The sequence below is a fragment of the Pseudomonas sp. 22189 genome (genome assembly GCF_052045635.1).
Lineage (GTDB): Bacteria > Pseudomonadota > Gammaproteobacteria > Pseudomonadales > Pseudomonadaceae > Aquipseudomonas > Aquipseudomonas parakoreensis.
The window spans coordinates 57,672-270,130 of record NZ_JBQEPG010000007.1; the positions used below are offsets into that span (position 1 = coordinate 57,672).

Below are 212,459 nucleotides of genomic sequence, written 5' to 3' on the forward strand. Positions count from 1 at the left end.
TACTTTCCTTTAGGCGATGTCGTGGTGGGCAGCCACGACAACATCAACGCAAAACACGTCGTGGCCGTTGTCAGCGAGCACGAGACCGACCCGACAAAAGCCAAAGCCCTCAGTGCGCCCCTCGACTTTGAACAAGTCTGGAAAGATACCGGCTCGGGCGCCAAAACCAACTGCACGGTTTGGCGACCGCTGCCCCCGGCCGGCTACGTTGCCTTGGGCCAGGTGTGCTCCAGCGGCGACGACAAGCCACTGCTCAGTAGTGTGCGCTGCGTCCGGGCCGACCTGGTGATCGCTTCAACGGTCGGCAATATGCTCTGGAGCGACAAGGGCAGCGGTGCACGGCAGAGTTTCAGCGCCTGGAGCGTCACGCCGCCCAGCGCACCGCCGGGAGACATTCACTTCGCGCCGGGCACCTTCGTTGCGGCAGGCAGCTTCAACCGACCACAGGCCGACGTCAGTGTCTTTGCCTTGCGGATGCAGATCGCGCCACTGATCAAATCATCGCCAGTGTTGCCGACGCTCCACGCAGCGGACGCTCCGCAAACCAACGGAGCGGCCACCCTCGCTCAAGTGGTGGAACTTCCGTGGTTCGTGGTCAAGGATGACCTGTCACCGCTCGAACAATTACGCACCACGCCCTTTTATCGCCTGGAAAGAACCGACCAGTATTATCTGGTCGGGAGCGGACACAACACGGGCGACAAGGCGCGGGCATTCAAGTGGACTGCGCAACGGTTGCAGAATCCGAAGGTGCTGCGCCTGTTCACCCAGGTTACCGCCATCAGTTTTGTGAGCGCCTGGGCAATGAAGAGCGACGTCCATCCGTCACTGCCATTCTCGGCGAGACTCGACAGCCAGTTCACGCACTGCGAAACCTCAACCAGCGGCTGGCTGACACCGTTCATCAGCAACGTCCTCGCCATGGCCGGCAAAGGCAAATTCGTCGCGGCTTATCAGCAGGAGAGTTTCTACGAGTTGCTCCGTGCAGACGGCTCGCAAGCCGGCATCAACCTCGGCTACACCCAGTACGAGAGCCTGGAACTGCTGCAGTATCCGCCGCACGAATGCATCCATGAAGCCGCGGACAAGGCATTGCCGACAACTACAGATAGCGCCCCATGATTTCGTCGACAACCCCGTCCTTGCGCATCTGATCCAGCGCCGCCTGCAGCCTGGCGACCGTTGCATCCGACACGTCCTTGTTCAGCGCCAGGTACAACTCGGCGCTGTTGAAGCGCAATACGGTCTTGAGACCGGTGACCCCGTCCTGCCGCGCCAGATAACGTCCGGCAGGATCACCGGTGGCCCACAGGTCGATCTGGCCGTTGACCAGTTTTTTCGCGTTGTCCTGATCGCGCAACACCACCATTGGCTTCAAGCCCTGCTTGGCCAGGGTCTCGGCAATTGCGTCGCCCTTGTAGGCACCGATCTTGTATTTGCGCGCATCGTTGAGGGTTTCGAGGGTGATCTTGCTGTCGGCCCGGGCCAACATGATCCAGTCGTCCGGACCGATCGGGCCGACCCATTTGAACAGGTTTTCGCGATCCGGCAGGCGCGCCATCACGAAAGCACCGTAACCGGGATTTTCCAATGCCAGTTTGTAGACCCGCTCCCACGGAAAGCGCAGCGTCAGGCTGTAGGTGAGCCCGGCACGCTTGAACATTTCACGCACGATGTCGGCGGCAATGCCGTTGATGTTCTCGCCCTTGGCGAAATTCTTGCCGTCTTTCGCCATGTTGTAGGGCGGAAAGTTTTCGGTGAGGAGCACCAGATCGGTGTCGGGACTGTTTTCGGCCCGCGCCGTGTTGAGCAACAACACAGAAGCACTGGCGAGAACAAGAAGCAGGCGTTTGATCATGTCGGGCTACCGGAATCCATGGCGTGCCCAAGAGTGCCTTGGGTACGCCATGCTGTCCACTGGCCTGTACGGTTTAGCGCATCACAATGCCGCGTTTGGCCATGTACGCTTTCGCTTCCTGCACGGTGTATTCGCCGAAGTGGAAAATACTCGCCGCCAGCACCGCGCTGGCGTGGCCTTCGAGGATGCCGTCGGCCAGATGCTGCAGATTGCCGACGCCGCCGGAAGCGATCACCGGAATGCCCAGCGCATCGCTGATCGCGCGAGTCACGCCGAGGTCGAAGCCGTTTTTCATGCCGTCCTGATCCATGCTGGTCAGCAGGATCTCGCCGGCACCCAGGCCTTCCATCTTCTTCGCCCACTCGACTGCATCGAGACCGGTCGGCTTGCGCCCGCCGTGGGTGAAGATTTCCCAGCGCGGGGTTTCTCCCGGGCCGGAGACTTTCTTCGCGTCGATGGCGACGACGATGCATTGCGAGCCGAAATGCTGCGCCGCTTCGCCGACGAACTCCGGGTTGAACACCGCCGCGGTGTTGATCGAGACCTTGTCCGCACCGGCATTGAGCAGGTTGCGGATGTCCTGCACGGTGCGCACGCCGCCGCCGACGGTCAGCGGAATGAACACCTGGCTGGCCATGCGCTCGACGGTATGCAGCGTGGTGTCGCGGCCATCGACGCTGGCGGTGATGTCGAGAAAGGTAATCTCGTCGGCACCCTGCTCGTCATAACGACGGGCGATTTCCACCGGGTCGCCGGCATCGCGGATGTTCTCGAACTTCACACCTTTGACGACCCGGCCGTTGTCAACGTCCAGGCAAGGGATGATGCGTTTGGCCAGCGCCATGGTCAGTCCTCAGCCTTGGTACGCATCGCAGAAAGCTTGCGCTTCGGCGACGTCGAGGGTGCCTTCGTAGATCGCCCGGCCAGTGATTGCACCGATGATGCCCGGCGCCTTGGCGTCGAGCAGCGACTTGATGTCACCCAGATTGTGGATACCGCCGGACGCGATCACCGGGATCTTCGTCGCTGCAGCCAGTGCAGCGGTGAACGGTACGTTGCAGCCCTGCATCATGCCGTCTTTGGCGATGTCGGTATAAACGATCGAGGACACACCGTCGGCTTCAAACTGCTTGGCCAGATCGATGACTTGCACGGTGCTGATTTCAGCCCAGCCATCAGTAGCGACAAAACCGTCCTTGGCATCCAGACCGACGATGATCTTGCCCGGGAACGCGCGGCAGGCTTCAGCGACGAACGCCGGATCCTTCACCGCTTTGGTGCCGATGATCACATAGCTCACGCCCGCCTTGACGTAGTGCTCGATGGTTTCCAGCGAGCGAATGCCGCCGCCGATCTGGATCGGCAGGTTCGGGTAGCGTTTGGCAATCGCGGTCACCACTTCGCCGTTGACCGGCTGACCTTCGAACGCGCCGTTCAGATCGACCAGATGCAGACGACGGCAACCGCCCTCCACCCACTTGGCAGCCATGCTCACCGGGTCATCGGAAAACACTGTGGAATCTTCCATGCGGCCTTGGCGCAGACGTACGCAGGCACCGTCTTTAAGATCGATAGCGGGAATAATCAGCATCTGGCAAACCTTCAAATTTGAATGTTCAGCTTGGCTCGGAAATCAGTTTTTCTCGAGCGCCCACAGGTCGCTTTCGATGCTTTCAAACCGCTCCTTGAGGTGGGTCTGCACATCGAAAATCGCCCTGTTGTAATAGTGCGGAGCAATTTCGCGGGTAAACAGCTCAAGAATTTCCGCCGCTTCGAACGAACCCAGGTCGAGTTCGAACCGATCCTCCATGAACCGCTGGATCTTGCGGTTGGCCTCGTTCTCCTGTTCGGGAGTGAGGGTCAGGATCGGCGGTTTGGATTTCCTGGCAGCCATTTACCAGCGACCGTCCCACGCGGCGAAGTTCTGCAGCAATTGCAGGCCATGGGTGTGGCTCTTCTCCGGGTGGAATTGCACGGCGAAACGCGAGCCCTCGGCCAGCGCGGCAGCGAAATCGAGACCGTAATGACCGCTGCCGACTACCTGCCGCGCGTTGGCGGCGGCGATGTAGTAGCTGTGCACGAAGTAGAAACGCGCCATGTCCGGAATGTCGTGCCACAGCGGGTGACTGACCTTCTGCTGCACCTCGTTCCAGCCCATGTGCGGGACTTTCAGGTGCTCGCCGTCTTCATGCAGGTCTTTGCCGAAGAACTTCACCGCGCCCGGGAACAGGCCGATGCAGTCGACGCCGTCGTTCTCTTCGCTGCTGTCGAGCAGGGCTTGCATGCCGACACAGATGCCGAGGAACGGACGATCCTGGCTGACTTCACGTACCAGCGAATCGAAACCGAGACGACGGATTTCCGCCATGCAGTCGCGAATCGCGCCGACGCCCGGGAATACCACGCGGTCCGCTTCACGGATCACGTCCGCATCGCTGGTGATCAGCACCTTGCCAGCGCCCACGTGCTCGAGGGCCTTGGCCACCGAGTGCAGATTGCCCATGCCGTAGTCGATAACTGCAACCGTCTGCATTACAGAACGCCTTTGGTCGATGGCATTTGCCCGGCCATGCGCTCATCCAGCTCGACGGCCATGCGCAGCGCGCGACCGAATGCCTTGAACACGGTTTCGATCTGGTGGTGGGTGTTGGTGCCGCGCAGGTTGTCGATGTGCAGGCTGACCAGTGCGTGGTTGACGAAGCCCTGGAAGAATTCCTGGAACAGATCGACGTCGAAGCCGCCCACGGTGGCGCGGGTGTACGGCACGTGCATCTGCAGGCCTGGGCGGCCGGAGAAGTCGATCACCACGCGTGACAGCGCTTCATCGAGCGGCACGTAGGCGTGACCGTAGCGACGGATGCCTTTCTTGTCGCCGATGGCTTTGGCGAAGGCCTGGCCGAGGGTGATACCGACGTCTTCCACGGTATGGTGGTCGTCGATATGCAGATCGCCCTTGCATTCAATATCCAGGTCGATCAACCCGTGACGGGCGATCTGATCCAGCATGTGCTCAAGAAAAGGAACACCGATATCGAATCGGGCCTTTCCGGTGCCATCAAGGTTGATCGAGGCTTTGATCTGGGTTTCCAGAGTGTCGCGCTCGACAGACGCCTTACGTTCGGCCATCACCAGCTCCGCAAAATCATTGGGCGAAAAAGGCAGCCATTATAGGCACGCGGGGCCGAAACAGAAACACGCGACGTGATATGCCTGACGGACAGAAGCCCCGGCTGTCGCGGGTAGACATGTCCATACAAGCCATTACAGGCACCCCGAAACAAATGTGGGAGCGAGCCTGCTCGCGAATGCGGTGAGTCAGCCAACACTTATGGCAACTGACAATCCGTCTTCGCGAGCAGGCTCGCTCCCACAGGGGTACTGCGTTTTACCCATTACTTAGTGAAACAGTACCGCCGTCTTCTGCAGGGTTACCCACACACCCCACGCCAACGGAATGCCCACCACCAGCCACGCGGCAATTGCCAGCGGCTTGCTGCCCGGCGCGGCTTTCCACTCCAGCACAGTGCTTGCATCAGCACCTTTGTCGTGGCCCAGCGCCTGTTCGGCGGCCAGTTCGGCGTCGGTCATGAAGTACTTGTCGGCCACCGGACGCACCAGCAGGTTGCAGAGGAAGCCCAGCACCAGCAGGCCGGCGAGGATGTACAGGGTGATGTCGTAAGCAGCAGCGCGTTCAACGCCGATGCTCAACTGATACTCACGCAGGTAGTTCACCAACACCGGACCGAGCACGCCGGCGGCGGCCCAGGCAGTCAGCAGGCGACCGTGGATCGCGCCGACCATTTGCGTACCGAACAGGTCGGCCAGATACGCCGGAACGGTCGCAAAACCACCGCCGTACATCGACAGGATGATGCAGAACGCCGCCACGAACAGCGCAACGTTGCCCAGATGGCCCATGTTCGGGATCAACGCGTACAGGGCAAAACCGAGGGCGAAGAACACGAAGTAAGTGTTTTTGCGACCCAGGTAGTCCGAGAACGAGGCCCAGAAGAAACGGCCACCGATGTTGAACAGGCTCAGCAGACCGGTGAAACCGGCGGCAATCGCGGCGATCGAGGCCAGTTGCCCGGCGTCCAGTTGACCGAACGGCACGTCAACGCCCAGCAGCTTGCCGCCGAACACTTCCTGCAGCAGTGGCGAGGCCATGCCGAGGATGCCGATACCGGCCGATACGTTCAGGCACAGCACCAGCCACACCAGACGGAACTGCGGGGTTTTCCACGCCACATTCACGTGGACGTGACGGTGAGTGATCATCGAGTTCGAGGCTTTCTTCGCCGGAGCGGTCCAGCCTTCAGGCTTCCACCCGGTTGGCGGCACGCGGTAAGCCAGGGCGCCACCGATCATGAACACGAAGTAGATCGCGGCCATGGCCACGAAGCTCTGCCAGACGCCGACACCGGCAGGCGAAGCGAAGTGGCTCATCAGCGCAGTCGCCAACGGTGCACCGACCATCGCGCCGCCACCGAAGCCCATGATCGCCATGCCGGTCGCCATGCCGCGCTTGTCCGGGAACCACTTGATCAGGGTCGAGACCGGGGAGATATAGCCCAGGCCCAGACCGATACCGCCGATCACGCCGGAGCCGATCCACATCAGCCAGATCTGGTGGGTATAAATCCCCAGTGCCGAGATCAGCAGACCGCCGCACCAGCACAATGCCGACACAACGCCAGCCTTGCGTGGCCCGGCGTGTTCCAGCCAGCCACCCCAGATCGCGGCCGAGCAGCCGAGGAAGATGAAGAACAGAGTGTAGATCCAGCCGAGCATGGAGATCGGCCAGTCGCATTGCGAAGAGAAGACCTGAGCCATGAAGCTCATGTCCGGCGCGCAAGCCACGGGCGCGGTGACGCCCAATGCCTTGGACAGCGGCAGCCAGAACACCGAGAAACCGTAGGCCATGCCGATGCACAGGTGGATGGCCAGAGCGGCCGGTGGAACCAGCCAACGGTTGAAACCGGGCTTGGCGATAATGCGTTCCTTGGACAGGAACGCAGGCTGGTCGGCGCGAAGGCCGTCCGCCGTGATGCTCGTGCTCATTGTGTATCCCCCAATTATTAGTATGGTTCGCCAGCCACTGCTCACCCTCGGCCTTTATGCACGCAGGCATGACCGTTTTTTCGGGTGAAGCTCCTTGATGGCGCGACGTTAAGTCGCAGAAGGACGGACGAACCGGCGAAGGTTACCATTTGCACGTGACAGAAAAACCAAACTGATATCACCTTTTTCATGTCATCTGATCTCGTCCCCTGCAGGAGCTGCGGAACGCTGCGATCTTTTGATCTGTTTTGAAATCGCCAACATCAAAAGATCGCAGCCTGCGGCAGCTCCTACATAGAGCCTCATAAACGGGAAAATCATGCCTGTCATCGTTCAAATGCTTGAAGACGCCAATTACCAGGATCAACAGGATCTGCAGAAGATCTATCGTGACGCCCCGCCATGGCTGTTCGAGCCGTACTCCGGGGACACCCAGTTGATTGAACGCAGCCTGGCTGACGGCGCTTTGATTACAGGACGTTTCAATGATCGATTGCTCGGCGCGGCGCGCCTGACAAGGCACGACAGCGTCTGGTATCTCTCACATTTATGTGTACGAAAAGTCACTCGGCGCCGTGGAGTAGCCGAGCGGCTGGTGAACCAAGCGCAGAAAATGGCGTCGCAAGCGGGTGCGCAACTGCGCCTGCTGGCACCGGCCGGACACCTTGAAACCCAGGCGCTGGCCACCAAATGGCAAGTGCCGCTGGACGTCATCGCGACATGACAGCGCCCCGAACCGGGCGGATGCAGCGCTATACTCCCCGGCTAAATTACGAATTCGACTAACTACAAGGACTCGCCCATGAAAGCGTTCGGCAAAATCCTGGGTCTGGTACTTCTCGGGCTGTTGCTGATCATTGTGGCGGCGGGCTTCGCCCTGACCCACCTGTTTGATCCCAACGACTACAAAGACGAGATTCGCCAGATAGCCCGCGACAAGGCCCACATCGAGCTGACGCTCAATGGCGATATCGGTTGGAGCCTGTTCCCGTGGCTTGGCCTGGAACTGCATGAAGCCAGCATCGCCACCCTGATCAATCCGACCGAGCCGTACGCCGATCTGCAGATGCTCGGCCTGTCCGTGCGCGTGCTGCCGCTGTTGCGCCGCGAAGTGCAGATGAGCGATGTGCGCGTCGAAGGCCTGAACCTGCGCCTGAAACGCGACAAGAACGGCCACGGCAACTGGGAAGACATCGGCAAGCTGCCGCCTCCTGCCGTGCCTGCCGGCAGCCCTGCGCCAGCCAGCCCGCCTGTCGCAGAGGCCACCGCCCAGCCGGAAAAACCGCCGCAGCCGATCCGCCTAGACATCGACAGCCTGACCGTCAACAACGCCCGGGTTGAATACAACGATGAGCAGACCGGCAAACAGTACAGCGCCGAAAGCATCCAGCTGAGCACCGGTGCGGTACACGACTCGACCAACATTCCGCTGAAAGCCACGGCGTTTCTCAGCACCAATCAGCCTGTGCTGCGCGTGCGTACCGAACTCAATGGCGAGCTGCGCATCGAGCGTGCATTGCAACGCTACAAGTTCGAAGACATGAAGTTGTCCGGCGAGCTGACTGGCGATCCACTGCAGGGCAAGGCCATGACCTTCTCCGCCCAAGGGCAGATCTTGCTGGACAAGGCAGCGAACGTCGCTGAATGGACCGGGATCAAGATATCTGCCAACCAGTTGCGCGCCTTGGGTGAGCTGAAAGCCAACGACCTCGACAAGACCCCGCAGATCACTGGCGGTATCTCCATCGCCCAGTTCGATCTGGCGAAATTCGTCGACAGCATCGGCCAGACACTGCCAGCGATGGCGCCCGGCAGCCTGAGCAAGGTCGAGCTGGTCAGCCGCGTAGCCGCCACGCCAACCAGCGTCGCCTTCGACAACATCAACCTGAAACTCGACGACAGCAGCTTCAGCGGGCGCATTGCCGTTGAGGACTTCGCCAAGCAGTCGCTGCGGGCGATCCTCAAGGCTGACACGTTCGACGTCGACCGCTACCTGCCGCCGAAATCGGAAAAAGCCAAAAACGCCACGCAAGTGCGTCAGGCCGAAGTCGCCAGTACCGAAGCCGATGCCATGGCCGGTGCCGGCAGCACACCGCTGCCGGACAAGCCGAGTAAAAGCGCCTGGAGCACTGAGCGCCTGTTGCCGGTCGAGCGCCTGGCCAAACTCGACGTTGATGCCGATCTGAGCTTCGGCCAACTGACCCTCGATAAACTGCCGATCCAGAACGCCGCGCTCAAAGCCACCGGCCAGGGCGGCCTGCTGACTCTGGAAAACCTGCGCGGCGGGCTGTACAACGGCGACTTCGAAGCCAAGGGCACCCTCGATGTGCGCCCGAGCGCGCCAGTGTTGAATCTGCAAACCCGGATCAACCGCGTGCCGGTGGAGAAAATCCTCGAAAGCCAGGGCAAGAACCCGCCAGTCAAAGGCCTGGTCACACTGACCAGCAGTCTCACCGGCAGCGGCAACAGCCAGCAGGCGCTGATCGAAACCCTCAATGGCAACGCCAGTTTCGTGATCAACAACGGCGTGCTGCTCAACGCCAACCTTGAACAGCAACTGTGCAAAGGCATCGCCACGCTTAACCGCAAAACCCTCAGCGGCGAGCCGCGGGGCAAGGACACGCCGTTCCAGGAACTCAAGGGCAACCTGACCTTGCGCAACGGCGTGGCCAGCAACCCGGACCTGAAGGTGCGCATCCCCGGCATGACCGTCAACGGCGACGGCGACATCGACCTGCGCGTGCTGGGTATGGATTACCGCGTCGGCATCATCGTCGAAGGCGACACCAGCGCGATGCCGGACCCGGCCTGTCAGGTCGGCGAGAAGTTCGTCGGCATCGAGTGGCCGCTGCGTTGCCGTGGCCCGCTGGAGCTGGGCGCCAAGGCCTGCCGTGTGGACAACGAACGTCTCGGCCAGGTCGCGACCAAAATGGCCGGCGACAAACTCAGCGAGAAGATCGATGAAAAACTCGGCGACAAGGTCAGCCCGGAATTGAAAAACGCATTGAAGGGGCTGTTCAAGCGATGAGAGCGGAGCAGTTTTCCACGGCGGTACTGGAATGGTTCGACCGCCACGGCCGCCACGATTTGCCTTGGCAGCAAGACATCAATCCGTATCGGGTGTGGGTGTCGGAGATCATGTTGCAGCAGACCCAGGTCAGCACCGTGCTCAATTACTTCGACCGTTTCATGACCGCGCTGCCAACGGTGCAAGCGCTGGCCGAGGCGCCGGAGGACGAAGTGCTGCACCTGTGGACAGGGCTGGGTTACTACACCCGTGCGCGCAATTTGCAGAAGACCGCGAAGATCGTCGTCAGCCAGTACGGCGGCGAGTTTCCGCGGGACGTTGAAAAGCTCACGGAACTGCCGGGGATCGGCCTGTCCACCGCCGGGGCCATTGCCAGCATCAGCATGGGCCTGCGCGCGCCGATCCTCGATGGCAACGTCAAACGCGTGCTGGCGCGTTTTACTGCGCAAGAGGGTTACCCGGGTGAACCGAAGGTCGCCAAACAGCTGTGGGCCAACGCAGAGCGTTTCACGCCACATGATCGAGTCAACGCCTACACCCAGGCGATGATGGATCTCGGCGCCACGCTGTGCACGCGCAGCAAACCCAGCTGCCTGCTGTGTCCGCTGGAAAAGGGCTGCGAGGCGCACATGCTCGGCCTGGAAACGCGCTACCCGATCCCCAAACCGCGCAAAGCGATCCCGCAAAAACGCACACTGATGCCGATGCTCGCCAATGGCGACGGCGCGATTCTGCTTTATCGCCGTCCCTCCAGCGGTCTGTGGGGCGGTTTGTGGAGCCTGCCGGAACTCGAAGATCTCGACGACCTGCAACATCTGGCCGATCAGCATTCGCTGACCATGGGCGAGCAGCAGGCACTGCCAAGCCTCGTTCACACCTTCAGTCATTTCCAGCTGTCCATCGAACCCTGGCTGGTTCAGGTACAGGAGGCCACCCATCACGTGGCCGAGGCCGACTGGCTCTGGTATAACCTCGCCACCCCGCCGCGCCTGGGCCTTGCTGCCCCGGTCAAAACCTTGCTCGAGCGCGCGGCCGCCGTATTGAACGCAGGAGAGTCGTCATGACCCGCACCATCATGTGCCGCAAGTACAAAGAAGAATTGCCCGCGCTGGAACGCGCTCCTTTCCCGGGCGCCAAAGGTCAGGACATTTTTGACCACGTCTCGGCCAAGGCCTGGGCTGACTGGCAGAAACACCAGACCCTGCTGATCAACGAAAAGCGCCTGAACATGATGAATGCCGAAGACCGCAAATACCTTCAGGGCGAAATGGACAAGTACTTCTCCGGCGAGGAATACGCCAAGGCCGAAGGCTACGTTCCGCCTGCGGAGTAAACCCGCAAAATCGGGGGGCGGATCGTAAGCGACGGAATTAATTTAAGAAATTTTAAAAAAGTCGTTGACGTAAATCCGAAAAACCCTTTTAATGCGCCCCGTTGCCCAGATAGCTCAGTCGGTAGAGCAGGGGATTGAAAATCCCCGTGTCGGCGGTTCGATTCCGTCTCTGGGCACCAAATACCGAAAACCCTGAATCGCAAGATTCAGGGTTTTTTTATGCCTGAAGAAAAGTGAAACACCCACGCCGCATAAGAGCAGCCCCTGTTTCTTGCAAGGATGAATCAAGCCAATGGACATGCAAACCTCAAGCAAGCCGACCAACCAACACGAAGCCAAGACCGAGAAGCCGCAACCTCAATCTCTGGACACGGTTTTTGAGTTCATCGAAAAGCACAATTGGAAACTCTTCCGAATCGCATCACTTGGTTTTGGCTTTTTGATATTTCTTATCTACTTCTGCCAAAACCACTTCTATCCCGACTTCGATCTCTTCAGCTTTCTTTCGTTGCTGGCAACTGCCGCGCTCATCGGTGGCCTGATGGTTCTGGTGATTGCCTTTGGCTTTTGCGCACCCGGTTGGACTTGGTCAGAGGCTTTCTTTAGCGACAAGCCGGTGCGCGAAGAGCTGGAGTATCGAATCAATGGAAATATGCCCAAGGAGCGCCTCGATCATCGCCTGATCAACCGCTACTTTTTCGTTCCAGGCTTCATATGCATGAGCATCCTATGGATGGCTCTATATTTTTTTGAAGGGGATACCGCCTACACCATCGGCCTTGTAGCAGGACCATTTCTTAGCGGTCTACTTTTCGGTTCGATTTTGCAGAGAAATTACGAACTCCCTCCCTTTAGCTGGGCCAAGTTCACTGTCACAGCATTTCTCGTGTTTTTCATCGCAAACATCGTTGCATTGTTGTCCACTCTGGAGGTTGCCAGAGGCGTCCCTGAGGCCGTCAAAGCCGTCGGAGAGTATCCGTTCATGGCGGCCTGCTTCTTCGCTTCACTGGTGGCGTTTACCATCGTCACGGCAATAATCAGAGGTAATCCGCGCTTTGTGCTGATCGTCAGCCCGTTGTTTGCTGTCGTGCTGATGCTGTGGACCAATACCTGGGTAGATCTTCCGGGCAAAATCGTCAAACTGCTTGGGCTGGGCAACTATCAAGCCGAACAAGTAATTCTCAACAGCGATCTCTGCGAAAAATACAAAGCCATTGAGGGTTATGGCATCAAGAGCAATTGCGCATTGAATGACGTGCACGTGATCTGGTCGATGGGCAGTACCACTGTGATGACGTGGCAGTTTGCGAGTCAGGAATTAAAGGTAAAAATCCCCAGCAGCTCAATCCTTTCTACCAGGATCTTTGTGCCGAAAGCTTTACCCAAGCCTAAACCCCTGCCTTCTTCACTGCCAACATCTGACCCAAGCACTCCACAGACGCCATGAGGTGGTGCCGCACCCTTCATTAACTGGCATCCTAGCGCCCATCAAGTCGCCTGATGGCGACCCGCCTTTTCAGGGTTTTGCTGCACAGGGATGATCATTCGCTAACCGGATTACTCCGCTTTACGCCATCCCTGGCAGGCGCGTGACAAGCAAGATTGAGTATGAAATACCAAAAACCCTGAATCGCAAGATTCAGGGTTTTTTATGCCTGCGATATGATCACGGCACAATCCAACCCTCTGCGCAGTCCAGAAAAACCCCGCGAGTCCTTTTTAGGCATCGCAGGTTTTTATTGCACAAATACGTGACGGGTTCCGCACAAAGGCGATCCGCGCTACTTTGGCCGCACCTTATGGAACAGGGTCATCCGCTCGATGAACCAGAAAAGAACCCGCGTGCCCCTGCCCCATCCGCCACCCTATCGCCAGAGCCGGATTGCATTCTGGCTGATGATACTGGTCGGCATACTGATCGCCTTCCTCATCGCCGCGTCGACTTATCTGATCATCCACAGCTTGCTCAGCGGCTCCATCACCACCTGGAACCGATCCGGCCCACGCCATACCTACACCCTGGCGCAGCAACCCCGAATGTTCTGGTTCGAGATCGTGTCGCAGTGCGTCGGCACTCTGTTCCTGATAGCCGTCGGCTGGATTGGATTGTGGATTCACCGAATGGCGCACGAGCCCGGTGACAAGCAGAAGGCCAAGCGCAAGCGGCAGTGACACTTTCAGAAAATGCCGGAGCGGTCCAACACATCAGGCGCGGGACTGTACCGCGCCTGATGCGTTGCCAGTGCATCATCCATTGACCACCTCAACTCCAGTGAAACACCAGATTGCGCGCCGTGCCGCTGCCAACGTCAGTCACGTCGCGCCGCTCCTGGCCATTGAGCGTGGCCCGCACAATGTATTTGCCTGGCGGCAACTGCACATACACCAACGGCCCTGCCTGATTGAGGGTCAGCACGGTTTGTCCCGAGGCTTTTTCAATTGTCACGTCGACGTTGGCGGCGTACTCGTTTTGCATGCCGACCGAGCAGGTCATATGGAGGTTGTAGCCGGGGGTTTGCTGAATGGCTTTTGACTCGTCCAGGCCGATCCCGCCGGACAGGTAATTGATGCCGTTTTGCTGTTGCTGCTGGACTTGCACACCGGCACTGTCGATCGGGTCGAGATTGGCCGCCTGCAACATCGCCGGAAAAGCCAATGCAGCCATCGCCGCGATGGGCAGCAGGAATGAAAGAACGCGTTTCATGATGACAACTCCCGGGCTCTTATAGAGCCCTACCGTTACTCCTTATTTGATCCGGCCAGGGAAGCACGTGTTTTAGAATGATTGGCACTTGGCCAGGGTGCGAAAGGGACTAATTCGAGACGCACTGCGGCTCGAATGTACAGAGTCGCTAACCTTCAATCCGGAACGCACTGCGTTCCGAGTGATTGCGCAGGCCGGCGTTGAAGCTCATTCTCGATCCGTCTTCGCCAAGGCCAGGTCCATATGAATTCACGCAGTCCCGCATTTACGCCCGACACAGCAACCGTGAGCGAACCTTTCAAAGAAGCTGCCGCAGATGGCTTTATGCTCGGCGGCTTCACCTGGCGTCACGCCCTGCCCGATGCGCAACGCCCAGTAGTCATCATCAACGCCGCCACCTCGGTACGCTGCCGACATTACTCGCGCTTCGCCGATTACCTGTTCGCCAACGGCTTCGACGTGATCACCTACGACTACCGAGGCATCGGCGAATCGCGTCCGGCGACGCTGAGAGGCCTTGAGGCTTCATGGACCGATTGGGGCGCGCTGGATTTCGAAGCGATGCTCAAGCGCGCGCAACGGGAGTTTCCCGGCCAGCCAATCGATGTGGTCGGCCACAGTTTCGGCGGTTGTGCGGCGGGACTTGGCGAATCCGGGCAGGTCATTCGTCGGCTGGTGACGGTCGGCGCGCAGTTCGCTTACTGGCGCGACTACGCGCCGGCACAGCGCTGGCGCATGTTTGGTAAATGGCATTTGCTGATGCCGCTGCTGACGCGGCTCTGCTGCTATTTTCCGGGCAAACGCCTCGGTTGGCTGGAGGACACGCCAACAGGCGTCGTACGCGACTGGAGCACGCCTGCCGCGCGCTACGAGCAGCGTCCGAGTGGCCGCCGACTACTGAAGACAAGCGGCCGCCTGCCCTTCGCCAACGTCCGCGCGCACATCCTGGCGATCAGCATCAGCGACGACCCGTACGGCACGATCCCGGCCATCGAACGTCTGCTCGGCTACTTCAGTCATGCGCATAAAACCCACCTGCGCATCGCGCCGCAGGACATCGGCGAACAACAAGTCGGACATTTCGCCTTTTTTCGTAGCGAATACCAAGCCACACTATGGCCCATCGCTCTGACCTGGCTGCAAACCGGCGAACTGCCCCCCGACACACCCGGGCGGACAGTGCCGCGCAGCTGAGCCCTTCCCACGCACGACGGAACACACCATGGCCTCCGCCAACAAGCAGCAAAAACGCGCCGCCCGGGCCAAGACCAAGGCCAAGCAGAACCGCACCAAACGCGCCGAGGCGCCGCTTGAGCTGGACCCGAACGATGACCGTATCGACTTCGAGTCGGTGGACCTGACCGAGCTGTTCAAGAAAATGATCGACGCCGAGAAGATCAGCCAGCAAGCCATGTGCAGCGCATTCCTCGAAGACCCGCTGCTGGAGCTGGTTTACGAGCAGGAAGGCGAAGAAGGCGCGATGGATTTCATCCTCGCCGCGCTGATCGAGTATCGCCAGTGGTCGCAGGAAACCGACGAAGCCGGCGCCCTGGCGTGGATCGAATCCCCGGCCTTCCAGGCCGACTATGTGGCGGCGTCCGACGCGATTGCCGCACAAACCCAACAGAAGAACTGAGCTCCCATGGCATCCCTGAACAAGCAACTGAAACGCGCCAAGCGCGCCAAGGCCAAAGCCAAGCACATCCGCATGGTCGGCCGTAAGCCGCTGGACCAGGACGACAATCTCGGGCATCTGGACGAGCCGATCCCGGAATACACCCTGGCGATGTTCAGCAAAATGCGCGACGCCGAAGCCGTCAGTCGCAACGAAATGCTGCTGACCCTGCTGCGCGAACTGGCGTTCATCATCGTTGACCATCCAGAGCTGCTGGACATGGAAAACGCCGAGAACGAAGGCATGGCCGCCACTCACCTGGCCGCCGACATGCTGATCGACTACCGCATGTGGGCCGACGGCATGGACATCGAAACCGCCCAGGCCTGGCTGACCGAGCCACAGTTCATCACCGATTTCGGGATTGCGCTGGATACTTACGGCAAGTCGCAGGATGTTCGGGAAGAAAAGAGCGAATAAGACCCCGCTCCCAAACAAAAACGGCCGCTCGTCATCACTGACAGCGGCCGTTTTTGTTTGGGCGATTCGAAAGCCCTCCATCCGAGAATGATGTATATCCCGTTGACATATCCCATTCGCAACCTATTCTTGCTTCATTGCAGGCGCAGACTTTGGAGGCCGAATATGGAACAAACGACAATTTTCATGAGCAATAGAAGCCAGGCTGTTCGACTGCCAAAGGCAGTCGCAATGCCCGGCGATGTCAAACGAGTTGAAGTGATCGCCATCGGCAGAACACGCGTCATCACACCTGCCGGAGAAAGCTGGGATAGTTGGTTCGATGGAGAAAACGTTTCAGCTGATTTCATGGCTGAACGAGAGCAACCAGACGATCAGGAGCGTGAGTCGTTCTGATGATCAAGTACATGCTGGATACCAACATCTGCATTTTCACCATCAAGAACAAACCACAAATTGTCCGAGAATCTTTCAACCGACATTCCGGACAGTTGTGCATCAGCGCTATCACGCTCATGGAGCTTATCTACGGCGCTGAAAAATCGGCAGCCCCTGAAAAGAATCTTTCGGTTGTCGAGGGATTCGTTGCTCGACTGGAAGTCTTGGCTTTTGACAATGACGCAGCAGCACAGGCCGGAATGATTCGATCTGAACTGGCTAGAGCAGGAACACCTATTGGCCCCTACGACCAAATGATCGCCGGTCATGCACGCTCACAAGGCCTTATCGTGGTGACGAACAATGTACGGGAATTCGAACGTGTTTCCGGATTACGCATTGAAGATTGGGTGCACCCAGGCTAATGCACCGCTCCCAATCAAAAACGGCCGCTCGTCATCACTGACAGCGGCCGTTTTGCATTACGCGTTGCGGATCAGTTCAACACCACCGCACCACGCTTTTCCAGCTTGCGGCGGCGTGCCACCAGCAGGCCGGCGGCGACTACCATGAGGCTCAGCAGGCCGGTTGCGAGGATCTCCACGCGGTGGGCTTCCTGGAACAGCATGATGGTCAGAGCCGCGACGATGAAGATGATCACCGCGTAGGTCAGACCCGGGAACAGCCACATGCTGAAGACGATTTTCTCGCCGCGGGCCATGCGTTGTTTACGCATGCGCAGTTGCGAGAACGCGATCACCAGGTAGACCAGCAATGCGATGGCGCCGGAGCTGGCCAGCAGGAATTCGAACACGGCAGCCGGGGCCACGTAGTTGGCGAAGGTGCAGAGGAACGCCGCGCCGGTCGACAGCATCACCGCCCAGTATGGCGTGCCGCTTTTGTTGACCCGAGTCGACATCGCCGGTGCATCGCCGCGCTTGCCGAGGGAGAACAGCATGCGCGACGAGGTATACAGCGCCGAGTTCAGGCAGCTGGTGACCGCGACCAGAACCACGATGTCGACGATCATTTTCGCGTTCGGAATGCCCATGCGCTCAAGCACGGTCTGGTAGGAACCGAGGTTGGCCAGCGTCGGATCGTTCCACGGCACCAGGGCCACAACGATGAAGATCGAGACGAGGTAGAACAGGCCGATCCGCCAGATCACCGAGTTGGTGGCCTTGGAAATCTGCTTGCCCGGGTTCTTCGATTCCGCAGCCGCGATGGTCACGATTTCGGTTCCCATGAACGAGAACATGGTGGTCAGGATCGCACCCAGTACCGCACCCATGCCGTTTGGCAGGAAGCCGCCGGAGTCGAACAAGTGCGAAACGCCGCTGACCTGACTGTTCGGCAGGAAGCCGAAGATCGCCGCGAGGCCGAGGATGATGAAGCCGATGATCGCCAGGACTTTGATCAGGGCAAACCAGAATTCGAACTCACCGTAGTTTTTCACGCTGAACAGGTTGGTCACCGTGAGCAACATGGTGATGACCAAGGCAAAGGCCCAGATCTCCACGCTCGGAAACCAGGCATGCAGGATGGTTGCGGCGGCGTTGGCTTCCAGTGGAATCACCAATACCCAGAACCACCAGTACAACCAGCCGATGGTGAAGCCGGCCCAGTGCCCGATGGCACGGTCGGCGTACGTCGAGAAAGAGCCGGTGTCGGGCGAAGCGACAGCCATTTCACCGAGCATGCGCATCACCAGCACCACCAGGGTACCGGCGGCGGCGTAAGCCAGCAGCACGGCAGGGCCGGCGGCAGCGATGGCGTGGCCGGAGCCAACGAACAGACCGGCGCCGATCACACCGGCGATCGACAACATGGTCACATGACGCGGTTTGAGCCCCTGTTCGAGGCCATTGGAGCTTGGGGTACTGCTCATCGAAACTACCTTTGCGAGGAAAGCGATTGCGTCCGACCTGCCTGATTTTCCTTCTCGTAAAAAGAAACCAACAGGGCGTTCCAGATTCTGCACGCAATAAATGCGCCAAAATGTTTCAAACTCTTCTGGCCCGCGGCTTTGAACGCGACCGGACAATCATCGCAAGTCCTTAAAATTAATGGCAATTCGCCAGAGCGTTACCCTGCGACTCACTTTTCAAGCGAACAGGCGCACCAGAAACACACTGAAAAAGTGTGGGATGCACAATAAAAGGGCGAATCAGGAACGTTCGGCCGGATAGCGCTTCCAACACCCCGCCAAAGCTGGCAACATCGCGCCTTTTTTTACGCAACACCCACGGGCCTGCACGTTCAAACACCCGTTCGGTTGTTGATGGGGCGACAGTCTGCTGTGCCGATGCGACAACCCGCCACACGCCATCCGCTTACCGCCCGTAGCGCTGTTGGCTGCCATTGAAACGCTATGCTAGCTTGGCCGCCTCGCCAGGAAGGCCCGCCAACAGCAGGAGCGCAACATATATGAGGAACGCACATGGCTGAGGCCACGCCCGCGCTTGAAATCCGCAACTTGCACAAACGCTACGGACAGCTTGAGGTGCTCAAAGGCATCTCGCTGACCGCCCGCGACGGCGATGTGATCTCGATCCTCGGTTCCTCCGGTTCCGGCAAGTCCACGTTCCTGCGTTGCATCAACCTGTTGGAAAACCCGCACCAGGGTCAGATTCTGGTGGCCGGTGAAGAACTCAAGCTCAAGCCCGCCAAGAATGGCGAACTGGTTGCTGCGGATGGCAAACAGATCAACCGCCTGCGTTCCGAGATTGGTTTTGTATTTCAAAACTTTAATCTGTGGCCGCACATGAGCGTGCTCGACAACATCATCGAAGCCCCGCGCCGCGTGCTCGGCCAGAGCAAGGCCGAGGCGATCGAGGTCGCCGAAGCGCTGCTGGCCAAGGTCGGCATCGCCGACAAGCGCCACGCCTACCCGTCGCAATTGTCCGGTGGTCAGCAACAACGCGCCGCGATTGCCCGCACGCTGGCGATGCAGCCGAAGGTGATTCTGTTTGACGAGCCCACCTCCGCCCTTGACCCGGAAATGGTTCAGGAAGTACTTAGTGTCATCCGCGCACTGGCCGAAGAAGGCCGCACCATGCTGTTGGTGACCCACGAAATGGGCTTTGCCCGTCAGGTCTCCAGCGAAGTGGTGTTCCTCCACCAGGGGCTGGTGGAAGAGCAAGGATCGCCTCAGCAGGTGTTCGAAAACCCGCTTTCGGCGCGCTGCAAACAATTCATGTCCAGCAACCGCTAACGGAGCAACATGCATGCAGAATTTTAAAAAGGTCTTCCTGGCCGCCGCCGTCACCCTCGCATTCAGCGCCGGGGCCATGGCCGAGACCCTGAAGATGGGCATCGAAGCGGCTTACCCGCCGTTCAACAACAAAGACGCCAGCGGCAATGTGGTCGGATTCGACAAAGACATCGGTGACGCCCTGTGCGCCAAGATGAAAGTCGAGTGCTCGGTTGTCACCTCTGACTGGGACGGCATCATCCCTGCGCTGAACGCCAAGAAGTTCGACTTCCTGGTGTCCTCGCTGTCGATCACCGAAGAGCGCAAGGGCGCGGTGGACTTCACCGACCCGTACTACTCGAACAAGCTGCAGTTCATCGCGCCGAAAGATAAAGAGTTCAAAACCGATAAGGATTCGCTCAAAGGCAAGATCATCGGTACCCAGCGCGCCACCCTCGCGGGCACCTGGCTTGAGGACACTTACGGCAGCGATATCGAAGTCAAACTCTACGACACCCAGGAAAACGCCTACCTGGACCTGACCTCCGGTCGTGTCGACGCCATCCTCGCCGACAAGTACGCCAACTACGACTGGCTGAAAACCGATGCAGGCAAGGCCTACGAGTTCAAAGGCGACCCGGTCGTGGAAAGCGACAAAATCGGCATCGCCGTGCGCAAAGGAGACCCGCTGCGCGAGAAGCTGAACGCCGCACTGAAGGAAATCGTCGCTGACGGTACCTACAAGAAGATCAACGACAAGTACTTCCCGTTCAGCATCTATTGATCTGACCTGCGGGACCGGCGCCATCCACCGACGGCGCCGGCTCCCGGCCTTGCCTGCCGCGATTTGAAAAGAAATCCATGATTATCGACCTCTACGGATTCGGCCCGGCCCTCGCTGCCGGTGCGCTGATGACCGTCAAACTGGCGCTGACAGCCCTGTGCCTGGGACTGGTGCTCGGTCTGCTCGGCGCCTTGGCCAAGACTTCCCCGTACAAGCCGCTGCAGTGGCTTGGCGGCACTTATTCGACCCTGGTACGTGGCGTCCCGGAATTGCTCTGGGTGCTGTTGATCTACTTCGGTACGGTCAACCTGATGCGCAGCCTCGGTGAGTTTTTCGGTAACCCCGACCTGCAACTCAGCGCCTTCGCCGCTGGCGTGATTGCGCTGGGCCTGTGCTTCGGCGCCTACGCCACGGAAGTGTTCCGCGGCGCGATCCTCGCCATTCCCAAAGGCCACCGTGAAGCCGGTGTGGCGCTGGGCCTGTCGAAATGGCGGATCTTCACCAAACTGATCATGCCGCAGATGTGGCGCATCGCCCTGCCGGGCCTGGGCAACCTGTTCATGATCCTGATGAAAGACACCGCGCTGGTGTCAGTCATCGGTCTGGAAGAAATCATGCGTCACGCGCAGATCGGCGTGACCGTGTCGAAACAACCGTTCACCTTCTATCTGGTAGCCGCAGTCATGTACCTCGGCCTGACAGTGCTGGCGATGACCGGCATGCACTTCCTGGAAAAACGCGCCGCTCGCGGCTTTGCGAGGAGCGCTTCATGAACTGGGAAGTGATCATCAAGTGGCTGCCGAAACTGGCGCAGGGCGCGACCCTGACCCTCGAACTGGTGGCGATTGCCGTGATTGCCGGCCTGCTGCTGGCGATTCCGCTGGGCATCGCCCGCTCGTCGAAGCTGTGGTACGTGCGCGCCTTGCCCTACGCCTACATCTTCTTTTTCCGTGGCACGCCGCTGCTGGTGCAACTGTTCCTCGTCTATTACGGCCTGGCGCAGTTCGATGCGGTGCGCAGCAGCGCGCTGTGGCCGTACCTGCGCGATCCGTTCTGGTGTACCACCGCGACCATGACCCTGCACACGGCGGCGTACATCGCGGAGATCCTGCGCGGCGCGATCCAGGCGATTCCGCCGGGCGAAATCGAAGCAGCGCGAGCACTGGGCATGTCCAAGCCCAAGGCGATGTTCTACATCATGCTGCCGCGTGCGGCGCGCATCGGTTTGCCGGCCTACAGCAACGAAGTGATCCTGATGCTCAAGGCCAGCGCACTGGCGAGCACCGTGACCCTGCTGGAACTGACCGGCATGGCCCGCACGATCATCGCCCGCACCTACCTGCCGGTGGAAATCTTCTTCGCCGCCGGCGTGTTCTATCTGCTGATGTCCTACGTGCTGGTGCGCGGCTTCAAGCTGCTGGAGCGCTGGTTGCGCGTCGATGCCTGCCAAGGGCGTTGAAACTTCCCACGTGCTGACGGGCGAGGAGTTACTCGCCCGCTTCACCGCGCTGGATGATTTTCTTACGGCGCATCAGGCGCTGTGGAAACCTCGTCCGTTCACTCATCTTTCGCTCCCGTGGGAAACCGCCTACCCGCAATTGTCTTCCTGGCTACGCAGACGGTCACTGGAAGATGCAGAGCGGGCGCACAACCATCCTGCCGATCTCGTCGATGCCCCGGAGCCGTTCGCCTCTTTGGCGGCGTTGTCGGCTGAGCTGAGCGCAGTGGGTGAGTTGCCGGGACATGCGCTGGAAACTGCAGGCCATCGATTGAATGTCGACGTGCCGGGACGCAAGTGGCAGCAGATTGAAGCGTTCGGCAGCCGTTTGTCTTTCGCCTCGCCGCCAACGCATTGGCTGGACTGGTGTTCCGGCAAAGGGCATTTGGGCCGGCGCCTGTTAAGCGTCGGGCAACAGCTGACCTGTGTCGAATACGATCCGGCGTTGGTCGCCAGTGGTCAGGCCCTGAGTCAGCGTCATCATTTGCATGCCCTGCATGTCGAGCAGGATGTGCTGGCCGCAGACGCGGCGAACGTGTTGAGCGCTCATCACACCCCCGTCGCCCTGCACGCCTGCGGCGACCTGCATGTGCGCCTGATGCAACTGGCGAGCGCGGCCGGATGTCAGCGGATGGCTATCGCCCCGTGCTGCTACAACCGGATCAAACGCAGCGAGTACCACGCATTGTCCTCAGCGGGTTTGCGATCCGCCCTACAGCTCTCGCTCGAAGATCTGGCGCTGCCCATGAGCGAAACCGTCACCGCCGGTGCAAGAGTCCGACGTCAGCGCGACACCTCCATGGCCCGGCGTTTGGCCTTTGATCTGCTGCAACGGCAAGTGCGCTGCGTCGATGAATACCTGCCAACCCCGTCCCTACCGAGCGCCTGGCTGGACAAACCGTTCGCCGATTACTGCCGCGATCTGGCAGCACTGAAAGAGTTATCCACAGTCGGCACGCCAGATTGGCAGGCACTGGAAGCCGCCGGTTGGCAACGATTGGCCGAAGTTCGCAACCTGGAACTACTGCGCGGACTGTTCCGACGACCGCTGGAGCTTTGGCTGATTCTTGATCGAGCCATTTTCCTCGCCGAACAGGGATACGTCGTACGCCTCGGCACCTTCTGCAACGCACCTCTGACGCCGCGTAATTTTCTGCTGCTGGCCGAGCGCGCTTGAAATCTTTACAGCCTGTGGATAACTCTGTTGATGGTTTCCCCGTGGATCCAATATCCACGGCCATTGCGTGACAAAAACAGCATTGGTCATTTTTTGTTCATATTGATAAAAAACCTGTAAAACAGGGATTTGCGCACAAAATGAGAACGTGTCCACAAAATTCCCCGCAACGCCAAGGTCGCGCCGATCCGTTGTGCATAAGCTTCCAATCAAAAGGACATAAACGGGGGAAATGGGTGCTTGAACGGTGCGGAAATTCTGCCCTTACGCTCAGTCTGGCTTGATCTCGTGGAACCCCAGTCTTGCGGCTAAAAACCCGGAGACACCGCTCACGCCAAGCCTGATCCAGCGCCTACGTAAAAATAGTCTGAATTCAGGGGTTTACAGAACCAATCCAATCGCTATAATCGTCGCCCACACGCCGGTATAGCTCAGTTGGTAGAGCAACTGACTTGTAATCAGTAGGTCCCGGGTTCGACTCCTGGTGCCGGCACCATACAAAACAAAGCCCCTGCAGAAATGCAGGGGCTTTGTTGTTTCAGGAACGTCCACATTACGTCCACACTGCCTCAAGGCTGTGAAGTCCCAAATCGTCATTAATCCGGACGACTCGTCACCGAGGGACGTGCTTCTGCCAGTGCGGGTCGCAGCACCTCGTTTACACATACAGCTTTACCGGCCTTCATCTGACGTACAGATTCCAGCAAGTCCTTCCGGAATTGTTCCAATTCTTTGAGCATTAATGAGTTTTCTCATTCGGTTGCTCAGGTCGGCTACGAGCAGGCTGCCGAATAAGATCGCGCTTCAAACCTGACTGATTTCAAACACAAACGAAATCCTGCGTTGACTCGCACTCCACACATAACGCAGATGTTTGCCCTGCTTCGGAATCGACACCGCTGGCGGCCGGAACGCAGCGACACATTCGTGGCCCGGCAAACGCACGCTGTTGTAGAGCATTCCCCACGATTCAGACTCGCGCAGTTGTCGGGCAAACGCCTGTGACGGACCATAGGCTTCCGGATCGGGTTGATGCAAATGTGCAAAACCATCACGGACATCGTGCAGCGGCTTAACCACCCGATTGACGTAAGTCCGCATGGTCAACTCAAGGTCCGCTTCGTGGGTGGCTGCGAGGAAACGCTCCTGGTGATAGCAGGTTTCGGCGATGGCCGCGGCCTGGCTGCTGGCGGCGTAGTAGACGCCGAAGGTGCCATCGGTGAAGCGGCTGCTTTTGCCGATGTGGGTAAACGCCGCCATCACCGGGGTTGAACCGGGGCCGGAGAGCCGGTCTTCGGGGCGCACACGGGCGAGGACGCCGGCCTGCTCGATCAGGCGATCATTGGTCAGTGCTTCCAGCGCGTAGGCGACTTCCAGGTCTTCGGGGTCGAGCACGTCTTCGAACAACGCAATCGGCGGGAAGCTGCTGTTGACGATCCGGTAGGCCTTGGGCCATTGCGGCTCAGCCAGCGGCGGGGCCTTCAACCGCGCACCCCGTCGAGGTAGCGGCGCACGTCGGCGATGTCGACCACCCTCCCCGCCAGCATGTAATCCAGCGCGGTCCGGCCATTGAATGGCGCAGCCGTGTTGGGGCTGCTGACCCACGTATAAGCACGCTCGCGACTGTTGCTGAAGATGATGCTCAAGGCCTTGTGAATGCCCATCAGATACGAGATGCGCTCCAGCGTGTCGTGCGGCAGGCGAATGTTCGGCGGCAGGTGTTTGTACTTGTAGAACGTGGTGTTGCCGACGCCGCCCAGCAAAGTGCGCTGCTGTTCGGCGTTGCAACCCCAGCGCTCCATGAGATTGAAGAAAAACTTCAGCGCGACGCGCCCGGCTTCGGGGACGTCGAGTTGTTCACGCGGGGTGAGGGCTGGGGATGAGGTAGGCATGGTCGTCCTTCTAAGCGGGTCCGCAAGATGAGCGTAGTACACATATGAATTTTTTACATGAAATTATTCGTATACGAATAAACGCCTAAGAATTTCCAAGTTGACACGTTAATGTTCCGTGGCAGAGGATCTGCCTCAAGAGCGCGAAACCGAGTGCCATCAGGTGGCGATAGTCGGCGTTAGGAACCCCGTTGATGACCTGAAGATCAGCGCCGGGTGAGACCTCTACCCTTGTTCAAGGGAGCAAAAAGCCGACAGCAATGTCGGTTTTTTATTGCCTGGTTTATTTGAGCATTTCGCTTGCCTAGTCGAAGTGCTGGCGAATTTTGCCTATGTGCATTCACATGCGGACGCTCTTCAGCGCCCCGTGAATGGCGGCTCTAGAGTCGCAACAAACTGGTGAAGACGAAATTGGAAAGCATCCCTGATGCTAAGGGCACTCGCGCTCAAAGCTGAAAAATATGCGCATATCTCGCCGGGGAAATTACAGGAGCCATAAGCCGTTTCTCCTCGAAAAACCCTCCCAGCGCACCAAAACCACGCACTTTTCTTGACCCCAATCACCCTCACGTCATCAAAAATCCCGATCCTGTGTCAGCTTCCAGCCATCGGCAGGGACATCAATTCGCTACTAAACCCGCGACAACTATGCTCAGGTGCTGGAATATAGCCGGCATATGACGCCGGACCGGCAGTCTCGTAAACAACAATACCCAGCCCACTTCAGAGGGCATTACCCATGGATAGCAGAACCTTACGCAACCTCATGCGCATCGTGCAGACCGGCTCGTTGTCGGCCGCAGCCGAGCATTCGTGCCTGACTGTGCAGGCCCTGGCCGCGCAGTTGAACAAGGTCGAAGAGCAGTTCGGTTTCCGCTTGTTTCGACGTTCCAACAAAGGGCTGACGCTGACGCCGCAAGGCACGGAGCTGACGCCCTACATGGACAAAGTGCTGATTGCCACGCGACAGATGGAAGAAAAGGTCGAGGCGCTCAAGGTACCCGGCCAGCGCACATTGAAGGTTGCGTTGAACAACACGTTGTCGTCTGACTTCAACCGGCGAATGATCGGACGCCTGATTGAGGTGTTTCCCGATTACCAGATGGAATTCAGCTACGCCGAGTCGATGGAAAACCTCAGCAAGCTGAAGAATGAGGACTTTGACCTCGCGGTGCTGATCGGCCCGCAGCGGCCGGGTTTGCCGAGCATTGTTTTGCCGGATGTGCAGGTGCAGGTGGTCGGTGCCCATTGCGGGCAGGAAAACGATCCACTGACGTTGCTGGGCAACAAGTTTCAGGTGCGTCCTGCGGAAGATTGTCCGTATTCCCACAGCTTCCTGCGTTTTCTCGACGCCGGACTGGGCAATCACGAGAACGGTCAGCGCATGGTTTATTCCTGCAGCGAGACCCTGACGCTGTCGTTGATCACGCAGATGGACGCAGTCGGCATGGTGTCGCGTGAGGCCGCGCAAAAGAACGGCCTGACGATCTTCCCCGGTTTCGAGGATTTTCTCGAAGTGCGTCTGGCGGTGAACAACCCTAACCTGTCAGGGCAGGCCCTGAACGACGTGGTCGATCTGCCGCTACATGAACGAGCCGAGCGCAATGTACGCAGCCGTCCCAACCGCCACACTGAGAAAGAGGTTTTTGCTGAAATACGCACATAACAACGTCGGAATGGCTGCATAAAATTCCGGGCGATCGAGCTGTAGGTGCTGATCCTTGATCAACAAGGGTGTCAGGCTGATCGCAGCGACGATCGCCACCGGCAGGTATTCCAGCGCCCGCGCAACGAATGGCGGCCAGTGCTCGGTGTTGACTTGCAGCGGCAGCGCGCGTGGCAGGAAGGTCACGGCCATCATCAGCGCGACCACCAGGATCAGGAACGTTTGGTCAGGCATACACCCACTCCGCAGCCCACAAACGTGGCGATGAATACGTTGAATGGCGAAGTGCCGACCAGGCTCAGCGCGCCCATGCAAACGACGGCAGCCGCGGCGGCGATGAGTTTGTTGCGGGTGTTGCACAGCGACACGAGCACGTAGAGCATCATCGCGGTCAGTGCGTAATCGAGCTGATATTTGATCAGGTGCGACGCATATTGCGCGCAGACGGCGCCCAACAATCCGCCCAGCACCCATGAGGTGTGGCAGAACAGGTTGAAGCCGATCAGGTAACGGATGTTGACCGGCGCGCCGGTGCCCAGTTTGACGCTGTGAAACGCGAAGGATTCGTCGGTCAGTCCACCGGCGTAGGCCCAGCGTTCCATGCGGCTCAGGCCCAATGCGCGCAGGGCCTTGGCCATGTACACCGACATCAGCATGTGCCGCGCATTGATCAGGAAGGTAGTCAGCACGATGGTGGTCAGCGACGCACCACTGGAGATCAGCGCCAGTGCGGCGAATTGCGAAGCGCCGGCGTAGACGAACAAGCACATCGCCACCGGCAGCCACATCGGCAGCCCGGCATTGACCGCCATCAGCCCGAACACGAACGACACCGTGAAGTAACCGGCCACCACCGGGCTGGCTTCGGCAAACGTGCGCGATGGCTGATGGGCAGCCATCAGCGGCGCACTGCCGGACGTTTCATTCATAGATCCCTCTCAAATGTCCGCTCGCCGTGGGGTTCGCAAAAACCCTGGGCAGTCCAGAATCGCTTGCCCGCGAGGTTAGCATCGTCGACGAACAGAAACATCCGTAATACACCGACCCGTTTCATGTCGGACGACGCCGCTTCCACCAGCCGCTGGCCGACGCCCTGGCTGCGATAGCGTGGGCTGACCGCCAAGTGGTTGATGGTGCCGCGACTGCCGAGCATGCCGCCGAGCACCGCACCGACGATTTCGCCCGCGACGTCGAAGGCCAGATAGGCGGTGGTGGTCTTCTGGATCAACACACCGCGCAGGCATTTGGCATCTTGCCACTCACAGAAGGACACTTCGTCGAACTGGCGGAAGAAGCGCTCCATGCGCTGCGCGTCTTTGGCGGTGGCACGTCGCAGCACCACCGGCGTCGAGCACTCGACGCCGTCGATTGGGGTGATCTGATTAGCGAACAATGTCGAAAGCGGTCCCGGGCCGCGAGAAGGAAATCGCCAGAATCTGCCGGTACGCCATGGCATGCGTGTGGGTGTTGCGCGCGGGGGTCACGTAGTGGCGCATGTCGCGGTCAAGGAAGTAGGTGGTGTCGAGAATTTCCTGGTAGGTGGTCGACGCCAATTGATGCTCGTGGATATCGTAAAGACGACTTTCCGCGCCCTCGACATTGTTGCGCCCCCAAAAGTGCACGCCGCTGAACGGATAACCGTCGCAGTGAATCCCTTCCGGGGTGATTTCCAGTTGCTTGCCGGGTTTGATCTCGATGCGGATCTGATGGATCTGGCACTGCCAGATTTCATCGTGCAGTTCTTCCGGCAGCACGCTTTTGTACACTTCAAAATCGGTGTCGATCAGGCTGCGCATCACCGGCGAAGTGATCACTTCATCGGAGAAGTCCTGAAAATGCCGCACAACACCGCCCACGTAGGCGTTGTTCTCCTTCGACTGCACGTAGGCGCGATGCTCGAGTTGCTTGAGCTCACGTGTTTTCGGGTTGTATTCAAAGTCGCTGTAACGACGGTAACGCATGCCGGCTTCGGCCTGACCGTAATAACTGTCTGGCTCCATGTTTTCCCAACTTTTGGTCAGTCTGACGAAGTCGGCAAAATGACCGTAGAGATTGAAGTCACCACCCTGGACGTTGACATATTTGTCGCGCCGTAGCGATTCGCCCACTTCTCTGTTCAAAACGATCATTACCAAATTCTCCGCTGCGTTGAGCGGCCTAATCTATTAGGTGGAGAATTTGCGTCCATGAGAAAGAATTTCAGGCATTTAAAGCCCCGTTTGAAACAGTACTTGAAGGCGCTTGAAAACCACTTTCAGGTGACAAAAACACGGGTTTTTTCCAGTTTTCGCAGAAAAGTCTTCGAAAAAAAACCCCGAGCCAGTCGGGGTTTTCTCATGTTTCTTACACCGGATCGTTCATCAGAAGATGTTGATCGGGTAGTCCACGAATACACGCAGCTCGTTGCCGCTGACGTTGTACTCGCTGGATTTCTGCGACACGCGCAGGATCGAGCTGCGCAATTTCACGCTCAAGTCTTTCGCCGGACCACTTTGTACGACGTATTTGACCTGGTTGAAAATCTCGCGCTCGGTGCCGCCTTCGCTGGTGGAGGTGGTGATGTTGTCGCCACGCACATAAGCGAAGTTATAACTCAGACCCGGTACGCCGAATGCGCCGAAGTCCAGGCCGTAACCCAACTGCCAGCTGCGCTCGTCTTCAGCGTTGAAGTCCGACCAGTAGGAGTTGGCCAGGTAGATGGTGTTGCCACCGTCACCGACACGACCTTGCTCTTTCTGATAGCCGCCGTAGGCGTAGCCCAGGTTGCTGTCGCCGGTGGAGCGCTGATGCGCCACGGTGAACGAGTGCGGGCCGGTGGCGAACGTTGCTGCCAGGCTCCAGATCTTGTTGTCATCACCGGTAGCGCCACTTTCGCGGACGTAAGAGTCGTCCAGCTTGGTGCGATAGCCGTTGAAGTCCAGGGTCAGGGACTGATCCTTGTCGATCGGGAACACGTAGTTGGCGTTCACGTATTGCTTCTTCAGCACGTCTTCGACGTCGGAAGCGTACAGCGCCGCCTTGAATTGTTCGGTGAACTGATAGCTGCCGCCCAACACGTTGATCGCCTTCAGACCACCGCTGTCACGGCCTTCAGCGCTTTTGCGCGACTCGGCAGTGAAACGACCGGCGTCCAGTTGCAGGCCTTTGATCTCTTTGGAAGTGATCAAGGTACCGGTGTAGCTTTCCGGCAGCAGACGCGAATTGTCATAGTTCAGCACCGGCAGGGCTGGCATCTGGTCACCGTAGGTCAGCACAGTGTTGGACAGACGGAATTTGACCGCAGCGCCGCCCTTGGACAAGTCATTGGCAGGCTTGCCGCTGTCGCCACGTTTGAAGAAGTCGATACCGCCGGCACCGCTGCGATCTTCGCTGCGTTCCAGGTTCAGGGCGTACAGGCCGAAAGCATCGACACCCACGCCGATGGTGCCTTGGGTGAAGCCGGACGAGAACGTACCGATAGCCGCTTGGCCCCACTCGGATTTGTCCGCGTTGCCGTCTTTGTAATCACGGTTGATGTAGGCATTGCGCAGCAGCACTTTGAGGCTGCTGTCTTCTACAAAACCCTTGGACTCGGCCTGGCCGTCAGCCATGGCCTGTGTGGCACTCAACATCCCCAGTGCGATCAGACTGATTCGCTTGTTCAACATTTTGTTTTCCTTATTACGGGTTGAAACGCGCTGTGTCGAACGGCTGAAACGGCGCTATTGCACTCTTTTTTCACCCCGAAACAAAAAGACCCGCCCACGGTAAAACCGTGTCGGGCCCTTTTATTATTTTTGAGTCATGGCGGTTGGCCACAGGCGTTGGGCCGAATCGTAGCCGCGCCCTCAATAATGTGTCAATTTCAAGAATCGTCTTTAAATAGGTAAAAATCGTCTAAGAATCGTAAATTTTGCGATAGCGCATTGCTCGGAAATGCGCTTAACCAGTGAATCCGGCGCGATTACGCGCAGCCATCGAGATCGCATAGCGCAGGGGATTGAGCCGGCTCATCGGCCACAACCGCTTGCCCCAACCAATCAGCAAACGCCTGCGGTTTACCTAACCACGGGCTGATGTCGATCAAGGTGAATTGCCCGTCCTGCTCCAGCGCCAATGTCGGAAAGCCCTGGCCGCCGAGTCGGGCCAGCAACGCGCGACTGGCTTTTACCTGCGCCTGGGGATCAACGGACTTAAACACCGTCACGAAAGTTGTCTGTACGTAACCCATCTGCGCCGCGACATCGAACAGTACAGACTCATCGGCAATCCGCCGCCCCTCCACGTAATGAGCGGTCTGCAAACACCCGAGCATCTGCAAACCGCGACCGTCGATGGACTCTGCCGCCATTACCGCAGCGATGGGTGGCGTTGAATCGAACACCGCCGAGTGATCACGCAACAGACCTTCGAAATACGCTTCGCCAAACGGCTGACCGGTGTATTCGGCAATGCGCCGGTCGTGGGGCATGACGTAATCGCGCAGTTGCGGCGAAACACGCTGGCGATTCGCGCCGCTCATCATTCCGCCCGCATGGGCAACGACCGGCAGCACTTGCTGCGCCGCTTGCACCAGCGGTTTGGCGCCGTAGCACCAGCCGCACAACGGATCGTAAATGTAGTGAAGGATCATGAGAGAACTCCGGCAACCAAACGGGGAAAATCGATGGCGGCAGATTATCCCTGCGGGCATTGGGGAAAAACGCCGGAATGGCTCTCAGACTGTTTCGCGAATCGGTCGAATGGGTTGCCTTGTTCGGCTACCGCTTCAAGCCCCCTCCCACAGGTTCAATGTTCGCCATGGTTTTCCATCGCGCATAAAAAAGCGCCGCCATCCCGGCAGCGCTTTTACCAATCCTTGTTGTTTTTCTTATCCTTGCATCACAGCCCACAACGCTTCCAGTTCGGCCTCGCTGAACAGGTCAGCGGGATAGCGCTCAATCATCATCCGGCGCGGATCAGGTTCCCTGATCTGACGCGTTCCATTGGACTTCAAAAAGTGCGCGACAATCTGGAGCGATTCGCCGTTTACGGCCATGGGATGCAAATTCCGCTCGCTGATTACGTTCACTTCGGCGTTCATTTCAGCGCTCTCTCCCCGTTCGTGAGCGGCTAAGTTATCCAAGGTATATGACAGAACTGTTGAAGTTCCCCCCCTCCCTAGTGCGCGGTATCCGATACAAGAGCTATGCCAAGGTTTCCGATTTGTCGACAGGCGGATACAAAGAAGCCCGCGGTCCAGCAGGACCGCGGGCTTCTTCGCACCCATCGCAAAAAACTTGCAGCCCGGGTGATTTATTAATCAACTCAGGCTGTTACGTCTCAACTCACTCTTTGTGCGGGGCTGGCTGCTGTTGGGTAAGGCAGTGGATATTGCCGCCGCCCAGTAACAATTCGCGGCCCGGCACCATCACCACTTCGTGCTGCGGGAACAGCTTCTGCAGGATTTCCCGCGCAGGCGCGTCCATCGGATCGTCGAAGCTCGGCGCGATGATGCCACCGTTGACGATCAGAAAGTTCACGTAGGAACCAGCCAGGCGCACGGAAGGGTTGCGTTCCTGGGTACCGTCCATCGGATCGACACCGGCGCACTCTTCTTCGGTCGCGTACAGCGGCCCTGGAATTGGCATCTTGTGCACCGTGAATGGGCGGCCCTTGGCGTCGGTGCTGCTTTGCAGCACGTTCATTGCGGCCTGGCAGCGCGGGTAATTCGGATCCTGCGGATCGTCGGTCCACGCCAGCAATACTTCGCCCGGGCGCACGTAGCAGCAGAAGTTATCCACATGGCCGTCGGTTTCGTCGTTGAACAGGCCATCCGGCAACCAGATGATCTTATCCACCGACAGATTGTCACGCAGCACCGCTTCGATCTCTTCGCGACCCAGATGCGGATTGCGGTTGTGGTTGAGCAGGCACTCTTCGGTGGTGATCAGCGTGCCTTCACCGTCGACGTGAATCGAACCGCCTTCCAGCACAAAACCTTCGGTGCGATAACGTGGGCTGCGCTCGATTTCGAGGATCTTGCCACCGACCTGCGAATCACGGTTCCACGGCGAATACAGACCGCCTTCAAACCCGCCCCAGGCATTGAAATCCCAGTTCACACCGCGCACTTCGCCGCTGTTGTTGATGACGAAAGTCGGGCCGCTGTCGCGCACCCAGGCGTCATCGCTGGACATCTCGACCACCCGAATATTCGGTACATCGAGGCGTGCACGAGCGTTCTCGTACTGACCGGCCGACACGGCAACCGTCACCGGCTCGAACCGCGCGATGGCTTTGGCCACGGCCGCATGCGCGGCTTGCGCCGGCTTGCCACCCAGGCGCCAGTTGTCCGGACGCTCGGGCCAGATCATCCAGGTCTGGGTCTGCGGCGCCCACTCGGCCGGCATGTAGAAGCCATCGTCACGCGGGGTACTTTTCAAGGTGGTCATCGGATCAGGACTCCAGGGAACCGTCGAGGGGGTTGCGAAGCAATGGCGACTTTATAACCGATAAATATCGGCATTAAAAGCCAACAAACATCCAGAGATCTAAAATAAAACAACTATTATCGATATAAATCTGAATCTCTGTAGGAGCTGCCGCAGGCTGCGATCTTTTGATTTTGAAGAGCCAGATCAAAAGATCGCAGCCTGCAGCAGCTCCTGCAGGGGTCTGATTTAGAGGCCTTCCTCAAGTACCCGATCCAGCATGTCGACAAAGAAATCCACACTGCGCTGCGAGGTGACCATCGGCGGTTTGATCTTGAGAATGTTCAGGTCATCCCCGGTCGGCTGCATGAAGATCCCCAGCTCGCGCAGGCGATCGCACAACAGCGTGGTCTCCTCGGTGGCCGGCTCCAGCGTCTCGCGGTTGCGGATCAGCTCCACCCCCAGATAGAACCCGGAACCATGCACCGCGCCCACCAGCGGATGTTTATCGATCAAGGCTTCCAGGCGCGCCTTGAAATGCCCGCCCACCACCCGGGCGTTTTCCCAGAGCTTTTCTTCTTCCATCACATCCAGCACCGCCATGCCGATCTGGCAGCTCACCGGACTGCCGCCGGCCGACGAGAAGAAATAACCTTCAGCTTCCAGTGCCTCGGCGATTTCCCGACGCGTGATCACCGCGCCCAGCGGCTGACCGTTGCCCATGCCCTTGGCCATGCAGATGATGTCCGGCACCACGCCTTGCTCTTCGAAGCCCCAGAAGAAGTGGCCCATGCGCCCGTAACCGACCTGAACTTCATCGGCGATGCACACCCCGCCCTGGGCCCGCACCAGCGCATAGACCTGTTTCAGATAACCGGGCGGCAGGGAAATCCCGCCGGCGTTGCCGTACACCGGTTCACAGATGAAACCGGCCAATTGGCGCTCCTGCGCGGCGATATGCGCCAGTTGCGTTTCGACGCTGTGTACATAATCCGGCGCAGAATCCAGGCCACGGAATTCGCCACGATAGAGGTTCGGCGCAGTCACCGGATGTACCCAGTCCGGACGGCTTTCCAGCGCTCGCGGGTTGTCGGCAACCGACGTCGACACCGCATCGGCGCCGACCGTCCAGCCGTGATAGGCCTCCAGCACGCTGAGCATGTCGCGGCCGCCGCTGTAGGCCCACGCCAGCCGGATCGCCAAGTCGTTGGCCTCACTGCCGCTGTTGACCAGAAACACCCGGTCCATGCCTTCCGGCGCCAGTTTCAGCAAGCGTTCGGAAAACTCCGCCACCGCCGCATAGTTGAAACGCGAGTTGGTGTTGAGCAGCGACCACTGCCGCGCCGCCACCTGCGCCATGCGCGGATGACCATGACCGAGCACCGCGACGTTGTTGAGCATGTCGAGGTAGGAGCGACCCTGCATGTCGATCAGGTGATTGCGCCAGCCACGCTCGATGCGCGGCGGGTCGACGTAATAATGTTTTTGCGTGCGGGCGAAACTGGCGTCACGTCGTTCGAGCAGGGTTTTGGCGTCCAGCTCCGGTTCGGCATCGCAGGCCAGCCCCAGCAGCGTGGCTGGCGAAGGACACAACGCCTGCCATGCGACCGCGCGCGAAGGGCTGCAGAACAACGGCGCATCCAGCGACGCAACGCGGCTCAACTGCACCTTCAACGGGCCATCGACCGACCCCAGCACCTGACCTTTGACCAGCGCCGCGCCACTGTGCAGCGAGGCGCTAACACCCCACAGGCGCACGCTGAGCTGGGGTCCGTCGAGTTGCAGCACACCGTCCGCCGCGTGATGCAGCACACCGGCAAACGGCGCTTCCACCGCCGAACCCTGCGGCACGCGCAACTCAACGTGCAGCGGGAACGTCTGGGGCTCGACCGCACTGTCCGGTCGCGTCTGCGACAGGCGATATTGTCCGTAACGGCTCGCCGCCAGACCATGCGCGGCAGCGGCTTCGGTCAGCAACCGTTGATCGATGCCCGGTTGCTCCCAGTTGCCCGCTTCGAAGTGCGGACTCAGGACGCCAAGATCGATCAGCGCAAACTCCCGCCCGACCAGTTCCGGCAGCAGCGGCGCGAAACCTTCACCGCCAATGGCCGGCAGCGGCTGGCCGACCGCCGTGAGAATCGCCGCCTCCATCAGCGCCAGCGGCACCGAAGTCGCTACGTGGAAGATTTCCCACTCATGTTCAAGGTTGTCGCGGCTGTAGGTGTTGCCCGGATCGATGCTGACCTGTTGCTCACCACTGAGCACCAGCACCGCCGCCCGCGCCACGATCAACGGCCACAACGCCAGCAATTCTTCATGTTGCAGCGGATTGACCGCGTGATAAGCCTGCACCGCTGGCAGAATCACAAACGGATCGCCGCCGGCATGGTGCAGCAGCGCCGCGCACGTCACCGACAGGTCAGTGATGCGCCAGGTGCGCACCAGATCACCGAAGTCGATCACGCCCTGCAATTGCCAATGACGCTTGGCATCGCGTTGCCAGACGGCATTATCGTCGGTGATGTCCATGTGGATCGCCTGCACCGGCAGCTTGTCCTGCAGCGGCTGCAAGCGACGTTCGGCCTGCTCGGCGGCGCCCGCGATCAGTGCGCGCTGGCGTTCATCCTTGATCACCGGCAGCAGGTGGCTGATCAGCGCACTGGCATGGCGCGCGTCCCATTGCAGCGTGCGCTGCAGGCCCGGGTGATCGAAGCCGGCCAGGGCCAGATCCATCTCGCCACACAGCCGACCGAAACCGGCCACCACGTCGTGGCCCAAGTGATCAAGATGCGTCAGCGGCTGACCTTCGATGTAGTCCAGCAATCGCACGTGCACCGGCTCGCCATCGGAGTCCAGCGACAGCAGATCCGCGCCATTGCCGGCCGGGATCACCCGGGGTACGTGCACTGACGAGTGTTCGGCAAGGTACTTGAGGCCTGCATGCTGAGCCTGCAACTCGACCAGTGCATAGTCGCCGCGGCAGATTTTCAGGACAAAGCGCCCACGCTCACTGTCGACCCGATAGTTCAGATCCTGCTGACTGCCCAGCGCCTGTAACGTGCCGCTGAGCCCGTAATGCTCCGCCAACCAATGCCGGGCCTGCGCCTCAGAGACCTGTGGGCTGGGCAAACTGGCGCGATGAATCAACGTGGCGAGCGGCATGGGACGACCCCTGAAATTTTATTAGGCGCCTATATCGCCATTGCTGCAGTAGATGCGCAACCCCCGATCACGGTAATTCCAGCGCTCGCATCCGTCGGCGCTTTGCGCAAGAATGTCGGCCATTCACATCTATCCGGGACAAACCTCATGAATGTAATCACCACCGATCTGCCCGGTGTTCTGATCATCGAACCCAAGGTATTTGGTGACGAGCGCGGCTTCTTCTACGAGAGTTTCAACGCCAAGGCGTTCCAGGATGCAACAGGGCTGGACACCCAGTTCGTTCAAGACAACCACTCACGCTCGCAGAAAGGCGTGCTGCGCGGTCTGCATTACCAGTTGCAAAATACCCAGGGCAAACTGGTTCGGGTGACCGCCGGCGAAGTGCTTGATGTGGCGGTGGACATTCGCCGCAGCTCGCCGCACTTCGGCAAATGGGTTGCCGTACGCCTGTCGGCCGAGAACCACCGCCAACTGTGGGTGCCGGAAGGCTTCGCCCATGGTTTCGTGGTACTGAGCGAGTTCGCCGAATTCCTCTACAAGACCACCAACTACTACGATCCATCATCCGAGCGCAGCATTCGTTGGAACGACCCCGCACTGGGCATCGACTGGCAACTGGACGAAGCGCCGAAGCTGTCGGCCAAGGATCAGGTCGGCGCGCTGCTCAAGGACGCTGACGTCTTCGCCTGAGCCTAGGCATAATGCGCCTGTCACTACAGGCGCATTCGGCTCATGAAACCTACCCTTCCCCGCAGACCCCGCTGGCGCAGCCTCGCCCTGCTGGCCCTGTGTCTGGCGCCGCTGCTGTGGCCGCTTGAGCATCTGGCCGAGCGCTATTACCGCAGTGAACTGGCCGGGCAAAACCGCCAGACCCTTGACCTCTACGTCGCCAACCTGCTGGGCACCCTGCACCGCTATGAAGTGTTGCCGCAGATCCTCGGCGACCTGCCGGCCCTGCGCGCCGTACTCGGCGCACCGGACGACGGCGTCACCCAGGGCAACGCCAATCGCCTGCTGAAAAACATCGCCGCACAGACTGGCGCAGAAGTCATGTACCTGATGGACACCAGCGGCCAGACCCTGGCGGCGTCGAACTGGGACAAACATGACAGCTTCGTGGGGCGCAATTTCGCTTTCCGTCCGTATTTCAGCGAAGCCATGGCTGGGCGTCTGGGACGCTTCTTCGGCCTCGGCACTACGTCGGCCAAACGCGGTTATTTCTTCGCCGCCGCCGTGCGCAATGGCGAAAAAATCATCGGCGTGCTGGTGATCAAGGTCGACCTCGATCACACCGAAAGTCTGTGGGGCAAAACCCCGGAACAACTGTTGGTGACCGACCATAACGGCGTGGTCATCCTCACCTCGCGCCCGGAGTGGCGTTTCCGATCAACCCGGACGTTGAGCGACACCGAGCGCTCGGCGATCACCGCGATCCTGCCCTATCCGACCCGCGAGCCGCGTCCGCTGAACCTCAGCGAAAACGCCTGGCTGACGCAGACCGTGAACATCGCCGAAACCGGCTGGAGCGTCAGCATCCTTGCCCCGCGCACGCTGATCGATCGCCCGGTGCGTACCGTTGTCGCGATCGGTGGCGCCACGCTGTTGGTGGTGATGCTCCTGCTCGGTTTGATGATGCAGCGCCGTCGACATTACCTGGAACGTATTGCCTTCGAAGCCAAGGCCCGCCGTGAACTCGAAGGCCGGGTGGCCGAGCGGACCAGCGATCTGGAAGGCCTCAACCGGCGCCTCAAGCAGGAAGTGCTGGAGCGCGAACAGGCTCAGCAGGAGCTGGTGCGTGCCCAGGACGACCTGGTCCAGGCCGGCAAACTCTCGGCACTGGGCACGATGTCGGCGAGCATCAGCCACGAGCTCAACCAACCGCTGGCGGCGATCCGCAGCTACGCGGAAAACGCCGAAGTGCTGCTTGATCACCAACGCACCGAAGACGCCCGTGGCAACCTCAAACTGATCAGCGAACTGACCGGGCGCATGGCCTCGATCATCGCCCACCTGCGTGCCTTCGCCCGCCGCGACCGCCATGCTCCGGAAAGCGTGGCCCTGCAACCGGCGCTGGATGATGCGCTGGCATTGCTGGCCAAACGGCGCCGCAGCATGGAAGTCGAGCTGATCCGCGACCTGCCCGCCGCCACCCTGTGGGTCGAGGCCGGGGAAACCCGACTGCGCCAGGTGCTCGGCAATCTGCTGGCCAACGCCCTCGATGCGCTGACCGAAAAAGGCCCGCCGCGCAAACTGTGGCTGAGTGCCGAATCCACCGCCGAGGGCGTCAATCTGTACATTCGCGACAACGGCCCGGGCTTTTGCATGGAAGCCCTCGGCCGCGCCAGCGAGCCCTTCTACACCACCAAGACCCGCACTCAGGGCCTTGGTCTGGGGCTGGCGATCTGTGAAACCCTGATGCGCGCCTTCGGCGGCGAACTGTCGTTCGCCAACCACAAGCAAGGTGGCGCCTTGATCACCCTGCGGCTGCGCGCCGGCGCACCCGGGGTCAGCCTGCAACCGTCCGAGGATCGAAGTGCATGACCATCGACAATCGCATTCAGGTGGTGTTGATCGACGACGATCCGCACCTGCGTCAGGCCCTCGGCCAGACCCTGGACCTGGCCGGGCTGAAAATCCTTCCGCTGTCCGAAGCCAAAGGTCTCGCCGCGCAACTGGAGCGTGACTGGCCCGGGGTGGTGGTCAGCGACATCCGCATGCCAGGCATGGACGGCCTGGAACTGTTGAGCGAATTGCACGCTCAGGATCCGGAGCTGCCGGTGTTGCTGATCACCGGCCACGGCGACGTGCCGCTGGCAGTGCAGGCGATGCGGGCCGGCGCCTATGACTTTCTGGAAAAACCGTTCGCCAGCGATGCCCTGCTCGACAGCGTGCGCCGCGCCCTCGCCCTGCGCCGGCTGGTGCTGGACAACCGCAGCCTGCGTCTGGCCCTCAGCGACCGTAACGAATTGAGCGCGCGACTGGTCGGCCATTCGGCGCCGATGCTGCGCCTGCGCGAGCAGATCGGCGCACTGGCGGCGACCAAGGCCGACGTGCTGATTCTCGGTGAAACCGGCGCCGGCAAAGAGGTCGTGGCCCGTGCGCTGCACGACCTGTCGAGCCGGCGTAACGGGCCGTTCGTGGCGATCAACGCCGGCGCCCTGGCTGAATCGGTGGTCGAAAGCGAGCTGTTCGGGCATGAACCGGGCGCCTTCACCGGCGCGCAGAAACGCCGGATCGGCAAGTTCGAATTCGCCAACGGCGGCACGCTGTTCCTCGATGAAATCGAAAGCATGAGCATGGACGTGCAGGTGAAACTGCTGCGCATGCTGCAAGAGCGTGTGGTCGAACGTCTGGGTGGCAATCAGTTGATCCCGCTGGACATCCGCGTCATCGCCGCGACCAAGGAAGACCTGCGGCAAGCCGCCGATCAAGGACGCTTCCGCGCCGACTTGTATTACCGTCTGAACGTGGCGCCGCTGCGCATTCCGCCACTGCGCGAACGCGGCGAAGATGCGCTGGTGCTGTTCCAGCATTATGCCGACGAAGCCAGCGCCCGCCATGGTCTGCCGCCGCACGAACTGCAACCGGCGCAACGCGCCTTGCTGTTGCGCCACACCTGGCCCGGCAATGTGCGCGAACTGCAGAACGCCGCCGAGCGTTTCGCCCTCGGTCTGGAACTGGCACTGGACAACAGTGGAAGTGAAGGCGGCGGCACCGCCGTGGAAGTCATCAGTGGCGGCCTGAGTGAGCAAGTGGAAAACTTCGAGAAATCGTTGATTGCCGCCGAACTGGCGCGCTCCCACAGTTCGGTGCGCAGCCTCGCCGAAGCCCTGGGCATTCCGCGCAAGACCCTGCACGACAAACTGCGCAAGCACGGCTTGAATTTCGCCGACAGTAACGCCCATGGAGACGAAGCCGAATGAGCCGCGACAGTCGCTATCTGGAATCGGTGCTGCATCACGACATTCCCCTGACCCGCGAGATGGGTCTGAAGGTCCTCGCCTGGCAGGAGCAGCAGTTGAGTTTGCACTTGCCGCTGGAGCCGAACGTCAATCACAAGAGCACCATGTTCGGCGGCAGTCTCTACTGCGGCGCGGTGCTGGCGGGTTGGGGCTGGCTGCATCTGCGCCTGAAAGAAGAAGGCATCGAAGACGGGCACATCGTGATTCAGGAAGGCCAGATCAGCTATCCGCTGCCTGTGACCGGTGATGCCAAAGCGATTTGCCCGGCACCGGAAGCGGCGGTCTGGAAGAAGTTTCTGGCGATGTATCAGCGTTATGGGCGGGCACGATTGACGCTCAACACGCGGATCGTCAACGCCGGGAGTGATGAAGATGCTGTGACGTTCAGCGGGCAATACGTTCTGCACCGCTGAAGCAAAAGATCGCAGCCTTCGGCAGCTCCTACAGGGGGATGCGAAATCCTCTGTAGGAGCTGCCGCAGGCTGCGATCTTTTGATCTCAGGAGCGAGCCAGCTCCAACAGTCTTGAACGCCACGCCGCCTTCGCCGGCAACGCCAGAAAGAACTCATTGAGCAGCGATTCCCGCGCCGGGTAACAGAACGCGTCGCCCTGCAGATCCATCACTTCGCCGCCGGCACCTTCGAGCACGCCCTGCGCCGCCGCGGTGTCCCATTGCGACGTCGGCGCCAATCGCGGATAACAATCCGCCGCCCCTTCAGCCAACAGACAAAACTTCAGCGAACTGCCGATGTTTGCCAGTTGCAACTCGCCCAGGCTGGCGCTCAAACCGGCGAGCAGACGTTCCTGCTCCGCACTGGAGTGGCGACGGCTCGCCACCACGGTAAACGCTTCACCGGGCGCGAGCGCATCACGCACCTGAATCGCCACCGGCGAACCACCCTTGTCCCCACGCCACGCGCCGAGACCGGCACCGCCAACATAGAACCGGCCATTGGTCGGCATCGACACCACGCCAAACACCACCCGCCCGTTTTCGATCAGGGCGATGTTGACGGTGAATTCTTCGCTGCCGCTGATGAACTCCTTGGTGCCATCCAGCGGGTCCACCAACCACCAGCGCTGCCACCCGGCGCGCACGCTCTGCGGAATGCTGGCGTCCTCCTCGGACAGAATCGGAATACTGGAGTCCAGTGCGGTCAGCCCGGCGACGATCACGTGGTGCGCGGCCATGTCCGCTGCGGTCACCGGTGAATCATCGGACTTGGCGGTGACCTCCACGCCAGAGCGCCAGAACGGCAGAATCGCCTCGCCAGCCTGCAATGCCAGCTCAACCACTGGCGCCATCAAAGGATGGGAAAAATTCATCGACATCTCACTCATGACTGAAAGAACCCGCGCTGCGTCAGCAGATCACGCGCCAGATACAGCGCCGCCAGGGCACGGCCTTCGGTAAATTGCGGGTTTTGCGCCAGCGCCGCCAGTTCACGCAGGTTGACCTTGTCGACCCGCATCGGCTCGGGCTCGTCGCCCTCCAGACGCTCCTCGTACAGATCGGTGGCCAGCACCACCTGAATCTTCTGGCTCATGTAACCGGGCGACAGCGACAACTCGGTCAGATGCTCCAGCTGGCGCGCGCCGAAACCGGCCTCTTCCTTGAGCTCGCGCTCGGCCGCTGCCAGCACATCTTCACCCGGCTCGATCAGGCCTTTGGGCAAGGACAGTTCGTATTCGTCGGTGCCGCCGCAGTATTCCTCGACCAGCACCGCGTGCTCGCTGTCGAGCATCGCCACAATCATCACCGCGCCATAACCCGCGCCTTTGCCGACCAGACGCTCGTAAGTGCGTTCCACGCCATTGGAAAAACGCAGCTTCAGTTCTTCGACGCAAAACAGACGACTGGTGGCAACAATCTCGCGGGCGAGTACAGTGGGTTTCTGGCGCATGCAAAGCTCCTTGGCGTGAACGCGCTACTATAACGCGGCTTTCCCGATTGTTTGTGTCGGATATCTTTCTACCGCTCGAGACGTTGCCATGCCTTCTTTACCGTGGTCTGACATCGATACCGTCCTGCTGGACATGGACGGTACGTTGTTGGACCTGCACTTCGACAACCACTTCTGGCTGGAACACCTGCCACAACGCTACGCCGATCTGCACGGAGTGAGCCGGGCCATGGCCGACATGGAACTGCAGCCGCTGTTCGAGCGCCATGCCGGACAGCTGCAGTGGTACTGCCTGGATTTCTGGAGTGCCGAACTGAAGCTCTCGGTACGTGAACTGAAACTGGAGACCGCGCACCTGATCGCGCTGCGTCCGGATGCCGATACCTTCCTGCAGGCGATCAAAGAGGCCGGCAAACAGGTGATCATGATCACCAACGCGCATCGCGATTCACTGTCGCTGAAACTGGAGCGGGTCGAACTGGCGCCGTATTTCGAACGGCTGATCAGCTCACACGATTACGGTTATCCCAAAGAGAACCCGCAGTTCTGGGATGCCTTGCAGGCGGATATCGATTTTGATCCGGCGCGCAGTCTGTTCATTGACGATACGTTGCCGATTCTGCGCAGTGCACGGGAATTTGGTGTGACGCATTTGTTGGCGGTGAAAGAACCGGACAGTCGCAAGGGGCCGAAGGACACGGCCGAGTTTGCGGCGGTTGAAGATTACCGCGATTTGATCCAGGGACTCTGATTTCCTGTAGGAGCTGCCGAAGGCTGCGATCTTTTGACTTTGATTGTTTAAAAAACAAGATCAAAAGATCGCAGCCTTCGGCAGCTCCTACAGGATGTTGTATTACTCGGGGATACGCAGGGTCTGGCCCGGATAGATTTTGTTCACGTCCTTGAGCATCGGTTTGTTGGCTTCGAAAATCTTGTTGTATTGGTTGGCATTGCCATACACCGCCAGGGAAATCGCGCTGAGGGTGTCGCCCTTCTTCACTACGACAAAACGTGCCGCAGCCACAACCGGCCCGGTCACTGTGATCTGATCATCAACACTGCCCACGCCTTCGATGTTACCCACCGCCAGCAGGATTTTTTCCTTCTCCTCCTGGCTTGCTACCTCACCGGTCACTGTGACCTTGTCGCCATCCACGGTTGCCTGAACATTCGGATTGCCCAGCCCGACCTTGCTGATGTGTTCCTTCAACTGCTCGCTGGCATTGGCATTACCAGGGGTCAGCAGATCGATCAGTTTCTCACCGGCCTCTTTCACAAAGCTCAACAGACTCATGGCGCACACTCCTTGATTTGGATTCCAGACGTCCAAGCCTAGACCACGTTTGCCGAACCCGGTTCCAGCCCGACCAATGACCCGGCTCCGCCGCTGGCTCAAGCGTCTGGCGCGCGTCCCGCAGATCGCGGCCCCTTGCTTGATCGACGGCGTCTATCAATAGATCGACAGTAGCGATTAGACGCGACAAGTTGCCGCGCCTAGTCTTAGCGTTGATCAATCCGTCGGTGATGCCATGAACGCCAAGCGCCCCACTTGCGCGGCGCCTGCACTTCAAACGCCCGCGCCCGCCGCCAGCCAGACCTACAGTTACAGCGATCTGCCCCTTGTGGAATCGGCCAGCACCGCGCTCGCCGAGGAAGTCGCGCTGGCGATCGCCTACAACGGCATCAGTCAGGCGGTGATGCTGGTGACGCCGACGGATCTGGAAGATTTCATCGTCGGTTTCAGCCTCGGCAGCGGCATCATCGCAGACGCCAGCGACATTTATGACCTGCAACTGACCGGCGCCGGCTCGGCGCAATACGCGCAAGTGACGATCGCCAACCGCGCGTTCTGGAACCTCAAACAACAGCGCCGACAGCTGGCCGGCACCAGCGGCTGCGGTCTGTGCGGCGTTGAAGCTGTCGAGCAGGCCCTGCCCGATCTGCAAGTCCTGCCCGGCGCACCGCTGCCGCCCGCCGCATGGCTCGACGGTCTGCGCCAGCGCATCGGTGCGTTCCAGCCCCTCGGCCAGCACTGCGGTGCGGTACACGCCGCGGTGTTCATGAACGCCAGCGGTGAATTGCTGCTGGGCCGTGAAGACATCGGTCGGCACAACGCCCTCGACAAGCTGATTGGCGGGCTGATCCGCCAGAAGATTTCCACCGACGGCGGCCTGGCGATTGTCACCAGCCGTTGCAGTCTCGAATTGATCCAGAAAGTGTTGCGCGCCGGGATCCAGACGCTGGTCAGCCTGTCCGCGCCCACGGGCCTTGCCGTGCAATGGGCCCGTCGCCACAACCTCAATCTCATCCACCTGCCGCAGAAGAATGCGCCGCGGGTCTATAGCCCAGCGATGGAGAACCAAGCGTGAGCCAACATCATCAAGCCGACCAGAAACCTGTCCCGCGCTACAAGCCTTACAAGGGCCCTGCCGGCGGTTGGGGTGCACTGATCAGTGTGGCTCAGGCCTGGTTGACCAGCGACAACGCGCTGAAAAACTTGCGCATGATGCTCAAGACCAACCAGAACGGCGGCTTCGACTGCCCGGGCTGCGCCTGGGGCGATTCGCCGGAAAGCGGCATGGTCAAGTTCTGCGAGAACGGCGCCAAAGCGGTGAACTGGGAAGCGACCAAGCGTCGAGTGGACGGCAAGTTCTTCGCCAAACACAGCGTCACGTCGTTGCTGGAGCAGAGCGACTATTGGCTTGAATACCAGGGCCGCCTGACCGAGCCGATGGTCTACGATGCGCAGACCGACCGCTACAAGCCGATCGCCTGGGACGACGCCTTTGCCCTGATCGGCAAGCACCTGCAAGCGTTGTCGAGCCCGGATCAAGCCGAGTTCTACACCTCGGGCCGCGCCAGCAACGAAGCGGCGTACCTGTATCAACTGTTCGTGCGTGCCTACGGCACCAACAACTTCCCCGACTGCTCGAACATGTGCCACGAGGCCAGCGGTGTGGCGTTGGCGCAGAGCGTTGGCGTCGGCAAAGGCACGGTCACCTTCGACGACTTCGAACACGCCGATGCGATTTTCGTCTGGGGCCAGAACCCCGGCACCAACCATCCACGGATGCTCGAGCCGCTGCGCGAAGCCGTGAAGCGCGGCGCACAAGTGGTGTGCATCAACCCGCTGAAAGAGCGCGGTCTGGAACGTTTTCAGCATCCACAGCACCCGCTGGAAATGCTCACCAATGGCGACAAACCGACCAACACCGCGTACTTCCGTCCGGCACTGGGCGGCGACATGGCGGTACTGCGCGGCATGGCCAAGTTCCTCCTGCAGTGGGAGCGCGATGCGCAGAAGGCCGGTGAACCTGCAGTGTTCGATCACGACTTCCTCAATGCCCACAGCACCAACGTGCTGGAGTATCTCGGCGTGGTGGATGACACGCCATGGGAGCAGATCGTCGCGCAGTCCGGCCTGACCCTGTTGGAAATCGAACAAGCGGCGCGCATGTACGCCAAAGGCAAGAACGTGATCATGTGCTGGGCGATGGGTATCACCCAGCATCGCCACTCGGTGCCGACCATCCAGGAAATCGCCAACCTGATGCTGCTGCGCGGCAACGTCGGCAAACCCGGGGCCGGCCTGTGCCCGGTGCGCGGTCACAGTAACGTGCAGGGCGACCGCACCATGGGCATCAACGAGCGCCCACCGGTAGCGTTCCTTGACGCTCTTGAGCGGCGTTTCCAGTTCAAGGTGCCGCGTGACAACGGGCACAACGTGGTCGAGGCGATCCACGCCATGGCCGAGGGCCGCGCCAAGGTCTTCATCGGTCTGGGCGGCAACTTCGCCCAGGCCACGCCGGACAGCCCGCGCACCTTCGCGGCGCTGAGCAACTGCGACCTCACGGTGCAGATCAGCACCAAGCTCAACCGCAGCCACCTGGCCCACGGCAAGGACGCGCTGATCCTGCCTTGCCTCGGCCGCACCGACATCGACATCCAGACCGAAGGCCCGCAGGCAGTCACCGTGGAAGACTCGTTCAGCATGGTTCACGCCTCCAATGGTCAGTTGCAGCCGCTGTCGAACCAGATGCGCTCGGAACCGGCGATCATTGCCGGGATCGCCGCCGCCACGCTGGGCAGCAAACCGGTGGACTGGAACTGGCTGGTGGCCGATTACGGGCGCATCCGCGACCTGATCGCCGATACCATTCCGGGCTTCAAGGACTTCAACGAGAAGGTCAAGAATCCAGGTGGGTTCTACCTCGGCAACAGTGCTGGCGCACGCAAGTGGAACACCCCGTCGGGCCGGGCCAATTTCCGCGCCAACCGGCTGCCCAAGGATCTGGTGCACGAACGTACCCGCGCCACCGGGCAACTGCCGGACCTGATCCTGCAATCGATGCGCTCCCACGATCAGTACAACACCACCATCTATGGCCTCGACGACCGTTATCGTGGGGTCAAGGGCCAGCGCGATGTGCTGTTCGCCAACGAGGCCGACATCATTCGCCTGGGCTTCCGCCCGGGGCAGAAGGCTGACATCGTGTCGATCTGGGACGATGGCCGTGAGCGTCGGGTGAAAGGCTTTACCTTGCTGGCGTTTGATATTCCTGCCGGTCAGGCGGCGGCTTACTACCCGGAAGTAAATCCGCTGGTGCCGCTGGAAAGCACCGGAGATGGCAGCCATACGCCGACATCGAAGTTCATTGCGATCCGCCTTGAGGCGGCCAGTGAGACCGGGTTGATCATGGCCAAGTCCGCTTAAACTCGCGGCCCTGTGGCGAGGGAGCTTGCTCCCGCTGGAGGCCGCAGGACTGCCTCCGTTTTGCATTTTTTGGGGCCGCTTCGCGGCCCGGCGGGAGTAAGCTCCCTCGCCAAAGAATCTGTGTTGAGTCTCAGTTTCCTGAAGCTTTCGAACGCCCACAAAAAAGGCCGTTTTTTCTCAAAAACGGCCTGTCCGAAGTAGCTAAAGACCGGCGAAAATCGCTTAAGTTCCGCATACAAAACAGCAACTTGCAGAATTGTATACAGGTCGTGTTATTCGTCGGATTTCGATTGTCAGTCTTGGTACAGAGCCTCAGGATCGCGCCGTCATCCCTTTGAGGCTCCTCTATGAAGTTCTCCTCGATTCTCTTGTTGTCCCTTGGCCTGGTCAGTGGCTTCGCTTCTGCCGGAGGCACCACCGAAGCAGGTGTGGGCGGCGCATTGGGCGGGGTTCTTGGCTCGGTCGTCGGTCAGTCTTTAGGCGGCAATACAGGTTCAACCATTGGCGCAGCCCTGGGCGGCGCGGGTGGTAGCGCGGTCGGCGCCAACAAGCACAGCCGTGGCGAAGCAGCCATTGGTGGTGCGCTGGGCGCAGCCGGCGGTAACGTGGTCGGCCGCAGCATGGGCGGCACCACCGGCAGCCTGATCGGCGCCGCAGCAGGTGGCGGCGCCGGTGGCGCGCTGGGCAACTACATGGGTAACGAAAGCCGTGACGATGATCGTCATTACGATCGCGGCCGCGACGACCGTCGCTACTACCGCGACCGTCATCCTGGCCGTGGCCACGCTTATGGTCACCGCAAACATCACCGCTACTATCGCGACTAATCCGTTGCGTTAAGCGGGAAAGCAAAAATCGCAGCCCTTGGGCTGCGATTTTTTTTGCTCTGGTTCAAACCACCAGACGCTCCAGCGCTTCACGCAATCTGCCTGGAATCGACACCGGCTGATTGCTCGTTCGTTCCACGAATACATGGACGAAACGCCCCGCCGCACAGGCCTCAGTTTCACCGACCTTGAACAACGCCAATTCGTATTGCACCGAACTGTTGCCCAGCTTGCCGACCCGCAGACCGATCTCGATCAAGTCCGGAAAAGCGATCGAGGCAAAGTAGTCACAGGCCGAACTGACCACAAACCCCACCACCTCGCCGTCATGAATATCCAGGCCGCCGACCTGGATCAGGTAGGTATTCACTGCAGTGTCGAAGAAGCTGTAATAGGTGACATTATTCACATGCCCGTAGACGTCGTTGTCGTGCCAGCGCGTGGTGACCGGCTGGAAATGCGGGTAATCGGAGCGTTGTGGCATCGGGTTGGACATCAGCATTGATCCAGGAAGTTTTGCGAGCAGTCTAAAGGCGAAACCTTGGTGGCTCTAGCAATCAGCGTTCGGCAAACCCCTTGCCCTGAGCCGCCAGCTCGCCAATCAAGCGCGCCGGTTGCCACTGATCACCCTGCCGCGTTTGCAGTGCCAGCAAGCGCTGATGAATGTCCGCCAGCCCCTGCTGATCCGCCCAGGCCATCGGACCGCCCTTGTCGGCCGGGAATCCGTAGCCGTTCAGGTACACCAGATCAATGTCATGGGCCGACCCGGCAATGCCTTCCTGAAGAATCTTTGCGCCCTCGTTGACCAGCGCCAGCAGGCAACGCTCCAGAATCTCCTCCGGACCGATCGCGCGGCGCTGGAAGCCCAGCTCTTCGCTGACCCGCAGCACCAGTGCATCGACTTCGGGATCAGGCTCGGCCTGTCGACTGCCCGGCTCATAGTGATAATAACCATTGCCGGATTTCTGCCCGAAGCGGCCCATCTCGCACAAACGGTTGTCCACCTGAACCTCCGGCGCATCCTGCCCCTTGCCGGCCAGCTCGCGTGCGCGCCATTCCAGATCAATACCGACGACGTCATACATGCGGAACGGCCCCATGGCGAAACCGAACCCCTGCAGCGCCGCATCCACCTGTTGTGGATAAGCGCCCTCGAGCAGCATCTTGCGCGCCTCCAGCACGTACGGATGCAGCATACGATTGCCGATAAAGCCGTGGCAGTTGCCCGACACCACACTGACCTTGCCCATGCGCTTGCCCAGCGCCAGCGCCGCTTCCAGTGCAGGCGGCGAAGTCTGTGCCCCACGGACGATTTCCAGCAGTTTCATGATGTGCGCGGGGCTGAAGAAATGCAGGCCGAGCACTTGCGACGGACGTCGAGTCGCAGCAGCAATCGCGTCGATATCCAGCGCCGAAGTGTTACTCGCCAACAACGCCTCAGGCTTGAGCAGGCCATCCAGCTCGCGAAAGATCTTCTGCTTGAGCTCAAGGTTTTCGTATACCGCTTCGATCACCAGATCGACATTGCGAATCGCCGGGTAATCCGCCGCCGCGCTGATCCGGGCAAGGCGTGCGTCGGCTTCGACCTGATCGATCCGGCCCTGACGCACATTGTGTGCATAGGTGTCGGCCACCGTCGCCAGTGCCTGCTCAAGCATCTGTGGATTGTTATCGACCCACTGCACGGCGATGCCAGCATTGGCCAGGCACATGACAATGCCGCGGCCCATGGTGCCCGCGCCGATCACGGCAGCTTGCTGAATATCGAAGGATGTCTGGCTCATGTTGTTCTCTTGTTGGCGATCCAAAGACAGCCTTCACCATAGTCAGGCACCGGACGTTTTTGAAGTTTATTACCGTGATGAGCGACATTCAGCGCATGGATAAACCCCAATCGCCCTGAAATCGCACACTGCAGGAACCGCCGACCTATCAGAGATGTTCTTGAGCCCAACTGCGAACCTCGGCGTACGGATACTCCTCCAGCGCCGCATACCCCGAAATCGTCCGTGCCTTTAACCTGGTGAACAACGGCACACTGATCCCGCACAGAAACCGCGTCAGCCGCTCCGCCGTCGGCACACTGCCAGTGTGCTGTTCGTGCCTGTGGATAAAATCACCGCACAGCGCCGCGAAGTTTTTATCCACAAGCGCTGGCAACTCGGGAGGCGCCGGAAGGCGTGCGACATCACCGTGGCACACCGAACAGTGCCCGCATCGCTCGGGGGCGTTGTGATCGCCGAAGTGCTCGGCCAGGCGATGACCCAGGCAACGCTCAGTGCCGAACAGATCGAGCATGGCGTGAATCCGTGCTATTTCAGTCTGTTCATGCCGGGTGAAATACGCATGCAATTCGGCGCTCAAAACAGCGCTGTCGAAATCACTGTGCAGCACGTTGTAGACCTCGGTCATCTGCTTGCTCTCAAGCTCGACCCAGCCCTTCTCCTGAAAGTAATCCAGCGCCTTCACCACCCGGTTGCGCTCAGCCGAATACTGCGTGTACATCGCTTCGAAATTCACCGTGGCCCAGGTGCGTGCGCGACTGGAGGTGTGGATGATGGCCGCGACGAAATCCCTGCGCTCACCGTCGAAACGCTCAAGCAAGGCTTCCGGCTCCAGCAGGTATTTGAAACGGTATTCGGCGTAATAGGCATAGCGCGGCGCGATCAAACCGCACAGCTCCATTTGCACCAGTAAAGTTTTCAGCGGCAACGCGCGAATGTTGCTCTGGTCGGCCAGCGGCCCGAGCAGAAACTCCCACTGCCCTTCGGCTGCGGCAGCCTGCATTTCTTCCAGCACACAACGAATCCCCTCACGCTCCGGGGTATCGCCGTAGACGAAGTTTTCCAGCACGTTGAGGCTGTCGCGGTTGGCCAGCACCAGGCAATCCGACGGCTGCCCGTCGCGTCCGGCGCGACCGATTTCCTGACTGTAGTTTTCGATGGATTTCGGCAAGTCGAAATGCACCACGTTGCGGATGTCGCTCTTGTCGATCCCCATACCGAAGGCAATGGTTGCGACGATGCAATTGGACTGCCCGGCCATGAATTCCTTCTGAATCGCCTCGCGCTGATCATTGGGCAAACCGGCGTGATAGGCCTGGGCCTGTATGCCGTTGCGCCCCAGATGCTCGGCGATGTGTTCGGCAGTTTTCTGCAGCGTCACGTAGACAATGCTCGGCTGGCCTGGACGCTCGCTCATCCACTCCACCAGGCGCCGGCGTTTGTCCTCGCCGCGTACCGGTTCCACCAGCAGATTGAGGTTGGGTCGATAGAAACCGGTGGTCACCACATCAGCAGCGGCGATGGCGAATCTGGCCTGCATGTCGGCGACAACTTTCGGCGTCGCCGTGGCCGTCAGCAGCAGGGTTTGCGGGATGTTGAACTGGCGCTGATAGTCCGGCAGCTTCAGATAGTCGGGGCGGAAGTTGTGGCCCCATTCCGAAATACAGTGCGCTTCATCAATCACCAGCAACGAGATCGGCACCTGCTGCAAAAAGTTGCGGAAACGCTCGTTCTTCAGGCGCTCCACCGAAATCATCAGAATCTTCAATTCACCCGAACGGGCGCGGGCCATCACGTCATTGGCATCATCGCGACTTTGCGCCGAATCGATGCTGCCGGCACTGATACCGTGACGTTTGAGGAATGCCAGTTGATCCTGCATCAACGCCAACAGCGGCGACACCACCAGGGTCAGATGCGGCAGCAACAGCGCCGGCACTTGATAGCACAGTGACTTGCCGGACCCGGTGGGGAAAATCGCCGCCGCCGAGCGCCCGGCCAATACAGCGCTGATTGCCGCTTCCTGCCCGGGTCGAAACTGTGGATAACCGAAAACCTGTTCCAGGGTGTGGTGCATGCGCTGTCACTCCGTTGACCGCTGTGATGCCAACAGCCTAGCGGGCGATCACAGCGAGTCGAGAAAAGGTCGGGGGTCAATTCGATACGGGATGATACAGCGCCGGGGCGGATCCCACCGGATCAAACAAAGGAAACAATTTGCCTCTCGCCGGCCTGACCGCAAGGCAGGTAACGTGCGCCGCATCCACGAAACGAGCGTCGTGCCAGGACGGCCGACACCCGTGGGTCAACTCAAGGAATAAACATGTCCGACAGACTGAAACTGCTCCTCACCCTGACGCTCGCATCGCTGTTGCTGGGCGGATGCATGCAACTCCCCGATGACATTCCGCCCCTCGCCATGCGCGCCACTGCAGATCACGTAGTCACCTAGGTCTCGTCGCAACGACAGGCTAGGGACGCAGCACGGCCACCCGAAGTTGCGCATTCAGTTCCTGTTCATGCACACCCTGGCTCTTGCTCGCCCACTGTGCATGGGCCGGACTGATATCGCCGGTAAACGCCGCCGCCAGTTGTCGCAGGTCCGCCACACTGCGCACTCGTGCACAGAACAGCTGTTCGCCACAGTCCTGACTGGCGTTGCGATAAATGCCCAGCAAACGCTCCCACAGTCCCTCGCGCACCTGTCGGATCGGTTTGAGCCGCACATGCGGCACATCCAGTTGCCGTTGCAGTGCGCCAGCATCCAGCGTTTCACTCGCCAACAGGACTTTGGCGAACATCAACACTTCGGCACGTGAAGCAGTATCGATGCGGGCCTGGCTGGACAGCGCGTCGGGCCAGCCGGTGCGTTGCAGATCGACAAACACCCAGCCGTTGCCGGCATCAGCAGCTACGGCCAAGCGACAACCCATGGTCCCCAGCAATAAAATCGAGGCTATTCGTAGCCACCGCATACTCAATTCCCTTTAAGCGCGCATCGGACGTTTGGAAACGTCCTACAGTTTCTGGCGCGCACCATACAGAGGATTCTCAAGAAACGCCTGTGAATCCCGTGGGAAATTTCTGCGCTAAGGGTTTTACCTCGAAAAAGCTGCAAAACCTTGTAGGGCAATTGCCCGAGTCTCGGAAAAACCCCTACGAACTCCGTCCATCACGGCGGTCTTGTGACCCCTTGCCACGCACTTCTATAGTGGCCGGCGCGGCTGCAACCACTGGAGCGACTTCGTACAGGACACGTCTGAACATGAACATGCATAACCCGCTGGCCAATCGTTATCGCCCGCTCAAAAGCACCGACGGCGATCATCCGGTGCTGACCATAGATACCCAAGCCAGCCACGGCGAACTGCTCGACGCTGCGCATCAACGCCTGCGTGCCGCCAGCGATTTGCTGGAGACTCTTTACTGTTTGTGTTTCAAACAGGCCGATGTCAAAGACATCCCGAACATCGTCAACGCCCTGTATTTATTGACCCAAGACGGCTGCGAACTTCTGGAAGTAGCAAAACTTCAACTTGCAAACGCTTTATAAAATCACGCGCACAAACAACGCAACAACTAACCACTTCATATCCGCAATATAAAAAACTAGCCTGCTTGCTCTTAATTCATTCAAGAGCAACATGATGAGCACATTGACTATTTTCTTTTGCGGCACGGGTTCCACCAAGTTCGACACCAGCAACAACAACTATTGGAACGGCGAGTTGGTGTCCACTCTCGCTTCGCACCACGCGGGCCGCGAGTTCGCCGAATGGATTGTCGTCGACGGCCCCGGCTCCAGTAACCTGCAGGCCGATGAGCTGTTCACCAAATCTGCCGACTACGGTCTCAGCGGCACGTTGTTCGGCAAGGGCTGGGAGGAAAACGTGCTGCACGCAATGAACATCATCAAAGGCAAGTGCGACTGGCAACGCCAACAACTGACCGAAGCGGAATACAACCGTCTCAAAGCGGCCGGTATTCCCATTGAAGATGTAAAAATCGAAGGCTCCTGGTTTTGGCGTAAATACAACTACGGAGAACGCAGCGTGACCCAGCAGAAGTTGCAGGAGCAAATCATTAAAACGTTCCGCAAGGATGGCATTATTCCCACTCAGGTCAACCTGGTCGGCTGGAGTCGAGGCGGTATAAGTTGCCATATGCTGGCCAACGCCATGTTCAATGACAGTGCTTTGAAAAGCATTCCGGTGAAGATCCTCGCCATTGATCCGGTGCCCGGTATCGGCAACTTCCAGGAACATCGGGTCAAACTCAACAGCAACGTCAAAGAGTACGTTGGCTTCTATGCCCGCGACGAGCGTTCGAAAGGTTTCAGCTGCGTTATCCCGCAAACGGCTACCGGTACGCGCACGCATATCTTCCCGATCCCCGGCCGCCACGCCACCCTGGTCGGCAACGCTGCCGCTGACGGCAACGCCGGCCCGAAGGTCCTCGCCGAACCCGGCCAATTCGTGCGCCACTTCGCCGAGACCTGCCTCAAGCGTTGGGGCACCCCGCTGACCAACTCCCTGAACCTGAGCGACGCCGCCCTGAAGCAATGCGGCGATGCGATGGTCAGGGACGCCGCGAAATACAAGGCCATGGAAAAGTACTCCTACACCTGGTTCACCGAACTGGACCAAGGCGAACGCTACGTGTCGCTGGGCAGCAGAGGTTTGCCTTTCTCGTCGGTGAAGGGCGGGATCTACGCGCCGGCGACCGGACTGACGACGAGTGTGCTGGATGTCGAGGGGTATCGGGCGATTCGTTGAAAACCGTGATAGATCTGTAGGAACGGCCTGCTCGAATCTGCATCCCGTTCCTACACGCAGCGGCGCCTTGTCTTCTATCGGCGCCGATAGGCCGAAACCTATAGTTGTGACTGTCGCTGCCAATTCAGCGGCTCGGGCTTGGTCACCCGATTGGATCATGCATTCGCGTCCGCTGTATGCTGCCGGCACTCAATTGCCAGCAGCGTTATGGTGGCTGTGTTTGGGACGCTTTCGAGCGTGCCGGGTATGTGCATGATCCTCACCGGTTGACCAACCCGAACACAGTCGCCTCCAGTCGCTTGGTCACGATGTGGTGGCTTCATTCGAAGCAATTGAGGATCTAAAAATGAAATCATGGAACGAGCTCCACTCCGATCGCTACCGCCCCGTCGACTCCAACCTCACTGACACCAAGCCCCTGGTCATCGACACCGATGCCAACCCGCAAGACATCCTCGAATGCGCCGTCCAGCGCCTGCGTGCGTCCAGTGACCTGCTGCAAACGCTCTACTGCATCTGCTTCAAACACGCCGACGTCGAAGACATCCCGCACATCACCCATGCCCTCTACCTGCTGACCAAAGACGGCAGCGACCTGCTGCAAGTCGCCCAGCAGAAAATGCTCAGCTGGAAAGCCCCGGCCTGAAGCTGAGTGAGCGAATCGCTCTCAGGCAATACCTGAGAGCGATGGAAAAAACGCAATCAAATGATGGAGATTCTCGTGAGCAAATTTTTTGATGAGCTGATGGAAAGCGTCAAACAGGCAGATGAAATCTTTCGCCGCGAGCACGGAGACCTCGACTCGCCAACTGCTCCAAAGATGCCGCTGGAAAATTGAAGAGCACCTTCAAAGCACACCGTTTCCTGACAATGACGAAGACAAATAAGTACCAAAATTATGCTTATTAGCCATAAAAACAGGTGGAATACTTCCAGTTAGCTGTTTCTGCCTCCACTTGTCTTGCCGAACATTCTTCTTAGTCTTAAGTGCTACTATTCTGGTAGTTAAGGCTTAAAAATGAAGGAATATTGGCACATGGCTAATAAGACAGCACCGCTCTTGCCCGCGACTTCCAGACTGCTTTCCGAGTTTGGCGAGCGCCTGAAGCTGGCCCGCCTGCGCCGTAAACTGACGGCCAAACAAGTCGCAGAACGATCAGGCATGTCGCTGACAACCCTGCGCTCACTGGAGTCTGGTGGCTCGGGAGTAACCATCGGTGCCTATCTATCAGTCATGCAGGTACTCGGGCTGGAAAAGGATCTGAATAAACTGGCCGAGGCCGATGAGATGGGGCGCCGATTGCAGGACGCGCAATTGCTGCCTGGATCAAACCCCCAACGAGTACGCGGAACATCCAGGATCAAGAGGTCGCCTCTGGTCGGCGAAAAGAGCACAAGAGTGGAGGAAGACAGCGCCTACATCGCCAGCCTGACGGAAGATTTTCCCCTCAACACCCACTCGCTTTCAGAACTGTTGAACAAGAAAAAAAGCGGCTCCAAAACAGGTGAAGAATGACGCGAATTGCGGTTTATGCAGATTGGGAATCCTTAAATGGCGCAAGACGCCTCGGATTCCTGCATGTCAGAAAGGCCCGTGCTAACGAAGTGTTCGAGTTTGAGTACGATCCAGCCGCACTGGCCGATCCTGAACTGAACTTCATGAAGCTCGATCCCCGTATCAACTTTTTCGAAGGACACCAGTTCCCCGGCGGGCACCAAACCCAGTTCGGCGCGTTTGCAGACTCAAGCCCCGATCGTTGGGGACGTTTATTGATGAAACGGCGTCTGGAGCGAGACATTCGAGACGGGCTGTTGCCAAGCGGCAGCAAGCTTTACGAATCCGACTGCCTACTGGGTGTACATGACCTCTTTCGCGTTGGAGGCCTGCGCTACAAGCTTAACGATGAAGGCAACTTTCTTGATGACCGCGACGGCATAGCAGCCCCGCTGTTTCTGGAGTTGCGCGCACTGGAGCAAGCGAGCCGCGCACTGGAAAACGATCCGGATAACACAGCACTTGAAGGACGCGAGTGGCTGAAAATGCTGATCGCACCCGGCGGCTCGCTGGGTGGCGCCAGACCCAAGGCCAGCGTCGCAGATCGGCACGGTCATCTGTGGATCGCCAAGTTTCCTAGCATTCGAGATGACTACGACGTCGGTGCCTGGGAAATGGTGGTGAATGCTCTCGCCAAGAACTGCGGCTTAAGAGTAGCGACTGGCACCGCTCAACGTTACGCGAGCCAGCATCACTGCTTCATGGTTAAACGCTTTGACCGAAGCAAATCCGGCGGCCGCTTCCACTTCGCCTCCGCCATGACCATGACCGACCGCGTCGACGGTGACGATGCCTCGAATGGCGCCAGCTACATCGAACTGGCTCGAGTAATCATTGAACACGGCTCTGAAGTCGACACCGACCTGCGCGAGCTATGGTCGCGAATTGTCTTCAATATTCTCGTTTCAAACACCGACGACCATCTGCGTAACCACGGATTCCTTCTCGACCCTGGTCGCGGGTGGCGGTTGTCCGAGGCTTACGACATTAATCCCGTGGCGAATGCGGATGGGTTGAAACTGAACATCACGGACTTTGATAACGCCTTGGATCTGGAATTGGCTAGAGAAGTGGCAGAGTTTTTTCGAGTCAGCCGGGAAAATACAGAAAATATCATCGAACGGTTTCGGGCCGTTGTTAGTCAGTGGCAAACCATCGCTGGGGTTCTGCGCCTGTCTAAGCGTGAGCAGGACAGCATGGAGCCGGCGTTTCGGGATTCTGGCCGACAGTAACACTCATGGCCAAGCAAGTAACTTGCAGCTCAGATGGCTTTTTAACACTTCGAAAAAAGCCACCTCATCAACCTAGTGAACTAATTGGTTGGCACACTGGCCATCTGATGGCTATGATCTAATCTTCCTCTAAAGCGATAAAATCCAATACAGAGGAATGAGTAATAGATACTTGGTGGAAAACGTTTTTGGGACCTTGAACAATCGGCAACCGGTAGACAGGGAGTAAAAAATGCCAAGAGCTAAAAAGAACAAAGAAAAACTTTCAATCTACTTGGCAAAAAACGACCATGCATCCGACATAGAGTTTGTAAAAGTTGAAAACTCAATCGCCCCAAAAACAGTAAAGCTTCCTACGGGATCCGCAACGCTTTATATAAAAAAGGAAGTCGATCCTCACCCCCCCAAATGGGCAAGTTTCCTTTGCAAGGATCAAGAATTCTCACCAGAAATTTTTGGACAGGGAAATACCGTCGGCGCGCTATTAGTAATTCGAGTTCATGGGAAAATATTCTCTCTAGCTTTTGGCTCAGGCTATCACTTGATAATATCCGACAGCATTGAACGCGACTTTGGTCTTCGCGTAACTTTAAACTCTGTAAGTCCTGAAAAGCTCAGAAGCCTGGACAAGTCAAACTATGAAGACAATCCACTGAACTCGAGAAATCAGAGCCCTAAAAGCGTAGGAATCTTTGAGCTTGAAATAGACTCGGAGACGGATATGCTTTACGCGATAACTGGAGAGTCCATGGTCAGCATATTCGGGACTCAAATAACTGGCAGAGATGCTCTTGTCATATGCCCAGAAGTGACTCTTGATACATTATCAGACATCCTATTTGAAGCGCTAGAACGCTTCAAAATGAAGCTTCCAGAAAACTTCGAATGGGTGGACAACATAAGTAAAATAAAAGACCCAGACGTTGCATTATTACTCGACATGGAGCTGGATGAGAGATTATCCGTCGATCAATATCTTGATCATTTTTGGCTAGGTGAGCCAGAAATCGTAGATTGGGAGTATCAATCGGGCTACTCATTTGACCAGCATTACAAGGCGGCAATACATCCGACATTAGAAATTAAAGAACTCGCAAGACATTTACAGACCAACAGTCAAGAGAAAATATGTACAAAAGCCTTGAAGAAACAACAAATTTTTATAGTTCACGAGGAACATCATAGCAATAAGTCATGGTCTGCATATCGCTGTCTTTACGCCGAAATAACATATGGCAGTGAACAATATATCCTTAGAAACGGGATATGGTACAGAGTAAATCAAGACTTCGTGAAACGCATAGACAACTACCTCAGTGAATTAACTCAGTATCAATACACCCTTCCAACTTACAACCATGAAAGGGAAGACGAATACAACAACTATGTCGTTGCAAACGACCCTAATTATGTACTGTTTGACAAAAAAACTATTGGACTTGGCGGAAAAAATGACAAAATCGAGTTTTGCGATATTTTAAGAAACTCTCGAGACTTAATTCACGTCAAATACTATAGAAGCTCGAGCACCCTAAGCCACTTATTCTCTCAAGGCTGCGTCGCTGCCGAAGCATTTGTTAGTGACAAGGAGTTCCGAAAAAGACTAAACAAAAAACTACCTGAAGAAATGAAGTTAGCTGATTTAGACATTCGGCCAGAATCAAAAAAATTCTGCGTTGTATATGCCATTGCCGTAAACCGAGAGATACCGAAAAAGCTACCTTTTTTTTCAAAAGTAACGTTGAAAAATGCTTTCAGAACATTAAGGGCTTTAGACTTTGAGGTCAATCTTGCAAGAATCGAGGTAGATGCTGTTCTTGCCTGCAAGAAAAAACACAGGAAGAATAAATGAGGGTTTATATAAGAAAAAAAGCCGCCCTCAAGAGGCGGCTTTTTCATTCACCAGAACTAAGTCTTACAACTTTGGCCCGGCAGCCTTGATCGCGTCGCTCACTTCGAACTTTTTGAAGTTCTCAATGAACAGACCGGCCAGGGCCTTGGCCGCTTCGTCGTAGGCAGCTTTGTCAGCCCAAGTGTTGCGTGGGTTGAGCAGGTTGGTTTCAACGCCCGGTACGGCCAATGGCACGTCGAGGTTGATGGTGTCCAGGTGCTCGGTGGCGGCACCGATCAGTGCGCCGCTCTGGATCGCGGCGATCACGGCACGGGTGGTCGGGATGTTGAAGCGTTTGCCGACGCCGTAGCCACCGCCGGTCCAGCCGGTGTTGACCAGGTAGACCTTGGAACCGAAGCCGCGGATGCGCTTGATCAACAGTTCTGCGTATTCACCAGCCGGACGCGGGAAGAACGGTGCGCCGAAGCAGGTGGAGAAGGTCGACTTGATGCCGCTGCCCGAACCCATTTCAGTCGAGCCCACCAACGCGGTGTAGCCGGACAGGAAGTGGTAGGCCGCTTGTTCTTCGTTGAGGATCGACACTGGCGGCAGGACGCCGGTCAGGTCGCAGGTCAGGAAGATCACCGCGTTTGGCTCGCCGCCCAGGTTCTTCGCGGAACGCTTGGCAACGTGCTCCAGCGGGTAGGCCGCGCGGCTGTTCTGGGTCAGGCTGACATCGGCGTAGTCGGCGTGCTTGGCATCGTCGATGACCACGTTTTCCAGGACTGCGCCGTGCTTGATGGCTTTCCAGATGACCGGTTCGTTCTTCTCGGACAGGTCAATGCACTTGGCATAGCAGCCGCCTTCGATATTGAAGACAACGCCTTCGCCCCAGCCGTGTTCGTCGTCACCGATCAGGTAACGGCTTTCATCGGCCGACAGGGTGGTTTTACCGGTGCCCGACAGACCGAAGAACAGGGTCACATCGCCTTCTTCGCCGATGTTGGCAGCGCAGTGCATTGGCAGCACGTCAGCGGCCGGCAGCAGGAAGTTCTGCACGGAGAACATGGCTTTCTTCATTTCACCGGCGTAACGCATACCGGCGATCAGCACTTTCTTCTGCGCGAAGTTGATGATCACGCAACCGTCGGAGTTGGTGCCGTCACGCTCAGGCACGCACTCGAAGTTGGCCACGTTGAGCACTTGCCACTCTTCACGACCGGCCGGGTTGTACTGGGCCGGGTTGATGAACAGGCAACGACCGAACAGGTTCTGCCAGGCAGTCTGGGTGGTCATTTTCACGGCCAGGTAGTGATCTTCAGCCGCGCCTACATGTACGTGGGAAACAAAGTGCTCTTGCGCGTTGTTGAACGCCTCGACACGAGCCCACAGCGCGTCGAACTTGTCGGCCGGGAACTTGCGGTTGATCGGGCCCCAGGCGATAGCGGCCTGGGTGGAAGGCTCTTCAACGATGAAACGATCGACTGGCGAACGGCCGGTGCGGTGACCGGTGCGAACAACCAGAGCGCCGGTATCGGCAAGCTCGCCCTCACCGCGTTGCAGGGCTTCTTTTACCAGATCATCAACACTCAGATCGGTGTACACGGCGTTATTGGCTTGCGTCATGAGGTTCCCCGTCGGCCAGTGGCCGAGTGTGCTCCAAACGTTTTGTAGTAGAAAGTCGTGCACTACTACCGCGAAAAAAGTGGGCCGGATTATGCCAGAAAAGCCCAAAAAGAGTAGGGTCCTCCCGTCGTAACGGCGAAATTCCGTCGTTACGCAGTGAATTTACCTGCGCTGAACCGTTTTAGTGCCGGGTATCTGACGGCGTGTCCACGCCTGCGCCAGCGAACAATTGAGCAATATCGGCCGCATCGAACAGGTAACGCTGGTTGCAGAACTGGCAATCGATCTCGACTTCGCCACCGCGTTCAGCCACCAGTGCCTGCGCATCTTCCAGACCCAGGCTGACCAGCGCATTACCCGAGCGTTCCCGCGAGCAGCTGCAACGGAAGCGCAGGTTCTGCACATCGAACAGGCGCACCTGCTCTTCGTGGTAGAGGCGATGCAGGACGGTTTCGTTGTCCAGGCTGAGCAATTCATCGGCGCTCAGAGTGCTGGCCAGCGCGGTGATGTGCTGCCAGCTGGCGGCGCGCTCTTCTTCGTCTTTCAGGCGGTCGGCCGGCAGTTGCTGCAGCAGCATGCCGCGGGCACGACGGCCGTCGGCGAAGAGCTTGAAGCGGGTGCCAACCTGCTGAGACATAACGAAATAATTGGTGAAGCATTCCGACAGGGTTTCACCGTCAAGGTCGACGATACCCTGGTAACGCTGGCCGATCGTCGGGTCGACGGTCAGGGTCAGGTCACCGCCCGGCATCAGGTCGGCAAGGGTCGCATCCGGGGCGATCTGCTCGGCGTTATAACGCGCCAGACCACGGATCTCGCGCTCGCTGGAGCATTCGATCATCAGCAGCGGAATCGGGCCTTCGGAGCGCGCCTGCAGAATCAGCAAGCCGTCGAATTTCAGGGTGCCCACCAGCAACGAAGCGGCCGCCATCAATTCGCCCAGCAATTGCGCGACCGGCTCCGGGTACGGGTGCTTGGCGAGGACTTCGGCGTAGCTGCGTTCCAGCGCAACCAGCTCGCCGCGAGTGTCGCTGTCATCGAAGATGAAGCGTTGGGTGTAATCGGTATCCGGGAGATCAGTCATAGGTCTGGGTATCTGAATTGATGACAAAATGGTTACAAAAGATGAAAATCCCGCGCTTCTCCGCACCCATTTGGTGCGAATGTTCAGCCACGGGAGGCATTTTATGAACAATCCGGGTTTGTTCCAATCAAGGTGGAACCTCGGCCGGCTGGTTCTGTGTAACGTGGTGCCTTTGGCGCTACTGGCTTTCTGGTTATGGCCTACGGGCCAGATGCTGTGTGTGATTTTCGACGAGTGGCTGTTCCGCTCACTCAATGCACCACTGGCCAGCAACCCCATATGGCTCCACATCTGGGCAATTGCAAGTCTGCGCCCGTTCGACATCGTTGTAGGTCTGATTCTGCTGACGCTGCTGATCAAGGGTGACTGGGTGTTCAAGGCGATTGACGTACGTCGCGCCTTTTTCGGTTTTTTCTCGATTCTGCTGTTGATGGTGGTGATTCGCGCGCTGTTTTCCAAATTCGCCGACTACATGGACTGGCAGCACAGCAGTCCATCGATGGTGCTGGAAGGCGCGGTGCACCTGAGTGATTACTTCCCGCACCTGGAAAAAGCCTGGGAACTTAAGGATCGCTCAAGTCAGAGCTTCCCCGGTGACCACGCTTCGGTGTTGCTGATCTGGGCACTGTTCATGGGCGTATTCAGCCGCTCGATCGGCCAGTTCCTCACGGTCTGGGGCCTGGCGCTGCTGTTCATGCTGCCGCGTCTGGTGGCCGGCGCGCACTGGGGCCAGGATGATTACATCGGCGGCATGCTGCTGGCGGTGTGGGCGTTGGGCTGGGGTTACTACACACCGTTCGCTTATCACGCCGCCAACTTCTGGCTGAAGGTGACTGCGCCGGTTTTCGCTTTACTGGGCAAGCTGCCGGTGGTTTCGCGGATGAGTGTGGTGTCTGCCGCGAACTGACAGTTTGCACACACCTGTGGCGAGGGAGCTTGCTCCCGCTTGGCTGCGTAAGCAGTCACAGAACCAGTCGACCCGGTTTTACTTTGAAATACATGATCGACTGGATAGGGAGTCCTTCGGCCTCCAGCGGGAGCAAGCTCCCTCGCCACAATGGTGTGCTGTGTCTGTCAATCGCTGTTGCTGTTCCCACGAAATTTGAACAGATCCCGCCGCTGCTTCTTGCTCGGCTTGCCGTCGGTGCTCACGCCCAGCGCCCCGGCCTTGCGCATCGCCGCTGCCGCTTCACGCTTGGCAATACTCGCCTCGGTCTCGGTATACAGCGTCTGCGCCTCGGGTGCGCCACGACGTACGATCGACAAGGCGTCGACCCTCACCGTGCGCTCTTCAAAACCGGTACGAATCTCGAATTCATCGCCAATGCGTGGCTCTTTGCCAGGCTTGCAGCGCTCCCCTCGGCAGTGCACCTTGCCACTTTCGATGGCTGCTTTGGCCAGGGCCCGGGTTTTATAAAAGCGCGCCGCCCACAACCACTTGTCGAGACGGACCTTGTCGTCCTCTTCGCTTTTTTGTGCCATGGAATTTCCTCATTCTGAAATATTGATGAACTGTACTACCGTTTCTGTCGTGCCATGAATGACGCCGCCGCGGATTACAATGCGCACCAGCCGACACCCGCTTGAGGCGTCGGCGATCCGGGCCGTAGAAATCTGTCGCCTTTTAACCCTTATTCTGCGTGAATACCGCGAATCCGGCCCTTGCGGGCTGAGCGGTTGCCACGGTTGAGCATTTTTTTGAAGACATTTGACCATTTGACCGTTGTCGGTCTGCGCGAGTGGGTGGCGCTCCCGGATCTGGGAGTCGCGGGCCTGCGGGCGAAAATCGACACCGGCGCCAGCACCTCCAGCCTGCACGCCACCGACATCGAACCGTTCGAACGCGATGGCGAGAAGTGGGTGCGTTTTACCGCGCACCTGGGCACGGTGGTGCAGTTGCGTCATCGGCGTTGCGAAGCGCCGCTGGTGACGCGCAAAACCATCAAAAGCTCCAACGGCCAGGCGCAGGTGCGCTACGTGATCAGCACTACCCTGGCCCTCGGTGATCGGGTCTGGCAGGTCGAGTTCACCCTCGCCTGCCGCAAGTCCATGCGCTATCGCCTGTTGCTCGGGTCCAAAGCCTTGATCGACGGCCAGCTGGTGGTCAATCCGGGCATCAAATATGTACAAGACAAGCCGGTGTTCCCGGTATCTACCTCCTCCACAGGTGTTGCATGAAGATCGCTGTGCTGTCGCGGAATCCGCGTCTGTATTCCACCCGTCGCCTGGTCGAAGCCGGCACCGAGCGCGGGCATGAAATGGTCGTGATCGACACCTTGCGCGCCTACATGAACATTGCCAGCCACAAGCCGCAAATCCACTACCGCGGTAAACCGCTGGAAGGCTTCGACGCGGTGATACCGCGAATCGGTGCATCGGTGACGTTTTATGGCTGCGCGGTGTTGCGCCAGTTCGAAATGATGGGGGTGTTTCCGCTCAACGAGTCGGTGGCCATTGCCCGCTCCCGGGACAAATTGCGTTCGCTGCAACTGCTGTCGCGTCGCGGCATCGGCCTGCCGGTCACCGGCTTCGCTCACTCGCCGGACGACATTCCCGACCTGATCGACATGGTCAACGGCGCGCCGCTGGTGATCAAGGTGCTGGAAGGCACTCAAGGCATCGGTGTGGTGCTGTGCGAAACCGCAACCGCAGCCGAATCGGTGATCGAGGCGTTCATGGGCCTGAAGCAGAACATCATGGTTCAGGAATACATCAAGGAAGCCGGCGGTGCGGATATCCGCTGTTTCGTGGTCGGCGACAAGGTGATCGCAGCCATGAAGCGTCAGGCCAAACCGGGCGAGTTCCGCTCCAACCTGCACCGTGGCGGCAGCGCCAGCCTGATCAAGATCACCCCGGAAGAACGCATGACCGCGTTGCGTGCGGCCAAGGTCATGGGCCTGGCGGTGGCGGGTGTGGATATCTTGCGTTCGAACCACGGGCCATTGGTGATGGAAGTGAACTCGTCGCCGGGCCTGGAAGGGATCGAGACCACCACCGGCAAGAACGTGGCGGGTATCATCATCGAACACCTTGAGAAGAATGGCGGGCCGAACATGACCCGGACAAAGGGCAAGGGTTAACAGCAAAAGATCGCAGCCTTCGGCAACTTCTACATGGGAATCCGTACCCTGTAGGAGCTGCCGAAGGCTGCGATCTTTTTCAACTGTTAGACCGCATCCCGCGGCAACATCAACCCCAACGGTAACCTTACCCGCGCTTCCAGCCCGCCCCCGGAGCGGTTGCGCAGCTCGACATTGCCGCCATGCATCGAAGCAATCCGCTTCACAATCGCCAACCCCAACCCGGTGCCTTTGCCACCCCGGGCACGGTCGCCACGGGTGAACGGGTTGAAGATCGCCTCAAGCTCTGACGGATCAATCCCCGCGCCACGGTCCATCACGCTCAACACCACGTACGGCGCGCTGGTATCGCCAGACACATAAGCCGCGACCTCGACGCCACTGCCGGCATGGTTCAGGGCGTTGCCGATCAGGTTGTTCAGCAGGCGTTTCATCGACACCCGGCGCAGTGGAAACGGCTGGATCGGTTCCAGTCGCAAGCGCACTTTTTCTTCGCTCTGGTTGTAGGGTGCGGCCACCTCACGCACCAGATCGCTCAGGTCCACTTCTTCCACCGACTCGTCACGACCGTCACGAATGAACGCGAGGAACTGGTCGAGAATCGCGTCCATATCTTCGATGTCGCGCACCATGTCGTCAGTCAGGTCATTGCGATCACCCATCAGCTCCAGCGACAGCCGCAAACGGGTCAACGGCGTACGCAAGTCATGGGACACCCCGGCCAGCATCAGCTCGCGCTCGCGCCCGGCCTGTTCGACGTCTTCGGCCATCTGGTTGAAGGCGCGATACACCTCGGTCATCTCGCTCGGTGTATCGCTGATCGGCAGACGCACGCTGCGGCCCTGACCGAGTTGTCGGGCGGCATACACCAGGCGTTTCAACGGCTGGTTGAGCTGACTGACGAAAATCCATGCCGACGCGGTCGATAACAAACCGATGGCGAGGAACCAGCCGAGCACGTTCCAGATTTTCTGGCCGCGTAATGGATGCGGGTACAGCGGCACTTTCAGCCAGCCATCGCCGAGGCTCGGTGCACGCACCCACAGCGCCGGCGGCGAGTGCATGCGCAAACGCACTTCGGTATCGGCGCCCAGCTCCGCCTGCATCTGCCGCTGATAAATTTCACTGTACGGCCAGTGCTGTTCGCCCTCGGGCACACCGGCGCCGACCACCCGGATCAGCGTCGCGGCATCGGCGATCTTCGCGCGGTTTTCTTCATCGGCCGCCCAATAGGCACGCAGCGTCAGGGCGACGCCGTGGCTGTATTGGCGATCCACCAGCACGTCCTCGTTCATCAACAGATAAACCAGGGTCAGCGCCTTGGAAAACAGCACGACGATGAGCACCAGCCAAAGGGTGCGGGAGAAAAAACTTTGGGGGAACCAGACGGGGGTTTTCATCGATAACCGTTACACACTTGCAGGAGCGAGCCATGCTCGCATATTGCGGATTGCGAGTCTGCGCAGAGGGTCGATCAACCCGATCTGCGCAGACCCGCTCCTACAAATCGCCGATCACTTGGTGGCGGCGCCATCCGGTACGAACACGTAGCCCACGCCCCAGACCGTCTGGATGTAGCGCGGTTTCGACGGATCCGGTTCGATCATCCGGCGCAGACGGGAGATCTGCACATCGATGGAACGCTCAAGGGCATCCCACTCGCGACCACGGGCCAGGTTCATCAGCTTGTCGCGGGTCAGCGGCTGACGCGCGTTCATCACCAGCGCCTTGAGCACCGCAAACTCACCGGTGGTGAGCATGTGCACTTCTTCCCCACGTTTCAGTTCGCGGGTCGCCAGCGACAGCACGTAATCACCGAAGGTGACATTTTCGTCTTCACTGCCCGGTGCACCTGGCACCGGTGCGGCCTGACGACGCAGAACAGCCTTGACCCGAGCCATCAGCTCGTCCGGGTTGAACGGCTTGGCCAGGTAGTCATCAGCGCCCAGTTCCAGGCCCTTGATGCGGCTCATCTCATCGCCCTTGGCGGTGAGCATGATGATCGGAATCTGATTGTTCGCGGCCCGCAGGCGACGGCATGCGGTGAGGCCGTCTTCGCCCGGCAGCATCAGGTCGAGGACCACCAGGTTGAACACTTCACGCGACAGCAGGCGGTCCATTTGCTCGGTGTTCGGTACGGCACGGGCGCGGTAGCCCTTGCTGACGAAAAAGCGTTCCAGCAGGCTGCTCAGCCCCGGATCGTCGTCAACAATAAGAATTTTTTCGCCTTCAGCATTGTTTGCAGTGCTGCTCATTGGATGCTCCTTTTAGCTCGGCGCGCATTATGGCGTAGCTGCCGTTATACGCACCGTGTGCATTGTTAGCAGATTTTTCCTTCACTGCCAGAAAACCGGGGTTTATGCCTACAGACTGCTACACCCCCGAATGACAGAACGCTGGTTATAATGCGCGGCGTTTTGTGCCAGGCAACGTCTGAATCGTTACCGCAGGTGGCCGGGCTTTTTTCCCGGTGGCCGCAGTAATTGTTCGATTTCACGGGTCAATGGGGAGCCTTTTGACCCAGGCAGCGGCAATTTTCTAGCCGCTCAACCAGACTCCGGGCCTTTATTTCCGTGCCTGCGAGCCTGCTTTCACACTATGTCAGGTGGTTTTATGGACAGCATCAACAGCCGCATCGCCGAGGAACTCGGCGTACGCCCGCAACAGGTCGAAGCGGCCGTCGCGCTACTCGATGAAGGCTCTACCGTTCCCTTCATCGCCCGTTACCGGAAAGAAGTCACCGGCAGCCTCGATGACACCCAACTGCGTCATCTGGAAGAGCGTCTGCGCTACCTGCGAGAACTCGACGAACGGCGCATCAGCATCCTCGCCAGCATCCAGGAGCAGGGCAAACTCACCCCCGCCCTCGAGCGCGATATCAAACTCGCCGACACCAAGACCCGCCTCGAAGACTTGTACCTGCCGTACAAGCAGAAGCGCCGCACCAAGGGCCAGATTGCCCTGGAAGCCGGCCTCGGCGAGCTGGCCGACGGCCTGTTCAACGACCCGAACCTGACGCCAGAAACCGAAGCCGCACGCTTCGTCGACGCCGAAAAAGGCGTAGCCGACGTCAAGGCTGCGCTGGAAGGCGCCAAGTACATCCTGATGGAGCGCTTCGCCGAAGACGCCAGCCTGCTGGAGAAGCTGCGCAACTTCCTCAAGCAGGAAGCGACCATCAGCGCCCGCGTGATCGCTGGCAAGGAAGAAGAAGGCGCCAAGTTCCGCGACTACTTCGAACACGACGAGCCGCTGAAAAGCATGCCGTCGCACCGCGCACTCGCGATTTTCCGTGGCCGCAACGAAGGCATCCTCAGCTCCGCACTGAAAGTCGGCGACGAACTGCCGGGCACCATGCACCCGTGCGAAGGCATGATCGGCCAGCAATTCGGCATCCAGAACCAGAACCGCCCGGCCGACAAATGGCTCGGTGAAGTGGTGCGCTGGACCTGGAAGGTCAAGCTCTACACCCACCTCGAAACCGACCTGCTCGGCGAACTGCGCGACGGCGCCGAAACCGAGGCGATCAACGTCTTCGCCCACAACCTGCATGACCTGCTGCTGGCCGCGCCGGCCGGCCCGCGTGCGACCCTGGGCCTTGACCCGGGCCTGCGTACCGGCTGCAAGGTCGCGGTGGTCGACTCCACCGGCAAGCTGCTCGATCACGCCACGGTGTACCCGCACGTGCCGCACAACAAGTGGGATCAGACCATCGCGATCCTGGCGGCCCTATGCGCCAAGCACTCGGTTGATCTGATCGCCATCGGCAACGGCACCGCCAGCCGCGAAACCGACAAACTGGCGATCGAGCTGATCAAAAAATACCCGGCGATGAAAATGACCAAGGTCATGGTGTCCGAGGCCGGCGCCTCGGTGTACTCGGCGTCGGAACTGGCAGCCAAGGAATTCCCGGATCTGGACGTGTCGATCCGTGGCGCGGTGTCCATCGCCCGTCGTCTGCAGGATCCACTGGCTGAACTGGTGAAAATCGATCCGAAATCCATCGGTGTCGGCCAGTACCAGCACGACGTGTCGCAGCTGAAACTGGCGCGCGGTCTGGATGCGGTGGTCGAGGATTGCGTGAACGCCGTCGGTGTCGATGTGAACACCGCCTCGGTGGCCTTGCTGGCGCGGATCTCCGGCCTCAACGCGACGTTGGCGCAGAACATCGTTGCCCACCGCGATGAACACGGCGCCTTCAAAACCCGCGCTGCGCTGAAAAAAGTCGCGCGTCTGGGCGAGAAAACCTTCGAACAGGCCGCAGGCTTCCTGCGCGTGATGAACGGCGACAACCCGCTGGATTCTTCCGCTGTGCACCCGGAAGCCTATCCGCTGGTGCAGCGCATTGCCGCTGAAACCGACCGTGACATTCGCTCGCTGATCGGGGACGCCGCATTCCTCAAGCGTCTGGATCCGAAGAAATTCACCGACGAAACCTTCGGTCTGCCCACCGTCACCGACATTCTGCAAGAACTGGAAAAACCGGGCCGCGACCCGCGTCCGGAGTTCAAGACTGCCGAGTTCCAGGAAGGCGTCGAAGACCTGAAAGACCTGCAACTGGGGATGATCCTCGAAGGCGTCGTCACCAACGTGACCGCGTTCGGCGCGTTCGTCGACATCGGCGTGCATCAGGACGGTCTGGTGCACATCTCGGCGCTGTCGGAGAAGTTCATCAAGGATCCACGCGAAGCGGTGAAGGCCGGTGACGTGGTGAAAGTGAAGGTCATGGAAGTCGACATCCCGCGCAAACGCGTCGGCCTGTCGATGCGCATGAGTGACACCCCGGGCGAGAAGATCGACGGTGCCCGTGGTTCGCGTCCAGGCTCGGCACCGCGCCAGTCGTCGAACAACGCGCCGCGCAAGGAAACGGCCACAGCCGCTCCGGTGAACAACGCCATGGCTTCGCTGTTCGCCAACGCCAAGCAGTTGAAGAAACGCTGATGGAGATTCCGGCCGGGCTCGTCGAGAGCGCGTTTTTCCAGCTGTTGGGCTGCCGCCTGCACAGCCTGGAAACCGGGGTGGCGCAAGTCGCCCTGGTGCTGGAACCGCAACTGCGCAATCGCGGCGGCAAACTGCACGGTGGCGCGCTGTTCAGTCTGGTCGATATCGCCATGGGGCTGGCCTGTTCCAGCACCCACGGCTTCGACCAGCAGAGCGCGACCATCGAGTGCAAGATCAACTATATCCGCGCCGTATCCGACGGCGAGGTGCTGTGCACGGCGCGGGTGATCCACCCGGGCCGCCGCACGCTGGTGGTCGAGGCCGACGTGATGCAGGGCGACAAACTGGTCGCAAAAGCGCAAGGCACGTTCGCAGTCCTGTAGATGTTGTTCATCATTTTGAGTTAATTTCGGCGCAACGAATCCTGCGGCAGCTCCTACAGTTTATGTGTGTGGCTGACCGGCTAGAAAACCAGGCGAAAACGCCAGTTTCAACTTCACCCTTGTAGACCGTCCTGCCCACCCCCATATTGGGGCGACTGACGCGTGAAGGAATCCAAATTGAGCGAACTTCTCAACCGCCGCCTGGCTCTGCTCGGCGAGCGCGCCAACCTCTCTCTGCTCGAACAGTGCCTCCACGGTATCGAACGTGAATGCCTGCGCGTGACCAGTGAAGGTCGTCTGGCGCAAACGCCGCACCCGGAAGCCTTGGGTTCCGCGCTGACCAATGAACAGATCACCACCGATTATTCCGAGTCGCTGTTGGAATTTATCACCCCCGCCCTGCCCGATCCGGCCGATACGCTGGCGAGCCTGGACAAGATTCATCGCTTTGCCTACAGCAAGCTCGGCAACGAGTACCTGTGGAGTCCGTCGATGCCGTGCCCGTTGCCGGCCGAGGAAGACATCCCGATCGCCTATTACGGCACCTCCAACATCGGTCAGCTCAAATACGTCTACCGCAAGGGCCTGGCCCTGCGTTACGGCAAGACCATGCAGTGCATCGCCGGGATCCACTACAACTTTTCCCTGCCGGAAAAGCTCTGGCCGCTGCTACGCGAAGCCGAAGGTTTCGTCGGCACCGACCGCGATTTCCAGTCGTCGTCCTACATCGCGCTGATCCGCAACTTCCGCCGCTACAGCTGGTTGCTGATGTACCTGTTCGGTGCTTCGCCAGCGCTGGACGCAGGCTTCCTGCACGGCCGTTCGCATCAGTTGGAACAGCTGGACCCGGACACCCTGTATCTGCCGTACGCCACCAGCCTGCGCATGAGCGACCTCGGTTACCAGAGCAACGCCCAGGCCGGCCTGACGCCGTGCTACAACGATCTGGCGAGCTACACCGACAGCCTGCGCAAAGCCGTGGCCACGCCGTATCCGCCGTATGTGGAGGTCGGCACACACCAGGATGGCGAGTGGGTTCAGTTGAACACCAACATCCTGCAGATCGAAAACGAGTACTACTCCAACATCCGCCCGAAACGCGTGACCTACACCGGCGAGCGGCCGATCCAGGCGCTGATGGCCCGTGGCATTCAGTACGTCGAAGTGCGCTGCCTGGACATCAACCCGTTCCTGCCGATGGGCATCGACGTCACCGAATCGCGCTTCCTCGACGCGTTCCTGCTGTACTGCGCGCTGAACGACAGTCCGCTGCTGACCAACACTTCGTGCGGCAATGCCACTTCGAACTTCCTCAGCGTGGTCAAGGAGGGCCGGCGTCCGGGCCTGCAATTGCAGCGTGACGGTGAAGCGGTCGAGCTGAAGGTCTGGGCAGCCGAGCTGCTGGAAAAAATCGCTCCGCTGGCGGCGTTGCTTGATCAAAGCCACGGCGGCGACACGCATAGCAAGGCGCTGGATGCGCAACTGGCCAAAGTCAGCGACCCGTCCCTGACCCCGTCGGCGCAGGTGCTGGCCGCGATGGCCGAGCACAAGGAAAGCTTTGCGCAATTCTCCCTGCGTCAGAGCCAGGCGCATGCCGAGTTCTTCCGCCGCGAGCCGTTGACGGCGGATGAGCAGGCGAAGTTCGAGGAACTGGCGCGCTCGTCGCTGGCGCAACAGGCGGAGCTGGAGCAGAACGAGGTCGGTGATTTCGATGTGTTTGTCGGGTCGTATCAGGCAAGCATTCTGGCGATCAGCAACTAAGCGCCGCCTTTGAAAAGATCGCAGCCTGCGGCAGCTCCTACAGGGTGNTAGGAGCTGCCGCAGGCTGCGATCTTTTGATCTTTAGATTTTTCCGCTCATAAGCTAAGTCTAAAAAGTTATTTATTTTTAGTTTCTTAGATCATTTAGTCTCCTTTCACGCCGATCGTCGGTCGCCTGATTTGGAGCACTCCCCATGAAACTGAATTTCCCGCTTCGCCTGCTGGCCGTAGCCTCCCTGGCTGCTGCAAGCTTTCTGGCGCAGGCCGCCGACCTCACCGTCGCTTACCAGACCACCGTCGACCCGGCGAAAGTCGCCCAGGCTGATGGTGCTTATGAAAAAGCCACCAAAGCCGACATCAGCTGGCGCAAGTTCGACAACGGCGCCGACATCATCGCCGCCATTGCTTCGGGTGATGTGCAGATCGGCTACCTCGGTTCCAGCCCGTTGACCGCTGCGATCACCCGCAAAGTCCCGGTGGAAACTTTCCTCATCGCCACCCAGATCGGCGCCGCCGAAGCACTGGTCGCCCGCGACGGTTCCGGGATCAAGACCCCGCAGGATCTGGTCGGCAAGAAAATCGCCGTGCCGTTCGTGTCCACCGGTCACTACAGCCTGCTCGCCGCGCTGAAGCACTGGAACATCGATCCGTCGAAAGTCACCGTGCTCAACCTCGCCCCGCCAGCGATCATCGCCGCGTGGAAACGCGGTGATATCGACGCCACTTACGTGTGGGATCCGGCCCTCGGTGTGGCCAAGGAAAACGGCAAAGTGCTGATCACCTCCGGCGAACTGGCCAAGTTCGGCGCGCCGACCTTCGATGCCTGGATCGTGCGCAAGGACTTCGCCGAGAAGCACCCGGAAATCGTCACAGCATTCGCCAAGGTCACCCTCGACGCCTACGCCGATTACCGCAAGGATCCCAAAGCCTGGCTCGCCGACCAGTCCCACGTCGACAAACTGGTGAAGCTCTCCGGCGCCAAGGCCAGCGACATTCCATTGCTGCTGCAAGGCAACGTCTACCCGCTGGCAGCTGATCAGGTGATCAGCCTCGGCGCGCCGACCACCAAAGCCATTACCGACACCGCCGCGTTCCTCAAGGAACAAGGCAAAGTCGAAGCCGTACTGCCGGACTACGCGCCGTACGTCAGCGCCAAATACATCACTAACTGATCGGGAGTTGACCGCGATGGCCTTGCTACAGCTGGAGCGCATCAGCGCACAGTACCCGGGCAGCCCGGAACCGGTGCTGGCGGACATTTCCCTGACCCTCGGGCCTCAGCAATTGCTGGTCGCCCTCGGCCCGTCCGGCAGTGGCAAGACCTCGCTGTTGAACCTGATTGCCGGCTTCGTCGAACCCAGCGCCGGGCGTATCACCCTCGACGGCGTGCCGGTCAAAGGCCCGAGCGCCGAACGCGGCGTGGTGTTCCAGGATGACGCCCTGCTGCCCTGGCAGGATGTGTTGGCCAACGTCGCGTTCGGTCTGGAGCTGGCCGGCGTCGCCAAGGACAAGCGCGAAACAATCGCCCGGGAAATGCTTGCACTGGTCGACCTCACAGGTTTTGAACACCGCCGTATCTGGCAGCTCTCGGGCGGCCAGAAACAGCGCGTCGGCCTGGCCCGCGCCCTCGCCGCCGACCCGCGTGTGCTGCTGATGGACGAGCCCTTCGGCGCCCTCGATGCGTTCACCCGCGAGCAGATGCAGGAGCTGTTGCTGCAAGTCTGGCAGCGCACCGCCAAACCGGTGTTCCTGATTACCCACGACATCGAAGAAGCGGTATTCCTCGCCACTGACCTGATTCTGCTGGCGCCGAATCCGGGGCAGATCGTCGAGCGTCTGCATCTGGATTTCGGCCAGCGCTACGCCGCCGGTGAGTCGGCGCGAGCGATCAAATCCGACCCGCGTTTTATCGAAACCCGCGAGCACGTGTTGAGCAGAGTGTTCTCGCAACGCAGCGCCGTGCAACGGCAGGAGCGCGCATGAGCAGTTACGACGTTTCCGCCCCCGCAGTGAAAACCCCATCGGTGGCGATTCCGCAGCGCCGCAACCTCAGTACGCGGTGGATCAGCCTGCTGACCCTGTTGTCCTTGCTGGTGATCTGGTGGGCCGTGACCGCCAGCGGTTTGATCGAACCGCTGTTCCTGCCACCACCGTCCGCCGTGCTGCAAAAGGGCTGGTTGCTGGCGACCACCGGTTATATGGATTCGACTCTGTGGCAGCACCTGGGCGCGAGCCTGAGCCGTATCGGTCTGGGCCTCGGCTTCGCGATTCTGACCGCAGTGCCGGTGGGCATCGCCATCGGCGCCAACCGTATTGCCCGTGGTGTGCTTGACCCGCTGATCGAGTTCTACCGGCCGATTCCGCCGCTGGCGTATCTGCCGCTGATCGTGATCTGGTGCGGTATCGGCGAGTTGTCGAAAGTATTGCTGATCTACCTGGCGATTTTCGCGCCGATCGCCATTGCCACCGCGACCGGCGTGCGCACTGTTGACCCGGCGAAATTGCGCGCTGCGCAGTCGCTCGGTGCCACTCGCGCACAGTTGATTCGCCACGTGATTTTGCCCAGCGCCCTGCCGGACATTCTCACCGGTGTGCGCATTGGTCTGGGCGTTGGCTGGTCGACCCTGGTCGCCGCCGAACTGATCGCCGCCACCAGCGGTCTGGGCTTCATGGTGCAATCGGCTGCGCAATTTCTGGTCACCGATGTGGTGCTGCTGGGGATTCTGGTGATCGCCCTGATTGCCTTCGCCATGGAAATGGGCCTGCGTGCCCTGCAGCGCAAACTGGTGCCGTGGCACGGCCAAACCCACTAAAGCATTTGTGAATCCTCCCGCGTAGGAGCTGCCGCAGGCTGCGATCTTTTGATCTGCTTTTAAAAAACAAATCAAAAGATCGCAGCCTGCGGCAGCTCCTACAGGGGCGCGGTTACCCGGAATTGAAGAGAACCATCATGAGCAGCCTGACCATCACCCCCTTAAGCTCGGCCCTCGGCGCGCAGATCAGCGGCGTCGACGTCAGCCAGCCTTTGAACCTGGAACAGCGCAATGCCATCGAGCAGGCGCTGCTCAAGTATCAGGTGCTGTTCTTCCGCAACCAGCCGATCGAGCCTCCACAACAGGCGCGTTTCGCGGCGTACTTTGGCGACCTGCACATCCATCCGATCTACCCGAACGTGCCGGAGCAGCCGGAAGTGTTGATCCTCGACACCGCGGTCACCGACGTGCGCGACAACGCGATCTGGCACACCGACGTGACCTTCCTGCCAACGCCGGCGATGGGCGCGGTGCTCAGCGCCAAGCTGCTGCCGGAGTTCGGCGGCGATACGTTGTGGGCCAGCGGGATTGCCGCCTATGAAGCGCTGTCGGCGCCGATGAAAACCTTGCTCGAAGGGTTGACTGCAACTCACGATTTCACCCGCTCGTTTCCGCTGGAGCGCTACGGCAACACGCCCGAAGCGCTGGCACAGTGGGAAGAGGCACGACGCAAGAATCCACCGTTGTCACACCCGGTGATCCGCACTCACCCAGTGAGCGGACGCCGTTCGTTGTTCGTCAACGAAGGCTTTACCTCGAAGATCAACGAGCTGTCGGACACCGAGAGCGAAGCGATTCTGAAATTCCTGTTCGCCCACGCAACGCGGCCTGAATTCACCATTCGCTGGCGCTGGCAGAAGGACGACATCGCATTCTGGGATAACCGCGTGACCCAGCATTACGCGGTGGATGATTACCGCCCGGCACGACGGGTGATGCAGCGGGCGACGGTGTTGGGGGATGTGCCTTACTTTTAAGATCAAAAGATCGCAGCCTGCGGCAGCTCCTACATTGGGATTCGCATTTCCCTGTAGGAGTTGCCGTAGGCTGCGATCTTTTGCTTTGCCCATTACTCCGCGGTCGACGGCTTCTCCCACAGATTGATCCCGCCCTCTTGGGCAAACCGGTCGATCTCCGCCAATTCCTCAGCACTGAAGCTCAGATTCTTCAACGCCCCGACGTTCTCGATGATCTGCTCCGGCCGGCTCGCACCGATCAGCGCCGAGGTCACCCGTGGATCACGCAGGGTCCAGGCCAATGCCAGCTGAGCCAGGCTCTGGCCACGACGTTTGGCGATCTCGTTCAACGCACGCACGTGCGCAATGTTCGCCTCGGACAGGTGCGAAGCCTGCAGCGAACCACCGCCCGGACGATTGACCCGCGCATCCACCGGCACGCCATTGAGGTATTTGTCGGTCAGCAGACCTTGGGCCAACGGCGTGAACGCGATCACACCAGTGCCGAGTTCTTCGGTGGTGTCGAGCAGGTCTTTTTCCACCCAGCGATTGAGCAGGTTGTACGCCGGCTGATGAATCAGCAGCGGCACTTTCCATTCCTTGAGCAGCGCGGCGATCTCGCGGGTTTTCACCCCGGAGTACGACGAGATGCCGACGTACAACGCCTTGCCCTGCTGCACGGCGGTGGCGAGAGCGCTGGCGGTTTCTTCCAGCGGAGTGTCCGGGTCGAAGCGGTGCGAATAGAAGATATCCACGTAGTCCAGACCGAGGCGCTGCAGGCTCTGGTCGAGGCTGGCCAGCACGTATTTGCGCGAGCCGCCGCCCTGACCGTACGGGCCGGGCCACATGTCCCAACCGGCCTTGCTGGAGATGATCAGCTCATCGCGGTACGGCTTGAAGTCTTCGCGCAGCAGGCGACCGAAGTTGATCTCGGCGCTGCCGTATGGCGGGCCGTAGTTGTTGGCCAGGTCGAAGTGGTTGATCCCCAGGTCGAACGCCGTACGCAGCAGGGCGCGCTGGGTGTCGATCGGCGTGCTGTCGCCGAAGTTGTGCCACAGGCCCAGCGACAGCGCCGGCAGCACCAGACCGCTGCGGCCGACGCGGCGGTAAGGGATGGAGTCGTAGCGGTTTTCGGCAGCGGTGTAAGTCATCGAATCCTCTCTTGTTTGATTAACAGCAAATTGAGGGTGAATTTCAACTTTGTGGTGAGGGGATTTATCCCCGATGGACGGCGTAGCCGTCCCAAAAAAAATCGCGAATTTGAATACAGATTTGGGGGTGGCTTTCGCCACCCATCGGGGATAAATCCCCTCACCACAGGGTGTTTACACAAATATGTTTTGCGGTCGGGCAAGCCCCAGATTCTCGCGCAACGTCCGGCCCTCGTACTCGGTTCTGAACAGCCCGCGCCGCTGCAGTTCCGGCACCACGCCATGGGCGAAGTCTTCCAATCCGCCCGGCAGATGCGGCACCAGCACGTTGAAGCCATCCGCCGCGCCCTGTTCGAACCACGCCTGCAAGCGGTCGGCGATCTGCGTCGGCGTGCCCACCAGGCTGTAATGCCCACGTCCACCGGCAATCCTGCGGCCCAATTCGGCGAGGGTCAGATGCTCCCGCCCCGCCAGCTCAGTGAGCAGTTTCTGCCGGCTCTGCTGGCCGCTGTCGGTCAGTGGAAAATCCGGTAGCGGTGCGTCCAGCGGGTACTTCGACAAGTCGAAGTTGCCCAGCATACGCCCAAGCAAGGCGACGCCAACCTCCGGTTCGACCAATTGCTGAAACGTTTCACATTTTTCCTGCGCTTCGGCTTCTGTCTGGCCGACGACGACAAACACCCCCGGCATGATTTTCAGCGAATCGGCACTGCGTCCGTACTTGGCCAGACGTCCCTTGAGGTCGGCGTAGAACGCCTGCGCGCCAGCCAGTGAAGTCTGCGCGGTGAACACCACTTCAGCAGTTTGTGCCGCCAGCTCACGCCCGGTTTCGGACGAGCCGGCCTGCACGATCACCGGTTGTCCCTGTGGCGAGCGTGCGACGTTCAGCGGGCCTTTCACCCGAAAGTGTTCACCGACGTGATCCAGCACGTGAAGCTTCGACGGGTCGTAATAGGCGCCACTGGCCTTGTCGCGGACAAACGCATCATCCTCCCAACTGTCCCACAGCCCGCTGACCACCTGATGAAACTCCCGGGCGCGGCTGTAGCGCTCGGCGTGGCCGATGTGCTCATCGCGACCAAAGTTCAGTGCCTCGGCAGCGTTGTCCGAGGTCACCAGATTCCACCCGGCGCGGCCGCCCGACAGATGATCGAGCGAGGCGAATTTGCGCGCCACGTGGTACGGCTCGTTGTAGCTGGTGGTCGCCGTGGCGATCAGGCCGATGCGATCGGTCACCGCGCTCAGGGCCGAGAGCAAGGTCAGCGGTTCGAAGTGATCCGAGCGCGCCATGTGGCTGGCGATGTCCTGCGTCGGCGCGGCCACACTGTCGGCGACGAACAGCGTGTCGAACTTCGCCGCCTCGGCAATCTGCGCCAGACGCTTGTAGTGGGCGAAATCCAGGCCGGCATTGGCCGGTACCTGCGGGTGACGCCACGCGGCGACGTGGTGCCCGGTGGCCATGAGAAAGGCGCCAAGTTTCAGCTGTCTGCTCATCTCAGAAATCCTTGCGCAGTTGCACGCCGAAGTAACGCTCGTCATCCCGAGGCACAGCGCGGTAGATGTAGCTGCCGCCGCTGGCCAGCAACGGTGAGTAGGACTTGTCGGCGAGGTTCTTGCCCAGCAGCGCCACACGCCAGCCGTTGCTGTAATCGGCGAGCGCGACGCTGGCGTTCCAGATGCCGTAAGCGCCTTGTTTGGTGTCGGCGTTCTGGCTGATGTCGTACTGCACTTCGCTCTGCCAGCTGTAGTCGGTGCCGAGTTCGATATCGAGGCCGTTGTCCAGCGGGATGCTGTAGTCGGCGCGCACGTAGCTTTTCCAGTCCGGACTGAACGGCAGCGGTTTGCCATTGACGTTGCACGACGCCGCCGCGCCCACCGGGCAGCTGAACTGGTCGATGCGCGCACGGGTGTAAGCCAGCGCCCCGGAGAACTTGAGTTGCTGGGTCGCCTGCAAGGCGTAATCGAGTTCGACGCCTTCGGTGCTGACGCTGCCGGCGTTGATCAGGCGCGTCACCACTTGCCCGGCGACCGTGTCGAAAAAATTCGCCTGGTAGTTGTCGTAATCGCTGTGGAACACCGCGAGGTTGGTGGTCAGCCGGTTGTTCCAGCCGGTGGCCTTGATACCCGCCTCCCAAGTGTTCGAGGTCTCCGGTTTCAGCGCTTCGGTGTCACGCGGCTGCATGTTGAAGAACACGTTGTAGGCCGGGCCTTTGTAGCCGCGCGAATAGGTCAGGTACGTGGTGACTGCATCGCTGAGGTCGTACTGCACGCCGAGCCGACCGGACCAGCCGTCCTCGTCCACCGAACCGGAACTGCTGGTGGCCGGTTGAATGCCGCTGACCGTGGTCGCCGAGGTCGAGACGCGGCGGTGTTCGTATTCCAGATCATCGTGGGTGTAGCGCAGGCCGGCGATGCCGCGAAAGTCGGACGTGAAGTTCAGCGTGCTCTCACCGAACACCGCATAGCTGTCGCTGGTGGTGCTGTAATTGGCGACGCCACGGTCGGTACGCGTGGTGGTAGTCAGCGTGCGCTGATAGGTCTCGTCGTCCTTGCCGTGCATGTAGAACAGGCCGCCGACGTACTCGAGGAATTCACCCTTCGGCGAGGCCAAACGCAGCTCTTGCGAATATTGATCGAAGGCCAGATCGCCCTTGTCCGCCGTGCCGGGGAACGCCGCCGTCACCGTACCGAGACGGTCGCCGTCCTGATACTGCGTATTGTCCCAGCCACGCCACGCGGTAATCGACGTCAGGGTGTAATCGCCCAGTTGCCAGTCGAGCTGGCCGGACAGGCCCTTGTTGGTGTCCTCGACATGGCTGCGGGTATCGGTGTTGATGTCGCGGTTGTGGCTGCTGGCGTAGACCGGGCCCAGCGCGTTGGCGAAGGCCGGGGTCAGCGACTTGCTGACCACGCCGTTGGGGCCGTCGTCGTGGGACTGCATGTAGTCGGCAATCAAGGTGAAGGTGACGTCGTCGTTCGGGGTGAATTCGAGTTTGCCGCGCACCCCGCGATGGTTGTAGCCGTTGACTTCCTGGCCGTTGTGCTGGTTATCGACGTTGCCGTCGTACGTGCCGAACAGGGTGCTGATCGACCCCTTGAGCGTGTCCGGAATCAGGCTGCCGCCAATGCCGAAACGGGTGCGGCTTTCGTTGCCGCTGTAGTACGACTGATCGATGTAACCGTGGGTCTCGTCGGTCGGCGCCTTGCTGGTGATGTTGAGCACACCGGCCGAGGCGTTCTTGCCGAACAGCGTGCCTTGCGGGCCACGCAGCACTTCGACGCGCTCCAGATCCAGCAGGTCGAGCGTCGATTGACCGGGACGCGCATAGACCACGCCATCGATCACCGTGGCCACCGTTGGCTCGACGCCGGGCGAGGTGGAAATCGTGCCGACGCCCCGCACAAACAACGAGGTGTCCTTGTTCGACGCCCCAGTGCGGAAATTCAGCGACGGCACTTGCTGGACGATGCTTGCCACGCCGTTACGGTTGTCGCGCTCCAGTTGTTCGCCGTCGATCACCGACACTGCCACCGGCACTTTTTGCAGCGACTCTTCGCGGCGGGTAGCGGTCACCGTGACGGACTTGAGGGTCGGCTCTTGTTCGCTGCTGTCGGCGGCGAAAGCCGTGGGCAGCGGCAACGCCGCCAGCCCGGTAAAGATCCAGCCAGCGGCGCGAATCGATTGCGCCAGTTTGTGTGTCGCCCCAGGAGTGTTGTGCATGGTTGCCCGCTCGAAATTGGCCCTGAACCGCTGCCGTTCTGCGACGACAGCGCCTGAATCGGTGTCTTGGGCATTCGCTCGAGCGAGTAGCAGACAATGCGCTTTGTTAGCGCTAACATCGTCAGTATTGGCAAGCTCGGCATAGAGCGTCCAATACTAAAAAATTACTTTTATATGCGTTTTGGTTTTTAAGAAGGATCGAGCCTTGAGCCAGGAAAAGCCCCGCAAACGCCGTGGCGCCGGACGCGTGACCCTGAATGCAGTGGCGCGCGAGGCTGGCGTCTCGGCGATTACCGTGTCGCGCTATTTCAATCAGCCGGAAACCGTCTCGCCGGAACGCCGCGAGCGGATCGCGGCGGTGGTCGCCAAGCTGGGTTACGTGCCGAATCTGGTGGCCGGCGGCCTGGCCTCGGCGCGGGGGAAAATCGTCGGCATGGTGATTCCGAATATCTCCGGACCGATTTTTGCCAACACCATTCAGGGCTTCAGCGACACCCTCAGCCGCCACGGTTATCAGCTGCTGCTGGCGTCGAGTTACTTCAGTACCGAACAGGAAGAAAACGCCGTGCGCGCATTTCTTGGCTGGTCGCCGGCCGCGTTGGTGCTGACCAGTCATTTCCATAGTTCGGGCACGGAAAAGATGATCGCCGAGGCGGATATTCCGGTGATCGAAACCTGGGATTACCAGCCGGATCGCGAGCCGATGCAGATTGGCTTTTCGCACTATGAAGTCGGCGTGAGCGCTGCGCGTTATCTGCATGACAAAGGCTATCGCCGCATCGCTTTCGTGCAGAACAGCGCACTCGGTGACCTCAGTGCCCTCGAACGTCGCGACGGTTATGCCGCCACCGTGCGCGAGTTCGGCCTTGAGCCTTGGGTATTCGCACCCGACGCCGACCGCGCGCCGTTCGAAGCCGGCAAGCAAGCGATGGAAACGCTGATGAACGCCGCTCCCCGCCCCGACGCGATCATCTTCGCCAACGACAACCTCGCCGCCGGCGGCCTGCTCGCCGGGCAACGCGCAGGCCTCAGAATTCCCGAAGACTGCGCCGTGCTCGGCTTCGGCGATTACCCGTTCGCCGAGATGCTGTTGCCGAGCCTGAGCACGATCAAGCCACCGGCACTGGAGATCGGCGTGCTGGCGGCAACGCGGGTATTGGAAAGCCTTGGGGTATTGCCGAGCGATGATGTGCAGCGGTTGAACCTGTTGCAGTGCAATGTGATCGAGCGCGAAAGCACCTGACGAACATGCTTCTGTAGGAGCGGCCGCAGGCTGCGATCTTTTGATTCTGGCTTTTAAAAGCGAAAGATCGCAGCCTGCGGCAGCTCCTAAAGGTTATGCCGACAATTCGCGTAACGCAGCGGCGGCCAGAAATCCGGAGCGGGAACTGTAGCGCTGATCACGTCGGACTGTTTGATCTATACGCTCCAGCAGTTGCTCGGGCAGCGTGGCGTTGAAGCGTACCGACTTGCCGAAATAGGGTGTGATATCAAAGTCGACGACACCCCAGATTCCACCCGCATAATCCGGGTTGTCGAGATGTGCATCAATGTCCCGAACTCGAGGCAACGGTGCACCATCAGCCACCAGCCCCTCATAGTGCAGGGCCAGAGCCTCCTGAGTATTTTCAAAAGCTTCGGCTACCGTGCTCCCCGCGGAGAAGCACCCCGGTACATCCGGGACAATCACTCCGTAGTCCGAGTCGGCATCCTTGTGCAAAACGACCGGGAATTTCATAAACGTGAATCCTTCGTCTGACGTGTCCTGATGGTGACTACCCTTCACTGCAACCAGATACCAACCATCCTCCTCGATCATCCTGATCATTTCCCGACTACGCATTTCCTTCGCCCTGTTCGACAGCAAGAGCGGGTCACTTTAGGGCGTAAGCAACCGATTTATACACACGATACACACTCTGAGAAATATTAGCTGGGTGAACAAACGCTCGGTAGTTGGTTCGACCAACGGCAGGCGCGAGCCAGCGAGAAAGGGCCTTGCCGTCCAGATACATTTGAATGCGTCGCGAAATGTGTCTGATCGAGAATGGTTGGCTTGTATTGATGCGGGCTGACTTGGCTATGCTCTTAATGACACCGAGGTGGCTCCTTCGCGGGCAAGCCCGCTCCCACAGGATTTTGGTTGTACACAAATCTCTGAATGACCGAGATCACTGTGGGAGCGGGCTTGCCCGCGAAGGCGTCCGATCAAGCACCGCATAACCCGCAGGCACACCCATGCACACCGCCATCATCATCTTCTTCGGCCTGGTCCTGCTCGCCCTGATGCTCTACATAGGCGAGCGCATTGGCTTCAGCCGGCAGACTCTGGCCTACAGCTTCGCCGCGCTGTGGCTGGCGTTGACGGTGATCAATGGTGCGGTGGGGGTGGTGCATGCCGGGCAGCCGCTGGGTTCGGAGATCGCGGTGGGCAGCGCAGTGTTCGGAGTGCCGATGGCGGCGATGGTGTTGTTCATGGTACTGAGCGCCGAGCCGTGAAACGTCCCGGCGCTCAGTTGCCGATCAACGCACCAGATGCAGGAACTGCATGTGGCGTTCGTACTGGTCGAGGATGTCGTTGATGATCTGTTCCTTGGTGTAGCCGACCAGATCGTAGTCCTGACTGCCCTCGCTCAAATGCACTTCAGCGCGGTAGTAGCGGCGGTTGTTGAGCTGCTTGGAACCCATGCCACCCCGAGCAAACGACGGCGTGAAATAGCCGCGCATCTGCACCTGATAGATGAACGGATGCTGCTCGCCGTGGCCGATTTCCAGGCTGATGTTGTCGTGCGCCGGATCCGGCTGGGTGACCACGTTCAAGCCCTTCTCGACGAAGACCGCCGTCACTTCCTCAATCGCCGGACGCACCGTGGTGTCCATGAAGCGGTACACCTCGTCGCGCGACGGGAAGTGCACCGCCTGACTCAGACGCTGGCGCCAGCCGCCCGTGCCTCGCCGCGAACCGGAGACCGGTGCCAGCGAATGCAATTGCGCGATCTGCTTCTGCGATTCCAGATAGAACGCCTTGTGCAGCCCCCACATCATCAGCAGCAAAATCATCGAGAACGGCAGCGAGGTCAGCACCACCGCCGATTTCAGCGCATCGATGCTGCCGGAGAACAGCAGCGCGCTGGTGATCAACGCGGTCATCGCGCCCCAGAACACCCGCAGCCATTTCGGCCCGTCTTCGTCCGGGTTGCCGCCCTTGGCCGACAGCGTCGAGAGCACAACGGTGCCGGAGTCGGCAGAAGTGACGAAGAACACGAAGCTGATGAACACCGTCACCGCGATGACGGTTTTGCTCCACGGGTAGGTTTCCAGCAGCAGATAAAGACTCATCGACGGGTTGTCGAGGGCCGACATGCCCAGCGCCGACATACCGTGGTTGAGCACCTGATCGATGGCGCTGTTGCCGAAGATCGACATCCACGCCAGGGTGAAACCGAGCGGAATCAGCAGCACGCCGAAGACGAATTCGCGGATGGTGCGGCCACGGGAAATCCGCGCGATGAACAGGCCCACGAACGGCGACCATGCGATCCACCAGGCCCAGTAGAACACGGTCCAGCCGCCGAGCCAGTCGCTTGGTTTGTCGTAGGCGTAGAGGTCGAAACTCTTCATCGGCAACGCGCCGAGGTAGTCGCCGAGGTTCTGGATCAGGGTGTTGAGCAGATGCTGGGTGGGACCGGCGAACAACACGAACAGCAGCAGCGCACAGGCCAGCAACATGTTGATGTCGGACATCACTCGCACGCCCTTGTCCACACCGGAGACGGCGACGATGATCGCCGCGCCCATCATCAGCGTGATCAGGCCGACCTGAATCCATTGGGTGTGGGCGATGCCGAACAGGTAGTCCAGACCCGAGTTGAGGTGCAGCACACCAAAACCCATGTCGGCACCCAGGCCGAACACCGTAGCGATAATGCCGAAGCCGTCTACCGCGTAACCGATGGGGCCGTTGATGCGCTTGCCGATCAGCGGGTACAGCGCCGAACGCAAGGCCAGCGGCAGGTTATGCCGGTAGGCGAAATAGGCCAGCGCCATGCCGACGAAGGCGAACACGCCCCAGCCGTGCAGGCCCCAATGCAGAAACAGAATCTGCATCGCCTGCCGCGCTGCATCGGCAGTGCCGGCCTCGCCTTGCGGCGGTTGCAGCATGTGGGTCAGCGGTTCGGACACGCAGAAGAAGAACAGCGTGATGCTGATCCCGGCGGCGAACAGCATGCCGGCCCAGGACAGGTAACTGAACTCGGGTTCGTCGTGGTCGGCACCGAGTTTGATCTTGCCGTAGCCCGATAACGCGGTGACCACCACGAAGACCAGATACAGCGTCATCGCAAGCATGTAGTACCAGCCGACCGTATTGGCCGCCCAGTTTTGCGCAGCCAGCAACCAGGCGCCGGCCTGCTCCGGCATGGCGATGACAACCAGACCAAACAGCAGAATCACCGTCGCGGCGAAGTAGAACACCGGCGGATTCATGCGCACCAGACCGCTGGCGGGGGTAGACGATGCACTCATGAAACGTGCACCTCGAGGGGTTGAAACGTGGCTGAAATGATCGGACTCAGCAAAGGCAAGCCTCCTGTTGTGAGCGGGCAGCGAACCACCGGTTTAACTTGAATGAACGTTCAAGTTAAACATGGATAGGGTGGTAAGGACTAATCGCAGGGCCAGGCGGTAGTTTTCCTACAGTAGCCCAAGGAGGGGTATGACGCGGGTTTGAGGGGATTCGTTCAATGGAGAATTGGCTGAATGCCATTATCTCGGTCTGACCAAAAAAACCATTCGCGAGCAGGCTCGCTCCCACATTTGACACGCATTCCAGTGTGGGAGCGAGCCTGCTCGCGAAGAGGCCTGACGCGGCAACGCAGATTCAGGAACTTACTTCTGCGTCCCGTCATCATGCTGCAGATTGGCCTGAGTCAGGTTGCTCCCTGCCGGCACGCTGCGCGTCAGCCACACATTACCGCCGATGGTCGACCCCTGGCCGATAGTGATCCGTCCCAGAATCGTCGCTCCGGCATAAATCACCACGTCATCCTCGACAATCGGATGGCGTGGATGCCCCTTCTGCAACTGCCCGTCTTCATCGGCCGGGAAGCGCTTGGCGCCCAAGGTCACGGCCTGATAAATCCGCACCCGCTCGCCAATGATCGCGGTCTCGCCGATCACCACACCGGTGCCGTGGTCGATGAAGAAACTGCGGCCGATCTGCGCGCCCGGGTGGATATCGATGCCGGTGGCCGAGTGCGCAATTTCCGCGCTGATCCGCGCCAGCAACGGCAACCCGGCGCGATACAGATGGTGCGCCAGACGATGGTGAATCACCGCCAGAATCCCCGGATAGCACAACAGCACCTCATCGACGCTGCGTGCCGCCGGGTCACCGTGATAGGCCGCCAGCACGTCGGTATCGAGCAGGCTGCGCAGGCCCGGCAAGGCCAGGGCGAAGTCCTGAATGATGCGGATCGCCTGCGCTTCGACATCAGCATCGCCTTGCGCGCTGTGCCGGGCGACATACCGCAATTCCAGCCGCGCCTGCGCCAGCAAGGCATTCAACGCGGTATCGAGGGTGTGGCCGACATAGAAGTCTTCGCTTTCCTCACGCAGATCCACCGGTCCCAGCCGCATCGGGAACAACGCACCACACAGCGCCTCGAGAATCTCGGCCATCGCCGCGCGGGACGGCAACTCGCGACCACCCTGCTCGCCACTGGCCCGGCCATTCTGGGTACGCCACTGATCCCGCGCGGTACGCAGTTGGCTGACGATGGTCTGCAATTGCCAATGGCTGGAACGCTCACTCACGGTAAAGACTCCTCACAGGCGGCCGGTCTGGCCGCGTCAACGGCGACTACTTTACGACATGCCCACAAGGACGAATTAAGAACCGATAGTGCTGGCCTAAGCACATTTGGCTATAAGTAATTCACGGTTGCCCCGTTAAAACGGCCTGCCTATAGTCCTGTCATCTTCCTCCGCCAGTACGGGCTCATGATCAAACAACAGCTGGATCGCTTTAACCGTTTCGACCTGCTCGGCCAACCGACGCCTCTGGAAAAACTCGAACGCCTGTCCGCCTGGCTGGGCCGCGATGTGTACATCAAACGCGATGACCTGACGCCGCTGGCCATGGGCGGCAACAAACTGCGCAAACTCGAATACCTCGCCGCCGACGCCCTCGCCCAAGGCGCCGACACGCTGATCACCGCCGGTGCCTTGCAATCGAACCACGTACGCCAGACCGCCGCGCTGGCGGCCAGACTCGGCCTGGGTTGCGTGGCGCTGCTGGAAAATCCGCTGGGCACCGATGACAGCAATTACACCGGCAACGGCAACCGTCTGCTGCTCGATCTGTTCGACACCAAGGTCGAGTTGGTGGACAACCTCGACAACGCCGACGAACAACTCGCCGCACTCGCCGTGCGCCTGCGCAGCAATGGCAAGAAACCGTATCTGGTGCCGATCGGTGGCTCCAATGCTCTCGGTGCATTGGGCTACGTGCGTGCCGGTCTGGAACTGGCCGAGCAGATCAAGGACACCGGCCTGGAATTCGCCGCCGTGGTGCTGGCCTCGGGCAGCGCCGGGACCCACAGTGGTCTGGCGCTGGCGTTGAGCGAAGCGCTGCCGCAATTGCCGGTGATCGGCGTGACGGTATCGCGCAGCGAAGAAGATCAGCGCCCGAAAGTGCAAGGTCTGGCCGAACGTACGGCGGACCTGCTGGGCGTGAAATTGCCAGTGAACTTCAAAGTCGAGTTGTGGGACGAATACTTCGGTCCGCGTTACGGCGAGCCGAATGCCGGGACACTGGCGGCGGTGAAACTGTTGGCCAGTCAGGACGCGGTGTTGCTCGACCCGGTGTATACCGGCAAGGCCATGGCTGGTCTGCTCGACGGGATCGGCCGCCAGCGTTTCGACGAGGGCCCGATCATCTTCCTGCATACCGGTGGAGCGCCGGCGTTGTTTGCCTACAGGGATTCGCTGACAAGCTGATCCTCACTGCTGCAAGAATTTCTGTGGTGAGGGGATTTATCCCCGTTGGACTGCGCAGCAGTCCCCTGCTCTTCAAGTCAGAAGAGAGGGCCGCTTCGCGCCCCATTGGGGATAAATCCCCTCGCCACAATTGATCATATATATTCGAAATTGGAATAACAGAAAGATCATTAAGTATTTTCAAGTCTAAAACAGACATCTTATAGTCTCGCCGCAGGCGAATTTCGGGCAAGACGCATAAGCTGCTTTAGGGCACGATAACGCAGTCGTTGAACTCCCGGATTCGCCAACTTTCCTTAAGCGTCTTCCATAAGAAAACACAGGGGCTTGTCATGAATTTTTCCGCACTACGTCGCACTCTGCTGGTAGGTTCGCTGGGCCTTGCACTGAGCGCCGGCCTGATCGGCCAGGCAACCGCCGGTGAGCAGCTGCAACAGATCAAGGACAAAGGCGTCATCAACGTCGGCCTGGAAGGCACTTACCCACCGTTCAGCTTCGTTGACGCCGACGGCAAACTGTCCGGTTTCGAAGTCGAGCTCTCCGAAGCCCTGGCGCAGAAACTCGGCGTGAAAGCCAAGATTCAGCCGACCAAGTGGGACGGTATCCTCGCCGCGCTGGAATCCAAGCGTCTGGACGTCGTGGTCAACCAAGTGACCATCTCCGACGAGCGCAAGAAGAAATATGACTTCTCCGAGCCGTACACCGTTTCCGGGATCCAGGCGCTGGTGCTGAAGGACAAGGAAGCCAAGTTGAACATCAAGACCGCTGCCGACCTGTCTGGCAAGAAAGTCGGTGTCGGCCTGGGCACCAACTACGAACAATGGGTTCGCGCCAACGTGCCGGGCGCTGACGTGCGCACCTACGACGATGATCCGACCAAGTTCGCCGACCTGAACAACGGCCGCACCGACGCCATTTTGATCGACCGTCTGGCCGCACTGGAATACGCCAAGAAAGCCCCGAAAACCGTGGCTGCCGGTGAAGCGTTCTCCCGTCAGGAATCCGGTATCGCCCTGCGCAAAGGCGAGCCTGAGCTGCTGGCTGCGGTGAACAAAGCCCTCGACGAGCTGCGTGCCGACGGTACCCTTGAGAAGCTGTCGAAGAAATACTTCAACGCTGACGTCACCAAATAATGGAAGAAGCTTTCCAACTCGCACTGGACTCCGCGCCCTTTCTGCTCAAGGGCGCGTACTACACGGTTATCCTCAGCCTGGGCGGCATGTTCTTCGGCTTGCTGCTGGGCTTCGGCCTGGCCTTGATGCGCCTGTCGCGCTTCAAACTGGTGAGCTGGATTGCCCGCATCTACGTGTCGTTCTTCCGCGGCACGCCGTTGCTGGTGCAACTGTTCGTGATCTATTACGGCTTGCCGCAACTGGGTCTGGAACTGGATCCGCTGCCGGCGGCGCTGATCGGCTTCTCGCTGAACATGGCCGCCTACGCCTGTGAAATCCTCCGCGCGGCGATCGGTTCGATCGAACGTGGTCAATGGGAGGCCGCTGCGAGCATCGGCATGACCCGTGCGCAAACCCTGCGCCGGGCCATCCTGCCGCAGGCCATGCGCACGGCGCTGCCGCCGTTGGGCAACAGCTTCATTTCACTGGTCAAGGACACGGCACTGGCCGCCACCATTCAGGTGCCGGAACTGTTCCGCCAGGCACAGCTGATTACCGCCCGGACTTTCGAAGTCTTCACCATGTATCTTGCCGCCGCGCTGATCTACTGGATTCTGGCCACGGTGCTCTCGCATCTGCAGAACAAGTTGGAAGAGCGGGCCAATCGGCACGACCAGGAGTCCTGACCCATGATTGTCGTGGAAAAACTGACAAAGCAGTTCAAGGGTCAAGAGGTGCTCAAAGGCATCGATCTTGAAGTAAAGGAAGGCGAGGTCGTGGCCATCATCGGCCCCAGCGGTTCGGGTAAAACCACGTTCCTGCGCTGCCTGAATTTCCTTGAAGAGCCCACCAGCGGCCGGATCAAGGTCGGCGATATCGAGATCGATACCCGCCGTCCTCTGAGCCAGCAACAAAGCCTGGTGCGCAACCTGCGCCAGCACGTAGGTTTCGTATTCCAGAACTTCAACCTGTTCCCGCACCGCACCGCCCTGGAAAACGTCATCGAAGGGCCGATCGTGGTCAAGAAGATGCCGCGCGAACAAGCCGTTACCCTGGGCATGAAGCTGTTGGCCAAGGTCGGTCTGGCCGGCAAGGAAGATGCGTATCCGCGTCGTCTCTCCGGCGGTCAGCAACAGCGCGTGGCGATTGCCCGGGCGCTGGCGATGGAACCGGAAGTGATCCTGTTCGACGAACCGACCTCGGCGCTCGACCCGGAACTGGTCGGCGAAGTGTTGGCGACCATTCGTGGTCTGGCTGAAGAAAAACGCACCATGGTCATCGTCACTCACGAAATGGGGTTCGCCCGCGATGTGGCCAACCGTGTGGTGTTTTTTGACAAGGGCGTGATCGTCGAGCAAGGCGAAGCCAAAGCCTTGTTTGCCAACCCGAAAGAAGAGCGCACCAAACAGTTTCTCAGCAAGTTTCTGAATCACGCCTGAGAAGCTTATTGTCTGGAGTCATTAACTTCCATGGATGGAAGTTATACTTTTCCCGCCTACACTAACATCTAAGCCCCTCCATTCTAAAACCTGTCAAAACAATACATACATGTTCTGCAGCCGTTGGGCTTAATCCGTTGCGCATCTCTTTGCCTGCGAAACGATCCAAACTCGCCTGCACTAAAACAATAAAAACTGCCAAAAAACCGTAGTTCCATTCGCCATTGCGGCTAGGCAGCGTGACTGCACAACGTAGGAATCTTCTGATTAATCGGTAATTCACGGATTAACTAAGACACTCTATTGACACTCTTTCCCGCACACTCTTATCTAGTCGTCAACCGGCACCCACTAGTTGAATCAATTCGCACTGAGTCTGAACAAAAGTTCAGGCTGCATAACCGATTCATCACGCCTTTTGTTTTTTCAAGAAACGGAATTCGCCGCAAGATTTCAAGGAGAGAGCCCGATGATCCGCACTTCGCATACCCCCGAACTGGCAGCCCCACACCTGGCAGCCGCGCAGAAAAACGCCGTCAACCTGGCCGCGGCCGCGCATCTGCTGATCGATGTTCTGCCGTACCCCGGTATGGACGCCGGCGATCTGATCGAACTGTTCTGGAACAACTGCTACGTCGCCTCACGCGTCCTGACCAGTGAAGACCTCGGCACATCGGTCAGTCTGCGAGTGCCGGAGAGCTTCATCGCCAGCGGTACCGCACGGATTCACTATCGGGTCATGCAAATCGGGCAGGGACCGGCGCTGTCGGCGGCAACCCGGGTTCAAGTCAAGCTCGACTGCCCAGGCGGCCAGCCTTCGGCGTTGTGCGGTGACGAGAATCAGCAACTGGCGCCGGTCACGGTACCCGACACCATCCGCCGCCAGGGCGTGAACCCCAATCAGATCAAACGCGGTGTGCCCCTGACCATCGAACCCTACCGGAACATGGCCGAGGACGACGCCATCACCTTGCGCTGGGGCGATGTGCGCATGGACCTGGCCCGAATCACCGCTGCCGATGTCGGCCTGCCGATTCAGGTCTGGGTGCCACCGGCAGTGATTGTCGAGGGCGGTGAGGATCTGCGCCTCGACGTAACCTACTGCGTCATCGACTGGGTCGGCAACAACTCACGCTGGGCACCGCCACGGACGCTGAAGATCGGTTGCGTGAATCCTTATCTGAAGGTGCCGCTGCGCCAGGATCTGAAGGCCGCTGAATCGACCAAGGATTGATGCCGCATTCCTGTACTCATGGGGCTTTGTAGTGAGGGGATCCAGGGAAGTCGTACCGCCCCGATGGACTGCGAAGCAATCCCGTTTTTTATGATTCAGAAAGGGCCGCTGCGCGGCCGGTCGGGGATAAATCCCCTCACCACAGGTTGTATTGCCACGGCTGAGAGACTGTTAACCAACCCGACCACCGCCCCTTCTATACATATTCCTAAAAGTTAGTTTATTTAATATTTATACACGCTTAGGGTATATGAACCGGACCACCGGACATTCTTTCGTTCGCCGCACTTTTGCGGCGTTTTTCATGAGATGTGAGGTAGGTAGTATGGTCCGGAACACAATCACCCCAGTGCAGATCGCCAGGGCATTGCGTGCAGCCAGGGAGCGGCACTGATGTCCAGTCTGGCCGATGCAAACGTCCAGTCGGATCTGGACATCGCCCCGTTGTTGTTGCCCGCGCAGGTCTTGCGCAACGACACCCAAGCCATCAAGGCCGCCCATGAGCTGGCGCAAGTCGCCCGCGTGCAGGCCGCCAGGCGCGACCGCCAGCGCAAGCTGCCGTGGTCGGAAATCGAACAGTTCACCCGCAGCGGTCTGGGCAGCATTGCCATCCCCCGTGAATACGGCGGCCCACAGGTTTCGTTTGTCACGTTGGCCGAGGTGTTCGCGATCATTTCCGCGGCCGACCCGGCGCTGGGACAGATCCCGCAGAACCAGTTCGGCATCATCAATCTGGTGCTCGGCAGCGCCACCGAGGCGCAGAAACAACAGCTGTTCCAGAGTGTTCTGGAAGGCTGGCGCATCGGCAATGCCGGCCCTGAACGCGGCACCAAAAATACCCTGGAATTGAAAGCGCGCATCACCGCCGACGGCGATGACTATGTGCTCAACGGCCAGAAGTTTTATTCCACCGGCGCGCTGTTCGCGCACTGGGTGGCGGTCAAGGCGCTCAATGACGACGGCAAGCAAGTGCTGGCCTTCGTCCGCCGTGGCACCCCGGGCCTGCGCATCGTTGATGACTGGTCGGGCTTCGGGCAGCGCACCACCGCCAGCGGCACGATTGTGCTGAACAACGTGCGCGTCGAGTCGAGCCTGGTCGTCGACAACTGGAAGATCAACGAGAAGCCGAATACCCAAGGTGCCGTGTCGCAGCTGATTCAAGCGGCCATCGACGCTGGTATCGCCCGAGGTGCCATCGACGACGCCATCGAATTCGTCAAAACCCGCGCACGGCCGTGGATCGACGCCAAGGTGGAACGCGCCAGCGATGACCTCTACGTGATCGCCGACATCGGCAAACTGAAAATCGAACTGCACGCCGCCGAGGCATTGCTGCGCAAGGCCGGGCAAGTGCTGGATCAGGTGCACGCCGCACCGCTCACCGCCGAGTCCGCCGCCCGCGCCTCGATTGCCGTGGCCGAGGCCAAAGTGCTGACCACCGAGATTTCACTGCTGGCCAGCGAAAAGCTTTTCGAACTGGCCGGCAGCCGCGCGACCCTCGCCGAATTCAACCTCGACCGCCACTGGCGCAACGCCCGCGTACACACCCTGCACGACCCGGTGCGCTGGAAATATCACGCGGTCGGCGCCTATCGCCTGAACGGTACTTTGCCGGCCCGCCATTCCTGGATCTGACGACCGCACACTTTCTCAAAGGCATTGGAGAGAACCATGACTTTTTCCCACCCCGTCGCGGTCATCACCAGCGATGAGCAAGCCCTGATCGTCGCCAGCGATCTGGCCGAAGATTTCAAACGCGACAGTGCCGTGCGCGACCGTGAACGCCGCCTGCCACTGCCGGAACTCGACGTGTTTTCCCGCTCCGGCCTGTGGGGCATCAGCGTGCCCAAGGAATACGGCGGTGCCGGCGTGTCCAACGTGACCCTGGCCAAAGTCATCGCCCTGATCGCTCAGGCTGACGGCTCTCTGGGGCAGATTCCGCAGAACCATTTCTACGCCCTCGAAGTGCTGCGCGTTAACGGCAGCCACGAGCAGAAACAACGGCTGTACGCCGAGGTGCTGGCCGGCCAGCGCTTCGGCAACGCCTTGGCGGAACTCGGTACCAAAACCGCCCACGACCGCGTCACCCGCCTCAAGCGTGACGGCGACGGCTACCGCATCAACGGGCGCAAGTTTTATGCGACCGGCGCGATCTACGCGCAGCGCATCCCGACGTCGGTGGTTGATGAAAATGGCGTGCAGCAACTGGCCTTCGTCCCGCGTGACAGCCAAGGCCTGACGGTGATCGACGACTGGAGCGGTTTCGGCCAGCGCACCACCGGCAGCGGTTCGGTGGTGTTCGAAGACGTCTACGTCGCCGCCGACGACGTGATTCCGTTCCAGAGCGCCTTCGAGCGTCCGACCACGGTCGGCCCGCTGGCGCAGATCCTCCACGCTGCCATCGACACCGGCATCGCCCGCGCCGCTTACGAAGATGCCCTGCATTTTGTGCGTAGCAAGACGCGTCCGTGGATCGACTCCGGCACCGACAAGGCCACCGAAGACCCGCTGACCCTGAAGAGTTTCGGCCACTTGAGCATCCGCCTGCACGCCACCGAAGCGCTGCTTGAACGCGCCGGCGAATTTCTCGACAAGGCCCAGGCCGAGACTAATACCGAAACCGTCGCTGCCGCGTCGATTGCCGTCGCCGAAGCACGGGCGATCAGCACTGAAATCTCGCTTGCCGCCGGCAGCACGCTGTTCGAACTGGCTGGCAGCCAGGCAACGCTGATCGAGCACGGCCTCGACCGCCACTGGCGCAACGCTCGCGTGCACACTCTGCATGACCCGGTGCGCTGGAAGTATCACGCGGTGGGCAATTACTACCTCAACGATGAAAAGCCTCCGCTGCGAGGAACGATCTGATGAGCGGCGCGAAAAAGAAGATCCTGCTCAACGCGTTCAACATGAACTGCATCGGCCACATCAACCACGGCCTGTGGACGCATCCACGCGACACGTCGACGCGCTACAACACCATCGAGTACTGGACAGAACTGGCGCAGTTGCTGGAGCGCGGGCTGTTTGACGGGCTGTTCATCGCCGACATCGTCGGCGTGTACGACGTCTACCAGAACTCGGTGGATGTCACGCTGAAAGAGTCGATCCAGTTGCCGGTCAACGACCCGCTGCTGCTGGTGTCAGCCATGGCGGCGGTGACGAAAAATCTCGGTTTCGGCCTCACCGCCAACCTCACCTATGAACCGCCCTATCTGTTCGCCCGCCGCATGTCCACGCTCGATCATCTGAGCCGCGGTCGGGTCGGCTGGAACATCGTCACCGGTTACCTCGACAGCGCCGCCAAGGCCATGGGCCTGCGCGAACAGGTCGAGCATGACCGTCGCTACGATCAGGCCGACGAGTACCTCGAAGTGCTCTACAAACTCTGGGAGGGCAGTTGGGAAAACGGTGCGGTACTCAATGACCGCGTGCAGCGCATCTACGCCCAGCCGGAGAAGGTGCACAAGGTCGAGCACCACGGCGAATTCTATCAAGTCGAGGGTTATCACCTCTGCGAGCCGTCGCCGCAGCGCACGCCTGTGCTGTTCCAGGCTGGCAGTTCCGATCGTGGATTGCTGTTCGCCGGGCGTCACGCCGAGTGCGTGTTCATCAGCGGCCAGAACAAACCGTCGACCAAGGTGCAGGTGGACAAGGTCCGCGCCAGCGCGGTCGAGGCCGGGCGCAATCCTGAGGATATCAAGGTGTTCATGGGCCTCAACGTGATCGTCGGCGCCACCGAAGCAGCCGCGTGGGCCAAGCACGCCGAGTACTTGAGTCATGCCAGTGCCGAGGCCGGTGTGGCGCACTTCTCGGCGTCCACCGGCATCGATTTTTCTCAATACGAAATCGACGAGCCGATCCAGTACGTCAAGAGCAACGCCATCCAGTCCGCGACCAAAAACCTGCAGAACAACGACTGGACCCGCCGCAAATTGCTCGACCAGCACGCTCTCGGTGGCCGCTACATCACCGTGGTCGGCTCGTCTGAGCAAGTGGCCGATGAACTGGAAGCGTGGATCGCTGAAACCGGTCTCGACGGCTTCAACCTGACGCGCATCGTGACCCCGGAAAGCTATGTCGATTTCATCGAGCTGGTGATTCCGGAGTTGCAGCGGCGCGGGTCGTACAAGACTGCGTATGACAGCGGCAGCCTGCGCGAAAAGCTGTTTCACGCAGGGGCGCAGTTACCTGAGCAACATACCGGATCTTCGTACCGCCGCTAAAAGCATCGCTGGCAAGCCAGCTCCCACAAGGGTCTGTGGCGTTCATAAAACCTGTGGGAGCTGGCTTGCCAGCGATGAGGCCCGACCAGACACCACAAAATTCATGCACTGACTGGAAAAATCACCATGACCAAGAAACTTCTGTCCCACCCAGTCAAAGCACTGGCCCTGGCCTTCGGCCTGTTCAGCTCGGCGGTGTTCGCCGCCGATGCACCACTGAAAATCGGCACCACCGCTGCCTTCGCGATTCCGCTGGAAGCCGCCGTCGAGGAAGCCTCCAGACAAGGCCTGAAAGTCGAGCTGGTGGAGTTCACCGACTGGATCGCACCGAACGTCAGCCTCGCCGCCGGCGACATCGACGTGAACTACTTCCAGCACATCCCGTTCCTCGAAAACGCCAAGGCGGCCTCCGGTTTTGACCTGGTGCCGTTCGCCCCGGGGATCATCAACAACGTCGGCCTCTACTCGAAAAAATACAAAAGCTTCGACGAGTTGCCCGAAGGCGCCAGCGTCGCCATCGCCAACGACCCGATCAACAGCGGTCGCGGTCTGCAACTGCTGGCCAAGGCTGGCCTGATCACCCTCAAACCTGGCGTCGGCTACAAGGCCACCGAAGACGACATCGTCGCCAACCCGAAGAAGATCAAGATTCTGCAAGTCGAAGCCGTGCAACTGGTGCGCGCCTACGATGACGCCGATCTGGTCCAGGGCTACCCGGCCTACATTCGTCTGGCGAAGACCTTCGACGCCGGCTCCGCACTGCTGTTCGACGGCCTCGACCACAAGGAATACGTGATCCAGTTCGTCATCCAGCCGAAGAGCAAGGACGACCCGCGCCTGATCAAATTCGTCGACATCTACCAGCACTCGCCGGCCGTTCGCGCCGCGCTGGACAAGGCTCACGGCAAGCTGTATCAGGCCGGTTGGGAAAGCTGAACATGACCGCCGCGATCCAACGGCGACTGGAGATTCCAGAGCCAAAACATGCTGAAAAAACCGAACTGCATCCCGAGCTGAATCGCGCCCACGTGCGCTTCATCGGCCTGGGTAAAACCTACGAAGGTCGACAAGGCCCAATCGCGGCCCTGCAAGGCATCGACCTGGCGATCCAGCGCGGCGAGGTGTTCGGCATCATCGGCCGCAGCGGCGCCGGCAAATCGTCACTGATCCGCACGATCAATCGTCTGGAACAACCGACGGCGGGACGGGTGCTGATCGATCAGGTCGACATCGGCGAGTTCGATGAAGACCGGCTGGTCACGCTGCGGCGGCGCATCGGCATGATCTTCCAGCACTTCAACCTGATGTCGGCCAAGACCGTGTGGCAGAACGTCGAACTGCCGCTGAAAGTCGCGGGCGTGCCGAAGGCGCAACGCGAGCAGAAGGTTCGTGAGCTGCTCGAACTGGTCGGCCTGCAAGCCAAGCACAAGGCTTACCCGGCGCAGCTTTCCGGCGGGCAGAAACAGCGTGTCGGCATCGCCCGCGCATTGGTGCATGACCCGGACATTCTGCTGTGCGACGAAGCCACTTCGGCGCTCGATCCCGAGACCACTCAGTCGATCCTCGGCCTGCTGCGCGAGATCAACCGGCGCCTCGGCCTGACCATCGTGTTGATCACCCATGAAATGGCGGTGATCCGCGAAATCTGCGACCGCGTGGTAGTGCTGGAACACGGGCGGATCGTCGAGCAAGGCCCGGTCTGGGAGGTATTCGGCAATCCGCAACACGAGGTCAGTCAGACCTTGCTCGCGCCGCTGCAACACGCACTGCCGGAAGAGCTGCAAAGCCGTCTGCATGCCCAGCCGCCCTCCCCGGGCGCGGCGGTGGTATTGCGTTTGCAGTTCACCGGTGGCGCCGCCGACGAGCCGGATCTGGCGGCGCTGTTCGCCGCTCTCGGCGGACGCGTGAAGTTGCTGCAGGGCGGCGTCGAGCGGATTCAGGGCCACGCGCTGGGACACCTGTTGCTGGCGGTCAGCGGCTCATCCTTGAGTGCCGAACAATTGCGCGAGCGCGCCGGGCAGTGGGCGCAACGAGTGGAGGTATCGGGTTATGTGGTTTGATCGCTTGCTCCAGGGTTTCATTGACACCTTCCTGATGGTCGGCGTGTCGTCGCTGATCGCCTTGCTGGTGGGGATCCCGATGGCGGTGATTCTGGTCACCAGCGACAAGGGCGGGATCTATCAGGCGCCGCTGCTCAACCGGGCGCTGGGCGCGTTCGTGAATCTGTTCCGCTCGATCCCGTTTCTGATTCTGATGGTCGCGCTGATTCCGTTCACCCGGCTGATTGTCGGCACCACGTACGGTGTGTGGGCGGCGGTGATGCCGCTGACCATCGCCGCGACGCCGTTCTTTGCGCGGATTGCCGAAGTGAGTCTGCGTGAGGTCGATCACGGCTTGATCGAGGCGGCGCAAGCCATGGGCTGCCGGCGCTGGCACATCGTCTGGCATGTGCTGTTGCCTGAAGCGCTGCCGGGGATCGTCGGCGGGTTCACGATTACGCTGGTGACGATGATCAACTCGTCAGCCATGGCCGGAGCGATTGGCGCCGGCGGTTTGGGCGATATCGCTTACCGCTACGGTTATCAACGTTTCGACAGCCAGATCATGCTGACGGTGATTGTGTTGCTGGTGGCGTTGGTGGCGGTGATTCAGTTGGGCGGCGATCGCCTCGCCAGAGGTCTGAACAAGCGCTGAAGCAAGATCAAAAGATCGCAGCCTTCGGCAGCTCCTACAGGGGAATGCGATCTTCTGTAGGAGCTGCCGAAGGCTGCGATCTTTTAAAGCGCGAAAGCGCTTATAGTCTGCTCAACTCCCCCAAACAGTCCGCCCCATGAAACAGACTCCCACCGATCTGGAACAGATCACCGCCACCACCCTCGGCCACTACAACTCGGTGGCCGAAGACTTCCGCGAAGGCACCCGCGATCACGATGTCAGCCAGAACATCGACGCCTTGCTTCGCCACATCCAGGGTCCGGCGCCGTTCACCCTGCTCGATTTCGGCTGCGGCCCCGGCCGTGATTTGCAGACGTTCACCCGCATGGGCCACGTCGCGGTCGGCCTTGATGGCTCAGAGGAATTTGCGCGCATGGCCCGTGAGGACAGCGGTTGCGAGGTCTGGCAGCAGGACTTTCTGAAACTCGATCTGCCGGCCGAGCGCTTCGACGGCATCTTCGCCAATGCGGTGCTGTTTCATGTGCCGTTGCAGGAGTTGCCGCGAGTGCTCAAGCAGTTGCATGGCACGCTGAAGCCGGGTGGGGTGTTGTTCAGTTCCAATCCGCGCGGGAATAACCGTGAGGGCTGGAATGGGCCACGCTACGGCTCATATCACGACTTGGACGCGTGGCGCGGGTTGCTGACGGCGGCGGGGTTTGTCGAGCTTGAGCATTACTACCGGCCGGCGGGATTGCCGCGCGAGCAGCAGCCTTGGCTGGCGAGTGTCTGGCGGCGGGTTGGCTGAAGATCAAAAGATCGCAGTCTGCAGCAGCGCCGACATGGGATTTCCTGTATGCGCTGCCGCAGGCTGCGATCTTTTGCTTTTGCCTTATGCGGTCTCTTTCTTCGGCTCGCGAATCTTGTACCAGGCCACATACAGCGCCGGCAGAAACAGCAGGGTCAGCAACGTCGCGACCACGATCCCGCCAATCATCGCGTAGGCCATTGGCCCCCAGAACACTTCCCGGGCAATCGGAATCATGCCCATGCTCGCCGCCGCAGCCGTCAGCAGGATCGGCCGACGCCGGTGCTCGGTCGCTTCCACCACCGCATCCCACGGCGTATAGCCCTTCTGCTCGAACTCATCGATCTGCGTCACCAGAATCACCGAGTTGCGGATGATGATACCGATCAGTGCGAGGATCCCCAGGATCGCCACGAAGCCCATCGGCGTACCGGTCGGCACCAGCGCCAGCACCACACCGATCAGACCCAGCGGCGCGACACTTGCCACCAGGAACATCTTCTGCACGCTGTGCAACTGGATCATCAGGAAGGTCGCCATCAAAAACAGCATCAACGGCAGGACCTTGGCGATCGGTCCCTGGGCCTTGCCGCTTTCCTCGACCGTACCGCCCGTGGCGACTTTGTAGCCGACCGGGAGTTTTTCAGCGAACGCATCAATCGACGGCTTGAGCAGTTTCACCAGGTCGGTCGGCTGGATCTCGTCGCGCACCGAGGCCTTGATGGTGATGGTCGGCAGACGGTCACGACGCCACACCAGCGGTTGCTCCAGCTCATACCGCACGGTGGCAAAGGCCAATAGCGGAATCGACGTGCCGTTGGGTGTGACGATCTGCAGGTTCTGCAGGGTTTCCGGGGTGCCGCGTTCGGAATCCACCGCGCGGCCGACGACGTTGATCAGGTAGATATCGTCATCGACCTGGGTCAGTGGCGAGCCGCTGACGATGCTATTCATCAGCTTCGCCACGTCTTCCGAGGACAGCCCGAGCTGACGCGCCTTGTCCTGGGCAATGTCGATGCGCAGCACTTTGCCCGGCTCGTTCCAGTCGTAAATGATCTCGCCGATGTGCTCGTTCTTGTCCAGTTCGGTCGCCAGATCAATAGCGTGCTTGCGCACCTGATCGATGTCCTTGCCGCTGACCCGGTACTGGATCGGGCGTCCCACCGGCGGGCCCATTTCCAGCGCCTGCACGTAACTGCCGATGCCGACGAAGTCCTTGTGCAAGCGTTCACGCAGGCGTTGGCTGAGGGCTTCGCGGGCCTCGAAGTCTTTGCTGACGATCACCAGTTGCGCGTAGTACGGGTTCTGCAATTGCTGGTCGAGCGGCAAGTAGAAACGGATCGCACCCTGACCGATGTAAGTGCTCCAGCGCACGATGTCCGGGTCGCCCTTGAGCGTGGCTTCGAGCTTGTCCACGGCCTTGCGGGTTTCGTCGATCGAGGCGTTTTGCGGCAGGTTCAGATCGACGAGGATTTCCGGGCGATCGGAGGACGGGAAGAACTGATTTTGCACAAAGCGCATGCAGAACACCGCCAGCACAAAGCACAACACGGTGATGCCGATCGCCCACCAGCGGTTGCGCATCGACCACAGCAAACCGTGGTTGAATGCCCGACCAATGCGTCCCGGCTCGCCCTCGTGAGGTTTCACATTGGTGCTGAGGATGTGCACGCCGATTACCGGTGCGAACAGCACCGCGACGATCCACGACACCAGCATGGCCACCGCGATCACCGCAAACAGGGTGAAGGTGTACTCACCGGCGGAGCTGGCGTTGAGGCCGATCGGCACGAAGCCGGCAACGGTCACCAGCGTACCGGTGAGCATCGGGAACGCCGTCGAGGTGTAGGCAAACGTAGCCGCCTGCTCCTTGGTCTCGCCCATTTCCAGACGCGTGACCATCATCTCCACGGTGATCATCGCGTCGTCCACCAGCAGACCGAGGGCGATGATCAGCGCGCCGAGGGAAATCCGCTGCATGGTGATGCCGCTGTATTCCATGAACACAAACACCATCGCCAGCACCAGCGGAATCGAGCACGCCACCACCAGCCCGGCGCGCACGCCAAGACTGATGAAGCTGACCACCAGCACGATGATCACCGCTTCGAACAGCGCGCTGGTGAAGCCACCAACCGCCTCTTCCACCACCACGGCCTGATCGGACACCGTATGGACGCCGACGCCAACCGGCAGATCAGCGGTGATCTGGTCGATCCGCTGGTGCAACGCCTTGCCGAATTCCTGAACGTTGCCGCCCTTCTGCATGGCAATCGCCAGACCGATTGCCGGCTTGCCGTCGAAACGGAATTCCGGCGTGGCCGGGTCAACATAACCGCGACTGATGTCGGCGATATCGGCCAGACGATAGAAGCGCTCATTGAGTTTGAGATTGACCTCGGCCAGATCCTTCTCCGACGCGAACTGCCCTGAAGTACGCACCGAGATACGCTCAGGCCCGGCCTCGATCACACCCGCCGGAGTCACGGCGTTCTGCGATTGCAGGCTCTGCACCACCTGACGCTGATCGATGCCCAGTGCCGCGAGCTTGCGGGTGGAGAAGTTCAGGTAAATCACTTCGTCCTGCTGGCCGATCATCTCGATCTTGCCCAGACCCGGCACGTTGCGGATCTCGGCGCGGGCCTGTTCCACGTAGTCGCGCAACTGGCGCATGGTCAGGCCGTCGGCGGTAAACGCGTAGACCGAGCCGTAGACGTCACCGAACTCATCGTTGAATCCGGGCCCCTGAATCCCTTGGGGAAACTGTCCGCGAATGTCATCGATCTTCTTGCGCACCTGGTACCAGATTTCCGGAATGTCCTTGGCGCTGGTGGTGTCGCGCAGGTACACGTAGACCGTCGATTCACCGGGGCGCGTGTAACTTTTCACGTAGTCGAGTGAATCGAGCTCCTCGAGTTTTTTCTCGATGCGGTCGGTGACCTGCTTGAGGGTTTCCTCCTGGGTCGCGCCCGGCCATTTGGTCTGGATGACCATGGTCTTGATGGTGAACGAAGGGTCTTCTTCACGCCCCAGATTGAAGTAAGAGAACACCCCCATCAGCAACGCGACGAACATCAGGTACCAGACGAACGACTGATGCTTGAGGGCCCATTCGGAGAGATTGAAAGAGCCTTTCATTGACTGTCCTCGTCGAGTTTCACGGCTTGTCCGGGTTTAAGACTGTTGACGCCTGCGCTGACCACGCGCTCGCCGGATTTGACGCCGTCGGCCAGCACCACGGTGCCGTCGGTACGGCTGATCACGCTGACGTCACGGGGCGCAACGGTTTTGCCGGAGGTGTCGACCACCCAGATGCGGGTCTTGCCATCGGCTTCCTGCAGGGCAGTGGCAGGCAACTCGATACGCGGCTTGATCGCTGAACTGAGCGTCACGCTGATCGCCGTACCGAGGCGAAACCCCTCCGGGGTGCTGGCCAGGGTCAGCCGCGCGCGGCGGGTGCGCGTGGCGCTTTGAGCCTGCGGTTCGATCTCGCGAATGGTCGCGGTGGTATTGATGCTCGGGTCGAGTTGCCCGGCCACCAGAAACACCACGTCGGCGGGGATCTGATCAACCAGTGTGTCCGGCAGGTCGATCACCGCTTCCTTGATGTCCGGTTGCGCCAGAGTCACCACTTGCTGGCCGGCAGTCACCACCTGGCCGGCTTCGGCATTCCATGCGGTGACCACGGCTTTGTGGTCGGCACGCAGTTCGGTGTAGCCGAGCTGATCCTTGCTCTGATCGACCGCCGCCCGGGCCTGATCGAGCGAGGCCTGGGTGGTTTTCAGATCGGTGATGGCGATGTCCAGTTGTGCCTGCGCGCCCACCCCGCGATCAAACAGCGCCTGCTGACGCCGGGCGTTGGCCTGGGCGTTGATCAGTTGCGCCTGCACCTTGGCCAGATCGCCCTGGGCCGAGCGCAACTGGTTCTGTTGATCGGAGGGGTCGAGCGTGGCGAGCAACGTACCCTTTTGCACCTCGGTGCCGACATCGACGTTACGGCTGGCAATACGTCCACCGACGCGGAAACCGGTGTTGCTCTCGTAACGCGCCTGAATGCTGCCGGCGAAACGCCCGAGGGTTTCCTCGTTCAGCGCCTGTACCTTGATCGACAGCACCGGCCGCACCGGCTCCGGCGGTGGCTCGCTTTTCGAGCAGGCAGCCAGCAGCACGCCGATGGACAACAGCCCCAGACGCTTCATGGCTGTGCTCCCGGTTGCAGACCTTCGTAGGTGTTTTCGGCAATCTCGACTTTCATGCCCGGATGCAACAACTGCCCACCCGCGACAATGACTTTTTCCCCGCCTTTGAGACCGTCGCTGATGATCACCTTGCCGATCAGGTAGCGGCTGACAGTGACGTTATGCAACTGCGCCTCGCCCTTGTCGTCAACCATCCACACGGCCGGCTCGCTGATGTTTTTGGTCAGCGCCGACCATGGCAATTCCACCGCCGACTTGCCGCTGCCCTTGGCCGTGGCGCTGACCACCGAGCCGAGCTGCATGCCCTGCGGCAGGCTGTCGAGGGTGACTTTGACTTGCACCGTGCCGGACTGCGCCGACACCGCCGGGGTGATTTCGCGCACCGTGCCGGTGGTCTTGATCGCGGGATTATCGAGCAGGCTGACGACAATCGAGCGATCGTCAGGGCGTTCGGCCAGCAGCGATTCGTAGACGTTGAACACCGCGTCGCGATCGCCATCGCGGGCCAGTTTGAAAATCGGCGCGGTGGCCTGGACCACCTGGCCAACCTCGGCCTGGCGCTCGGTGATAATCCCCGGGGCATCGGCGATCAGCGCGGTGTAGCTCAGTTGATCCTTGGCATTGGCCAGTTGCGCCTGCGCCGCGCTCAGGGCGCTCTGGCTGCTGCGCAAGGCGGCTTGGGCGGAGTCGAATTCGCTCTGGCTGGTGTAACCCTTGGGCAACAGTTTCTGCTGACGCACGAACGCTGCGGCGCTCTGTTTGACCCGTGCCTGCTCGGCGATGACCTGGGCCTGAGCGGAATCGACGTTGGTCTGCAAATCCTTGGGATCGAGTTTGGCCAGCACTTGCCTGGCGCTGACCCGGTCGCCGACATCGACCATGCGCTGGATGATCTTGCCACCGACCCGGAAAGACAGTTCGGTCTGCACCCGGGCCTGCACATCGCCGGTCAGGGTCACGGCAGCCGCGTAATCGGCGGGTTTGACCTCTTGCACATAGACCCGTGGCAGGTACTCCGCCGGGGCTTCTTTCTTGCCGCAAGCGGTCAACAACGTGAGCAGGCTCAGCACGACAACTGTTTTCAATCCGGGACTCGCCATGCAGACTCCTTCCTGTGTACGAACGTGCAAGTGACGATACGACTGTGAGCTTAGAACAGGGTTCAACGTTCGCTCGCGTGATCTCTATTTTTCCCCTGTAGGAGCTGCCGCAGGCTGCGATCTTTTGACTTTACAAAAGCAAGATCAAAAGATCGCAGCCTTCGGCAGCTCCTACAATGGTCGCCTCAAGAGAAGGATTTTCATGCTCAAGACCCTCGCGGTGGCCAATTACCGCTCGATCAACAAATTGGTGATCCCGATGGGCCGGCTGAACCTGATCACCGGCCCCAACGGCAGCGGCAAGTCCAATCTCTATCGGGCCTTGCGTCTGCTGGCGGAGACTGCGCAGGGTGGCGTGGTCAATGCACTGGCCCGCGAGGGCGGGCTGGACTCGACGTTCTGGGCCGGGCCGGAAACCATCAGCCGGCGCATGCGCAACGGCGAAGTGGCGATCGAGCCGACGGTGCGGCAGGGCGTCAAACGGCTGCGCCTGGGGTTTGCCGGAGAGGATTTCAGCTACTCCATCAGCCTCGGCCTGCCCGACTCTAACGGCCACTTCATGTTGCCGGGAGACACTCAGCCCAGCCCCTCGCGTTTCAGCCTCGATCCGCAGATCAAGCGCGAATGCATCTGGGCCGGCCCGCTCTATCGCCCGGCGAGCCTGCTGGTGGATCGCAACGGTGCGATGATCCGCGCCCGCGAAGCCCGCAGCTGGGACGTGCTGGCGCAGCACACACCGAATTTCGACAGCCTGTTCGATCAAATCGGCAGCCTGCGCAGTTCGCCAGAGGTGTTCCAGATGCGCGAGTTCATCCGCCGCTGGCGCTTCTACGATCACTTTCGCAGCGACGCCGACGCCCCGGTGCGCCAGCCGCAACTGGGCACGCGCACGCCGGTGCTGCACCACGACGGTCGCGATCTGGCAGCCGCGTTGCAGACCATCAATGAAATCGGCGACCCCGAGGCCTTGCAGGCGGCGATCAGCGATGCGTTTCCCGGCGCACGGCTGAACATCGCACCGCTGGCCGGTGGACGCTTTGCCATCGAGTTTTTCCAGGAGGGGTTGCTGCGACCTTTGTCGGCGGCGGAGCTGTCGGACGGGACGTTGCGTTATCTGTTGCTGATTGCCGCATTGCTGACGCCACGACCACCGTCATTGATGGTGCTCAACGAACCGGAAACCAGCCTGCACCCGGATCTTTTGCCGGCGCTGGCGCGCTTGATCATTCGCGCTTCGGAACAGTGTCAGGTGTGGGTGGTGTCCCATGCACGGCGGTTGATTTCAGCGTTGCAGGAGGATCCGGAGTGCAACTGCATCGTGCTGGAGAAAACCTTCGGCCAGACCGGAATTGTCGGGCAGCGGGTGCTGGATGAGCCGGCGTGGAACTGGCCGGATTGAGCCGCGCCTGAACCGGCGCTTTCGCGAGCAGGCTCGCTCCCACAGTTGGNGGAATGCGTACCCTGTGGGAGCGAGCCTGCTCGCGAAGAGGACCTTCAGGTCAGCGCAGTTTTAACGGCCAATCAACCCTGCCACTTGCCACCCTCGACAATCACACTCTCAGGCCGGGTGTCATCGCTCAGCTCTTTGCGCACGTATTGGTCGTACAGCTTGAGCAGGTACTTCTCTTCACCCAGCTTCGCCAGTTCGCTGTTCACCCAGTCACGGAGCTCGACATTGCCCTTCTTCACCGCCGGGGCAATCGGTGCTTCGGCGCCGAGTTTTTCCTCCAGCACACGGTAGCCCGGGTTCTGTTTGGCCCAGCTGAACAGCACCAGATTGTCCTGCGCGTAGGCATCGCCACGGCCATTGGCCAAGGCTTGCAACGACTCGGAGTTTTTCTCGAACTTCAGCAGTTTCCAGTCCGGATGGTTCTTGGTCAGCCAGATATCGGCGGTAGTCCCGGTGGTCACGATGGTGGTGCGGCTGGCCAGGTCATCCAGGTTTTTCACCGCACTGCTTTGCGGCACCAATGCCTGCACCGCAACCTTGAGGTTCGGGTTGGTGAATTCCACCGCCTCCTTGCGCTCCGGAGTCACGGTCATGTTGGCGAGGATCAGGTCGACCTTGTCGCTCTGCAGGAACGGAATGCGGCTCGCCGGCTCCACGGCAACAAACTCGACTTTGTTCTCGTCACCGAGCAGATCCTTGGCGAAACGCCGACCGATGTCGGTGTCGAAACCGACGTAGCGCCCGGCCTCATCGACGAAACCGAACGGTGGCTTGTCGGTGAACACGCCGACGATCAGTTTGTCGCGGGCCTTGATCTTGTCCAGATAGCCGGCTGGCGCGGCGCTTTCGCTGGCGACTTTCGGCTTGGCCGGTTCTTCGGTTTTGCTGCAACCGGCAAGCAAGACAAGGCTGAGCAGAGGCAGTAAAAAAGCGGCAGTTTTCATAGCGGTTCCAGTTCCTTTGTCGGATTCGTTTTTGGCAGTGTTGCAACGAAGGAGAACTTCTCCAGGAACTGCTGCGCGCGTGCGGTTTGCGGGTTCGTAAAGAAAATCTCGGGCGAGTTCTGTTCAAGGATGCGCCCGGCATCCATAAACACGATGCGGTCGGCCACCGCGCGGGCGAAGGCCATTTCGTGGGTGACGATCAGCAGGGTCATGCCCTCGCGGGCCAGGCCCTGAATCACTTGCAGCACTTCCTTGACCATCTCCGGATCAAGGGCGGCGGTGACTTCATCGAAGAGCATGACCCGTGGGTTCATGCACAACGAACGGACGATGGCGATGCGTTGCTGCTGGCCGCCGGAGAGCTGGCGCGGGAAGGCATCGCGCTTGTCCGCCAGGCCCACGCGTTCGAGCAGCGCTTCGGCTTGCTGCTGCGCTTCACGGCGCTGACGCTTTTGCACCTTGAGCGGGCCAAGCAATAAATTGTCGAGCACGCTCATGTGCGGAAACAGGTGATAACTCTGGAACACCATGCCGATCTGTTGGCGCACTTCGCGCCAGTCGGTGGCCTTGTCCAACAGTTCACGACCGACAAATTTCAAGCTGCCGCTGTGCGCTTCTTCCAGACCGTTGAGGCAACGCAGCAACGTACTTTTGCCACAACCGCTGGGGCCGAGAATGACGATCACTTCGCCGCTGCGCACGCGCAGGTCGATGCCCTTGAGCACCTGCTGCTCGCCATAGAATTTGTTGAAACCCTGAAACTCGATCAATGCGCTCATGCTTGCGTCCAGCGCCGCTCCAGCACGCGCGAGGCGGCCGACAGCGGGTAGCAGATGAAAAAGAAAAACAGAAACAGCGCGCCGTAGATCAGTACCGATTCGTAGGTGCGCTCGATGATCTGCTGGCCGACCTTGATCACATCGACCACGCCAATCAGCACCGCCAGCGAGCTGGTCTTGATGATTCGCGTGTAGACGTTGATGGTCGGTGGTGTCATGCGCTTCAGCGCTTGCGGCAGCAACACGTAGCCGTACAGTTGCGCAGCATTCAGGCCGATCGACAGTCCCGCTTCACGCTGCCCGCGCGGCAACGAATGCAGCGCGCCACGGGCCACTTCGCCGACCTCGCTGGCGCCCCACAGCGACAGCACCAGCACCGCGCACCAGAAGCTCGGCAGGCTCAGGCCGAAGAAAATCGGCAAGCCGAAAAACAGCAGGTACAGCCAGACCAGCACCGGAATCGCCCGGAACAGTTCCAGATAGATCCGCAGGATCGCGTTCAGCCACGCCACGTTGAGCGTGCGCAGTACGCCGTAGAGCACCCCGCCAATGGTGCTGATGGCGATGCTCAGGAACGAAATCGACAAGGTTTGCCCGGCGCCTTTTGCCAATTGCGGCAACGACACCCAGAGCAGTTCAAGACCCGAACTGGCCATGCTGGAGCCTCCTTTCCAGATGGCTGAGCAACAGCGACAGCGGCAAGAACAACAGCACGCAGATCAGCGTCAGCACGGCGAGCATTTCGTAGGTTTTGTAGTAGAGCGCGATGTAGCTTTTGGTGGTGTAGAGGATTTCCGGCACGGCCACCGCCGAGACCACGGTGGTTTCCTTGAGCAGGAAAATGAAATTGGCGAACAGCGACGGCAGGCTGAGAATCCCCGCTTGCGGCAGGATTACGTAGCGCAGCAACTGGCCGTGGGACAGACCGATGGAGCGCCCCGATTCCAGTTGCGCCTGCGGCACCGCATCGACCCCGGCGCGCAGTACTTCGGTGAGGTAGGCACCGCCAAGGAAAGTCATGGTGATGATTGCCGCGGTGAATCCGGAAACCTTGATCCCCAGCGCCGGCAAGGCGAAGTAGACGAAGAACAGTTGAATCAGCAGCGGCGTGTTGCGCGCCAGCTCCACATACAGGCCGACGGCGCGTTGCAGGTAAGGCGTACGGAACACCAGAATCGTCGCGTTGAGCAGGGCCACCAGCAGCGACGTGCCGATGGCAATGAACCCGACTTGCAGCGTCACGCCCACGGCTTTGAGAAAGGCCGGCAGGGTACTGAGGATAAAGGCGTAGTCGAAAGTCATGAAGCATCCTGGACGTCGCTCGGTAAGCGACGGTCATGCAGTCCATGGACAGCGGGTAACTGTCCAGCAGGTGCTGACTTTATAGGTATAAAAAAAAGAATTTAAATACCGTTAAAGCATATTGATATCACTCAAAAAACTACCCTGTGGGTTTGCCGGGAAGGAATAAGAAGGCTATTTTCCCTTGCGCTGTAGGAAGGATCTTTTTTGCGTGAAAGCCCTCCAAGGACGAACAGCTTTTGGCCAGACTCCCCCGGCCAAACCATTACAAGGAAGACAACATGGACGTAAAAGTGCCGCAGCGACTGGATCCGCAGGACATCGTGAAATTGCTCGTGGCGTTGCGCCGGGCGTTGAAAGCTCAGGTGGCCTGAGTTACCACACATCAAGATCAAAAGATCGCAGCCTGCGGCAGCTCCTACAAAAGATCGCTTTCCCCTGTAGGAGCTGCCGCAGGCTGCGATCTTTTGATTCTGGCTTTAGATCCTGTGGCGATCCCACAAATCGAGCACGCACAAAAACGCCGATGACCATCGCTGGCCATCGGCGTTTTCATACCTTGAAGGGGTGGTTCAAGCCTCGGATCAGAACGCCGGCAATACCGCGCCGTTGTACTTCTTCTCGATGAACGCTTTGACTTCCGGGCTGGTCAGGGCAGCGGCCAGTTTCTTGATGGCGTCGCTGTTCTTGTTGTCCTCACGGGCCACCAGGAAGTTCACGTAAGGCGAGTCAGCGCCTTCGATCACCAGCGCATCCTTGGTCGGGTTCAGCTTGGCTTCCAGCGCGTAGTTGGTGTTGATCATGTCCAGATCAACTTCCTTCAGCACACGTGGCAGCAGCGCCGATTCCAGTTCCTTGAACTTGAAGTTGTGCGGGTTCTTGGCGATGTCCTTAGGGGTCGCCAAGGCGTTTTTCGGATCTTTCAGTTCGATCAGGCCCGCCTTCTGCAGCAGGATCAGGGCACGGCCGCTGTTGCTGCCTTCGTTCGGGATGGCGATGGTCGCGCCGTCAGGCAGATCAGCCAGTTTCTTGTACTTGCTCGAGTAGCCACCGAACGGTTCAACGTGCACGCCTTGCACGGTCACCAGGTACTTGGCCTTGTCGTCCTTGTATTTGCCGGCATTGAAGCTGTCCAGGTAGGGCTTGGTCTGGAAGTAGTTGGCATCCAGACGCTTCTCGCCAACCTGCACGTTCGGCTGCACGTAGTCGGTGAAGACCTTGATTTCCAGATCCACGCCTTCTTTGGCCAGGGTCGGTTTGATCAGCTCGAGAATTTCCGCGTGCGGCACCGGAGTCGCCGCCACCACCAGTTTCTCGCCGGCCTGGGCCAGGGAAGCCGTCAGAGCAGCCGCCAATGCGGTAAACAACAGAACCTTTTTCATGCAGTGTCCTTATCGAGAATCACGGTCGCGAATGGCGACGGCTATTAATACCAGTGCCAGTGAAGTGCTATCTCTGGCGTGAAGCGGACAATACCGGGATTTTTTATTCCCGGACAATAACGTTTATTCACGTTGATATTCCATTTTGTTCATACACGCGAGATAGACATGCAGGCGCTGCCGCAGGCTGCGATCTTTTGATTTTCAATGGTTTAAAAGCGCTGAAAGCAAGATCAAAAGATCGCAGCCTGCGGCAGCTCCTACACGAGGCCTGCGCTTTTCAGTAACTGCTTTAGCGCCTGCTGATCGGCGGCGGTGCCATTTTCCAGGATTTGTTTGATCTGGCTTTCGATCTGCACCAGCGTCTGTGGCAGGTTCAGGTGCTCCGGGAGGATTTCCTCGCCAGTGCTGACCAGCAGCGCGAAGTGAATGACATTTTCCAGCTCGCGGGTGTTGCCCGGCCAGCTGTGGCGTTCCAGCAGGTGCTGCGCGGCTTCGCTGATCAACGGCACCGGCAGATCAAGGCGCTGGCTGTAGATGCCGAGAAAGTATTCGGCCAGCGACAAGATGTCGCCGATCCGCTCGCGCAGCGCCGGCAATTCCAGTTGCCCTTCGCTAAGGTAGTGATAAAGCCGTTCGTGAAATTTCCCCGCGTCCACCGCTTGTGCCAGATCGATGCTGGTGGCCGCTACCAGCCGCACATCCACCGGGCTCGGCTGATGCGCGCCAACGCGGGTGACTTCATGATTTTCCAGGGCGGCGAGCAGTTTGATCTGGATCGGCAACGGCAGATCGCCGATTTCGTCGAGATACAAGGTGCCGCCGTTGGCCGAACCGAACCAGCCGGCACGACTGCTCGCCGAACCTGTATAGCTGCCGGCGGCATAGCCGAATAGCTCGGCATCGGCGTAAGTAGGACTGATCGCACCGCAATTGACCGAGACGAACAGACCACTGCGATCACTGGCTCGGTGAATGTGACGGGCGAGCAACTCTTTACCGGTGCCGGTCTCGCCGCGAATCAATACCGAGATGGCACGCGGCGCCAGGTGTTCCAGCTCTTCGCGTAACTTGCGGGAACGGGGATCGACGAACACCAGCGCTTTGGCGCGAATGCTCAGGGGACTTTTTTCCGCATCGGGAAAGGTCAGCAACGGCTGACCGAACGTTTCGAAACTCATGGCAGACTCCCGCCCACAACCGCCGGCAGACGGGGGCGTTCAAAAAAGAAAAAGGTTCAAGCGCGACGCCGGGCGTGGTGTTCCATACGGTTTTGCAGGCGATACAGATAAGCGAAACCCTGCTCCCAACGCTGATGCCCGGACTTGACGTTGATATGCCCGGCTCCGGCAAGAATCCCCGCTTCGGCGCCCCAGTTGCGCGCCAGCTCCAGCGCACGTGGCGCGCTGACCGCGGCGTCGTTGTCGGAGGCGACGACCTGACTGGGGAAAGGCAGCAGGTCAGTCGGGATCGGTGCGAAGTTACGCAGCGCCGGTGCGCAAGTCGGGCGCTCGACATCCGCCGGTGCGACCAGCAACGCCCCGCGCACCTGCCGCAGGTATTGCACGGGAGCGGTAGCCGCCCAATGCGCAACGGTGACGCAACCCAGGCTGTGAGCAATCAGGATCACTGGCGTGCTGTCGGCGGCAATCGCTTCGGCCAGCGCCGCGACCCATTCTTCACGGCGCGGCGTCAGCCAGTCGGCCTGCTCCACCCTGGCGCTGTTGGGCAGGCTGTTCTGCCAATGAGTTTGCCAATGATCTTCTGGCGATCCTTGCCAGCCCGGCACAATCAGGTAACGGATTGATTCGTTGCGCATGGGGGAGCTCTCCTGCGTCGTGTCTGTTCCTGATCGAGTATAGGGACGGGATTTATATTCGTTAAGGAATAAGAAGCTATTTATTAAGACTCAAAAGAAATATCAATTGTTTTGTGCAGGAGCTGCCGAAGGCTGCGATCTTTTGCTCTTGTTCTTAAAATCAAAATCAAANAAAAAAAGGGCCGCACCCTGCCAAGGAGACGGCCCCGGAAAAACGTAAATCCTGTTACCGCGCGGTGATCACCGACAATTTGGTAATCCCCGCTCGCTCGATCGAAGCCATGGCCCGCGCCACTTCGCCGTAGTTCACCCCGTCGTCGGCCTGCAGTTGCACGCGGACTTCCGGGTCTTTCGCCTTGGCCGACTTGAGGTTGAATTCCAGCAGGTCCGGCTGGATTTCATCCTTGTTGATAAACAGTTTGCCGGCACCGTCAATGCTCACCACCAGCGGGTCTTTCTGCTCGACCGGCGCCACGGCTTCGGTCTTCGGCAGGTTGATCGGGATCGCATTGGTCAGCAGCGGTGCGGTGACGATAAACACCACCAGCAGCACCAGCATCACATCCACCAGCGGCGTCACGTTGATCTCGCTCAGCACCTCGTCGCTGTCTTGCGTGGAGAAGGCCATATCAGGACGCCTCCTTCACTTTTGTCGCGTTGCCCGGTGCCGACACCTTGTTTGCAGTCGGGTGGATCAACACGCGGAACGCACTCTTCTGCGCCAGGCTGTAGAAGTCGTGGGCGAAGTCATCCAGATCCGCCGCCGTCAGTTTCAGACGCCGCAAAAAGTAGTTGTAAACCAGCACCGCCGGCACCGCGACCGCGATCCCCACACCGGTGGCAACCAGTGCCGCACCGATCGGACCGGCGACTGTTTCCAGGCTCGCCGAGCCTGCCGCGCTGATGCCTTTGAGCGCTTCCATGATTCCCCACACCGTGCCGAACAGACCAATAAACGGCGAGGTGCTGCCAATACTCGCGACCACCGCCAGACCGGTTTCCAGCGAACGCCGTTCGCGCACGATCTGCTGGCGCAAGGCACGTTCGAGGCGATCCTGATGGTTGATCGCCTGGCTCAGATCATTGGCCTGCGGCGCCTCACCCACCTGAATCGCCGCGTAACCGGCCTGTGCCACCCGGGCCGCAGCGCCAGGTTGGGTTTCGCTCAAATCAGCGGCGGAGTCGAGACTCGACGCCGCCCAGAAGCGTTTATGAAACTTGCGATCCTGCGCCTTCAGACGACCGAACTGCACAGCCTTGAGCAGCGCCAGTCCCCAGGTGGCAACGGAAAAAACCACCAGCAGCCAGATCACCGCACTTTCGATGGATTCCAGTGGAGAGGCCAGTAACGTCATGATGTGTTCCCTCGTGTAAACATTTAGCGCGAATAGGTTTCGGTTTAATGAATCTTGAAATCGATGGGCACGCTGACCCAGCCGTCCTGGGCGACATCACCCTGCTTGGCCGGCACGAAGCTCCACTGTTTGACGGCGTTGAACGCTGCGTCGTCGAGCTGCTGCCGGCCACTGCTTTTCTGAATCTGGATCTCGCCCGGCTTGCCGTTGGCCAACACGTGCACCCGTAGCAATACCGTGCCTTCCCAGCCGCGACGCTGGGCCAGCGATGGATACTCCGGCGCCGGGTTCTTCAAATACGCGGCATTGGCCGAAGCCGGTGTCACGGGCGCCGGAGCCGGTGGTGCAGGTGGCGCTGGCGCAGCGACCGGGGCGGCCGGTTGCGGCGGCGCCGGTGGTTGCTCCACGGCTTTGGGTGCTGGCTTCGGCACCGGTTTAACCACCGGTTTCGGCTTGGGTTTGGGGATCGGTTTAGGCGGTGGCGGCTTCACCGCCAACTCGTCTTCAACCGGTGGCGGAGGTTCGACCACCGGCGCGGGCGGCGGCGGTTCAACCACGGGCGGCGCGGGTGGTGCCGGCCGCGAAAACTCGATGGTCATTGGCGGAATTTCCGGCGGCACGATCGGCAACGCCGGTGTCGGATGCTGATTGATCCAGTAGATCACCGCACCATGCACCAGCAGCGCCAGCACGCCGAGCAGGATCGCTTCACGACGGCTCAGAATGCCCTTGGGCGCGCTCTGCAAACGCAACTGCCCCAACGGCACACGATGCGGCCGGCCGAGATCGACCAATTCGCCACTCGGTGCCTGGCGCCACAGCACCTCTTGTGCACTGGCGGCGGTCTGGACATTGCCCATTGATTCACTCCCTGCGGTCTTTTTTGCGTTTTCTACACAACAGCCGATCCGCCGTTTGTTGAATCCCCCACGGCGAGTCGATGGGTGAATCATTGGGTTTGTCGCTTATCTCCGAAAGTAATCTTTAATGTTATGCATAGGCCTTTCTGGAATATATGAGTTGATCAATTCCGCCAAAGCCGCGCGCCACAAGGGCTGCAGCGTTACGCTGCAAAACGCATGCTTTTCAGGCATTGAAAGTATTCATGCAACGCATCAAATTCGCCTGACCCGGTTTCAAGGGACAACTAATACAAAGTCGATAGTTGCCAATAAAACTCCGCCAACAAAAAGGCCGGAGCACTTTCGCGCCCCGGCCTGTTTAATTGACCGAACAACTATTGCTTGATGAACTCTCCTGCCAGCCCCACAACATCACCATCAAAGTTAGTACGCGAACCCACCGCACGAACTTTCGAATAGTTGTGGTCCGGCGAGAACAGCGTCCAGGACTGATAGCCAGTGCCATCATTCAGCGCCGCGAACGTGATGATCGTCGGCTGCCCGGTACTGTTCTGGAAATGGTAATGCCCGTAGGCGATGTCGTAGTTCACGCCGTTCTGGCTGAACTTGCCGCTGAAGGTGCCGTTGGAATCGTTACCATCGGTGATCGTCAGTTTGGCGCCAGCGTTAGCGTTTACATAATTGCCATTAATGCTCGACATAACGTGATTTCCTTTATCGTTGGATAAGTGTCTTCCGATGAGAGCAAGTTTCCTCCTGGAAACTCACGACACACAGGATGGTTGTCCATTGACTTATTGTCCACGGCACTTATCAACGATATTGCTATAGGCACTATTCATGTCGTTCATAACTTATTTCGAATCGGAAGAACCTTAATAACTAACGGCTGACTTGGGTTTGTTGCACACCGATGGCCGGCACCAGAACTGCCGTCTCCGAACGCGGCGTTCCCGCCGGCACCCAGTCATAACTCACAGGCAACGCGCGATAGACCCAGTTACTGATTGCATCACTGCCCGGCGCCTTGCCCAGATACGGGCTGACATATTCCCAGACGTTTTCACCGCTGGCCGTGACCTGGAAAAACCGCCCGTTCATGCCTTCGTCGATCAGCGTATTGCCGTTGGGCAAGCGTCGCGCGCTGCTGATGAATGAACTGTAGAAGGCCCAACCCGGCTGCTTCGAATTCGCTGCGCTGTATTGCCAGACGATTTGATTTTTCTGCGGGTCGATTTCCAGCACCCGCGAACCGGAAATCAGCCCGAGGGTGACGTTTGGATAGCCCGCCGAACCCTGGTTATCGAACACCAGCAGATTGCCCGCACCGGGGAGCCCGGCGGGGATGAGGTGCGCGTCGTGCTGACCGACAAACTGATCCACCGGGCGCGGTAATTTCTGCGCGGTTTTCGGGCTGATCAGCGGCAGGTTCGGGCCGAGGCGCCATACCACTTTGCCGCTGTGTTTGTCGATGATCGCGATGAAGTTGGCGTTGCGCGAATCGAGCAACAGGTTGTCCGGATTGAAGCGCTTGTCGCCGGCATCGAACCACTTGTTCGGCCCGACCACGCTGAGGTTGTTGATGTGCAAGTAATCCGGATTATCGCTGGCGCGCACCAGTTTCAATTGCTCCGGGGTGAAGCCGAATTCGTTCAGGTGCTCCGAGGCCAGCCACTGCCATTTCACCGCACCGTCAGGACTGACTTCATAGATCGCATCGTCGATCACCTCAGGCACTTTGAAGCCTTTGACCTTATGCACCTTGTTCGCCAGCACCACCGTGTTGCCGTTGCTCAACCGGCGCTGATCGTGGTGCTGCTGTGCTGCGCCGCCAGGGGCCTTGTCGCCCCACTGCCAAACGACTTTGCCGCTCCAGTCCAGTTCGCCGACGCTCTGATTGCCCAGACCGTTACCGGCGGAGCCGAGCTTGCCCGGATCCTTGTCACTCAGTTGCAACAGCACATGCCCGCGCGCGCCGCCGACCAATTGCGGGTCGATGATCGCCGACGGGAAACCCGCCTGTGGCCAGGTTTTCACCTCGTTGCCGTTCATGTCGATCAAATGGGTCTGCTTGTCGGCGCCACTGAAGATCACGTACTGGTTGAATGCTTTGTTCGGGTCATAGCGGGTGACGCCGGTCGGGTACACGCTGGGGGCGGCGAACACCCCGGTGCTTGAGACTGCGCCGGATAACAACAGGGCTAAAGCGGTTTTTTTGCCTGGCAACATGATGCAGCTCCTTGAATGACGGATCAGAAGTCGTAGCGACCGGTAACGCCGAGGGTGCGCGGCGTACCGAGCAGGCCTTCATAACCGCCGTTGCCGCTGGTCCACAGGGTCGTGTAGTAGGTCTTGTCGAAGGCGTTTTTCAGCCACAGCGAAACGTCCCACTGGCCCTGATTGAAATCGCCGCGCAGACCGGTGGACAGGTTGACCACGGCGTAGCTCGGGATCTGCCCGTAATCGGAATCCTCGACCGTGCCCACCGCTTTGGAGCGGAATGCGTAGCTGCCGGTGACGTAGGGTTGCAGACCGTTGGCCAGATTCCATTCGTATTTGCCGTTGGCGTTGCCGATCCATTTCGACGCGCCGACCACCTGGTGGCCGCTGAGGTCGCAGGACGCCGGTGCGCCCGGTGCCTGGCTGACTTCCGGCGGGCACGGTGCATCTTTGTACGAAAGGTAGCTGACGTCGTTGTACGAGCCGTTGAAGTTCAGGGTCAGGCCGCGCAACGGGATCACCGTGCTCTCGAATTCGACGCCGCGCGAGCGCACAGAACCGGCGTTGGTCAGGTATTGCACGCGGTTGACGTCATCGTAGGCGTTGGTCTGGTAGGCGTTGACTTGGGTCCAGAACAGGTTGGCGTTGAGCTGCAAACGCCGGTCCCACAGCGTGCTTTTGAAGCCGAGTTCGGCGTTGTTGGCGCGTTCGGTGCCAATCAGCAACGAGTCGGCGCCGGCGGTTGGCGCCGAACCCACCGCGAGGTTCACGCCACCGGATTTTTCCCCGTGGGACAGCGTGGCGTAACCGAGCAGGTCATCGGTGATGCGATAGCTGAGGTTGAGCAGTCCGGACGGGCTGGAGCTGTACTGATTCAGATCGCCGGAGTCGTAGGCACCCGTGCGTCCGCGTCGTGCGGTGGCCGCTGCGCCGCTGACCGTGGCACCACCAACCGGCGCATTGCGGGTGACCCAGGCGTTCTTCTCTTCATAGGTGCCACGCACGCCGGCAGTGAAGTCCAGGCGTTCGGAGAGGTGCCAGGTGCCTTGGGCGAACAGGGCGAAGCTGTCGGTCTTGATGTGGCCGTTGCCGACGCTGCCGACGTTGGCCAGCGCGCCGCGGGGCGTGCCGTTCCAGATGTCGGCCTGCGGGCCGTAATAGGCAAAGGATTTGTTGTCCAGATCCGAGCCGAAGTAGTACGCGCCCACCACGTAGTCGAAGAACTCGCCCTTGGGCGAGGCGAGGCGAAATTCCTGCGAGTACTGTTTATCTTCGACAGAAACCCCGGCGTTGTAAGTCGCGGCGACGTTGAGACCGTCGTCGTTGGCCGGGGTGAAATTCCAGAAGCGATACGAGCTGATAGAGGTCAGGGTGAAATCGCTCGGCAGCGTCCAGTTGGCCTCCACCGACGTGCCGCCCTGATGCACGGTAACGTGCTGATCGTTGTCCAGATTGACCTTGCGGTGCGAACCGTTGACCAGCGTCGCGCCGGCGGCATTGGCCCGCGACTGGTAGAGGTTGACGCCGTTGATGGTCGGCCCGGTGTTGTACAGCACGCGGGGGCCGGCGCTGGAATCCTCTTCGTTGTAGTCGCCGATCCAGCGCAGGTTGAAGTCTTCGTTGGGCTTGAACAGCAACTGCGCGCGGAAGCCATCGCGCGAGCCACCGTTCAGGTCATGACCGTTGTATTCGTTCTTGATGTCACCGTCGCTGCGGGTGCGATAGGCCGAAAAACGTCCGGCCAGCTCATCGTTGAGCGGCCCGGAAATGGTGCCCTTGGTCTGGAAATACCCGTCCTCGCCAACCGAGGTTTCGATGCTGCGTTCCGGGGTAAAGGTCGGCGCGCGGGTACTGATGTTGATCACCCCGGCGGTGGTGTTCTTGCCGAACAGCGTGCCCTGCGGCCCGCGCAGGACTTCGAGCTGTTCGATGTCCATCAGGTCGAACACCGCCATCCCCGGACGGCCCAGATACACGTTGTCGATGTACAGACCGACACTGCCTTCCAGACCGTCGCTGGCCGGGTTGTTGCCCAGGCCACGAATCGACACGCTGGACTGGCGCGCGTGCATGTAGGCGACGTTGACGCTCGGCACCAGTTGCTGCAAATCCTGAATCCGGTAGACCCGCTGCGTCTCCAGCGTCTGACCGCTGACCACGCTCATCGGCGTCGGCACGTCTTGCGAACTTTCTTCGCGACGGCGGGTGGTGACGGTCACGGTTTCCAGCTGCGAGCTGTTGGCCGCGGGCTTGCCGGCGGGAGCCGGCGGCGGTATTTCGGCGTCGGCGGCGTAACCCTGAGTCCAGCCGGCACTCCCCGCCAGCAACAGGGCCAGAGGCAGGCGTTTGAGCCGTCGTGGCGTTAGGGGTGACGCAAGGTTCAACGGACTCATGGCGCGGCTCCTGGTCAAAAAACACACAGACATCTTCAGTGCTGCATATTCTTTTCAGTTATTTATTTATGGATTTACAAATATTTACTGCATAAGAGATTGCCTTTATAAGGAGTCGACCTAATGCATATCCAATGCATTTCCCGGATATTTTTTATGTGAAAAATGCATATCGACTTGCGCCAACTTCGTCACTTCATCGCCCTCGCCGAACAACGCAGTTTCGTCGCCGGCGCGCGGGCGGTGAACCTGTCGCAGTCGGCGTTCAGCCGCAGCATTCAGGCGCTGGAGCACAGCGTCGGCTGTCAGTTGGTCGATCGCGGGCGCAAGGAGTTACCGCCGACCAAGCAGGGTCAGGTACTGCTCGAACATGCGCGGCGAATGGTCAGCGGCGCGCAGCAGATGGCCAACGAGATCAGTCAGTTCAATGGGCTGGAGGCGGGCGAATTGCGCTTCGGTTGCGGCCCGGCGCCGGCAGCCGGATTGATCCCGCGCGCGATCGGCGCGTTCATCGGGCGCTACCCGAAAGCGCGAGTGCAATTTCAGGTCGATGACTGGCAGAGCCTGAGCAAACGCCTGCTCAGCGAAGAGTTCGAGTTCTTCGTCGCCGACACTCGCCACTTCGAAGCCGATCCGGATTACCTGACGTACCGTTTGCGGCCGCGCAAATGGCATTTCTGCTGCCGCGCCGGGCATCCATTAGCGGCATTCGAACGGGTCTCGGCCGAGCAACTGATGAGTTATCCACTGGCCGTAAGCATCCGCCCGCCGAACTTGCGCAAGGTCATCGTCGACCTCAGCGGTCGCCCGGATTTCACCCCCAATGTCGAATGCGAAAACAGTTCCAGCCTGCTCAGCGTGGTGCTGCGTTCGGATGCCATCGGGATCGTTGGCGCGTATTCCGATGCGTTGCATCAGGCCAAGGGTGAGCTGGTGTGTTTGCGGATCGACGGCCTGGCGGATGATCTGGAGGAACTGTATACGCGCTACGGGATTGTCAGTCGTGCGGGGTATCGGTTGTCGCCGTTGGCCGAGGCGATGATTGAGCAGATCAAGGCGATTGATGCGGTGGATGAGGAGGTTTGTTCACTCGAAAATTTAGCTGTCTGAGCTACCGCTATCGCTGGCAAGCCAGCTCCCACAAGTTCCGGGTGTTCACATCATTTTGGCTTGGCGCAAATCCTGTGGGAGCTGGCTTGCCAGCGATGGTGCCGAAACAGTCACCGATGCATCCACTGCATAAAACCCATTCCCCAAATGCACTTGCCGAACACCCCCGCCGAAAGCGACAACCCTCGCCTGTCTTTCTGACCGGTGAACCCCATGTCCAACCCGCAAAACTCCGTGCGCAACGTGCTGTACATCATGTGCGATCAACTGCGCCGCGATTACCTGTCCTGTTACGGTCATCCGCATCTGCACACGCCGAACATCGATCGCCTGGCCGCCGCTGGCGTGCGCTTCAGCCGTGCCTACACCCAGGGCACGATCTGCGGCCCATCGCGGATGTCGGCCTACACCGGGCGCTACGTCAGCAGCCATCAGGTCGCGTGGAACGCCGTGCCGTTGCCGCTGGAAGAACTGACCATCGGCGATTACCTGCGCCCCCACGGCATTCGCACTGCGCTGGTCGGCAAGACGCACGCCACGGCCAATGTCGATGCCCTGCAGCGTCTGGCGATCAACCCGGACAGCGCACAGGCCGAGGTGCTCAACGAAGTCGGTTTCGAGCCGTACTTTCGCCACGACGGGATCTTCCCCGACGACCCTTTGTTCGCCGACAAACGCGAATCCGCGCCCTACACCCATTACCTGCGCGAGCAAGGCTTCGACGGGCACAACCCCTGGCACGACTGGGCCAACGCTGCTGAAGGCGAGAACGGCGAAATCCTCAGCGGCTGGCACATGCGTCATGCGCATTTGCCAGCGCGAATTCCCGAGCAGTTCTCAGAGACTGTCTACACTACAAATCGAGCCATCGACTTCATCACCGAGCAAGGTGAGAAATCCTGGTGTTTACACCTCTCCTACATCAAACCGCACTGGCCCTATATCGTACCTGCGCCATACCACGCCTTGTACAGTACGAAATCGATTCTCGAAGCGGTCCGCGCGACGCCCTCCGAAGCCAGCAAACACCCCGCATACACGGCGTTTCGCCAGCATGAGGAAAGTGTCAACTTCTCCCGTGATTCAGTACGATTGAATGTAATCCCGACCTACATGGGCCTGATCAAGCAAGTGGATGATCAGCTCGGTCGGCTGTTCGATTATCTGCAGAGCAACGGACGTTGGGATGACACGTTGATCGTGTTCACCAGCGATCACGGCGACTTTTTGGGTGACCATTGGCTGGGCGAGAAGGAGTTTTTGCTCGAGCAAGCGGTGGGCGTGCCGTTGATCGTGCGCGACCCGCGTGCGGCGGCGGACATCACTCGGGGCACGGTGGATGAGCGGCTGGCGGAAACAATCGATGCATTGCCGACGTTTCTCCAGGCTCTGGGATTGCCGGGCGCCGAGCATCGGCTGGAAGGCCGCTCGCTGATCCCGCTGTTGCACGGCGAAAATCCCGAGTGGCGCCGCTACGCCATCAGCGAATACGACTACGCCTTTCAAGCTCCGGCACGCGAGCGACTTGGCCAACCGATCGACCGTTGCCGCATGACCATGGTGCGCAGCGAGCGCTGGAAATACCTGGCGTACGACGGCTTCCGGCCGCAGCTGTTTGACCTGCTGAATGATCCGCAGGAGTTGCGCGATTTGGGTGACGACCCGGCGTACTCGGCGGTGCGCGAGGAGCATGCGGGGTACCTGTTTGAATGGGTGCGCGGGTTGAAGCGGCGGACCACGATCAGTCATCAGGAGATCGATCTGCGCGGGCAGCGGTTTCGCTATGGCGAGCCGGAGAGCGAGAAGGTGGTGCAAATCGGTGTGTGGTAGTTAAAAGCATCGCTGGCAAGCCAGCTCCCAAAGGTTTTGCGTTGTTCACATCCTTTGTGTCCGACACCAATCTCTGTGGGAGCTGGCTTGCCAGCGATGGAGCCTTATCAAACGCCGACGATATCCGCGCCTTTAATGGTCTGACTACGTTGCCCCGAAGCCCCAACCGGCACTTCACCCTTGAGCGTCACTCGCCGCACGATGCGATCCTGAGTGCCGTAATCATCAATCGCATAATGCTGCGTCGACCGGTTGTCCCAGATCGCCACATCGCCCGCTTTCCAGCGCCAGCGCACGGTGTTTTCCTGACGAATCACATGGCTCTGCAACAAGCCGAACAGGTGCGCCGAATCGGCTTGCGAATAACCCTTGATGCGTTTGACGAAGTGCCCCAGCAACAAGCTCTTCTCGCCGCTGATCGGATGCACACGCACCACCGGGTGCTCGGTCTCGTAGACCGTCGAGGTAAAGATCTTGCGATAGCGCTCGAGCTTCTCCGGCGACACGTCTGGCTTGGCCCCGGCGTAGTCGTATTCGTTGCTGTGCACGGCGACCAGTTTGTCCGCCAGCTCGCGCAGCTCGGTCGGCAGTTCGTTGTAGGCGGTCGCGGTGTTAGCCCACAAGGTGTCGCCACCGAAGGCCGGGGCCACCACCGAGCGCAGGATCGAGGCTTTCGGGTAGGCGTCGACGAAGGTCACGTCGGTGTGCCAGGAGTTGGCGCGCTGGCCCTCGGCGCCGTCCAGCTCCAGCAGATAACGCGTGCCCTCGCGCACCGGTACAGTCGGATGCGCCACGGGCTCGCCGAGCAGATGGGCGAAGGCTTCCTGGCGCTGATCGTCGAGTTGAGTCTGCTCGCGGAAGAACACCACCTTGTACTGGATCAGCGCCTGCTGAATGGCTTCGACCGTGGCGGCATCCAGCTCACCGGACAAGTGCACGCCACGAATCTCGGCGCCGATACGGCCGGCCACCGGATGGATTTCCAGCGCGTGGACAGCGGGTTTTACAGCGAGTGCGGCATTGCTCATGGGTAGACCCTCATCGACTGCTTGCGGTTGGGCGACAGCGAAACATGGCTCTATCTATATTCCATTTGCATCTAATAGATATTCACATGCTTCGTTGACGGAATAAGAGCTTGCATTTAAAACCTCAAGCAACCCTCGTCGCAAATGCCTTCGAGCTATTTTTAGGATGCCAGGAAAGCATATGGATCTTCGCCAGTTGCGCTACTTCATCGCCCTCAACGAACACCGCAGTTTTGTCCGTGCGGCGGACGCGATGGGCATCACTCAACCGGCGTTCAGCCGCAGCATTCAAGGGCTGGAGCAAGAATTCGGCTGCGTGCTGGTGGATCGCGGCAACAAGGATCTGCGCCCCACCCCCGAAGGCCAGGTGGTGCTGCAACACGCCCTGACCCTGGTGCAGGGCGCGGCGTTGCTCAGCGCCGAAGTGACGCAAATGACCAAGCTTGATGCCGGGGAGCTGCACTTTGGTTGCGGCCCGGCGCCAGCGGTGAAACTGGTCCCGGATGCGGTGGCGCAATTCATCAACGCGCACCCGAAAGTACGCACCTGTTTTCAGGTGGATAACTGGGAAAAGCTCAGCCGCGCGCTGAGCCGCGAAGAGATCGAATTCTTCATCGCCGACATCCGCCATTTCGAGGCCGATCCAAACTTCCAGACCCAGGCCCTGACGCCCAAGCGCGGGGTGTTTTTCTGCCGGCCCGGGCACCCGCTGCTGGCCAAGGAAAGCCTGTCGACCAACGACATGTTCGACTACCCGCTGGCGACCACGCTGATCCCGCCAGGGATTCGCAAACTGCTGGCGAACCTCAGCGGCCGGATCGATTTTTCGCCGACCATCGAGACCGAGCATTTCCCGGCGCTGGTGAAAGTGGTGCTGCAATCCAATGCGATTGGCGTGGGCACGGAAGAGGCGTTCGTCGAAGACATTGCCCAAGGTTCACTGGCGCTGCTGCACTGGCGCAACCTGCCGCAGAATCTGGAGAGCATGAATGCGCGCTGCGGGATTGTCAGTCGTACCGGGTTTCGCCTGTCGCCCGCAGCAAGAGCGATGATCGAGACGTTGGTGGCGGTGGATAAGCAGGAAGTCAGCGTCGCGGTTTGAAGATCAAAGGATCGCAGCCTCTCTTACAGAGAACGCATTCCCCTGTAGGAGCTGCCGAAGGCTGCGATCTTGTGATTTTAAAGCTTGGCCGCAGCCAACTCAGGCACCACCCAATCGCTGACCTTGAACGGTTTGCGGATCAGTTTCTGCTGCGCCGCCAGATCCACCGAGTCCTGCAATTTGCCGAGGAACACCGGGTCCAGCGTCGACGGGAACACTTCGCTGAGTTTCTGATCCTGCAGGTCCTGGGTCAGGATCAGCGGTGGATAACTCGCCAGCCCCGACACCAGTTGCACGTAGGCAGCCTTGTTATTGTCCTGAGTCAGCCAATCCACGGCTTGTTGCTGCGCCTTGAGCAGCTTTGCCACGACCTCCGGGTGCCCGTCGACAAACTTGCCGGTGCCCACCAGCACTGACTGTACACTGCCGGCCCCGCCCAGATCCTTGGTGTTCAGCGGCAATTCCGCCAGCCCCTTGGCGTGCAGGGCCGTCAGCCCGGAACTGCCCCACGATGCGTCGATCTGTTTAGCCGCCAATGCCGCGACCGCTGCATTGAAGTCGAGGTTGATCACCTTCAGATCCTTTTCGCTCAGGCCCTGACTGGCCAGCGCCGCATCAAACGACAACTGCGTGGCGGTGCCACGGAAGATCGCCACGCGCTTGCCCTTGAGATCCTGCAAAGTCTTGATCCCCGAACCCGGCACCACGCCCAGATATTGCTTCACCCCGCGCGCACTGGCGCTGAGCAAACGTGTGTCGAGGCCGTTGGACTTGCCGATGATTGCCGCCAGGTCGCCCAGATACGCCAGATCGACCTGACCGTTGGCAAACGCCTCATTGATCACCGGCCCGGCGCCCTTGAAGAAGCTCCATTGAATCTTGATGCCCTGATCGGCGAAGGCTTTTTCGAAGATCTGCCGATCACGCAGCACATCCACCACACCGCCGCCGCTGTGCTGGGTGCCGGCGCTCAGGTCAGGCACAGCGATCCTGATTTCCTTGAGCTCGTTGGCCTGCGCGGTAAACGCCAGCAGGCCCGCCAGTGCCGGAATGGCAAACAGACTGAAAACTCGTTTGAAGGGAAGGTTCATGGATGTAGCTCCTTGATCACGACGGGCGTTGAGGAGCCGAAAGTAGGCCGAAGCGTGACCTTCGCTTAAATACTATAAATGCACATTTTTATAGCCATTAACGCTAAGCAAGCAACAGCGCGGGCTGCAGCGGTGTATGCATTAACAGCATCGAAAATATTCTTCGAATGCATTGGATGCGCAATGCGCTGGAAGCCTTAAATGGCGCTGCTTATCTCCAAATTTAATATTTTTTATATCGCTTATAACAATTGGTTTATAGCTAATACCGCTAGAGATCGCAGCCTTCGGCAGCTCCTACAGGAGCGAATTCACCAACGCATCCCACTCTAGGAGCTGCCGAAGGCTGCGATCTTTTGATCCTGCTCCCGATCCAACCCGACAACGGAGGTCACCCATGGCCCGTGATTCCCTGCTCAGCCTGCCGCTGCCCGCGCCGCCCCTGAAACGTCATCGGGCGTGGCCAAGCCTCAACCAACGCCTGTTGCCCTGGTTGCTGCCGATCAGCCTGTTCGCTCTGTGGTGGCTGGCCGCGCGCAATCAATGGATGAGCGAACAGATTCTGCCGGCGCCATCGCTGGTGTGGAACAGCGCCGTCGAGCTGTCCCAGGGCGAATTGTGGAGTCATTTGTGGATCAGCCTGCAACGGCTGCTCTGGGGCTTGCTGGCCGGTATCTGCGCGGGTGCGGTGCTGGGTGCCGCACTGGGTTTCAGCCGGCGTCTCGAACGGTTGGTGTTTCCGACCTTCGCCGGTCTGGCACAGGTGCCGACGCTGGCGTGGATTCCGCTGTTCATGGTGTTTTTCGGCATCGGCGAAGTGCTGAAACTGGTGGTGCTGATCAAGGCCATCGTGGTGCCGGTGACCCTGCACACCCTGGTCGGCGTTCGTGATGCGCAACCGAAACTGCGCGAAGCCGCCGCCGTACTGCGCCTGCCGTCGTATTTGCTGATCCGGCGTCTGGTGCTGCCCGCCGCACTGCCAGCGTTCATGGCCGGCGTACGCCTGGCCCTGGCCGCTGGCTGGACGTCCTTGCTGGCGGTGGAGCTGTTGGCGTCCAGCGAAGGCATCGGTTACCTGATGGTCTGGGCACGGCAACTGTTCATGCTCGACATCGTGTTCGTGTGCATCGTGGTCATCGGTGTGCTCGGCGTGGCGATGGATCGCGGCATCGGCTTTCTCGACCGAAAACTGGTGCACTGGCCGCACCCGGCCACCGCAGAAATCCGCAGTGGCCCGCGCTATGAAGGCTGGCAGCGGCTGCAACCGTGGCTGTTGCCGCTGAGCCTGATCGGTTTGTGGCAAGTGGCGAGCGATCAGCAGTGGGTCGATGCGAACATTCTGGTCAGCCCGCTCGCGGTGCTGGAAACAACAAAAAACGGCTTGCTCGACGGCACGCTGATCAGCGGCATGGCCTTGAGTCTCGGTCGTACCCTTGGCGGCTTGCTACTGGGCGGCGGACTCGGTTTCGCCCTCGGCTTGCTGCTGGGGCTTTCACGCACCAGCGAACGACTGCTCGGCCCGACCCTCGCCGCCATCCGCCAGATCGCGATTTTCGCCTGGGTGCCGCTGCTCACCGCGTGGTTCGGATTGGGTGAATTGGCGAAGTGGGTGTTCGTTGCCCTCGCCGCGTTCTTTCCGTTGTTCATCGCCACTCAGCGCAGCGTCGCCAACCTCTCGCCACAACTCAACGAGGCCGCGCAGGTGCTGCGCCTGAGCCTCGGCCAGCGCCTGCGTCGTCTGGTGCTGCCGGGCGCGGCGCCGGGGATTTTTGCCGGGCTGCGCCTGAGTTTGATCTACGCCTGGCTCGGTACCATCGGTGCCGAATACTTCATGCCGTCCAACGGCGGCATCGGCAGCCAGATGATCGGCGCCCAACAACTGCTGCGCATGGACCTGATCATGGCCGGAATGCTGCTGGTCGGCCTCACCGGCGCCCTGCTCAACCTCATCGGCCAACGCCTGGAAATTCGCGCCACTCGCTGGAGACACGCATGAACGCACCGATTGTCAGCTTCACCCACGTAGGCAAATCCTTCGACGTCGACGGTTTCGAACTGGAGGCGATTCGCGAATTCAACCTCGACATCGCCGAGGGCGAATTCGTCGCCATCGTCGGGTCCAGCGGTTGCGGCAAATCCACCTTGCTGCGCTTGCTGGTGGGTCTGGATACGCAGTTTCGCGGGCAGATCAGCGTCGATGGCAAAGCCGTCAGCAGCATTGGCGGCGAGCGCGGCATCGTGTTTCAGGAGCACCGTTTGTTCCCGTGGCTGACGGTGGCCGACAACATCGGTCTGGGCCTGGTCAACGAGCCGCTGAGCACCGCCGAAAAGCAGCAACGCATCAACGATTTCATCGAGCTGGTCGGCCTGCGCGATTTCACCCGGGCCTATCCGCACCAGCTCTCCGGCGGCATGGCCCAGCGCGTGGCGATTGCTCGTGGACTGGTCGCCAGCCCACGGATTCTGCTGCTCGACGAACCGTTCGGTGCCCTTGATGCGTTGACCCGTCAGCAGATGCAGGACGAACTGCTGGCGATCCGCGACCGGGCGAAAATCACCACGATTCTGGTCACCCACGATGTCGAGGAAGCAATCTTCCTCGCCGACCGTGTGGTGGTGATGGAGCCGCGTCCGGGACGGATCAAGCAGGTGGTCGACATCGCCTTGCCGCATCCACGTCAGCGCAGCAGTTTCGACTTCCATCAGTTGCGTGAAGAGCTGCTGCACGAACTGACCAGTGACGACCATTACCAACCGAGCCTGCCGGTGCAGATCCGCGATCTGCCGCTGTCGTTCATTGCCTATTGAGAGGAGCTGTATCGATGCCGCAACGCCCCAACTTTCTGGTGATTCTGGCCGACGATCTCGGCTTCTCCGATATCGGCGCTTTCGGCGGCGAAATCGCCACGCCGAACCTTGATGCGCTGGCCAATAACGGCCTGCGCCTGACCGATTTCCACACCGCGCCAACCTGCTCGCCAACCCGCTCGATGCTGCTGACCGGCACCGACCACCACATCGCCGGCATCGGCACCATGGCGGAAGCGCTGACCCCGGAGTTGATCGGCAAACCGGGTTATGAGGGATACTTGAATGACCGTGTGGTCGCCCTGCCCGAGCTGCTGCGCGAGGCCGGCTATCAAACCCTGATGAGCGGCAAATGGCACCTCGGCCTGACCGCTGAACTGGCGCCGCAGGCCCGTGGTTTCGAGCGTTCTTTTTCGCTGCTGCCGGGGGCGGCCAACCATTACGGTTTTGAACCGACCTACGACGAACACACCCCGGGCCTGCTGAAATCGACGCCAGCGCTGTACATCGAAGACGAAACCTTTGTCGACGAGTTACCCAAGGATTTCTACTCGTCGGACGCCTTTGGCGACAAGCTGCTGCAGTATCTCAAGGAGCGCGATCAGAGCCGGCCATTCTTCGCTTATCTGCCATTCTCCGCACCACACTGGCCGTTGCAGGCACCGGCTGACATTGTCGAAAAATACCGTGGTCGCTATGACGCCGGTCCCGAAGTCCTGCGTCTGGAACGCCTGGAAAAACTCAAGGCGCTGGGCCTGATCGAGCCGGATGTCGAGCCGCATCCGCTGATTCAATTGAATGCGCAATGGGCTGCGCTGAGCGCTGAGCAACGACAGATTTCCGCGCGGGCCATGGAGGTTTACGCGGCGATGGTCGAGCGCATGGACTGGAACATCGGCCGGGTGGTCGATTACCTGCGCCAGCAGGGCCAACTCGATAACACCTTCATCCTGTTCATGTCCGACAACGGTGCCGAGGGCGCACTGCTGGAGGCGTTCCCCAAGTTCGGCCCGGAACTGCTGACTTACCTCAATCAGCATTACGACAACAGCCTCGACAACATCGGCCGCGCCAATTCCTACGTCTGGTACGGGCCGAGCTGGGCGCAGGTGGCGACGGCGCCGTCACGGCTGTTCAAGGCGTTCACCACCGAAGGCGGGATTCGCGTACCGGCGCTGCTGCACTATCCGCAACTGCCGATCAAAGGGCAGATCAGCCACGGCTATGGCACGGTGATGGACATCACCCCGACGATTCTCGATCTGGCCGGCGTGCGCCATCCGGGCAAACAATGGCACGGCAAACCGGTGGCGCCGCTGCGCGGCAAATCATGGCTGGGCTTTTTGTCTGGCGAGACGGCGCAGGTGCATGACGAGCACACCGTCACCGGCTGGGAATTGTTTGGCCGCCGGGCGATTCGCCAAGGGTCGTGGAAGGCGGTGTGGATCCCCGGGCCGGTGGGGCCGGCGACCTGGCAGCTGTATGACTTGAGCAGTGATCCGGGGGAGATTCATGATCTGGCGTCGAGTCAGCCGGACAAGCTCAGCACCCTGATCGGGCATTGGCAGAAATATGTGGAGGAGACTGGGGTGATTCTCAGTACTTCGCCGTTTCAGCCGGACTGATGTTGACTGATAGATCGCTTTCGCGAGCAGGCTCGCTCCCACAATCTGGATTTGCGAATACGATCCAGTGTGGGAGCGAGCCTGCTCGCGAATAGGCCTTCACACTCACCCATCAAGCCCGGGCAGCACGCACCTCTTCCTGCATCACCTCATCCCTGCGAACAAACCGGTTCGCCCGACCAAACGTGCCGAAATCATTGAATCGCACCCCCATCTCACGCATCACCTTATGCGCCACCGGCACGGTCATCTGCCGGATGTAAAACGGTTCCTTCACCACAAAATGATGAATCCCATGGCTGCTGCCAAAGTTGAAGCAGAACGCCTGCAGCGGCCACAACCACCACGGGTTCAACACCTGGCATTGCTGCAGCACGTTGCCCGCCTCGATGTCGCCGTAGTAATGCATGTTCGAGCTGATGAAGTGCAGGCAAAAGGTGCGCAGCACGTTCGGGCCGATGATCACCACTGCCGCGATGTCGATCACCTGCATCACTGACAACGTGGTTGCCGACCATTCAATCGGCGAACCCATGAGGTAAGCCACGCCATTTGCCGCGTGGAAGCCGAGAAACACGTACCACGCGCCCCAATGCACCAGCGCCAGCGGCGCGTAAACCTTCAATGTACGTTTGATGATGTTGATTTTGTGTGCCCAAGTCCTGGCCCGCAGCATGCGGATGAACGCCGACATAACGTTGTCGCCGACCATCAGCAGCCGCGCAAAACCCCATGGTTCGCCGTTGGTGATTGCACGCTCTTCCATATCGGTTTCGGTACCGGAAACCTTGTGGTGATTGAGGTGCAGATGGCGGCGGATCCACGGATTGATCGTGCTCGGCCGCGCCAGCCACACCAGGCCCATCATCAGGTTGTGCGGCACGCGTTGTTTGCGGAAATACATGCTGTGGATCAGGTCGTGTTCCAGCTCGTGGGTCAGGGAGGCGAAAAACGCGTTGAGCAACAGGCACACCCACCACGCCATATGGCCAGTGATGTACAGCGTCGCCGAACCAATCATCCCGGCCAGGGCAAAAGCCAGAATCCCCGCACCAAGGGCATCCTGATGCTGCAGGATCGGGTAGCGCTCACGCAGTTCGACGCCTTTGGCCAGCACCACTTCGCGAATATGCGCTGATCGCTGGGCAGCATTGTGTCGCTGGGGACTTGCAGAAGTACGGTCCATGCTTCCATCCTCTGTTTATTGATGTTCGCATCCTGCCCTGCGAACGCTTTATTGATGGTAGCCGTGAACGCCAACCTGTTGACCGGAAGCGCCAATCAGCATGAAGGAACCGACCTCGCTCGCCAGCTGGACCCGTGCCTTGCGCAAGCAACTCGATGCGCTGGGGCTGGACAGTCTCGGCCTGTGCCAACAGGCCGGGCTCGATCCGCAGTTGATGGACGACCCGAACGCGCGCTATCCGTTGTCCGGCACCACGCGCCTGTGGCAACTGGCGGTGCAGTTCAGCGGGGATCCGGCGATCGGTCTGCGAGTGTCGCGGTTCGTCAGCCCGACCACGTTCCATGCGCTCGGTTATGCGCTGGTGGCCAGCGGCAGCCTGCGTGAGGTGTTCGAGCGCATCGTGCGTTATCACCCGGTGGTCAGCGATGCGCTGGAACTGGAGCTGAGCCGCAGCGACGACCGTTATCTGTTTCGTCTGAAAATTCCGTCAGGCAATCCGGCGCCGGCCTTCGAAGCCATCGATGCGTTTGCCGCGATCTACGTGCGCACCTGCCGCAATCGCCTCGGTCGCGATTACGCGCCGCTGGCGGTCTACCTGCGCCGCCCGGAACCGTCCGATGCACATCAGTGGCACAAAGTGTTCCGCGCCCCGGTGCATTTCTCCTGCGCCGAAGATCGCCTGGAGTTCTCCCTTACCGACTTCGACAGCCACCTCGATGACGCCAACCCGGAACTCGCCGAACACAACGAAGCGGTGCTCAAGCGCACCCTGGCCCAGCTCCAACCGCTGACCTGGGAGCGCAAGGTGCGCGACGCCATCGAAGAGCAACTGCCCGAAGGCGAACCCAGCGCCGAACGCATCGCCCAGGCCTTGCACCTGAGCCTGCGCAGCCTGCAACGGCATCTGGCGGACGAGGGCTGTCGCTTCGACACGCTGCTCAACGAGAGCCGCGAAAACCTTGCGCTGCTGCACCTGCGCGATCCGCAATGTTCGTTGAGTGAAGTCAGTTACCTGCTGGGGTTTGCCGACACCAGCAGCTTCAGCCGCGCGTTCAAACGCTGGACGGGAATGACGCCGGGGCAGTTTCGCGATCAGTTGCGCTGAACATCAGCCCTTGATCAAGCTGCGTTGCAGGCCGGATGTCCACTGTTCGATCATCGCCTCGCCCACTTCGGCAAACTCGGGATGCTTGCGACTGTATTCGACCATTTCCTCCATCGCCATCTGCAGGCCATGAGCCACTTGTTGCAGTAATTCGCTGCAACGCGCCTCTGTCAGGTTGCAAGCCGTACGACCGAACCGCACCAACATCTTGTACTTGGGCCAGGCTTTCGAGCCGCCTAGCAGCAGCGCCATGCTGTCGCTCCGGATATAAACCGAAGTCGTGATGATGTCGTAAGCCGGCGCGAGCCTGACGGATGACTGCTCTGCACAATCTTCGTAAAGCACGCCGAAATTCTTCAGATGCGCATCACCGTTTTTCAGCCCCGCAGACAACGCGACAATCTTGAAAAACGCCTCCAGCGCAGAGCTCAGCAACTGCGGCGAAACGAATGCCTTGATCTGCCGCGCAGCACCTTCATAGGAACCGTCATATTTGGCTTTCGACGACCACCCGTTCAGTACACAGAAATCTTCGAACCCGAGGTACCCCGAATCGCTCAGGTCAAAACGCTCGATCACCAGAAATTTGCCGCGCTCGCTGAGCTCGAATTTTGGCACTTCGAGACCGCAGTGCCGCGCCGCCCGCATACAGAAATATTCATTGGTTGCCAGCTGCGGATACTCTTCGGCGCGAAAGGCCTTGACCAGATGAGTCGCCCCCCGATGAGTCAGGCGATCGATAGCGGCGGCGCTGTCACGCACCAGCACTTTGGGCTGCACGCCTGACACTCCGGAATACTGACCGTAGGTCTGTAAGAGATCTTCGAACAGCCCCTGAGCGCCATCGTGTACCAGCAGATCGCTGAGGGATGTTGCCGGAGGCTGATCAGTCGCCGGTGCGCTGGCAATTGCCAGACGGCCGAGCTGATGGGGGCCGACAATAGCCAACAAAGCAAAATCATCGAAGCCACGCACTGCTTTACTGAAGCGCCGCATCAATTCCTCACGCAGCGCGCCTTCGGGCAAGTTCATCTCGAAGACGGGGTGAATGCCGTGTTTCCAGCCATAGCTGTCCAGGCGAGTGGGCATCGTCAGCGATACCGCATTGTCCGCGCTAGCGTCTTCGCGGTAACTGAACACGCTGTCGTCGCGAATTTGCCCGCGCCCCAGCGTCCCAACCACCTGTTCACCAACACGGATTTGCAACCTGTCCGGCGTTTCAGTCATGGAAATTCACTTTTTGCAGAGTGTCGAGAGTTGGGCGATTGGACTGGCGGGGAATGGCAACCAGCTCGTAACCGAAGCCATTAAGAATTGCCTCAACCTTGCGCAGTCCGATTTCGGACACCGTATTGTTTTCGATCCCTGAGATAGTGGCGCGGCTCATGCCATATTGTTGAGCCAGTGCCTGCTGGGAGAGTTTGCGCGCCTTGCGCAAGTTTCTAATCAGTTCGCCGATCTGTTCCATTGCGCAAACCTGCACTATTTACGATGCATTTATAGATAAATATACAAATTGCATCAAATGCGATGCACTAATCGCCAGACTTTAGCTGAGTTTCAGAGTACTTGCACGGCGCATCATTGGGTCAGGACAACCCCCAACTCGAACACTGTGCCACTCGCATCACTGCTCACCCGCACCCGCCCGCCATGCAACTGCATGATCGACTGCACAATCGCCAGCCCCAGCCCACCCGAATCTCCAGGCTGCGCCCGTGAAGGGTCGACGCGATAGAAGCGGTCGAACAGTTTGCCCAGATGTTCTGGCGCAATCACCGGGCCGTGGTTGTGTACCTGCAACCAACACACACCCGCCTCATCACGGCGGCGCAGGCTGATCAGTGTGCCTTCATCAGCGTGACGCACCGCGTTGGCCAGCAGATTACCCAGGGCGCGTTGCAGCAGTTGCTGGTCGGCCAACAGTTCGCCGTGCAGCTGGTTTTCCAGGCGCAACTGGCGATCATCGGCCAGGGCTTCGAAGTAATCGCACAGCTCGCTGCCGAGGCTGTGCAGATCCAGTGTTTGCAAGTCGAGCGCACGCTCCGCCTGTTCGGCGCGGGCGAGGAACATCAGGTTCTCGGCCATGCGTTTGAGGCGTTCGAACTCTTCCATGTTCGACGCCAGCAGCTCCTGATACTCCGCCGTGCTGCGCGGGTGGTTCAGCGCCTGGCCGTTGCTGGCGAGCAAGGTGTGCAGCGGGGTGCGGATCTCGTGGGCCAGATCGGCAGAAAACTGCGACAGCCGCTGCACGCTGTCGTCCAGCCGCGCGAGCATGCCATTGAGCGCCTGTACCGGTTCGAGCAGTTCGGCGGGAGTGCCGCTGGCGGGCAGACGCTGATCGAGGCTGCGCAGATCGATGCCGCGCACCGCCGCGCTTAACTGGCGCAACGGTTGCAGGCCACGGCGCAGCAGCACCAGCCCCAGCGCGAACGCCAGCAACGCACCGAGCCCGACGGCCAGGTACAGGCGCAAGCGATAACTGGCGAGCATCTGTTCCCGTTCAGTGAGCACCTTGCCGGCGATCACCGTCAGCGGCTCGCCGTTCGGCCCTTGGGCTTCACCGGACAACAGCGCCAGCTCGGCGCCGTCCGGCGCCTGCCAGGTCAGCACATCGCGACGCTGCGGTGTTTGCTCGCGCGCGATTGCGCTTAACGTCGGCAGCTCGCGCTGACGAGGGTTGATCGCGATCACGTTCGAGCCATCGGCACGCCGCACCAGCAACAGGCTGTCGAGATTACCGAGCATGTTCTGGTACAACCGTGGCCGCGCCTGCAAGGCGCCAAGGCTGTCGCTGTCGGCAAGTAAGGCGCGCACTTGCTCCAGGCGGCCAAGCAACGCCAGATCATCCCGATAGGCGATCTCCGAGGCGAGCGAGCGGTAGAGAAACACGCCAATCGCACTCAACACCAACGCGCAGACCACGGCGAACGCCAGCGCCAGACGCCAGGCGATCGACCTAGACCGCATCGTCGGGCGCCTCCAGCTGATAGCCGACGCCACGCACGGTGTGGATCAGTTTCGGCATGTACGGGTCATCGACTTTCGCCCGCAGGCGGCGCACCGCGACTTCGACCATGTTGGTGTCGCTGTCGAAATTGAGGTTCCACACCTGCGAGGCGATCAGCGTGCGTGACAACACTTCGCCCTGACGGCTGGCGAGCAGTTGCAGCAGGGCGAATTCCTTGTTGGTCAGGGCAATGCGCTGGCCGCCGCGACTGACTCGACGCCGCAGCACGTCGATTTCCAGATCGGCGATGCTGTAGGACTCGGCCTCGCGCAATGGCCCGCGCCGCAGCAGCGTACGCACCCGCGCGAGCAATTCGGCGAAGGCGAAGGGTTTGAGCAGATAGTCGTCGGCGCCGAGTTCGAGGCCGCGTACGCGGTCTTCGATGGCATCCTTGGCGGTCAGGAACAACACTGGGGTGGCGCCGCGCTGGCGGATCAGTTGCAGCAGTTGCCAGCCATTGAGGCCCGGCAGCATCACATCGAGGATGATCAGGTCGTATGCCTGCTGCTCAATGAAATAGCGTCCATCAAGGCCATTGAGCGCTACGTCCACGGCAAACCCCGATTCGCCCAGGCCCTTGGCCAGGAAATTCGCAGTCTTGGCTTCATCTTCTACAACCAGCAAACGCATGGCACACCTCGATTGATCAGGCACACAGGCTAGGCGCCTTCGACGGCGTTGCCCATTACAAACTTGTAATCCGACTGACGGAGTTCTGACGAAGAGCGGCGGCTAAGGTGATGTCCTTCGCTTTCGGAGCCTGTCCATGACCGTCAAATACCTTGCAGCCAGCCTCGTCCTCGGCCTCAGCGCCAGCGTTTTCGCCGCCCCTGAACTGCCGCGCCACGCTGACCTCGACCTGAACACCGCACGCCTGCTGGCCGACACAGCACTGAGCCATTGCACCGCGACGGTATCGGTGCTCGACCGTGGCGGCAACGTGCTGGTGACCCTGCGCGGCGACGGCATCGGTCCGCACAACACCGCGGCCAGCCAGCGCAAGGCTTATACCGCGCTGTCGACGAAAACCCCGACCCGGCTGTTCGCCGAGCGCGCCCGCAGCAACCCGGAAACCGCCAATCTCAACACCCTCGACGAGCTGTTATTGCTCGGCGGCGGGATTCCGTTGTTCGCCGGCAATGAGTTGGTCGGCGCCATGGGCGTGGCCGGTTCCGGCGGCGGCGAGCAGGACGAAAACTGTGCCATCAAGGCCGCCGAAAAGGCCGGCCTGACCCTTACCCGTTCCCAATAAGGAGACTGACCATGACCACCCTGCGCATGACCTTCGCCGCACTCGGCCTGAGTGCCTTCTCCAGCCTGGCGCTGGCCGCCGGCAATCCACTGAGCGTGCACGTGCTCAACCTGGAAAACGGTCTGCCCTCGCCGGGCGTCAATGTGACGCTGGAAAAACACGTTGGCCAGAACTGGCAGCCACTGGCTCAGGGCACCACCAACGAACAGGGGCGCATCGCCGAACTGTTCCCGGCCAAACAGCCTTTCGAGGCGGGCGAATACCGAGTGGTATTCAAGACCGGCGAGTATTTCGAGAAGAACAAGCGCGAGACGTTTTTCCCGGAGATCCCGGTGATTTTCCAGGTGAAGCAGACTGACCAGCACTACCACATCCCGCTGCTGCTCAGCCCTTACGGTTTCTCGACCTATCGCGGCTCGTAAGCCACACTCCTGCAGGTTCTGTGGTTTGCCTCAAAGATCATGGATAGTTGAGAACCCTGTGGGAGCTGGCTTGCCAGCGATGGCATCAGTTCAGCAAGCATGCATGTCGACTGATACACCGCAATCGCTGGCAAGCCAGCTCCCACAGTGGAATGGTGTGAGTTTTCAGATCGTGGCGAGAGCCCGCAATCGCTTGGCATCGAGAATCTCGATCTCGCCATACCCCAACCCGATAATCCCCTGCCCCTGCAAATCCTTGAGGATCTGGTTGGTGGTCTGGCGTGACAGCGACAGCATCGACGCCAGCTGCTCCTGCGGCAGTTGCAGGACCCGGCGTGGCGCATCGATTTCACCGTAGCCCTCGGCGATCATCAGCAAGCGATGCGCCAGGCGAGCCGGGGCCGGCAGCAGGCTCAACTGTTCGAGATTGATGAAGGTCAGGCGCAGTTTGTGGCTCATCAGCAATGCCAGATGGCGCCAGTACACCGGGTGTTCATCGAGGATTTTCAGCAGCGTGGCCTGCGGGATATTCAGCAGCGTGCACGGCCCGACTGCATACGCATCGTGAGTGCGTGGCTGACCGTCGAACAGGCAGATTTCGCCGAACCAGTGCGGCGCCTCCACCAGGCTCAGCAACGCCTCCTTGCCCTGCTCGCTCACCGCGCCGATACGGATCGCGCCGTCGAGCACCGCGTACAAGCCGCAGGGCGGATCACCGCGCTGGAACAAGCGCTGCCCCGCCGTCAGCCGCCGCTCCCGAGCCGCCGCCAGCAGACTATCCTGAAAGGATGCCGGCAGATGACTGAACCATTGCCCGGTCAGCAGCCGTGAACGCTTATCCATGATCACTCCCAATTGTCGCCTGCCTGACAGAGCGAACGCCGAACCCGAGGCATGCTGCACGCACCCTACAGGAGGAACAACAATGAAAAGCCTCGTCGACCATCTCAGTCAATACGCCGCCTACCACCGCGACCCGCGCAACATCGCCAGCCACTTTATCGGCATTCCGCTGATCGTGGTGGCGGTGGCCGTTTTATTGTCGCGACCAGCGTGGTCACTGGGCGGCTTGTGGATCTCTCCGGCGGTGCTCTTGGCGCTGGCCTCGGCATGGTTTTATCTGTGCCTGGAAGTGAAACTCGGCGTGTTGATGACGGTGCTGATGGGCCTGTCGGTCTGGGCCGGACATGCATTGGCGCAGCAGAGCACGATGGTCTGGCTCAGCAGCGGGCTGGCGATGTTTGTGATTGGCTGGGTGATCCAGTTTGTCGGGCACCACTACGAGGGGCGCAAACCGGCGTTTGTCGATGATGTCAGCGGGTTGATTGTCGGGCCGCTGTTTGTCGTGGCCGAAGTGGCGTTCCTGCTGGGAATGCGCCATGAGTTGAAAGCGCAGATCGAGGCGCGGGCGGGGGTGGTGCGGGTCAATCCGAATCGCAAAGCGGCGGCTTAGGCCGCTTGAAAGATCGCAGCCTGCGGCAGCTCCTACATTGGAATGCATGTCCCTGTAGGAGCTGCCGAAGGCTGCGATCTTTTGACTTTAGAGGCTGGCGACTTTCTGCCAGACCTTCGGCTTGAAGAACAGGGTTTCACCCTTGGCCAGTCCGATCAGGCTGTCGTGGTCCTTCACCACTTCCGCCTCGATCAGATCCGTCTGCCCTTCTACCTTCAACGTCACCCGCGTGGTCGCGCCCAATGGGCGAATATCACGCACTTCAGCGGCGTGGTGATCTTCCAGCTCATGTTTGGACAACGACACTTCGTGCGGACGGAACAGCACATGGTTGTCGTCGCTGAGCAGCAAGCGGTTGGAGTCGCCGAGGAAGTGATAAACGAAGTCGCTGGCCGGGTTTTCGTAGACGTCGCCCGGTGAGCCGATCTGCTCGATCACGCCCTTGTTCATCACCACGATGCGGTCGGCGACTTCCATCGCTTCTTCCTGGTCGTGGGTCACGAATACCGAGGTCAGGTTGATGTCTTCGTGCAGGCGCGCCAGCCAGCGGCGCAGCTCTTTGCGCACCTTGGCGTCGAGGGCGCCGAACGGCTCGTCGAGCAGCAGCACTTTCGGTTCCACCGCCAACGCGCGCGCCAAAGCGATACGCTGACGCTGGCCGCCGGACAGTTGCTCCGGGTAGCGATCGGCCAACCAGTCCAGTTGCACCATGTTCAGCAGTTCGTGGACCTTGGTCGCGATCTGGCTTTCGCTCGGGCGCTGGTTTTTCGGTTTCATGCGCAGGCCGAACGCGACGTTGTCGAATACCGTCATGTGCCGGAACAGCGCGTAGTGCTGGAACACGAAACCGACGTTGCGATCACGCACGTCGTGGCCGGAGACGTCTTCGCCGTGAAAGACGATGTTGCCCTGATCCGGGGTTTCCAGGCCGGCGATGATCCGCAGCAGCGTGGTCTTGCCGCAGCCGGACGGGCCGAGCAGCGCCACCAGTTCACCGCTCTGAATGTCCAGGCTGATGTTGTCCAGCGCCTTGAACGCATTGAAATTCTTGCTGACGTTACGCACTTCGATCGACATGAATTATTCCTCCGCGGCGCTGGCGCGCAGGCGGTTGATACGGTTTTCGCTCCACTGCTTGAGCAGCAGGATGAAGAGCGCCAGGATCAGCAACAGGCTCGCCACGGCGAACGCGGCCACGTGGTTGTATTCGTTGTAGAGGATCTCGACGTGCAGCGGCAAGGTGTTGGTCACCCCGCGAATGTGCCCGGAAACCACCGACACCGCACCGAACTCACCCATGGCGCGCGCAGTACACAGCACCACGCCATAGATCAGGCCCCATTTGATGTTGGGGACGGTGACGTGCCAGAACATCTGCCAGCCGTTGGCGCCAAGCAGGCGCGCGGCCTCCTCTTCCTGCGTGCCCTGTTCCTGCATCAGCGGGATCAGCTCACGAGCCACGAACGGCACGGTGACGAAAATCGTCGCCAGCACAATGCCCGGCAGGGCGAAGACGATCTGGATGTCGTGATCCTGCAGCCACGGCCCGAACAGGCCCTGCGCACCGAACATCAGCACGTAGACCAGACCTGCGATCACCGGCGACACCGAGAACGGCAGGTCGATCAGCGTCACCAGCATGCTCTTGCCACGGAACGAATATTTGCTCACGCACCACGCGGCGCTGACGCCGAACACCAGGTTCAGCGGCACCGAAATCAGCACCGCGATCACCGTGAGTTTCAGCGCCGACAAGGCGTCCGGTTCAAAGATCGCGGTGAAGAATGCGCCGAGGCCGTTCTTCAAACCCTGCGACACCACGATGAACAGCGGCAATACCAGAAACAGGAAAAAGATCAGCCAGCCAAGGCCGATCAGGATTCTGCGCGAAGTGGCACTGCCACGCCGCGCAGCGTTGGCCGAGGACGCGGCCGCAATAGACGATTGGGACATGGTTCGCGCCTCCTTATGGGGTTTCGATGCGCCGCTGCAACAGGTTGATCAGCAGCAACAGGACGAAGGAAACCACCAGCATCAGCACGCCGATGGACGTGGCACCGGTGTAATCGTACTGGTCGAGTTTGACCATGATCAGCAGCGGCAGGATTTCGGTTTTCATCGGCATGTTGCCGGCGATGAAAATCACCGAACCGTACTCGCCGACACCCCGGGCAAAGGCCAGGGCAAATCCGGTCAGCCACGCTGGCAACAGCGCTGGCAGGAGGATATGGCGGAACACCTGCAACGGTTTCGCGCCAAGGCAGGCGGCGGCTTCTTCGACTTCACGGGGAATGTCAGCCAGCACCGGTTGCACCGTGCGCACCACGAACGGCAGCGTGACGAAAGTCAGCGCCAGGGTAATGCCCAACGGGGTGTAGGCGATCTTGAAACCGAGGTCGGCGGCGAACTGTCCGACCAGACCGGTCGGGGTGTACAGCGCGGTCAGGGCGATACCGGCCACCGCCGTCGGCAGGGCGAACGGCAGGTCGATCATCGCGTCGATGACCTTGCGCCCCGGGAAGGTGTAGCGCACCAGCACCCAGGCCAGCAGCGTGCCGATGATGCCGTTGATGATCGCGGCACACAGCGCGGTGCCGAAGCTCAGCTTCAGAGCAGCCAGCACGCGCGGTGCGGAGATGATCGTCCAGAACTGATCCCAGGTGAGTTGGGCGGCGTGGACGAACATCGCCGCCAGCGGGATAAGCACAATCAGGCTGAGGTACACCAAGGTGTAACCCAGCGTCAGCCCGAAGCCGGGTATGACGGGGGAGATACGACGCGACATAAAAGTCCTTGGTTAAAAACGCATCAATGTGGGAGCGAGCCCTGTGGTGAGGGGATTTATCCCCGACCGACTGCGAAGCAGTCGCAAAACCAGAGTTCGCGGTAGATTTGATTCACCGCAAAGGTCGGCATTGGGGCTGCTGCGCAACCCATCGGGGATGAATCCCCTCACCACAAAGGCTCACTCCCACATCTCAAGTGCCTGAACTTCAGGCTCATTGTGGGTCAGATTACTGCGCCTGATAGATCTGGTCGAACACGCCACCGTCGTTGAAGAACTTCGGTTGTGCGGATTTCCAGCCGCCGAAGTCCTTGTCGATGGTCACCAGTTCCAGTTTCGGGAACTGCTGGGCGTACTTCGCCGCCACGTCCTTGTCGCGTGGACGGTAGAAGTTCTTCGCGGCGATCTCCTGACCGGCCGGGCTGTACAGGTGCTTCAAGTAAGCTTCGGCAATCTGTTCGTTGCCCTTTTTCTCGGCGTTCTTGTCGACCACCGCCACCGGTGGCTCGGCCAGAATCGACAGCGACGGCACGACGATGTCGAACTTGTCAGCGCCGCCGTCTTCTTTCAACGCCAGGAACGCTTCGTTTTCCCAGGCCAGCAACACGTCACCCTGACCGTTGTTGACGAAGGTGATGGTCGAGCCACGAGCGCCGGTGTCCAGTACCGGAACGTGCTTGAACAGGGTCTGCACATACTCTTTGGCTTTTTCTTCGCTGCCGCCGTTGGCTTTCAGGCCGTAGGCCCACGCGGCGAGGAAGTTCCAGCGCGCACCGCCGGAGGTTTTCGGGTTCGGGGTGATCACCGAAACGTCATTCTTGACCAGATCGCCCCAGTCCTTGATGCCTTTCGGGTTGCCCTTGCGCACCAGGAACACGATGGTCGAGGTATATGGAGTGCTCGCCTCGGGCAGGCGCTTCTGCCAGTCGGCCGGCAGGGTCTTGCCGAGCTTGGCGATTTCGTCGATGTCGCCGGCCAGTGCCAGGGTCACCACGTCGGCGCGCAAACCGTCGATCACCGCACGGCCCTGCTTGCCAGATCCGCCATGGGATTGCTGGATTTTCACGGTGTCGCCGGCGTGATCTTTCTGCCAGAACTTGATGAATTCGGCGTTGTAGTCCTGGTACAGCTCGCGCGTCGGGTCGTACGACACATTGAGCAATTCGTAATCCTTGGCAACTGCAGAACCGGCAAACACGGCGCTGGCCAGGGCGGCCAAAGCGTAACGGCGAATCGACGACATGGTGAAAGCTCCTGGAATTCTTGGTGGTGGCTTTTTCTTATGTATTTCGGAAATCGGGGTGCCGGTTCAAAGATCGCAGCCTGCGGCAGCTCCTACACACAGCCCCCTGTAGGAGCATGCCGCAGGCTGCGATCTTTTGATCTTCATATCAGCTCGGTTTGTTACCCGGCTGCTGCAGACGGAATTTCTCTTTGCGTTCGATCTGCACGACCTGGGCGTTGTGCACAGTGATCTCCACCGCGCCGAAACGCAGATCGCGCAGGGCGCTCTGGATTTCCCGCAAGATGGTGCTTTCGTCCTGACCGTCAACGCTGCGAAGGGATGCGCTCATGGTGCTGCTCCTTTGAATGGGATATGCCTGGCAGTGGGCGGCACTGCGTTCGGCGTGGGAGCAATATAAGAGAGGCGCAGATATTCTTAAAAAGACTATTTAAGAATGTTTATATAACTAGAAAACATTATCTGACGGGCCAAGGGTTTGCGCGGTGTTCACTTAGTTTGAAGCCTGTATGAAACCCTGTGGCGAGGGGATTCATCCCCGATGGACTGCGTAGCAGCCCCTGTTTTTCAGGGCCGCTGCGCGACCCATCGGGGATAAATCCCCTCGCCACAGGTTTGGTGTCAGCCAGAGCAGGACTGTTAACCGATAACAGGGGCTTTGGCCCAATCAATCTCCCCCGCCGGCACTGGCCGCCCAAACCAGTAGCCCTGTCCCAGGTCACAGGCCTGCTCCAGCAGAAACGCCGCCTGCTCGGCCTGCTCGATCCCCTCGGCGTGCACCTGCATGCCCATGCTCCGGGCCAGCGCGATGATCACCCGGACGATCGCGGCGTCGTCCTCGTCCCAGGGCAACCCGGCGACAAAACCCTGATCGATCTTGAGCTTCTGCACCGGCAGGCGCTTGAGCCGCAACAGTGATGAGTAGCCGGTACCGAAATCGTCAATGGCCAGGCGAATCCCCAGTTCACGCAAATGATGCATCTGCTCCAGCGCCACTTCCGGATCATCCATCACCGCGCTCTCGGTGACTTCCAGTTCCAGAAAGGCCGGATCCAGACCGGTCTCGTGCAGCACCTGCGCCACCTGCTGATATAGCTCACGCCGGGCAAACAAGCGCGACGACACGTTCACCGCGACGAACGACAGTACGACCCCGGCCTGCTGCCATTGGCACATCTGCGAACACGCCTGGCGCATCACCCAGGCGTCGATTTCAGCAATCATCCCGGTGCGCTCGGCAATCGGAATGAATTCCGCCGGCGACACCAGCCCGCGCTGCGGATGCTGCCAACGCACCAGCGCTTCGACACCAATCAGGCGACTGCTGCGCAAATCGTGAACCGGCTGGTAGTAGACCCGCAGTTCCTGTTGCTCCAGCGCACGGCGCAGCTCGAAAGCGATCTCGACCCGTTGCTGCGCGTGCGCGGTCAGCTCTTCGGTGTACAACGCGTAACCGTTGCGCCCGCTGCTCTTGGCCTTGAACAGTGCGGCGTCGGCATTGCGCAACAATTGATCGGCACTCAACGCGTCGCTGGGGAACAGGCTGATGCCGATGCTGGCGTTGATGAACAGCTCATGCCGGTCGATGCCGAACGGCTCCTTGAGCGCATCGAGAATGCGCTGGGCCAGCGCCGCGGCTTGAACCAGTTGCGGACAACTCTCCGCCAGTACCGCGAATTCGTCACCACCTAGCCGCGCCAGGGTAATCCCGGGGCCGAACAGTTCCTGCAGGCGTGCCGCCACGACTTTGAGCAGGCGATCACCGACGTTATGGCCGAGGCTGTCGTTGATCATCTTGAAGTGGTCCAGATCGATCATCAGCAAGGCGCAGCCGCGCTTGTGGATCTGCGCCGACGCCAGCGCCTGCTCGGCGCGGTCGCTGAACAACAGGCGATTGGGCAGGTCGGTCAGCGGGTCGTGGTGGGCGAGGTGCTTGAGTTCGTGTTCAGAATCCTTGATCGCACTGATGTCGGAAAACACCGCCACGTAGTGGCTGAGGTGGCCCTGATCATCGTGAATCACGCGAATGGTCTGCCACTGCGGGTAAATCTCGCCGCTCTTGCGCCGGTTCCAGATCTCCCCGCTCCATTCGCCCTCGCTCTCCAACGTGGCGAACATCGCCTGATAGAAGCCCGGCGGATGGTGACCGGACTTGAACAGGCTCGGCTGATGGCCGAGAACTTCCTCGTACTGATAGCCAGTGATTTCCATGAACGCACGGTTGACGTGCACGATCAGGCCCTCGCGGTTGGTCACCAGCACGCCCTCGCGGGTGCAGTCGAATACCGCAGCAGCCTGGCGCAGGCGTTCACGGTCGGCCTGCCGCTCGCGTAACCGCGCACCGATACCGAGAAATTCGCACAATCTGGCCCGCGCGAGGAAAATCAGGCCCGCGCTGACGGCAGCCCAGACGTAACCGTTGATCAGTTGCCATCGCTGCAGATCGACAGACTCATCAAAGAAACTGTTCAATAAGTAACCAGTGCCCTGCAGCCAGACAACAGCAAGCAACAGGTAAAGCAGCGCTGCACGCAGGGCATCGCGGTAAGTGGCAGGCATTCGGCTGTCCATGTCCCTACAAAAAAGGTTGGAATTATAGGTCAAGAAACATCCAGCGACTCTTATCTGAAAGGGCGACTGGTTTTATCTGTGTGCTTGGTGATAATGCAACGGCTGTTTTTATCTTTATCGAGGGCCCTATAGCCTATGTGGTACGAAGGTTTTCTTGGCTTGTCGGCCTGGTCTCTGGTCGCGGTCACCCTGCTGATGACCCACGTGACAATTGTCGCCGTCACGGTCTATCTGCACCGTTACTCGGCCCATCGCTCACTTGAGCTGAATGCCGGCCTGAAACACTTTTTCCGCTTCTGGCTGTGGCTGACCACGGCGCAGAACACCCGCGAGTGGACTGCCATCCACCGCAAACACCACGCCAAGTGCGAAACCGAAGATGACCCGCACAGCCCGGTGATCAAGGGTCTGTCCACCGTGCTGCGCAAAGGCGCCGAGCTGTATCGCGCCGAAGCCGAGAATCCGGAGACCCTGCGCATCTACGGCAAGAACTGCCCGGAAGACTGGATCGAGCGCAATCTCTACAGCCGCTATCCGCTGCTGGGTGTGGCGATCATGGGCGTCCTCGATCTGCTGCTGTTCGGCACCATCGGCATTACCATCTGGGCGATCCAGATGATGTGGATCCCGGTCTGGGCCGCCGGCGTGGTCAACGGCCTGGGCCATGCCATCGGCTACCGCAACTTCGAATGCCGCGACGCGGCGACCAATCTGGTGCCGTGGGGCATCCTGATCGGTGGTGAAGAGCTGCACAACAACCATCACACCTACCCCAACTCGGCCAAGCTGTCGGTGAAGAAGTGGGAATTCGACCTCGGCTGGGCGTGGATCAAAGTCTTCAGCTTCTTCAGACTGGCCAAGGTCCAGCGTGTGGCGCCGATTGCCCACCGCGTCGAAGGCAAGGGCCATCTGGACATGGACACCGCCATGGCGATCCTCAACAACCGCTTCCAGATCATGGCCCAATACCGCAAATTGGTGATCGGCCCACTGGTCAAGCAGGAGCTGGACAAGGTCGATCATTCGGTACGCCATCAATTCCATCGCGCCAAACGCCTGCTGTCGCGGGAAACCAGCCTGCTGGAAGACCGTCATCACTTGCGCATCCAGAACATGCTCGAGCACAGCCAGGCGCTGAAGGTCATTTACGAAAAACGCCTGGCCCTGCAGCAGATCTGGGTCAAGACCAGCGCCAATGGCCACGACATGCTCGCCGCCATCAAGGAATGGGTGCACGAGGCCGAAGCCAGCGGCATCCAGTCCCTGCGTGAATTCGCCGACCAGCTGAAAACCTACTCGCTGCGCCCCGCCACAGCCTGACCGCCGTGAATGAATCCCCTGTGGTGAGGGGATTCATCCCCGATCGGTAGCGGAGCCAGCGCAAATCTGACGACGCGTTCTCATTGCTGAAACGCGTCATCTCTACCGCCCGGCGGGAGCAAGCCTCCTCGCCACAAAAGCGCGGAACTTAGCACCGAAAGCCCTATCTCAAAGACACTTCGCCATCCCGGCGGGCTGTACTGTGGCCGTTGTCGAAATCGCGGCACGCCCTTTGAGAAATGTGCCGATGGTCAACAACAATCAACAAGACTCATCCCTTGCGCAGTGGCCCGAGGCCGCGCAAACCCTGATGGCGCTGATGCACGCCCAAGGCGAAGTCGCCCGGCTGAGCGAGCGCGAACAACTGTTCAGTTCATTGCTGGTGAGCGTCAACGCGGTGCTCTGGGCGTTCAATTGGGAAACCCGTCAGGTGCTCTATGTCAGCCCTGCCTACGAGCGGATTTTCGGTCGTTCCGCAGGACTGTTGCTGGCTGACTACAACCAATGGCGCGACAGCATCTACCCCGACGACCTCGACTATGCCGAGCGCAGCCTGGCCGAAGTGCTGCACAAAGGCGCGGTGGAAGACCGCGAATACCGGATCATCGCCGCCGACGGCCAGGTTCGCTGGCTCAGCGACAAGTGCTTCATCAACCGTCAGGACGAGCCCGGGCAACCGGTGATCATCGTCGGCATCGCCGAAGACATCACCGACAAAAAACGCATGGAAACCGAACTGCATCGGCTGGCCACCACCGACGTACTGACCCAAAGCAGCAACCGTCGCCACTTCTTCGAATGCGCCAACCGCGAGTTCGACGACGCGCGCCTGCACGGTTCGCCACTGGCCTTCCTGCTGCTGGACATTGATGACTTCAAGCAGATCAACGACAGCTACGGCCACCCGGAAGGCGACAACGTGCTGCAACGCATCGCCGAATGCGGGCGTACCTCGTTACGTCGGGGTGATCTGTTCGGGCGGATTGGCGGCGAGGAGTTCGCTGCGGTGTTCCCCGGTTGTGCACCGGACATGGCGATGCAAGTGGCCGAGCGGCTGCAGCAGGAGATTCAGCGGATGGTCTTCAATGTCGAAGGCCAGACCTTCGGCATCACCGTCAGCCAGGGACTGACCAGCCTCAGGGATGAAGACGAAAGCCTCGACAGCCTGTTCGCCCGGGCGGATGCGGCGATGTATGAGGCCAAGCGTCAGGGCAAGAACCGGATTATCTCAAGCTGAAATCCATCCTCCGATTCACCTTCCCTTGTAGGAGCTGCGGCACGCTGCGATCTTTTGATTTTGTTTTAAAAGACAAGATCAAAAGATCGCAGCGTGCCGCAGCTCCTACAGGGGGGATGCTCGTGAATCCGGTTATTTACGCATCCGCATCAATTCCGGCAGCCCGATCTTCAGCAGCCGCGCCGTGCGACTCTTTGCCAGTTCCTCAACGCCCTCATGTTCGGTCAGGCGGGCCATTTGCGCCGCCATGTTCATCACCAGCGCCTCACGGGAATACACCCCGCCTCCGAGCTGGTAGACCGACGCAATCAACTCGCGCAGCTCCAGCGGCAGGCGCCAGCGCGTGCGCAACGCCGAACCGTAGGCCGCGCCGAATTCTGCCAGCGCGTCACCGACTTCCTCCCACTCATCCAGCTCACCACCAGCCTGCTTCCACTCCTGTAAACAGCGCAACAGCGCCAGATCGCCAAGGCGATGCAGCATGCCGGCGCAATAGCAGCGCTCCTGATCCAGGTCGAGCAGGCGCGCCAGGGTGCGGGCGTATTCGGCGGTGTGCAGCGACAAGCCCCAATAGCGCTCGGCGTAATCCGCCAGGCACGGGTCACTGAGTTTGGCGCTGCGCTTGAGCGCCAGGCCGAGAATCAGGTTCATGCTCTGCCCGGTCCCGAGGCGATGCAGCGCCTGCCCCAGGGTCTGTACCGCCGCGCCATGATGCTGCGCCGCGCTGTTGGCGGCGGCGATCAGCACGGCGGTAATCTGCGGATCGGTACGGATCTCTTCTTCCAGCAGTTTCAGGTCGAGGCCATTGGGGTTGAGGCTGCGTTTGACCGCCACCTGCACATCGGTCATCAACGGCGCGCCATCGGCCTGCTCGCGGCGCCGCTCGAGGAACACCGACAAGGTCATGCCCGGCGCCAGCGTCGGCACCTCGCAGAACACCTCTTCACCCGCATTCAACAGCAAACCCTGCAGCCGCTCGGTCAGGCTTTCCATGTTCAGCGGTTTGGTCAGGTAGGCCGTCGGGGCCAACGGGATGGCTTCGCGCACACTGGCGCTGTCGTTGCGACTGCTCATCAGAATGAACGGCAGCGGCGGATTGCGTTTGCGCTGGCGCACGCTGCGCAGCACGCTCAAGCCATCGATACCGGGCAACTCCCAATCGACGATGGCCAGGTCATAAGGCACTTCGCTGAGTAACGACATGGCTTGCTGGCCATCGGCACACAAGTCCAGCCGCGCATCACAGCGCACGTTGAGCAACACTTGTTTAAGCAGGTCACGAGACCACGGATCGGCCTCGGCAATCAGCACTCGGGGTACGGCGGGTAAATCAACGGCGGTCATGCGCGCTCTCCCTTGCAATGCCTGAACCTTAGCCAATGCTGGCCCTTCGATACAGCGCAAAAGGGTTTCTGAGGCATAAAAAAACCCGCCGAAGCGGGTTTTTTCTCGATCCGATCACACAGTGCCCGGCATTACAGCTCCGAGAAGCACTCTTCGATGATCGCCAGGCCTTTGTCCAGTTGCTCGTCCGGCGAGGTCAGCGGTACGAGAACGCGCAGCACGTTGCCGTAGGTGCCGCAAGACAGCAGGATCAGCCCCTTGTCACGTGCCTTGGCCACCACCGATGCCACTGCGGCAGCGTTCGGCTTGTGGCTGTCGCCGTTTTCGAACAGCTCGATCGCGATCATCGCGCCCAGCGCACGCACTTCGCCGATCACTGCCGGGTATTTGGCCTGGATGGCCTTCAGGCCGGTGACCAGACGCTCGCCGACAGCCTTGCAACGGTCCAGCAGGTGCTCTTCTTCGAACACTTCCATCACGGCCAGGGCCGCAGCGCAAGCGATCGGGCTACCGGCGTAGGTGCCGCCCAGGCCGCCTGGAGCGATGGCGTCCATGTATTCGGCCTTGCCGCAGACACCGGCCAGCGGGAAGCCGCCAGCGATGGATTTGGCGAAAGTGGTCAGGTCGGCAGCAACGCCCATCTGTTCCATGGCGAAGAAGGTGCCGGTACGGCCAGCGCCGGTCTGCACTTCGTCAGCGATCAGCAGGATGCCGTGCTGGTCGCACAGGGCGCGCAGACGCTTCATGAACTCTTTCGGCGCGACGTAGAAACCACCTTCACCCTGCACCGGCTCGATGATGATCGCGGCGATGTCTTTCGGCTCGGCGTCGTTCTTGAAGATGCGTTCGATGGACGCGATCGAATCGTCGATGCTCACACCGTGCAGCTCGTTCGGGTACAGCGCGCGGAAGATGCCGCCTGGCATCAGGCCCATGCCGGCCGAGTAAGGCACGACCTTACCGGTCAGGCCCAGGGTCATCATGGTGCGACCGTGGTAGGCACCGGTGAAGGCGATCACGCCGGCACGGCCAGTGGCGGCACGGGCGATCTTCACGGCGTTTTCCACGGCTTCGGAACCGGTGGTCACCAGCAGGGTTTTCTTGGCGAAATCACCAGGCACCTTGGCGTTGATCTTTTCACACAGCTCTACGTACGGTTCGTAGGCCAGCACCTGGAAACAGGTGTGGGTCAGCTTGTTCAGCTGTTCGGTCACCGCGGCGATGATTTTCGGGTGCACGTGGCCGGTGTTCAGTACCGCGATACCGCCGGCGAAGTCGATGAACTCACGACCTTCAACGTCAGTCACGGTAGCGTTCTTCGCCGATTCGGCGAAGATCGGGTGAATCTGGCCAACACCACGTGGAACAGCTGCGGTACGACGGGCCATCAGTTCAGCGTTAGTCTTGCTCATTACAGTCCTCATTCACCGCTCATCGGGCGGCGTGGTTCAAGGATAAAGCGGGAGGAATCGGCGGTGGCAGCATGCGATGATCGACTGCCACGGCGTTCCTGGCCGCAGAGAAAATTCCGGTTTGAAACGACGCAAAGGGACAGCGCTCTCGTGCCCTTTGCGTTTGCAGCGATCCCTTTCCCGGCTTAGATGCCCAGGCAGAGGTATTTGATTTCCAGGTAATCCTCGATGCCGTACTTGGAGCCTTCACGGCCCAGGCCCGACGCCTTGATGCCGCCGAACGGCGCGACTTCGTTGGAGATCAACCCGGTGTTGACGCCGACCATGCCATATTCCAGCGCTTCAGCCACACGGAACACACGACCGAGGTCACGAGCGTAGAAGTACGACGCCAGACCGAACTCGGTGTCGTTGGACATCGCGATCACTTCGGCTTCGTCTTTGAAGCGGAACAGCGGCGCCAGCGGGCCGAAGGTTTCTTCCTTGGCCACAGCCGCGTCTTTCGGCACGTTGGTCAGGATGGTCGGCTCGAAGAAGTTGCCTTCCATCGGCTTGCCACCGGCCAGCACGGTGGCGCCTTTGGCCACGGCGTCAGCGATGTGCTCTTGCACCTTGGCCACGGCTTTTTCGTCGATCAGCGGGCCAGTGGTGGTGCCTTCTTCCAGACCGTTGCCGATCTTCAGCTTGGCCACCGCCACTTTCAGCTTCTCGGCGAACGCGTCGTAGACCGAATCCTGAATGTACAGACGGTTGGCGCAGACGCAGGTCTGGCCATTGTTGCGGTATTTGGAAATGATCGCGCCTTCGACGGCCTTATCCAGGTCCGCGTCGTCGAACACGATGAACGGCGCGTTGCCGCCCAGTTCCAGCGAGACTTTCTTGATGTCCTTGGCGCATTCGGACATCAGCTGACGGCCGATTTCGGTCGAGCCGGTGAAGGACAGCTTGCGCACGATCGGGTTGCTGGTCAGCTCGCTGCCGATGTCGCCAGCGCTGCCGGAGACCACGCTGAACACGCCTTTAGGGATGCCGGCGCGCTGCGCCAGTTCAGCCAGGGCGAAGGCGGAGAATGGGGTTTGCGAAGCCGGCTTGAGCACCATGGTGCAACCAGCAGCCAGCGCAGGGCCGGCCTTACGGGTGATCATCGCCGCCGGGAAGTTCCACGGGGTGATCGCGGCGGTCACGCCAATTGGTTGCTTGATCACGATCAGGCGCTTGTCCGGCTGGTGGCCCGGAATCACATCACCGTAAATGCGCTTGGCTTCTTCGGCGAACCACTCGATGAACGACGCGGCGTAAACGATTTCGCCCTTGGCTTCGGCCAGCGGCTTGCCCTGCTCAAGAGTCATCAGGCGCGCGAGGTCGTCCTGGTTCTCGATCATCAGTTCGAACCAGCGACGCAGCTTTCCGGCACGCTCTTTGGCGGTCAGTGCACGCCAGGCCGGCAGCGCTTTGTCAGCGGCTTCGATGGCACGGCGGGTTTCGGCGGCGCCCATCTTCGGCACGGTGCCGAGAATTTCGCCGGTGGCCGGGTTGTTGACCTTGATCGTCTGACCGTTGTCCGCATCGACCCAAGCGCCATCAATGAAGGCTTGCTGGCGGAACAACTGGGTATCTTTAAGCTGCATGTCGGCTTTCCTTAACAGCACCGCGGCCTGCGCGGAGCAAAATTATGATTGTAGAAAGGCGCCTCGCAAGGCTGCCGTCAGGGAAATCATCGACCGGGTGAGGCGCAGTGATCGTGCGTTATTCACCGCACCTGCGCTTCCACACCCCGTCAAAGAGCGTTTGAAATCTCAAACGGATCGTAGGAGCAAAGGGGTTAAAGGACAATAGGTCGTTCGAAAAAAAGAACAAAAACCCTGCGTTTGCTGGATTTTTCAGATCAACGCGCAAAAAGCCCCGGCCGCAGCCAAACCATAGATCAGCCGGGAAAAAGCGCCAAGCGAGGGTTTTGCAGGACGTTACAGCTTTAAGGAATGCAGCGTTTCCACCGACACGCGCACTGACAAAACCCGCCAAAACCCGGCATGGACGCCCCGAGCCGACCTAGGTATGATGTCGCCCGCTGCACCAGTAGCTCAGCTGGATAGAGTACTGCCCTCCGAAGGCAGGGGTCGTGGGTTCGAATCCCGCCTGGTGCGCCATGAATTGAAACGAAAAGCCCCGGACTGTGATGGTCCGGGGCTTTTTTGTGGGCGCGGTGTTTGATGCAACGACGGTCACTCCGTCGTCCAGTCAAACTCATCGTAATCGTCATCTTCCTCCTCTTCCCCAGCCTCCTCAAAAACCTCGTCTTCTTCCACGACGTCATCTTCCGACTGGTTCAGCAGGAACTCCTTGCGCGCCTCGGTAATCGCGCGCCGCATCTCCTCGCCCTTCTGCGGGCAGTTGAGGAGTTGGGCGATGCGGTCGATTTTTGCTGCCACTTTGTTCTCCAGCGCTTCAGCCATGGCTCGATAGTGCGCGTTTTTGCCGGGCAATGCCAAATGGCTGGGTGAACAAGCGGTCAGTTCTGGCGTATGCGCTCAAGTCGCAGGTCGAGGTTCACCTCGGGGTAGCGTTTGTGCAGATTGTTGTACAGCGCATCCGCGGCTTGCGACTGGCCGGCCTCGCGCAGGCGCAGGACTTCGCGCAGTTGCTCATCCAGGCCGTTGGCCGGGGCGGCGGCGCGTTTGCTGAGTCTGGCTTCGTCGGCGCTGATCGCGTCGCTTTGCATCGGCTCGGCCATTTCCATCATCGGTGCCGGTGCGGGCATGGCCGCAGCGGGCGGGGCGGCCAGTGACTGCGCTTCCGCTGCTTGCTTGCGTGCCATTGGCGCAGCCGGTTTGGCGGCCGGGGTGAAGTCGAATTGCGCTGGCGGCTCGGGCGCACGTTGCACCAGCGACAGCATCAGTGCCACACCGACCAGGCTGGCGAATGCGACCTGCCAGCGCGGTTTCTGGCAGGCCTGCAGCCAGCGTTGCCACAGGCTGGGCTTGGGCGCCGGAGCTGCGCGGCGCGCAGCGGCGAGAATCAGCGCATCGAGCTGTTCTGACGGCTCGCCGGTGTGTTGCTCGCGATAATGTTTGAGCAGTTGCTCTTCGGGTGTCTGGCGGGCGTCAGTCATGTCAGTACCTCCTCGGCCAGCAGCCGACGCAGTTTTTGCTGGGCGTAGCGCAAGCGGCTCTTGACGGTTTCCAGCGATGTTTCGGTGAGGCTGGCGATTTGCGCCAGGTCGAGGTCACCGTGGGCGCGCAGCAGAAACACTTCGCGCTGCTCGGCGGGCAGGGTTTGCAGGGCGCTTTCCAGGCGCTGGCTGTCGCGGCTGAGCTTCAGCAGTTGCTCGGGATCGTGGGTCTCGTCACCGACCGCGTGCAGCTGTTCGTCGTAACTGTCGTGCAGCGGCTGATATGCGCCGTGTTTACGCCAGTGATCAATCAGCCGATTGCGCGCAATCTGGAACAGCCACGTACGAAACGTCGCCCGTCCTTGTGGCTGACTGGTGCTGCGGATCAGGCTCAGCCAAGTGTCTTGAAACACCTCGTCAGCCAGTTCCGGTTTGCCGCTCAACCCGAGCAGAAAGCGATACAGACTTTGCCGATGACGGCCGTACAAAATCTCGAACGCCGCGCCGTCGCCTTCGCGATAACGCGCCAGCAGCGTTTCATCGCTGCTGGCGGCCGGGCTGTCTGGTGAAGCAAACAGCTGACTGATGAAGCCTTTCAGACGACTCACTATTCAATCCGTCGCTCAGTGGGCATCGCATTCGATGCGGTTGAGCTGCGCAGGCTTTGCGCCAGTTCCACCAGTTGTACGAACTCGTTGCGCAGACCGAAACGGTCATCGCCGCGAGCGCCACGGGCCAGTGCCTCGGTGTCTTTCAGGCTGAAGTCGCCGGTGTAGCGAGCGTCCTTGAGCTGCTGGGAGAACGCTGCCACTGCCGCCGCGAAACGCAGATCCTCACTGGCCGGTGCGAGCTGATTGGCAATCGGCCGCTCGATCAGCAGACTTGTCCCACCTTCTGGCTGTTGATAACGGACACGCAGCATCGCCAATTCCCCGTTTTTCGCCGAAACCGCCGCTTGCGATTTACCGTAGCGCAGCGGTTCCAGCCAGCCCTGCTCACCTGCCGGAACAATTTCATACAGCGCGGTCACCGTGTGTCCTGCGCCAACTTCACCGGCATCGACCTTGTCGTTGCTGAAATCCTCACGCTTTAGCGCACGGTTTTCGTAGCCGAGCAGGCGATATTCACTGACCTGCGCCGGGTTGAACTCCACCTGCAATTTGACGTTTTTCGCCACCACGGCAAGGGTCGAACCGAGCTGATCCACCAACACCTTGCGCGCCTCGCGCAGGTTATCGATATAGGCGTAGTTGCCGTCGCCAGCGTCGGCCAACTGTTCCATCAAGTGTTCATTGTAGTTATCCACACCGAAACCCAGGGTGGTCAGGGAAATCCCGGTTTTGCGTTTATCCACAGCCATTTGCTTGAGGCTGTCGAAGTCGCTGATGCCGACGTTGAAGTCACCATCAGTGGCCAGCAGGATGCGGTTGATGCCTTTGGGGAGAAATGCCTGCTGCGCCATTTGATAGGCCAGTTCGATGCCCGACGCACCTGCAGTTGAGCCGCCAGCGGTCAATTGCTCGATGGCTGTGCGAATTTTGGCTTTTTCCCGGCCAGACGTTGGCTCCAGCACCACCCGGGATTCGCCGGCATACACCACCAGCGACACCCGATCCTGCTCGCGCAACTGATCAACCAACAGTTTCAGCGTGCTTTTGACCAGCGGCAGGCCTTCGCGGCGATCCATCGAACCGGACACGTCCACCAGAAACACCAGATTGGCCGGGGCCAGTTCCGCCACGGCCCGGTCGGAGGCCTTGATGCCGATGCGCAGCAGGCGCGTGTGCGGATTCCACGGGGTGGCGGCCAGTTCGGTAGTCACGCCGAAGGGCGAGCCATCGCTGGGCAGCGCATAGTTGTAGGGAAAGTAATTGACCATCTCTTCCAGCCGCACCGCACCTTCCGGAGGCAGGCGTCCCTGATTGAGCAGACGCCGGACGTTAGCGTAGGCACCGGTATCGACGTCGGCGCTGAAGGTCGAGACCGGAGATTCGGCCACGCTATGGATCGGATTATCGGCCAGCGCCTGATATTGCTCGCGCTGCTCGTCGCGATAGCCTTGTGGATAACTTTCCGGGGCCGGCATCGCCGCGAAACTCGCCATTGGCGCCGGTCGCGCACTGCGCTTGGCCATGGCGCCATCGACGCTGAGCGCTTCATGCTGAATCGACGCCTGTGGCTGGGCCGGCGCCGGGACAACAGCCGATTCGGGATTGGAAGACACGCCGCAACCGGCGACGGTCAACAATATACCGACAGCAACGGGTCGCAGAAAAGGCAGGGAGCGGGACATGGGGGCTGACCTCGGGATGAAAGTGATCCATTCATCCACTGAGACGGGCAGCCCCTTCAGATCGGGTTAAACCCCGCCAAAAAAATTTTTTAGCGGTGATAACGCCGCACCACGCTGCTGTTACGCAGTACGTGGCCTTTGATCTTGTCCATCAGCTCGGCGCGGGTCAGGCCGGCGGGCAAGGCATCCGGAGCCAGATCCAGGGCGTAGATCTGAATGATGTAGTGGTGTGCGCTGTCGCCAACCGGTGGGCATGGCCCGATGTAATGGGTGGTGCCTTTGCTGTTGGTGCCGCCTACGCCTTCGAGACTGGATTTGGCGCCGACACCGGCCGGGATCTGCCGGGTGGTGGCTTTGATGCCGTAATGAATCCAGTGATCGACGCCAGCCCCTTTCTGGCCGTCCGGGTCGTGCATGACGATCGCGTAGCTCTGGGTGCCGGCAGGCCCGGCGTTCCAGGCCAGTGCCGGGGACTGGTTCTTGCCACCGCAACCGGCCGCATCGCTCGCGGCGGCCGAGGTGAACAGGCGATTGTCCGAGACACCGGGGATATCGAGGGTAAAGCGCTCGGCCGCCTGCGCCGGAAACTGCACGCAAAGGGCGACGGCAACGGCCGCCAGCCAAGGGTTGAGAGAGGTCAATCGGGTCATTCCGGGAGTACCTTGTGCAGTTGGGCCTTCGTCGGCCTGCAAACTATAGCCGTACCGTTCGTGCCGTGGCAGTGGCAATTGGCTGAACCTCGCACTGCGGCGCAAACTCGTAAGAGAAATGCCTGTCAGGAGCACGACAATGAGCCTGCACCGTGTCGCCCGTGTCGCCGATGTCCCCGAAGACCGTGGCCTGCAAGTCGAAATCGGCGAGCGCAAGATTGTCCTGTTGCGCGCTAACGGCCAACTGCGCGCGTTTCAGGGCGAATGCCCACACGCCGGCGCGCCATTGGCTGACGGCGCGTTGTGCAACGGACGCCTGATCTGCCCGTGGCACAAAGCCGCGTTTCGTGTCGAAGACGGTGCGCTGTGCGAGCCGCCGGCCCTCGACAGCCTCAAGCGTTATCCGCTGGAGTTACGTGGCGATGAGGTCTGGGTCGATGATCAACCGCTACCGGATGGGCACACGCCGCCGGCCGATGATTCGCGCACCTTCGTGATTGTCGGCGCAGGTGCAGCGGGCACGGCATGTGCGGCGGCACTGCGGGAGAAAGGTTTCGGTGGCCGGATCATCATGCTCGACCGCGAAGCGGAAGCCGGTTACGACCGCACGGTGCTGAGCAAATTTGTCCTCGCCGGCGAAATGTCGGCGCAGGAAACCCCGCCGCTGCGCGATGAAAGCTTTTATAAGGAGCAGCGCATCGAACGCCGGCAAGGCGAAATTTCGGCCCTCGACGCAACAACGAAAACCCTGCATTTGAAGGATGGCCAGACCCATGGTTACGACGCCGCGGTACTCGCCACCGGCGGCGAGCCCAATCCGCTGCAACTGCCCGGCGCTGATCTGCCGCAGGTGTTCGTCCTGCGTTCGAAAGCCCAGGCTGAACAGATCATGCGCACGGCCAAACCCGAACAGCGGGCGCTGATCATCGGCGACAGCTTTATCGCCCTGGAATGCGCCTCGGCCCTGCGCCAGCTCGGGCTCGACGTAACGGTCAGCGCCCGCCACGCCATTCCGTTTGCCGCGCAATTCGGCACAACCGTGGGTAAAGCGATCCGTGCGCTGCATGAACAACACGGGGTGAAATTCATCACCGATCACGAAGTCCGGGAAATCATTGGCGACGGCAAAGTCGAAGCGGTGCTGCTGGACAACGGTTTGCGCGTCTCGGCGGATCTGGTGCTGGCGGGGGTCGGCGTGCATCCGGCCACCGAGGCTTTTGCGTCGCTGCCGAGGGAGAAAGACCAGTCACTGCGAGTCGACGCCGGCCTGCGTGTTTGCGACGGGCTGTGGGCAATTGGCGATATCGCCACGTTCCCCCTGAGCGGCCAGCCGCAACGCATCGAGCACTGGCGCCTGGCCCAGCAGCACGCACGCATCGCTGCCGCCAACATGTTGGGCGCCGATGAGCATTATCTGGATGTGCCGTTTTTCTGGACCTGGCACTTCGGCAGGAACTACGACTACCTGGGCCACGCCAGTCAGTGGGATGAAATCGAGTTCAAGGGCGAACCCGAGCATCCGCCGTTCATCGGCCTGTTCGGCCACAACGGCGTGGTGGTCGCCGCGGTTGCCTGCGAGGAGGAGCGGGCCATGGCGATGCTCGCGGAGCGGATGAAACAACCACTGGCGATGGAGGAAGCTTGGGAGCTGATTCGCTACTGAATGCTGAATGCTGAATGCTGAATGCTGAATGCTGAACAATGTTGGAGCTGCCGAAGGCTGCGATCTTTTNCGGCAGCTCCTACAGGGGGGCATCTTTCAGGTGGGGCGATTTACCGGGTCGCGATTATCGTCATCCTCGGCGTGCAGAAAGATCACCCGCGGATGCTCCAGCGGCGCCAGCGGTGGCGGCAATTCCGCCGGTTCCAGCGGCCGAAAGTTCAGCACCACATGGCTGATGTCACCTTCCTGATCGTTGTGGATGGTCATCACCCCCGGCGTGCGCAGTTTCTGCAAGCGCTCATCGCACAGGCGGAAGCTCTTGCTCAGCCCTTCATCATCGACCACCGGCGCCGGTAATCGACGCTGGGCGAAGCTTCGGCTTTTGCGCTGTTGATAACGCGCCCAACCAATCAGGATCACCGCGTTGACCAGCGCCACCCACAGGTAGATCTGCAACGTACCCAGGGCCTCGAATGCCGAGTTGTCGATGCGTGGCCCACCGGCGTGGGTTTCGATCAGCGGCCACAGCCCGCGTATCAGCAGGAACAGCAGGCCGACCCAGGCCAGCACGGTGAGAATCACGTCGATCACGACCAGGAACGGTCGCTGGCGGGTCCGGATGATTTTCATTTGATGACCTCCTCTTCGTCGTCGCCGACCGGTTTGATGCCCCGATCAGGACTGACCCAGCGCGCACGCTTCTGATGTTGGCCAAACAAGACCTTGGGGAAGCTGACCAAGGTGGTGAGCAGACTGACCAGCCAGAAAGCGATCGGATACCAGACCACCCAGAACATGGTTCGGCCCAGACCCGGCTCATAGCGCCGGTCGATAATGATGCTGACGGCGAACTGCACCAGACAGACGAAGGCCAGCAGCAATCCAGTGAACGCCGGGGGCATCAGGTGATGCACGGCAATCGACTCCGGCATGACGACGAACTTGCCAACGGCCCAGAAAATTACCGACAGCAGAAAGGTGAAGGCCCAACCAGTCGAAAGGCAATACTCGAACAGCAGCGGCCACAGGTAACGATGGCGGTACTGCCAGATGCCGCGAATGTTCTTGAACAGCACCTCGGCACCGCCCTGGGCCCAGCGCAGGCGCTGCTTCCACAGACCACGCAGGGTTTCCGGCATCAGGATCCAGCACAGCGCGCGCGGCTCGTAAAAGATGCTCCAGTGATCGAGTTGCAGCTTCCAGCTGATGTCGATGTCTTCGGTGATCATGTCCGGGCTCCAGTAGCCGACCCGGTTCAACGCGGTACGGCGGAACGCGACGATCACCCCGGACACGGTGAAGATCCGCCCGAACACCCGTTGCGTGCGCTTGATCAGACCGATGATCGACGAGAACTCGCCGACCTGCACCCGCCCGACCAATGTCGAACGTGTACGGATACGCGGGTTGCCGGTCACTGCGCCGAGGCGCGCGTTGTCGAGCATCGGCGCCACCAGATAGGCCGCCGTGTTCGGTGCCAGCAGCGCGTCACCGTCGATGCACACCAGATATTCGCTGCGCGCGGCAATGGCGCCCATGCGCAGGGCCACGGCCTTGCCCTGGTTTTCCGCCAGATGCAGCACCCGCAGGCGTGGGTCTTCCTGGGCGAGCCGGTCGAGCACTTCGGCGGTGTTGTCCTTGGAACCGTCGTTGATCGCGATGACTTCGATGTTCGGGTAATGCTGGGCCAGCGCCGCGTGAATGGTATCGGCGGCGTTTTCGCCTTCGTTGTAGCAAGGGATCAGGATCGAGATCAGTGGCTCGCCTTCCAGTGGCGGCGGCAGCGTGTCGTCCTGCCATGGCCAGTGACGCTCCCAGTGCAGCCAGAAATACAGGCCACCGGCGATCCACAGGCCGGACATGAACAACGGGTAGAAGAACACGAAGTCCATCAGGAACTGCCCGGTGACCAGGAAGATCAACCCCAGCGGCACGCCGAGGACGAGCGCCAGAACAAGCAGGGCTAACAGTCTATCCAGCATGTCATGGGTTCCATTTGTTGGAGAGCGCAGGCCTTACGGTTTTCAGGTCCGGCAGGTTGTCGAGGAAGTTGTCCGGGTAGTAACCGAAACTGGTCGCCCCCTGACGCTTGAGCCGGCCCATCCAGTCCGCCAGTTGCGCACCGTCGATGTCGGCCTGATCCTTTTTCGTCCAGTCGCGGGCCTGCAGCTCGAACACCGTGCGATCCAGTGCACCGGGGCGCTGTTTGATCTTCGCCACCAGCTCTTCAAGCCACGGGCCGGATTGCGCCTGGGTCTGTTTTTCCATCAGCGGCATGGCCATCGGCGCCGTCCAGTCGTAGGTCACGAGGAAGTCGTCGAGGTTCTGCGCAAACCAGGCTTCGCTCTCAGGATTGAGTACCGGCTCGGCGAAGATGTTGCGTGCGGTCAGCACCTGCGGGCCACGGATCGCGCGGACCTTAGCGGTCAGCTCATTGGTGAAGTCGATCAGGTATTTGCTCTTGAACCGCGTCCAGCGCTGCATCGCAGCCGGATCATCGCGAAGCGCCGCAATGGACCCCGGCAAGCCGTGCGCGGCATACGCCTTCAGGGCCTCGGGGCTGGCGTCTTCGAAGTCCGAGAGCACCGCGTCGTCGTGGTACAGAATGCCATCCACCGACGTCAGGCGCGCCACGTCTTCGTAGATTTCACCGATGATCCGCCGTACTTGCGGATCGAACGGCGACAGGCGCTGATACTGGCCCGGATCGACCGAGGTGCTGCCGGTCTTCGGATCCCAGCGCGTAACACGCGGCAGCTTCGCATCGAGGCCGAAACTCAGCACCGGCATCCACGCGAAGACTTTCACGTGCGCCCGAGTGCGCAGTTGCCAGGCAACGCGATCGAAGATGTCGGCGCGCACCGGCAGGTGACGGTTGGGGAAGTACAGCGAGTGCACCAGTCCGTCGCCCTTCGGATCGGCGAAAGCCTGCAGGAACACGGTGTTGGCACCCATGTCGGCCATGCGCTGGATCAGCTTGCCGAGGTTGATTTCCTGTTGCCCCGGGTCTGGGTCGTAAACGTTGTCCAGATCAACGTGCACCACACGCATGGCGAAATCCGATTGCACGCCGACGATGCTGTTGGCGAAATGCTCGCCGTCAGGATCCGAGGCCACCAGGAAGCGCGGACTGCTCATCAGGTTGTCGAGGGCGTCGAGACCGTCGTCCAGGGTCAGGGCCATTTCGTAGCCCTGCTCGCCGACCACTGTTAGCGAAGTGCCGTCCGCCGTGCCGTACGGCCATACCCAGATGCGCGGTTTCTTGCCGGTGACTTTGCGGATTTTTTCCGAGATGGTCGCCACGTCATTGCTGATTCGAGCGCGGAACTGCTCTTCGGACTCATAGCGCTTGGTGAGCGGATCGTAGCGTCGGGTGGCCGCCGCCGGCTGCATGTTGCCTTGCGGGTTGGCGAGGATGCCTTTGTGGCTGGCGTCGGTGTGCGCGGCGATTTCCACCAGCCCTGACTGCGAGATTTCCCGCACCTGATCCCAGGTCAGAAAGTCCGAACGTGCGCGGGGGGCGCCGGCAAAATCCACCGGTTGATTGAGCGGCGTGTCGATCCACACGCCGACCGGCGCCAGCAGAGCGTGCCAGTTGTAGGCGCGCAGCACCGGCAGCACGCGGGTGTAGAAGCTTGAATAACCATCGTCGAAGCTGAGCAGGATCGCTTTGGCCGGCAGTTCCGGGCCGCCCTTGCGCGCCGCCATGATCTGATCGACGGTGACCGGTTGGTAGCCGTTCTCCCGCAGCCACGCGAGCTGCTCGATCATGCGCTCGGTGCGCACCGCCACCACCGCCTGATCGGGGTCGCGGTCTTCGATATCGTGATAGGCAATGCCCAGCACATGGTTTTTCGGCCAGGGTTTTTCATTGGCCGCCACCGGACGTTGCGACGGTGGCGCGAAGGCCGGGGCTTGCTGGGCGCAGGCGCTGATCAGCAGCACTCCCAGCAGAAGGATGAAACGCGTCATCAAAGGCATCTTCAAACTCTTCTAGAAGCGGAAAGTGAGGTCGACGAGCAGACGCAGATCGGTCTCCCGATCACCGTCGTAGGGCCGGTTGATCACACTGAACAAACCGCCCACCTCGAACACGTCGTTCCAGGCATAACGCTGGCCGTAGCCGAGCATCGCCATGCCGCCGGTGCCGTGGTCACGCTGGCTGTAGGTGCCCGCCCCGGCCTGAAACTGCTGGCTCCACGAGGTTTCGTAACGGTGGTAGAGCACATGGTTGACGTTGACCGTCGGCATCACGCTGAAGTCCGCCTTCGGGTTGAAGTACGGCACATCCTCGGACTTGGAGTTGTGACTGGTACCGACTTCCAGACCGGCATCGACCTGCACGTTCGGCGCGCTGTAGACGCCCTCGCGCCCGGTGAGCAAGGCTTCGACGCGGTTGTTGCCGTCGCTGAAGTGCGACGGGCTGACCGACAGCCGCCACTCGCGACTTTCGTTGGCGCGCCAGCGAATGAACGCGTTGCCGCCGTTGGCCTTGATGTCGCTGTTGAGCGCCCGCAACGGCGTCTCGGCCGACAGATAGGCGAAGCTGCCGCCGTACTGCCAGTGATCGTTGATGTCGCGGGCAATCGCGATGCGCGCGCCCTGCTTGGCGCCGTAACCGTAATCGTGGTTGGAGACCTCGGCTTCCAGGCTCATGTCGCGGGTACGGCGCTCCAGACCGACACGCTGGAAGCGGTCGGTGCCCGTGCCTTCGGCGAAGTCGCCGGTGGCATAACCGGCGCCGACGAACACCCGCCAGTCTTCATCGATCGGCGGGCTGTACAGAGTGCTCTGGATGCCGAAATCGCGGCTGCCACTGACCGCGCCCGCACCACTGCCGCCGCCTCCGTTGGCCTTGCCGCCATAGGCTTCGACGCGCAGTTCGGACATGTCGTGCACTTCGCGCTCGCGGGCCGCTCGTTGCACCTGACGGTTGTCGGGAAAACGCGCGACCACGTCATCGGTCAGCGCATCCATTTGCCGCCATTCCTGCAGGGTCATCGCGGTGCGCGCCTGAGCCAGTTCCAGGCCCATGTCGCGCGGGACCATGCTCTCGGTTTCCTTGAGCTGATTTTCCGCGCGGCGTGGCCATTGCCGAGCCAGGTACAGATCGGCCTGCGCCAGGCGCAGGCCGATGTTGCCCGGGGCCTGATCGACCAGTGTCTGCAGGCGCTCTTCGCCGTGCGGCAGGTCGGAGCCGTAGGTGCCGGCCTGCGCCGCGAGTTGCTGGGCGTCCATCCACTCATCATTGGGGTTGCCGATCGGCAAGCCCTTGAGTTCGACGCGCGGTTTCTGGGCCTTGGCCAGATCCTCGGCGACTTTGCGCGCTTCATCGGCGCGGTCGCTTTCCAGCAACGAGTAGTACAACGCGGTGGTGTCTTCGAGGCGATCACCGACATCGGCGTCCGGGGCCGACAGCACCTGGCGATACAGGTCGGTAGAGACTTCTGGCTGGCGCTGATCCAGATACGACGCCGCCACCCAGCGCAAGGCGTAGGTCGGAATCTTCACGCCTTCGCTTTGCAGCTTCTGGTATTCATTGATCACGTCTGCGGTGCGCGCCCGGGCCTTGAGTGCGCCCATGCGGTCGATGCGCCAGCGAATCACGTCATCATGGGCGCTGGCATCCGGGGTCCAGGTGGCGAGCAGTTTGTCGTAATCGGCCAGCGCGCGGTCGGCGATCACGTAGCGTTCTTTTTCACTGCGGGTGGCGAGTTCGGCCAGACGCACGCGTTCGGCGGCCAGATCACCTTCGAGTCGACGCAAGGTGACCGGGTCGATCAGCCCCGGACGTTGATTGGCCAGACGCAGCGCCGGTTCCGGCAGCCGCGCCTTTTGCAGGGCGACCACGTATTCGCGGGCGACTTCCGGCTTGCTGCCGGCACGGATAAACGCTTGATCGTATTCAAACAACGCGTCGTACTGCTTGCCGGCGCGGGTCAGGGCATAGCCCAGTGCGAGGCGGCGCGAAGGATCGTCGGGTTTGGCGGCGACCAGCGCCTTGGCGCGGGTCACGGCTTCGTCGGGTTTGCCCGCGTCAGCCTGAGTCAGGGCCAGCCCCAATTGCAGGTCAGCGTTGTCCGGCTCCAGCGCCAGCGCCTTGTTGTAGACCTGAGTCGCCTGATCCCAACGCTTGAGGTTGCGATAGGCCCGTGCGGTGGCGGTCAGTGCCTGCACCGGCAGCACCCGGTCACGGCCCTGGGTTTCATAGACCTGCACCACTTCGGCATCGAGGCCGGCCCAACTGGCGATCTGCAGGTGATCGCTGATCTGGCCAGTGGTCGACTGCCCCGGTGGCACCTGGCGCAGCACGTTCAGCGCAGGCGTGGTCTGCCCGGCACGGGCATCACGCACCATCTGATCATAGGGCGTATCGGCAAACGCCAGTGCCGGCCAGAGCAACTGGCTGCACAGCGCAACACGAAACAACGGGCGTAAACCACGATGTAGAACAGGCACATCAATACGCGGCATTCGTCAGCATCCTTACATGGCCAGCCGGGTCGCAATGCCCCCCTTGCCCATTCGTAACGGAGGCTGAGCCAATAAAGACCCAGCCAAGCTTAGTCAGGCAGTCTTGCATGCAAGCGTAGTCGAATATTCAGAACACAATAATTGTTCAGAATCGTGCCGCCGGTTCAGTGCAAAACCCGAACGCCAGACAGCAAAACGCCCGGCGTCCGCGAATCCAGAGGCCGGGCGTTGCTATTTAGAGCGCAGGATTACTGCACTTGCGTGACGCCAGCGAACTTGCTCATCAGGAAGCCGACGAACTGCTCGACGGTCATTTTCTGGCCGTTGAATTCCACCTGGTTGGCGGCGTAATGCAGCTTGGTCACGACATTGGTGCCGTCGACGGTCGCCAATTGCGAACCGACTGCCATGCCGGAGAACATGTCGGCACCGGCGCTGGCCTGATCGACGATGGCTTTGGCGTCAGTCTGACCGTCGAGCTGCGCCTGCACGCTGAGCAGGTCGATCAGCATCGGCTTGGACACCTGAATATTCAGGTCCAGCAGCGCGATCAATTGCTTGCCCAGTTGATCCGGCGGCAGATCCATCGATTGCGGTTTGGTCAGATCAATCACCAGACTGGCGCGACTTTCACCGTTGGCGGTTTTCAGCGACAGGTTTTCCAGCGCGATCTGTGGACTGGCGGCCAGCAGTTTCTGCAGGTCAGCCTTGACCTGTGCCGACTCGGCTTCGGTCAGGTTCAGCTCCGGTGCCGGCAGGCCGGCTTCGGCAGCGGCCGCCGCTTCCTTCTCGTACGGCTGCAATTTGGTCTGGTAGATCTGCATCAGCGACATGGTCGACGGGATGTCGAGGTTCTTCAGGCTCATGGCCATGTTGGCCGAACCGATTTTCTTGTCGTTGAGGGTGACTTCACCCACCTTGTAGTCAGCGCGGCCCGAGGCATTGCTGCCGCTCTCTTCGGTGAGGTTCTTCATTTCGAAGTTCTTCACGCCGAGTACCGACTGCTTGGGACCGAAAGTGGTTTTGCTGTTGGTCAGCTCCAGGGTGTTTTCCCCGGTGTAGTAGCCGTAGCTGCTCTTGGTAAGGTTGCTGGCCAGGGTCAGACCGTTGAGTTCGACCTGCACCGGTGCCTGATCCTGCGACACGGTGACCAGTTTCAGGCTGTCCATGTAGCCGTCAGCCTTGACCTTCTGCGCCTGGGCACTGGCGGAGATGTTCATGGTCAGGCCGGAGAATTTCAGGCTCGACTGCTCGTCCAGCGCGGTTTCCAGCGGTAGCAACTCGAGGCTGCTGGTGGTGGATTCGTCGTAGCCGAGGTTGGTCACACCTTTGAGCGGCGCGGCGCCCTTGGTGGCGGCAAACCATTTTTCGGTGGCCGGGCTCTTTTCCAGCTCGTAATTGCTGGTGGCCATGACCGGCAGCCACTTCAGCGACACCAGGCGCGAGAACGGCAGCGGGCCGTGTTCGATGTGATCGACGAACAGCAGCTCGACCGGCTGGTCACCGAACATCTCGCCTTCGCCCTTGAGGCGGTAGTGCGCGGTGCTGGTGAAGGTGTGGCGCTCCAGCGACACCAGCTCCAGCGACGCGCTGCCATTGGAGCCGGCCATCGCGGTCTGCAGCTCTTTGTTGGCGTTGCTGACGGCGTTGTTCAGTACGCCTTCAATCTTGGTCCCGGTATACCAGGCCCCGCCGGCGCTGATCGCACCGATGGCAACAACAATCCCGAGAAGCACGCCTGCTGATTTATTCATGAATGACCTGATCAATGTCCGTGGCTGAAAGTGTGGTCGTCTTCCCTGAACCCGTGACCGGGTCGCGGCTCGACTCCGCTGAAATTAGCGGTGGAGATTAGCACTGGCAGCGCGAGGCGGCCCAATGTTTAAAGGTTAAAGAGTGTCTATGGGGAGTGTGGACAGCTGACAGGCGGGGAGAGTTGCAGTGTTGTTGAGGACGCTATCGCTGGCAAGCCAGCTCCCACAGGACTGGTTGTGTTCACAAAATCCGAGAACACCACAAAAACTGTGGGAGCTGGCTTGCCAGCGATGGGGCCAGAGGACTCCCAGAAGATCAGGAATACTGAACCTCGATCTCATCGAGCTGATGATCAAAGCTCTTCAACCGCGCCGTCCAGGTATACACCAGCACTTCAAAGTCGCGATCAATCACCGCCCCGCCCGGCCCATCGGCCCGGGGATCGCAGAAATCCAGCTGATAGCGCTCCCGGGCCATGGCCGTGGCGACATCCGACAGTTCGCGGGCATTGTTGAGCCAGTGCCAGCCTTCATCGGCAATCTGCTTGTCGAGTTCCAGGCACTGTTTTTTCAGGGCTTCGAGGCTTTTTTCCAGCGGGGTGCCGGTCAGTTCGCCCATGACTTCGGCGAAGGTGCGTCCCGGTTGCCAGTAGCTGCCCCAGAAGTAGCGATCAAACACGGTTTCGACCCGGCGCAGGGCGACTTTGGTGTCCCAGATCAGCACCAGGGTCTTGCCCTGTTCCAACTGGCGTTTCTTGACCCGCTGCACCTGGACCGAGGCCCACGCCACGACGACGATGGCCATCACCGCGATCAACGCCGTGGCGCTGTCGAGGAAGACCATGGCCTTGTCGATCTGATGGGCCAGCATGATGCCGTAGAAATAGGTGGCCGATAGCAGCACCAGCGCTACCAGGGCGCACCAGAAGCCGAGAGCGTAAGGGTTTTTCATTATTGGTTTCCCCTAGACCAGCGCTAGCAATGTGCGCTGAAAGGGTGCGTTGCACGGGGCACCCTTTCAACACTTCAAAGCATAGCAACGGCTTCAGGGTTTGCTGGTGCTTGAGGCTTGCGTTCGTCCGCTTTCCCAACCACCACCGAGGGCGAGGAACAAATCGATCTGGCTCATGGCAACCTGGGTGTTGGCGGCGGCCAGTTGCGCAGTGACGTCGGTGTAAGTGCGGGTCGCCTGCAGGTCGGCGAGGAACGACTCGCGCCCGGCCTGGAAGAAGCGGTGGGTCTGGTCCGCCGCCAGTTTCGCCGACTGCTCGGCATCGGCCAAGGCATCGCGACGCTGCAGCAGTGCGCTGTACTGGGCCAGACCGGTCTGGGTTTCGCGGATGGCGTTGAGTACCACGCCGTCAAAATGCGCCAGTGCGCCCTGAGTGTTGGCTTCGGCCTCACGGATCCGTGCGCGGGCGCCGTTGGTCGGCACCTTCCAGCTCAGCGACGGGCCAAAGCCCCAGCGGTTGGTCGATGGATCGCCAAGATCGGAAACGATGCCGACGGTGCCGATGGTCGCGCCGATGCTGATGTCCGGGTACAGCTCACCGGTTGCAATGCCGATGCCGGCGGTCGCGGCGGCCAGACGACGCTCGGCTTGCCGCACATCGGGACGACGCTTGAGCAGCGCCGCACCGTCGCCCACCGGCAACTGTTGGGCGATTTTCGGCAGTTCGGCACAGGTCGCGGTGCCGGCAGGCAACTGGTCGAGCGGTTTGGCCAGCAGCATCGACAGGCGGAACAATCCGGCCTGACGCGCCGCTTCGTAGCGCGGCAGGTCAGCCCGCAAGGATTTGAATTGGGTTTGCGAACGAGTGACCTGGGTCTCGTCACCACGCCCGGCATCGCGCAAGCGCTGGATCAGCGTGGTGCTCTGCGATTGCAGGTCGAGGGAATGCTGAGCGATTTCCCGTTCTTCGTTGGCGGCGCACACTTGGGTGTAGGCACGGACCACGTCCGCCACCAGGGTGATGCGCGCGGTGTCGGCCGCCGCTTGCGTGGCATCGGCGTTGGCTTTCGCCGCTTCGATGCCGCGTTGCAGCGTGCCCCACAGATCGAACTGGTAAGACGCGCTGATACCGATGTCAGCGACGTTGGCCACCGGGACTTTTTCCGGCAGCAGGAATGCTTGTCCGGATTCCTGCAAGCGCTGCGCGCCCATCTTCACGCCGCCGCTCCAGCCGCCGGCCGCTTCCGCTTCATCGACCTGAGCCCGCGCCCGCGACAGGTTGGCCGCCGCCACGCGCAAATCCGTATTGGAAGCCATGGCTTGCTGTACCAGTTGATCCAGACGCGGGTCTTGATACAGCCGCCACCAGTCCGCCGGCACCGGCGCCGACACCACTGGTTTGCCGTCCACCGCCAGTTCGCCCTGAAAATCCTTGCGCTGCACCGCCGCGTCAGCGGGCAGGTGATAGTCCGGCCCGACCATCTGACAGGCCGAGAGCATCAGGCCCAACCCGGCGATCAACAGGGCCCTGTTCATTGCGCGGGCTCCTGCGTTTTGTCGTCGATGATCGACACGGTCGCGGTCCGCCCGGCGATCATGCGGAAGTCTTCCGGCACCTCGTCAAAGGCGATGCGCACTGGAATCCGTTGTGCCAGGCGCACCCAGCTGAACGCCGGGTTGACGTTCGGCAGCAGGTTGTTGCCGCTGGTGCGGTCGCGGTCTTCGATACCGGCGACGATGCTTTCGACATGCCCGCGCAGCCTGGCCTTGTCGCCGATCACACGGATATCCACCGACTGCCCGACATGAATGCCATCGAGTTTGGTTTCTTCGAAGTAGCCGTCGATATGGAAAGAGTTGCTGTCGACCACCGACAACACCGGACGCCCGGCTGTGACGAATTCCTGCACACGCGGCGCACGGTCGTTGACGTAACCGTCCACCGGGCTGCGGATCACCGAGCGATCCAGATTGAGCTGCGCGCTGTCCACCGTCACCAGCGCTTCGGCCAGCGCCGATTGCGCGCGGGCAACTTTCGACTGGCTTTCTTCCAGCTGTTCGGCCGGCACCAGATTACCCAGACCACGGTTACGCTTGGCTTCACGCTGCGCCTGGGCCAGGGTTTCTTCGCGATCGGCGACCGCCGCTCTAGCCTGACGCAGGGCCAGTTTGAAGCGGTCCTGGTCGATGCTGAACAGCACCTGGCCGCGTTTGATCAACTGGTTGTCCTTGACCTCGACCTGCTGGATCAGCCCGGACACGTCCGGGGCGATCTGAATAATGTCAGCGCGAATGTGGCCGTCACGGGTCCACGGCGCAAACATGTAATACATCACCATGCGCCAGACGAGGACGACGGCGAAAGTCACGATCAGCAGGGTCAGGACCACGCGACCGATAGTCAGAAACGGTTTTTTCATGTCATCAGGTATCGACTGAGTGAGTCCACGCCGTACAGCATCACGGCGTAGAGGGCCACGTTGAACAATGCCCGGTGCCAGACCAGACGGTAAAAGTGCAGGCGCGTGAGCACGCCATGCACCAGCACAAACAACACATAGGTGATGCCCATCAACACCAGCAGGGTCGGCAGGAAAATGCCGCTGATATCCAGATCACCAATCATAGGGGCGCTCCATCGGGCAGCGGTTCTTCGGCATCGCCGGTGCTGACAAATTCCACGCCGGGCAACAGCGCCAGACGCAAACCGCTCAGGGCATGCAACAGGTTTAGCCGGGTTTCTTCGTCGCCGTGGCCTTTGAGGGCGCGGCGGGCGCGATCCATGGTCATCAATAAGGGACTCGGTGCCGGCAAGCGTTCGCCGGCCTTGAGGCAAGCGCGAAAATACTCACCGACCTCGGCCACCACTTGTTGCAGCAGGGCATTCGGCGCGCCTTCCACCCGCGGGGTGTAGGCCAGCAGATCGAGCAGGTTGAGGCCGACGCGCACTTCACGCATGGCAATCCCGGTGTCCTGGCCGGTCATGGCCAGACGCGGCAAGTGCTGCATCAGACGGTCGAGCAACTGCACGCCCAACTGCCGATGTTCGGCAAGGTTGGCCGGCTCGGTCATGTGCACGATGTCCTTCCAGCTGAAACGGGTCAGACGTTTGGCGGCCAGCTCGACGCCAAACGGGCGGGCGATCAGGGTCCAGATGAACGCGAACAGCAAACCCATCGGGCCGGCCAGGTTGGAGTTCACAAAGGCGAAAAAGTCCGCGTCATACGCGCCCTGAATGCTGATGAACGACGAGGTGTTGACCAGCGTCAGGAGCATGCCGAGGTAGAAACGCGGCTGCACCGTCAGGGTGCCGACGCAAATGAACGGAACCGCAAACGCCAGTACCAGCATCGGGAAATCGTGCAGGTTCGGCAGAATCAGGAACAGATAGAGACTGGCGAACAGTACCGACATCCCGGTCCAGAAAAAGAACCGGTAGATCTGCGGCGCCGGGTCGTCCATCGAGGCGAAGAAACTGCACGCCACCGCTGCCAGAATCACCGCACTGCCGCCGTCCGGCCAACCCAGCAGGATCCACAGCACCGAGGCGACGATGATCGCCAGAATGGTCGAGGCCACCGAATACAGCATCATCCCGCGGTCGAGAAACGGCGTCAGCCGCCCGAGGCGCCAGTGCCGGTAAACCGCACGCCAGCTATCCTGGCGCTCGCAGAGAATCGCGTCCTGCAAACTGCGGCAGTCCTGCCACAGATCGATGAATTCGCCGAGGCGATAAATCGCGTTGGAGAACAGCAATTGCTTGCGATCTTCCAAGGCCTCGCAGTTTGGCTGCAGGGCCTGGAGTTGATCCTTGAGCGCCTGCCAACGCGCCAGATCAGCGTCGTTATGGCCGAGCCATTGCTGGGTCGCGGTCAACAGCGGGGCAAACTTTTCCACCAGTTCCGGTGTGCGCCGTTCAAGCGCGTAGAGCGAATCTTCCAGCGCGTCGATCACCGGCAGCAGGTGGATCATCCGCCCGCGCAGTTCCTTGGTGTTGCGCACGGTTTGCGGTCGAGCGCCTTCGTGGGGCAACTGGCCGATCATCAATTCGAGGCTGTTGAAATTGGCGACCATGGCCATGCGCAGCGTGGCGATCTGTTCAGGCTGCACGTCGCGACTGAGAAACTTCAGGCTGTAGGTGGTGGCGTCGGCGAACCATTTACCCACCGCGTCGTTGAACACCGGCGCCAGACGCCGCGGCCAGAACATCGCGCCGACCACCGCCGCCACGGCGATGCCGAGAAAAATCTCTTCGGTGCGCGCTTCCGCCACGTCCCACACCGCCAGCGGATTATCCACGGTCGGCAAGGCAATCAGCGGCAATGTGTAACCGGCCAGCATCAGCGCGTAGTTATTGGCGGTGCGCAGATGCAGCGACAGGAACAGCAAAATCCCCGTCCACAAGGCAATCACCACCACCAGCACATATGGACTCTGCACGAACATCGGCACGAACAGCACCGCCGCCGCCGCCCCGAGAAAGGTGCCGATGGCGCGGTACAGCGCCTTGGAACTGGTCGGGCCGAGAAACGGGCTGGAGACGATGTACACCGTGGCCATCGCCCAATACGGACGCGGCATTTGCATGAGCAAGGCGATGTACAGCGCGATCATCGACGCTGCAAAGGTGCGGACCCCGTAGAACCAGTCGCGGGCCGGAGGAATGCCGGAGAAAAAACCGTTCAAGAATTGATCACCACAGGCGGATTCGCCGCCTCAAAAGCTCGCAGTACTCGAAGCGTAGCCTCCAGATCACTCTGGTCGATGCCTTCGAGCACTTCATGACGCAGACGTACCAGTTCACTTTCCACCGCTTGCACCAGTTCACGGCCGGTGTCGGTCAGGCTCAGGCACTTGGCCCGGCGATCCTGCGCATCTTCGGTGCGGCAGACATAGCCGGCGTGGCACAACTGGTCGAGCAGGCGTACCAGCGACGGACTTTCCATCCCGGCCGCCTGCGCCACTTGCACCTGACGCACGCCCTCGCCCAACCGCCCGATCATCAACAACGGCACGGCGCAGGCTTCGGAGATTCCATAGTTGACCAGCGTGGTCTGGCAGATCTTCCGCCAATGCCTGGCGGCCACCACCATGGCACTGCTGATGTTCATCTGGAGAGCGTCGAGGGAATTCGGCACGGGAAAATGCACACTGTTAGTTTGCTAACTATCAATATCGCATTGGCGGGGAATTTCAGTCAAGTTTTGAAACAAATCTTCTCTGCAGAGAATTTCTATAGTTCATCCAACTCGATGGCTACCCCTGCTTCGTTCCTGCGCGAATGTGTGATTGACACCAAATCGAAATCATCCAGCGTATCCAGGATCGCTTCATAAATTTCTGACGAGACCAACACAGCCACTGTTGTGTCGTGCTCCCGAAGCTCGACAGGCCCGTTGGAGATGCTTTCGATCACTGCCTCAATACAGTCTCCAAGCGCGTCAACATCAATAGTTCTGACTGGCAAAAATGATTGCATTGACGGCTCCGGGTTGTTGAATTGGCAAGCTACTCCAACATCGATAGGGATCCTGTGGACATTCTGTAATAAGGTTTTACTCAGTCCTACAAAACCCGCCCCTTGCGCAACAACACATCCAACTGATCCACCACCTCCGCCCAATCCGCATCATCAAGAATCTCGCTTCGCAAGAAATCCGCCTGACTTTTGCTCCAGAAAAACGCATCCGCCAGGTGCAGCTCGGGTTTGAGCGGTGAATGGGTGGCGATGAATTGGTCAATGCTGGTCGGGTCGCTGTCCAGGCCCAGTTGCTTGAACAGGGACGGCAGGCTGTGGGTGGGCTGCTCCATGGGGAGCTCCTTCAAGAATGCGGTGGGTGAGAGATTATTCGCGAGCAGGCTCGCTCCCACAGGAGAACGCGTTCAACCTGTGGGAGCGAGCTTGCTCGCGAAGGCGTCCGCGAAAGCGCTACAGAACCTACTGACTCAACTCCCGCACCTCGGCATGCGGCACCATTTTCAGAAACTCGGGCATGCTCATGTGCAGCAGGTAGTTGTGGTTGCCGGCTTCCAGGTAGATGTCTTTCTGCCGGGTCAGCAGCGGGTCGATGACCATGTCCAGGCCGTAGGAATCACCCAGCGGCGGCACCGCACCGCGTTCGCAGTCATCGAAGATGTGCGCCAGGTTGCTTTCCCGGGTGATCTGCCATTCGCCGCGGCTGCGCACTTTGCTCAAATCCAGGTGCCGGCTGGCCGGCAGCACGGCCATCAGGTAATGCCCCTGGTGGTCGTCGAGAATCACCGACTTGGCCACGCGCTCGGCGGGCACCCCGGAAACCCGTGCGGTTTCCAGACTGCTGGCGGAGTGGCGGTGGGCCACGATGTCATATTCGCAATGCGCCCGGTTCAGGCTGCTTTGCACTTTTTTTGCCATACGCATGCTGCACCTCGGTGTCACGCGGAACGTTGTGCCTGTTCTGCTGAGTCTAGTTCGGCGAGGCTCAGGCGAAGGGAAATCCGCTCACTGGACACATCTGCTCATTGAGCAGAATTCATTCAGCGCCAGGCTCAACTAGACTTAAGGAAACACCCCCATGACTCTCCCGGAGGGTCACGTGAACAGCCGATGTTGTCTGTTTTTTCTGATACTGCTGACCAGCGGCCCGGCCCTCGCGGCTGACGTCCCGCTGACGGCGGTCAATCCGGTCGGCCTGTGGCTGATCTCTCTTGGCATTGCCTTTCTGATCGCCGAAGCCGCGCTGCCCAACTACGGGGTCATCGGCCTTGGCGGGATCATCATGTTCGTCATCGGCGCGCTGATCCTGAGCAACGCCGAGGTGCCGGTACCGATGATCATCGGCCTCGGCCTGCTCAGCGCTCTGCTGCTGATCGCGTTGATCATCCGCGCCTTGAAAACCCGCCCGCGCCACGCCGTCAGCGGCGATGCCGGGCTGGTCGGCAGCGTGACGGCGGTGACCACCGTGCAAGCGGAAAACGCCCACAACGGCTGGGTGCATTTGCAGGGTGAACACTGGCAAGTGCACAGCGCCACACCCTTGCACACCGGGCAATCGGTGCGCGTGGTAGGGCGCAAGGGCTTATTGCTGAAAGTCGCCGCGACTGACGCGGTGCGACACGGAGAGTGATCATGGGTCTGCAAATCGGTTTTGTTGCACTGCTGCTGTTGGTGATCGCCCTCGCCGGGTCGACCTTCCGCATCCTGCGTGAGTACGAGCGCGGCGTGGTGTTCCAGCTCGGGCGCTTCTGGCAGGTCAAAGGGCCGGGGCTGATCCTGTTGATACCGGTGGTGCAACAAATGGTCCGGGTCGATCTGCGCACCGTGGTGCTCGACGTGCCGCCCCAGGATGTGATCACCCGCGACAACGTCTCGGTGAAGGTCAATGCGGTGCTGTACTTCCGCGTGCTTGACCCGCAGAAGGCGATCATTCAGGTCGAAGACTTTCTTTCGGCCACCAGCCAACTGGCGCAGACCACCCTGCGCGCGGTGCTCGGCAAACATGAGCTGGATGAACTGCTGGCCGAACGCGAGCAACTGAATATCGATATCCAGCAAGTGCTCGACGCCCAGACCGACGCCTGGGGCATCAAGGTCGCCAACGTCGAGATCAAGCACGTCGACCTCAACGAATCGATGGTCCGTGCCATCGCCAAACAGGCCGAAGCCGAACGTGAACGCCGGGCCAAGGTGATCCACGCCGAAGGCGAACTGCAAGCCTCGGAAAAACTCATGCAGGCCGCCGAAATGCTCGGCCGCCAACCCGGCGCCATGCAGTTACGCTACATGCAGACCTTGAGTTCGATTGCGGGTGACAAGAGTTCGACGATTGTCTTTCCCCTACCCATCGAGCTGCTCAAGGGGATGGCGGATCTGTCGGGAAAAACCTGACAGCAAAAGATCGCAGCCTGCGGCAGCTCCTGCATCGGTTATGCGTACACCCTGCAGGAGCTGCCGAAGGCTGCGATCTTTCATGCGTTGCGTAGCAATTCAAGATTCAGAAAGGCATCCTGGGCACATTGCCGAACCCGTTCGCGCAACCACGGCGAAGCCTCGCGACGCTTGTCTTCGCCATCGGCAACAAAGCGCTGGGACGGCTGCTTGGCATGCTGCATCGTCGCCGCCAACACCTGCTGCCGCTGCTCGACATTCAAACGAAAAAACTTCGCCAATCGTCCGGCCATGGCCTCGGGCAACTCGCTGTAGTTCACCAGCAGTCCGTCACCCTCGCGGCAGTGCAGATACGCCGACGCCAGCAAGTGTCCAAGTCGTCGTGCAATGAAGTCTTCACTGCCGGTAAATGGCAAACCATCGTCGAGCACACAATCACCAAGCATCCCCGGCACCATGTGCATCCCCGGACGACGCACGTGCGATACGGCGATTTCCAGCGGATCGCGATACACGAACAGCCACGGCGTGTCGGGAAAGCATGCCTGCAACAACGGCCATTCGCCGATGTTCCAGGCATCGAGCTTGATCACCAGTCGCTGCTCGATACCGCGTCGACGTTGACCGTAGGCCGAGAGCAGTCCACTGATCGCTGCCCGCCGCTCGGTTTCGGGTAGCTCACCTCGCAAAAGCGCATCAAGCGGCGGTGGCTCCGAGACTACGATGTGGTCATCGAGCCACGCGAGCATCTGGCTGATCAATGTCGAACCGCAACGCGAGGCGTGCAGGATAAAGGCACTCGGGGCCAGCCCCGGGCTTTGCCTGTGCCACTGCGTCAGCGCCGACAGCGGCGTCTGGCGCCGAAAGACCTGATTGAACGGCAAACGCAACGCGTCCTCGACCGCATCGCGAAAAAACGGCTGCTGCAAAGGTCTATCCCCGAACCAGCACCAATCGACCTGCCAAAGCCCCGCAACCGGCCATACCCGGATCGGCAGCCAGCCGTCGAAATTCAGCCGCTCCATTGCGCGTTCCATTGCCGACGTCCTTGGCGCATCGCCGCACGCAACTCTTCCCGGGAGAACGGCAAGCCGTGTTCGGCGGCCAGCTCAAGAGTACGCTCGATGAATAATTCGGGGTCCGTCATGTCCTGCAACGTCGCCGCCAACGTGGCATCGCCCGCCACCCATCGCTGGAATTGCTGCAACGCCGAGTCTGGCCGTTGCGTTGCGGGGGTGTCGTTCACACCTTCGACGATTTTCTGCGCAAGCCAGGCGCCGGGGCGGCAATCGAGCACCAGATGAATCCGTGCCGACGTATCGAAGTTATCCACCCGATGCGCACGAGCAAGATCGAGAAACCAGCACTCCCCCGCCGTCATCGGCACACGCTGCCCCTCGAGCCAGAAGTCTGCGGCGGGCGGGCTGAGCAACGGAATGTGCAGGCGCAGATCGGCTTCCGGACCCTCCAGATCGTAATCACGGTGCTCATGAATTCGCCCGCCGGGCCCCAGTCGCAGCAAGCGTGCGCTGACGATATCCAGCGCCAGCTCGCGCAGCCCCCGCTGCCAGCGTTCATCACGCAACCACGGCGTGCGCTGCAGCGGCAAACCGCGTCCTGGGGCTAACTCACTCAGTGCATCGGCAGCCGAAATCAGCGCCACGCCGCTCCAGTCGCCCGTGAAGTAGTCCGTGTTGAAGTGGCCGCGCCATGCCTCTTCGGCAATCGCCTGCAGCGCCTGCAACAGCAGCGGCAGGTCCACCGCCACCGGTAGACGCGAACAGACCGGGCGGCTCATGCCTTGGGTAAAGCACCGCGATGGCCGTTGCGGGCCTCGCGTTGCCTGCGGCTAATGCTGGCGACGGGCGCCTGCAGATTATTTGGCGCCGGCATGGGCCACCACCGGCACCGAGATATCCCCCGACGCCCAGGCCGATTCGCGGTTGGCCAGGGCCGTGGCGATCGACTGCACCGCGGTGGATTGCACTTGATCCGGAAGCGGATCGAGGCCGGCGCTGGCGAAGATCTGCCCATAGGCATTGCGCAGATCGGCATACGACAGGTCACGGCGCAGATCCGCTTGCAGGTTGTTCAATTCACCCTGAATCAATTCCAGCTCGCCGATGCCGGCGGCCTGGTGCCGATTGCGCAACTGACCGACGATCTGCCCGTCGATGTCCGACAGTTGCTGGTTGGTCTTGAACTGACGCAGCGCCTCTTGATAGTTGGCATTGGCCACATACAGCTGCGCCAGCACCGCGATCGACATCGCCTGACGGCGTGCGGTGGCGACTTCTTCGCCAGCCTTGGCCACATCGATGGCTGCCGGGGCGGAGATCACATTGAACAGGTTCCAGGTGACTTTCACCCCATAGTCGGCCCAGCGATCGTTCACCAGAAACGAGTTGCTGTCGTAGTGTCCGCCGGCGGAAAACTCCAGGCCCGGCAACATGCGCAACATCGCCTTGCGGGTTTCAGCAGCACTGATCCGGGTCTGGTAGTCCTGCTCGCGCAGTTCCGGACGGCTGGTCAGGGCTTCCTGCTCCAGTCTGGAAATATCGACCTTGAGTTCCGGGATCTGATAACCGTCGTCAGTGGCCAGCGTCAGGTTGGTGCCCAGCGGCAGATTGATCAGGGTCGCCAGTTCGGTTTTCGCCAGCGACAACGCCCGGCGTTGCTCTTCCAGTTGCCGGGTCGCTTCGATCAACGAACGCTGGTAACCGAGGGACTGCACCGGATCACCGATGCGCTGCTCGCTCATGCTTTCGCTGTTGCGCCGGGCGGTGTCGACCCGGGCCATCAGGCTGTCGATCTGTTTGAGCAGACGTTCGGCCGCCATCGCCCGCCAATAAGCCGAGCGCACGTCCTGAACGATGGTGTTGATCACTTTGCGCCGGCGTTCCTGAACGATCAGGCGCTGGTCGCCCTGTTGCTTGGCGTTGATGTAGCTGACGCCGAAATCGAGGACGTTCCAGACCATGGTCAGGTCGGCGACGTTGCGGTCGCGGTCCTGGGAGGTCGACGGTTCCAGGGACTGGGTGCCGGTGCGTACGCTCTGGCTGCTGGAGGCGCTGACATTGTTGCGTCCGACGTAACCGGCATCCAGCGCCATGCGTGGCAGCATGTCGAAGCTGGCGAGGTCGAGCTGCCGCTTGGCCAGCGCTTCCTCCATGATTTTCAAGCGGCCTTCGAGGTTGTATTTCACCGCGCGGGCCATGGCCTGGTGCAGGGTCAGCGGACCGCTCAGCGGTTCCTGACCCTTGTACATGCTTTGCAGGTCGGCTTTGGCCCGTTGTTCGCTGACACTGCGTTCGATCGGTTCACTGGTGACTGCACATCCGCTGATTGCCAGCGCCAGCAGGCTGGCGCCGAACAATTTTTGACTTTTCTTCATCCCTGCATCGCCCCTGGGTGCTGCGCATATTGAGTTGTTGTGTGTGTTATCAGGCCTGCATTTCGCTGATACCGACCTGTTGCAGAGCCGCCGCCAGGTTGTCGACCCGGTGCTGCTCGCTGTCCTTGATCTGTTGCAGTTGCTGGCCCAGGGTCGGCGCGCCGAACACACCGCGCAGGCCCTGGGCAATATCGCCGCCCGTGATCGAATGACGGTCGAAGGCATTCAGCGAATCGCGCTCTGCGGCGCTGTCCTGATGGAACAGGCTCGACAGCGTGCTGCTGCCGAACACCCCGCCATCGCCGCCGCCAAACCCGAGGAAGCCATGGCCGGAACCGTCGCCGCCGCTGTCGCTGCTGGTGAAAACCTGGGCGATGAAGCTCGGGCTCAGGGCGCCGTGGTTGATGAAAATGTCACCCAGCGGACGGATGCCGTTGCCGATCACCCGTTGTTCGAACAACGGCGCGAAGGTCAGCGGTGAGCCGAGGTCGCCGGTGGGCGGTGTGAAGATGAGCGGTTGCAGCGGGACGTTCGGCGCCGGTGGTGGCACGACGGGGTCGCTGCTGCGGAACTCCGGATCCGGCGGCACCACCACCAACGGCGAGGTCGGTGTCACCGGCGGTACGACCACCGGCACCGTATTGATCACGTAGTTCCCGGACTGACTGATCCCGCTGCCGCTGTTGCCCGACAGGTCACTGACCCCGGCCGTGTTGATGCTGATTGCATTGCTGGCGCTGTTGACGTTGGCGGTCGGCGTCAGGGTCGCGGTCCAGGTCTTGCCACCGTCGCTGCTGCTCAGGTTGGACAAGGTGCCATTGGCCACGCTGAGGTCCGCCAGCTCGAAACCGCTGACCGCTTCGTTGAAGGTGATGATCACCTGCGAAGTCTGGCCGACACCCAGATTCGGGTTGGCAACCACGACCGTGGCGGTCGGGCGCTCACTGTCGAGGGCGTAGTTGTTCGACACCGCCACGGTGCTGCCGGCGTTGCCCGCCAGGTCGGTGACGTTGCTGGTGTCCAGCGCGATGAAGTTGCTCGGGTCGGTCACGTTCGCGGTCGGCGTGAAAGTCGCGGTCCAGGTCTTGCCGCCATCGCTGCTGCTCAGGTTGCTCAGGTCGCCGTTGGTCACGCTCAGGTCGGACAGGTCGAAATTGTTCACCGCCTCGCTGAAGGTGAAGGTCACCGTGGTGGTCTGGCCGATGCCCAGATGCGGATTGGCAACCACGATGTTCACCGTCGGCCGGGTTGCATCGAGGATGTAGTTGTTGGAGATGGCGATGCTCGCGCCGAGGTTGCCGGCCAGATCCTGGACGCCGGCGGTGTCGATCAGGATCAGGTTGGTCGGGTCGTTGACGCCGGCTGCCGGGGTGAAAGTCGCCGTCCAGGTGATGCCGCCGTCGCTGCTGGCCAGGTTCGACAGCGCACCATTGGCGACGCTGATGTCCGACAGATCGAAACCGATCACCGCCTCGCTGAAGGTGATGGTCACGGTGGTGGTTTCGCCGATGCCCAGGCGGTTGTCGGCGACCACGATGGTGGCGGTCGGCAGCGCGGTGTCGAGGGCGAAGTTGTTGGAATCGGTAATGCCGATACCGCTGTTGCCTGAGACGTTGGTCACTCCGGCATTGTTCAGGCTGATCAGGTTGGTCGCGTCAGTGACATTGGCGGTCGGGGTGAAGGTCGCCGTCCAGGTGACACCGCCGTCGCTGCTGCTGACATTGCTCAACGTGCCATTGGCGATGATCAGGTCGCTGTTGTCGAAACCGCTCACCGCTTCGCTGAAGGTGATGGTCACCAGCGAGGTTTCCCCGGCCTTGAGTGAAGTGTCGGCAACCACGATGGTGGAAGTCGGCACCTGAGTCTGCACCTGATAGTTGGCGGAGTTGGTGGTGCCGGTGCCGGCGTTGCCGGCCAGGTCGGTAATACCGGTGTTGTTCAGGACAATCAGGTTGGTGAGATCGGTGACGCCAATGTTCGGCGTGAACGTGGCCGTCCAGGTGATGCCGCCGTCGCTCGACGCGACATTGCTCAAGGTGCCGTTGGCGACGCTCAGGTCGGCATTGTCGAATCCGGTCACGGCCTCGCTGAAGGTGATGGTCACCAACGCGGTTTCACCGGGACGCAGGTCGCTGTCGGCCATGACAATGGCCGCCGTCGGACGCTGACTGTCGACCGCATAGTTGTTGGAATCGGTGGTGCCGCTGCCGGCGTTGCCGGCGAGGTCGGCGATGCCGGTGTTGTCCAGGGTGATCACATTGCTGGTGTCGGTAATCCCTGCCGCCGGGGTGAAGGTCGCTGTCCAGGTGATGCCGCCGTCGCTGCTGCTGACTGCCGACAACGTGCCGTTGGCGATGGTCAGGTCGGCGTTGGTGAAGCCGCTCACCGCTTCGCTGAACGTAATGGTCACCAGCGAAGTCTGACCGATGCCCAGGGCTGTGTCGGCGACCACAATGGTGGCCGTCGGACGCTGGGTGTCGATCGAGTAATTGTTGGAATCGGTGGTGCCGCTGCCGGCATTGCCCGACAGGTTCTGCACACCGCTGTTATCCAGGGTGATCAGGTTGGTGGCGTCGGTGATGTTGGTAGTCGGCGTGAACGTGGCCGTCCAGGTGATGCCGCCGTCGCTGCTGCTGACTGCCGACAACGTGCCGTTGGCAATTGTCAGGTCGGCGTTGGTGAAACCGCTCACCGCTTCGCTGAAGGTGATAGTCACCAGCGAGGTATCACCGATTTTCAGCGCGTTGTCGGCAATGATGATGGTCGCGGTCGGCAGCACGGTGTCGATGGTGTAGTTCGGAGAGCTGGTGGTGCCGGTCCCGCTGTTGCCGGCCAGGTCGGCGATGCCGGTGTTGTTCAGGACAATCAGGTTGGTCGCATCGTTGACGCCCACGTTCGGCGTGAACGTCGCCGTCCAGGTGATGCCGCCGTCGCTCGACGCGACATTGCTCAAGGTGCCGTTGGCGACGCTCAGGTCGGCATTGTCAAAACCGGTCACGGCTTCGCTGAAGGTAATGGTGACCAGCGAGGTTTCTCCGGCACTCAGGCTGCTGTCGGAGAGCACGATGGTGGCGGTCGGGCGCTGGCTGTCGACCGCATAGTTGTTGGAGTCGGTGGTGCCGCTGCCGGCGTTGCCCGCGAGGTCGGCGATGCCGGTGTTGTCCAGGGTGATCACATTGCTGGTGTCGGTAATCCCTGCCGCCGGAGTGAAGGTCGCGGTCCAGGTGATGCCGCCATCACTGCTGCTCACTGCGCTCAACGTGCCGTTGGCGATGGTCAGGTCGGCGTTGGTGAAACCGGTCACCGCTTCGCTGAACGTGATGGTCACCAGGCTGGTCTGGCCGACGCCGAGTGCGGTGTCAGCCACCACGATAGTGGCGGTCGGGCGCTGGGTATCGATCGAGTAATTGTTGGAATCGGTGGTGCCGCTGCCGGCATTGCCCGACAGGTTCTGTACGCCGGTGTTGTCCAGGGTGATCAGGTTGGTGGCGTCGGTGATGTTGGTAGTCGGCGTGAACGTGGCCGTCCAGGTGATGCCGCCGTCGCTGCTGCTCACCGCCGTCAACGTACCGTTGGCGATGGTCAGATCGGCATTGGTGAAACCGGTCACCGCTTCGCTGAAAGTGATGGTCACCAGCGAGGACTCGCCGATTTTCAGGCTGGGGTCGGACACGATGATGGTCGCGGTCGGCACCACGGTGTCGATGGTGTAATTGTTGGAGTTGGTGGTGCCGCTACCGGCGTTACCCGCGAGGTCCGCGATGCCGGTGTTGGCCAGCATGATCAGGTTGGTCGCGTCGTTGACGCCCACGTTCGGCGTGAACGTCGCCGTCCAGGTGATGCCGCCATCGCTGCTGCTCACCGCCGTCAGGGTGCCGTTGGCAATCACAATGTCGGCGTTGCTGAAACCGGTCACCGCTTCACTGAAGGTGAAAGTCACCAGCGTCGTTTCGCCGGCCGTGAGGGTGCTGTCGGCAACCACGATGGTGGCGGTCGGGCGCTGGGTGTCGATGGCGTAGTTGTTGGAGTCGGTGGTGCCGCTGCCGGCATTGCCCGCCAGGTCGGCGATACCGGTGTTGTCCAGGGTAATCAGGTTGGTGGTGTCGGTGACGCTGGCACTCGGCGTGAACGTCGCGGTCCAGGTGATGCCGCCGTCGCTGCTGCTCACCGCACTCAGCGTACCGTTGGCGATGGTCAGGTCGGCGTTGGTGAAACCGGTCACCGCTTCGCTGAAGGTGATGGTCACCAGTGAGGTTTCACCGATCCGCAGATTGTTGTCGGCCACCACGATGGTCGCGGTCGGGCGCACGGTATCGATGGCGTAGTTGTTGGAGTCGGTGGTCCCGCTGCCGGCGTTGCCGTTCAGATCCGCGATGCCGGTGTTGTTCAGGGTGATCAGGTTGGTCGCGTCGGTGATGCTGGCGGTCGGCGTGAAGGTCGCCGTCCAGGTAATGCCGCCGTCGCTGCTGCTGACCGCCGTCAAGGTGCCGTTGGCAATGGTCAGGTCGGCGTTGGTGAAGCCGGTCACGGCTTCGCTGAAGGTGATGGTCACCAGCGAGGTTTCACCGATCCGCAGGTTGTTGTCGGCCACCACGATGGTCGCGGTGGGACGCGCGGTGTCGATGGCGTAGTTGTTGGAATTGGTGGTACCAGTGCCGGCATTGCCAGCCAGATCGACGACCCCGGTGTTATCCAGGGTGATCAGGTTGGTGGTGTCGGTGATGCTGTTGGTCGGCGTGAGCGTGGCGGTCCAGGTGATGCCGCCGTCACTGCTGCTCAGGCCGCTCAGGGTGCCGTTGGCCACCGTCAGGTCGGCGGTGGTGAAGCCGCTGACCGCTTCGCTGAAGGTGATGGTCACCAGCGAGGTTTCACCCGCTGCCAGATTGCTGTCGGCCACGACAATGGTCGCGGTTGGCCGCACGGTATCGATCACGTAGTTGGCCGAATCAGTCGTGCCGCTGCCGGCGTTGCCGGCCAGGTCGGCGATACCGGTGTTGTCCAGAGTGATCAGGTTGGTGGTGTCGGTAATGCTGGCCGTCGGGGTGAACGTTCCGGTCCAGGTGATGCCACCGTCGCTGCTGCTGACTGCCGACAATGTGCCGTTGGCGATGGTCAGATCGGCGTTGGTGAAACCGGTGACCGCTTCGCTGAAGGTAAAGGTCACCAGCGACGTGTCGCCGATCTTCAACGCCGTGTCGGCCATCACGATGGTCACGGTCGGCCGCGCGGTGTCGATCGCATAGTTGACGGAACTGGTCGTGCCGACGCCCGCCACGCCGTCGCTGATCGCGGTCACCCCGGTGTTGTCGAGGGTGATCAGGTTGGTGCTGTCGGTAATGTTGTTGGTCGGCGTGAAAGTCGCGGTCCAGGTCAGGCCGCCGTCGCTGCTGCTGACCGCTGTCAGCGTACCGTTGGCAATGGTAAGGTCGGCGTTGGTGAAACCGGTGACTGCCCGGCTGAAGGTGATGGTCACCAGCGAGGTTTCGCCGATTTTCAACGCCGTGTCCGCCATCACGATGGTTGCGGTCGGCGGTTCCACATAAGCGGTATTAAGTGTGCCGCCATTGTTGTAGATCGCCGCGAATGCCAACGGTACAGAGCCTGTCACGCCGCCGCCCAGCTCTGTACCACCGGAGCCGCTGCCAGCCGCGTTACCGCTGATTGCGCTGAAGTTGGCGGCGGTGATCAGGACCGTGCCGCCCTGGTTCCAGATCGCACCGACACCCCGTCCGCCGTCGCCACCGTTCAGGTTGTTGCTGCCCTGGCCGCTACCGCCGCCGCCACCGCCGCCCGCGCCGATGTTGTTGCTGATGACCGAGGTGCCGACGATTTTCAACGTACCGGTCGAGGCGTTGTAAATCCCGCCGGCCGCATTGCCACCGACGCCGCCAACCTTGTCCCAACCGGAGCCGCCACCGCCGCCGCCGATGGAAATCGTGCCGTTGTTGGCTGTGCCGCCATTGCCGCCGTTGCTGTAATAGGACACACCCACGCCACCGGCACCGCCGACGGTGGAGCCGCCGCGCCCGCCCATGTGCGTTGCATCGTAGCCTCCGCCATAGCCACCCACGCCACCGCTGCCGGCCTGGCCGCCCAACGTTCCGGTGCCCGGCCCGGCCGTACCGCCATGGCCGCCGCCCTGACCACCAAGGCCGCCGCCACCGCCACCACCGCCGCCGTAGTTGGCACCCGTGACACCGCCGCCACCACCACCGCCGGCCGCCGCGTTACCCGTTACCGAAACGTTGTTCAGCGTGAGAATACCGGCGTTGAAAATCCCGCCGCCCATGGCGCCGGTTGCCCCGTAGCCGCCATTGCCGCCGTTGCCAGAGACCAGACCCCGGGTAATCACCAGACCATCGAGGGTCACGGTGTTGCCGGAGGTGATTTCTACCACTCGGGTCTTGTACTGGCCATCGAGGGTGACGTCCGCGACGCCGTCGTTGTTCAGGTCGCCATCGACGGTGATGTTCTTGTTGATCAGCAGCTCAGAGGTGAGCTGTACCGTCATGCTGGTGCCGAAGGTCACGATGTCGCCGTTCTGCGCCGACGCCAGCGCTGCGCGCAGCGAGCCGACCCCGGTGTTCGCGTTGTTGGTGGCGGTCCACGTGGCGAGGCCCCACTGATACTCGCTCATCGACAGGGTCGACAGCACGTTGGCGCTCTCGATCTTGCCCGTGGCGATTTCCAGATCCCAGTCGCCGCCCACACCGGTGCGGTTGTTCGAGGCGGCTACATCGCGGCCGGTCAATTGTGCCAGCGAGTCAACGAAGCTCAGGCCTCGGTCGCCCTCGGCGGTGTAGCAGCCGTAAATGAGGATGTCGCCGCCAACGTTCATGTCCTTGCCGATGTCCGCCAGCAGCGCACTGCGTTGCGCGACGTTGTCGGCCGACAGATAGCTGTTGCCGAGCCACAGGTCACCGGCGTTGCCGTGAGCGATGATCTGCACCGAGCTGACGCCCGAATGCTGGTCGAGATAATCGGCGATCTGCTGCAAGCCGTCCTTGCTTGCATCGAGCTTGACCACTTGCGCGCCGGGGGCGACGCCTTTGAGCAGGCTGTCGGCATCCTTGACCCGGGCATCGACGAACACCACGCTCTGGCCAGGTACCGCGACAGGACTGGCAGCCGGCGTGGCATCGGCCTGGCCGTGGGTGTCTTTGCTGGCCACCGGATGATCGGCCGTCGGTGCCTTGGCCGCGTCGGCGGCGGGATGACTGTCGGCCTGGGCGGCGGTGTCAGCGACCGTGGCTGCGACGGCACCGTCGAACAGCATGCGCGGTTCCAGCGACATGATCAGCGGCGCAGCCAGCGTCCGTTGGCCTTCGGTTACCCGCGACTTTTGCTTGCTCCACCACATGTTGCTCACCCGGACTCGAACAGTTGTAAACGCATCAATGAAAAACGCCGCGATCAACTGATCGCGGCGTCGGACTTCATACGAATCACATTGGCAGCGCTGGCTGAGCCATCGAGCCAAAAGGACAGGTCGGCGTATTGCTTGAACAGGTCCGGCGGCAGAATCGTGCGCCGGGACTGCAGGGCAACCTTGGGTTTGACCTTGTGCAGGCCGGCCACACCCAGCGCCTGGTCGAACGCCGGCGCGTCATAGGCCAGGTGTTCGAAATCGTGCTCGAACCAGGGCTCGCCGATGAAGTCGTAGACCAGCCGCAGCACCCGCTCCGGGGCCTGGGTCAACAAGTCGTAATCGACGATCAGCAGCGAATCGGCGTGCTCGCCGTAATAGGCTTCCTTGAGCGCCGCCCAGGCAAAACCGACCAGACGATTGCGCTGGGCCAGGGTTTCGCAGCGGCTGTAGACGGTGTTGCGCTCGACAGCATCGCCGAACAGCTTGGTGTTTTCATAAGGATTGGCGCGGTACAACCGTTCCAGGCTGTCCATCACCCAGGCGACGTTGCGCACGCAGGCAATGACTTTGGCTTTGGGGAACAAATCGCTGATGGCCGGCAGGCGCGAACTCCACTGCCGGTTGGTGTCGAACACCACCGGTTTGTCAGCCTTGTCGGCGTAGTAGGCATCGAACAGTCCGCGCAGCAGGCGGCGGCGCATGTCGGTGTCGATCACCGCGCCGAATTCGCTGCCGGCGCTGCATTGTTCAAGGACACCGGAGAACAGCGCGCCGACCGGGCTGGTCATGCCGGCATGAAAGCGCGGGTTCTGCAGAAGAATCGCAGAAAGCAGGGTGGAACCTGAGCGCGGCAAGCCGGAGATAAAGTGGAACTGCTGCAATCCCTTCACCTTACTTTGTAAGTCCTTTTGTCCGACGAGCGTAGTCCAACAATACCCTTTCGACTAGTAGTGTTTTGATATCAAAATAGAGCAAAACGGACTATGAAAGCCCGTTTTAATCGCGAAAAAAATGGTGAAGCGTTTAAGTCATTTCTCCGTCGTTCCGTTATCAGTGGTCAACGAAAAAAGTCGCGCATTTGCGCCACCGGCATGGGTCTGATCACGCAGCTGCCAGGTCGTCGGCAAGGGTCGGAATGGATCAGGCACGTCCACGTCCAGATCGCCGATCAACCAGACGCGAGCACTGCCCTTGGGCAGGTCACCGAGTCGATCCAGATAGACTTCCTCGGACACCAGGGTGCCAAAACCGTAGTGATTCGGGCGCGTCGAACGACCATCGGCGGCGGGTGGGGTATACAGACGCACCTGAGCGTCAGTGCGGTTGTAGTAGACGTAACTGAGGTACCAGAGCATGTCGCTGGTGACGATCCGGTCACCGCTGACGAAATGCCGGTTGATGTAATCGACCATGACGTTGAACTGATCGTGCGGGTCGACCGTGGCGTTGGTGTTCACCCCCACCAACTCAACCCCGACCCATGACACCAGGATCGCCACCGCCAGCACACGAGCGCGGCGGTACAACCGGTCAATGGCCAGCGCCGCCAGCATCGGCAACCCCAGCGCATAGGCTGTCAGGTAACGCTCGATGAACACCGGGCTGATGAAGGACACCGCGAACACCAGCAACAACGGCATACCGGTGTAAAGCGCCAGCAAGACGCTGCCATGGTTCACGCTGCGGTCGCGGGCCACAGCCACGCCCGCCAGCGCCAGCAAGGCCAGCGGTACCCCGCAGAACAGCAACATCGGCAGATGCTCGCCGTCGTCCTGGATCAACCAGAGCCAGATCATCGACGGCAGTGAGGACAGGGTCACCGGATCTTCCCAGCCCACATCGCCACCGACCTTGAGTTCTTCCATGTGTTGCGTCAGATCAAGCAGGTTCGGCAACCACGGCAGGTAGAGCACGACGATGGCCAGATTGGCAAGCCACCAGTCCTTGCGCTGGATATGCCGCAGGCGATAACCCGGCAGCAGGCGAATCAGCCCCAGATACAGCCAATGGCTCAGCGCGGCCAGCACTGCAAAGTAGTGGGTGTACAACGCCGCGCTCATCAGCAATGCATAGATCAGCAGATACCGCCGGCGCTGCGAGCGCCTGACCCAGCAGATCAGCGCCAGTGTGGAACCGATCAAGAGCAAGCCGAGCAGCGAGTACATGCGCACTTCCTGGCTGTAGCGCACCGCCGTCGGCAGCAACGCCAACAGCACCCCGGCAATGATCGCGGCGCGGCGGGTGGCCAGGCGATCGACCAGGCAGACACCCAGCCCGACCGTGGCGATGCCAGCCACGGCGCTGAGGCTGCGAATCGACAGGATGCCTTCACCGAACAACCCGATCCAGCCATGCAGCAGCATGAAATACAACGGCGGATGCACGTCGAACGCCGCGTGCTGCCAAATACCGGTCAGCGAATAGCGCGCCAGCAGCAGGCTTGAGCCTTCGTCGCCCCAGATCGCGGCAGCGGTCAGGTCATAAAAACGCACCACCGTCGCCAACAACAGAATCGGTATCAGCCACTGCTGGCGAGCCCAGCGCCATAGACGCCGGACACCGGCATTCGGTGCGGCAAACGGGTCCTGGGTATCCCCCAGCGGAGTCTCGCGACGCGCTTCCATCAACCTTCCCTTACAGATTTACCGAATCACAACCAGCATCACTCATTGCGCACACTGTAGGCCAGAGGCGAAGTCGACGCGCGGCCATGACGACGTCCGGCAAGTCCGCTGATCCGGGTCTACGCTACGGCTTGGCGTGACCTGCCCGCGCAAATGCAAGGCGTCAGCACAGCCTGTGTACCTGCCCTGCAACTAGGCTACCGCGCGGCGCGCCGACCACATAACAGAAGGATGAGGAACCATGGAAGTCTTTATGGGTACGATTCAACCGTTCGCCTTCAACTTCGCCCCCAGTGGCTGGGCCTTGTGCAACGGACAAATCCTGAGCATCTCGCAATACCAGGCATTGTTCGCCTTGCTGGGCACCTACTACGGCGGCAACGGCACGACCAATTTTCAGTTGCCCAACCTGCAAGGTCGGGTGCCGGTGGCACAGGGTAACGGACAGGGGCTGACGCCGCGTGTCATCGGTCAGGTGTATGGCACAGAAAACGTAACGGCCACGATCGCCAACATGCCCAACCACACCCACGCGATGACCGGCCTTTCCGCCAACACCGCCCTGCAACTGGCGGTGCCTGCAAGCAATCCGGCGACCGTACCCACCGCCACCAACTCGTACATCGGCGCGTCCGGCGGCGGCCCTGGCTCGGCGAACATCTATTCCGATGCCCAAGGTGCCACACCGGTTCCCATCAAAGGCCTGACCACCACGGTCACCGGGGACATTTCCTCCACGGGCGGCAGTCAGCCGTTATCCATCGTCAACCCCTCTCTGGTCGTCAACTTCAGCGTTGCCCTGAACGGGCTGTTCCCTTCGCGCAACTGAACAAACGTCGGGGGCCTCACGGCCCTCGGCCGTTCTTTTTTCAACGGAGTCAGATCATGCTGCAAGCGGTTCAGATCCAACACGTCCAGCCGTTGCTCGGACAGCAAAGCACGCTGCACCTGCCAGATGGCACGGCATTACCGATTCAGATCGAGTACCTCAACGAAGTCCCCGCGGCGAAAACCCGCTACAGCGAGCGCATGCCGTTCTGCCTCGAATTCAACAGCCTGGTGCCGACCGGGTTCGTCGACGGCCTGTGCGCACTGGAGCTGCCGGAACTCGGGCGAGTGGAAGACATTTTCGTGTCACGAGTGCCGGCGATGGGGCGGGATCCGCAACTGGGTTACTTCTGCATGTCCTTCAACTGAAGTCCCGCCTCACTGCGGATACCACACCAGCCGCTCCGCCGCCGGGTTGTGCTCCTCTACCGCAAAGCCCAGCGCCAGGTAATGCTGGCGCGCATGAGGGTTGTTGGCCCAGACCACCGTTGCCACCGGGCAGCGGACCTGCTGCGCGGCCTTTTGCACGCCTTGCAACACCGCGCGGCCGTAACCCTTGCCCCGCGCCTGAGGGATGAAGGCGATGTACAACACGCGGATTTCATTGGGGCCGAAGTCGGTGCTCAGCGCCCCGATGGCCGTGCCGAGTTTTTCCACGACGTAGTGCATGGCGTTGGGATGGTTTTCACCCACGCCCTGTTCCTGCACCTGAAATTGCTGGGAGACCACTTGATGGACAACTTCCTGCTCGCCGTCGATCCATTGCAGATCCGGGCGTGCCGACTGATAGAGGCGGTGCAAAAACGGCCCGTCGGTGGCCCGCGCAGGTCGCACCACCAATCCGTCTGCCGCCACATCTGCGTTGCTCGCCATGTTCACGCTCCCTAAAAACCGCTTTCCCTGACCCCCAGCGCCGCCAACCGGCGCCAGGCCACGCCGAGTACCGACTCGCCGCTGCCCTGCAGCACCACCACACCGCGCAACGGTTGAACCGGGGTGGGCGGCTGATCCAGCGTAGTCAATCGCGCGCCATATTGCGCCTGTACAGGCTCGGCTCGTTGCTGTTGATCGCGGCGCACGGCAATCGGCCCGTGATGATCGGAGGTCAGCGCCTCCTGATCGACATAGGCCACGCCATTGGTATCGATTTCATCCAGCTTTACGGCGAGCGCCGGATGCATCGGATCATCGGCGATGAAGCGCCCGGTCGCACCCGGCTGGACCCGCCACAACTCGGCTTCGGCGATATAGCCGCGCAGGCGCGAACCGTCCTCGACCACCCGCGCCAGCGCATCCTTGCTCGACAGCCAGCGCCCCGGCGTCAGATTTGGCAGCACATCACGCACAGTGCCGGCATGGGGCGCGCGCAGCAGCAGGCGTTCGCGCCGAGCGCTCAGACCACGGTATTGCGCCACGGCTTCGGCGAGGCGTTGCTCGATGATACTGGCGTCGGCCGCGGTTTCACTGCGACCGGCCTGTCGGCGCATCAGCAATTGCTGGATCTGGATTTCCCGACGGACGATGGCCTGCTGCGAATCGAGGTCCGGCGACTCCAGTTCGATCAACACATCACCCTGAGCGACCATCTGCCCGTCCGTGACCTTGACTGTTTTGACCCGTGCCGCGACCGGCGCATGCAACGCACTGGCCCGACCGCCCTCAAGCATTGTCGGCAGTTCGACCGCGCTGCGCCACGGCACGATCAGCACCAGCAGCAGACCAAGCACAGCGAGACTGCTCAGCAGCACACGCGCACCGTGGGCCTGTTCGCGGCGGCTCCACCACTGGCGCCACTCATTCATGATCGGCAGAAAGATGAACCACACCAGTTCCACCAGCATCAGGAAGATCCCCAACACTTTGAAAAACAGGTGATAGACCGCCAGCGCGATCCCGAAAAACAACGCCGCACGCCATAACCACGAGCCATACCCCCAGATCAGCAAACGCCGTTGCATCTTCGGCGACCAAGGCTCCGGCGCCGGAGCACCATAGCCGAACAAAAATTCGCGCAACCGCCAGCGACACAGGGCAAAGGCCCGGCCCTGCAGGTTGTCGACCTCCCACAAGTCGCTGAGCAAAAAGTAACCATCGAAACGCATGAACGGGTTGAGATTGACCACCAGCGTGGTGATCCAGGTCGCACTGGCGAGCATGAACGCCGCCGTTCGGGCCGGGCCGTCGGGCAATAGCGACCAGACCAGCAACGCGATGCACGCCAGCAACAACTCCGCCAGCACCCCGCCGGCACCGATCAGCAGCCGCGCACGCCGATCATTGACCCGCCAGGCATCGCTGACATCGGTGTAGAACATCGGCAGGAGCACCATGAACGCCACGCCCATGCTCTGCACCCGACAGCCGGCGCGCTTGGCCATGAATGCGTGGCCAAACTCGTGGCAGAGCTTGGCGAAGAACAGCGCCACACCAAACGAGAGCGCCCCACCGAGGCTGAACAGGTGCGGAAAGGTGCCGACAAAGCGCTGCCAGTCCCGCGAAACCAGAAACACCCCGAGCGCCAGCGTTACCGGCAGACCGACGCGCAACAGTCGTGGTCCGAAGCGCCCCAGCCACGGCCACGCGCAATTGAGAAAAGCGTCCGGGCGCCACAATGGAATGCGAAAAAACAGATATTGGTGAAGCAGGATTTTCCACAGGCTCTGCCGTTGCGCGAGGGCCTTGAGCGAGTAACTGGCACGCTGCTGATCGTCGAGGGCGCTGATCAGGTCATGCCCGCGCAGAAATGTCAGCAGTTGCTCCAACTCGACACCGTCCAGCGGCAGGCCCGGTTCGCGGTTGGCGGCGCGCAGCACTTGCTCGGGATCGCCCAGCGACCAGTGGCGCAACAGGCGCATCGCCGCCGCGCCGAGTTTGAAATACCGACCGCGCACCGGATCGGCCAGGGTCCAGCGCGGTGAACCGTCCAGTGCCGGCGCCGCGGGCGACAGTTGCAGGTCGGCACGCAGGCTCGGCAGATTCATTTACAGGCCCACGCTCTGGCGCAGACCGGCGAGCGGGCGGCGCAGCAGATACAAGGCCAGCGGCGCGCGGTCGCCGAATATCTTGGCCGTACCGCGCAGGCCGATGCGCGGCGGTGCCTCGGTAAAATTCGCATCCAGTCGATACGCCAGTTGGCCGCCAGCGGTGGGCTGCGCTTCATAGGCCGAACGCTCAAGTCTGGCGGTGTGGCGTTGCAGCGGATCGCTGTCGAGGAACAACGCAATATCGGCGCCCGGTTCCAGCGCAATCGCGTCGCCCACCGCCAGTTCGATGCGCAGTTCGGCCTGATTCGGGTCGGCGATTTCCATCAAGCGCTCGCCGGTCTGCACCGGTCTGCCGGTCAGGCGTTCGGCATCGGCGAACACTGCAATGCCGTCACGCTCGGCGCGCACTTCGCTGCGCGCCAGCAACTCGCGGGCGTAATCGCGCTCGGCGCGTTTTTGCTCGGCGCGGGCGGCGAGCAAATCGACCCTGGCACTGGACTCGGCATCGGCAAATGAACGTTGCGAGTTGGATTTCAGCTCTGCTTCCGCCACGCCCAAGGCACGCTCGGCCACATCGGCCTGGGCCTTGAGGGTGGTGCTTTCAAACCGCAGCAGCAGGTCGCCGGTTTTCACCGGTTGATTGGGCTTGACCAGAAACTCGGCGATCACCCCGTCCAGCGGCGCCGCCACCACGCGCCCGCCCTGCGGCACCACCTCGGCCGGGGCCAGCACTGACTGGCGCACCGGGATCAACAACCCGAGCAACAGCACCGCCACCAGCGCCACCTGACGCTTGCGGGTCCAGCGCAGACGCCACGGTTTGCGCGGTTGCAGCGCCAGCCACGCATGACTGTAGGTGTCGCCCAGTTGTGACAACAGCACTTGTTCGGAAGGGTTCCACGACACGTCGCGGGCCAGCCACAAACCGCCGAACACCTCGCCCTCGCGGTCGATCAGTGGCAGCCAGAACACCTGAGCGGCAGACAGACTGCGCCAGTCAGCCTGAATCGCTTCACCCACCCGCTCAGGCGTGATGACCCGCGCAATCTTCAACCCGTCCTGCTTGAACAACTGCGCCACCGCCTGCTCGACGAATGCCACAAACGGTGCATTCGGCTCGACCGTACTGACGCCAGTCACCGCCTGTACCTTGCCAGCGATCAGTAATGCCGCATGGCGATACCCGAACAGCGCCTGGCCGTCGTTGACCAGGCTATAGGCCAGTTGCGAGGCATCGCGAGCAGCGCGCGTCTGTCGTTCGAGATCCAGAAACCGCGCAAACACCTGTTCGGCGCCGCCGGCCACCGGGGCGTTCATTTAAGCTCCGCAAAATGCGCCGTGCCGCTCATGCCGGCGAGCAAGCCCTTGGCTTCGGGAAGTGTGGCGACCAGCAACAGGGTCTGACTGCCTTCGTCAATCCGCGCACCGAGTCGTTTGACCGTGGCGTCGATGGGCTGACCGGTCTCATCGGGAACGAAACTGAAGGTCTGGCCTGGCTTGAGTCTGGCCATCCAGCGTGAGGGCACCAGCAGGTGAATTTCCAGGGTACGGTTGTCGACCACATCGAGCAGTGGCGCGCCGGCCGGCACACTTTCGTAGCGTTGCACCTTGCGCTCGACCACTTGCCCGTCGAACGGTGCAACCACGCTGCAGCGTTTGACCTGAACCTGATAAACCTGAGATTGCGCCTGGGTCTCGCTGACCTTGGCCTCGGCCCGCGCCACTTCGAAACGCCCGACGGAATTGAGCGCCGCCAGTTGCCGATTGTGCGCCAGCTCCTCACCGGCACCGCGGCTGGCGGCCTGGGCGGCATTGAGCTGCGCCTGATACGCCGAGCAATCGAACTTCGCCAGCACATCGCCCTTCTTGAACGACTCGCCCTCGCTGAACGGCAACTCGACAATCCGCCCGGACAACTCACTGGCCAGCGTTGCCTGATCCCGAGCGCGCAACACACCCCGCGCCTCACTGCTCGCCGTGGCTGTCGCAGGCGCTGCGTTATCCAGCAGCGGATCGTCTGGCCCGGGCGTTTGCGCCTGAACTGCACACGTAACAAAGGTCAATCCGATAACCCAACCGCGCAAACGCTGCATAACCGCTACTCCCTGACGGATGAGCGGAGTCTACGACAGCGGGGAATAGCGTCAAGCGAAAGGCCATCACTGTGTCGTTACGCTTGCTGTAATCCGACCGAAGCGCTATGGTCAACCCATCGAAAATATGACTTTGATGGAATATTCCATAACACTCATATTAGTGCCCATGAATTGGGATATCGAATACACCGACGAGTTCGGCAACTGGTGGGAAGAACTGACTGAGAGCGAGCAGAGTTCTGTGGCGGCAAGCGTCAAACTGCTTGGGCAATTCGGCCCAGGCCTGCGTTTTCCGCATAGCAGTGCAATCAATGGCGCGCGGCATGGTCATTTACGGGAATTGCGCGTCCAGCATGGCGGGCGACCGTATCGCGTGCTCTATGCGTTTGATCCAAGACGCTGCGCGTTGCTTTTGATCGGTGGAGATAAAACCGGTCAGGACCGCTGGTATGAACTCAACGTCCCGCTCGCCGATCGACTGTACGATGAGCATCTCGAAACATTGCGCAAAGAGGGTTGCAACAATGGCTAAGAAATTCGCCGACCTCGAAGCACGCATGACACCCGAAGCACGGGCGCTTGCCGATTCGATCTACGAACAACACATCAAGGAAATGCCGCTTAACGAACTGCGACAAGCCAAGGCCTTGAGCCAGGCCACGCTGGCTGAAATGCTGCACGTCAACCAAGCGGCCATCTCGAAAATGGAGCGCCGTACCGATATGTACATCAGCACGCTGCGCAACTATATCCGGGCAATGGGTGGCGAACTTGAAATCATCGCGACCTTCCCCGACGGGCAAATCAAAATCGAAAATTTCGCAGGCTGAACAGCCATAACCCGCTTCAACCTGTGAATCTTCCACTGTGCAATAGCCGTATAGTGGCCAATCGAATTCGCCAATTTGCTCCCTCAGGCGCAATCTCAGCGCTGCGCCATCTCCCCCACCGGATACACCGACTCCCATCCCCCACCCAACGCCTTGTATAACCCGACCATCGCCAACGACACACCCGTCGAACTCTCCACCCACTGCTCCTGAGTGGCCAGCAACGCGCCTTGCACGGTAAGGACGTTGACGAAATCGACCACGCCTTCGACGTATTGCTGTTGCGCGGTGCGCAGGGCGATCTGGTTCTGCCGCACTGCTTCGGCGAGGCTGTCGCGGCGGCGTTGGCTGGCGTTGTAGGCGGTCAGTTGATCGTCGATTTCATGCCAGGCGCGCAGCACGGTCTGCTGATAGGCGATGGCCGCTTCCTGTTGCTGGGCTTCGCGCAGTTGCAGCATGCCGCGCAGGTGGCCGCCGTCGAACAGCGGCAGGCTGAATTGCGGGCCGATACCAAAAGCTCGCGAGCCCCAGGAGCCGAAATCGCTCAGTTGCATTGCCTGCGAGCCGAGGTTGCCGGACAGGGTGATGCGCGGATAGAAGTCGCCTTTGGCCACGCCGATGTTGGCAGTGGCGGCGTGCAGGCGCGCCTCGGCCTGGCGGATGTCCGGTCGGCGTTCGGCCAGTTGCGACGGCAGGCCGATGGCGACTTGCAGCGGTGACTGCGGCACGGCAGCGTCTGTGGATAACTCTTTGACCAGCGCTTGCGGTGGCTCGCCCATCAACAGACTGATCGCGTTGATCAGTTGCGACTGGCGTTGTTCAAGCGCTGGCAGACGCGATTCGATGGCCGCGACCTGAGCGGCGGCTTCGGCGACATCCAGATCGGTTGCCACACCGTCGTTGAGGCGCAGTTGTGACAGCTTGAGGCTGTGCCGGGCGACGTCGAGGTTCTGCTCGGTGACCGCGCGGGTGTTTTGCACGCCGCGCAGCTGGATGTAGTTCTGCGCGGTGTCGGCCAGCACTGCCAGCAGCACACCGCGTCGGTCGTTTTCGGCGACTTCGAGGTTGGCATCGGCGGCTTCGGTTTCACGGCGCACGCGGCCCCAGACATCCAGTTCCCACGAGGCGGAAAAACCGGCGTCCCACAGGTTGAAAGCGGAATCGCCGTTGTGCCCGGACGGGTCATTCAGGCCTTCGCCACTGTTGCGCTTTCGCGCGTAGCTGCCGTTAGCGGCGGTGTTCGGGTAGCGATCAGCGGTGATCACCTGGCGCGCGGCACGGCTTTGTTGCAAGCGGCTGCCGGCCAGCTGCAGATCGAGGTTGCTGTTCATCGCCCGCTGGGTCAGGGCTGAGAGTTGCGGGTCGTGGAAAACCTCCCACCAGCGTTCGTTCAGCGGTTCGCTGACCGCCTGGCTGGGGGCGGACTTGGCGGGTTTGGCCCAGTCGGTGATCTGTGTGGCTTCGGGCTTGTGGAAGTCCGGGCCGACGGTGCAGGCGCTGAGGCCAAGGGTAAGCAAGGCACCGAGTGCGAGTTGCTGCCACGGGCCTCTTCGCTGGCAAGCCAGCTCCCACAGAGAACTCTGTTTGGAGTGAGAATCCCGGCCAGTCTGCACACCCTCTGTGGGAGCTGGCTTGCCAGCGATGTCGCCAGCCGATTCAACAAAAATCATCGCTGAGTCACCTCGCGCTCCGCCGACGCCGAACGGCGAGTGTCGATACTCGCCTCCACCGACATGCCCACCCGCAAACGCTCGGCCATTGGCTGACCCGGCTCAAGCACGATCTTCACCGGAATCCGCTGCACGACTTTGGTGAAGTTGCCCGTGGCGTTGTCCGGTTTCACCGCGGCGAATGTCACGCCGGTGGCGGGGGCGATACTTTCGACGCGACCGCTCAAGGCTTCACCGCCGAGGCTGTCGACGCGTACCTGCACGTGCTGCCCCGGCTGCACGTCGGTGAGTTGGGTTTCCTGAAAGTTGGCGACCACATACGCCTGCTGCAACGGCACCACCGCCAGCAACTTGCTGCCCGGCGTGACATAGGCGCCGACGCGCACCGCACGCTCGCCGACCATGCCGTCCTGCGGCGCAGTGATGCGCGTGTAGGACAGCTCGAAACTGGCGATTTCCAGTGCCGCTTGCGCATGCTTCAGATTGCCTTCGGCGGCATCGCGCTGCGCGGAGAGAATCTCTACCTGCTTGCGCTCAGCCGCGAGCTTCGCGCTGGCGGTATCGAGCCGAGCGGTTGCCTGATCAATACGCGTGCGGGCTTGTTGCGCGTTCTGCACCGTGCCGGCACCTACACCGGCGAGGTGGTTGTAGCGATTGAGTTCCTGCTGGGCGAAGGCCATTTCTGCCTTGGCCGAGACCACCGAGGCCTGCGCCTGAGCAATCACCGAGGTCTGCCGCTCCAGCGTGGCCTTGGCGTTTTGCAACTGAGCCCGGGCGACCAGGGTTTGCGCATCGGCCGCTTCAGCGGCGGCGCGCAAATCGCGATCATCGATCAACGCCAGCAGTTGCCCGGCCTTGACCTGCTGGTTGTCTTCCACCAGCACTTCCTTGATGAACCCGGCCACGCGCGGCACCACCAAGGTGAAGTCGGCGGAAACGAACGCGTCGTTGGTATTTTGCTGGGTGCGCTTGCCGAACAGTCCCGGCACCGCCAGGTACAGCAACACGCCGACCGCCAGTGCGGCGGCCACGGCCACCGCGAGTTTTTGCTTTGCTTGAGTCGTCATAAAAACCTTCTGTTTCAGTACAGCCATCAGGTCGGCGCGCGGGGCGGAAAAATCCGCGTCGGCAGCCAGAAAATCAGCAGGATCAGCGCCACCGCGACGCCGGCCATGCACACATAGAGATCAGAGGACGTCAGCACCACGGCCTGTTCGTGCAGGCGATGGGCAAGGCCCGGATCGCTGCGATCGGCCAACGGTGAATTACCGAGGTTGTCGATCAACATGGTCGAGTGAAAATGCAGGCGCGCGGTGGTCAGCGCCTCGATGACGCCGGTGGCGATCACCGCCGCGAGGCCTTTCACCGTGTTGAACCACGCCGAAGCGAACGGGCCGTCCTGCGGCTGGATGCTGCCGGTCGAGAGCATCAACAGCGGCAGCACCGACATCGGCTGACCGAAAATCTGCAACCATTGCAGGACGTAGAAGTTGTCGCGGATCCACTCCGAAGTCAGCAGCGAGCCGCCCAGGCAGGACAGCGTGAGCATGCTCAAACCGATGCCCAGCACCCAGCGACAATCGACCCAGCGCAGGTTGCACAGCGCCGCCACCAGCGGCAGCGCGATCAGCTGCGGCAACGCCGCGATCAGCATGATCGGCGCGGTCTGCACCGGGCGATAACCCTGCACCTGCGCGAGATAGCTCGACGGAATCAGCACCACCGCCTGCAACACCACCAGCACCCCGGCCAGGGTCATCAGTGCGAACGCCAGGTTGCGAATGCCGAGCATCTGCAGCTTGAAAAACGGAATCGGCTGCGACCATTCATGGATCAGAAACGCCAGCAGCAACAGCGCGCCGGCGCCGAGCAATGCGCAGATCAGGCTCGACTCGAACCAGTCCAGCCGATTGCCCTGGAGCAAGCCAATCACCAGCATGCAGATCGCCGGAAAACCCAGCAGCAGGCCTTTCCAGTTGAAGGTCTTGAGGCGTTCCAGGCGCAGCGGATCCTGCGGAATGCCCCAGGCCACCATCGCCATGGCAATCAGACACGGCACGATGATTTGCCAGAACGTCCATTGCCAGCCGACGTATTCGCTCCACAACCCGGCCAGCGGCGTGCCAAGACCCGGGCCGAACGTCGCCGTCAGCGCATAGCCGGCCAGGCCATAAAGTTTGAAATTGGCCGGCAGAAAGCGCAGGGCGACGGTCATCAGCATCGGCGGCAACGCGCCTCCCGCCAGGCCTTGCAAGGTGCGCATCAGCAGCAGGCTTTCGTAGTTCGGGGCAAACGGGCACAGCACGCCGAGCAGCGTGAACAGACTGATCGCGCAGAGGGTGAAGCGGCGCAGGGAAAACGTCACCGAGCACCACGGCGCAAACGCCATCGCCGCCACCGAAGTCGCGGCGTAGCAGGACACCAGCCAGGTGCCTTCGTCGTAACCGATGTTCAGCGCACCACGGATGTCGGCCAAAGCGACTTTGGTCACCATCTCGTTGAGGCCCGAGACCAGCACCGCCAGCAGCACGCCGACCAGACCAGTGATGATCCGCGCGCCGAACACCGGTGGCGTGGCCGCCGTCGCCGGACTGGCCGCAGCGACGTTCGCCGGGACGGTCAGGGATGTCATGAGTACACACTCCGGAGGGAAAATACCGGAGCATTTTAGTAAGGCTTAGTGCTGACGAAAATTGACTTATTGGCAGGTTATAAGTGCGTCAGACACAATAGTTTAAAGCAAAAGATCGCAGCCTTCGGCAGCTCCTACGGACTGCGCTTCCCTGTAGGAGCTGCCGAAGGCTGCGATCTTTTGGCCCTTCAGGGCTGCGCGGCCAGCCACGTCTCATCGCAACAGGCCTTCAGCGTTTCGCGCAGCCAGCGGTGCGCCGGGTCCTTGTCGAAGCGCGGGTGCCAGGCCTGGGTCAGCATCAGCGTCGGCAACGGGATCGGCAGATTGAACGAGCGCAGCTTCAGGCCCAGTCGGCGCACGCTGAGCAACGCTTCCTTGGGCACCGGCAGGATCAGGTCGGAATCGGGCAAGGCAAACATCGCCGCGTGGAAGCTTGGTGCAATCACCGCCACCCGCCGCTCCAGGCCCAAGGCGTTCAACGCAGTGTCGATGGGGCCGCGAGCAATGCCACGGCGCGACATGCTGATATGCGAATAACCGGCATAGCGCTCGGCGGTGATTTCGCCGTCGAGCAGTGGATGATCCTCACGCACCAGACCGACAAAATGCGTGGAGAACAGGTTCTGCACTTTGACTTCCGGGGTCACCGGACGGGTGTTGCTGACACTCAGATCAATCCGTCCTTCGCGCAGCGCTTCGTCGTCGCCATCGCCCTCGGGAACGAAGCGCAATTCGCAGTGCGGCGCCTGCTGGTCGAGGGTGTCGAACAGCTTGCCGCCGTACACGCCGATGAAAAAGTCATTGGCGCGGATACTGAAGCGCCGCCGCAAGGTACCCAAATCCACGCTGTCGGCGGAGCGAAACAGCAGCGCCGCCTGCTCGACCACATCGCGCACCTGCTCGCGCAATTCGAGGGCTTTGGGGGTGGGTACCAGGCCACGACCGGCGCGCACCAGGATCGGATCGCCGATCGCCTCGCGGATACGCGTCAGGGTGCGGCTCATGGCGGCAGGGCTGAGGTTCATCCGCCGCGCGGCGCCAACCACACTGCCCTCGTCGAGCAGGGCGTCGAGGGCGACCAGGAGATTCATGTCCGGGAGTTGCATGCAGAGCACTCGTGGCTGATCTGGATTGATCCGGGTGCAATGCTAGCAAACATCCCTTAAGTTGGCGGCTTTAAGGACACCATCGCTGGCAAGCCAGCTCCCACAAGGATTGTGAGCTTCCACAAAGTCTATGGCCGGCGAAACTCCTGTGGGAGCTGGCTTGCCAGCGATAGGGCCAGCTCAGTCAATACACATCAGCGCTGCATGCCCCAGCGCTTTACGGTGACCCGCTCCAGCGTGTCGAACACCAGATTCTCCACCAGCAACCCGATCAGGATCACCACCGCCAATCCGGCAAACACCTTGTCGGTGTACAGCTCATTGCGGTTCTGGAAGATGTACCAGCCTAACCCGCCCTTGCCGCTGGTGGCGCCGAACACCAGCTCGGCGGCGATCAGCGTGCGCCAGGCAAACGCCCAGCCGATTTTCAACCCGGCGAGGATCGACGGCAGCGCTGCCGGGATCAGGATGAACAGCACAAAACGCATGCCCTTCAGCCCGTAGTTACGCCCGGCCATGCGCAGGGTTTCCGAGACGCCGAGAAAGCCTGCGTAGGTGTTCAACGCCAGCGCCCACAGCACCGAATGCACCAGCACGAAAATCAGGCTGTTCTGCCCAAGGCCGAACCAGAGCAACGCCAGCGGCAGCAAGGCAATCGCCGGCAGCGGGTTAAACATCGAGGTCAGGGTGCTCAGCAGGTCGCGACCGAACTGGGTCGACACCGCCAGCGTGGTCAGGGCGAATGCCAGCACGATACCGATCAGGTAACCCTTGATCAGCACCACCAGCGATATCCACACCTTGCCCAGCAGCTCGCCGCTGAGCAGGCCGTCGTACAGCGCGTGGCCGGTCTGCAGAAAGCTCGGCAGCAACAGGTCGTTGTTCTGCACCCGGGCGATCACTTCCCAGAGGATCGCCAGCAGAATCAAGATCACACTCTTACGCAGCCAGCCCTGTTGCCACAGGCGTTGCGCCAACGGCAATTCGCGCTCAAGCGGCACGCTGGTCAATGGTTCAAGGACGGTTTCAAACTCTTGTCGTACAGATGATGGCTGGCTCATCGGGCAATCCTCCAGAACGCTCAATAAGCGATACGAATGTCGTTGAAGTCATGGTCACGCTCGGTTTCCGGCGACTGGCCTTCATCGAACAGCAAACGGTGAATGCGCCGCGCCGATTCCTGAAACGCCACGCCGCCGAGGCTTTGCAGATCGTATTGATGGCTGTGCACTTCGGCGCGCACCCGCCCCGGATGTGGCGACAGCAACAGGATGCGGTTGCCGACCACCAACGCCTCTTCAATCGAGTGGGTGACGAACAGCAAGGTGAAGCGCACTTCTTCCCAGAGCAGCAGCAATTCTTCCTGCATCTTGCGCCGGGTCAGCGCATCCAGCGCAGCGAACGGCTCGTCCATCAAAAGGATTTTCGGCTGCATCGCCAACGCCCGGGCAATCGCCACCCGCGCCTTCATGCCGCCGGACAAGGTGTGGGGATAGGCATCGGCGAACGCCGCCAGTCCGACTTTTTCCAGATAGTGCAGCGCGCGTTGTTCAGCGTCTTTTTTGTTCAAGGTTCGCGAGGCCAGCAGCGGAAACATCACGTTCTGTTTCACGGTTTTCCACGGCGGCAGTTGATCGAACTCCTGGAACACCACGATCCGGTCCGGACCGGGTCCCTCGACCCGCTGACCTTGCAGGCGAATCTCGCCTTCGCTCGGCGCAATGAAACCGGCAGCGGCCTTGAGCAAAGTCGACTTGCCGCAGCCGGACGGGCCGAGCAGCACAAAGCGGTCCGCCGGATCGATTTCGAAGCTGACCTGATGGGTGGCCCGCACCACCCGTTGCGGAGTGCGGTATTCGAGGCTGACGTTATCCACCGCCAGCAGCGCTTGCGTGCTGGCGACCGGGTTGCTGGCCGCGTGGCCTTGCAAAGGGGCGTTCATCTCGATCAGCTCCCTTGCAGCGGTTTGGCGTCCTGGAAGAAGTAGTCCTTCCACGACTCCGGTTTGTTCTTGATCGCGCCGACGCGGTAGAGGAATTCGGCCAGCGGATAGGTATTTTTCGGCGTGACGCTGAATTCGAATTGCGGGTTGTCGATGATTTTCAGCAGCTCGGCGCGGTCGATCCTGGCCTTGGTCACGCGGATGTAGGTGTCCGCCGCCGCGCCCTTATCGTTCTGCGCAAATTGCGCGGCTTCGCTCAGCGCCTCGACGAAAGCTTTGTAGGTTTTCGGGTTGTCGTTGCGGAATTTCTCGGTGGCAAACAGCACCGTCGGCGAGTTCGGGCCGAGGATGTCGTAGGAGTTGAGCACCACGTGCACGTTGGAATTCTGCAGCGCCTGATCCTGGAACGGCGGGTTGGAGAAATGCCCGGTCAGCTCGGTGCCGCCGGCAATCAGCGCAGCGGTCGCATCCGGGTGCGGCACGGCGATGGTGTACTTGTCGAGGCGATTGAATTCCTTGTCTCCCCATTGTTTGGCCGCGGCGAATTGCAGGAAGCGCGACTGCACCGACACGCCCACCGCCGGCACCGCAATGCGGTCCTTCTCGGTGAAGTCGGCAATGGTTTTGACCTTGGGATTGTTGCTGACCAGGTAGTACGGGAAGTTGCCGAGCGAGGCGACTGCCTTGACGTTCTGCTTGCCGTGGGTGCGATCCCAGATGGTCAGCAGCGGGCCGACGCCGGCGCCGGCAATGTCGATAGAACCCGACAACAGCGCATCGTTGACCGCCGCGCCGCCCGAGAGCTGCGTCCAGTCGACCTTGATGTCGAGGCCTTGCTGCTTGCCGTACTTCTCGATCAGGCCCTGATCGCGCACCACGTTGAGCAATAAATAGACAATCCCGAACTGTTCGGCGATGCGGATTTCACCTTCGGCGTGGGCCACGGTTGGCGCCACCAGGCTACCGGCAAGCAGGCTGAAACCCAGGCCGATGGCCGCCGCCAGCGGTGCAAAGGGAAGACGTTTGGACATGATCGAATCTCCGGCAAATCAGAAAGGCGCGTCGCCCTGGATGGTCGTGCGATACAGCTTGCGGCGCAGGTGCGCGGGGCAGCCGGCGGCAAGGTGGATCAGCGAACGGTTGTCCCAGAACACCATGTCGTGGGGCTGCCACTGATGGCGGTAGATGTTTTGCGGCAGCACGCTGTGGGCGTAGAGCTCGGCCAGCAGTTGTTTGCTCTCGTCTTCCGGCAGGCCGACGATGCGGGTGGTGAAGCCTTCGCTGACGAACAATGCCTTGCGGCCGTTTTCCGGGTGCGTACGGACGATCGGATGCACCACTTCGGCGACCTGCGCCAGTTGCTCCGGGGTCAGGGTCGGACGCCAGTTGCCTTCGAATTTGGTTTCGCTGTAGCGCGCGGTGTAGGAATGCGCGGCCGAGCGGCCTTGCACGGCTTTGCGCAGCGCCTCGGGCAGGTTGTCCCAGGCTTTGTGCATGTCGGCGAACAACGTGTCGCCGCCCTCGGACGGCAATTCCTGCGCATGCAGCATCGAACCGAGGCTCGGCAGCTCTTTATAGGAAAGGTCGGAGTGCCAGAACTTGCCAGCGTCACCGAGGCCGATGTTCTGGCCGTTCTCGACGATGTTGGAAACGATGAGGATTTCCGGGTGATTGGCCAGCAGGAACTGCTTGAGCACGTGAATCTGCAACACGCCGAAGCGGCGACTGAAATCGATCTGCTGTTGCGGGGTGATGCGCTGGTCGCGGAACACCACGACATGGTGATCCAGATGCGCGCGATGAATGCGCGCGAAGTCCTGATCGTTGACCGGCCGGGTCAGGTCCAGGCCGATGATCTCGGCACCGACGGCACCGCTGAACGGACGGATTTCAAAGGCTTGCGGCGCGGCAGTCGCGGCGCTTGGGGTGGCAGTAGCTGCGGACATCTTTCAATCTCCCACGCACGGCGCGCTCACGGGCGCGCACGTCGATCAGACACTCACGCTGGATTGCGTGTCGGTTCAGGTCGTGCGGCGCGCCGATTGGTCGGCAGGTACGCAGGTGGGTGACTTTATAGCTATAAGAACTGGAAATTAAATACCGTTAATGAATAACGATATGGCGGTTGGTGAGGAATGGACGGGATGGTGAGTGACGATTTGTGTCACTTACTGACAGGAGTGTGTTATTCCCGCTGACGCCTTCGCGAGCAGGCTCGCTCCCACAGGGGTTCGCTGGTGAACACAAAATGAGTGCTTAACAAAGATCCAATGTGGGAGCGAGCCTGCTCGCGAAGAGGCCATCAGCCGCGCTGCAAATCTAACGCTCGTGCAGTGCCTCGGCCCGCGCCCGAATGATCGGCTTGAGCAGATAGCTCAGCACCGATTTCTTGCCGGTGATGATATCCACCGACGCCACCATCCCCGGAATGATCAGCAGCGGCTTGTCATCGGTGCCCAAGTGGCTGCGCTCGGTGCGCACCTTGATCATGTAGTAGGTGGTTTTCTTGTCTTCGTCGGTGATGGTGTCGGCACCGATCTGCTCCAGTTTGGCTTTCAGCCCGCCATAAATGGTGTAGTCGTACGCGGTGAATTTGACGATCGCTTCCTGCCCCGGATGCAGGAAGGCAATGTCCTGCGGGCGGATCTTGGCTTCGACCAGCAAGGTGTCATCCAGCGGCACGATTTCCACCATGTCGCTGCCGGGCTGGATCACGCCGCCGATGGTGTTGACCAGCAACTTGTTGACGATGCCGCGCACCGGCGAGGTGACCAGCGTCCGGCTGACCCGGTCTTCCAGCGCTTTGCCGGTGGCCTGGGCCTTGTTCAGGTCGGTGCGGGCTTCGTTGAGCTGAGTCAGCGCTTCGCTGCGGAATTTGCCGCGCGTCTCGTCGATCTTGCGCTGGACCTCCTTGATTGCCGATTCGGCGCGCGGGATGGCCAGCGTGGTGGCGTCGAGCTGACCACGGGTTTCGACTTCGGCACGCTTGAGGCGCAGCACTTCCACCGGCGATACGGCACCCTGTGCCACCAGTGGTTCGGACATGTTGATTTCCTGGCGCTGCAGGCCCAGTTGCTGACGATATTGCGCTTGCTTGGAACTGAATTCGCGCAGTTCTTGCTGACGCTGAATCAATTGTTCCTGCAAACCACCGATTTCGTCATGCAATTGCTGACGACGGCTGATGTACAACGACTCTTCGCTTTTCGCCTGACCCGGCACGGCTTTGAGCACGTCTTCCGGGAAGTTCAGCGGACGGTCATCGACCTCGGCGCTCAGGCGCTCGACGCGCAACAGCATCGACAGGCGATCAGCCTCGGTTTCGCCGACGTTGGAAGCAAATCGCGTATCGTCCAGGCGAATCAGCGGTGCGCCGGCCTCGACGATCTGGCCTTCCTTGACGAACATTTCCGAAACGATCCCGCCCTCCAGGTTCTGGATTTTCTGGATCTTCGACGACGGAATCGCCTTGCCGTCGCCCTTGGTCACTTCGTCGATCACGGCGAAGTTGGCCCACAGCAGCAGGAACAGGAAGAAGCCGATGATTGCCCAGATGGTCAGGCGCACGACGCGCGGGGCGTCCTCGATCAACGCCTTGTTGACCTCCGGCAGCGGCTGGCCCTGCAGCGAGGCAGAACCCTTGAAGTAGCGGCGGATCGACTCTTTGACACCCGACTTAAGCAACACTGATCTGCCCCTTCTTCAACGCTTCCATCACGGCGGCTTTCGGGCCATCGGCGAGAATCTGTCCACGGTCGACCACCAGCAGGCGGTCGACCAGCGACAGCAGCGAGGCCCGGTGCGTCACCAGCACCACGGTCTTGTTTTCAACGACGGCAGCCAGGCGTTGCTTGAGGCGTTCTTCGCCGGTGTTGTCCATGGCGCTGGTCGGTTCGTCGAGCAGCAGGATCGGCGGGTTGAGCAGCAACGCCCGCGCCAGCGCAACGTTCTGCCGCTGGCCGCCGGACAGGTTCTGCCCGCGCTCGCCGACTTGCAGTTCATAGCCTTGCGGGTGCAGACGGGCGAATTCGTGCACGCCCGCGAGCTCTGCGGCTTGCAGCACCAGTTCGTCTTCGACATAACGCGCGCCGGAAACCAGATTGTCGCGCAGGGTGCCGGCCAGCAGTTGGATGTCCTGCGGCACGTAGCCGATGTTGTAGCGCAACTCGCTGACGTCGATCTGGCGGATGTCGACGCCATCTACCAGCAGCGCGCCGTCATCCGGTTGGTACAGGCCGACCAGCAGTTTCGCCAGCGAACTCTTGCCCGAACCGCTGCGGCCGATGATGCCGATCTTCTCGCCGGGACGGATCACCAGGTTGATGTTCTTCAGCGCCGGGTTCTGTTGTTCCGGGTAGGTGAAGTTCAGCTGACGGCACTCGATCGCGCCCTGCAATACCTTGCGGCTCAGCGGACGCTCTTCGAAATTGCGCTCCTGCGGCAGCTCCATCATCTGATCGACCGAGGTCATGGTCACCCGCGCCTGCTGGTAGCGGGTCAACAGACCGGACAACGAGGCCAGCGGGCTGAGCGCGCGGCCGCTGAGCATGTAGCAGGCAATCAGACCGCCCATGCTCAGGTTGCCGGCGATGATCTGGTACACGCCGAAGACGATCATGATCACCCCGGCCAGTTGCTGGATCAGCAGAGTGATGTTCATCGCCAGACCGGAGAGCATTTTCACCCGCAGCTCGAGGCGGCTGAGGGTGCCGATGGTCTGCTCCCACTGGTATTGGCGTTCGCTTTCGGCGTTGTTGACCTTGACCGCGTCGAGGCCGGCGAGGGTTTCGATCAGGCTCGACTGCCGCTCGGCGCCGAGGGCCATGGTGCGCTCCATGGTCGCGACCAGCGGTTTCTGCAGCGCGTAACCGATCAACAAGGCAATCGGGAACGCCAGCACCGGAATCCACACCAGATGCCCGCCGAGAATGGCGATGACGATGAAAATCAGAATGGTGAACGGCAGGTCGATCAGGCTGGTCAGGGTCAGCGAGGCGAGAAAGTCACGCAGGCTCTGAAACTCATGGATGTTCTGCGCGAAACTGCCGACCCGCGCCGGGCGGTACTTCATGGCCATGCCGACGATGCGTTCGAACAGCGTCGCGGAGATGATCAGGTCGGTTTTCTTGCCGGCCAGATCCAGGCACAGACTGCGCAGGCTCTTGAGAATCAGATCGAAAATGTAGGCACCGGTGATGCCCAGCGCCAGCACCCACAGAGTCGCCTCGGCCTGGTTCGGCACCACACGGTCGTAGACGTTCATCACGAACAGCGGCGCGGCCATGGCGATGATGTTGATCAGGAAACTGGCGGCGATCGCATCGGCATACAGCCAGCGTGAACGCTTGAGGGTGTCGCGGAACCACGAGCGCGCACGCGGGATCAGCGTGCCGTGGTTGACGTCGAATTTGTGCTGCGGCTGGGCGAAGAACACTTTGCCGGTGTAGTCGTCGGCCAGCAGTTCGCGGCTGACCACCGATTCGCCGCCGTCGCTTTCGCTGAGCAGCACCCGGGCTTCGTTGTCACCTTGCCAGCCGAGCAGGACGGCGCTGCGGCCATCCTTGAGCAGCAACAGCGCCGGCATGGCAATCGCCGGAATCTCTTCCAGCTTGCGTTGCAGCACCCGACCCTGCAGCCCGGCGCGAGCCGCTGCGCGGGGCAGCAACTCGATACTCAGGCGCTGCTTGGGCAGCGGCAGACCGGTGGTGAGCATCGCCGCACTGGCGGGTTTCTGGTGCAGCATGCACAGAGCGAGCAGACCATCCAGCAACGGATCGTCGTGCATCGCGCGCGGATCATGAATGAGTTGAACTCGACTGACTTCTGATTCCACGCTCGGCACTCTTGGCTAACAATTGAACAATGAAGGTTCTGCTCAATTCATACCCGGCAGTTGGACCTTCGGCTTCACATCGTTCTGCACGACGGATGCCAACGGTGCGACCACTCCCTGGCTCTTGAGCAACTCGCCCATGGTCGCCTTGATTCGATACTGAGTAAATAACTGAATGTTCTTGATCTCGGCCAAACGGCGCGAAGCGGTGAACAACTCGTTTTCGCTGTCGAGCAAATCGAGCAGGGTGCGCTCGCCGAGGCTGAATTGACGCTGGTAAGCGGTACGCACGGCGGTGCTGTGATCAACGTACTGCTGAGCGATCGGCACCTGCGCATTGGAGTTGTTCAGGGCGTTCCAGGCCAGGCCCAGTTCTTCGTTCAACTGACGCAGGGCGTTGTTGCGGATGTCCAGCGCCTGGTTCGACAGGTACGACTTGGATTCCAGATCGGCCTTGTTGCTGCCACCGGAGTACAGGTTGAAGCGCATGCGCAGCATGGCCTGCCACTCGTTGTTATGGCCGTTCTGACCGTCGAGATCGTTGTCGGCGGTGCGACCCAGCTCGGCGTCGAAACGTGGGTAGAAGGTCGACTTGGCGGTTTCGTACTGCTTCTCGGCAGCAGCGATATCGGACTCGGCCGAGCGCAGGATCGGGCTGTTTTCCAGCATCTGCTGCCGCGCTTCATTGAGGTTGGCCGGCATCATCGCCATGAACGGCGCCGGACGCTCCAACTGGTCAGGCATCTGGCCGACGGCACTGAGGAAGTTGGTCTCGGAGTCAGCGAGGTTGGTTTGCTCGGTGATCAGGTTATTACGCGCCTGTGCCATCCGCGCTTCGGCCTGATCGAGGTCGGCACCACTGCCGACGCCGCGCTGGGTGCGCAGCTGAATCTGGTCGTAGATGCGCTGATGGCTCTTGAGGTTTTCTTCGGCCAGACGCACGAATTCGCGGCGGGTCAACACGTCCAGGTACACCTGGGCGACGGTCAGCGCGGTGCGCTCGGAAGTCCCCAGCAGGGAGTAGGCGCGGGAGTTGACGGTGGCTTGTTGACGCCCGACTTCGCTCGACGTCGCAAAACCGTCAAAGACCATTTGCGAGAGACGTAAACTTGACTCACTGCGGTTCAGCGTCTCCCAGTGGTTGCCGCCACCGTTGGCGCGCGTGGTCACGCTGTCGGTGCCCTCACGGCCATAACCGCCCAGCAGGTCGACCTTGGGCAGGTATCCACCTTTCGCAGCCTTTAACTGATAATCCGCGGCCAAACGACTGTTGACCCCTGCCTGGATTTCCGGATGGACATCCAGTGCCTGTTGCATGGCTTCCGGTAAGGATTGTGCATGGGCGAAAGAGGCGGCCAGAGCGAAGGGTAGAGCCTTGAACAAGTGCAAACGCATGGTAAAGATTTCCCAGGACTTCTTGTCTTGAATCACAGCAAAACGTGCTGCTGCGTCGGATGATTGGCAACCGGAATGACCGTATGTCGGAAAGTTCAAAATAGGAACTGGATCACACGCTGAGGGATAGGTCGCCGCGGAAATATCAATGTGACATTAGTGGGGCGATTGTTTAGGATGGCACCCAGAAGGTCAATAGTTTGGCATAAAGTTAATAGCGAAAGAATCTAGCCAAAATATTGACGAAAAGAAGCGTCAAACTTGATTCGCAAATTTTAAAAGTACGTCCAGACTGAATCGGCGCCGAAGCCATCAGGCAATGGAAGTCAACTGAACGTAACACCCGGAGAGTCTTCAATGAGCAGTGTTGTTGCCATCGTCAAAAGCATTGTCGGTCAGGTATTCGTGGTATCCCCCGAGGGTGTACGCCGCGTGCTCGTTGAAGGCGATCGCCTGTTCGTCGGCGACCAGATCGATACTGGCCTCTCCGGCGCTGTATCGCTGGAACTGGCGGATGGCCGCACCCTGGACCTGGGTCGCGAAACGCAGTGGAGCGCCAACGCGCCCGACTCCAGCACGGACCTGGCCGAAGCCACCGCGCAGGCCGCACCTTCTGTAGCCGAGTTGCAGCAGGCCATCGCCGCCGGCGCCGACCCGACCACTGCCCTTGAAGCCACCGCTGCCGGCGCGACCGCCGCGGGGACTGGCGGCGCGGCAGGCGGCGGCCACAGCTTCGTGATGCTCGACGCCACTGCTGGCCGCGTCGACCCGACCATCGGCTTCCCGACCGCGGGCATCAACGCCGGTGCGCAAGCGGCGCAGAACATCACCGGTGGCCAGACCACCGATACCACCGCCAACGCCCTGCGTGAATCGACCCTGAGCCTCAACGCCACGCCGACCATCACCGAAGCCGGCGGCGTGCTGGTGTACACCGCGACCCTGACCCAGGCGCCGCTGACCGACCTGACCATCACCCTGTCCAACGGCTCGGTGATCGTGATTCCGGCCGGCTCCACCACCGGCACCGTCAACGTGCCGCTGGCGCCGAACGACACCGTTTACAACGACCCGACCCAGATCGACGTGACCGTCACCGGCACCACTGGCGGCAACGGCATCACCGTGACCCCGCCGACCACTCCGGCCACGACCCAGGTCACCGACACAATCGACACCACCACCGTCACCCTGACCGCTGGCAGCAGCGTCACCGAAGGTGGTCAGATCACCTACACCGCGACCCTGACCAACCCGGCACAGACGCCGGTCACCGTCACCCTGTCCAACGGCTCGACCATCACCATCGAAGCGGGCCAGACCACAGGCACCGTCAACGTGCCCACTGCGCCGAACGACGTCTATAACAACGGCAGCACCGTCACTACCACCATTACCGGTGCCAGTGGCGGCAACTTCGAGAACCTGGTGCCGAACACGACGCCAGCCGTGACGAACATCGTCGATTCGCGCGACACCACCGGCCTGACCCTCACCGCCACCGGTACCGTGGTCGAAGGTGGCCAGATCACCTACACCGCGACCCTGACCAATCCGGCACAGACGCCGGTCACCGTCACCCTGTCCAACGGCTCGACCATCACCATCGAAGCCGGCCAGACCACTGGCACCGTCAACGTGCCGACCGCGCCGAACGACGTCTACAACAACGGCGGCACCGTCAGCACCACGATTACCGGTGCGACCGGCGGCAACTTCGAGAATCTGGTGCCGAACACCACGCCGGCGACCACCACCGTCACCGACTCCATCGACACCACCAACCTGTCGCTGAGTGCCACCGGCACCGTCGCTGAAGGCGGCTCGATCGTTTACACCGCCACCCTGACCAACCCGGCCGGCACCCCGGTGACCGTGACGTTGAGCAACGGCTCCGTCATCACCATCGAGGCTGGCAAAACCACCGGTACCGTGACCGTTCCGGCGCCTGCGGATGACGTCTACAAAGACGCCGGCAAGGTCGAAGTCAGCATCACCGGCACCAGCGGTGGCAATTTCGAGAACCTGGTGCCGAGCACCGTTCCGGCTGTTACCGAAGTCACTGACACCATCGATACCTCGACCGTCAAACTGACTGCCGATACGTCGGTCGCTGAGGGCGGCACTGTCACTTACACCGCCACCGTCGGTGCACCTGTGACCGGTTCGCCAGTTGTCGTGACCCTGGCCAACGGTCAGACCATCACCATCGAAGTGGGCAAAACCACCGGCACCGTGACCACCACCGCGCCGAACGATGCGTTGACCGGCAACCCACCGCTGACCAATGCCATCACCGACGTCAGTGGCGGTAACTACGAGAACCTCGTCGCCGACAAAACCCCGGTTTCGACCACCGTTACCGACACCGTCGACACCACTAACCTGACGTTGAGCGCGACCGCTACCGTGGCTGAGGGCGGTTCGATCGTTTACACCGCGACCTTGACCAATCCGGCCGGCACCCCGGTGACCGTGACCCTGAGCAATGGCTCCGTCATCACCATCGAAGCCGGTAAAACCACCGGTACCGTGACTGTTCCGGCACCTGCCGATGACGTCTATAAAGATGCCGGCAAAGTCGAAGTCAGCATCAACGGTGCAACCGGCGGCAACTTCGAAAATCTGGTGCCAAGCACTGTCCCTGCGGTCACCGAAGTGACCGACACCATCGATACTTCGACCGTCAAACTGTCCGCTGACACCTCGGTCGCCGAGGGTGGCACGGTGACTTACACCGCTACGGTTGGTGCACCCGTGACCGGTTCGCCGGTTGTCGTGACTCTGGCCAACGGTCAGTCCATCACCATCGAAGTGGGTAAAACCACCGGCACCGTGACCACCACCGCGCCGAACGATGCGTTGAACGGCCAGGCGCCGCTGACCAACTCGATCACTGGCGTGAGCGGTGGCAACTACGAAAACCTCGTGGCCGACAAGACGCCGGTCAGCACCACCGTGACCGACACCGTCGACACCACCAACCTGACGTTGAGCGCCACTGGCTCCGTCGCTGAAGGCGGTTCGATTGTCTACACCGCGACCCTGACCAACCCGGCCGGCACCCCGGTGACCGTGACCCTGAGCAATGGCTCCGTCATCACCATCGAAGCCGGTAAAACCACCGGTACCGTGACCGTTCCAGCGCCTGCCGATGACGTTTACAAAGATGCCGGCAAGGTTGAAGTCAGTATTACCGGAACCAGCGGTGGCAATTTCGAGAACCTTGTTCCGAGCACCGTTCCAGCTGTCACCGAAGTCACTGACACCATCGATACTTCGACCGTCAAACTGACCGCTGATACTTCGGTCGCTGAAGGCGGCACTGTCACTTACACCGCTACGGTTGGTGCGCCGGTGACTGGCTCGCCGGTTGTCGTGACTCTGGCCAACGGCCAGACCATCACCATCGAAGTGGGCAAGACCACTGGCACCGTGACCACCACCGCGCCGAACGATGCGTTGAA

189 protein-coding genes, 3 tRNA genes and 2 pseudogenes (1 of these 194 only partly in view) are annotated in these 212,459 nt (G+C 60.6%); 81 read left to right on the plus strand and 113 right to left on the minus strand.

What is annotated here, in order from left to right:
• Nucleotides 1–1,122 carry the 3' portion of a Vps62-related protein gene (locus tag ACTJKS_RS09290; RefSeq protein ID WP_262947710.1) on the plus strand. 174 nt of this gene lie to the left of the window's left edge, so only the last 1,122 of its 1,296 coding nucleotides appear in the window; its start codon lies beyond the left edge, outside the window; it ends in the stop codon at nt 1,120–1,122.
• Here the strand turns inward: ACTJKS_RS09290 and ACTJKS_RS09295 are convergent.
• The 7 genes from ACTJKS_RS09295 to ACTJKS_RS09325 all read right to left on the minus strand — a co-directional run bounded on the left by ACTJKS_RS09295 (nt 1,103) and on the right by ACTJKS_RS09325 (nt 6,919).
• Nucleotides 1,103–1,858, minus strand: a complete 756-nt coding sequence (locus ACTJKS_RS09295) for a substrate-binding periplasmic protein (protein WP_108181410.1) — start codon at nt 1,856–1,858, stop codon at nt 1,103–1,105. The genes ACTJKS_RS09290 and ACTJKS_RS09295 overlap by 20 nt on opposite strands.
• A gap of 73 nt (nt 1,859–1,931) precedes the next feature.
• A complete protein-coding gene (gene hisF / locus ACTJKS_RS09300) occupies nt 1,932–2,702 on the minus strand; it encodes an imidazole glycerol phosphate synthase subunit HisF (RefSeq protein WP_007909211.1) in 771 nt (256 codons plus the stop codon).
• 9 nt (nt 2,703–2,711) lie between these two features.
• Complete coding sequence (gene hisA / locus ACTJKS_RS09305; protein ID WP_097086957.1) at nt 2,712–3,449, minus strand: 1-(5-phosphoribosyl)-5-[(5-phosphoribosylamino)methylideneamino]imidazole-4-carboxamide isomerase; 738 nt, start codon at nt 3,447–3,449, stop codon at nt 2,712–2,714.
• Between the two features lie 42 nt (nt 3,450–3,491).
• Nucleotides 3,492–3,752, minus strand: coding sequence for a DUF2164 domain-containing protein (locus ACTJKS_RS09310; protein ID WP_108181409.1), 261 nt, complete (start codon nt 3,750–3,752; stop codon nt 3,492–3,494).
• Nucleotides 3,753–4,391, minus strand: a complete 639-nt coding sequence (gene hisH, locus ACTJKS_RS09315) for an imidazole glycerol phosphate synthase subunit HisH (protein ID WP_108181408.1) — start codon at nt 4,389–4,391, stop codon at nt 3,753–3,755.
• The gene (gene hisB / locus ACTJKS_RS09320) at nt 4,391–4,984 is read right to left on the minus strand and encodes an imidazoleglycerol-phosphate dehydratase HisB (RefSeq protein WP_007909204.1); all 594 of its coding nucleotides are present in this window, start codon (nt 4,982–4,984) and stop codon (nt 4,391–4,393) included. The genes hisH and hisB overlap by 1 nt, the downstream gene beginning before the upstream one ends.
• Nucleotides 4,985–5,254: 270 nt before the next feature.
• A complete protein-coding gene (locus ACTJKS_RS09325; RefSeq protein ID WP_041071385.1) occupies nt 5,255–6,919 on the minus strand; it encodes an OFA family MFS transporter in 1,665 nt (554 codons plus the stop codon).
• A 319-nt stretch (nt 6,920–7,238) separates the two neighbouring features.
• Between ACTJKS_RS09325 and ACTJKS_RS09330 the strand changes: the two genes are divergently transcribed.
• The 7 genes from ACTJKS_RS09330 to ACTJKS_RS09360 all read left to right on the plus strand — a co-directional run bounded on the left by ACTJKS_RS09330 (nt 7,239) and on the right by ACTJKS_RS09360 (nt 13,452).
• Nucleotides 7,239–7,643 carry an acetyl-CoA sensor PanZ family protein gene (locus tag ACTJKS_RS09330; RefSeq protein WP_108181407.1) on the plus strand — a complete coding sequence of 135 codons (405 nt, stop codon included), beginning with the start codon at nt 7,239–7,241 and terminating at the stop codon, nt 7,641–7,643.
• 78 nt (nt 7,644–7,721) lie between these two features.
• On the plus strand, nt 7,722–9,947 hold the full coding sequence (locus tag ACTJKS_RS09335) for an AsmA family protein (protein WP_108181406.1): 2,226 nt from the start codon (nt 7,722–7,724) through the stop codon (nt 9,945–9,947).
• Nucleotides 9,944–11,011: an A/G-specific adenine glycosylase gene (gene mutY, locus ACTJKS_RS09340; protein ID WP_108181405.1), complete on the plus strand. Its 1,068-nt coding sequence runs from the start codon at nt 9,944–9,946 to the stop codon at nt 11,009–11,011. The genes ACTJKS_RS09335 and mutY overlap by 4 nt, the downstream gene beginning before the upstream one ends.
• Nucleotides 11,008–11,280 carry an oxidative damage protection protein gene (locus ACTJKS_RS09345; RefSeq protein ID WP_008024947.1) on the plus strand — a complete coding sequence of 91 codons (273 nt, stop codon included), beginning with the start codon at nt 11,008–11,010 and terminating at the stop codon, nt 11,278–11,280. Before mutY ends, ACTJKS_RS09345 begins: the two co-directional genes overlap by 4 nt.
• Nucleotides 11,281–11,383: 103 nt before the next feature.
• A tRNA-Phe gene (locus tag ACTJKS_RS09350) sits at nt 11,384–11,459 on the plus strand.
• 113 nt (nt 11,460–11,572) lie between these two features.
• A complete protein-coding gene (locus tag ACTJKS_RS09355; RefSeq protein WP_108181404.1) occupies nt 11,573–12,727 on the plus strand; it encodes a hypothetical protein in 1,155 nt (384 codons plus the stop codon).
• Nucleotides 12,728–13,101: 374 nt separating this feature from the next.
• Nucleotides 13,102–13,452 carry a hypothetical protein gene (locus ACTJKS_RS09360; protein ID WP_108181403.1) on the plus strand — a complete coding sequence of 117 codons (351 nt, stop codon included), beginning with the start codon at nt 13,102–13,104 and terminating at the stop codon, nt 13,450–13,452.
• A gap of 91 nt (nt 13,453–13,543) precedes the next feature.
• Here ACTJKS_RS09360 and ACTJKS_RS09365 read toward each other — a convergent pair whose 3' ends face one another.
• Nucleotides 13,544–13,984, minus strand: a complete 441-nt coding sequence (locus ACTJKS_RS09365) for a hypothetical protein (RefSeq protein ID WP_108181402.1) — start codon at nt 13,982–13,984, stop codon at nt 13,544–13,546.
• Nucleotides 13,985–14,227: 243 nt separating this feature from the next.
• Here ACTJKS_RS09365 and ACTJKS_RS09370 point away from each other — a divergent pair, with 243 nt between their 5' ends.
• The 5 genes from ACTJKS_RS09370 (at nt 14,228) to vapC (ending at nt 16,882) form a co-directional block, all read left to right on the plus strand.
• Nucleotides 14,228–15,178: an alpha/beta hydrolase family protein gene (locus tag ACTJKS_RS09370; protein ID WP_108181401.1), complete on the plus strand. Its 951-nt coding sequence runs from the start codon at nt 14,228–14,230 to the stop codon at nt 15,176–15,178.
• 28 nt (nt 15,179–15,206) lie between these two features.
• A complete protein-coding gene (locus ACTJKS_RS09375) occupies nt 15,207–15,620 on the plus strand; it encodes a hypothetical protein (RefSeq protein ID WP_108181400.1) in 414 nt (137 codons plus the stop codon).
• 6 nt (nt 15,621–15,626) lie between these two features.
• The gene (locus ACTJKS_RS09380) at nt 15,627–16,079 is read left to right on the plus strand and encodes a hypothetical protein (RefSeq protein WP_108181399.1); all 453 of its coding nucleotides are present in this window, start codon (nt 15,627–15,629) and stop codon (nt 16,077–16,079) included.
• Between the two features lie 165 nt (nt 16,080–16,244).
• Nucleotides 16,245–16,475, plus strand: coding sequence for a type II toxin-antitoxin system VapB family antitoxin (vapB, locus tag ACTJKS_RS09385; RefSeq protein ID WP_108181398.1), 231 nt, complete (start codon nt 16,245–16,247; stop codon nt 16,473–16,475).
• Nucleotides 16,475–16,882 (plus strand): type II toxin-antitoxin system tRNA(fMet)-specific endonuclease VapC, encoded by a 408-nt coding sequence (gene vapC / locus ACTJKS_RS09390; RefSeq protein ID WP_108181397.1) that lies wholly within the window; start codon nt 16,475–16,477, stop codon nt 16,880–16,882. The genes vapB and vapC overlap by 1 nt, the downstream gene beginning before the upstream one ends.
• A gap of 71 nt (nt 16,883–16,953) precedes the next feature.
• Here the strand turns inward: vapC and gabP are convergent, their stop codons facing one another.
• The gene (gene gabP / locus ACTJKS_RS09395; protein ID WP_047290843.1) at nt 16,954–18,345 is read right to left on the minus strand and encodes a GABA permease; all 1,392 of its coding nucleotides are present in this window, start codon (nt 18,343–18,345) and stop codon (nt 16,954–16,956) included.
• Nucleotides 18,346–18,897: 552 nt separating this feature from the next.
• On the opposite strand from gabP, the gene ACTJKS_RS09400 reads away from it, so the two are divergent.
• The 6 genes from ACTJKS_RS09400 to ACTJKS_RS09425 all read left to right on the plus strand — a co-directional run bounded on the left by ACTJKS_RS09400 (nt 18,898) and on the right by ACTJKS_RS09425 (nt 23,605).
• Entirely contained in the window at nt 18,898–19,671 is a 774-nt protein-coding gene (locus tag ACTJKS_RS09400) for an ABC transporter ATP-binding protein (protein WP_041071351.1), read from the plus strand.
• A 13-nt stretch (nt 19,672–19,684) separates the two neighbouring features.
• Entirely contained in the window at nt 19,685–20,434 is a 750-nt protein-coding gene (locus ACTJKS_RS09405) for an ABC transporter substrate-binding protein (RefSeq protein ID WP_041071347.1), read from the plus strand.
• A gap of 77 nt (nt 20,435–20,511) precedes the next feature.
• Nucleotides 20,512–21,207 carry an ABC transporter permease gene (locus ACTJKS_RS09410; protein WP_007961693.1) on the plus strand — a complete coding sequence of 232 codons (696 nt, stop codon included), beginning with the start codon at nt 20,512–20,514 and terminating at the stop codon, nt 21,205–21,207.
• Nucleotides 21,204–21,893 (plus strand): ABC transporter permease, encoded by a 690-nt coding sequence (locus ACTJKS_RS09415; RefSeq protein WP_003220713.1) that lies wholly within the window; start codon nt 21,204–21,206, stop codon nt 21,891–21,893. Before ACTJKS_RS09410 ends, ACTJKS_RS09415 begins: the two co-directional genes overlap by 4 nt.
• A complete protein-coding gene (locus tag ACTJKS_RS09420; protein ID WP_108181395.1) occupies nt 21,874–23,109 on the plus strand; it encodes a methyltransferase in 1,236 nt (411 codons plus the stop codon). Before ACTJKS_RS09415 ends, ACTJKS_RS09420 begins: the two co-directional genes overlap by 20 nt.
• 420 nt (nt 23,110–23,529) lie before the next feature.
• Nucleotides 23,530–23,605: transfer RNA gene (locus ACTJKS_RS09425), tRNA-Thr, on the plus strand.
• A 118-nt stretch (nt 23,606–23,723) separates the two neighbouring features.
• Here ACTJKS_RS09425 and ACTJKS_RS09430 read toward each other — a convergent pair.
• The 3 genes and pseudogenes from ACTJKS_RS09430 to ACTJKS_RS09440 form a co-directional block, all read right to left on the minus strand.
• Nucleotides 23,724–23,849, minus strand: a pseudogene (locus ACTJKS_RS09430) (helix-turn-helix domain-containing protein); the annotation flags it as partial.
• A gap of 64 nt (nt 23,850–23,913) precedes the next feature.
• The gene (locus tag ACTJKS_RS09435) at nt 23,914–24,594 is read right to left on the minus strand and encodes an RES family NAD+ phosphorylase (protein WP_108181394.1); all 681 of its coding nucleotides are present in this window, start codon (nt 24,592–24,594) and stop codon (nt 23,914–23,916) included.
• A complete protein-coding gene (locus ACTJKS_RS09440) occupies nt 24,591–25,001 on the minus strand; it encodes an MbcA/ParS/Xre antitoxin family protein (RefSeq protein ID WP_007961687.1) in 411 nt (136 codons plus the stop codon). Before ACTJKS_RS09440 ends, ACTJKS_RS09435 begins: the two co-directional genes overlap by 4 nt.
• Nucleotides 25,002–25,740: 739 nt before the next feature.
• Here ACTJKS_RS09440 and ACTJKS_RS09445 point away from each other — a divergent pair.
• A complete protein-coding gene (locus tag ACTJKS_RS09445; protein WP_007961685.1) occupies nt 25,741–26,667 on the plus strand; it encodes a LysR family transcriptional regulator in 927 nt (308 codons plus the stop codon).
• Here the strand turns inward: ACTJKS_RS09445 and ACTJKS_RS09450 are convergent.
• From ACTJKS_RS09450 to ACTJKS_RS09490, 9 genes are all read right to left on the minus strand, one after another.
• Nucleotides 26,584–26,901 carry an AzlD domain-containing protein gene (locus ACTJKS_RS09450; protein ID WP_003220702.1) on the minus strand — a complete coding sequence of 106 codons (318 nt, stop codon included), beginning with the start codon at nt 26,899–26,901 and terminating at the stop codon, nt 26,584–26,586. The genes ACTJKS_RS09445 and ACTJKS_RS09450 overlap by 84 nt on opposite strands.
• The gene (locus ACTJKS_RS09455) at nt 26,880–27,596 is read right to left on the minus strand and encodes an AzlC family ABC transporter permease (RefSeq protein WP_027611235.1); all 717 of its coding nucleotides are present in this window, start codon (nt 27,594–27,596) and stop codon (nt 26,880–26,882) included. Before ACTJKS_RS09455 ends, ACTJKS_RS09450 begins: the two co-directional genes overlap by 22 nt.
• Entirely contained in the window at nt 27,593–27,970 is a 378-nt protein-coding gene (locus ACTJKS_RS09460; protein WP_008080517.1) for a GNAT family N-acetyltransferase, read from the minus strand. The genes ACTJKS_RS09455 and ACTJKS_RS09460 overlap by 4 nt, the downstream gene beginning before the upstream one ends.
• A gap of 79 nt (nt 27,971–28,049) precedes the next feature.
• Complete coding sequence (locus ACTJKS_RS09465; RefSeq protein WP_007961854.1) at nt 28,050–28,796, minus strand: 2OG-Fe dioxygenase family protein; 747 nt, start codon at nt 28,794–28,796, stop codon at nt 28,050–28,052.
• A gap of 231 nt (nt 28,797–29,027) precedes the next feature.
• Nucleotides 29,028–30,314 carry an OprD family porin gene (locus ACTJKS_RS09470; protein WP_041071313.1) on the minus strand — a complete coding sequence of 429 codons (1,287 nt, stop codon included), beginning with the start codon at nt 30,312–30,314 and terminating at the stop codon, nt 29,028–29,030.
• Nucleotides 30,315–30,610: 296 nt separating this feature from the next.
• Nucleotides 30,611–31,279 (minus strand): DsbA family protein, encoded by a 669-nt coding sequence (locus ACTJKS_RS09475; protein WP_041071309.1) that lies wholly within the window; start codon nt 31,277–31,279, stop codon nt 30,611–30,613.
• Between the two features lie 237 nt (nt 31,280–31,516).
• Nucleotides 31,517–31,729, minus strand: coding sequence for a hypothetical protein (locus ACTJKS_RS09480; RefSeq protein WP_041071305.1), 213 nt, complete (start codon nt 31,727–31,729; stop codon nt 31,517–31,519).
• A 244-nt stretch (nt 31,730–31,973) separates the two neighbouring features.
• Nucleotides 31,974–33,080, minus strand: coding sequence for an agmatine deiminase (gene aguA, locus ACTJKS_RS09485; RefSeq protein ID WP_108181393.1), 1,107 nt, complete (start codon nt 33,078–33,080; stop codon nt 31,974–31,976).
• Nucleotides 33,081–33,308: 228 nt separating this feature from the next.
• A complete protein-coding gene (locus ACTJKS_RS09490; protein WP_108181392.1) occupies nt 33,309–36,221 on the minus strand; it encodes an aminotransferase in 2,913 nt (970 codons plus the stop codon).
• 147 nt (nt 36,222–36,368) lie between these two features.
• Here ACTJKS_RS09490 and rfbC point away from each other — a divergent pair, with 147 nt between their 5' ends.
• From rfbC to ACTJKS_RS09510, 4 genes are read left to right on the plus strand one after another with little or no spacing between them, the layout of a single operon-like run.
• A complete protein-coding gene (gene rfbC, locus ACTJKS_RS09495) occupies nt 36,369–36,914 on the plus strand; it encodes a dTDP-4-dehydrorhamnose 3,5-epimerase (protein ID WP_108181391.1) in 546 nt (181 codons plus the stop codon).
• A gap of 42 nt (nt 36,915–36,956) precedes the next feature.
• Nucleotides 36,957–38,765, plus strand: coding sequence for a sensor histidine kinase (locus tag ACTJKS_RS09500; RefSeq protein WP_041071297.1), 1,809 nt, complete (start codon nt 36,957–36,959; stop codon nt 38,763–38,765).
• On the plus strand, nt 38,762–40,147 hold the full coding sequence (locus tag ACTJKS_RS09505; protein WP_041071294.1) for a sigma-54-dependent transcriptional regulator: 1,386 nt from the start codon (nt 38,762–38,764) through the stop codon (nt 40,145–40,147). The genes ACTJKS_RS09500 and ACTJKS_RS09505 overlap by 4 nt, the downstream gene beginning before the upstream one ends.
• The gene (locus ACTJKS_RS09510; RefSeq protein ID WP_108181390.1) at nt 40,144–40,599 is read left to right on the plus strand and encodes a thioesterase domain-containing protein; all 456 of its coding nucleotides are present in this window, start codon (nt 40,144–40,146) and stop codon (nt 40,597–40,599) included. Before ACTJKS_RS09505 ends, ACTJKS_RS09510 begins: the two co-directional genes overlap by 4 nt.
• Nucleotides 40,600–40,684: 85 nt before the next feature.
• On the opposite strand, the gene cysQ is transcribed toward ACTJKS_RS09510, so the two are convergent.
• Both cysQ and nudE read right to left on the minus strand, forming a co-directional pair.
• Complete coding sequence (gene cysQ / locus ACTJKS_RS09515; RefSeq protein WP_108184353.1) at nt 40,685–41,512, minus strand: 3'(2'),5'-bisphosphate nucleotidase CysQ; 828 nt, start codon at nt 41,510–41,512, stop codon at nt 40,685–40,687.
• Between the two features lie 11 nt (nt 41,513–41,523).
• Nucleotides 41,524–42,090 (minus strand): ADP compounds hydrolase NudE, encoded by a 567-nt coding sequence (gene nudE, locus ACTJKS_RS09520; RefSeq protein WP_047600934.1) that lies wholly within the window; start codon nt 42,088–42,090, stop codon nt 41,524–41,526.
• Between the two features lie 88 nt (nt 42,091–42,178).
• Here nudE and yrfG point away from each other — a divergent pair, with 88 nt between their 5' ends.
• Nucleotides 42,179–42,841 (plus strand): GMP/IMP nucleotidase, encoded by a 663-nt coding sequence (yrfG, locus tag ACTJKS_RS09525; RefSeq protein ID WP_108181389.1) that lies wholly within the window; start codon nt 42,179–42,181, stop codon nt 42,839–42,841.
• Nucleotides 42,842–42,943: 102 nt separating this feature from the next.
• On the opposite strand, the gene lysM is transcribed toward yrfG, so the two are convergent.
• Nucleotides 42,944–43,384, minus strand: a complete 441-nt coding sequence (gene lysM / locus ACTJKS_RS09530) for a peptidoglycan-binding protein LysM (RefSeq protein ID WP_027611221.1) — start codon at nt 43,382–43,384, stop codon at nt 42,944–42,946.
• 235 nt (nt 43,385–43,619) lie between these two features.
• Between lysM and fdhD the strand changes: the two genes are divergently transcribed.
• From fdhD to ACTJKS_RS09545, 3 genes are all read left to right on the plus strand, one after another.
• Nucleotides 43,620–44,459 carry a formate dehydrogenase accessory sulfurtransferase FdhD gene (gene fdhD, locus ACTJKS_RS09535; RefSeq protein WP_086793967.1) on the plus strand — a complete coding sequence of 280 codons (840 nt, stop codon included), beginning with the start codon at nt 43,620–43,622 and terminating at the stop codon, nt 44,457–44,459.
• A complete protein-coding gene (locus ACTJKS_RS09540; protein WP_108181388.1) occupies nt 44,456–46,804 on the plus strand; it encodes an FdhF/YdeP family oxidoreductase in 2,349 nt (782 codons plus the stop codon). The genes fdhD and ACTJKS_RS09540 overlap by 4 nt, the downstream gene beginning before the upstream one ends.
• 347 nt (nt 46,805–47,151) lie before the next feature.
• Nucleotides 47,152–47,631, plus strand: coding sequence for a glycine zipper domain-containing protein (locus ACTJKS_RS09545; RefSeq protein ID WP_041071273.1), 480 nt, complete (start codon nt 47,152–47,154; stop codon nt 47,629–47,631).
• Between the two features lie 64 nt (nt 47,632–47,695).
• Here the strand turns inward: ACTJKS_RS09545 and ACTJKS_RS09550 are convergent, their stop codons facing one another.
• The 3 genes from ACTJKS_RS09550 to ACTJKS_RS09560 all read right to left on the minus strand — a co-directional run bounded on the left by ACTJKS_RS09550 (nt 47,696) and on the right by ACTJKS_RS09560 (nt 51,492).
• Entirely contained in the window at nt 47,696–48,127 is a 432-nt protein-coding gene (locus ACTJKS_RS09550; RefSeq protein ID WP_108181387.1) for an acyl-CoA thioesterase, read from the minus strand.
• A gap of 61 nt (nt 48,128–48,188) precedes the next feature.
• Nucleotides 48,189–49,415, minus strand: a complete 1,227-nt coding sequence (locus ACTJKS_RS09555; protein ID WP_108181386.1) for a 3-hydroxyacyl-CoA dehydrogenase — start codon at nt 49,413–49,415, stop codon at nt 48,189–48,191.
• A gap of 148 nt (nt 49,416–49,563) precedes the next feature.
• Nucleotides 49,564–51,492 (minus strand): RecQ family ATP-dependent DNA helicase, encoded by a 1,929-nt coding sequence (locus tag ACTJKS_RS09560; protein WP_108181385.1) that lies wholly within the window; start codon nt 51,490–51,492, stop codon nt 49,564–49,566.
• Between the two features lie 246 nt (nt 51,493–51,738).
• On the opposite strand from ACTJKS_RS09560, the gene ACTJKS_RS09565 reads away from it, so the two are divergent.
• Complete coding sequence (locus tag ACTJKS_RS09565) at nt 51,739–51,867, plus strand: hypothetical protein (RefSeq protein ID WP_260687873.1); 129 nt, start codon at nt 51,739–51,741, stop codon at nt 51,865–51,867.
• A gap of 19 nt (nt 51,868–51,886) precedes the next feature.
• Here the strand turns inward: ACTJKS_RS09565 and ACTJKS_RS09570 are convergent, their stop codons facing one another.
• The gene (locus ACTJKS_RS09570; RefSeq protein WP_108181384.1) at nt 51,887–52,390 is read right to left on the minus strand and encodes a polysaccharide deacetylase; all 504 of its coding nucleotides are present in this window, start codon (nt 52,388–52,390) and stop codon (nt 51,887–51,889) included.
• A gap of 290 nt (nt 52,391–52,680) precedes the next feature.
• Between ACTJKS_RS09570 and ACTJKS_RS09575 the strand changes: the two genes are divergently transcribed.
• The 6 genes from ACTJKS_RS09575 to ACTJKS_RS09600 all read left to right on the plus strand — a co-directional run bounded on the left by ACTJKS_RS09575 (nt 52,681) and on the right by ACTJKS_RS09600 (nt 58,829).
• Nucleotides 52,681–52,968: a hypothetical protein gene (locus ACTJKS_RS09575; RefSeq protein ID WP_108181383.1), complete on the plus strand. Its 288-nt coding sequence runs from the start codon at nt 52,681–52,683 to the stop codon at nt 52,966–52,968.
• Nucleotides 52,969–53,062: 94 nt separating this feature from the next.
• Nucleotides 53,063–54,190, plus strand: coding sequence for a hypothetical protein (locus tag ACTJKS_RS09580; protein ID WP_108181382.1), 1,128 nt, complete (start codon nt 53,063–53,065; stop codon nt 54,188–54,190).
• Nucleotides 54,191–54,536: 346 nt separating this feature from the next.
• Entirely contained in the window at nt 54,537–54,836 is a 300-nt protein-coding gene (locus ACTJKS_RS09585) for a hypothetical protein (protein ID WP_108181381.1), read from the plus strand.
• 390 nt (nt 54,837–55,226) lie between these two features.
• The gene (locus ACTJKS_RS09590) at nt 55,227–55,706 is read left to right on the plus strand and encodes a helix-turn-helix domain-containing protein (protein ID WP_108181380.1); all 480 of its coding nucleotides are present in this window, start codon (nt 55,227–55,229) and stop codon (nt 55,704–55,706) included.
• Nucleotides 55,703–56,977, plus strand: a complete 1,275-nt coding sequence (locus tag ACTJKS_RS09595) for a type II toxin-antitoxin system HipA family toxin (protein ID WP_440828821.1) — start codon at nt 55,703–55,705, stop codon at nt 56,975–56,977. Before ACTJKS_RS09590 ends, ACTJKS_RS09595 begins: the two co-directional genes overlap by 4 nt.
• A 232-nt stretch (nt 56,978–57,209) precedes the next feature.
• Nucleotides 57,210–58,829, plus strand: a complete 1,620-nt coding sequence (locus ACTJKS_RS09600; RefSeq protein WP_262947708.1) for a TIGR04141 family sporadically distributed protein — start codon at nt 57,210–57,212, stop codon at nt 58,827–58,829.
• A gap of 63 nt (nt 58,830–58,892) precedes the next feature.
• On the opposite strand, the gene ACTJKS_RS09605 is transcribed toward ACTJKS_RS09600, so the two are convergent.
• Together ACTJKS_RS09605 and hslO are read right to left on the minus strand one after the other, a co-directional pair.
• The gene (locus ACTJKS_RS09605; RefSeq protein WP_041071255.1) at nt 58,893–60,434 is read right to left on the minus strand and encodes a phosphoenolpyruvate carboxykinase; all 1,542 of its coding nucleotides are present in this window, start codon (nt 60,432–60,434) and stop codon (nt 58,893–58,895) included.
• A 181-nt stretch (nt 60,435–60,615) separates the two neighbouring features.
• Nucleotides 60,616–61,518: an Hsp33 family molecular chaperone HslO gene (gene hslO / locus ACTJKS_RS09610; RefSeq protein WP_041071252.1), complete on the minus strand. Its 903-nt coding sequence runs from the start codon at nt 61,516–61,518 to the stop codon at nt 60,616–60,618.
• Between the two features lie 103 nt (nt 61,519–61,621).
• Here hslO and ACTJKS_RS09615 point away from each other — a divergent pair, with 103 nt between their 5' ends.
• Nucleotides 61,622–62,425 (plus strand): phosphatase PAP2 family protein, encoded by an 804-nt coding sequence (locus ACTJKS_RS09615; protein ID WP_108181377.1) that lies wholly within the window; start codon nt 61,622–61,624, stop codon nt 62,423–62,425.
• Nucleotides 62,426–62,592: 167 nt separating this feature from the next.
• Here ACTJKS_RS09615 and ACTJKS_RS09620 read toward each other — a convergent pair whose 3' ends face one another.
• Nucleotides 62,593–63,000 carry an RNA-binding S4 domain-containing protein gene (locus ACTJKS_RS09620; protein WP_108181376.1) on the minus strand — a complete coding sequence of 136 codons (408 nt, stop codon included), beginning with the start codon at nt 62,998–63,000 and terminating at the stop codon, nt 62,593–62,595.
• Between the two features lie 216 nt (nt 63,001–63,216).
• On the opposite strand from ACTJKS_RS09620, the gene rimB reads away from it, so the two are divergent.
• Both rimB and rimK read left to right on the plus strand, forming a co-directional pair.
• Nucleotides 63,217–63,696 carry a retropepsin-like aspartic endopeptidase RimB gene (rimB, locus tag ACTJKS_RS09625; protein WP_047290814.1) on the plus strand — a complete coding sequence of 160 codons (480 nt, stop codon included), beginning with the start codon at nt 63,217–63,219 and terminating at the stop codon, nt 63,694–63,696.
• Nucleotides 63,693–64,598 carry a 30S ribosomal protein S6--L-glutamate ligase gene (gene rimK, locus ACTJKS_RS09630; protein ID WP_007949201.1) on the plus strand — a complete coding sequence of 302 codons (906 nt, stop codon included), beginning with the start codon at nt 63,693–63,695 and terminating at the stop codon, nt 64,596–64,598. Before rimB ends, rimK begins: the two co-directional genes overlap by 4 nt.
• Before the next feature lie 86 nt (nt 64,599–64,684).
• Here the strand turns inward: rimK and ACTJKS_RS09635 are convergent, their stop codons facing one another.
• A complete protein-coding gene (locus ACTJKS_RS09635; protein ID WP_027611205.1) occupies nt 64,685–65,998 on the minus strand; it encodes an ATP-binding protein in 1,314 nt (437 codons plus the stop codon).
• Between the two features lie 114 nt (nt 65,999–66,112).
• Complete coding sequence (ompR, locus tag ACTJKS_RS09640) at nt 66,113–66,853, minus strand: osmolarity response regulator transcription factor OmpR (protein ID WP_003220637.1); 741 nt, start codon at nt 66,851–66,853, stop codon at nt 66,113–66,115.
• A 358-nt stretch (nt 66,854–67,211) separates the two neighbouring features.
• Here ompR and ACTJKS_RS09645 point away from each other — a divergent pair, with 358 nt between their 5' ends.
• The 7 genes from ACTJKS_RS09645 to tauD all read left to right on the plus strand — a co-directional run bounded on the left by ACTJKS_RS09645 (nt 67,212) and on the right by tauD (nt 75,469).
• Nucleotides 67,212–69,536, plus strand: coding sequence for a Tex family protein (locus tag ACTJKS_RS09645; RefSeq protein WP_007964702.1), 2,325 nt, complete (start codon nt 67,212–67,214; stop codon nt 69,534–69,536).
• Nucleotides 69,536–69,919: a PaaI family thioesterase gene (locus tag ACTJKS_RS09650; protein ID WP_052912698.1), complete on the plus strand. Its 384-nt coding sequence runs from the start codon at nt 69,536–69,538 to the stop codon at nt 69,917–69,919. Before ACTJKS_RS09645 ends, ACTJKS_RS09650 begins: the two co-directional genes overlap by 1 nt.
• Before the next feature lie 177 nt (nt 69,920–70,096).
• Nucleotides 70,097–71,680 (plus strand): glutamate--cysteine ligase, encoded by a 1,584-nt coding sequence (gene gshA, locus ACTJKS_RS09655; RefSeq protein WP_440828822.1) that lies wholly within the window; start codon nt 70,097–70,099, stop codon nt 71,678–71,680.
• Nucleotides 71,681–71,873: 193 nt separating this feature from the next.
• Complete coding sequence (gene tauA / locus ACTJKS_RS09660) at nt 71,874–72,851, plus strand: taurine ABC transporter substrate-binding protein (RefSeq protein WP_108181373.1); 978 nt, start codon at nt 71,874–71,876, stop codon at nt 72,849–72,851.
• Nucleotides 72,852–72,867: 16 nt separating this feature from the next.
• Nucleotides 72,868–73,662, plus strand: coding sequence for a taurine ABC transporter ATP-binding subunit (tauB, locus tag ACTJKS_RS09665; protein WP_108181372.1), 795 nt, complete (start codon nt 72,868–72,870; stop codon nt 73,660–73,662).
• Nucleotides 73,659–74,492 (plus strand): taurine ABC transporter permease TauC, encoded by an 834-nt coding sequence (gene tauC / locus ACTJKS_RS09670; RefSeq protein ID WP_108181371.1) that lies wholly within the window; start codon nt 73,659–73,661, stop codon nt 74,490–74,492. The genes tauB and tauC overlap by 4 nt, the downstream gene beginning before the upstream one ends.
• A gap of 137 nt (nt 74,493–74,629) precedes the next feature.
• A complete protein-coding gene (gene tauD / locus ACTJKS_RS09675; RefSeq protein WP_108181370.1) occupies nt 74,630–75,469 on the plus strand; it encodes a taurine dioxygenase in 840 nt (279 codons plus the stop codon).
• A gap of 92 nt (nt 75,470–75,561) precedes the next feature.
• Here the strand turns inward: tauD and mgrA are convergent, their stop codons facing one another.
• The 3 genes from mgrA to ACTJKS_RS09690 form a co-directional block, all read right to left on the minus strand.
• Nucleotides 75,562–76,599 carry an L-glyceraldehyde 3-phosphate reductase gene (gene mgrA / locus ACTJKS_RS09680; protein ID WP_108181369.1) on the minus strand — a complete coding sequence of 346 codons (1,038 nt, stop codon included), beginning with the start codon at nt 76,597–76,599 and terminating at the stop codon, nt 75,562–75,564.
• Between the two features lie 174 nt (nt 76,600–76,773).
• Entirely contained in the window at nt 76,774–78,093 is a 1,320-nt protein-coding gene (locus tag ACTJKS_RS09685) for an LLM class flavin-dependent oxidoreductase (RefSeq protein ID WP_108181368.1), read from the minus strand.
• A 1-nt stretch (nt 78,094) separates the two neighbouring features.
• Complete coding sequence (locus ACTJKS_RS09690) at nt 78,095–80,320, minus strand: TonB-dependent receptor (protein ID WP_108181367.1); 2,226 nt, start codon at nt 80,318–80,320, stop codon at nt 78,095–78,097.
• Nucleotides 80,321–80,525: 205 nt separating this feature from the next.
• On the opposite strand from ACTJKS_RS09690, the gene ACTJKS_RS09695 reads away from it, so the two are divergent.
• Complete coding sequence (locus ACTJKS_RS09695; protein ID WP_108181366.1) at nt 80,526–81,563, plus strand: LacI family DNA-binding transcriptional regulator; 1,038 nt, start codon at nt 80,526–80,528, stop codon at nt 81,561–81,563.
• 93 nt (nt 81,564–81,656) lie between these two features.
• Here ACTJKS_RS09695 and ACTJKS_RS09700 read toward each other — a convergent pair whose 3' ends face one another.
• Nucleotides 81,657–82,058, minus strand: a complete 402-nt coding sequence (locus tag ACTJKS_RS09700) for a type II toxin-antitoxin system HicB family antitoxin (RefSeq protein WP_047291023.1) — start codon at nt 82,056–82,058, stop codon at nt 81,657–81,659.
• Between the two features lie 500 nt (nt 82,059–82,558).
• Here ACTJKS_RS09700 and ACTJKS_RS09705 point away from each other — a divergent pair, with 500 nt between their 5' ends.
• Nucleotides 82,559–82,819: a hypothetical protein gene (locus tag ACTJKS_RS09705; protein WP_108181365.1), complete on the plus strand. Its 261-nt coding sequence runs from the start codon at nt 82,559–82,561 to the stop codon at nt 82,817–82,819.
• A 24-nt stretch (nt 82,820–82,843) separates the two neighbouring features.
• Here ACTJKS_RS09705 and betT read toward each other — a convergent pair whose 3' ends face one another.
• Together betT and epsC are read right to left on the minus strand one after the other, a co-directional pair.
• On the minus strand, nt 82,844–84,805 hold the full coding sequence (gene betT / locus ACTJKS_RS09710; protein ID WP_222019461.1) for a choline transporter BetT: 1,962 nt from the start codon (nt 84,803–84,805) through the stop codon (nt 82,844–82,846).
• A 402-nt stretch (nt 84,806–85,207) separates the two neighbouring features.
• Nucleotides 85,208–86,134: a serine O-acetyltransferase EpsC gene (gene epsC, locus ACTJKS_RS09715; protein ID WP_041071188.1), complete on the minus strand. Its 927-nt coding sequence runs from the start codon at nt 86,132–86,134 to the stop codon at nt 85,208–85,210.
• A 186-nt stretch (nt 86,135–86,320) separates the two neighbouring features.
• Between epsC and ACTJKS_RS09720 the strand changes: the two genes are divergently transcribed.
• The 12 genes from ACTJKS_RS09720 (at nt 86,321) to ACTJKS_RS09775 (ending at nt 98,787) form a co-directional block, all read left to right on the plus strand.
• A complete protein-coding gene (locus ACTJKS_RS09720; protein ID WP_108181363.1) occupies nt 86,321–87,319 on the plus strand; it encodes a D-cysteine desulfhydrase in 999 nt (332 codons plus the stop codon).
• Between the two features lie 332 nt (nt 87,320–87,651).
• Nucleotides 87,652–88,452, plus strand: a complete 801-nt coding sequence (gene tcyJ / locus ACTJKS_RS09725) for a cystine ABC transporter substrate-binding protein (RefSeq protein ID WP_041071182.1) — start codon at nt 87,652–87,654, stop codon at nt 88,450–88,452.
• Entirely contained in the window at nt 88,452–89,117 is a 666-nt protein-coding gene (gene tcyL / locus ACTJKS_RS09730) for a cystine ABC transporter permease (RefSeq protein ID WP_003220607.1), read from the plus strand. The genes tcyJ and tcyL overlap by 1 nt, the downstream gene beginning before the upstream one ends.
• A 3-nt stretch (nt 89,118–89,120) precedes the next feature.
• Nucleotides 89,121–89,870, plus strand: coding sequence for an L-cystine ABC transporter ATP-binding protein TcyN (gene tcyN, locus ACTJKS_RS09735; RefSeq protein WP_108181362.1), 750 nt, complete (start codon nt 89,121–89,123; stop codon nt 89,868–89,870).
• Between the two features lie 469 nt (nt 89,871–90,339).
• Nucleotides 90,340–91,104 (plus strand): hypothetical protein, encoded by a 765-nt coding sequence (locus ACTJKS_RS09740; RefSeq protein ID WP_041071176.1) that lies wholly within the window; start codon nt 90,340–90,342, stop codon nt 91,102–91,104.
• A gap of 393 nt (nt 91,105–91,497) precedes the next feature.
• The gene (locus ACTJKS_RS09745) at nt 91,498–92,739 is read left to right on the plus strand and encodes an SfnB family sulfur acquisition oxidoreductase (RefSeq protein ID WP_108181361.1); all 1,242 of its coding nucleotides are present in this window, start codon (nt 91,498–91,500) and stop codon (nt 92,737–92,739) included.
• Nucleotides 92,740–92,775: 36 nt separating this feature from the next.
• Nucleotides 92,776–93,969 carry an SfnB family sulfur acquisition oxidoreductase gene (locus ACTJKS_RS09750; RefSeq protein WP_108181360.1) on the plus strand — a complete coding sequence of 398 codons (1,194 nt, stop codon included), beginning with the start codon at nt 92,776–92,778 and terminating at the stop codon, nt 93,967–93,969.
• A complete protein-coding gene (locus ACTJKS_RS09755) occupies nt 93,969–95,327 on the plus strand; it encodes an LLM class flavin-dependent oxidoreductase (RefSeq protein ID WP_108181359.1) in 1,359 nt (452 codons plus the stop codon). Before ACTJKS_RS09750 ends, ACTJKS_RS09755 begins: the two co-directional genes overlap by 1 nt.
• Nucleotides 95,328–95,453: 126 nt before the next feature.
• Nucleotides 95,454–96,263, plus strand: a complete 810-nt coding sequence (locus ACTJKS_RS09760; protein WP_108181358.1) for a MetQ/NlpA family ABC transporter substrate-binding protein — start codon at nt 95,454–95,456, stop codon at nt 96,261–96,263.
• Between the two features lie 2 nt (nt 96,264–96,265).
• Nucleotides 96,266–97,387: a methionine ABC transporter ATP-binding protein gene (locus ACTJKS_RS09765; protein ID WP_108181357.1), complete on the plus strand. Its 1,122-nt coding sequence runs from the start codon at nt 96,266–96,268 to the stop codon at nt 97,385–97,387.
• A complete protein-coding gene (locus tag ACTJKS_RS09770) occupies nt 97,377–98,021 on the plus strand; it encodes a methionine ABC transporter permease (protein WP_440828823.1) in 645 nt (214 codons plus the stop codon). The genes ACTJKS_RS09765 and ACTJKS_RS09770 overlap by 11 nt, the downstream gene beginning before the upstream one ends.
• 136 nt (nt 98,022–98,157) lie before the next feature.
• A complete protein-coding gene (locus ACTJKS_RS09775) occupies nt 98,158–98,787 on the plus strand; it encodes a class I SAM-dependent methyltransferase (RefSeq protein WP_440828824.1) in 630 nt (209 codons plus the stop codon).
• Between the two features lie 84 nt (nt 98,788–98,871).
• On the opposite strand, the gene ACTJKS_RS09780 is transcribed toward ACTJKS_RS09775, so the two are convergent.
• From ACTJKS_RS09780 to ACTJKS_RS09790, 3 genes are read right to left on the minus strand one after another with little or no spacing between them, the layout of a single operon-like run.
• Complete coding sequence (locus ACTJKS_RS09780; RefSeq protein ID WP_041071156.1) at nt 98,872–101,925, minus strand: efflux RND transporter permease subunit; 3,054 nt, start codon at nt 101,923–101,925, stop codon at nt 98,872–98,874.
• A complete protein-coding gene (locus ACTJKS_RS09785) occupies nt 101,922–102,986 on the minus strand; it encodes an efflux RND transporter periplasmic adaptor subunit (protein ID WP_262947706.1) in 1,065 nt (354 codons plus the stop codon). The genes ACTJKS_RS09780 and ACTJKS_RS09785 overlap by 4 nt, the downstream gene beginning before the upstream one ends.
• Complete coding sequence (locus ACTJKS_RS09790; RefSeq protein WP_262947705.1) at nt 102,983–104,086, minus strand: efflux RND transporter periplasmic adaptor subunit; 1,104 nt, start codon at nt 104,084–104,086, stop codon at nt 102,983–102,985. The genes ACTJKS_RS09785 and ACTJKS_RS09790 overlap by 4 nt, the downstream gene beginning before the upstream one ends.
• A gap of 202 nt (nt 104,087–104,288) precedes the next feature.
• On the opposite strand from ACTJKS_RS09790, the gene ACTJKS_RS09795 reads away from it, so the two are divergent.
• Entirely contained in the window at nt 104,289–105,485 is a 1,197-nt protein-coding gene (locus ACTJKS_RS09795; protein ID WP_198759205.1) for an AAA family ATPase, read from the plus strand.
• Between the two features lie 122 nt (nt 105,486–105,607).
• Here ACTJKS_RS09795 and ACTJKS_RS09800 read toward each other — a convergent pair whose 3' ends face one another.
• From ACTJKS_RS09800 to ACTJKS_RS09860, 13 genes are all read right to left on the minus strand, one after another.
• Entirely contained in the window at nt 105,608–106,480 is an 873-nt protein-coding gene (locus tag ACTJKS_RS09800; RefSeq protein ID WP_262947704.1) for a transporter substrate-binding domain-containing protein, read from the minus strand.
• Complete coding sequence (locus tag ACTJKS_RS09805; RefSeq protein ID WP_262947703.1) at nt 106,477–107,259, minus strand: amino acid ABC transporter ATP-binding protein; 783 nt, start codon at nt 107,257–107,259, stop codon at nt 106,477–106,479. Before ACTJKS_RS09805 ends, ACTJKS_RS09800 begins: the two co-directional genes overlap by 4 nt.
• Nucleotides 107,256–107,915: an amino acid ABC transporter permease gene (locus ACTJKS_RS09810; RefSeq protein ID WP_108181351.1), complete on the minus strand. Its 660-nt coding sequence runs from the start codon at nt 107,913–107,915 to the stop codon at nt 107,256–107,258. Before ACTJKS_RS09810 ends, ACTJKS_RS09805 begins: the two co-directional genes overlap by 4 nt.
• A complete protein-coding gene (locus ACTJKS_RS09815) occupies nt 107,896–108,561 on the minus strand; it encodes an amino acid ABC transporter permease (RefSeq protein WP_262947702.1) in 666 nt (221 codons plus the stop codon). Before ACTJKS_RS09815 ends, ACTJKS_RS09810 begins: the two co-directional genes overlap by 20 nt.
• Nucleotides 108,562–109,145: 584 nt before the next feature.
• Nucleotides 109,146–109,943 carry a MetQ/NlpA family ABC transporter substrate-binding protein gene (locus tag ACTJKS_RS09820; RefSeq protein ID WP_041071133.1) on the minus strand — a complete coding sequence of 266 codons (798 nt, stop codon included), beginning with the start codon at nt 109,941–109,943 and terminating at the stop codon, nt 109,146–109,148.
• A 260-nt stretch (nt 109,944–110,203) separates the two neighbouring features.
• The gene (locus ACTJKS_RS09825; RefSeq protein ID WP_198759208.1) at nt 110,204–111,124 is read right to left on the minus strand and encodes a sigma 54-interacting transcriptional regulator; all 921 of its coding nucleotides are present in this window, start codon (nt 111,122–111,124) and stop codon (nt 110,204–110,206) included.
• Between the two features lie 56 nt (nt 111,125–111,180).
• Nucleotides 111,181–111,762 carry an alpha/beta hydrolase gene (locus ACTJKS_RS09830; RefSeq protein WP_262947701.1) on the minus strand — a complete coding sequence of 194 codons (582 nt, stop codon included), beginning with the start codon at nt 111,760–111,762 and terminating at the stop codon, nt 111,181–111,183.
• Nucleotides 111,763–111,988: 226 nt separating this feature from the next.
• The gene (locus ACTJKS_RS09835; protein WP_003220570.1) at nt 111,989–112,390 is read right to left on the minus strand and encodes an ExbD/TolR family protein; all 402 of its coding nucleotides are present in this window, start codon (nt 112,388–112,390) and stop codon (nt 111,989–111,991) included.
• Between the two features lies 1 nt (nt 112,391).
• Entirely contained in the window at nt 112,392–113,117 is a 726-nt protein-coding gene (locus ACTJKS_RS09840; protein WP_198759210.1) for a MotA/TolQ/ExbB proton channel family protein, read from the minus strand.
• Nucleotides 113,118–113,161: 44 nt separating this feature from the next.
• Entirely contained in the window at nt 113,162–113,977 is an 816-nt protein-coding gene (locus ACTJKS_RS09845; protein WP_198759211.1) for an energy transducer TonB, read from the minus strand.
• Nucleotides 113,978–114,354: 377 nt separating this feature from the next.
• On the minus strand, nt 114,355–114,681 hold the full coding sequence (locus tag ACTJKS_RS09850; RefSeq protein ID WP_003220553.1) for a hypothetical protein: 327 nt from the start codon (nt 114,679–114,681) through the stop codon (nt 114,355–114,357).
• A 181-nt stretch (nt 114,682–114,862) separates the two neighbouring features.
• Nucleotides 114,863–116,209 carry an aryl-sulfate sulfotransferase gene (locus ACTJKS_RS09855; protein ID WP_262947700.1) on the minus strand — a complete coding sequence of 449 codons (1,347 nt, stop codon included), beginning with the start codon at nt 116,207–116,209 and terminating at the stop codon, nt 114,863–114,865.
• A gap of 23 nt (nt 116,210–116,232) precedes the next feature.
• Entirely contained in the window at nt 116,233–118,593 is a 2,361-nt protein-coding gene (locus ACTJKS_RS09860; protein ID WP_108181346.1) for a TonB-dependent receptor, read from the minus strand.
• 165 nt (nt 118,594–118,758) lie between these two features.
• Here ACTJKS_RS09860 and ACTJKS_RS09865 point away from each other — a divergent pair, with 165 nt between their 5' ends.
• Nucleotides 118,759–119,703 carry a LysR family transcriptional regulator gene (locus ACTJKS_RS09865; protein WP_108181345.1) on the plus strand — a complete coding sequence of 315 codons (945 nt, stop codon included), beginning with the start codon at nt 118,759–118,761 and terminating at the stop codon, nt 119,701–119,703.
• Between the two features lie 213 nt (nt 119,704–119,916).
• Nucleotides 119,917–121,533, plus strand: coding sequence for an alkaline phosphatase family protein (locus tag ACTJKS_RS09870; RefSeq protein ID WP_108181344.1), 1,617 nt, complete (start codon nt 119,917–119,919; stop codon nt 121,531–121,533).
• Nucleotides 121,534–121,640: 107 nt separating this feature from the next.
• Here the strand turns inward: ACTJKS_RS09870 and ACTJKS_RS09875 are convergent, their stop codons facing one another.
• A complete protein-coding gene (locus ACTJKS_RS09875) occupies nt 121,641–122,561 on the minus strand; it encodes a TauD/TfdA dioxygenase family protein (protein ID WP_108181343.1) in 921 nt (306 codons plus the stop codon).
• Nucleotides 122,562–122,742: 181 nt separating this feature from the next.
• Between ACTJKS_RS09875 and ACTJKS_RS09880 the strand changes: the two genes are divergently transcribed.
• Nucleotides 122,743–123,663 carry a LysR family transcriptional regulator gene (locus ACTJKS_RS09880; protein ID WP_041071095.1) on the plus strand — a complete coding sequence of 307 codons (921 nt, stop codon included), beginning with the start codon at nt 122,743–122,745 and terminating at the stop codon, nt 123,661–123,663.
• Between the two features lie 77 nt (nt 123,664–123,740).
• Here the strand turns inward: ACTJKS_RS09880 and ACTJKS_RS09885 are convergent, their stop codons facing one another.
• Entirely contained in the window at nt 123,741–124,754 is a 1,014-nt protein-coding gene (locus ACTJKS_RS09885; RefSeq protein WP_108181342.1) for an ABC transporter substrate-binding protein, read from the minus strand.
• Nucleotides 124,755–125,151: 397 nt separating this feature from the next.
• On the opposite strand from ACTJKS_RS09885, the gene ACTJKS_RS09890 reads away from it, so the two are divergent.
• From ACTJKS_RS09890 to ACTJKS_RS09900, 3 genes are read left to right on the plus strand one after another with little or no spacing between them, the layout of a single operon-like run.
• Nucleotides 125,152–126,750, plus strand: a complete 1,599-nt coding sequence (locus ACTJKS_RS09890) for an ABC transporter permease (RefSeq protein ID WP_440828825.1) — start codon at nt 125,152–125,154, stop codon at nt 126,748–126,750.
• A complete protein-coding gene (locus ACTJKS_RS09895) occupies nt 126,747–127,562 on the plus strand; it encodes an ABC transporter ATP-binding protein (RefSeq protein WP_108181340.1) in 816 nt (271 codons plus the stop codon). The genes ACTJKS_RS09890 and ACTJKS_RS09895 overlap by 4 nt, the downstream gene beginning before the upstream one ends.
• Before the next feature lie 14 nt (nt 127,563–127,576).
• Nucleotides 127,577–129,187: an arylsulfatase gene (locus ACTJKS_RS09900; protein ID WP_108181339.1), complete on the plus strand. Its 1,611-nt coding sequence runs from the start codon at nt 127,577–127,579 to the stop codon at nt 129,185–129,187.
• 112 nt (nt 129,188–129,299) lie between these two features.
• On the opposite strand, the gene ACTJKS_RS09905 is transcribed toward ACTJKS_RS09900, so the two are convergent.
• Entirely contained in the window at nt 129,300–130,373 is a 1,074-nt protein-coding gene (locus tag ACTJKS_RS09905; RefSeq protein WP_108181338.1) for a fatty acid desaturase, read from the minus strand.
• Between the two features lie 100 nt (nt 130,374–130,473).
• Here ACTJKS_RS09905 and ACTJKS_RS09910 point away from each other — a divergent pair, with 100 nt between their 5' ends.
• Nucleotides 130,474–131,478 carry an AraC family transcriptional regulator gene (locus ACTJKS_RS09910; protein ID WP_041071077.1) on the plus strand — a complete coding sequence of 335 codons (1,005 nt, stop codon included), beginning with the start codon at nt 130,474–130,476 and terminating at the stop codon, nt 131,476–131,478.
• Between the two features lie 3 nt (nt 131,479–131,481).
• Here ACTJKS_RS09910 and ACTJKS_RS09915 read toward each other — a convergent pair whose 3' ends face one another.
• From ACTJKS_RS09915 to ACTJKS_RS09930, 4 genes are all read right to left on the minus strand, one after another.
• Entirely contained in the window at nt 131,482–132,705 is a 1,224-nt protein-coding gene (locus tag ACTJKS_RS09915; protein WP_108181337.1) for a type II toxin-antitoxin system HipA family toxin, read from the minus strand.
• Nucleotides 132,698–132,946: a helix-turn-helix domain-containing protein gene (locus ACTJKS_RS09920; protein ID WP_108181336.1), complete on the minus strand. Its 249-nt coding sequence runs from the start codon at nt 132,944–132,946 to the stop codon at nt 132,698–132,700. Before ACTJKS_RS09920 ends, ACTJKS_RS09915 begins: the two co-directional genes overlap by 8 nt.
• Nucleotides 132,947–133,059: 113 nt before the next feature.
• On the minus strand, nt 133,060–134,448 hold the full coding sequence (locus tag ACTJKS_RS09925) for a heavy metal sensor histidine kinase (RefSeq protein WP_108181335.1): 1,389 nt from the start codon (nt 134,446–134,448) through the stop codon (nt 133,060–133,062).
• Entirely contained in the window at nt 134,438–135,118 is a 681-nt protein-coding gene (locus ACTJKS_RS09930) for a heavy metal response regulator transcription factor (protein WP_047290769.1), read from the minus strand. The genes ACTJKS_RS09925 and ACTJKS_RS09930 overlap by 11 nt, the downstream gene beginning before the upstream one ends.
• 136 nt (nt 135,119–135,254) lie before the next feature.
• On the opposite strand from ACTJKS_RS09930, the gene ACTJKS_RS09935 reads away from it, so the two are divergent.
• Nucleotides 135,255–135,740, plus strand: a complete 486-nt coding sequence (locus tag ACTJKS_RS09935; protein WP_108181334.1) for a GlcG/HbpS family heme-binding protein — start codon at nt 135,255–135,257, stop codon at nt 135,738–135,740.
• Nucleotides 135,741–135,751: 11 nt separating this feature from the next.
• Complete coding sequence (gene uraH / locus ACTJKS_RS09940; RefSeq protein WP_097086822.1) at nt 135,752–136,162, plus strand: hydroxyisourate hydrolase; 411 nt, start codon at nt 135,752–135,754, stop codon at nt 136,160–136,162.
• Nucleotides 136,163–136,327: 165 nt separating this feature from the next.
• On the opposite strand, the gene ACTJKS_RS09945 is transcribed toward uraH, so the two are convergent.
• Complete coding sequence (locus tag ACTJKS_RS09945) at nt 136,328–137,005, minus strand: Crp/Fnr family transcriptional regulator (protein WP_108181333.1); 678 nt, start codon at nt 137,003–137,005, stop codon at nt 136,328–136,330.
• Between the two features lie 82 nt (nt 137,006–137,087).
• On the opposite strand from ACTJKS_RS09945, the gene ACTJKS_RS09950 reads away from it, so the two are divergent.
• Entirely contained in the window at nt 137,088–137,615 is a 528-nt protein-coding gene (locus tag ACTJKS_RS09950) for an Mpo1 family 2-hydroxy fatty acid dioxygenase (RefSeq protein ID WP_108181332.1), read from the plus strand.
• Nucleotides 137,616–137,702: 87 nt separating this feature from the next.
• Here the strand turns inward: ACTJKS_RS09950 and ACTJKS_RS09955 are convergent, their stop codons facing one another.
• The 6 genes from ACTJKS_RS09955 to dibA all read right to left on the minus strand — a co-directional run bounded on the left by ACTJKS_RS09955 (nt 137,703) and on the right by dibA (nt 144,202).
• A complete protein-coding gene (locus ACTJKS_RS09955; protein WP_047290764.1) occupies nt 137,703–138,692 on the minus strand; it encodes a sulfate/molybdate ABC transporter ATP-binding protein in 990 nt (329 codons plus the stop codon).
• 3 nt (nt 138,693–138,695) lie between these two features.
• Nucleotides 138,696–139,568: a sulfate ABC transporter permease subunit CysW gene (gene cysW / locus ACTJKS_RS09960; RefSeq protein ID WP_007952817.1), complete on the minus strand. Its 873-nt coding sequence runs from the start codon at nt 139,566–139,568 to the stop codon at nt 138,696–138,698.
• Nucleotides 139,569–139,581: 13 nt separating this feature from the next.
• Nucleotides 139,582–140,400 (minus strand): sulfate ABC transporter permease subunit CysT, encoded by an 819-nt coding sequence (cysT, locus tag ACTJKS_RS09965; RefSeq protein ID WP_007952818.1) that lies wholly within the window; start codon nt 140,398–140,400, stop codon nt 139,582–139,584.
• A gap of 229 nt (nt 140,401–140,629) precedes the next feature.
• Nucleotides 140,630–141,643, minus strand: a complete 1,014-nt coding sequence (locus tag ACTJKS_RS09970; RefSeq protein ID WP_108181331.1) for a sulfate ABC transporter substrate-binding protein — start codon at nt 141,641–141,643, stop codon at nt 140,630–140,632.
• 148 nt (nt 141,644–141,791) lie between these two features.
• On the minus strand, nt 141,792–141,974 hold the full coding sequence (oscA, locus tag ACTJKS_RS09975; RefSeq protein WP_039772974.1) for a sulfur starvation response protein OscA: 183 nt from the start codon (nt 141,972–141,974) through the stop codon (nt 141,792–141,794).
• A 308-nt stretch (nt 141,975–142,282) separates the two neighbouring features.
• The gene (dibA, locus tag ACTJKS_RS09980) at nt 142,283–144,202 is read right to left on the minus strand and encodes a phosphodiesterase DibA (protein ID WP_108181330.1); all 1,920 of its coding nucleotides are present in this window, start codon (nt 144,200–144,202) and stop codon (nt 142,283–142,285) included.
• A gap of 147 nt (nt 144,203–144,349) precedes the next feature.
• On the opposite strand from dibA, the gene desA reads away from it, so the two are divergent.
• Nucleotides 144,350–145,534, plus strand: coding sequence for a delta-9 fatty acid desaturase DesA (desA, locus tag ACTJKS_RS09985; RefSeq protein ID WP_108181329.1), 1,185 nt, complete (start codon nt 144,350–144,352; stop codon nt 145,532–145,534).
• Nucleotides 145,535–145,781: 247 nt separating this feature from the next.
• A complete protein-coding gene (locus ACTJKS_RS09990; RefSeq protein ID WP_108181328.1) occupies nt 145,782–146,771 on the plus strand; it encodes a GGDEF domain-containing protein in 990 nt (329 codons plus the stop codon).
• Nucleotides 146,772–146,903: 132 nt separating this feature from the next.
• On the opposite strand, the gene ACTJKS_RS09995 is transcribed toward ACTJKS_RS09990, so the two are convergent.
• From ACTJKS_RS09995 to gabD, 3 genes are all read right to left on the minus strand, one after another.
• Nucleotides 146,904–148,115: a response regulator gene (locus ACTJKS_RS09995; protein WP_086794828.1), complete on the minus strand. Its 1,212-nt coding sequence runs from the start codon at nt 148,113–148,115 to the stop codon at nt 146,904–146,906.
• 131 nt (nt 148,116–148,246) lie between these two features.
• Nucleotides 148,247–149,527, minus strand: a complete 1,281-nt coding sequence (gene gabT, locus ACTJKS_RS10000) for a 4-aminobutyrate--2-oxoglutarate transaminase (protein WP_108181327.1) — start codon at nt 149,525–149,527, stop codon at nt 148,247–148,249.
• 185 nt (nt 149,528–149,712) lie between these two features.
• Nucleotides 149,713–151,155, minus strand: a complete 1,443-nt coding sequence (gene gabD / locus ACTJKS_RS10005) for an NADP-dependent succinate-semialdehyde dehydrogenase (RefSeq protein ID WP_007963502.1) — start codon at nt 151,153–151,155, stop codon at nt 149,713–149,715.
• A 442-nt stretch (nt 151,156–151,597) separates the two neighbouring features.
• On the opposite strand from gabD, the gene ACTJKS_RS10010 reads away from it, so the two are divergent.
• Nucleotides 151,598–151,674, plus strand: a tRNA-Arg gene (locus ACTJKS_RS10010).
• Nucleotides 151,675–151,749: 75 nt separating this feature from the next.
• On the opposite strand, the gene ACTJKS_RS10015 is transcribed toward ACTJKS_RS10010, so the two are convergent.
• From ACTJKS_RS10015 to ACTJKS_RS10035, 5 genes are all read right to left on the minus strand, one after another.
• The gene (locus ACTJKS_RS10015) at nt 151,750–151,980 is read right to left on the minus strand and encodes a hypothetical protein (protein WP_174377072.1); all 231 of its coding nucleotides are present in this window, start codon (nt 151,978–151,980) and stop codon (nt 151,750–151,752) included.
• A 56-nt stretch (nt 151,981–152,036) separates the two neighbouring features.
• Nucleotides 152,037–152,636: a hypothetical protein gene (locus tag ACTJKS_RS10020; protein WP_108181326.1), complete on the minus strand. Its 600-nt coding sequence runs from the start codon at nt 152,634–152,636 to the stop codon at nt 152,037–152,039.
• The gene (locus tag ACTJKS_RS10025; protein WP_262947783.1) at nt 152,633–153,214 is read right to left on the minus strand and encodes an RNA polymerase sigma factor; all 582 of its coding nucleotides are present in this window, start codon (nt 153,212–153,214) and stop codon (nt 152,633–152,635) included. Before ACTJKS_RS10025 ends, ACTJKS_RS10020 begins: the two co-directional genes overlap by 4 nt.
• Before the next feature lie 29 nt (nt 153,215–153,243).
• Entirely contained in the window at nt 153,244–154,929 is a 1,686-nt protein-coding gene (locus ACTJKS_RS10030) for a vWA domain-containing protein (RefSeq protein WP_108181324.1), read from the minus strand.
• A gap of 89 nt (nt 154,930–155,018) precedes the next feature.
• Nucleotides 155,019–155,579, minus strand: a complete 561-nt coding sequence (locus tag ACTJKS_RS10035; protein ID WP_041071019.1) for a YbhB/YbcL family Raf kinase inhibitor-like protein — start codon at nt 155,577–155,579, stop codon at nt 155,019–155,021.
• A gap of 139 nt (nt 155,580–155,718) precedes the next feature.
• Between ACTJKS_RS10035 and ACTJKS_RS10040 the strand changes: the two genes are divergently transcribed.
• Entirely contained in the window at nt 155,719–157,242 is a 1,524-nt protein-coding gene (locus ACTJKS_RS10040; protein WP_108181323.1) for an FAD-dependent oxidoreductase, read from the plus strand.
• A gap of 96 nt (nt 157,243–157,338) precedes the next feature.
• On the opposite strand, the gene pgaD is transcribed toward ACTJKS_RS10040, so the two are convergent.
• From pgaD to ACTJKS_RS10110, 14 genes are all read right to left on the minus strand, one after another.
• Nucleotides 157,339–157,872 carry a poly-beta-1,6-N-acetyl-D-glucosamine biosynthesis protein PgaD gene (gene pgaD / locus ACTJKS_RS10045; RefSeq protein WP_047290751.1) on the minus strand — a complete coding sequence of 178 codons (534 nt, stop codon included), beginning with the start codon at nt 157,870–157,872 and terminating at the stop codon, nt 157,339–157,341.
• Nucleotides 157,869–159,224: a poly-beta-1,6-N-acetyl-D-glucosamine synthase gene (gene pgaC / locus ACTJKS_RS10050; RefSeq protein WP_083367373.1), complete on the minus strand. Its 1,356-nt coding sequence runs from the start codon at nt 159,222–159,224 to the stop codon at nt 157,869–157,871. Before pgaC ends, pgaD begins: the two co-directional genes overlap by 4 nt.
• A gap of 1 nt (nt 159,225) precedes the next feature.
• Nucleotides 159,226–161,223: a poly-beta-1,6-N-acetyl-D-glucosamine N-deacetylase PgaB gene (gene pgaB / locus ACTJKS_RS10055; RefSeq protein ID WP_108181322.1), complete on the minus strand. Its 1,998-nt coding sequence runs from the start codon at nt 161,221–161,223 to the stop codon at nt 159,226–159,228.
• 12 nt (nt 161,224–161,235) lie between these two features.
• Nucleotides 161,236–163,716, minus strand: a complete 2,481-nt coding sequence (pgaA, locus tag ACTJKS_RS10060) for a poly-beta-1,6 N-acetyl-D-glucosamine export porin PgaA (RefSeq protein ID WP_142580076.1) — start codon at nt 163,714–163,716, stop codon at nt 161,236–161,238.
• A gap of 248 nt (nt 163,717–163,964) precedes the next feature.
• A complete protein-coding gene (locus tag ACTJKS_RS10065; RefSeq protein WP_108181321.1) occupies nt 163,965–165,470 on the minus strand; it encodes a YdgA family protein in 1,506 nt (501 codons plus the stop codon).
• A gap of 316 nt (nt 165,471–165,786) precedes the next feature.
• Complete coding sequence (locus ACTJKS_RS10070) at nt 165,787–166,422, minus strand: hypothetical protein (protein ID WP_047290746.1); 636 nt, start codon at nt 166,420–166,422, stop codon at nt 165,787–165,789.
• A gap of 93 nt (nt 166,423–166,515) precedes the next feature.
• Complete coding sequence (locus ACTJKS_RS10075) at nt 166,516–167,958, minus strand: efflux transporter outer membrane subunit (RefSeq protein WP_108181320.1); 1,443 nt, start codon at nt 167,956–167,958, stop codon at nt 166,516–166,518.
• The gene (locus tag ACTJKS_RS10080) at nt 167,955–168,842 is read right to left on the minus strand and encodes an efflux RND transporter periplasmic adaptor subunit (protein ID WP_108181319.1); all 888 of its coding nucleotides are present in this window, start codon (nt 168,840–168,842) and stop codon (nt 167,955–167,957) included. The genes ACTJKS_RS10075 and ACTJKS_RS10080 overlap by 4 nt, the downstream gene beginning before the upstream one ends.
• Nucleotides 168,839–169,048, minus strand: a complete 210-nt coding sequence (locus ACTJKS_RS10085) for a DUF1656 domain-containing protein (RefSeq protein WP_007957657.1) — start codon at nt 169,046–169,048, stop codon at nt 168,839–168,841. Before ACTJKS_RS10085 ends, ACTJKS_RS10080 begins: the two co-directional genes overlap by 4 nt.
• A complete protein-coding gene (locus ACTJKS_RS10090; RefSeq protein ID WP_108181318.1) occupies nt 169,045–171,108 on the minus strand; it encodes an FUSC family protein in 2,064 nt (687 codons plus the stop codon). The genes ACTJKS_RS10085 and ACTJKS_RS10090 overlap by 4 nt, the downstream gene beginning before the upstream one ends.
• Entirely contained in the window at nt 171,105–171,533 is a 429-nt protein-coding gene (locus tag ACTJKS_RS10095; protein ID WP_047290742.1) for a MarR family winged helix-turn-helix transcriptional regulator, read from the minus strand. The genes ACTJKS_RS10090 and ACTJKS_RS10095 overlap by 4 nt, the downstream gene beginning before the upstream one ends.
• A 122-nt stretch (nt 171,534–171,655) precedes the next feature.
• Nucleotides 171,656–171,901 carry a hypothetical protein gene (locus ACTJKS_RS10100; RefSeq protein ID WP_108181317.1) on the minus strand — a complete coding sequence of 82 codons (246 nt, stop codon included), beginning with the start codon at nt 171,899–171,901 and terminating at the stop codon, nt 171,656–171,658.
• An 86-nt stretch (nt 171,902–171,987) separates the two neighbouring features.
• Complete coding sequence (locus tag ACTJKS_RS10105; protein WP_108181316.1) at nt 171,988–172,233, minus strand: DUF2789 domain-containing protein; 246 nt, start codon at nt 172,231–172,233, stop codon at nt 171,988–171,990.
• A 127-nt stretch (nt 172,234–172,360) separates the two neighbouring features.
• Nucleotides 172,361–172,822, minus strand: a complete 462-nt coding sequence (locus ACTJKS_RS10110) for an aminoacyl-tRNA deacylase (RefSeq protein ID WP_108181315.1) — start codon at nt 172,820–172,822, stop codon at nt 172,361–172,363.
• 154 nt (nt 172,823–172,976) lie between these two features.
• Between ACTJKS_RS10110 and ACTJKS_RS10115 the strand changes: the two genes are divergently transcribed.
• Nucleotides 172,977–173,528, plus strand: coding sequence for an NfeD family protein (locus ACTJKS_RS10115; protein ID WP_065118211.1), 552 nt, complete (start codon nt 172,977–172,979; stop codon nt 173,526–173,528).
• A gap of 2 nt (nt 173,529–173,530) precedes the next feature.
• Entirely contained in the window at nt 173,531–174,289 is a 759-nt protein-coding gene (locus ACTJKS_RS10120) for a slipin family protein (RefSeq protein ID WP_041070974.1), read from the plus strand.
• A gap of 80 nt (nt 174,290–174,369) precedes the next feature.
• Here ACTJKS_RS10120 and ACTJKS_RS10125 read toward each other — a convergent pair whose 3' ends face one another.
• From ACTJKS_RS10125 to ACTJKS_RS10155, 7 genes and pseudogenes are all read right to left on the minus strand, one after another.
• Entirely contained in the window at nt 174,370–175,314 is a 945-nt protein-coding gene (locus tag ACTJKS_RS10125) for a sulfotransferase family protein (RefSeq protein ID WP_108181314.1), read from the minus strand.
• Nucleotides 175,302–176,087: an aspartyl/asparaginyl beta-hydroxylase domain-containing protein gene (locus ACTJKS_RS10130; protein WP_108181313.1), complete on the minus strand. Its 786-nt coding sequence runs from the start codon at nt 176,085–176,087 to the stop codon at nt 175,302–175,304. The genes ACTJKS_RS10125 and ACTJKS_RS10130 overlap by 13 nt, the downstream gene beginning before the upstream one ends.
• Nucleotides 176,088–176,101: 14 nt before the next feature.
• Nucleotides 176,102–176,182 (minus strand): annotated as a pseudogene (locus ACTJKS_RS10135) (adenylyl-sulfate kinase); the annotation flags it as partial.
• Nucleotides 176,166–177,683, minus strand: a complete 1,518-nt coding sequence (locus ACTJKS_RS10140; RefSeq protein ID WP_041070966.1) for a TolC family protein — start codon at nt 177,681–177,683, stop codon at nt 176,166–176,168. The gene ACTJKS_RS10140 and the pseudogene ACTJKS_RS10135, both read right to left, overlap by 17 nt.
• Before the next feature lie 49 nt (nt 177,684–177,732).
• A complete protein-coding gene (locus ACTJKS_RS10145) occupies nt 177,733–185,043 on the minus strand; it encodes an Ig-like domain-containing protein (RefSeq protein WP_440828826.1) in 7,311 nt (2,436 codons plus the stop codon).
• Nucleotides 185,044–185,096: 53 nt separating this feature from the next.
• Nucleotides 185,097–185,942: a sulfotransferase family protein gene (locus ACTJKS_RS10150; protein ID WP_047290731.1), complete on the minus strand. Its 846-nt coding sequence runs from the start codon at nt 185,940–185,942 to the stop codon at nt 185,097–185,099.
• 138 nt (nt 185,943–186,080) lie between these two features.
• On the minus strand, nt 186,081–187,676 hold the full coding sequence (locus ACTJKS_RS10155; RefSeq protein ID WP_041070957.1) for a glycosyltransferase family 39 protein: 1,596 nt from the start codon (nt 187,674–187,676) through the stop codon (nt 186,081–186,083).
• A gap of 241 nt (nt 187,677–187,917) precedes the next feature.
• On the opposite strand from ACTJKS_RS10155, the gene ACTJKS_RS10160 reads away from it, so the two are divergent.
• Both ACTJKS_RS10160 and ACTJKS_RS10165 read left to right on the plus strand, forming a co-directional pair.
• A complete protein-coding gene (locus tag ACTJKS_RS10160) occupies nt 187,918–188,505 on the plus strand; it encodes a phage tail protein (RefSeq protein WP_041070954.1) in 588 nt (195 codons plus the stop codon).
• 56 nt (nt 188,506–188,561) lie between these two features.
• Nucleotides 188,562–188,873, plus strand: a complete 312-nt coding sequence (locus ACTJKS_RS10165; protein WP_198759183.1) for a DUF6916 family protein — start codon at nt 188,562–188,564, stop codon at nt 188,871–188,873.
• Nucleotides 188,874–188,882: 9 nt separating this feature from the next.
• On the opposite strand, the gene ACTJKS_RS10170 is transcribed toward ACTJKS_RS10165, so the two are convergent.
• Genes ACTJKS_RS10170 through ACTJKS_RS10185 form a run of 4 tightly spaced genes read right to left on the minus strand, consistent with a single transcriptional unit; the run spans nt 188,883 to nt 193,581 of the window.
• A complete protein-coding gene (locus ACTJKS_RS10170) occupies nt 188,883–189,377 on the minus strand; it encodes a GNAT family N-acetyltransferase (protein ID WP_108181308.1) in 495 nt (164 codons plus the stop codon).
• Between the two features lie 11 nt (nt 189,378–189,388).
• Nucleotides 189,389–191,485 carry an HlyD family efflux transporter periplasmic adaptor subunit gene (locus tag ACTJKS_RS10175; RefSeq protein WP_262949386.1) on the minus strand — a complete coding sequence of 699 codons (2,097 nt, stop codon included), beginning with the start codon at nt 191,483–191,485 and terminating at the stop codon, nt 189,389–189,391.
• Nucleotides 191,486–192,805: an efflux RND transporter periplasmic adaptor subunit gene (locus ACTJKS_RS10180; protein ID WP_198759181.1), complete on the minus strand. Its 1,320-nt coding sequence runs from the start codon at nt 192,803–192,805 to the stop codon at nt 191,486–191,488.
• Nucleotides 192,802–193,581 carry an efflux RND transporter periplasmic adaptor subunit gene (locus tag ACTJKS_RS10185; protein WP_108181306.1) on the minus strand — a complete coding sequence of 260 codons (780 nt, stop codon included), beginning with the start codon at nt 193,579–193,581 and terminating at the stop codon, nt 192,802–192,804. Before ACTJKS_RS10185 ends, ACTJKS_RS10180 begins: the two co-directional genes overlap by 4 nt.
• 169 nt (nt 193,582–193,750) lie before the next feature.
• On the opposite strand from ACTJKS_RS10185, the gene ACTJKS_RS10190 reads away from it, so the two are divergent.
• Both ACTJKS_RS10190 and ACTJKS_RS10195 read left to right on the plus strand, forming a co-directional pair.
• Nucleotides 193,751–194,116 carry a type II toxin-antitoxin system RelE/ParE family toxin gene (locus tag ACTJKS_RS10190; protein ID WP_047290723.1) on the plus strand — a complete coding sequence of 122 codons (366 nt, stop codon included), beginning with the start codon at nt 193,751–193,753 and terminating at the stop codon, nt 194,114–194,116.
• The gene (locus ACTJKS_RS10195) at nt 194,109–194,414 is read left to right on the plus strand and encodes an XRE family transcriptional regulator (RefSeq protein WP_098966556.1); all 306 of its coding nucleotides are present in this window, start codon (nt 194,109–194,111) and stop codon (nt 194,412–194,414) included. The genes ACTJKS_RS10190 and ACTJKS_RS10195 overlap by 8 nt, the downstream gene beginning before the upstream one ends.
• Before the next feature lie 95 nt (nt 194,415–194,509).
• On the opposite strand, the gene ACTJKS_RS10200 is transcribed toward ACTJKS_RS10195, so the two are convergent.
• The 11 genes from ACTJKS_RS10200 to ACTJKS_RS10250 all read right to left on the minus strand — a co-directional run bounded on the left by ACTJKS_RS10200 (nt 194,510) and on the right by ACTJKS_RS10250 (nt 208,992).
• Entirely contained in the window at nt 194,510–196,084 is a 1,575-nt protein-coding gene (locus ACTJKS_RS10200) for an efflux transporter outer membrane subunit (RefSeq protein WP_262949384.1), read from the minus strand.
• Nucleotides 196,081–197,151 carry an HlyD family secretion protein gene (locus ACTJKS_RS10205; protein ID WP_262949383.1) on the minus strand — a complete coding sequence of 357 codons (1,071 nt, stop codon included), beginning with the start codon at nt 197,149–197,151 and terminating at the stop codon, nt 196,081–196,083. Before ACTJKS_RS10205 ends, ACTJKS_RS10200 begins: the two co-directional genes overlap by 4 nt.
• A gap of 26 nt (nt 197,152–197,177) precedes the next feature.
• Nucleotides 197,178–198,716, minus strand: coding sequence for an MFS transporter (locus ACTJKS_RS10210; protein WP_108181303.1), 1,539 nt, complete (start codon nt 198,714–198,716; stop codon nt 197,178–197,180).
• A gap of 188 nt (nt 198,717–198,904) precedes the next feature.
• Complete coding sequence (locus ACTJKS_RS10215; RefSeq protein WP_041070933.1) at nt 198,905–199,822, minus strand: LysR family transcriptional regulator; 918 nt, start codon at nt 199,820–199,822, stop codon at nt 198,905–198,907.
• Nucleotides 199,823–200,016: 194 nt separating this feature from the next.
• Nucleotides 200,017–200,883 carry an ABC transporter permease gene (locus ACTJKS_RS10220; protein WP_108181302.1) on the minus strand — a complete coding sequence of 289 codons (867 nt, stop codon included), beginning with the start codon at nt 200,881–200,883 and terminating at the stop codon, nt 200,017–200,019.
• Nucleotides 200,884–200,903: 20 nt separating this feature from the next.
• Nucleotides 200,904–201,764, minus strand: a complete 861-nt coding sequence (locus tag ACTJKS_RS10225) for an ABC transporter ATP-binding protein (RefSeq protein WP_041070929.1) — start codon at nt 201,762–201,764, stop codon at nt 200,904–200,906.
• Between the two features lie 5 nt (nt 201,765–201,769).
• Nucleotides 201,770–202,795, minus strand: coding sequence for an ABC transporter substrate-binding protein (locus ACTJKS_RS10230; RefSeq protein WP_108181300.1), 1,026 nt, complete (start codon nt 202,793–202,795; stop codon nt 201,770–201,772).
• 18 nt (nt 202,796–202,813) lie between these two features.
• Entirely contained in the window at nt 202,814–203,710 is an 897-nt protein-coding gene (locus ACTJKS_RS10235) for a TauD/TfdA dioxygenase family protein (protein WP_198759178.1), read from the minus strand.
• A gap of 373 nt (nt 203,711–204,083) precedes the next feature.
• A complete protein-coding gene (locus ACTJKS_RS10240) occupies nt 204,084–205,451 on the minus strand; it encodes an HlyD family type I secretion periplasmic adaptor subunit (protein ID WP_041070920.1) in 1,368 nt (455 codons plus the stop codon).
• Nucleotides 205,441–207,597, minus strand: coding sequence for a type I secretion system permease/ATPase (locus tag ACTJKS_RS10245; protein WP_095137824.1), 2,157 nt, complete (start codon nt 207,595–207,597; stop codon nt 205,441–205,443). The genes ACTJKS_RS10240 and ACTJKS_RS10245 overlap by 11 nt, the downstream gene beginning before the upstream one ends.
• 42 nt (nt 207,598–207,639) lie before the next feature.
• Entirely contained in the window at nt 207,640–208,992 is a 1,353-nt protein-coding gene (locus tag ACTJKS_RS10250) for a TolC family outer membrane protein (protein WP_440828827.1), read from the minus strand.
• Nucleotides 208,993–209,349: 357 nt separating this feature from the next.
• On the opposite strand from ACTJKS_RS10250, the gene ACTJKS_RS10255 reads away from it, so the two are divergent.
• On the plus strand, nt 209,350–212,459 hold a 3,110-nt coding region (locus tag ACTJKS_RS10255; RefSeq protein WP_440828828.1), incomplete at its 3' end, for a retention module-containing protein.

What these genes read in the sequence shown, in the direction of transcription:
- ACTJKS_RS09565 (WP_260687873.1), top strand. Translation starts at nt 51,739, where the DNA reads ATGTCCGACAGACTGAAACTGCTCCTCACCCTGACGCTCGCATCGCTG.
- ACTJKS_RS09820 (WP_041071133.1), bottom strand. Translation starts at nt 109,943, where the DNA reads ATGAAAAAGGTTCTGTTGTTTACCGCATTGGCGGCTGCTCTGACGGCT.
- ACTJKS_RS09310 (WP_108181409.1), bottom strand. Translation starts at nt 3,752, where the DNA reads ATGGCTGCCAGGAAATCCAAACCGCCGATCCTGACCCTCACTCCCGAA.
- ACTJKS_RS09470 (WP_041071313.1), bottom strand. Translation starts at nt 30,314, where the DNA reads ATGTTGAACAAGCGAATCAGTCTGATCGCACTGGGGATGTTGAGTGCC.
- aguA (WP_108181393.1), bottom strand. Translation starts at nt 33,080, where the DNA reads ATGACCACCTTGAAAAGTACCCCGCGTGACGATGGCTTCTACATGCCG.
- ACTJKS_RS10100 (WP_108181317.1), bottom strand. Translation starts at nt 171,901, where the DNA reads ATGCAATCATTTTTGCCAGTCAGAACTATTGATGTTGACGCGCTTGGA.
- ACTJKS_RS09890 (WP_440828825.1), top strand. Translation starts at nt 125,152, where the DNA reads ATGGCCCGTGATTCCCTGCTCAGCCTGCCGCTGCCCGCGCCGCCCCTG.
- pgaB (WP_108181322.1), bottom strand. Translation starts at nt 161,223, where the DNA reads ATGCCTTTGATGACGCGTTTCATCCTTCTGCTGGGAGTGCTGCTGATC.
- ACTJKS_RS09745 (WP_108181361.1), top strand. Translation starts at nt 91,498, where the DNA reads ATGTCCAGTCTGGCCGATGCAAACGTCCAGTCGGATCTGGACATCGCC.
- ACTJKS_RS09370 (WP_108181401.1), top strand. Translation starts at nt 14,228, where the DNA reads ATGAATTCACGCAGTCCCGCATTTACGCCCGACACAGCAACCGTGAGC.
- ACTJKS_RS09375 (WP_108181400.1), top strand. Translation starts at nt 15,207, where the DNA reads ATGGCCTCCGCCAACAAGCAGCAAAAACGCGCCGCCCGGGCCAAGACC.
- ACTJKS_RS09455 (WP_027611235.1), bottom strand. Translation starts at nt 27,596, where the DNA reads ATGAATGAAACGTCCGGCAGTGCGCCGCTGATGGCTGCCCATCAGCCA.
- ACTJKS_RS09840 (WP_198759210.1), bottom strand. Translation starts at nt 113,117, where the DNA reads ATGACGTTACTGGCCTCTCCACTGGAATCCATCGAAAGTGCGGTGATC.
- ACTJKS_RS09930 (WP_047290769.1), bottom strand. Translation starts at nt 135,118, where the DNA reads ATGCGTTTGCTGGTTGTAGAAGATGAAGCCAAGACTGCGAATTTCCTG.
- ACTJKS_RS09505 (WP_041071294.1), top strand. Translation starts at nt 38,762, where the DNA reads ATGACCATCGACAATCGCATTCAGGTGGTGTTGATCGACGACGATCCG.
- ACTJKS_RS09380 (WP_108181399.1), top strand. Translation starts at nt 15,627, where the DNA reads ATGGCATCCCTGAACAAGCAACTGAAACGCGCCAAGCGCGCCAAGGCC.
- mgrA (WP_108181369.1), bottom strand. Translation starts at nt 76,599, where the DNA reads ATGACTTACACCGCTGCCGAAAACCGCTACGACTCCATCCCTTACCGC.
- ACTJKS_RS10155 (WP_041070957.1), bottom strand. Translation starts at nt 187,676, where the DNA reads ATGGAAGCGCGTCGCGAGACTCCGCTGGGGGATACCCAGGACCCGTTT.
- ACTJKS_RS09335 (WP_108181406.1), top strand. Translation starts at nt 7,722, where the DNA reads ATGAAAGCGTTCGGCAAAATCCTGGGTCTGGTACTTCTCGGGCTGTTG.
- ACTJKS_RS09920 (WP_108181336.1), bottom strand. Translation starts at nt 132,946, where the DNA reads ATGGAACAGATCGGCGAACTGATTAGAAACTTGCGCAAGGCGCGCAAA.
- ACTJKS_RS09855 (WP_262947700.1), bottom strand. Translation starts at nt 116,209, where the DNA reads ATGTTGCCAGGCAAAAAAACCGCTTTAGCCCTGTTGTTATCCGGCGCA.
- ACTJKS_RS09815 (WP_262947702.1), bottom strand. Translation starts at nt 108,561, where the DNA reads ATGACTTTCGACTACGCCTTTATCCTCAGTACCCTGCCGGCCTTTCTC.
- ACTJKS_RS10165 (WP_198759183.1), top strand. Translation starts at nt 188,562, where the DNA reads ATGCTGCAAGCGGTTCAGATCCAACACGTCCAGCCGTTGCTCGGACAG.
- tauB (WP_108181372.1), top strand. Translation starts at nt 72,868, where the DNA reads ATGGCCTTGCTACAGCTGGAGCGCATCAGCGCACAGTACCCGGGCAGC.
- ACTJKS_RS09905 (WP_108181338.1), bottom strand. Translation starts at nt 130,373, where the DNA reads ATGGACCGTACTTCTGCAAGTCCCCAGCGACACAATGCTGCCCAGCGA.
- vapC (WP_108181397.1), top strand. Translation starts at nt 16,475, where the DNA reads ATGATCAAGTACATGCTGGATACCAACATCTGCATTTTCACCATCAAG.
- ACTJKS_RS09780 (WP_041071156.1), bottom strand. Translation starts at nt 101,925, where the DNA reads ATGAAAGGCTCTTTCAATCTCTCCGAATGGGCCCTCAAGCATCAGTCG.
- ACTJKS_RS09295 (WP_108181410.1), bottom strand. Translation starts at nt 1,858, where the DNA reads ATGATCAAACGCCTGCTTCTTGTTCTCGCCAGTGCTTCTGTGTTGTTG.
- ACTJKS_RS10225 (WP_041070929.1), bottom strand. Translation starts at nt 201,764, where the DNA reads ATGAACGCCCCTTTGCAAGGCCACGCGGCCAGCAACCCGGTCGCCAGC.
- ACTJKS_RS09325 (WP_041071385.1), bottom strand. Translation starts at nt 6,919, where the DNA reads ATGAGCACGAGCATCACGGCGGACGGCCTTCGCGCCGACCAGCCTGCG.
- ACTJKS_RS10130 (WP_108181313.1), bottom strand. Translation starts at nt 176,087, where the DNA reads ATGAGCCGCCCGGTCTGTTCGCGTCTACCGGTGGCGGTGGACCTGCCG.
- ACTJKS_RS09970 (WP_108181331.1), bottom strand. Translation starts at nt 141,643, where the DNA reads ATGTCGTCGATTCGCCGTTACGCTTTGGCCGCCCTGGCCAGCGCCGTG.
- ACTJKS_RS09895 (WP_108181340.1), top strand. Translation starts at nt 126,747, where the DNA reads ATGAACGCACCGATTGTCAGCTTCACCCACGTAGGCAAATCCTTCGAC.
- ACTJKS_RS09645 (WP_007964702.1), top strand. Translation starts at nt 67,212, where the DNA reads ATGGACAGCATCAACAGCCGCATCGCCGAGGAACTCGGCGTACGCCCG.
- ACTJKS_RS09910 (WP_041071077.1), top strand. Translation starts at nt 130,474, where the DNA reads ATGAAGGAACCGACCTCGCTCGCCAGCTGGACCCGTGCCTTGCGCAAG.
- ACTJKS_RS09330 (WP_108181407.1), top strand. Translation starts at nt 7,239, where the DNA reads ATGCCTGTCATCGTTCAAATGCTTGAAGACGCCAATTACCAGGATCAA.
- ACTJKS_RS09500 (WP_041071297.1), top strand. Translation starts at nt 36,957, where the DNA reads ATGAAACCTACCCTTCCCCGCAGACCCCGCTGGCGCAGCCTCGCCCTG.
- oscA (WP_039772974.1), bottom strand. Translation starts at nt 141,974, where the DNA reads ATGAGCGCATCCCTTCGCAGCGTTGACGGTCAGGACGAAAGCACCATC.
- ACTJKS_RS09785 (WP_262947706.1), bottom strand. Translation starts at nt 102,986, where the DNA reads ATGAAGCGTCTGGGGCTGTTGTCCATCGGCGTGCTGCTGGCTGCCTGC.
- ACTJKS_RS10210 (WP_108181303.1), bottom strand. Translation starts at nt 198,716, where the DNA reads ATGACATCCCTGACCGTCCCGGCGAACGTCGCTGCGGCCAGTCCGGCG.
- ACTJKS_RS10205 (WP_262949383.1), bottom strand. Translation starts at nt 197,151, where the DNA reads ATGACGACTCAAGCAAAGCAAAAACTCGCGGTGGCCGTGGCCGCCGCA.
- ACTJKS_RS09440 (WP_007961687.1), bottom strand. Translation starts at nt 25,001, where the DNA reads ATGCCTACCTCATCCCCAGCCCTCACCCCGCGTGAACAACTCGACGTC.
- ACTJKS_RS09570 (WP_108181384.1), bottom strand. Translation starts at nt 52,390, where the DNA reads ATGCGGTGGCTACGAATAGCCTCGATTTTATTGCTGGGGACCATGGGT.
- ACTJKS_RS10215 (WP_041070933.1), bottom strand. Translation starts at nt 199,822, where the DNA reads ATGCAACTCCCGGACATGAATCTCCTGGTCGCCCTCGACGCCCTGCTC.
- hisB (WP_007909204.1), bottom strand. Translation starts at nt 4,984, where the DNA reads ATGGCCGAACGTAAGGCGTCTGTCGAGCGCGACACTCTGGAAACCCAG.
- ACTJKS_RS09935 (WP_108181334.1), top strand. Translation starts at nt 135,255, where the DNA reads ATGACCGTCAAATACCTTGCAGCCAGCCTCGTCCTCGGCCTCAGCGCC.
- ACTJKS_RS09800 (WP_262947704.1), bottom strand. Translation starts at nt 106,480, where the DNA reads ATGAAAACTGCCGCTTTTTTACTGCCTCTGCTCAGCCTTGTCTTGCTT.
- ACTJKS_RS09850 (WP_003220553.1), bottom strand. Translation starts at nt 114,681, where the DNA reads ATGTCGAGCATTAATGGCAATTATGTAAACGCTAACGCTGGCGCCAAA.
- ACTJKS_RS09865 (WP_108181345.1), top strand. Translation starts at nt 118,759, where the DNA reads ATGCATATCGACTTGCGCCAACTTCGTCACTTCATCGCCCTCGCCGAA.
- ACTJKS_RS10120 (WP_041070974.1), top strand. Translation starts at nt 173,531, where the DNA reads ATGGGTCTGCAAATCGGTTTTGTTGCACTGCTGCTGTTGGTGATCGCC.
- ACTJKS_RS09475 (WP_041071309.1), bottom strand. Translation starts at nt 31,279, where the DNA reads ATGATCCTTCACTACATTTACGATCCGTTGTGCGGCTGGTGCTACGGC.
- ACTJKS_RS09550 (WP_108181387.1), bottom strand. Translation starts at nt 48,127, where the DNA reads ATGTCCAACCCGATGCCACAACGCTCCGATTACCCGCATTTCCAGCCG.
- ACTJKS_RS10110 (WP_108181315.1), bottom strand. Translation starts at nt 172,822, where the DNA reads ATGCGTATGGCAAAAAAAGTGCAAAGCAGCCTGAACCGGGCGCATTGC.
- ACTJKS_RS10170 (WP_108181308.1), bottom strand. Translation starts at nt 189,377, where the DNA reads ATGGCGAGCAACGCAGATGTGGCGGCAGACGGATTGGTGGTGCGACCT.
- hisA (WP_097086957.1), bottom strand. Translation starts at nt 3,449, where the DNA reads ATGCTGATTATTCCCGCTATCGATCTTAAAGACGGTGCCTGCGTACGT.
- ACTJKS_RS10250 (WP_440828827.1), bottom strand. Translation starts at nt 208,992, where the DNA reads ATGCGTTTGCACTTGTTCAAGGCTCTACCCTTCGCTCTGGCCGCCTCT.
- ACTJKS_RS10065 (WP_108181321.1), bottom strand. Translation starts at nt 165,470, where the DNA reads ATGAATAAATCAGCAGGCGTGCTTCTCGGGATTGTTGTTGCCATCGGT.
- ACTJKS_RS09405 (WP_041071347.1), top strand. Translation starts at nt 19,685, where the DNA reads ATGCAGAATTTTAAAAAGGTCTTCCTGGCCGCCGCCGTCACCCTCGCA.
- ACTJKS_RS09345 (WP_008024947.1), top strand. Translation starts at nt 11,008, where the DNA reads ATGACCCGCACCATCATGTGCCGCAAGTACAAAGAAGAATTGCCCGCG.
- ACTJKS_RS09775 (WP_440828824.1), top strand. Translation starts at nt 98,158, where the DNA reads ATGAAACAGACTCCCACCGATCTGGAACAGATCACCGCCACCACCCTC.
- ACTJKS_RS09830 (WP_262947701.1), bottom strand. Translation starts at nt 111,762, where the DNA reads ATGCGCAACGAATCAATCCGTTACCTGATTGTGCCGGGCTGGCAAGGA.
- ACTJKS_RS09755 (WP_108181359.1), top strand. Translation starts at nt 93,969, where the DNA reads ATGAGCGGCGCGAAAAAGAAGATCCTGCTCAACGCGTTCAACATGAAC.
- pgaA (WP_142580076.1), bottom strand. Translation starts at nt 163,716, where the DNA reads ATGCCGCGTATTGATGTGCCTGTTCTACATCGTGGTTTACGCCCGTTG.
- ACTJKS_RS09365 (WP_108181402.1), bottom strand. Translation starts at nt 13,984, where the DNA reads ATGAAACGCGTTCTTTCATTCCTGCTGCCCATCGCGGCGATGGCTGCA.
- ACTJKS_RS10020 (WP_108181326.1), bottom strand. Translation starts at nt 152,636, where the DNA reads ATGACTGACGCCCGCCAGACACCCGAAGAGCAACTGCTCAAACATTAT.
- ACTJKS_RS10195 (WP_098966556.1), top strand. Translation starts at nt 194,109, where the DNA reads ATGGCTAAGAAATTCGCCGACCTCGAAGCACGCATGACACCCGAAGCA.
- gabP (WP_047290843.1), bottom strand. Translation starts at nt 18,345, where the DNA reads ATGAGCAGTACCCCAAGCTCCAATGGCCTCGAACAGGGGCTCAAACCG.
- ACTJKS_RS10140 (WP_041070966.1), bottom strand. Translation starts at nt 177,683, where the DNA reads ATGAAGAAAAGTCAAAAATTGTTCGGCGCCAGCCTGCTGGCGCTGGCA.
- ACTJKS_RS09510 (WP_108181390.1), top strand. Translation starts at nt 40,144, where the DNA reads ATGAGCCGCGACAGTCGCTATCTGGAATCGGTGCTGCATCACGACATT.
- tauD (WP_108181370.1), top strand. Translation starts at nt 74,630, where the DNA reads ATGAGCAGCCTGACCATCACCCCCTTAAGCTCGGCCCTCGGCGCGCAG.
- ACTJKS_RS09690 (WP_108181367.1), bottom strand. Translation starts at nt 80,320, where the DNA reads ATGCACAACACTCCTGGGGCGACACACAAACTGGCGCAATCGATTCGC.
- ACTJKS_RS09990 (WP_108181328.1), top strand. Translation starts at nt 145,782, where the DNA reads ATGGTCAACAACAATCAACAAGACTCATCCCTTGCGCAGTGGCCCGAG.
- nudE (WP_047600934.1), bottom strand. Translation starts at nt 42,090, where the DNA reads ATGCGCCAGAAACCCACTGTACTCGCCCGCGAGATTGTTGCCACCAGT.
- ACTJKS_RS10115 (WP_065118211.1), top strand. Translation starts at nt 172,977, where the DNA reads ATGACTCTCCCGGAGGGTCACGTGAACAGCCGATGTTGTCTGTTTTTT.
- ACTJKS_RS09620 (WP_108181376.1), bottom strand. Translation starts at nt 63,000, where the DNA reads ATGGCACAAAAAAGCGAAGAGGACGACAAGGTCCGTCTCGACAAGTGG.
- ACTJKS_RS10230 (WP_108181300.1), bottom strand. Translation starts at nt 202,795, where the DNA reads ATGTCCAAACGTCTTCCCTTTGCACCGCTGGCGGCGGCCATCGGCCTG.
- ACTJKS_RS10175 (WP_262949386.1), bottom strand. Translation starts at nt 191,485, where the DNA reads ATGAATCTGCCGAGCCTGCGTGCCGACCTGCAACTGTCGCCCGCGGCG.
- ACTJKS_RS09465 (WP_007961854.1), bottom strand. Translation starts at nt 28,796, where the DNA reads ATGATCGTTTTGAACAGAGAAGTGGGCGAATCGCTACGGCGCGACAAA.
- ACTJKS_RS10190 (WP_047290723.1), top strand. Translation starts at nt 193,751, where the DNA reads ATGAATTGGGATATCGAATACACCGACGAGTTCGGCAACTGGTGGGAA.
- ompR (WP_003220637.1), bottom strand. Translation starts at nt 66,853, where the DNA reads ATGAGCAGCACTGCAAACAATGCTGAAGGCGAAAAAATTCTTATTGTT.
- mutY (WP_108181405.1), top strand. Translation starts at nt 9,944, where the DNA reads ATGAGAGCGGAGCAGTTTTCCACGGCGGTACTGGAATGGTTCGACCGC.
- ACTJKS_RS09400 (WP_041071351.1), top strand. Translation starts at nt 18,898, where the DNA reads ATGGCTGAGGCCACGCCCGCGCTTGAAATCCGCAACTTGCACAAACGC.
- ACTJKS_RS09460 (WP_008080517.1), bottom strand. Translation starts at nt 27,970, where the DNA reads ATGGAGCGCTTCTTCCGCCAGTTCGACGAAGTGTCCTTCTGTGAGTGG.
- lysM (WP_027611221.1), bottom strand. Translation starts at nt 43,384, where the DNA reads ATGAGTCTGTTGAGCTTTGTGAAAGAGGCCGGTGAGAAACTGATCGAT.
- pgaD (WP_047290751.1), bottom strand. Translation starts at nt 157,872, where the DNA reads ATGAAAATCATCCGGACCCGCCAGCGACCGTTCCTGGTCGTGATCGAC.
- ACTJKS_RS09545 (WP_041071273.1), top strand. Translation starts at nt 47,152, where the DNA reads ATGAAGTTCTCCTCGATTCTCTTGTTGTCCCTTGGCCTGGTCAGTGGC.
- ACTJKS_RS10125 (WP_108181314.1), bottom strand. Translation starts at nt 175,314, where the DNA reads ATGGAGCGGCTGAATTTCGACGGCTGGCTGCCGATCCGGGTATGGCCG.
- tcyN (WP_108181362.1), top strand. Translation starts at nt 89,121, where the DNA reads ATGATTGTCGTGGAAAAACTGACAAAGCAGTTCAAGGGTCAAGAGGTG.
- ACTJKS_RS09870 (WP_108181344.1), top strand. Translation starts at nt 119,917, where the DNA reads ATGTCCAACCCGCAAAACTCCGTGCGCAACGTGCTGTACATCATGTGC.
- ACTJKS_RS10035 (WP_041071019.1), bottom strand. Translation starts at nt 155,579, where the DNA reads ATGACCCGATTGACCTCTCTCAACCCTTGGCTGGCGGCCGTTGCCGTC.
- ACTJKS_RS09355 (WP_108181404.1), top strand. Translation starts at nt 11,573, where the DNA reads ATGGACATGCAAACCTCAAGCAAGCCGACCAACCAACACGAAGCCAAG.
- ACTJKS_RS09450 (WP_003220702.1), bottom strand. Translation starts at nt 26,901, where the DNA reads ATGCCTGACCAAACGTTCCTGATCCTGGTGGTCGCGCTGATGATGGCC.
- ACTJKS_RS09900 (WP_108181339.1), top strand. Translation starts at nt 127,577, where the DNA reads ATGCCGCAACGCCCCAACTTTCTGGTGATTCTGGCCGACGATCTCGGC.
- desA (WP_108181329.1), top strand. Translation starts at nt 144,350, where the DNA reads ATGTGGTACGAAGGTTTTCTTGGCTTGTCGGCCTGGTCTCTGGTCGCG.
- cysW (WP_007952817.1), bottom strand. Translation starts at nt 139,568, where the DNA reads ATGTCCCAATCGTCTATTGCGGCCGCGTCCTCGGCCAACGCTGCGCGG.
- ACTJKS_RS09760 (WP_108181358.1), top strand. Translation starts at nt 95,454, where the DNA reads ATGACCAAGAAACTTCTGTCCCACCCAGTCAAAGCACTGGCCCTGGCC.
- ACTJKS_RS10145 (WP_440828826.1), bottom strand. Translation starts at nt 185,043, where the DNA reads ATGTGGTGGAGCAAGCAAAAGTCGCGGGTAACCGAAGGCCAACGGACG.
- pgaC (WP_083367373.1), bottom strand. Translation starts at nt 159,224, where the DNA reads ATGCTGGATAGACTGTTAGCCCTGCTTGTTCTGGCGCTCGTCCTCGGC.
- ACTJKS_RS09740 (WP_041071176.1), top strand. Translation starts at nt 90,340, where the DNA reads ATGATCCGCACTTCGCATACCCCCGAACTGGCAGCCCCACACCTGGCA.
- ACTJKS_RS09700 (WP_047291023.1), bottom strand. Translation starts at nt 82,058, where the DNA reads ATGAAATTCCCGGTCGTTTTGCACAAGGATGCCGACTCGGACTACGGA.
- gabT (WP_108181327.1), bottom strand. Translation starts at nt 149,527, where the DNA reads ATGAGCAAGACTAACGCTGAACTGATGGCCCGTCGTACCGCAGCTGTT.
- ACTJKS_RS09810 (WP_108181351.1), bottom strand. Translation starts at nt 107,915, where the DNA reads ATGGCCAGTTCGGGTCTTGAACTGCTCTGGGTGTCGTTGCCGCAATTG.
- ACTJKS_RS09445 (WP_007961685.1), top strand. Translation starts at nt 25,741, where the DNA reads ATGGATAGCAGAACCTTACGCAACCTCATGCGCATCGTGCAGACCGGC.
- cysT (WP_007952818.1), bottom strand. Translation starts at nt 140,400, where the DNA reads ATGTCGCGTCGTATCTCCCCCGTCATACCCGGCTTCGGGCTGACGCTG.
- ACTJKS_RS09915 (WP_108181337.1), bottom strand. Translation starts at nt 132,705, where the DNA reads ATGACTGAAACGCCGGACAGGTTGCAAATCCGTGTTGGTGAACAGGTG.
- ACTJKS_RS09950 (WP_108181332.1), top strand. Translation starts at nt 137,088, where the DNA reads ATGAAAAGCCTCGTCGACCATCTCAGTCAATACGCCGCCTACCACCGC.
- ACTJKS_RS09945 (WP_108181333.1), bottom strand. Translation starts at nt 137,005, where the DNA reads ATGGATAAGCGTTCACGGCTGCTGACCGGGCAATGGTTCAGTCATCTG.
- ACTJKS_RS09955 (WP_047290764.1), bottom strand. Translation starts at nt 138,692, where the DNA reads ATGTCGATCGAAGTGCGTAACGTCAGCAAGAATTTCAATGCGTTCAAG.
- ACTJKS_RS09575 (WP_108181383.1), top strand. Translation starts at nt 52,681, where the DNA reads ATGAACATGCATAACCCGCTGGCCAATCGTTATCGCCCGCTCAAAAGC.
- ACTJKS_RS09705 (WP_108181365.1), top strand. Translation starts at nt 82,559, where the DNA reads ATGCACACCGCCATCATCATCTTCTTCGGCCTGGTCCTGCTCGCCCTG.
- betT (WP_222019461.1), bottom strand. Translation starts at nt 84,805, where the DNA reads ATGAATCCGCCGGTGTTCTACTTCGCCGCGACGGTGATTCTGCTGTTT.
- ACTJKS_RS09765 (WP_108181357.1), top strand. Translation starts at nt 96,266, where the DNA reads ATGACCGCCGCGATCCAACGGCGACTGGAGATTCCAGAGCCAAAACAT.
- ACTJKS_RS09845 (WP_198759211.1), bottom strand. Translation starts at nt 113,977, where the DNA reads ATGGGCAATGTCCAGACCGCCGCCAGTGCACAAGAGGTGCTGTGGCGC.
- rfbC (WP_108181391.1), top strand. Translation starts at nt 36,369, where the DNA reads ATGAATGTAATCACCACCGATCTGCCCGGTGTTCTGATCATCGAACCC.
- ACTJKS_RS10070 (WP_047290746.1), bottom strand. Translation starts at nt 166,422, where the DNA reads ATGAAAAACCCTTACGCTCTCGGCTTCTGGTGCGCCCTGGTAGCGCTG.
- ACTJKS_RS09555 (WP_108181386.1), bottom strand. Translation starts at nt 49,415, where the DNA reads ATGAGCCAGACATCCTTCGATATTCAGCAAGCTGCCGTGATCGGCGCG.
- ACTJKS_RS09880 (WP_041071095.1), top strand. Translation starts at nt 122,743, where the DNA reads ATGGATCTTCGCCAGTTGCGCTACTTCATCGCCCTCAACGAACACCGC.
- fdhD (WP_086793967.1), top strand. Translation starts at nt 43,620, where the DNA reads ATGAACGCCAAGCGCCCCACTTGCGCGGCGCCTGCACTTCAAACGCCC.
- ACTJKS_RS09795 (WP_198759205.1), top strand. Translation starts at nt 104,289, where the DNA reads ATGCTCAAGACCCTCGCGGTGGCCAATTACCGCTCGATCAACAAATTG.
- ACTJKS_RS09480 (WP_041071305.1), bottom strand. Translation starts at nt 31,729, where the DNA reads ATGAACGCCGAAGTGAACGTAATCAGCGAGCGGAATTTGCATCCCATG.
- ACTJKS_RS10180 (WP_198759181.1), bottom strand. Translation starts at nt 192,805, where the DNA reads ATGAACGCCCCGGTGGCCGGCGGCGCCGAACAGGTGTTTGCGCGGTTT.
- uraH (WP_097086822.1), top strand. Translation starts at nt 135,752, where the DNA reads ATGACCACCCTGCGCATGACCTTCGCCGCACTCGGCCTGAGTGCCTTC.
- ACTJKS_RS09635 (WP_027611205.1), bottom strand. Translation starts at nt 65,998, where the DNA reads ATGAAAACCCCCGTCTGGTTCCCCCAAAGTTTTTTCTCCCGCACCCTT.
- ACTJKS_RS09490 (WP_108181392.1), bottom strand. Translation starts at nt 36,221, where the DNA reads ATGCCGCTCGCCACGTTGATTCATCGCGCCAGTTTGCCCAGCCCACAG.
- ACTJKS_RS09770 (WP_440828823.1), top strand. Translation starts at nt 97,377, where the DNA reads ATGTGGTTTGATCGCTTGCTCCAGGGTTTCATTGACACCTTCCTGATG.
- ACTJKS_RS09885 (WP_108181342.1), bottom strand. Translation starts at nt 124,754, where the DNA reads ATGAACCTTCCCTTCAAACGAGTTTTCAGTCTGTTTGCCATTCCGGCA.
- ACTJKS_RS09410 (WP_007961693.1), top strand. Translation starts at nt 20,512, where the DNA reads ATGATTATCGACCTCTACGGATTCGGCCCGGCCCTCGCTGCCGGTGCG.
- ACTJKS_RS09650 (WP_052912698.1), top strand. Translation starts at nt 69,536, where the DNA reads ATGGAGATTCCGGCCGGGCTCGTCGAGAGCGCGTTTTTCCAGCTGTTG.
- ACTJKS_RS09875 (WP_108181343.1), bottom strand. Translation starts at nt 122,561, where the DNA reads ATGAGCAATGCCGCACTCGCTGTAAAACCCGCTGTCCACGCGCTGGAA.
- hisF (WP_007909211.1), bottom strand. Translation starts at nt 2,702, where the DNA reads ATGGCGCTGGCCAAACGCATCATCCCTTGCCTGGACGTTGACAACGGC.
- ACTJKS_RS10030 (WP_108181324.1), bottom strand. Translation starts at nt 154,929, where the DNA reads ATGTCCCGCTCCCTGCCTTTTCTGCGACCCGTTGCTGTCGGTATATTG.
- ACTJKS_RS09415 (WP_003220713.1), top strand. Translation starts at nt 21,204, where the DNA reads ATGAACTGGGAAGTGATCATCAAGTGGCTGCCGAAACTGGCGCAGGGC.
- ACTJKS_RS09925 (WP_108181335.1), bottom strand. Translation starts at nt 134,448, where the DNA reads ATGCGGTCTAGGTCGATCGCCTGGCGTCTGGCGCTGGCGTTCGCCGTG.
- ACTJKS_RS10160 (WP_041070954.1), top strand. Translation starts at nt 187,918, where the DNA reads ATGGAAGTCTTTATGGGTACGATTCAACCGTTCGCCTTCAACTTCGCC.
- ACTJKS_RS09805 (WP_262947703.1), bottom strand. Translation starts at nt 107,259, where the DNA reads ATGAGCGCATTGATCGAGTTTCAGGGTTTCAACAAATTCTATGGCGAG.
- ACTJKS_RS10220 (WP_108181302.1), bottom strand. Translation starts at nt 200,883, where the DNA reads ATGAGCCAGCCATCATCTGTACGACAAGAGTTTGAAACCGTCCTTGAA.
- ACTJKS_RS10085 (WP_007957657.1), bottom strand. Translation starts at nt 169,048, where the DNA reads ATGATTGGTGATCTGGATATCAGCGGCATTTTCCTGCCGACCCTGCTG.
- ACTJKS_RS09790 (WP_262947705.1), bottom strand. Translation starts at nt 104,086, where the DNA reads ATGGCGAGTCCCGGATTGAAAACAGTTGTCGTGCTGAGCCTGCTCACG.
- vapB (WP_108181398.1), top strand. Translation starts at nt 16,245, where the DNA reads ATGGAACAAACGACAATTTTCATGAGCAATAGAAGCCAGGCTGTTCGA.
- ACTJKS_RS10095 (WP_047290742.1), bottom strand. Translation starts at nt 171,533, where the DNA reads ATGAACATCAGCAGTGCCATGGTGGTGGCCGCCAGGCATTGGCGGAAG.
- ACTJKS_RS09590 (WP_108181380.1), top strand. Translation starts at nt 55,227, where the DNA reads ATGGCTAATAAGACAGCACCGCTCTTGCCCGCGACTTCCAGACTGCTT.
- ACTJKS_RS09750 (WP_108181360.1), top strand. Translation starts at nt 92,776, where the DNA reads ATGACTTTTTCCCACCCCGTCGCGGTCATCACCAGCGATGAGCAAGCC.
- ACTJKS_RS10080 (WP_108181319.1), bottom strand. Translation starts at nt 168,842, where the DNA reads ATGAAAAAACCGTTTCTGACTATCGGTCGCGTGGTCCTGACCCTGCTG.
- ACTJKS_RS09835 (WP_003220570.1), bottom strand. Translation starts at nt 112,390, where the DNA reads ATGGCCTTCTCCACGCAAGACAGCGACGAGGTGCTGAGCGAGATCAAC.
- ACTJKS_RS09420 (WP_108181395.1), top strand. Translation starts at nt 21,874, where the DNA reads ATGCCTGCCAAGGGCGTTGAAACTTCCCACGTGCTGACGGGCGAGGAG.
- ACTJKS_RS10105 (WP_108181316.1), bottom strand. Translation starts at nt 172,233, where the DNA reads ATGGAGCAGCCCACCCACAGCCTGCCGTCCCTGTTCAAGCAACTGGGC.
- ACTJKS_RS09605 (WP_041071255.1), bottom strand. Translation starts at nt 60,434, where the DNA reads ATGACGCAAGCCAATAACGCCGTGTACACCGATCTGAGTGTTGATGAT.
- cysQ (WP_108184353.1), bottom strand. Translation starts at nt 41,512, where the DNA reads ATGAATTTTTCCCATCCTTTGATGGCGCCAGTGGTTGAGCTGGCATTG.
- ACTJKS_RS10015 (WP_174377072.1), bottom strand. Translation starts at nt 151,980, where the DNA reads ATGGCTGAAGCGCTGGAGAACAAAGTGGCAGCAAAAATCGACCGCATC.
- ACTJKS_RS10075 (WP_108181320.1), bottom strand. Translation starts at nt 167,958, where the DNA reads ATGAACAGGGCCCTGTTGATCGCCGGGTTGGGCCTGATGCTCTCGGCC.
- dibA (WP_108181330.1), bottom strand. Translation starts at nt 144,202, where the DNA reads ATGCCTGCCACTTACCGCGATGCCCTGCGTGCAGCGCTGCTTTACCTG.
- ACTJKS_RS09860 (WP_108181346.1), bottom strand. Translation starts at nt 118,593, where the DNA reads ATGAGTCCGTTGAACCTTGCGTCACCCCTAACGCCACGACGGCTCAAA.
- ACTJKS_RS09600 (WP_262947708.1), top strand. Translation starts at nt 57,210, where the DNA reads ATGCCAAGAGCTAAAAAGAACAAAGAAAAACTTTCAATCTACTTGGCA.
- tauA (WP_108181373.1), top strand. Translation starts at nt 71,874, where the DNA reads ATGAAACTGAATTTCCCGCTTCGCCTGCTGGCCGTAGCCTCCCTGGCT.
- ACTJKS_RS09825 (WP_198759208.1), bottom strand. Translation starts at nt 111,124, where the DNA reads ATGAGTTTCGAAACGTTCGGTCAGCCGTTGCTGACCTTTCCCGATGCG.
- ACTJKS_RS09720 (WP_108181363.1), top strand. Translation starts at nt 86,321, where the DNA reads ATGATCAAACAACAGCTGGATCGCTTTAACCGTTTCGACCTGCTCGGC.
- hisH (WP_108181408.1), bottom strand. Translation starts at nt 4,391, where the DNA reads ATGCAGACGGTTGCAGTTATCGACTACGGCATGGGCAATCTGCACTCG.
- ACTJKS_RS09560 (WP_108181385.1), bottom strand. Translation starts at nt 51,492, where the DNA reads ATGCACCACACCCTGGAACAGGTTTTCGGTTATCCACAGTTTCGACCC.
- ACTJKS_RS09595 (WP_440828821.1), top strand. Translation starts at nt 55,703, where the DNA reads ATGACGCGAATTGCGGTTTATGCAGATTGGGAATCCTTAAATGGCGCA.
- gabD (WP_007963502.1), bottom strand. Translation starts at nt 151,155, where the DNA reads ATGCAGCTTAAAGATACCCAGTTGTTCCGCCAGCAAGCCTTCATTGAT.
- ACTJKS_RS09995 (WP_086794828.1), bottom strand. Translation starts at nt 148,115, where the DNA reads ATGACCGCCGTTGATTTACCCGCCGTACCCCGAGTGCTGATTGCCGAG.
- ACTJKS_RS10200 (WP_262949384.1), bottom strand. Translation starts at nt 196,084, where the DNA reads ATGATTTTTGTTGAATCGGCTGGCGACATCGCTGGCAAGCCAGCTCCC.
- ACTJKS_RS09615 (WP_108181377.1), top strand. Translation starts at nt 61,622, where the DNA reads ATGAACAATCCGGGTTTGTTCCAATCAAGGTGGAACCTCGGCCGGCTG.
- tauC (WP_108181371.1), top strand. Translation starts at nt 73,659, where the DNA reads ATGAGCAGTTACGACGTTTCCGCCCCCGCAGTGAAAACCCCATCGGTG.
- ACTJKS_RS09580 (WP_108181382.1), top strand. Translation starts at nt 53,063, where the DNA reads ATGAGCACATTGACTATTTTCTTTTGCGGCACGGGTTCCACCAAGTTC.
- tcyL (WP_003220607.1), top strand. Translation starts at nt 88,452, where the DNA reads ATGGAAGAAGCTTTCCAACTCGCACTGGACTCCGCGCCCTTTCTGCTC.
- tcyJ (WP_041071182.1), top strand. Translation starts at nt 87,652, where the DNA reads ATGAATTTTTCCGCACTACGTCGCACTCTGCTGGTAGGTTCGCTGGGC.
- ACTJKS_RS10040 (WP_108181323.1), top strand. Translation starts at nt 155,719, where the DNA reads ATGAGCCTGCACCGTGTCGCCCGTGTCGCCGATGTCCCCGAAGACCGT.
- ACTJKS_RS09585 (WP_108181381.1), top strand. Translation starts at nt 54,537, where the DNA reads ATGAAATCATGGAACGAGCTCCACTCCGATCGCTACCGCCCCGTCGAC.
- ACTJKS_RS10235 (WP_198759178.1), bottom strand. Translation starts at nt 203,710, where the DNA reads ATGTCCGCAGCTACTGCCACCCCAAGCGCCGCGACTGCCGCGCCGCAA.
- ACTJKS_RS09360 (WP_108181403.1), top strand. Translation starts at nt 13,102, where the DNA reads ATGAACCAGAAAAGAACCCGCGTGCCCCTGCCCCATCCGCCACCCTAT.
- rimK (WP_007949201.1), top strand. Translation starts at nt 63,693, where the DNA reads ATGAAGATCGCTGTGCTGTCGCGGAATCCGCGTCTGTATTCCACCCGT.
- ACTJKS_RS10185 (WP_108181306.1), bottom strand. Translation starts at nt 193,581, where the DNA reads ATGCAGCGTTTGCGCGGTTGGGTTATCGGATTGACCTTTGTTACGTGT.
- hslO (WP_041071252.1), bottom strand. Translation starts at nt 61,518, where the DNA reads ATGACTGATCTCCCGGATACCGATTACACCCAACGCTTCATCTTCGAT.
- ACTJKS_RS09685 (WP_108181368.1), bottom strand. Translation starts at nt 78,093, where the DNA reads ATGAGCAGACAGCTGAAACTTGGCGCCTTTCTCATGGCCACCGGGCAC.
- yrfG (WP_108181389.1), top strand. Translation starts at nt 42,179, where the DNA reads ATGCCTTCTTTACCGTGGTCTGACATCGATACCGTCCTGCTGGACATG.